Source organism: Acidovorax sp. SUPP3434 (genome assembly GCF_030159015.1).
GTDB lineage: Bacteria > Pseudomonadota > Gammaproteobacteria > Burkholderiales > Burkholderiaceae_C > Paracidovorax.
On record NZ_BQXL01000002.1, the window covers coordinates 114,330 to 342,845 of the forward strand.

A 228,516-nucleotide genomic window follows, 5' to 3' on the forward strand; every position below is an offset into this window, starting at 1 on the left:
GTACTCCGGCTTCCAGCGGCCGGGCTCGGCGCCGATCTGCGAGCGCAGCACGAGCAGGCTGCGGTAGTTGTATTCGAGGCGGATGAAGCACAGCACGATGAGCACCAGGCCCACGGCCAGCAGGCCCCACATGGGTCCCGTCACCCGTGGCAGCTTGCGCCCACCGGCCGGCAACTGCGCCTCGGGCGCCAGGGCCTGCAGGCCGAAGAACACCGCCATGCCCACGAGGGCGATGGCGAACACCGGCCAACTGGCCTGGTAGACCTCGCGCCAGTTGGCGTTGAACTGCAGGCGCAGCCCCTTCCAGCGCGTGTTGGCGAGGCGAAAGCGCATGGCGCTGCCCCAGATCAGCGGGGCGAGGAGGGCGCCGCCGATCAGGAACAGGCCCACGGTGGCGTCCTGCCCCGTGCGCACGGCGATCTGGTAGGCGACGGTGAGGCCCAGCAGCACGACGAATCCGAAGACCATGCGGCGCTGCTGCGCGGTGAATTCGAGGGGGCTGCCGGCCACCAGGGTGTGGCCGTAGAAGTACTGCGCGGTGCGCCGGCGGGCCCAGGGCGTGTACAGGCCGAGCGTGAGGATGCCCAGCAGCACGTTCACGATCCACACCCGGAAGTATTCGCCGCCGCTGCCGGTGAAGACCAAGGCATGCGGTTCGATGCCGTGCGATGTGAAGGTGGAAGACACCCTGTCTGCGGGTGGTGGGGTCATGTCCATGGGCTGCTCTCCTCGGTGCCGCGGAGTGTAGCGCAGCCCCTGGGGCATCGGTGGCCTGTCCATCGGCCTGTAGCGCAATACCAACTTGCGGTGGCAGCTACTGATTTTGTAGCGTTTGCGGTGGTGCTGCGCGCGGCGGGGCGCCCACCGGCATCAGAACTTTTCCCACGGCTGCAGGTAGCGCCACTGGCCCTCGGGCACCTTGGCCAGCGGCACGCGGCCGAGGCGGATGCGCTTGATGGCCACGACCGACAGGCCCACGGCTTCGCACATGGCCGGGATCTGCCCGGGGCGGATGCCCTTGAGCGCAAAGCGCAGGCGCGTCTCGTTCTGCCAGCTCACCTTGATGGGCGGCAGCGGGCGGCCGTTGAAGCTCAGGCCGTGGCAGAGCTTTTTCAGGCCGCTGTCGGACAGCGTGCCCTGCACCTCGACGATGCATTCCTGCTCCAGCGATTCGATGTCTTCGGCCAGCTTGCGGGCGATGCGCGCATCCTGCGTGTAGACGACCAGGCCGCTCGCGGGCGTGGGCAGCGGGGTGAAGCATTCGAGCGCCCGGAAGTGCCGCTGCAGCACCCGCGTGCCGCTGGCGTCGTCGGCCGCATGCGAGGCCGCGCCGAGCAGGGTGAGCGCCGAGGGCTCGCCCTGGCTGCGGCTGCCGTGGCTTCCATGGCGGCCTGGGCCTGCCGGCGCCGCGCCGACCGGGCCCTGCGGTGTGCCCGGGCTGCCCAGTCCCGCTTCGTAGCCCACGGGCTTGTGCAGCAGCAGGGTCACCGGGGTCAGCTCCATCAGGTTGGCGTCCTGGTCCATGGCCACCGCCTGGTGCGGCGAGACGCGGGCGCCGGGCGCCTCGACCACGCGGCCGTCCACGCGGACCCAGCCGCCCTCGATGTATTGCTCGGCCGTGCTGCGCGAGCAGCCCAGTTGTTCGGCCACGCGCTTGGCGAGGCGGATGTGTTCGCGGGTGGGATCAGACATGGCCGGGCTCCAGGGAAAGGTTCAGTGCGCGGATGCGCTCGACATGGGCCAGCAGCGAGCGCCGGGCCACCGGCCACATGCGCTCGGGCACATCGCAGTAGGCGTGGCGCACCCAGTCGTCCGGGCTGCCATCGGGAAAGGCCCGCATCGCGGCCAGCACCTTGGCCTCGCGCGCCAGGCGGTGGGCCTTGAGGCCGGCGATGGCGCCGCGCGCATCGCCCAGCACGTAGCCGTGCGCGGGCAGGATGAACTGCACGCCGTGCCGCTCGCACACCGCATCGAGCCGGTCGAGCGAGTCGAGGTAGTCGGCCATGTTGCCGTCCGGCGGGTCCACCACCGTGGTGCTGCCGTTCAGGATGTGGTCGCCGCTGAAAAGCAGGCCGTCTTCGACCAGCAGCAGGCACAGGTGGTTGGCCGCGTGGCCGGGGGTGTGCACCACCTCCAGCGTGTGCGTGACTTCGCCCTCGGGCGACGGGCCGGCCAGCACGAGCCGCTCGCCCTGCGCCAGTGCGCGCTCGGGCACGAAGTGGCTGGCCGCGCGCGCGGTGGGCGCCGACGGCAGGCCCAGGATGGGCGGCGCCGCGCGGCCATGGGCGGCCACCCGGGCCTGCAGCGGCAGCGCGCCGGGGGAATGGTCGGGGTGCGAATGCGTGCACACGATCATGCGGATGTCGCCGCCGGCCGCGCGCCACAGGCGCTCCAGGTGCTCGGCATCCTGCGGGCCGGGGTCGATGGCGATGAACCCCGTGGCCGGGTCGCCCACCAGGTAGCTGTTGGTGCCGGGACCGGTCATCACGCCGGGGTTGGGCGCGGTCAGGCGCTGCACGTTACGCAGCAGCGGCACCGGGCGGTCGCTCTGCCAGTCGAGCGGGTGCACGATCTGGCCGTCGGGGCACACCAGCGCCAGTTCGCCGAAGGGCGGCTCGTGCTCCATGTGGCGCGATTCCCGGCCCGCCAGCAGCCCGGCGCGCGGGCAACTGGTCCACAGCGGCGCCTCGTGCGCCACGGCGGCCAGCACGGCGTCCACGCCGTCGAACCGCGCCAGCCGCTCCAGCGTGCGGATGGTGGGGTAGATCATGAAGAAGCGCCCTGCGGCATGGCGCTCCAGCGCGTCGGCCGGGCGCACCCACACAGGCTCGAACTGCTCGGCCTCGTCGGCCACGGGTTCCTGGCCCTCGGGCATGCGCGCCACGAGAAAGGGCACGTCGAAGCGGCGCGGAAGGTCGCGGTCGGCCGTCCAGTGGGCGAGCAGGAACACGGCATCGGCCGCCAGCCGCAGCCCGCGCGCCTGGCACTGCGCCACGAACGGCGCGTGCCGGTCGAGCGCGGCGATGTCAGCGGCACCGGCGAAGCGGCCATCGGCACGGCGCGCCAGCAGCACGCCCAGTTCCTCGAAGCTCTCGCGGATGGCGGCGATGGCCTGGGTCACGCGCAGGTCGTTCTGCGTGGCGCGCCGGTCCGCGGCAGCGTGCGAGGCGGGCGCGGCGTCCAGCGCGTCGATGCCGCCGCCCGGGAACACATAGGCGTCGGGCGCGAAGCTGGCGTTCGGCGAGCGGCGCGTCATCAGCACTTCGAGCCCGGTGCCGCCGCCGGCTGCCGGCGCGTCGCGCAGCAGCAGCACGGTGGCCGCGGCGCGCGTGGCCACCGGTTCGCGGTGGGGATGGAGTTGTTGGGAGGTGCGGGGCATCGGGCGATTATCGGCAGTGGGCGCCGGGGCGCCGCCCGCCCGCGCCCCGTTGGTAAGCAAGGCAGTTGGTTGCTATAAAAATAATAGCATTATGCCCTAGAAAATCATGCGCTGGAGGCCGATTTTGCTTCGACCTGCCGGTGGCCGGCCGCGGCCTTGTATTCCTGCACCCAGCGCGCCAGCACGGCCGGGTCCATCACGTCCTCGATGCGCGCGAAGCCCTCGGGGGCGCGTTCTTCCACCATGTCGAGGATTGCGTCCAGGCCCTCCTGCCGGTTCAGGGCCACGATGTGGGCGGTGGCGGGACGGCGGGCGGCCTCGTAGTGTTCCAGCGCGGCGACGGGTTCGGGCTGCGCGTGCAGCGCATCGGCCAGCGCGCGGGCGTCCAGGATGGCTTGCGTGGCGCCGTTGGAGCCGATGGGGTACATGGGGTGCGCGGCATCGCCCAGCAAGGTGACGCGGCCGTGGCGCCAGCGGGGCAGGGGGTCGCGGTCCACCATGGGCCACTCCAGGATCTGCGTGGCCGCACGGATCACGCCGGGCACGTCCAGCCAGTCGAAGCGCCACGCGCCGAAGGTGGGCAGCAGGTCGTCCACCGCGCCGGGCCGGCTCCAGTCGGCGCGGTCGGGCGCCCGGAGCCCGCCGCCGAAGCCGTCCTCGCGCAGGCGGCGGTCGGCCACCCAGTTGATGAGCTGCGTGCCGTCCGCCGCGGGCGGTGCGATCGGGTAGACCACGAACTTCGCCCGGCGGTGGCCGGCCTGCACCATGGTGCGCCCGTCCAGGAAAGGCCGCGCGACCGTGGTGCCGCGCCACATCATCATGCCGTTCCAGCAGGGCGCGCCTTCATCGGGATAAAACTGGCGCCGCAGCGCCGAATGGATGCCGTCCGCGCCGACCAGCAGGTCGCAGGGCAGCGCCTCGGTGCGGCCATCGGCATGGGCGATGTGGGCGGTGGCGCCGGCGTCGTCCTGCGTGCTGCCGGTGACGCGGGCGCCGCTGCGCATCGCCGCCGCGCCGAGGCGCCGCGCCGCCTCGTCCCACAGGAACATCTGCAGCTGCCCGCGGTGCACGCTCAGCTGCGGATGGCTGTAGCCCGCGGCCACGCCGCGCCGGTCTTCGTAGATCGGCTGGCCGTGGCGGTTGGCGAAGACCAGCGCCGCGGTCTCCACCCCCATCGTGCGCAGCGCGGGCAGCAGCCCCAGGCCATCGAGCACCGCCACGGCGTGCGGCAGCAGGTTGATGCCGACGCCGAGCGGCTTCAGGTGCGCGGAGGCCTCGCACACGGTGATGCGGTGGCCTTGCGCCGCCAGGGCCAGCGCGGCCGTGAGGCCGCCGATGCCGCCGCCGGCGACGACGATGTGAAGCGGTGCAGAGGGCATGGTGTGTCTCCGGGTTGTCCTGCTTGACGCCGTGCGATGGCGCCGCCTATTGTTGCGCCATGCAACAAAAATCGGCACGCGCGAAAACCCTGCCCTCCCATGCGCCGGCCAAGCCTGCGGCGCCGGCGCGCCCCCCGGATGCGCCCGAGGGCGAGCTGCGCCCCCTGCCGGGCCTGGACTACGGCGTGCTCGACCAGCTCATGGGCTATGCGCTGCGGCGCGCGCAGAACGCGCTGTACCTGCACTTTCAGCGGGCCGTCGCCGCGCAGGCCGACGTGAGCCCGCAGCGCTTCGCCGCGCTCGTGCTGGTGGCGGGCAACCCGGGCCTGCGCCAGGGCGTGCTGGCCGATGCGATGGGGCTGCACCGCAGCGGCGGCATGCGCCTGGTGGACTGGCTGCACGCCCAGGGCTGGGTGCGGCGCGCTCCCGATCCGCTGGATGGCCGCGGCTGGACCCTGCATCCCACGCCCGCGGGCCGTGCCGCGCTGCAGCGGCTGAGCGAGGCGGTGCTGGCGCACGATGCGGCGCTGGTGCAGGCCGTGGGCGAGGGCGGCGGGCAACTGCATCCGCTGCTGGAGCGCTTGGCAACGGCGGCGGCAGCGGCGTCGTCCGCGCCCCTCCCTTGATCCCCGCCCCCCTGATGGCCCCGTGGTTCCGGCCGGCACGGTCGTCTGGCATGCTTTCCGGCCTTGCCCCAACAGAACCTGCACAAGGAGACAACGCATGACGAAGATGAACCGACGCCAGGCCGGCCTGGCGCTGGCAGGGCTGGCCGCCGCTGGCCTTGGAGCGCCCGCACGGGCGCAACAGGGCGTGCCCCGCATCCTGGTGGGGTTTCCCGCCGGGGGATCGATCGACGTGGTGGCCCGCCGCCTGGCCGAGCAGTGGCGTGGCCGCACCGGCACCACCACGGTGGTCGAGCAGAAGGTGGGCGCGGGCGGGCGCATTGCCCTGGCCACGCTCAAGGACGCGCCGCCCGATGGGCTCACCCTGGTGCTCAGCCCCTCGTCCATGCTGACCATCTACCCGCACGTGTACAAGCGCCTGCAGTACCGGCCGGCCACGGACTTCATCGCCGTGACGCCGGTAGCCCTGTCCACCTGCGGCTTCATGGTCGGGCCGAAGGTGCCCGAGTCGGTCAAGACCCTGCGCCAGTTCGCCGACTGGACGAAGGCGCGGACCGAGCCCGAGGGCTACGCCTCGCCCGCGGCCGGCGCCATGCCGCACTTTCTGGGCAACCAGTTCGCCCGCGCGGCCGGCATCCAGCTCACACACGTGCCCTACCGCGGCGCAGCCCCGGGCCTGCAGGACCTGATGGGCGGGCAGGTCGCCTCCGGCTGCTTCAGCGTGGGCGACTGCCTGCCGCACCTGCCCACCGGCCGGGTGCGCGTGCTGGGCGTGACCGACACGCGGCGCTCGCGCTTCCTGCCCGATGTCGCCACGTTCGAGGAGCAAGGCTTTGCCGGCATCCACGGCGTGGAAAGCTACGGGCTGTACCTGCCCGCCAAGACGCCCGCCGCGCAGGTCGACCGGCTGCTGGCGCTGGCGCAGCAGGCGATCCGCGATCCGGCCGTGGTGGAGTCGCTGGCCAAGCTGGGCTTCGAGCCCGTCAGCAGCACCCCCGAAGAGTTCGCGCGGCAACTGGCGCAGGAGCGCGAGCGCTGGGCACCCGTGGTGGCGGCGTCGGGCTTTTCCTCCGAGGAATAGCCGCCGCGCACGGGGCGGGCCGGGTCAGTCCCAGGCCGGTGCCAGGCCTTGCGGATCGACCAGCCGGCCGCCGCGCTCCAGCGCGGCGATGCGCTGCATCTGCCCGTCCGTCAGGCGCAGCTGCGGTGCTTTCAGATTGCTTTGCAGGTGGGCATGCTGCGTGGACGAGGGAATCACCGCATGGCCCCGTTGCATGGCCCAGGCCAGGGCCACCTGCGCCGGCGTGGCCGCCAGCTCCGCGGCGATGGCCTGGATCACCGGGTCCTGCAGCACCTGGCCGTAGGCCAGCGTCATGTACGACGTGGTGTGGATGCCCTGGCTGCGCGCGAAGTCCACCACCGCACGGTTCTGCAGGTAGGGGTGCAGCTCGATCTGGTGCGTGGCGATGCGGTCCGCGCCCACGGTGGCGATGGCTTCGCGCAGCAGGGCGGTGTTGAAGTTCGATACGCCGAAGGCCCGCGTCAGTCCCTGCGCTTGGGCGTCGGCCAGTGCGCCCAGCGACTCTCCCACCGGCACCGCGCCGCCGGGCGACGGCCAGTGGATCAGCGCGAGGTCCACCCGGTCGGTGCGCAGTTTGGCGAGGCTTTCCTGCAGGCTGGGAACGAGCCGGTCGGCCGCAAGGTGCTCGGTCCAGACCTTGGTGGTGATGAACAGTTCGTCGCGCGGCACGCCGCTCTCGGCGATGGCCTGGCCGACCTCGGCCTCGGCCTCGTTGCCGTAGATCTGCGCGGTGTCGATGTGGCGGTAGCCCAGCGCCAGCGCGGTTTTCACCGAGTCGATGACGACCTGGTCCTTCAGGCGGAAGGTGCCCAGGCCGAAGGCGGGCACGGTGGGGGAGGCAACGGGTGTGGTCATGAAAATCTCCGGTGGCAATGAAGGGGTGAACGGAAAAAGGTTGGCCATGGAAAGCGGCCGGATCAATGGGCCGCGGCAGCCGGGCTGCCCGTGCGCACCGCGAAGCCGCTGCGGCGGTCCAGTACTCCGCTGTAGTGCGTGAGGGCCAGCGACACCAGCACCACCAGGGCGCCGATCCACGGCGTGTGCATGAGGCCCAGGTGCGTCACGATCAGGCCACCGGCCCAGGCCGCGCCGGCGATGCCCAGGTTGAACGCGGCGATGTTGAGGCCCGAGGCCACGTCCACCGCCTGCGGCGTGAAGCGCTCGGCCTGCTGCACCACATACACCTGCAGCCCCGGCACGTTGCCGAACGCCACCGCGCCCCACAGCAGCACGGTGCCCAGCGCCAGCCAGGGGTGGGGCGCCGTGAACTGCAGCAGCAGCAACACGGCGGCCAGCAGCGCGAACACGATGCGCAGCGCGGCAATCGGCCCCTTGCGGTCGGCCAGTCGGCCGCCCCAGAGGTTGCCTGCAGCCACCGACACGCCATAGACCAGCATCACCCAGCCCACCGCCCCGGCGCTGAACCCCGACACCTCGGTGAGGATCGGCGCGAGGAACGTGAACGGAATGAACGAGCCGCCGTAGCCGATGGCCGTCTTGGCATACACCAGCAGCAGCCGCGGCTCGGCCAGCACGCGCGCCTGCTGCGCCAGAGAGGCGGGCGGGGTGTGGGCGATGTCGCGCGGCACGAACAGCGCGCTGCCGATGAAGGCCACCACGCCTAGCGCCGACACGGCCAGGAAGGTCTCGCGCCAGCCGAAGTGCTGGCCGATGAACGTGCCCAGCGGCACGCCGGTCACCAGCGCCACCGTGAGGCCCGTGAACATCACCGCGATGGCGCTCGCGGCTTTCTCGCGCGGTACGAGGCCCGTGGCGATGGTGGAACCGATCGAGAAGAACACCCCGTGCGCCAGTCCGGTGAGAATGCGCGCCGCCACCAGCGGGCCATAGCCTGGCGCCTGCCACGCCAGCAGGTTGCCGGCCGTGAACAAGGCCATCAGCGACAGCAGCAGCGCCTTGCGCGGCACCTTGCCGGTGAGGGCGGTGAGCACCGGTGCGCCGACGGCCACGCCCAGCGCGTACAGGCTCACCAGCAGGCCGGCCGAGGGCAGGCCGATGGAAAGATCCGCCGCCACGGTGGGCAGCAGGCCGACGATCACGAACTCGGTCGTGCCGATGGCGAAAGCGCTGAGCGTCAGCGCGAACAAGGCAATGGGCATGGAAGCACTCCTGAAGATGCGCCGAGTCTGCGGGTTTATCCTTTGCAGAAAAACCCGGTTTCGCTCCATAGATAATTGCCCTGGAATCAACAATGAAAGGGCTGGACCGCGCACCATGAAGACCACGCTCGAAGAACTCCAGGCCTTTGCCGCCGTGGTGAACGGCGGCTCCATCACGGCCGCCGCCGAGCACCTGGGCCAGACCGTCTCCGGCATCAGCCGGGCGCTGGCGCGGCTGGAGAAGAAGCTCGAGACCACCCTGCTGCGCCGCACCACGCGCCGCATCGAACTCACCGAAGAGGGCCAGGCCTTCCTGGCCCGCACCCGCGCCATCCTCGCCGCCCTGGACGATGCCGAGGAGCACATGGCCGCGCGCCGGCTCCAGCCCGCCGGCCGCCTGCGCGTGAACGCCGCCACGCCGTTCATGCTGCACGCCGTCGTTCCGCTGGTGCCCGAGTTCCGCCGCGCCTACCCGCAGATCACGTTGGAGCTGGACACTGACGAGCTGAACATCGACCTGCTGGCGCGCCGCACCGACGTGGCGATCCGCATCGGCCCGCTGCGCGACTCCACACTGCACGCCCGGCCGCTGGCCACGAGCCGCATCCGGGTGCTGGCGAGTCCGGCCTATCTGGCCGAACACGGCCGGCCCAGGACCGCGGCGGCCCTCGGCCGCCACACGCTGCTGGGTTTTTCACAGGTCGAGTCGCTCAACCGCTGGCCGCTGCGCGGCGCGCATGGCGACGAATGGCCCATCACGCCGGCGATCACCGCCTCCAGCGGCGAAACGCTGCGCCAGCTGGCATTGCGGGGTGCGGGCATCGTGTGCCTGTCCGACTTCATGACCGCCGCCGACCGCGAGCGGGGCGATCTGGTGCAGATCCTGGCGAAGGACACGGCCGACGTGCGCCAGCCGATCAGCGCGGTGTACTACCGCAACACGCAGCTGGCCGCGCGCATCGCGTGCTTTCTGGATTTTCTGCAGGAGCGGCTGAAGGCGTTCTGAGGGCGATGCCGGGCGATTCAGGCGCGCGCGGTGGTCGTGGCGGCCCAGGCGGGCTTGCCGGCATTTCCGAGCCGGCCCGTCCGGTTGAAGCCCCTCAGCCCAGCGTCTCCAGGAACGTCTTGCGCCACCAGTGGATGTCGTGCTCCCGGATGCGCTCCATCAACGCCTGGTGGCGCCGCTGGCGTTCCTTGAGCGGCATCTGCAGCGCGGTCTGGATGGTGTCGGCCATGCCCTGCGTGTCGTAGGGGTTGACCAGCAGCGCTTCCTTCATCTGCTCGGCCGCGCCGGCGAAGCGCGACAGCACCAGCACGCCAGGGTCGTCCGGGTCCTGGGCGGCGATGTATTCCTTGGCGACGAGGTTCATGCCGTCGCGCAGCGGCGTCACCAGGCCCACGGCGGCGGCGCGGCACAGGCCCGGCACGCGCTTGCGGGCCACGGTGCGGTGGATGTAGCGCAGCGGCATCCAGTCGAGTTCGCCGTAGTCGCCGTTGATGGCGCCGCACAGGCCTTCCAGCTCCTGGCGCAGGTCGGCATAGGCGTCCACGCTGTCGCGGGTGGGCGAGGCGATCATCACCAGCGTGGCGCTGTGGTGGTTCTCGGGGTAGCGCGCCAGCAGCTCGCGGAAGGCGCGCACGCGCTGCGGGATGCCCTTGGAATAGTCCAGCCGGTCGATGCCCAGCAGCAGGCGCCGGCGCGAATACTCGTCGCGCATGGCGGTGAAGGTCTGCACGGCCTCGGGCGCGGCGGCCAGGCGGGTGAATTCGTCCACGTCGATGCCGATGGGGAAGGCCCCCACCTGCACCGTGGCGCCGAAGGCGCGCAGGTGCTGCGGGCCCACGGTTTCCGCATTGGCCTCGTTGCTCAGGTAGCGCGTGAAGTGCGACACGTCGGCCTCGCTCTGCAGGCCCACGAGGTCGTAGGCGAACAGGGAGCGCATGAGCCATTCATGCTGCGGGATGGCGGCCATGATGAGCGGCGGCGGCACCGGGATGTGCAGGAAGAACCCGATGCGCTGGCGGCAGCCCAGCGCCCGCAGCTCGGCGGCGAGCGGGATCAGGTGGTAGTCGTGCACCCAGATGGTGTCGTCTTCCTTGAGCAGCGGCAGCAGCTTGCGGGCGAACATCTGGTTCACGCGGCGGTAGCCGGCGATGTAGCTGGCGTTGAAATCCGCCAGGTCCAGCCGGTAATGGAACACGGGCCACAGCACGCTGTTGCTGTAGCCGCTGTAGTAGCTGTCGTGGTCTTCCTGGCACAGGTCCACGGTGGCCAGGGTGACGGTGCCCGCCTGGCGCGTCTGCAGCTTGCCTTCGCCGGGCAGGCCGTCTTCGGAGATATTGCCGCTCCAGCCGAACCACAGGCCTCCGGTGCGGCTCAGCGTCTCGCCCAGCGCGACCGCCAGGCCTCCGGCGGCGGGCTTGCGGGGATCGGCGATGCGGTTGGAGATGACGACGAGGCGGCTCATGGGAAATTTCCTTGCGGTGCGAACGGGCAGTCGGGGTGGGCGTAGCGGATGCGGCGCCTTTCAGATCACGCTGTCCCAGGGGTCGGACAGCCGGACGGCGGCATTGATGATGCCGACCATGGAATAGGTCTGCGGGAAGTTGCCCCACATCTCCCCGGTCTGCGCGTGCGTGTCCTCGGACAGCAGTCCGAGCGCGTTGCGCGTGGCCAGCAGGGCCTCGAAGATCTCGCGCGCCTGCGCCTTTCGGCCGATGCGGGCCAGCGCGTCGATGCGCCAGAACGCGCAGATGTTGAAGGCAGTGTCGGGCTTGCCGAAGTCGTCGGCGGCCTCATAGCGGCGCATGTAGGGGCCGTCGCAGAGCGACGCCTCCATGGCGTCCACCGTCGAGACGAAGCGCGGGTCCATCGGGTCGATCAGGCCCACCTCGGCCATCAGCAGCACGCTGGCGTCCAGTTCGTTGCCGCCGAAGCTCTCTGCAAAGGCCTGGCGCTCCTCGCTCCAGGACTTTTCCAGGATCTCGTCGCGCATCGACCGGGCGTGCGCACTCCAGTAGTCGGCGCGTTCCGGCAACTGCAGCGAGTGGGCGATCTTGGCCAGGCGGTCACAGGCGGCCCAGCTCATCAGCGCCGATGAGGTGTGGACGCGGGCGCGGGTGCGCAGCTCCCACATGCCGGCGTCGGGCTGGCCGTACACGCGCACGGCCAGCTCGCCGATCTGCTCCATGCGCGAGAACTCGGTCGCGCCCGCCGGGTGCAGCAGCCGCTGGTCGTGGAAGGCTTGGGCCGCGCCCAGGATGATGTTGCCGTACACGTCGTGCTGGAAATGCTCGGCCGCCTGGTTGCCCACCCGCACCGGGCCCATGCCCCGGTAGCCTGCCAGGTGCGGCACGAAGGCCTCGGGCAGGTCGTGCTCCAGGCCGATGCCGTACAGCGGCTGGATGTGGCCGTCGCTGGCCTCGGCCACCACGTTGCTGAGCCAGCGCAGGTAGTCCTCCATCGTCGCCGTCTCGGACAGGCTGTTGAGCGCCCGCACGACGAAGAACGCATCGCGCAGCCAGCAGTAGCGGTAGTCCCAGTTGCGGCCGCTGTCCGCGGATTCGGGAATGCTCGTGGTCATGGCCGCCACGATGGCGCCGGTGTCCTCGAACAGCGACAGCTTGAGCGTGATGGCCGCGCGGATCACCGCGTCCTGCCATTCGAGCGGCACGGCCAGGCGCTGCGTCCAATGGCGCCAGTACCACACGGTTTCCTGCTCGTAGTGGCGCGCCGTGTCGGCGATGCCGGTGGGCAGCGATTCGTCGGCACCCAGAAGGAAGTTGTGCTCGCGCGCCATCACGAAGGGCTGGCCCGACAGCACGTGGGAGATGGGGACGTCGGTGTTCAGCCGCAACGTCAGCTCCTCGCCCACGTAGCGGATGTGGTTGCTGCCCTGCGTGATCTCGGGCGCGTCCTTGCCCCAGCCGTAGCGCACGTCCACCGTCACGCGGATGCGCGGTGCGCCCTCCAGCCGCCGCACGCGGCGCACCAGCATCATGGGCCGGAAGTAGCGCGAGCGGGCGTAGAAGCGCGGGGCGAAATCCGTGATCTCGATGCTGTTGCCCGAACGGTCGGTGAGCTGCGTGCGCAGCATCGCGGTATTGGGCTCGTACCACTGCTCGGTGGTGGCGAGGTCTTCGATTTCGATGGCGAAGCGGCTGCCTTCGTCGCCCGGCTGCAGCAGGGCGTTGAACACCGGGTCGCCGTCGAAGCGGGGCAGGCAGCACCACACGATGTGCGCCTGGGCATCCACCAGTGCGCTGATGGCGCAGTTGCCGATCAGACCCAGGGCGAGCGAGGGCTCGGCGGGCGGGCCGAAATGGGAACCGGTCTTCATGCGGCGGGCCTTTCCGGCGCCGCCATCTGGTAGAGCCATTCGCGCAGGACGGTGGTGTCGTCGCAGCGCACCGTCGCCTGCGTCTCGCCCGTGCCCACCTTGATGCCGATGCCGCCCAGCGCCTGGGTGGCGACAAAGCCGTTCTCGTCCGTCACGTCGTCGCCCGCGAACACGGGGATGCGGCCCTGGAAGGGCGGGTGCTGCATGAAGTCGGTGATCGCCCGTCCCTTGCTGGGGCCCGAGGGCTTGATCTCCAGCACGCACTTGCCCTGCATCAGTTCGAGCCCGGGCGCGTGCTTGAGCGCATGCTCCAGCGTCGATCGGCACAGCGCTTCGAGTTCCTGCGCCTGGCGGTAGTGCAGCGCGACGCCGGCGCTCTTGCGTTCCAGGACCAGGGCGGGATAGCGGTCGCGCAGTGCCTCGATGGTGCGGATGACCGCCGTCAAATCCATGGCCGGCACGGCACCCACGAGCCCGCTGTTCAGGCGGTACTGGGCGCCATGCTCGCAAGCCAGCGGCAGTTGAAGGGGGGACAGAAATCGGTCGATGTCGGCTTGCGTGCGGCCCGTTGCGATGGCCAGGGCACCGCCCAGCCGTTCGTGCAACGCCTGCAGCGCCGGCACGATGCCCGGGGGCACCTGCACCGCATCGGGGTGGGACGCAATATCGGCGAGTGTGCCGTCAAAATCGAGGAAAAGTGCGTATCTCGCAGTCAGTAGCGGTAGATTTTGCATTGCCAGCCACCTTACCAGAAGCCTTCGCGCGGGCTGTAGGCGCCGAGGCAGGACGGCTGTAGGCGGGTTGAAAACGCCCGCCGCAGCGCCCATGTGCGATGGGCCTGCCCCGGTGCCACGTGCCTGCCTGGGCCACCACCCTTCCTCATTGCGGCCTTCCATGAACGACACCTCGCACCTGCACATCGTCTGCCCCCATTGCCACACCACCAATCGCGTGCGGGCAGACCAACTGGCGAGCGCGCCCGACTGCGGGCAGTGCCATCAGCCGCTCTTCACCGGCGCCCCTCTGGCGCTGGATGCCGATGGTTTCGAGCGCCACGTGCAGCGCAGCCACATTCCGGTGCTGGTGGATTTCTGGGCGCCCTGGTGCGGCCCCTGCCGTGCGATGGCCCCGGCGTTCGCGCAGGCCGCGCGCGAGCTGGAGCCGCAGGTGCGCCTGGCCAAGCTGGACACCGAGGCCCACCCGACGCTGGCGACGCGCCATCAGATCCGCAGCATCCCGACGATGATCCTGTTCCAGAACGGCCGCGAGTCCGCCCGCATTTCCGGCGCGCTGGGCGCGGCGGACATCGTGCGCTGGGTGCGCACCGCAACCCGCTGACTGTTCAGCGGGCGATCGCTTTCAACGGTCCGCTTGCGGGCGCCCCGGGGCAGAGGAAGGGCATCCGCCCTGTGCGGCCAGCCAGTCGGCCACCGCGCTCACCCGCGCCTTGCGGATCCATTCGCCCACCTGCGGGCCCGCGGCGCCGGCCGCTGCGGCGCGGGCGGCGATCTCCGCCGTCACGACCGACTGCGCTGCCGACAGGGCGGCCGCCAGCCGGGGGCGCTGGGGGTAGGGCGTCTCTTCGAAGCCGAGCCGGCCCCGCGCGTCGCATTCGCAGGCCAGCAGCACCTCGGCAAAGCGCGCCGGCTTGCGCAGGGCGTCGCAGCGCTCCAGGAGCCGCACCAGGGCGGCGGCGTTGAGGTCCGCGCTGCGGTGGATGTGGCCGTGCTCGCGCGCCACCACGTCGGCGGTTTCGCGGCAGTCCACCGGCACGCGCAGGCGCTCGCACACGTCGCGCAGCAGTTCGGCACTGCGGGTTTCGTGGCCGATGTGGCGCGGCAGCACGTCGGCGGCGGTGGTGCCCTTGCCCAGGTCGTGCACCAGGCAGGCAAAGCGCACGGCCAGGGGCGCCTGCAGCCGCGCGGCCATGTCCAGCACCATCATCACGTGCACGCCGGTATCGACCTCGGGGTGGTATTCCGCGCGCTGGGGCACGCCCCACAGGCGGTCGAGCTCCGGCAGCAGCACGGCCAGCGCACCGCAGGCGCGCAGCACCTCGAACATGCGCGAGGGCGCGGGCTCCATCAGGCCGCGGGCCAGTTCCTGCCAGACGCGCTCGGCCACCAGGTGGTCCACCTCGCCGGCCTCGACCATCTCCCGCATGAGCGCCAGGGTCTCGGGGGCCACGGTGAAGTCGGTGAAGCGCGCGGCGAAGCGGGCCACGCGCAGGATGCGCACGGGGTCTTCGCGGAAGGCGTCGGTCACGTGGCGCAGCACGCGCGCCTGCAGGTCGCGCACGCCGCCGTAGGGGTCGCACAGGCCGTGCGTTGCCGAGGGGTCGGAGGCGGAGGCACCGGCCGCATCGGCCGGCTGCGCGATGGCGTTGATCGTGAGGTCGCGGCGCGAGAGGTCTTCCTCCAGCGTGACCTCGGGCGAGGCCTGCACCGCAAAGCCGCGGTAGCCGCGCCCGCTCTTGCGCTCGGTGCGCGCCAGGGCGTATTCCTCGTGCGTCTGGGGATGCAGGAACACCGGGAAGTCGCGCCCCACGGGCAGGTAGCCCTGCCCCGCCATTTCGTCGGGCGTGGCGCCGACGACGACCCAGTCCCTGTCGTTGACCGGGCGGCCCAGCAGCCTGTCGCGCACCGCACCGCCCACCATGTAGATTTGCATGGGCGGCAGTGTACGGCGCGGCGTTGCGGGCCCGGTAGGCATCTCCCCAGCGGCCAGACCGATCGGCTCAAGGCCAAACCGGTGCCATGCCGGCGGATTTCATGCCTGGTTTGCTATTAAAAATATAGCAAAAGACAGTTGGCAGTGGCTGGCGCCCCGTGGGCTGCGGGGCGTCGCCGCCCTCGCGCCGCTCAGCGCTTGTCGGCCGTCAGCCGCGCGAGCGCGCCGCGGATCACCTCGATGCGCTGGGCCTCGTAGGAATGGCTGTAGCGCAGGGTCTTGATGCCGTGCGGTCCCGAGATGGCGCGCGCCTCGAAATCGCCCTGCAGCCGGTCGAGGCAGGCCAGCAGTTCGGGGTGGTGGCGTGCGGCCACGGCCCGGTCGAACGAGAGGCTGCCGTCTGCCCTCGGACCGAAATCGCTGTCCGGCAGGGTGCCATGGCCCGGCGTGAACGGAGGGGGCGGAATGGCGAACCGCGTGGGCGGGCGGCCGGGCCGGTCCACCCCCATCAGGGACGGATCGGGCGGGGTGCTGAAGTAGGTGGAACGCATGGAACTCTGGTCCTGGAGTGGCTGCGTTCACAGCGTGCCGCCGCTCCCGCCACGCCCCTGCCGCAGGCCGGAAGCGATGTTCCATTTTGCGAAGCGCCCCCTCGCGGGCGCTTCGCCGATCAGCGCGCCGTGCGGCCGAGCCGGTAGGGCTCTTCGAAGTCGAGAAAGTCCGCTTCGGCCTCGGCCCCGCGCACCCAGTCCTGCACGCCGGGCAGCGCCAGCACGCGCTCCACATAGCCCGCGATGTGCGCGGGCAGCGGCAGGGCGTAGGTGGTCAGGCGCGAACACACGGGGGCGAAGAAGGCATCGGCGATGGTGAACCCGCCGAACAGCAGCGGGCCGCCGTGCGCCTGCAGCAGCGCCGTCCACGTTTCGATCAGCCGCGCCACGTCGGCGCGCACGGCGGGGCGGTCGCGCCACAGCAGGGCCCCGGTGTCGGGCAGGCGGGCCTCGATGTTCATGGGGCAGGCGCCGCGCAGCGCGGAGAAGCCGCTGTGCATCTCGGCGCAGACGCTGCGGGCCCGTGCGCGGGCCGCCGGGTCGGCAGGCCACAGCGCTTTGTCCGGGTGCTTTTCCGCCACGTATTCGGCGATGGCGAGGGTGTCCCAGACGGCCAGGTCGCCGTCGACCAGCACGGGCACCTTGCCGGTGGGGGTGACCGCCTGGATCTTCTGCTTGAACTGCGAGCCTTCGTCGAAGCTGTCGAAACGCAGCGGCACTTCCTCGAACGCGATGCCGGCCTGGCGCAGCAGCACCCAGGGGCGCATGGACCAGGAGGAGTAGTTCTTGTTGCCGATGTAGAGCTGGAACATGGGATTCACCTCGGAAAACGGGAGGTGCATCCTACGACGCCGTCGAGCAGCCTTTCGATGCCTTTTCGCCCGGCGACTGATGCGCGCCGCGCATCAGCGGTGCCTGGCGGCCCTGGCCGGTCAGATCGGCCAGACCACGCCGTTGTCGTTCAGGATGGCATTCAGCGGCAGGTCGTGGGCCTCGGGCTCGAAGTCGTCGATGTAGCCGTGCGTGAAGCCCAGGCCCACCGTGGTGGGCACCGGCTGCAGCGTGGCCAGCGTGCGGTCGTAGAACCCGCCGCCGTAGCCCAGCCGGTAGCCGCCGGGGCCGTAGCCCACGCAGGGCACGAACAGCAGGGAGGGCACGATCACCTCGGTGTCCTTGGGCTTGGGGATGCCGTAGGCGTCCTCCTCCATCGGGCAGCCGGGGTACCAGGCATGGAAGGTGAGGGTCTTGTGCACCTTGTCGACCACCGGCAGCCCGATGCGGCGCCGCTGGGGCTCGTCGAGCAGTTCGCCGTCTTCCTTCCATCGGTGCAGCGCCGGGAGCGGGTCGAACTCGCCCTTGATGGGCCAGTAGGCCCCGATGACGGTGTCGGGCCGGTCCACCAGCCAGATTCGCATGACGCGCTGAAGCAGGTCCGCCCGCTGTAGGCGGTCGGGGAGGTTCAGGCGTTCTTCTACCAGTGCGCGGCGCAGGGCTGCTTTGTCCATCACATAATTCCCCCAATGCAATTGCTCAAGATTCTGACACCGCTCGTCGCGGGCGCCTTGCTCGCCGGTGGCGCGACCCTTGCGGTCGCGCAAAACCGGGGTGACGATACCCTGCTCGAGATGCAGCAGGCCTTCCGCAAGGGCGACCGGCAACGGCTCACCCAGCTGCTGCCGAGTGCCCGTGGCCACGTGCTCGAGCCCTGGGCCGCCTACTGGGAGCTGCGGGCCCGCCTCGGAGAGGCCCTGCCGCAGGAGGTGGGCGCCTTCCTGCAGCGCTACGCCGGCACCTACCAGGAAGACCGCCTGCGCAACGACTGGCTGCTGCTGGTGGGCCAGCGCCGCGACTGGGTGCAGTTTTCCGAGCTGCACCCGCAGTTCCGCATGGGAGACGACCGCGAGGTGCGCTGCTACGCGCTGCTGATCGAGCAGATCAAGGGCACCGCGCCGGCCGGCGCCATCGACGAGGTGCTGCGCAACTGGTACGGCCAGCGCGAGGCCGACGACGGCTGCACGCACGCGGTGGCCGAGTTCTATGCCGACAAGAAGGTCACGGCCATGGACATCTGGCGCAAGGCGCGCCTGTCGGCCGAGGCCAACCGCGCCCGCGCCACGCGCAACGCGGTCGAGATCGTGGCGCCCGAGGCGCTGCCGCAGCTGCGCGAGGTGTTCGATTCGCCCGTGAAGTTCCTGGCCAGCCGCGCCACGGCCGCCGGGCGCGTGCGCCAGGAACTGGTCGTGCTCGGGCTCATCAAGATGGCCATGGCCGACCCCGGCGCCGCGGCGCGGTTGCTGGATGCCAAGTGGGGCGTGCAGCTGTCGTCCGAGGAGCGCAACTGGGTCTGGGGCGTGATCGGCAAGCAGACGGCGATCGCGCTGTCGCCGGACGCCATGGGCTACTTCGGCAACGTGTCCAAGGACGCCGACCTCTCCGACGACACCCTGGGCTGGAAGGTGCGCGCCGCCCTGCGGGCCGGCCAGTGGAAGCAGGTGGCGCGCGCCATCGACGCCATGTCGCCCACCGCCCGCCAGGACAGCACGTGGACCTATTGGCGTGCCCGCGCCTGGCTGTCCAACCGCCCGGGCGACGAAGACAAGGCCCGCGCCCGCGAGCTGCTCGAACGCATCGCGGGCACCAACGGCTTCTATGAAATGCTGGCCCTGGAAGAGCTGGGACAGCGCGTGGTGCTGCCGGCCGCGCCCCTGCCGCCGACGCCCGAGGAAAAGGCCGCCGTGCGCGCCAACCCGTCGCTCAACCGCGGGCTGTACGCCATCTTGCTGGGGCTTCGCGGCGAAGGCGTGCGCGAGTGGAACTACGCCACCAACCTGCACAGCCCGGGCGGCATGGCCGACCGCGAGCTGCTGGCCGCCGCCGAGTTCGCCTGCCAGCGTGAGGTGTGGGACCGCTGCATCAACACCAGCGAGCGCACCAAGGCGGCGTTCGACGCGTCGCAGCGCTTTCCCATGCCGTTTCGCAGCACGGTGGTGGCGCGGTCGCAGGCCATCGGGCTCGACCCGGCCTACGTGTATGGGCTCATCCGCCAGGAAAGCCGCTTCGTCATGGACGCGCGCTCGGGCGTGGGGGCTTCCGGCCTCATGCAGGTGATGCCGGCCACGGCCCGCTGGACGGCCCGCAAGATCGGCATGGCGAATTTCACGCCCGACCAGATCAACGACCGCGAGACCAACATCACCATCGGCACCGCCTACCTCAAGCTGGCGCTGGACGATTTCGACGGCTCCATGCCGCTGGCCGCGGCCGCGTACAACGCGGGCCCGGGCCGGCCCCGCAACTGGCGCAACGGCCCGCTGCTGGAGGCCGCCATCTGGGCCGAAAACGTGCCGTTCACCGAAACGCGCGATTACGTGAAGAAGGTGCTGGCCAACACGACGATCTATGCGGCCATCCTGAGCGGCCAACCGCAATCGCTCAAGGGCCGGCTGGGCAGCATCGGGCCGCGTGACGCCGCCATACCGGAGCCGAACAAAGATCTGCCTTGATGTTTCTGGAGCGATGCCGGTGCTGAGGGGCGTGGGCATCGCGGTTTCACCGAGCCGCGGAGGGCGGCAGTTTTCTGGGTCATAAAAACATGTTGAAGAAGAACTTCAGGGCCGCTGCGGTCCTTGCGATCGTCGCCTGTGCATTCAGCACCGCCGCTTCGGCACAGACGGTCTACAAATGGGTGGATGCCCAGGGCCGCACGCAATACGGCCAGCAGCCGCCCGACCTTTCGACCGCCGAGCAGCCCCAGTTGCACAACACGGTGCCGTTCAACAGCGGCGGTGGCGCCAGTTCGGGCACTGCACCGCGCAGGCTCCCCCGGGACGTTCAGGAGCAGGTGAACGGCGTGGCCAAAGGCCTGACCCAGACGCAGCCGGGCACGGTACCGCTGGACTGCGGCAAGGCCGTGAACAACGCGCGGGGAGGGCTGGACACCATGCTGGAAACCGGCGAGAAGAACGCACGCGACGGCTACATGTCGCGCGACCAGTACGAGTCCACGGCCAGCAAGATCCGCAGCACGCGCAGCAACATCACCATGGGCGACTGCCAGTCGGCCACGGGCATCAAGCGTGATTTTTACCAGTGCATCACCAATGACCGCAACCACGTGATGGGCTGCGCGCAATCGCACCGCTTCTGACCCCCATCGCTTGTGCCAGCGCCAGCGCCGGGTGCGCAGGCCCTACGGAACGTCGTTGCCCGTCGGCGGGGGCTTGCGCCCGGTGACCATCGCCCGGACCAGGTTCTCGCGGTGCTTCCAGCTCGTGAACAGCACCCCGCCGATGTGCAAGGCCACCAGCCCCAGCAGGGTCCAGCCCAGCGCCTCGTGCAACTGGGCGAGCCAGCCGTAGCCCCAGAAAAGGTCGGTGGTGTAGAGCCAGCCGGTGAACCCCAGCAGCCCGATGCAGCCCAGCAGGGCCACCACCATCCAGCCGCCCAGCGGGTTGTGGCCCAGGTACCGCCGCGCATGGCCCGCGCCCACGGCCCGTGCATAGGCCCATGTCGTGGCCGGCCCGCGCACGAACTGCGCGAAGCGCGCGTGGTGCCGGCCCGCGAAGCCCCAGGCCACGCGTGCGCAGGCGATGGTCAGGGCGGCGTAGCCCAGGTTCTCGTGCAGGGGCCCCAGCCGGTGGCGGGTGATCCAGGCCGCGGCGACCGAGGCCACCAGCGACCAGTGCAGGAGCCGCACCGCCGCGTCCCACACGGGAACGGGCGGGTGGGGCGGGTTACTTTTCTTCAACGCGTTCCAGCGTCTTGGGGTCGAAGAACGCTTCCACGCGCTTGCCCTGCGGGTCCTTGCCGTACACCTCGTAGCAGGTGGGGGTCTTTTCCATGCGGCGCACGGTCCAGCCTTCCTTGACCAGCTTTTCCTGCAGCTCGGTGTGGGGGCGCCATTCCGAAGCGGGATGGGCGGGGCACTGCACGTCGCCGTGCGCCCAGGCGCCGCTGGCGGCCACGGTCAGGGCCAGGGCGATGGCGGCACGGCGAAAGGGGGTGGAATTCATGGGGGGCTCCTGCAAAGAAAGGGAATGGGAGGACGGAACGGTTTCGGACAGCGCAGCGTGTCAGGCCTGCGCCCAGCGGCGCAGGAGATTGTGGTACACGCCCGTGAGCTGCAGCAGCCGCGGGTCGGCGGCGTCCAGCGAGGGGGTCAGGCGCTGGATGGTCTGGTCCAGATCGAAGAGCAGCGTGCGGTCGCCCTCGTCCTGCACCAGGCTTTCGACCCAGAAGAACGAGGCGATGCGCGCGCCGCGCGTGACCGGCGTCACGCGGTGCAGGCTGCTGGAAGGGTAGAGCACCAGGTCGCCGGCTTCGAGCTTGACGCTCTGCACGCCGAACGGGCCTTCGATCTCCAGCTCCCCGCCGTCGTATTCGTGCGGATCGGCGAGGAACAGCGTGGCCGACACGTCGGTGCGCATCGACTGCTGCGTGCCGGGCCACTGCATGATGGCGCTGTCCACGTGCGCGCCATAGGTGCCGCCGTCGGCATAGCGGTTGAACTTCGGCGGGTGGATCCTGCGCGGCAGGGCGGCCGCGATGAAGGTGGGGTGGCGGCCCAGCACCCGCAGCAGGTGCTGGCCCAGTTCCACCGCTACCTCGCTGGCGTCGTCGAGCTGTTCGTTGCGCTTGACCGACCGCGCCAGCGTGCCCGCGGTGGCGCTGCCGCTGCGCCAGTCGGCGCCATCCAGGCGCTGGCGGAAGTGGCGGATTTCGTCCGGGTCCAGAACGTGTTCGAGGGTGATCAGCATGGCATTTCTTCGGACAGGGAGGGAAAGGCCGGCGGCTGGGCCACGAGCGCGCCCGGGCCGATGTCGGCCAGCGTGGCGCAGCCGGCCAGCGCCATGCAGGCCTGCAGTTCTTCGATCAGCAGGCGCAGCAGGTGAGCCACGCCCAGCGCGCCGGCCACCGCCAGCGCATAGACCTGCAGCCGGCCGATCAGCACGGCATCGGCGCCGAGCGCCAGCGCCTTGAACACGTCGGTGCCGCTCCGGATGCCGCCATCGAACAGCACGGGCCAGCCGGGGCCCACCGCTGCTCGCACGGCGGGCAGCATCTGCAGGCTGGCGGGGGCGCCGTCCAGCCCGCGCCCACCGTGGTTGGAGACGACGATGCCCGCCACGCCCCGGGCCTGCAAGGCGGTGGCGTCTTCGGGGTGCAGCACGCCCTTGACCCAGACGGGCAGGTGCGTCTGCGCCATCAGCCAGTCCAGGTCGGCCCAGGTGGGCGCGAAGTGCATGGCATGGAAGACCCGGCCCTGGCCCGGCTGCGGGGCGGGCGGCTCCACCGGCGCCTGGCCGCGCAGGTTCTCGGCCACGCAGGTCGGCGGCATGCGAAAGCCCGCCGCCAGTGCCTGGCGGCCGGCGGTCTGCAGGGCCGCGTCCAGCGTGACGACGATCGCGCGGTAGCCGGCCGCTTCGGCGCGGCGAACCAGCTGCAGCGTGTCCTCCCGCCGTGGCTGGAAGTACAGCTGGAACCAGCGCGCCGGGCCGCTGGCCTGCGCGATCGATTCGAGCGTGCGGGACGACAGGGTGCTGGCGACCAGGCAGGTGCCGGTGGCCTCGGCCGCGCGCGCGGTGGCGATCTCGCCGTGCGGGTGCGCCAGGGCCTGGAACGCCACCGGCGCCAGGGCCAGCGGGTGCTCCCAGGCCTCGCCGCCCACCACCGCCCGCACATGGCCGTGGCGCACGTCGCGCAGCAGCCGGGGCAGCACGGCCCAGCCGTCGAAGGCGCGCCGGTTGGCCTGCGCCGACACGCCCAGGCCGCTGCCGCCCGCCACGTAGGCATGGTGCGCGGCATCCATGTGCTTGGGCGCGAGCAGGGCGTAGTCGAGCGCGCCGTGCACGCCGGGCGGAATGCGGTCCGGCGGCGGAGGCGGTGCGGTGGAGGAAAGGGCTGGGGTCATCGTTGAAAGCGGCAATGCCGGGCAGAGCCCGGCATTGGATCAGACCCGGGGCGCCGTTGCCAGCGCGCCGATCAGAACTCGTAGTCGAGCGTGACGCGCACCGCACGCCCGTCGCCCTTGTACAGGAACGAGCCCGAGCGGTACACCGCCGTGTAGTAGTCCTTGTCGCCGGCGTTGAGCACATTGATGCGGATGTCGGCGTGCTTGTTCAGGCGGTACGAGGCGAACAGGTCGTACACGGTGAACGAGGGCACGGGCTGCGCGCAGGTGCCGTTGGTGTAGCTCGCGCCGGTGTCGGGCTGGCCGCCGCAGCGGTCGCTTTCGTGCCGTGCCGTGGCGCCCACGGACAGCGCGGGGGTCAGCTGGTACTTGCCTTGCACCGAGAACGAGCGGTCGGCAAAATTCGACAGCGGCAGGCCCACGTTGGCCGCCGTGGCCGACTTGAGCACCTTGGACTTCATGAACGCCACGCCGGCCTGCACCGTGAACTGGGAGGTCACGTTGCCCACCAGGCCGAATTCGACGCCGCGCACGCGGTTCTTGCCGGTGTTGAAGGTGCCCAGCGAGTCGTAGTTGGCGCCCTCCATCACGTCGGACTTGGTGGTCTGGAACGCCGCGGCCGTGAACAGCAGCTTGTTGTCCAGCAGGTTCCACTTGGTGCCGATTTCCAGATTGCGCGAGGTCTCGGGCTTGGCGCCGGCGGCGCTGCCGTTGTAGACCACCAGGCCGCCGTAGCCGCTGCTGGTGCCGGTGTCGGATTCGCCGCCGTTGATGTCCTGGGCTGAGCCGTAGCTAGCGTACACGATGCCCATGGGGTTGATCTTGTACGACACGCCCAGGTGGCCGTTGAGCAGGGTGTCGGTGTAGCTGTAGTTGCCCGTCTGCGCGGCCGTGGTGGCGTTGCGCGTGACGAGGCTGAAGTCGGTGTAGTCGGCGCGCACGCCGCCGAACACCGTCCATTGGTCGGTCAGGTCCACCGTGTCCATGGCGCTGAGCGCGAAGCTCTTGACCTGCCAGTCGTTGGCCCAGGGCGTCTGGGCGATCTGCCGGCCCATGATGGAGTTCAGGCCCGGCGTGACGGCGCCCGAGGGGCCCGAGAGGCAATAGGCCGTGTTGGCGCCCGTGCCCGCCTGCGTGCGGCAGTTGAATGCGCCGGTGTTGGTGACGGCGTAGTTGCCGCGCGTCACCTGGTGGTCCGTGTATTCGAGGCCGAAAATGAGTTCGTTCTTCTTGCCGGCGATCTCGGTGTCCCAGCGCAGGTTGGTCTGGTGCGCGAAGTACTTCACTTCCTGCCAGCCGTTGTGCGTGCTCAGCGAGGCGCTGGTGAACGGCGTGCCGTTGCTGTAGCGCGTGCCGCCCGAGGCGCCGGTGACCACGTAGCCGTTGTCGGACGTGCCATAGCGCGTCAGGCTGGTGAGGGTCTTGTCGGGCGCGATGCGCCACTTGACGCGCGCCGTCAGGGCGTCCACGTCGGAGTTCAGGAAGTCCTGGCTCTGCGCGTACACGGGCACGCCGGTGGCGGGCACGCGGTTGGGCACCGTGCCGAGCAGGTAGCTGCCCAGGTCGGGGTACTTGTCCCTGGCGCGCAGGCCGTAGTAATCCAGCGTGACCGACAGGTTGGCATTGGCTTCCCACAGGCCCGACAGCGCCAGGCCCTCGCGGCGGCGCTTGGACGGGTCGCGGTCCGGCACGCCTTCGGTGCTGTACAGCGCGTTGGCGCGCAGCGCGAACTGGTCCGAGAAGCCCTTGTTGGCATCCAGCGTGGCGCGGCGGTAGCCGTCGCTGCCCGCGCCCACGGAGACGCGCGAGAAGTCGTAGTCCAGCGTGGCCTGCTTGGTGATGGCGTTGATCGCGCCACCGGCCGAGCCGCGGCCGGCAAAGGTCGAGTTCGGGCCCTTGGTGATTTCGAGCTGCTCGATGGCGAAGCTCTCGCGCGTCGTCATGCCGGGGTCGCGCAGGCCGTCCACGAACACGTCGCTGCGGGCTTCCTGGCCGCGGATGATGTAGCGGTCGCCGAAGGCGTTGCCGTTCTCGCCCGTGCCCAGGGTGATGCCGGGCTGAGCCGCGAGGATCTGCTTGAGGTCGGTGAAGCCGGAGTCGTCGATCGCGGCCTTGGTCACCACCGAGATGGTCTGGGGCGTTTCCGCCAGGGGCCGCGTGTGGCGCACGTCGGCCGAGGTCTTGGCCTTGTAGGGCGCGCCCACTTCGGCGTTGGGGTTGGGATCGATGGCCTGGTCCTGCACCGTCACGGTCGGCAGGACGGTGGCGTCCTGCGGCGGTGCGGTCTGGGCCATGGCGGCCCAGGGCAGCAGCACGGCGGTGGAGAGGCTGGCGGCAACGCCCTCGGCCAGACGGAGGCTGCGGGGCTTCTTGACGGGGTTGGAGTGTTTCATTTTGTTGTCAGAACCAAAAACAGCCGCGATTATTGATACGAATCACTCTCGTTAAGGTGTTGTCTGACAGGGGCGCGGCGTGGAATCTGACAATTTGTAAGATTTCCGCCACAAATTGCGCACGGGAGGTGCGCCGGGCGAGAGGTGGGAGGTAAAAGCGGCCCCGGCACGGGCGTGCCGCGCCAGCGAGGCCGGGGGCCGCGCCCTCTGCCCTACTGGTTGTGGATCTGCGTGCCCTGGAGGGCGGCCGCGCCCGAGCGCACGAGGTCCTGCACAGTGCCCTCCAGCCAAGCCTGCAGCGGCTGGTCGGCGAAGTAGCGCGCGTGCAGCAGCGCGAAGTACGGCGTCGCGGCGGCCCAGGCCCAGAGCCGCTGCGCCTCGGCCTGCTGCCACTCCAGCAGCTTGTACTTGACGAGCACCTTGGCGGCGTAGCGCGCGTGCTTTTCGGGTGCCTGCACGAAGCCGTCCAGCCGCCGCCGGGCGGTGTCCAGCGCCGGGGCAAGGCCGGTGAAGACGCGGCCGTGCCCGGGCACGAGGGTGCGCGGCGCCAGCGACTCGATCAGGTCGAGCGTGGCCGCCACGTCGGCGAAGGCGCTGTCGCCCTCCAGTTCGGGAAAGACCACGCCGAAGCCGTTCTCCCACAGCGCGTCGGCCGAGATCAGCACGGCGTCGACCGGCTCGAACAGCACGATCGAATGCGGGTCGTGCCCGGGGGCCGCATGCACCTGCCAGGCCCGGTCGCCGAGCATCACTTCAGTGCCCGGCTGCAGCACGCCGTCCATGCGAAACGGTGGGCAGTCCTGGCCCGTGGGCGTGTAGCTCAGGGCGTTGGCGTCCCACTGGCGCACATGGGCCGCCTGGCCCGGGGGGATGAAGGTGCCGAGGGCGGGCCAGGCCGCCTGCAGCGCGGCGTTGCCGCCGCAGTGGTCGCTGTGCAGGTGGGTGTTGAGCACACGGTCCAGCGCGCGGCCCTGCAGTGCGCCCTGCAGCAGCGCGACGGTCTGCGCGGCATGGGTGCAGTAGCCGGTGTCCACCACTGCCGTGTGCCCGGCGCCGATGAACACGATGTTGTTGGCTGACAGCCAGCCGCGCTCCAGCACGGTCATGCCGGGGGGCAGGGGCGCGGGGCCGGAGGGCGTCGAAAGGGGGGGCATGGCGGTGGCTTTCATGGCGCGCCGCCCCGGGCCGTCTAGAACGTCACGCCGGCGATGAGTATGACATTCGCATAGGGCGTGCATTCGCCGGTGCGCACCATCACCCGCGCCTGCTGGCACAGCCGTTTGAATTCCTCATGCGGCACGGTCTCGGGCGCCACGGGCAGCAGGCACCAGTCCGGCAACTGGCCTTCGGCGCGTTCGACGGCTTCGGTGGCGACGATGGCGCGTTCCACCTGCAGTTCGGAGAGGACGGCGCACAGCACCTCGTCCACGGCGGGGATGCCGGCCGTGACGGCCAGGTCGATGCGGCGTGGCCCGGGGGGAATGGGCAGGCCCGCGTCCCCGATGACCAGCATGTCGCCGTGGCCCATGCAGGCGATGGCATGCGAGAGTTCGGCGTGCAGCAAAGCGCGGCGTTTCATAGCAATCTCCAGTCGGGTGGGCGGGGGCTGGCGGCGACGGCGTCGCGCGTGGGGATGGAGGGCTGGGCGCCGGGCCGAGTCACGCACAGCGCCGCGGCACGGATGCCGCCCTGCACGGCGGGGTCGAGCGCCTCGCCCCGTCCGAGCGCGACGGCGAGCGCCCCCAGGAAGGTGTCTCCGGCGGCGGTGGTGTCCACGGCCTTCACGGCCATGCCGGGGTGGTGGCGGCAGCCATAGGCATCGGCCGCCACGGCGCCGGCGGCGCCGAGCGTGACCACGACGCGTGCCGGGCCGCGCGCGCGCAGCCGCCGGGCGGCGTGCGCCGCCTCGTCTGGGGTCTGGACAGCACCACCCACCAGGGCGGCGGCCTCGACCTCGTTCACGACCAGCGTGTCCACCAGCGGCCACAGCGCATCGGGCAGGGGCTGCATGGGCGAGGGGTTCAGCACCACGCGGCAACTGGCGGCGTGCGCCTGGGCGGCCGCGGCCAGCACCTGGGGCAGCGGCACTTCGAACTGGGCGACCAGGCAGGCTGCTCCCTGCACCGCGGGTGCCAGGGTGGCGGGGTCCAGCACGAACTGCAGGTTGGCCCCAGCGGCCACGACGATGCGGTTTTGCGCCGCGTCGTCCACCACGATGGCGGCCAGACCGGTCGGGGCGCTGTCGTCGGTCTGCACACCCGAGTGGTCGATGCCGTCGGCGTCAAGCGCTGCCCGCAGCGCCTGGCCGTTGCCGTCGGCGCCCACGCGCCCGAACAGGTGCACGTCCGCGCCCAGGCGGGCGCACGCCACGGCCTGGTTGCCGCCCTTGCCGCCGGGAATGTGGTTCAGCGAGTGCGCCATGACGGTTTCGCCGGCGCCGGGCGCCTGGGGCACGCGCAGCACCAGGTCCATGTTGAGGCTGCCGACGACGGCAATGCGGGGGCGGGAGGGAGAGGCGGCGTTCATGCGCGGGAAAGAAGGGACAAAAAAGGGAAAGGAGCCCGGCAGGGTCAGGAAAAAAGGTACCGGGCCGTGGAAGCCCGCACGCGCAGTTCGGGTTGCAGCAGCATCTGGCGCGGCTCCTGCCGCTTGCCGTCGATGCGTTCGAGCAGCATGTCCACCGCCAGCGTGCCGATGCGCAGCTTGGGCTGGGCGACGGTGGTGAGCGGTGGGCTGGTGAAGGCGGCCAGTTCGATGTCGTCGAAGCCGACGACCGACAGGGCATCGGGAATGCGCAGCTGCCGCTCGTTCGCGGCGCACAGCGCGCCCATGGCCATGAGGTCGTTGCACACGAAGACGGCGCTTGGTGCGGAAGGAGCACGGAACAGCGCCTGCATCGCCTCGTAGCCGCCCTGGCTGGTGAAGTTGCCGTGCGACAGCATGCCCTCGGAGGACGCGCCGGCCTCGGCCAGCGCCTCGCGCCAGCCCGCGATGCGCTGCTCGCTGGGCGCCAGCCCCTGCGGCCCGCCGATGCAGGCGATGCGGCGGTGCCCCAGGTCCAGCAGGTGGCGGGTGGCCAGGCGCCCGCCCTGGGCATGCGCGGTTTCCACCAGGTCGCAGGGCGGTTGGGGCACCTCGATCTCGCGGTCCACGAGCACGGTGGGGATCGACAGGTTTTCCAGCTGCCGCGCCAGCGTGGCGTCGTGCCCGGTCGAGACCACGATCAGCCCGTCGATGCGCCGCTCGGCCAGCACCTGCAGGTAGGAGGCCTGGCGCTGCGCTTCGTCGTTGGTGTTGCACAGGATGAGGTTGTAGCCCGCGCCGAAGCAGCGGTCCTCCACGCTGTGCACCACCTCGGCGAAGTACGGGTTGGAACTGTTGGGGATCAGCATGCCCAGGGTGCGCGTGTGGTTGCGCTTGAGGCTGCGCGCGATGGCGCTGGGCACGTAGCCCAGCTCGCGGATCGCGGCCTCCACGCGCGCGCGGCCCTCGGCGCTCACGTGGCGTGTGCCGTTGACCACGTGCGACACGGTGGTCACCGACACTTCGGCACGGCGGGCGACGTCCTTGATGGTGGCCATGGGGTCAGGGGTGCAGGTGCGGGACGGCCGGGGGCTTAAACGGCTGCCCGGCGCTGGCGCACGGTATCGACGATCACGGCGGCCACGATCACGCAGCCGGTGATGATGCGCTTGCTCGGCTCGCTCGCGCCGATCTGCGCCAGGCCCGCCTCCAGCACCGCGATGATGAGCACGCCGAACGCGGTGGTGATGACCGAGCCGCGCCCGCCCATCAGGCTGGTGCCGCCGATCACCACGGCGGCGATCACCTGCAGCTCCATGCCGGTGCCGGCATTGGGGTCGGCCGCTTCCAGGCGCGCGGACTGCATCAGCCCCGCCAGCCCGGCCAGCAGGCCGGTGAGCGCGAACACCGCGATGCGGATGGGGCGCGGGTCCACGCCGGCCAGGCGCATGGCCTCTTCGTTGGTGCCGATGCCCACCAGGCACCGGCCGAACACCGTGCGCGACAGCACCAGCTGCGCCACCACCACCAGCACGAGGGCCAGCACGAACGCGACCGAGACGCCGCCCGCCACGGGCGCCGACAGCCACGAGATCGCGTCGCCCACGTATTGCGTGCGCGAATCGGTCACCACGTAGGCGCCGCCGCGCACCGCCTCCAGCATGCCCAGCGAGACGATGAACGAGGGCAGGCGCCAGGCCACCGACACCGCACCGGTCACCGTGCCGCAGATCAGGCCGGTGGCCAGCGCCAGCGCGGCCGCGGCCGGCACGCTCCATTTCCATTGCAGGATGGCGGCGGCCGACGTGGCCGCCGACAGCGCCATCACCGAGCCCACCGACAGGTCGATGCCCGCGATGATGAGCACGAACGTCATGCCCACGGCCATCACGGCCAGCGCCGGGATCTCATTGGCGATGGTGACGAAGGTCTCGCGGCTCCAAAAGTACTCGGACATCCACGAAAACAGCACGACCATGCCGACCAGCACGGCCGCCAGCCCCAGGAAGGTGCCCAGTTGCGTGCGCCAGACGGAGGCGGATGTGGCGGCGGAAGAAGAAGGGGCGGCGGCCTGGGGCGCCGGTGCGGGGGTGTTCATGCGGAAAGGGGTTTTTGGGCGGCCGTGCGGCCACCGGGTTCGGAAAAAGCGGCCGCGAGCAGGGACTGTTCGGTCCACTGACCGCGTTCGAACACGGCCACCAGGCGCCCGGCGCTCATCACGCCGATGCGGTCGGCCATGGCCATCAGTTCGCGCAGGTCGGACGACACCATGCACAGCGCGCGCCCGGCGTCCGCCATGCGGTCGAGTTCGGCATACAGGTCGGCGCGCGCGCCCACGTCCACGCCGCGCGTGGGCTCGTCCAGCAGCAGCACGCGGCCGTCGCGGTGCAGCCAGCGGGCGAACACCACCTTCTGCTGGTTGCCCCCCGACAGCTGGCCCACGGGCTGCTCGGGCCCGCGGCAACGCACGCCCAGCGTGCGGATGAAGCCCTGCACCACGCTGCTTTCGTGCGCCCGGCGCAGCCAGCCCAGGCGCGAGACGGCCGACAGGTCGGAGAGCGTGGCGTTCACGCGGATCGGCTGCGTGAGCAGCAGGCCCTGCGACTTGCGGTCCTCCGCCACCAGCCCGATGCCCGCCGCGATGGCCTGCATCGGCGAGGCGAAGCCGCGCGGAATGCGGCGTTCGCGCGGCTCGTGGGAATCGTTTGCTATTGAATTTGTAGCGATATGCCCTAGTACCGATTGTGCTGGAGGCCGATTTGGATCATGTCCTTCGGACAGCACCACCGTGCCCCGGTCCGCCCGGTCGGCGCCGAACAGCAGGCGCAGCAGTTCGGTGCGGCCCGAGCCCACCAGGCCGGCGATGCCGAAGACCTCGCCCGCGCGCAGCTCCAGGTTCACGTCCTGCACCGCCGTGCCCCGGCCCAGGCCCTCGGTGCGCAGCACCACCGGGCCGGCCTGGCGGCGTGGGCGGTGTTCCAGGTCGCTCACCGCGCGGCCCACCATGCGCTGCACCAGATCGGCCTCGCTCAGTCCGGCCATGGGGCGGGCATCCACCAGCGCGCCGTCGCGCAGCACGGCCACGCGGTCGGCGATGCGGCGCAGTTCCTCCAGCCGGTGCGACACGTAGACGATCGCCACCCCGCGCGCCGTGAGCCGCGCGATCTGCTCGAACAGGTAATTGGTCTCCCGCGGCGTGAGCATGGCGGTGGGCTCGTCCAGCACCAGCACGCGCGTGTCGTCGTGCAGGTTGCGGGCGATCTCCACCATCTGCTGCTGTCCCAGCCCCAGGCGCGCGACCGGCGTGGCCGGGTCGATGTCGGTCAGGCCGATCTTGGCCAGTTGCGTGCGGGCGGCCGCATGCAGCGCGCCGCGGCGCAGCCAGCCCGCACGGTGCGGCAGGCGGCCCATCAGCAGGTTCTCGGCCACGGTGAGCGTGGGAATCAGGCCCAGCTCCTGCATGACCATGCGCACGCCCTGGCCCTCGGCGTCGCGGCGCGAGGCGGGCGCATAGGGGTGGCCCGCGAGCCGCATGCTGCCGCGCGAGGCCGGCTCCAGCCCGCACAGGATCTTGGACAGCGTGCTCTTGCCCGCGCCGTTCTCCCCGGTGAGGGCCAGCACCTCGCCTGCATGCAGCGACAGCGTTACCGTGTGGAGCACCGTGGTGGCGTTGTAGTCCTTGCCCACGCCGATCATCTCCAGCAGGGGGGCGGACGCGGGCGCGGCGGCGGGCGGCAAAGGGGGCACGGGGTCGGTCCTCAGGTCAAAGGCGGCAGGCGAGGGGGTCGGCAGGCGCTGCGGGCGCGCTTACTTGCTGTCCTTGGTGACCAGCACCACCTCGGTCTTGACCTCGGCCGGCAGCTGGGCCTGCGGCGTCTTGGCGGCCAGGGCCTTCTGCACCAGCTCGATGCCGAACACGGCCTGCTTGGCGGCGTACTGGTCGGCCGTGGCGAGCACGCGGCCATCGGCCAGCATGGGCTTGATCGCGTTGATGTTGTCGTAGCCCACCACCTGCACCTTGCCGGCCTTGCCGGCGGCCTTCACCGCGGCCACCGCGCCCAGCGCCATGCTGTCGTTGCCGGCCAGCAACGCCACCAGGTCGGGGTGCTCGCGCAGCATGCCGGCGGCGACCGTGTTGCCCTTCTCGATCTCCCATTGGCCGGACTGCACGCCCACCACCTTGATATTGGCGGCCTTCATCGCATCCTGGAAGCCCAGCGTGCGCTGCTGCGCGTTGAACGTGGTCGACACGCCTTCGATGATGCCGACCTTGTCGCCCGCCTTGATCGATTTGGCCAGGTAGTCGCCCACCAGCTTGGCGCCCGCACGGTTGTCGGGGCCGACGAAGGGCACGGTCAGGTTCTTTTCCTTGAGTGCGTCGGTGTCCAGGCGGTTGTCGATGTTCACCACCAGGATGCCCTTGTCCACCGCGGCCTTGACGGCCGGCACCAGCGCCTTGGAATCGGCCGGTGCCAGCACGATGGCGTTGACCTTCTGCGCCACGGCCTGCTCGATCATCTTGATCTGCGCGGCGGTGTCCGTCTCGTTCTTGATGCCGTTGGCCACCAGCGTGTATTCGCTGGCATGCGCCTTCTGGTGCGCCTTGGCGCCGTCTTCCATGGTGCGGAAGAACTCGTTGGCCAGCGATTTCATCACCAGCGCGATCTTGGGCTTGTCCTGCGCGAACGCGGGCGAGGCCAGCAGGCCCCCCAGCACGGCGAGGGCGGCGGCGGTTTGAACGGAGCGGCGGGTGAAGGGCATGGTGTCTCCTGGAAAAGGCGTTGTCGGGATACGGAATGCGCCGGTTGCGGACCCGATGGGGCTGTCGAAAGAGCCCTGATCGCCATCCGGAAAAACCGCCGCGGACCGCCATGGTAGCGAAAGCAAACGTTTGCGCAAACGTTTGCGCGTGGGGATTATCCCTGAGCCCAGAGGTGATGGCGCTTGGGACGGGAGTCTGGCGGGCGGCCGCGGCCGGAAAAGAAACGGGGTGCGCGCACAGGGGCGCGGGCCGGCTGACGGAGGGCGAACGGGTGTTTGCCGGCCTGGGGGAAACGGCGGCGAGACCCCGGCGGGCTGACATCAGCGGATGCAGCTGTTACTTCCGCGTGCCACCCCGGCCGGGCGGCGCGTCATCCGCCGCGGGCTGCCACGGCCCGCGTGCGCCGGCCGGACTCAGTCAGCTGCGCAGCTCCCGGCGCAAGATCTTGCCCACGTTCGTCTTGGGCAGCGCATCGCGGAACTCGATGTGCCGGGGCCGCTTGTAGCCGGTGAGGTGCTCGTGGCAGTAGCGCTCCACGTCTTCCTCCGACAGCGCCGGGTCGCTTTTCACCACGAACACCTTGATGGCCTCGCCCTGTTTCTCGTCCGGCACGCCGATGGCCGCGCATTCCAGCACGCCGGGGCACATCGAGATCACCTGCTCCAGCTCGTTGGGGAACACGTTGAAGCCGCTCACCAGGATCATGTCCTTCTTGCGGTCGATGATGCGGGTGTATCCAGCCTCGTCCATGATGCCGACGTCGCCCGTGCGCATGAATCCGTCCGCCGTGAAGGCCTTGGCGTTCTCCTCGGGCTGCTGGTAGTAGCCGGTCATCACGTTGGGGCCGCGGATGCAGATCTCACCGGACTGGCCGATGGGCAGGCTTTCGCCGGCATCGTCCTTGATGGCGATGTCGATGCCCGGCAGAGGCAGGCCGATGGTGCCGGTGAACTGCGTGTTGTTCACCGGGTTGTTGGTGCCGATGGCGCAGGTCTCGCTCATGCCCCAGCCCTCGATCATGGTGCTGCCCGTCACCTTCTGCCACTGGCGCGCCGTGCCCTCCGACGCGGCCATGCCGCCGGCCTGCGACACGCACAGGTGCGAAAAATCGAGTGCGGCGAACTGCGGGTTGTGCAGCAGCGCGTTGAACAGCGTGTTGACCGCCGGCAGCATGTGAAAGGGCCGCTTCTTCAGCACCGCGACGAATTTGGGGATGTCGCGCGGGTTGGGGATCAGCGTGAGGTGGGAGCCCTGGCGGATCGCCAGCAGGCACAGCGTGAGCGCGAAGATGTGGTACAGCGGCAGCGCCGCGATGCTGTTGGCATGGCGCACGTCTCCCACCTTGGACAGTGCGGGCGTGAACCACGCCTCGGCCTGCAGCGTGGCGGCCACGATGTTGCGGTGCGTGAGCACCGCGCCCTTCGACAGCCCCGTGGTGCCCCCGGTGTACTGCAGGAAGGCGGTGGAATCCAGCGTGGCGTGGCTGGGCGCCAGCGTGCGCCGCTCGCCCAGGGCCAACGCCTTGTTGAACGGCACCACCTGGCGGCCGTTGGTGAGCGGAATCTCGTAGGCCGGCACCATCTTGGCCAGGTGGCGCACGGCGAACGTGATCCAGCGCCCGAAGGCCGCGCCCAGCAGGTCGCCCATGCTGGCAACGCACACGTGCCGCACGGCGGTGCGGTCGATCACCTCGGCCAGGGTGTGGGCGAAGTTCTCCAGGATCACGATGGCGGTGGCTCCGGAATCCTTGAGCTGGTGCTCCAGCTCGCGCGCGGTGTACAGCGGGTTCACGTTCACGCAGGTGTAGCCGGCGCGCAGCACGCCCGCCATGGTCACGCCGAACTGCGGCACGTTGGGCAGCATGATGGCCACGCGCGCCCCGGGCTCCAGTCCCTGGCCCTGCAGCCAGGCGCCGAGCTGGGCCGACAGGCGGTCGAGTTCGCCGTAGGTCATCCACCGGTCCATGCAGACCGAAAAGGGGCGGTCGGCATGCTTGCGGAACGACTCCTCGAACAGGTGCGGCAGCGAGCGGTACTGCTCGGGCTCCACGTTGTGCGGCACCCCCGGAGGGTAGTTTTTCAGCCAGATCCGTTCCATGCGGTCGTCCCTTTCGTGCGCGGGTGGAGGTGGGCACGATTGTGGAAGCGGCTCGCGCCCTGTCCAGGGGGCTTGTCCTAGGCCCGTCCCGCAAGTGACATGATGCGGACTCGTTTTTTTTCAGGAGCGCCGGTCTTGACCAATGCACGATGGCAACGCGGAATGGTGGTGTGCAACCTGCTGCTGGCCGTCGGCTGGCTGGTGTGGCAATGGCCCGCCTCGCCCCTGCGGGCGGTGGCGGGCCTGGCCGCGGTGATGCTGCTGCTGCGGCTGTTCATGGGGCTGCAGTTCGTGTGCATGGTCCGCGTGAACCGGCAGGCCAGCCGGGCCGACGGGGTGCCGGTGCCGTCGCTGGCGCAGGTGGTGCGCGCCTGGTCGGCCGAAGCGCGCTGGGCCAGCGTGGTGTTCGGATGGTGGCAGCCGTTTCGCTCCACCGCCGTGCCCGACTGGCTGCCGCCCCCCGTCATCGGCGGCCCGCCGCCCGCGCGCGGCGTGGTGCTGGTGCACGGCTTCATCTGCAACCGCGGGTTCTGGACGCCCTGGATGAAGGTGCTGCGCATCCGCGGCCACCCGTTCGTGGCGGTGACGATGGAGCCCGCGTTCGGTGCCATCGACGACTATGTGGACACGCTGGACGAGGCCGTGCGCCGGGTCACCGCCGCCACGGGCCGCCCGCCGGTCGTGGTGGGCCACAGCATGGGCGGTCTGGCCGTGCGGGCGTGGCTGCGGGCGCGGCAGGCCGATGCGCGCGTGCACCGCGTGATCACGCTGGGCTCGCCCCACCAGGGCGCGTGGGCGGCGCGGTTCAGCCGGTCTGCCAACGGCCGGCAGATGGTGCCCGGGGGCGAATGGCTGCGGCGGCTGGCGCAGGACGAGCCGCCCGGGCGCGCTGCGCTGTTCACCTGCTTTTATTCCAACTGCGACAACGCGGTGTACCCGGCCGCCACGGCCGCCCTGGACGGCGCGGACAACCGCCTTCGCGAGGGCCTGGCGCACGTGCAGATGGCATTCCATCCGCCGGTGGTGCGGGAGTGCCTGGACCTCATCGCGGCGCCGTAGGCCGCAGGGCATTGCCGCCTGCTTCTACGCCTACGCCGCGGCCGCCGCGGAGCGCCGCGCGTTGAAGTCGTCCGATCCCACGCCCATGTCCTTGCCGTACTGCGGCGACACATAGGCCACATTGACGCCGGCCAGCAGCCGCTTGAGCTGCTTCACGGCGGCCACGTTGCCGCTGCTGAAATCGTCCGGCAGCGTGAGCCGGTCCTGGTAGGCCAGCTGGAAGGCCCGCTTGTCGTCCGCCGAGCCGTTTTGCGCGGCCTTGAATGCCAGGGCGATTTCCCGCAGGCCCGCATCGGCGGATTCGGGCGTGCCGAAGCCCGCGCGCAGCGCCGCCCGGCCTTCTTCGGTGGAGATGGCCATCACATGGACCGGCACCGGTTTGGCCGCTGGCGCCGGCGCGGCGGGGACCGGGTGCAGCGCTGGCTTCGCGGCAGGGTGTTTTTGCGGGCGGGGTTTGAGGTGCGCCTTGGGCGGCGGAGGCGGGGGCGGCGGCGGAGCCGCGGCGGCCTCGGCTTCGGCCTTGGCGGTGGTTTCGGCCACGGCGGCCGTCTCGGCAGCGGCAGCCGCGTCCGCCGGTGTTTCGGCCGGCGGCTCTGCGGGCGGCATGGTTTGCGGGGCGAACCGTCCCAGGGTGTGGTTCAGGAACTTCTGCAGCGACTGGCCGGTGGTCAGCAGCGACTGTCCGATGTCGGCCAGTTCTTCGCGGATCTCCTGCGACAGCCGCGTCTTGTTCTCCACCATGTGCTGGAGCGCGCCGGACAGCGCGTGCAAGGCCGGTGCGGCCTGGGTGGCCAGGCGCTGCACCCGGGCCAGCACCTGCTGGGCCTGGGCGGCGGTCGTGATCTGCACGGTGTTGGCGCTCTCCAGGCCGATGGCCACGGCGGCGTGGGCCACGGACTGGAAGGCCGCCGACGCCGCCTGCAGCTTGGCCGGCAGCACCGAATACCGCGTTTCCATGGGCGTCTGGGCGGAGGCCGCGCCGCTACCGCTGCTCTGGAAGGACGGTCTTTGGGGCAGCACCGAAGGGCGGGGCCCCTGCGGGCGAGGGCTGGCGCCCTGCAGGATGGAGGGGCGCACCTGCGGCAGCACCGACACCCGCGGGGGCCGCTGCGCTGCGGCCTCCGGCCGGGCGGGGTCCTGCTGCGCTGGGGCCGGGGGAAGGACCGAGCTGCCGAACGCCCCTTGCGGCGCGGGCGCATAGGGCGACTGGAACGTGTTCATCGCCGAGTGCGACTGGTACGCCTGGGGCGGCAGAAAGCTCTGGCGCAGCGGCGACTGGTATTGGGGCGGCAGCTTCGAATGGCGCTGGTAGGTCTCGGGCGGCTCGGTGCCGGGCCGCTGGGGCGACTGGAACTGCGGCGGCAGCAGCGAATGCCGCACTACATGCAGGGGTGCACGCGGCGGCATCGGGGCCGAGGACAGGCGCCGGGCCAGCTCGGGCAGCGTTGGTTCGGCGGAGGGCGGTTGGCGCCTGCGCCGGACGGGCGCGACGGGCGTCATCAGCCCCGGCGAGGGATCGACGACGATGCCCGGTGCGGGACGCAGCGGTGACGAAATGCCAGAAATGCGCGACATGGATGGATTCCTCGGGGAATCCGCCGCCAATGTGCCTCGCGCTGGGCGCCAGTTGGACCTTGCGGCGGATGACGGAGTCGATCATCCGCAGCCGCACGGGGCCGCCCCGCCCCCGGCGCGAAGCCATGCCGCCGCGTGCGAAGAAGCGGCGGCCGGCCGGGTGCGCGCCGTCAGGCCGGCACGGCCTCGCGCTCGTCGGCCGCGAACTCGGGCTGGCCTTTGAGGCGCTCGTAGATCGGGGCGAAGTCGGCCGCGGTCATGTCGAACAGCTGCTGGAAGCTGTCGATGATGAAGTAGGTCTGCTGGTAGGTGTCGATCTTGTAGCGCGTGCGCATGGTGCGCTCCAGCTGCAGGGGAATGCGCTGCGGCTCGGGGCTGCGCACCGAATGGGCCAGTTCGCCCGAAGAGCTCAGGATGCCGGCGCCATAGGCCCGCAGGCCGTCGTCCTGGCGGATCAGGCCGAACTCGATCGTGTACCAGTACAGGCGCGACAGCAGTTCGCAGGCGCCCAGGCCGTGGGCCTTGAGCCCGCCCTGGCCGTAGCGCTGCACGTAGTCGGCGAAGACCGGGTTGAACAGCAGCGGCACGTGGCCGAACAGGTCATGGAAGATGTCGGGCTCGACGATGTAGTCGAACTCCTGCGGCGTGCGGATCCAGTCGGTCACCGGGAACTTGCGGTTGGCCAGCAGCGTGAAGAACGGCACCTCGGGGATCAGCCCCGGCACGCCCACCAGTTCCCAGCGCGTGGCCTGGTACAGGCGCTCGTTCACTTCCTCGAAGCGCGGAATGCGGTCGCGTGCGCCGAGCGAGGGCAGGGCCTCGATGAACGCATCGCTCGCCAGGCCCGGCAGCAGGGCCGACTGGCGCTCGTACAGGCGCCGGTAGGTGTCGTGGTCGGCCGCGGTGTAGGCCTCGTAGTCCTGCGCGCAGGTGTAGTCGGCGTTGGCGCGGGCGTAGTCGCCGCGGGGTGGGCGATCAGATTGTCCGTAGACGACGGGGGGCTGTCCCATGCTTGGCTCCTTGGGTTTTGGTATCCATGCCGCAGCCCTGGGCGTCCTGCCCCCGGCCGCGGCTAATCCATCTTGATCTTTGCGGCCTTGATCAGAAAACCGTACTTGCTGTGCTCCGAGCGCACGAACTGGCCGAAGCTCTCCAGCGTCAGGTCCTCGGGGTCGAGGCCCATCTTCTTGAAGCGTTCCGTGCTGGCCGGCGACTTCATGCCCGCGCTGAAGGCCATGGCGTAGCGGCGGGCATCGGCATCGGGCAGCGCGATCGGGGCGAACAGCCCGAACCACGTCACCACGTTGAAGCCCTGCACCTCGTCGTTGATGCTGCGCACGTCGGGCAGGTCGTCGTCCCGGCCCAGCGAAGTCACGCCCAGCGCCTTCAGCTTGCCCGCCTTGATGAGCGGCAGCGACGAAGCCAGGTTGTCGAACACCAGGCTCACTTCCTGGGCCTGCAGTGCCTTGAGCGCCGGGGACGAACCCTGGAACGGCACGTGCGCCATGCGCGTGTTGGTCAGCGACTTGAACATCTCGGCCGCGATGTGGCCGATGCTGCCGTTGCCGCCCGAGCCGTACTTGAGCTGGTCCGGGTGCTTCTTGAGGTACTGCACCAGTTCGGTCGTGCTGCCGATGTTCAGGCTCTTGGCCTGCTCGGCGCTCATCACCAGCACGTTGGGCGTGCGCGCGACGAGGGCGATCGGCTTGAAGTCCTTGATCGGGTCGTACGGAAAGTTCTTGTACAGCCAGGGGTTCACCGCATGCGTGGCCACCGCGCCCATCACCAGCAGGTTGCCGCCGGCCGGGGCTTTCGCCACCAGATCGGCACCGACGTTGCCGCCCGCGCCGGGCTTGTTCTCCACCGCCACGTTGCCCAGCGCCGCCTTGGCGCCTTCGGCAACGATGTGGGCCGAGGCATCGACCGGCCCGCCCGCAGGGTAGGGCACGATGATCTTCAGCGGCGCGGAAGGGGTCTGCGCGTGCGCGGCAAGTCCTGCCATGCACAGCAATGCACCCCCCAGATAGGCACTGGCGTTCAATAACTTCACGGTATCTCCTCCGGGTCTAAGACGTGCCGCAGTATAGAGATGCGTTGCCGTGAAGCTGCATTCGGTTACAGGCGCTGTCTCAGTCGGACTTCAGCACGCCCCGACGCATCTGGTCGAGCTCGATGCTCTCGAAAAGCGCCTTGAAATTGCCGTTGCCGAAGCCGTCGTCGCCCTTGCGCTGGATGAACTCGAAGAAGATCGGCCCGAGCTGGTTCTCGCTGAAGATCTGCAGCAGCAGAGCGTCCTTCTTGCCGTCCACGAGGATCTTGCGTCGGTGCAGTTCGGCCAGCGGCTCGCCGTGGCCGGGAATGCGCTTGTCCACCAGTTCGTAGTAGGTGTCGATGGTGTCCAGCAGGCGCACGCCGGCGCCGCGCAGCGCGTCCACCGTGGTGTACAGGTCGTCCGAGCCCATGGCGATGTGCTGGATGCCCTCGCCGTTGTACATGTCCAGGTATTCCTGGATCTGGCCGGCCTTTTCCTTGCCCTCTTCGTTGATCGGGATGCGGATCTTGCCGCAGGGGCTGGTCATGGCCTTGCTCTTGACGCCGGTGACCTGGCCTTCGATGTCGAAGTACTTGATCTCGCGGAAGCCGAACAGGCGCTCGTAGAACCCGGCCCATTCGTTCATGCGGCCCCGGTGCACGTTGTGCGTCAGGTGGTCGATGTAGGTCAGGCCATGGCCGTGGGGGTTGAGCGCCTCTTCGGCCGACACGCCGGGCAGCGGCTCGAAGTCCACGTCGAAGAAGCCGATGTTGCCGATGTCGCCGGGCTGCGCGCCGCCCTTGCCGCGCCAGCGGTCCACCAGATAGATCAGGCTGTCGCCGATGCCCTTGATGGCGGGAATGTTCAGCTCGCCCGGGCCGGCGGTGCCGGCATAGCCCCAGGCGCCCAGCCCCAGGGCGCGCTCGTAGGCGGCCTTGGCATCGTGCACGCGGAAGGCGATCGCACAGACGCTGGGGCCGTGCATGCGCGCAAAGCGCTGCGCGAAGCTGTCGGGCTCGGCATTGATGATGAAGTTGATCTCGCCCTGGCGGTACAGGGTCACGTTCTTGTGGCGGTGCCGCGCCACGGGCTTGAAGCCCATGCCTTCGAACACCTTGCCCATGGCCTGCGGATCGGGTGCGGCGTATTCGATGAATTCGAAACCGTCGGTGCCCATGGGGTTCTCCCAGGCGGCGGTCTGTTGCGTGGCTTGCTCGGGCAAGGCTGCGTTCATTGGCGTCTCCGTTCGTGGATGGATGTCTGCCATCCACTTTAGGCCGTAGAGACTCAGCATTCGGGCGAAATCGTGCCCCCGGCGAGCCCGTTTTGCAGGAAACCTGCATGAATGGCGGCAATGCCGCAGCCGAAGGTTGCCCGCGGTCAGCGGGCCTGCGTGGGAAGCGCCCGCAGCGCCATGGCGCCCTCCAGGCGGAGTTGCTCCTGCGGCGTGAACAGCTCCGACCGCAGTTGCGCCAGCCGGGCCGAAGAAGACCCCGAGCCCATCGCTGCCTGGTACTGGTCGAGCCGGCCCTGCCATTGCCGGTCCTGCGTGTCCATCTGGGCCAGCCGCTGCGCGGCTTCGGCGCCGTATTGCGCGCTGCGCGCGCTGAAGCGGGCCGTGGCGTCCATGCCCTGGGCGTCGAAGTCCGCGGTCTGCCGGGCCAGGCCCACGTGCGCCACCGCTTCGCTGCGCTGCGCCCGCAACGCGGGGGCGAGGGCGCTTTCGGCCTGCTGCAGGGCTGCGCTTTTCTGCTCGGCCGTGAGCGACGGGTCGCGCTCGATCTCCAGCCGGGACAGCAGGTATTCGTCCATCTGCGCATCCGCGGCGAACAGGGCCTGGTACTCGTCCGGTTCGAAGGCGGCCATGCGCACCTTCTGGCGTGCGGCCAGGGCTTGGCGCAGGGCCTGGGGATCGCGCAGATCGGCGGGCGCCTGCAGCCGCCCCAGCGCCACGCGGTAGTCCACGTAGCGGTGGGCCAGCGCCAATGCGCGGGTGGCGACCTGCGGCGGGAAGAACTGGCCGATCAGGCCCTCCAGCCGGGCCTTGAGAAGGCCGGGCTCCGGCGCTTCGCCCGCCGCGTGCAGCAGGGCTTCCAGCGTGTCGCGCAGGCCGGGGCCCAGCAGCGGGTCGTCACTGGCGGCGGCCACGGGCGGTGCGGGCGCGTCCCACACCGCCGGCGTGGCCGGGCCGCGGGCGCGGGTGCCCGCAGCCATGGCCGAGGCGGTCTCGGCGCCCGGTGTGCGGGGCGCCTGCTGCGCCGGGCCGCCCGCGGTCCACCAGATCAGGGCGGCGGCCGCAGCGATGCCGCACGCCGCCAGTGCCGCACCGGGGATGCGCGTCACTGGCCGGTGCGTCATGGTTCGGCTTGTCACAGGCCCGCTTTCTTGAGGCGGTTGGCCTGGTCCAGGTACAGCGTGACCGGGTCCACCGACAGCCAGTCCCGCAGGCCGAGCAGTTGGTTGATCTCGTCCAGATGGTTCTGGCGGTAGTCGCCCAGGTGTTTGCCCAGGCGCGCCGAGCAGGCCGACACCAGGCCGTCGTTGGCCTCGTTGAACACCAGCCCGGTCGTGGCGAGCAGGGCGTCGCTGGCATCGAGCACGTTGGTGACCGTGCGCACGCCGGTCCACGAGTAGTAGCGCACGCCGTTGACCAGGTCGGCCCCGTCGCCGCAGCCGCTGGTGGGCACGCCCGCGCCGAAGCGCTGGTTGAAGCGCGCCGAACCCTCGGTGGTGAGCGAATCCAGCGCCGCGGTCGGCATCTGCGGCAGGCCGCTGCCCCCCGAGGAAAGGTTGATGAGCGCCACCAGCGCCGAAGCCGCCTGGCTGGCCACCGCCTCGCTCACGCTGCCCTTGGGCGCGACCCCGCGCACCACGTCCGCCACGCGCGAGCCGCGGTTGACGCCGCCCACGGAGGTGACCGACGCCACCCACTGCGGCGCCACCCCTGCGACGTACCGCGCCGTCGGGCCGCCATGCGAATGGCCGATCAGATGGACCTTCTCGGCACCCGTGAGCGCCCGGATGTTCTTCACCTGGGCCAGCAACTGCTCGCCCCGCACCTCGGTGCTGTTGGCCGCCGATACCTGCGCCACGAACACGCGGGCGCCATCGCGCTGCAGCGCCTGCGGAATTCGGTAGAAGTAATCCACGCCCAGCGCGGAATCGAATCCGAACAGGCCGTGCACCAAAACGATGGGGTAGCGGGTCTGCGCGTAGCCGGACTGGGCGCTGGCGCCCTGCAAGCCCTGCAATGCGAACGCGGCCAGGACGAAAGCGAAACCGCGCAGCAGGCGGCTGAATGCAACGAACATGGTTTGTCTCCGGTGGTGGTGTGAAAACACTCTCTCTTATAAAAAAGAACGACCGTTCTTTTTTGGAGATTTTGCGACGATGCGCCGTCTTCCACATCGGGACATACGTGCATTCGGCGGCCGTGGAATCCACCTTCGCAGCCGTGCCCGAGATCCGTAGAATCCTGCGCCATGACCGCTGACCACGCACTCGACAAGCTTGACCGCGCCATCTTGCGCTGTTTACAGGTAAACGGACGCGAGACCTACGACGAAATCGGGGAGCGGGTGGGGCTGTCGCCCAGCGCCGTGCTGCGTCGCGCCAAGCGCCTGGAGGAAAGTGGCGTGATCGACCGCTACGTGGCGCTGGTCCGGCCCGAGTCGGTGGGCCTGGGCCTCACGGCCTACCTGAACGTGCGCCTCGAAAAGCACACCGAGAGCCACAAGCGCAACCCCATGGACCTGTTTCGCGCCAGCGTGCAGACCTGGCCCGAGGTGGTGGAGTGCGCCGCGCTCACGGGCGAGATGGACTACCTGCTGCGCGTCGTGGTGGCCGACATGGCGCACTACAGCCGCTTCATCATGGACACGCTGCTCAAGCACCCCAGCGTGCAGGATTGCAAGACGAGCTTCGTGCTGGACCGCGTGAAGGCCACCACCGCCGTGCCGGTGTAGCGCGCAGGCGCTCATGAATCCATAGCTGCCCAGGCCCTCGGGCCCATCGGTGGCGTCGTTTCGAGGCGGAGGCCTTCGCCCGCCGCGCCGCAGTGCAACAAAAAGTTTGGTCAGATATAAGGGAAAACCCTAAAATCTCGCCATCATGATCCCCACCCAAGACTGGCTTCGCGCGTCCCCCGATGCAGGCGGCACTGTGCTGCGCAGCGAAGCGCCCCGTCCGCCGCACCGGCGGGGCAGCTCGCCGGTCATGGTGCCGATCCGCTCGCTCGGCCCCGGGCACCGCGAGCGCATCGCCGCCCACCTGCTGCGGCTGGAGCCTTCGGACCGCTACCTGCGCTTCGGTTACGCCGCCAGCGACGAACAGGTGCAGCGCTATGTGGATCAGCTGGATTTCGTGCGCGACGAGATCTTCGGCATCTACAACCGGCGGCTGGAACTCATCGCCGTCGCCCACCTCGCCTACGCCGATGCGCCGGAGCACCAAAGCTGCGCCGAGTTCGGCGTGTCCGTGCTGGGCCAGGCGCGGGGGCGCGGCTTCGGCGCCCGGCTGTTCGATCGCGCCGTGATGCACGCGCGCAACCAGGGCGTGAGCATGGTGTTCATCCATGCCCTGAGCGAGAACACCGCCATGCTGAAAATCGCGCGCAATGCCGGCGCCACCGTGCGCCGCGACGGCTCGGAGTCCAAGGCCTACCTGCAGCTGCCGCGCGCCGGCCTGGACACCCGCATGGCGCAGATGGTGGTGCACCAGTTCGCCGAGATGGATTACCGCTTCAAGAAGCAGGCCCGCCAGTTCTGGCGGCTCCTGGCCGGGCTGCAGGAAGTGCGGCGCGGCGTGCGCGACGGGCGCCACCAGTCGGCCGAATGACGTTAACGGGCGCCCGGCAGGGCCGCCAGCGCGATGCTTCCGCTATCCTTGGGGCCTGATCAACCACCGCACGTCCTGCATTCCAAGACCGTGTCCGACCCCCATTCCGCGCGCCCGTCCGAACGAGAGGACAAGCGCACGTTCCTGCAGCGGCTCGTCGAGTTCATCCACCCCGGCCCGGATTCGACCGACGAGCTGATCGCCACCCTGGCGGAAGCCGAAGACAACCAGATCATCAACGCCGATGCCCGCGTGATGCTCGAGCGCGTGCTGCGCATGGCCGAGATGCGGGCCAGCGACGTGATGGTGGCTGCCCCGCGCATGGACCTGATCGACATCGAGGCACCGTTCGATGCCCTGCTGCACCAGGTGATCGACACCGCGCACTCGCGGTTTCCCGTCTATCAGGGCGAGCGCGAGAACATCATCGGCATCCTGATGGCCAAGGACCTGCTCAAGCTGCAGCGCGCGCCGGAGCTGAACATCCGCGCGCTGTTGCGCCCCGCCGCCTTCGTGCCGGAGAGCAAGGGCCTGAACGATCTGCTGCGCGAGTTCCGCGTGAACCGCATCCACATGGCGGTGGTGATCGACGAGTTCGGCCGCGTGGCTGGATTGGTCACCATCGAGGACGTGCTGGAGCAGATCGTGGGCGAGATCGAGGACGAGTTCGACATCCCCGAGGACGAGGGCGACATCTTCGGGCTGGCCGACCGCACCTACCGCGTGAGCGGCGACACCCCGGTCGAACGGGTGGCCGAGGCGTTCGGCGCAGTGCTCGCGGGCTCCGACCGGACCGAGCCCTTCGACACCATCGGCGGCCTGATCGCGCACGAGATGGGCCGTGCCCCCAAGCGCGGCGAGACGCTCGACCTGGGCGGCCTGCGGTTCGTCGTGCTGCACACCAAGGGCGGCGCGGTGCGCTGGTTCAAGGTGTCGCCGGTTCCCGCCGAAGACGACCGGGCTGCGCACTGATGGGCGCCGCTGGCGCGCGCCGCGGCCCGCTCGGGCCGGTGGCGCTGGCAGGGGGGCTCGCGCTGCTGGCGGGCCTGGCGCAGGCCGCCTCGATCGCCTGGCCCTTCGGCGGCGAGCCGGTGTGGTGGCTGCAACTCCTGTCCCTGGGCGGCTTCGCGCGGCTGCTGCTGGCCAGCCGCAGCGCGCGGCAGGCCGCGGTGCTGGGGTGGCTCTTTGCCACCGCCTGGCTGACGGGCACCTTCTGGTGGCTCTTCATTTCCATGCACACCTACGGCGGGCTGGCCGCGCCGCTGGCCGCGCTCGCGGTGGTGGGGCTGGCGGCGTTTCTGGGCAGCTACTACGCGGTGGCTGCGGGGTGTTTCAAGGCCCTGGGGCAATCAAATCGCTGGCATGCTGCTATTTTTTTCGGAGCGTTCTGGCTGCTGGCCGAGTTGGCGCGCGGCCAGTGGTGGACGGGCTTTCCATGGGGCGCCGGTGGCTACGCACACATCGAAGGCCCGCTGGCCGTGCTGGCGCGGTCGGTCGGGGTGTACGGCATCGGCTGCATCGCGGCCGTGCTGGCCATGCTCGTGGCCCAGGGGCGGCGCAGCGACCTGCGCAGCCTGAAGGCATGGGCCCTGGTGGGGCTGGCCGTGCTGGCCTGGGCCGGGCTGGCGGTGCAGCGCCACTGCGCCGTCGAGCTGTGCCACACGCCGATGCAGCGCCCCGCGCCGCTGTCGCTGGCCCTGCTGCAGGGCAACATTCCCCAGGACGAGAAATTCCAGGCCGGCAGCGGCGTGCCGACCGCCCTGCGCTGGTATGCCGAGCAGCTGCGCAGCGCCCAGGCCGCGCTGGTGGTGGCGCCCGAGACGGCCATCCCGCTGCTGCCGCAGCAACTGGTGCCGGGCTACCTGGATTCGGTCACTGCGCGCTACACCCAGCCCCCCGCGGCGGGGCAGGGCGCCGGCCGGCAGGCGGCGCTGCTGGGCATTCCGCTGGGCGACATGGCGCTGGGCTACACCAACTCGGTGATGGGCTTCGCGCCCGGCCAGGCCGCGCCGTACCAGTACGACAAGCACCACCTCGTGCCCTTCGGCGAATTCATTCCTCCGTTCTTCCGGTGGTTCACCGAGATGATGAACATCCCGCTGGGCGACTTCAACCGGGGTGCCGTGGGGCAGGCGCCGTTCCTCTGGGCGGGCGAGCGCATCGCGCCCAACATCTGCTATGAGGATCTGTTCGGCGAAGAACTGGGCGCGCGCTTCACCGACCCCGCCCAGGCGCCGACGATCTTCGTGAACCTGAGCAACATCGGCTGGTTCGGCGATTCGGTGGCCATCGACCAGCATCTGGCCATCAGCCGCATGCGCGCGCTGGAGTTCGAGCGCCCCATGGTGCGGGCCACCAACACCGGGGCCACCGCCATCATCGACCACCGGGGCGTGGTCACGCAGCGCCTGCCGTCGCACGTGCGCGGTGTGCTGACCGGCGAGGTGCAGGGGCGCAGCGGGGCGGTCACGCCCTACGCGTATTGGGTCTCGCGCTGGGGCCTGTGGCCGCTGTGGGCGCTGGGCGCGCTGGTGGCAGGCCTGGCCTGGATGCGCCGGCGCCGCGCCCGCAGGGCCGCCACCGCCTGAAACCCCGGCGCGCCTGGCGCCGACCGAAGGGCCGGCTCAGAGCGCGGCCGCTTCGGAAGGCGCGCGCGCCATCGTCTGCATGAGCACGTCCGACAGCAGGGCCAGCATGCGGGCGGCATGGCGGTCCGGCGGGCGGTTGGCGGCGTGGTAGGCATGCAGCGCCATGGGCGGCAGGTCGCGCAGCGGCACCGCGGTGATGGCGGCCGGGTCGAGGTTGCGCGCGGTCAGGAAATCGACCACCGTCCACCCCATGCCGCGCTTGACCAGCGCCAGGGCCAGCTGCGAGGTCTGCATCTGGATGCCCAGCTCGGTGTGCACGCCCAGGCTCTGTGCCAGTTCGGCCATGGGTTGGCGCATGGGCTCGTCGCCCAGCAACTGGATCATGGGCGTGTTGGCCAGGAAGGTGATCGGGTCGGATCGGTTCAGCCGCACCGCGCGCAGCCAGATGTCCCGCGCCACGGCGATGAACAGCGGCCCACTCACCAGGATGCTGCTCTCCAGCTGCGGGTGCGGGTGGTCGTAGAAGCCCAGCGCGAAATCCACCGAGCGGGTGAGCAGCGCCTGCGCCATCTGGTCCTGGTGCAGGGTGCGCACTTCCACGCGCACCCGGGGCGATTGCTGGGCATGGCACTCCAGCACCGCGGGCAGGAATTCATGCGTGACGGACGGAATCGCCGCCAGCCGCACCAGGCCGCCCTCGGGCTGGCGCAGGTTGTGCGCGGTGCGGCGCAGTGCGTCGAGCTGGCTGTGGATCTGGCTGGAGGCGGTGAACAGCGCCTGCGCCTCCGGCGTGGGCAGCAGGGCCCCGCGGGCCCGGCTGAACAGCGCGTAGCCCAGTTGCAGTTCCGCGTGCGCGATGGTCTTGCTCACCGCCGACGGCGTGATGTTGATCAGCCGGGCAGCCGCGCTCATGTTGCCGGTTTGCATGACGGCCTGGAAGACTTCGAGTTGGCGGAGATTCATCGCAGGGGAGGGAAAACGAGAATATGACCGGAAGTCACACCCGGCCGGCGATTATTCCCCACAGCCCGCCATGCGGCTTCCTACCATACGGCACCCGCGGAAATGCCGCGGGCACAAAAAGTGTCATTCATTACGGAGACTCACATGCTTTCCCCTCTGAAACTGAAGCGCCTGCTGGCCGGCGCCGCCTTCGCAGCCTGGGCCGTCGTGGCCGCGGCGCAGCCCGCCGCCAAGCCCAATGTCGTGGTCCTGGCCACGGGCGGCACCATCGCCGGCGCGGGCGCCTCGGCGACCAACAGCGCTTCCTACGCCGCGGCCAAGGTGCCGGTGGACAAGCTCATCGCGGGCCTGCCCGAGCTGGCGAACGTGGCCAACGTCAAGGGTGAGCAGGTCTTCCAGATCGCCTCGGAGAGCTTCACCAATGAGCAGTTGCTCAAGCTGGGCAAGCGCGTGTCGGCCCTGGCCAAGCAGGCCGACGTGGACGGCATCGTCATCACCCACGGCACCGACACGCTGGAGGAAACCGCGTACTTCCTGAACCTGGTGGTGCGCACCGACAAGCCCATCGTGGTCGTGGGCTCCATGCGCCCCGGCACCTCCCTGTCGGCCGACGGCGCGCTGAACCTGCTGAGCGCCGTCTCGGTGGCGGCCAGCAAGGATTCCTCGGGCAAGGGCGTCCTCGTGACCATGAGCGACGAGATCCAGAGCGGCCGCGACGTGGTCAAGGGCGTCAACATCAAGACGCAGGCGTTCCGCAGCCAGTGGGGCCCGCTGGGCATGGTGGTGGAGGGCAACAACTACTGGTTCCGCGCGCCGGTCAAGCGCCACACCGCGCAATCGGAGTTCAACATCGACGAGATCGAGACGCTCGCCCCCGTGGAGATCGTCTACGGCTACGGCAACGTGCCGCGCTCCACGGTGGACGCCGTGGGCCGCTCGGGCGTCAAGGCGCTGATCCATGCCGGCACCGGCAACGGCTCGGTGGCCGACCGGGTGGTGCCTGCACTGCAGGAACTGCGCGGCCAGGGCGTGCAGATCATCCGTTCCTCGCGCATCGCCGACGGCTTCGTGCTGCGCAACGCCGAGCAGCCCGACGACAAGTACGACTGGGTGGTCGCCCACGACCTGAACCCCCAGAAGGCCCGCATCCTGGCCGCCGTGGCGCTGACCAAGCCCCAGACCAGCAAGGACCTGCAGCGCATCTTCTGGCAGTACTGATCGGGGCCCGATCCGCGCGGCCGCACGCCCGTGCGGCCTGCGCTGACGCGGTCCGGCGCGGCCCGCTTTCATGAAATTAGGGAATCACCCTTGGCCCTGTGTCACAGTCGGCCCTCCGTGTGCCTTGATAATGGATGCCCCGCCACCGAAAAGACCTCGGTGGCGCGCAATCAAAATCCGGCGGGCGCACCGCCGATCTGGAGCACGACTGACAATGGCTGATTCCTTTTCCTATGAACAACTGATCGCCTCCGGCGAGGGCAAGCTGTTCACCCCTGACAGCGGACGACTGCCGCTGCCGCCCATGCTGATGTTTGACCGCATCACGCACATCGACAGCGATGGTGGGGCGCATGGGCTGGGGAAAATCCGGGCCGAACTCGATGTGCGCCCCGACCTCTGGTTTTTCGACTGCCACTTCCAGGGCGATCCGGTCATGCCGGGCTGCCTGGGGCTGGATGCCATGTGGCAGCTCATCGGTTTCTACCTCACCTGGCTGCAGCTGCCAGGCCGGGGCCGCGCCCTGGGCGCGGGCGAAGTCAAGTTCACCGGCGAAGTCGGCCCGAACGTGAAGCTCGTCACCTACGAAATCGACATCAAGCGCGTGATCAAGCGCAAGCTGGTCATGGCCATCGGCGATGCCCGCCTGCTGGCCGACGGCCAGGAGATCTACGTGGCCAACGACCTGCGCGTGGGCCTTTTCAAGCGTGAAGACGGGAAGGACGGAGCACCCGCAGCGGGAGCCACGGCATGACCATGAAGAAGCGCGTCGTCATCACGGGTGCGGGCATCGTCTCGTGCATCGGCAACGACCAGCAGGCAGTGACCACGTCGCTGCGCGAAGGCAAATCCGGCATCCGCGCCATGCCCGAGTTCGCCGAACTCGGCCTGCGCAGCCAGGTGGCGGGCGCGCCGCAGATCGATCTGGACGCGCTCATCGACCGCAAGCAGCGCCGCTTCATGGGCGATGCCGCGGCGTACGCCTACCTGTCGCTGAAGGACGCCATCGCCCAGTCCGGCCTGTCGCCCGCCCAGGTGTCCCACCCTCGCACCGGCCTCATCATGGGATCAGGTGGCGGCTCGCCGGCCAACCAGATCGAGGCGGCGGACACGCTGCGCTCCAAGGGCATCCGCCGCGTGGGGCCCTACCAGGTCACGCGCTGCATGGGCTCCACCGTGTCGGCCAACCTGTCCACGGCGTTCGCCATCAAGGGCATCAATTTCTCGATCACATCGGCCTGCAGCACCTCCGCGCACTGCGTGGGCATGGCGGCGCAGCAGATCGCCTTCGGCCTGCAGGACGTGATGTTCGCGGGCGGCGGCGAAGAGCTCTCCTGGGGCCTGGCCACGCTGTTCGACGGCATGGGCGCCATGTCGGCCAAATTCAACGCCACGCCCGAGACGGCCTCGCGTCCCTACGACGTGGACCGCGACGGCTTCGTGATCGCCGGCGGCGGCGGTGCGCTGGTGCTGGAGAGCCTGGAGCACGCCCAGGCCCGCGGCGCCACCATCCTGGCCGAGATCGTCGGCTTCGGCCTGTCGTCGGACGGCGAAGACATGGTCGCGCCCTCGGGCGACGGCGCCATCGCCTGCATGCGCCAGGCCATCGCCGAAGCGGGCGGCGGCACGATCGACTACGTGAACACGCACGGCACGTCCACCCCCGTGGGCGACCTGCCCGAACTGCGCGCGCTGCGCGAGGTGTTCGGCGACGCGGTGCCCCCGTTCTCCTCCACCAAGTCGCTCACCGGCCACTCGCAGGGCGCGACGGGCGTGCAGGAGGCGATCTACTGCCTGTACATGCTGCAGGGCGGCTTCATCGCCGGCTCGGCCCACATCGAAAACCTGGACCCGGCCGCCGAGGGCATGCCCATCGTGCGCACCTCGCGCGATGCATCGCTGACGACCGTGCTGTCCAACAGCTTCGGCTTCGGCGGCACCAACGCCAGCCTGGTGCTGCGCCGCTGGCAAGATTGAGTGGACGCCCGCGGTGCATCCGCGGTGCATTGCTATAAAAATAATAGCTGCCAGCGCTTGGTAAGTAAGCGGTGGCGGCTATTTTTGCATGCGGGCGTGGCGGCCCCGTGCCGGGCGTGGCCGATGCGCCGGGCGCGCCTCGTAAAATCGACCGCTTTGCGCGCGCCTGCGTGCAAACCCTCTCTACCAACCGCATGGCCCCGCCATGCCAGACACACGCATGTTGACCTTCCAGCAAATCATCCTGAAGCTGCAGTCGTACTGGGCCGAACAGGGCTGCGCGCTGCTGCAGCCCTACGACATGGAAGTGGGCGCCGGCACCTCGCACACCGCCACCTTCCTGCGCGCGCTGGGCCCCGAGCCCTGGAAGGCCGCCTACGTGCAGCCCAGCCGCCGCCCCAAGGACGGCCGCTACGGCGAGAACCCCAACCGCCTGCAGCACTACTACCAGTTCCAGGTCGTGCTCAAGCCCGCGCCGGCCAACATCCTGGAGCTGTACCTGGGGTCGCTGGAGGCCCTGGGCTTCGATCTCAAGAAGAACGACATCCGCTTCGTCGAGGACGACTGGGAGAACCCCACGCTCGGCGCCTGGGGCCTGGGGTGGGAGGTGTGGCTGAACGGCATGGAGGTGACGCAGTTCACCTACTTCCAGCAGGTCGGCGGCATCGACTGCAAGCCCGCCACGGGCGAGATCACCTACGGCCTGGAGCGCCTGGCCATGTACCTGCAGGGCGTGGACAACGTCTACAACCTGACGTGGACCGATGGCCTCTCCTATGGCGACGTGTACAAGCAGAACGAGGTGGAACAGTCCACCTACAACTTCGAGCACGCCGACGCCGACTTCCTGTTCACCGCGTTCAGCGCGCACGAAAGCCAAGCCCAGTACCTGATGGAGCAGCAGCTCGCCCTGCCGGCCTACGAGCAGGTGCTGAAAGCCGCGCACAGCTTCAACCTGCTGGATGCGCGCGGCGCCATCAGCGTGACCGAGCGCGCGGCCTACATCGGCCGCATCCGCAACCTGGCCCGCGCCGTGGCCAAGAGCTACCTCGACAGCCGTGCACGGCTGGGCTTTCCGATGGCGCCCCAGGAATGGGCCGCCGAGGTGCTGGCCGACCTGGCCCGTGCCGAACAGCAGCAGCAACAGCAGAAGAAGGCGGCCTGAGGCACGCACGCGCATCAGGAAGGAACACAGACCACCATGACCCATCCGAATCTTCTCGTTGAACTGTTCGTCGAAGAACTGCCCCCGAAGGCCCTGCAGAAGCTGGGCGACGCCTTTGCCGGCGTGCTGTTCGAGCAGCTGCAGGCCCAGGGGCTGGCCGCGCCGGGCTCGCGGTTGACGGCTTTCGCTTCACCGCGCCGCCTGGCCGCGCACATCACCGAAGTGGCGCCCCAGGCCGCCGACAAGGCCGTCTCGCAAAAGCTCATGCCCGTCGCCGTGGGGCTGGATGCCGCCGGCAACGCCACGCCCGCGCTGCTCAAGAAGCTGGCCGCGCTGGGCGCCGACGCCTCGGCCGTGGCCGCGCTGCGCCGCGTGCAGGACGGCAAGGCCGAAGTGCTGTTCCATGACAGCACCGTGCGCGGCGCCACGCTGTCCGAGGGCCTGCAGAAGGCCCTGCAGGAATCCATCGCCAAGCTGCCCATCCCGAAGGTGATGCGCTACCAGCTCGCCTCCGGCTGCGAGCAGCCCGGCTGGACCAGCGTGAGCTTCGTGCGGCCCGCGCACGGCCTGGTGGCCCTGCATGGCACCGAGGTGCTGCTGTCGGTGAAGGCACTGGGCCTGACCGCCGGCAACACCACGCACGGCCACCGCTTCGAGGCGGCCGTGGACCCGGTCGTCGTCACCAGTGCCGACAGCTACGCCCAGCAACTGGCCGAGCAGGGCGCCGTGATCGCCAGCTTCGCCGAGCGCCGCGCCGAGATCGTGCGCCAGTTGCAGGCCGCCGCCGCGCGCGTGGGCGGCGGCGTGCGCCCCATCGAGGACGACGCCCTGCTGGATGAAGTGACGGCGCTGGTCGAGCGCCCCAACGTGCTCATCTGCGAGTTCGAGAAGGAGTTTCTCGATGTGCCGCAGGAGTGCCTGATCCTCACGATGAAGGCCAACCAGAAGTACTTCCCGCTGCTGCAGGCCGATGGCCGGCTGTCGCACCAATTCCTGGTGGTGAGCAACATCACGCCCGCCGATGCGAGCGCGGTGGTGCAGGGCAACGAGCGCGTGGTGCGCCCGCGCCTGGCCGACGCCAAGTTCTTCTTCGACCAGGACCGCAAGAAGACGCTGCTGTCGCGCGTGGAGAGCCTCTCCAAGGTGGTCTATCACAACAAGCTGGGCACGCAGGGCGAGCGGGTGGAGCGCGTTAGGACAATAGCCAAGGCGATCGCCGAGCAGCTGTTCGCCGGCATCGGCACGCACCACGCGGACCTGGATTCGGCCGAGGGCGAAATCGCGCGCGACTACCTGCTGTCGTGCGTGGACACCGCCGCGCGGCTGTCCAAGGCCGATCTGGTGACCGACATGGTGGGCGAATTCCCCGAGCTGCAGGGCATCATGGGCGGCTACTACGCCGCCAACGACGGCCTGGCGCACGAGGTGGCCCACGCCATCGAAGACCACTACAAGCCGCGCTTCGCGGGCGACGAGCTGCCGCGCGAGAACGTGGGCGTCATCGTGGCCATGGCCGACAAGCTGGAAACGCTGGTCGGCATGTTCGGCATCGGCAACCTGCCCACGGGCGACCGCGACCCCTTCGCGCTGCGCCGCCACGCGCAGGGCGTGATCCGCATGCTGGTCGAGAAAAAGCTACCACTAGATTTAGCAACTCTTTTGCAGATGGCTTTTGATGCTTTCCTTGCAGCCGAAGGTGAAGCCAGAACAGGGCTTTTGGCGCAGGCTCGCGACGCTGCGTTACCAGGGCGTCAGCTGCAGGAGGGGAAAACCTTTGTCGGCGGTGCAGCGCGCATTCGCATCGAATTGCTCCCTGATACTGCGGAGCGGCTGACTGAATTCTTCTACGACCGCCTCGCCGGCAGCCTGCGCGAGCAGGGCTACAGCGCGCAGGAAGTCGATGCCGTCATCGCCCTGCGCCCGCAGCGCCTGTCGCTGGTGCAAAAGCAGCTCGCCGCCGTGCGCGCGTTTGCCGAACTGCCCGAAAGCCCGGCCCTGGCCGCGGCCAACAAGCGCGTGGGCAACATCCTCAAGAAGGCCGAGGTGGCCGGGCCCGTGGACCCGCACGTCAACCCCGACCTGCTGCAGGAAGAGGCGGAAAAGAACCTCTACGCCGCGCTGCAGCGCTTCGTGCCCGAGGCCGATGCGCAGTTCGACGCGGGCGACTACACCGCCAGCCTGCAGACGCTGGCCGTGCTGCGCGCGCCGGTGGATGCGTTCTTCGACGACGTGATGGTCAACGCCGAGCAACTGGACCTGCGCCTGAACCGCCAGGGCCTGCTCAAGCGCCTGCACGTGGCCATGAACCGCGTGGCCGACCTGTCCCGGCTGGCGGCCTGAGGCAGGGTGCCGCGCTGGTGGTAGGCTGGCGCAGTCTTTCACCAGGCGCTCCCACACCATGAAAATCGCCATCCTCGACCGCGACGGCACGCTCAACCCCTCGGGCGAGAGCTTCATCGCTTCGCCCGACGAGTGGACCCCGCTGCCCGGGGCGCTGGAGGCCGTGGCGCGGCTCAACCATGCCGGCTGGCATGTCGTCGTCGCCACCAACCAGCCCGGGCTGGGGCGCGGGCTGTTCGACGTGATGGCGCTCAACGCCATCCACGCCAAGCTGCACCGCAAGCTCGCAGCGGTGGGTGGGCGCATCGACGCCGTGTTCTATTGCCCGCATGCACCCGACGACCTGTGCGCCTGCCGCAAGCCGGCGCCGGGCCTGATGGAGCAGATCCGCGACCGCTACGGCGTGGAGGGCGACGAGGTGCTGGTGGCCGGTAGCTGCGTGGAGCACCTGCGGGCCGGCGCGGCCATCGGCGCGCGCCTGCATCGGGTCGGTGCGTCCCAGGCCGCCGAAGCGCCCCTGGTCGCCTCGGGCGATGCCCTGCTGACCAGCCCTTGGCCCGAAGGCACGCAGTTCCATGCCAGCCTGGCCGACTTTGCCGACCACGTGGCCGCGCAATCCGCCGTAGCGGCGCCGGGCCTGAACATCGCCGTCTGACGTGCTATTAATTTAATAGCTACAACGGCATATATTCCTAGGGCATGAGCCTGAAAACACCCATTTTTTCCTGATTGCCATGGCCCTGATCCGTTCCATCGTCCACCTGCTCTGGATGGGCATCACCGTGGTGCCTTACACGTTGCTCATCCTGCTGGTGCGGCTGTTCGGCGCCAGCAGCCGCACGCGCTACCGCATCGCGCGGGCGTGGCTCAAGCTCAGCACCGATGCGGCGCGCGTCATCATGGGCATCCGCACGCGCATCACGGGCATGGAGCACCTGCCCACCGACCCCACGCAGGGCGTGGTGCTGCTGGTCAAGCACCAGTCCACCTACGAGACCTTCCTGATGCCGGCGATCATGCCGCGTCCCCTGGCCTACGTATTCAAGAAGGAGTTGCTGTACGTGCCGTTCTTCGGCTGGTCGATCGGCAGCCTGGACATGATCCACATCGACCGCGGCCAGCGCGCCCGGGCCTTCGTGAAGGTGTTGCAGCAGGGCCGCGCGCTGCTGGCCAAGGGCACCTGGGTCATCATGTTCCCCGAGGGCACGCGCGTGGAGCGCGGGCGCAAGGGCCAGTACAAGAGCGGCGGCACGCGGCTGGCCATCGAGGCGGGCGTGCCCGTGGTGCCGATCGCCGTCACGTCGGCCAAGGTGTGGCCGCGCAAGGCCGTCATCAAGCGGCCGGGCACGGTGGACGTGTCCATCGGCCGCCCCATCCCGACCGAAGGCCGCAAGCCCGACGAACTGATGCGCGAGGTCGAGGCCTGGATCGAATCCGAAATGCAGCGCCTCGACCCCGAGGCCTACGCGCCGGGACGGTGATGCAGCGGCTGGTGCAGCTGGCGCTCGACCTATTCGGTGGCACGCCGCCGGCCGCGCCGCAGCCGCCTGCGCCCCGCCACGATGGTTTGCCGCAAAAACCCCCGATTGCCGGCGATTCAATTGCCTTTGATGCTATCAATAAAGTAGCAAACGACGCAAAGAAGCCGCAGCAGGGGAAGTCGGCGGCGCCCTTGTCATCGCCCGCGCCGGATGCTCCTGCCATTCCCCCGCGCACGCCCGCGATCTTGCGCCACCCGCGCGCCAGCCGCGAGGTGCTGCTGGGCGACACCGTGGTGGCCTATGCGCTGCAGCGCGCGCGGCGGCGCACCATCGGTTTCACGGTGGGCGCGGACGGCCTGTCGGTGCGCGCGCCCGGCTGGGTGTCGCTCGCCGCCGTGGACGCGGCGCTGCAGGAAAAGTCCGCCTGGATCCTGCGCAAGCTGGGCGAGGCGCAGGACCGCCAGCAGCGCGTGGATGGCGCCCGCATCGCCTGGGGCGACGGCGCCGTGCTGCCCTACCTGGGCGAGCCGCTCACCATCGTGCTGGACCCCGCGCACCGCTTTCGCGGGCCTGGCGGCGCGCTGGTCGAGGGCCCTGGGGGCCAGCGCCAGTTGCACATCGGCCTGCCACACGCCGCCGCGCCCGCGCAGGTGCGCGATGCGGTGCAGGCCTGGCTCATGCGCGATGCACGCCAACGCTTCACCGCGCGGCTGGACCACTTCGCGCCGCTGCTGGGCGTGCGCTGGACCAGCCTGCGCCTGTCCAGTGCGCAGACGCGCTGGGGCAGCGCGCGCAGCGACGGCTCCATCCGCCTGAACTGGCGGCTGCTGCACTACCGGCCGGCGGTCATCGACTACGTGGTGGCCCACGAGTTGTCGCACCTGCGCGTGATGGACCACAGCCCGCGTTTCTGGGACACCGTGCGCAGCGTGGTGCCCGACTATGCCGACCTGCGCGGGCGGCTGCGCGACGAACCCGCGCCGCCCTGGGAATGAGGCGCGGCCAAGTCCCTGACGCCAGTGCATGAACCCCGGTGCGGGCCTGCGTGGGTGCTGACAGAATGTGCCGCATGACCTCCAACGATCCCTCTTTTCCATCCCCTTCTTCCCTCCCGGACCGGCCACAGGCGGCCGAAGGCTATGCCGGGGACGTGTCGCCCGAGCTGGCATGGCAGTGGGTGCAGTCGGGCCGTGCGGTGCTGGTGGACGTGCGCACGGACGCCGAACGCGACTGGGTCGGCTTCGTGCCCGGGGCCGTGGCCGTGCCGTGGAAGCACTGGCCGGGCATGGTGGCCAACGCCCAGTTCGATGCCGCCATCCAGTCGGCGGTGCCGCCGGACGGCCTCGCCGTTCTGCTGTGCCGCAGCGGGGTGCGCTCGGTGGCGGCGGCCCGCCGTGCCACGGAACTGGGGCTCACCGCATACAACATCCTCGAAGGCTTCGAGGGCGATGCCGACGAGAACGCGCACCGCAACCGCAAGGGTGGCTGGCGCTTTCGCGGCCTGCCGTGGCGCCAGGGCTGAGCCCATGAAAAACGGGCCCGCGAGGGCCCGTCCGGAAGGGCGCGCCGCGGCACGGCGCGCCGGTGTGCGGCATCAGAGCGCGGGGATGCGCAGCTTCTGGCCGGGATAGATCTTGTCGGGGTGCGTCAGCATGGGCTGGTTGGCCTCGAAGATCTTGGGGTACTTGTTGGCGTCGCCGTAGAACTTCTTGGCGATGGCCGATAGGGTGTCGCCGCGCACCACGTCGTGGTATTGCGCTTCGGGCTCGGGGTTCGTGACGGACATCTGGTTGTCCACGCTGGTCACGCTGGCCACGTTGCCGCAGCACAGGGTGACCTTTTCCTTGGCGGCCTGCGTGGGCGCTTCACCCTTCACGGTGACCTTGCCCTCGGGGCCTGCGAAGGCCACCTGGACGTTGGTCGCGCCGAGGTTCTGCGAGGCGATGTAGGTCTCGATGGCCTTGCCCGCCTTGGCGTTCAGTTCGTCCTGTGTCGGGGCTGCCGCCGTTGCGGCCTGGGCTTCCTTGCCGCCGAACAGTTTTTCGCCGGCTTCCTTGATGAAGCTGAAAAGTCCCATGTGCTGGCTCCTTGATGGTCTGTGGATCGGACCGGCCACTGTAGCGCCCTGCCATGGGCGTTCCGTGTCGGACAGCCGCCCGAAGGCCACGGGGTGCGCGGGTGTCGCGCACGGGTGGAGACGGTTGGTAAAACTCGTGATAATCCCGCATGACTTTTCTGGCCATCGACGTCGGCAACACCCGCCTCAAGTGGGCGATGTACGACGCTCCCCAGCCGGGCGCCGCGGTGCTCGCCCACGGCGCTGAATTCCTGGACAACATCGAACGGCTGGCGGAAAGCTCGTGGGCCGGGTTGCCGGTGCCCGAGCACATGCTGGGCTGCGTGGTGGCGGGCGACGCCGTGCGCCGCCGCGTGATGGAGCAGATGGAGCTGTGGGACGTGCTGCCGCAATGGGTGGTGTCGTCCGCGCAGGAGGCCGGCCTGGTCAACGGCTACGACCATCCCACGCGCCTGGGCTCGGACCGCTGGGTGGCCATGATCGGCGCGCGCCATCGCCTGCTGGCGCAGGGCCCGGCGCGCCCGCTCATCGTGGTGATGGTGGGCACCGCCGTGACGGTCGAGGCGATCGACGCCCAGGGCCGGTTCCTGGGCGGGCTGATCCTGCCCGGCCACGGGATCATGCTGCGGGCGCTCGAATCCGGCACGGCGGGCCTGCACGTGCCCACGGGCGAGGTGAGCCTGTTTCCCACCAACACGAGCGATGCCCTCACGAGCGGCGGCACCTATGCCATCGCCGGTGCGGTGGAGCGCATGGTGCAGCACGTCACGCAGCACTGCGGCGAGGCGCCGGCCTGCATGATGACCGGCGGCGCGGGCTGGAAGATGGCGCCGAGCATGACCCGGCCGTTCGACCTGGTCGAGAACCTGATCTTCGACGGCCTGCTGGCCATCGCCGCGCAGCGCTTCGCAAAGACCACCGCGGAGCGGGACGAGGGCCGGGACCGCCGCTGAAAGGCGGGGCTATCCTTCGGCCAGCTCGGTCTGGGCCAGCTCCACGCCCAGCCGCTCCAGCGCGTCGGCGGGCTGGGTGGTGGCGACTTCCTCGTACAGGCGCGTGGCGTCGCCCATGCGCTGGTCGCCTTCCAGGATGAGCAGCGCGTTGGCGTATTCGATCTTGCCGATCACCGAGTCCGGGTTGATGGCGAAGGCCTCTTCGAAAAGCCGCAGGCTGCTGGCCTTGCGGGCGCCGTAGGTCATGCTGCCCACCATCTCGCCGACCTTGTCGATGATCTCGGCATGGAACACGGCCAGCGCCAGCCGCGCATCGGCATGGATGGGCGACAGCACGATGGCCTGCTCCAGCGTCTTGCGCACGCGGCTGCCCAGGCCCTGCGCCATGGCCTTGGCCACGCTGATCCCCTGGCTGTAGCGGCCGATGGCGTAGGCATGCCAGAACCAGGCGCTGGGGTTGGTGGGTTCCGCCCGCATCTGCTCGCTGGCCCGCTCGGCGGCCTCGGTCAGCAGCGCCAGGCGCCGGTCCTCGTGCGGCTCCAGGTAGTTCGCATAGACGATGGTGGCCTTGTTGGCCACGGTGATGCCGGCACCGCCGGCCGCCAGCCCGGCGCGGGCGGCCTCCTCGAAGGCGCCGCGGTGAAAGAGCACCCAGGCGTCGAGCACGGCGGCGTCGTCGGGACAGGGCTCGGCATCGCCCGCATGCAGGCGCTTCCATTGGCTGCGCACCGAAGCGGCGGTGAAGGGGTAGGCGTCGGAGTACGGGAAGGGCGTCCAGGGCTTCACGGTGCGTCTCCTCGGGGTGGGGTTGAGTCGGTCAGGCGGCCAGGGCCTGGGTGCTGTAGGCGCCGCTCAGCGCCTGCAGGTGCTCGCGCTGGCTGTCTTCCAGGTAGGGCATGAGCAGGTCCAGCACATGGTGCGCGCCGCGCAGCAGGGCGCTCTGCGCGCTCTCGGGCTCCAGGGCGTGCCGCGGATCGCTCACGTATTCGAAGCTGAGCCAGTAGGTCAGCACCACCACCATGCTGGTGGCCATGGAGCCGGCATCGCGGGTGCCCAGGCGCAACGCGCCCGTGCGCTCCATGCCGCCCAGCAGCGTGCGCAGTGCCTGGGTCTTGCGCCCGAGCAGGGTCTGGAAGTGGGTCTCCAGGCGGCGGTTGCGGGACAGCAGGTCGTTCAGGTCGCGGTACAGGAAGCGGTACTGCCAGATCAGTTCGAACAGCGTGTGCAGGAAGAACCAGGCGTCTTCCACGTCGCGCACGCTGTCGGCCGCATCCAGCAGCTCGTTCAGGGCCGCCTCGTAGCGCGAGAACAGCACGTTGACCAGCTCGTCCTTGGCCGGGTAGTGGTAGTAGAGATTGCCCGGGCTGATGCCCAGCTCGGCGGAGATCGCGGTCGTCGACACGTTGGGTTCGCCAAAGCGGTTGAACAGCTCCAGCGTGGATTCCAGAATGCGCTCGGCAGTGCGGCGCGGCGCTTTTTTCACCATATCGGCGGCCTCCCGGTGCGTGGGTGGTTGTCTCTTTCACCCACTCTAACCGAGGTGGTCTGCCCGCACGGTGTTGCAGTGCATCATGCAAGGAATAGGCAATCCTTTGGAATGCCCGCTCCTTGCGGGGCGGCCGCCCCGCCCGGGGTCTCAGTCGGCTGGCGGTTTGGGGGCCCGGGGGCGGGCCGCGGCGGCTGTCTTGCGGGCGGCCGTGGCGCGGCCGGTGGGCGGCTTGGCGGCGCCGCGCTTGGCGGCGGGGCGGGGGGCGGCCTGTGCCTGGGTGGCGGCCTCCAGTGCCCGGGTGAGCGCATCGATGCGCTCGTGCAGGGCCTGCACATCGCGCGCGGTGGGCACGCCCAGCCGGGCGAGCGCCTTGGCCACGCGGTCTTCGAAGATGGTTTCCAGCTTGTCCCACTGGCCCGCCGCGCGCGTGCCGAACTCGCTGGCCGCGCTGGTCATGCGTTCGGCCGCTTCGGACAGGCGCTCCTGGGCGGTGGACTGGCCCTTGCGCTGCATGGCCGCGCCTTCCTTGACCAGCGCCTCGAACACCTTGCTGCCTTCCTGCTGCGCCTTGGCGAACGCGCCCAGGCCCGCCTGCCAGATCTGCTGCGCGGAGTCGCGCGCCTTGCTGCCGTAGAACGGGCTACTGCCGGCCGGGTCGGCGTCGTCCGGTGCGTCGGGGTTTTTGGTGGATCGGGGCATGGATGGCTTTCCTTGGGGCAAGTGGTGCAACGGCGCCGCGCGGACCGGGTGGTTTGCGGCGGCATCGGCTCGAGACTTTACGTGCGCTGCGCGCGCCGTGGGTAGTGTGCGCCCCCTAAGCGGCGCGGCGGGCCCGCTGCGGCTCGTCACAGGGCCCCGGCACGCGATGGGATAATCCGCCGCTTTGACACAGCGGCGCCTTCGCGCGACCCCCCTCCCATGATTCTTGTCACCGGCGGCGCAGGCTTCATCGGCGCCAACTTCGTTCTGGACTGGCTGGCTTCGGGCGATGAGCCCGTGGTCAACCTGGACAAGCTCACCTACGCAGGCAACCTGCAGAACCTGGCGAGCGCGCAGGGCGATCCCCGGCATGTCTTCGTGCAAGGCGACATCGGCGACACGGCCCTGCTGGCCAGGCTGCTGGCCGAGCACAAGCCCCGCGCCATCGTCAACTTCGCCGCCGAGTCGCATGTGGACCGCTCCATCCACGGGCCGGAGGACTTCATCCAGACCAACGTGGTCGGCACCTTCCGCCTGCTGGAGGCCGCGCGGCACCACTGGCTGGCGTTGCCGGAGGGCGAGAAGGCCGCGTTCCGCTTCCTGCACGTCTCCACCGACGAGGTGTACGGCACGCTGTCGGCCAGCGATCCGGCCTTCGCCGAAACGGATGCCTACGAGCCCAACAGCCCGTATTCGGCCAGCAAGGCCGCCAGCGACCACCTGGTGCGCGCCTGGCACCACACCTACGGCCTGCCGGTGATCACCACCAACTGCAGCAACAACTACGGGCCGTACCACTTTCCGGAAAAGCTCATTCCGCTGATGATCGTGAACGCCCTCTCGGGCAAGCCGCTGCCGGTGTACGGCGACGGCATGCAGATCCGCGACTGGCTCTACGTCAAGGACCACTGCAGCGCCATCCGCCGCGTGCTGCAGGGCGGTGCACTGGGCGAAACCTACAACGTGGGCGGCTGGAACGAAAAGCCCAACATCGAGATCGTGCGCACGGTGTGCGCCCTGCTCGACGAACTGCGCCCGCGCGCCGACGGCCAGAGCTATGCCGCGCAGATCCACTACGTGCAGGACCGCCCGGGCCACGACCGGCGCTATGCCATCGACGCCCGCAAGATCGAGCGCGAACTGGGCTGGAAGCCCGCCGAAACCTTCGAAACGGGCATCCGCAAGACGGTGCAGTGGTACCTCGAAAACCCCGAGTGGGTGGCGGCGGTGACCAGCGGCGCCTACCGCGAATGGGTGCAGACGCAGTACCAGGCCGTGCCCGGCGCAGCCGCTGCGGCACCGGACGCCGTGGTGGCCCGCGCATGAACATCCTGCTTTTCGGCAAGGGCGGCCAGGTCGGCTGGGAGCTGCAGCGCAGCCTGTCGGTGCTGGGCACCGTGACGGCGCTGGACCACGACAGCACCGACCATTGCGGCAACTTTGCGGATCCCGCCGGCATCGTGGACACCGTGCGCGCGCTGCGCCCGGACGTCATCGTGAATGCGGCCGCCCACACGGCCGTGGACAAGGCCGAGAGCGAGCCGGAGTTCGCACGCACGCTCAACGCCACCACGCCGGGCGTCCTCGCCGACGAGGCCGCGCGCAGCGGGGCCTGGCTGGTGCACTACAGCACCGACTATGTCTTCGACGGCAGCGGCGAGCGCCCCTGGGTGGAGACCGACACGCCGGCGCCGCTGTCCGTCTATGGCCGCACCAAGCTCGAGGGCGAGCGGCTCATCCAGCAGAGCGGGGCCCGCCACCTCATCCTGCGCACCAGCTGGGTCTACGCCGCCCGCGGCGGCAACTTCGCCAAGACCATGCTGCGCCTGGCCCAGGAGCGCGAGCGCCTGACGGTCATCGACGACCAGTGGGGCGCCCCCACCGGCGCCGACCTGATCGCCGACGTCACGGCGCATGCCCTGCGCCACCTGGAGCGGCGCCCCGAGGACGCCGGGCTCTACCACTTGGTGGCCGGGGGCGAGACCAACTGGCATGCCTATGCAAAATACGTCCTGGCGCAATCGGTACTAGGGGGTGGTGCTATAAAAATAGTAGCTAACGACGTGGCGGCCGTGCCGACGAGCGCGTTTCCCACGCCGGCCGTGCGCCCGCACAATTCGCGGCTCGACACCCGCCGGCTGCAATCCACCTTCGGCCTCGTTCTGCCGCATTGGCAGGCGGGCGTCTCGCGCATGCTGGCCGAAATCCTTTAGCACCCAGGGTAGAGAGAGCACCACATGACCGCACGCAAGGGCATCATCCTCGCCGGAGGTTCGGGCACCCGCCTGCACCCGGCCACGCTCGCCATCAGCAAGCAATTGCTGCCGGTGTACGACAAACCCATGATCTATTACCCGCTCAGCACGCTGATGCTGGCGGGCATCCGGGAGATCCTGGTCATCAGCACGCCGCAGGACACCCCGCGCTTCGAGCAGTTGCTCGGCGACGGCAGCCAGTGGGGCATTCAATTGCGCTACGCCGTGCAGCCCAGCCCCGATGGGCTGGCCCAGGCGTTTCTCATCGGCGAGGAATTCCTGGCGGGCAGCCCGAGCGCCCTGGTGCTGGGCGACAACATCTTCCACGGGCACGATTTCGAGGACCTGCTGCGCAGCGCGCTGCAGCGCGAGGAGGGGGCCAGCGTCTTCGCCTACCACGTGCAGGACCCCGAGCGCTACGGCGTGGCCGAGTTCGATGCCCGCGGCAAGGTGCTGTCCATCGAGGAAAAGCCCAAAGCCCCGAAGTCCAGCTATGCCGTGACGGGGCTGTACTTCTACGACGCGCAGGTGGTGGAACTGGCCAAGCGGCTGAAGCCGTCCGCCCGGGGCGAACTCGAAATCACCGACCTGAACCGCCTCTACCTGGATCAGGACGCGCTGCACGTCGAGATCATGGGCCGGGGCTATGCCTGGCTCGACACCGGCACGCATGAAAGCCTGCTGGAAGCCGGGCAGTTCATCGCGACGCTGGAGCACCGGCAGGGCCTGAAGATCGCCTGCCCCGAGGAAATCGCCTGGCGCAACGGTTTCATCGACGATGCCCAGCTGGCTCGGCTGGCGCAGCCCCTGGCCAAGAACGGCTACGGCCAGTACCTGCAGCGGCTGCTGCGGGAGCCGCGCGAGTAACGCGACGGTGGCAACGGGACTGGCGCTGCTGCGCCAGGCTGTGGTTGTCCGCGGCGTCCATCCCTTCTGCCGGTTTTCTTCTTCATTTCGTTGTTGGCAACTCCTCCATGAACGTCATTCCCACCCGCCTGCCCGATGTCGTCGTTATCGAACCCAAGGTGTTCGGCGATGCCCGCGGCTTCTTCTTCGAGAGCTTCAACCAGCGCGCCTTCGACGAGGCCACCGGCACGCGCCATGCGTTCGTGCAGGACAACCACAGCCGCAGCGCCCGCGGCGTGCTGCGGGGCCTGCATTACCAGCTGCGCCAGCCCCAGGGCAAGCTCGTGCGCGTGGTGCGCGGCACGGTGTTCGACGTGGCGGTGGACCTGCGCAAGAGTTCGCCCACGTTCGGCCAATGGACGGGCGAGGAGCTGAGCGAGGAAAACCAGCGCCAGATGTGGGTGCCGCCCGGCTTCGGCCATGGCTTCGTGGTGCTCAGCGAGAGCGCGGATTTCCTCTACAAGACCACCGACTACTACGCCCCCGAGCATGAGCGCTGCATTGCCTGGAACGATCCCGCCCTGGCGATCGACTGGCGCTTCGACGGAGAGCCCAGCCTGTCCGCCAAGGACATGAAGGGCCTGCCGCTCCACCAGGCCGAGGTGTTTGACTGACTGACGCCTGCGGCGGGCTGTGCAGGGCAGGGCCCGGTCCGCAGCGGCTCACGGGCCCTTGGGCGCCAGCGTCTGCTGCGTGGCCCGGTACAGGTGGTCGGAGCCGAACTTCGGGTTGTCCGGATCGAACGAGAACATGTTGTGCCCCCGGGGCACTAGCGCGCCATGCCAGCGCGGCTCGGCGAAGAACGAGAGAAAGTCCGCCCCCCGCTCTGCATGGGCATCGAACACGCGCTGCAGGGCGGCCGCGTCCATCGTCTTCAAGGGATGGAACTCGGTGATGCCGTAGCGGGTGTGGCCGCTGCGGCCCAGCCAGTCGAAGTAGGAATGCCCGTAGGTCGGCTCGCCGTACAGGCTCACGCCCAGCCGGATGGAGCCCAGCGGCCGCAGCGATGCCTGGATCGCGAACTTGTTCTCGTCCCAGCCCGGGTTCGTGAACGGCACGATCTGGTGGGTGTAGCGGGGCACGTCCGCCAGGCACGAGCGTGCCACCTCGCCATCGAAATACCGCAGATAGTCGACCACCTGCTTCGCGCGAAAGGCATGCCACAGCGGCACGAGCGGGTTGTAGTAGTACGAGGACGCGTCCCGCGGCGTGTCGATGTGCGCCTGCACGCCGGGCCCGGCAGGCATGCTGGCCGGCAGCGCTGCCTGGGGCTGCGGCTGCGGCGTGCTCTGTTGCCGGTCCATGATGGCCACGTCGCGGCGGCCCAGGTGGGTGAGGGCGCCCGGCCGTGTTTCCAGGAAGATGTCCAGCCGGTGCACCCCGGCCGGCAGGCGCCGGAAATCCAGGTCCATGCGCCAGCCGGTGTTGGCATCGCCGAACTCCGGCTTGGCCGCCAGCACGTCCTGCCGTCCGAGCCGCACGGCGGTCTTGCCGGCCAGGCGGCCGTTGCGGTAGATGTGGATCCAGGCGGGGTGTTCCGGGGGGGCGCCTTCCACATGCGCCCAGCCCGAGATGGGCAGGCTGCCCTGCGCGAACGCATCGATGTGCTCGGTGTAGCGACGCAGCGGCTCGGTGCGGATATCGCGGGACGGGGGCTCCACCTCGGAGAACGCGGCGTAGTCGCCGCCCACGGCGCGGTTGAGCGCCTCGATGGAGCCGAACTCGGCCTGCAGGTGGCGGCGGAAGCCTTCGACCGAGGCCGCGCTGTAGTCGGTCACCCGGTAGTCGCCATCGAAGCCCATGCCCGCCTGGAAATTGGGAAACAGGTGGTGCAGTTCCCCCAGCAGCGTGATGCCACGGATCTTGGCGCGGTCCTGCGCCGGCAGCCGGCAGGCCGCGTCCAGCACGGCCTGCATGGCCTGGGCGCGCCGCTGCGTCAGGGTGTTGCGGGTGGTGGCGAACGTCCAGTTGAAGACCTTGGAGTCGTAATAGTCGTCGGTGCCCAACGCGCCATCCCGGGTGTGGCCCATGTTGGCGGGGTCGGCGGCCAGCGCGGCCTCGATCGGGGCCTCTGCCGAGAAATGCGTGGAAAACAGGTAGAGGATCGCCGGCCGGGGCGTGTCGCGCAGCGTGCGCACCAGGCGCCCCACTTTCTCGTCGTCGATGCGCCAGTCCCCGTCCGCCGTCTGTTGGAAAAGACGCAGTAGCGGCACGGGCAGGGTGTAGCCCAGGGTTTCGCGGGGCGATGGCGGCTCCGTGGGCTGAAGCGTTTTCAGTGTGGATTCGATGAGCGCGGCGGCCGAGCCCTGCGGGCCCTGGCAGCGCTCGGCCAAGTCCTGCATCGCGGCCGGCAGGGTTTCGGGCGAGAGCACGCAGGGCTCGATGACACTGACCATCGGGGCCAGCAGCAGGCGATCCGCACGGGCCGGGTGCGCAGGCGCATGCTCCTGGAGCAGCGCCAGGCCGCCCGCGCCGGCCAGAAGAACACCCAGGGCCGCGAGGGCCATGGAAACGTGCAGGGCAGTCCGTCGGGGAGGGTTTTGCATGGGAGGGGCGGGCAGTCGCATCAATGGATCGGGGAGAGGTCCGCGACTTTAAGCGAAGGCCCGGCTGGCCCGCGGGGTGCGGCAGGGCCACGGTTTTTTGGCGGCGCCCTCAGGGATGGGCCGCCGGGCCGTCGCGGCTACACTTGGGCCCCATTGCGCGCGCCCGAGGGCGCGCAACGCCGCTTGCGGCGCCATCCCACACCTCCATGACGACGAATACCCTTCCCGACCGCATCGAACCGCTGGCAGACGCGACGCCCGCGCCGCGTCCTCCGCTGGGAGAGCTGCTTGTCCAGTCGGGCAAGCTGAGCGCCCGCGACCTGGAGCGAGCCCTCTCCGCGCAGCAGGAAATGGGTGGGCTGCTGGGCCGCGTGCTGGTGCGGCTGGGGCTGGTGTCCGAGCTGGACGTGATCCAGTCGCTGTCGCGCCAGCTGGGGATATCCATTGTTCCGGCCGGCGAGTTTCCCGAACTCATGCCCGAGGTCGAAGGGCTGCTGCCGGAATTCCTGCACGCCAACAGCGTGTATCCGCTGCAGGTCAGCGAAGGCCGCATGCACGTGGCGATGGCCGTTCCGCAGGATGCGTTCGTCGTCAAGGCGCTGCACCTGGCCACGGGCCATGTGATCGTTCCGCACCTGGCGCTGGACAGCGACATCGAGAAAGCCCTGTCCGAGCCCGTGGTGGAGCAGGGGCCCGAAGACGACGAGGCCGACGACGGCTTCGGCGATGGCTCCGATGGCGGCGACTTCGTCGAGCATCTGAAGGACCTGGCCAGCGAGGCGCCGGTCATCCGCCTGGTGAACGCCATCATCGGCCGCGTGATCGATCTGCGCGCCTCGGACATCCACCTGGAGCCGTTCGACGACGGCCTGCACGTGCGCTACCGGGTGGACGGCGTGATCCATGCGGGCGAACTGGTGCCGCCGCGCCTGAGCGCCGCCGTGAACTCGCGGGTCAAGCTGCTGGCCCACCTGGACATCGCGGAGCGCCGCCTGCCGCAGGACGGCCGCATCAAGACGCGCGTCAAGGGCCGCGAGCTCGATCTGCGGGTGTCCACCGTGCCCACCGTGCACGGCGAAAGCGTGGTGATGCGGGTGCTGGACCGGGCGAGCGTGCGCCTGCAGTTGGAAACCATGGGTTTCGAAAAGGACACGCTGGAGCGGTTCAACAGCCTGCTCGCACGGCCCCACGGCATCTTGCTGGTCACCGGCCCGACGGGTTCGGGCAAGACGACCACGCTGTATGCGGCCTTGTCGAAGATCGATGCGGGGGCCAACAAGATCATCACGGTGGAGGACCCGGTCGAGTATCAGCTGGAAGGCATCAACCAGATCCAGGTGCATCCGCAGATCAACCTGACCTTCGCCAACGCGCTGCGCTCCATCCTGCGCCAGGACCCCGACATCATCATGATCGGCGAAATGCGCGACGGCGAGACCGCCCAGATCGCCGTGCAATCGGCGCTCACGGGGCACTTGGTGCTCTCCACCCTGCACACGAACACGGCGGCCGGCGCCGTGATCCGGATGAAGGACATGGGCGTGGAGGGCTACCTGATCACCTCCGCCGTCAACGGCGTGCTGGCCCAGCGCCTGGTGCGCACGCTGTGCGGCCAGTGCAAGGAGCCTTTCGAGCCGGGCGAGGACGTGCGCCAGAGCACCGGGCTGGCGCGCTTCAGCGGCGTCGGCCAGGCCATCTACCGGGCCGTGGGGTGCGAGCACTGCCGAGGCTCCGGTTACCGGGGCCGGACCGGCATCCATGAACTGTTCGTGCTGGACGAGCCCATGCGCCGCGCCATCATCGAAGGCCGCGATGCCAACGCGCTCAATGCGCTGGCGGCGCAGGGCGGCATGCTCAACCTGTACGAGGACGGGCTGCGCAAGGTGGCCGCCGGCATGACCACGCTCGACGAACTCGCCCGCGTGACGCAGGACCAAGCCGATGCCTGATTACGTCTGGCGGGCGGCCGCCGCCTCGGGCAAGGTGGCCGAGGGCCGGCTCACGGCCATCAACGAAGCCCAGGCGCTCAAGCAGCTGAGGGCGCAGGGCCTCACGCCATTGACCATCAGCGACTCGATCGGTGCGTCCGCTGGCGCGGGCGCCAGCAGTGCCATGGGCACCGCCTCCGCCAACGAGGCCATCGGGGCCGCCGCCGTGCCCAAGGGGCGCAGCGGCAAGGGTCCGGTCAAGGCGGCCGATGTGCTCGCGCTCACGTCCGAGCTGTCCATCATGCTGCGGGCCGGGCTGGCCCTGGACAACGCGTTGCGCGTGCTCATCGACATGAGCTACAAGCCCAGCATGGCCGAGCTGCTGCAAGGCATTCTGGATGCGGTCAAGGGCGGCACGCCGCTCAGCCGCGCCTTGTCGCAGCACCGCGAGCTGTTCGGCGATTTCTACATCAACATGATCCGCTCGGGCGAGGCCAGCGGCCAGATGTCGTCGGTGCTGGAGCGGCTCGTGGAGCACATGGAACGGCAGCGCGCACTGCGCGACAGCGTCATCTCCGCCACCATCTACCCCGCGATCCTTTTGGGCGTGGCCGTGCTGTCGCTCATCGCCATGCTGGGTTTCGTCGTGCCGCAGTTCGAAAAGCTGTTCACCGACATGGGCGATGCGCTCCCGATGCCGACCCAGATCGTCATGGCGCTGGGCCACGCCTTCACGCGCTACGGCCTGTTCATCGGCATCGTGGCGCTGGGCTTGGGCCTGATGGTGCGCCGCTGGGCGGCATCTCCCGCAGGGCGGCAGTGGTGGCAGGCGCGTCTGTTGAAGCTGCCGCTCATGGGCCGCCTGGCGCTGAAATACCAGCTCACGCTGTTCTCGCGCTCCCTGGGCACCCTGCTCGGCAATGGCGTGCCCATGCTGACGGCCCTGCACATCGCGACCGAAACCGTCAGCAACACGGTCTTGCAGCAGGCCCTGTCCCGTGTCGCGCCCATCGTGAAAGAAGGGGGCAAAGTGGTCCAGGCCGTTTCCGCGACAGGCATCTTCGAACCGTTGGCGATCAACCTGATCCGGGTGGGCGAGGAAACCGGCCGCATCGGTCAGATGATGCTCGAGCTGTCCAATATATTGAACCGGGAAGTCGAAACCGGTATCAAACGCCTTCTCACGCTGGTGGAGCCGGTGCTCATTCTGGTGCTGGGTATTTTGATTGCCGCCATCATTGTTTCCATCCTTCTCGGGATCCTGTCCATCAATGACCTCGCCGTATAATTTTTGTTTGTCCAAGGAGTCCTCTTCCATGGCGCATTCCCGTGCTGGCCGCTCCTGTGGCACCCCTATGCAACGCAAATCCGCCCGCGGCTTCACCCTCATCGAACTGCTGGTCGTTCTGGCCATCCTGACGCTGCTGGCAGGCCTCGTCGGCCCCCGTGTGCTGAATCAACTGGGTGGCGCCAAGGCCAAGACGGCCGGCGTGCAGATCGCCGACCTGGACAAATCGCTGGAGTTGTTCAAGCTCGATGTGGGCCGCTACCCTTCGACCGAAGAAGGCCTGGAGGCGCTGGTGAAGCGCCCCGGCTCCGTGAACGGCTGGACAGGCCCTTACCTCAAGGGCGGCGTGCCTTCGGACCCTTGGGGCCATCCGTACCGCTATGCCAACCCGGGCCCGAACGGCGGCATCGAGATCCTGTCGCTCGGCTCCGACGGCGCCCCTGGCGGTGAGGGCGAAGCGGCCGACATCCGCAACACGCCCTGATCGCCTGCATTCCCGGGCTTTCTGCCATGCGGCGCGAGCGCGGCTTTACGCTGGTCGAGTTGCTGGTCGTGTTCGCGATCCTGGCGCTCGTGATCGGCCTCGCACCGCTGGCCTTCGATCGGCTGCGAGACTCGGCGCAGTACCGTGACACGGTCCGCACGATGATCAGCCAGATGCGTGCCGCCCGTGTCACCGCCATGGCGGAAGGGCGGGAGGTCCGCTTCTCTGTGGACTTGAAAAACCGCATGTATGGCAACGACTCCGCCTTGAAGCCGTTGCCGCAGCCGTTGCAGTTGCGTGCCATCGTGGCCGGTACCGAATTGAATGCGCAGAGCCAGGCGGCCATCCGCTTCCTGCCGGGTGGCGGCGCCACGGGCGGCAGCATCGAAATCCTGAGGGCGCCCGGCATCGGCACTCGGTTGAGGGTGGACTGGCTGTCGGGGCGCGTGACGCAAGAGGCCCTCACCCGATGATGCGGGGCCTGCATCGCCGACAGCGGGGCTTGACCTTGCTGGAGTTGCTGGTGGCCTTCGCCATCATGGCGTTGTCGCTCGGCATGCTTTACCGCGCGATGGGCAGCAGCGCGCGCAGCGTTGCGGACGTGGATCGGTATCAACGCGCAGTGGTGCTGGCCGAGTCGCTGCTTGCCCTGCGCGACGCCATACCCGAACAGGGCTTGAACCAGTCGGGGGAGTCCGCCGGCTACCAGTGGCGCATCACCACTGCGCCCTATGCGACGGAGTTCAAAGGACCGACCATTCCGCCTTTGCACGAGTTGAACATCGTCATCTCCTGGTCGGACGGTGTGCGCCTGCGCAACTTCGAATTGAGTACCTTGCGGCCACAGCGCAAGCCGCCCGAGCCGGGGCGTGGATGATGAAGCGGTTGCCCGAAGGCTCGAAGGCGCCGCGCCAGCACGGCGTCACCTTGGTGGAGCTGTTGGTGGTCATCACCTTGCTGTCGCTCGTGATGCTGGCCCTGGGGTCCGCATTGCGTACCACGGCACAAACGGAAGAGAGGGTGGATCGCCGGATGCTGCGGACCGATGAACTGCGGGTGGCCAACGGGTTTCTGCGCTCGGTGCTGGGCCGGGTGTCTCTGCAAAAGCGGGCGGCGGTTGTCTCCATCGACGAGAGCCCGTACTTTTTCATCGGGCTGCCCGAAGAGATGGCTTGGGTGGGGGTGATGCCAGCCCGTTACGGTGTGGGTGGGCGCTACCATTTTCGATTGGGCGTGCTGGACCAGGCATCGGGGCCTGCTTTGGTATTGCGGTACTTGCCTTGGATCGATGGAGGTGTGGCGCCGGATTGGAGCCAGTCCGCCAGCTACGTGCTGGTGGATGGGGTGACCGGCTTTTCACTTCGGTACGAAGACGCCAATGAAGAGCCTCCTGTCTGGGGTGCTCCCTGGAAGGCGGTTGATCGGCTGCCTCAACGGGTTTCGATCGCGATCCGGACCTCCGCAGGCGTTTGGCCGGACATCGTCATTCCAATGCGCGTTCTGCCATCCAGCGATCCGGCCAGCGACGGAGCCACTTTTGGCGGGAGCCGCTCGTGAATCAGTGCAAGCCAGGTAAGCACCGTAACAAGAAACAGCGCGGCATGGCGCTGTTGGCCGTGCTCTGGATGGTCGCGGCCCTCACCATCATCGTGTCTGGCCTGACACGGTCCATCCGGGAAGAGGCGCGCGTCATGTCCTTGTCGCGCCAGAACGTCCAGGCCCAAGCGCTGGGCGATGCGGCGATTCAACTGGCATTGCAGGCGCTGGTGGCCAGCAACACCCCCCTGGCCCGCACCCGGCAGGCACAGATCGACTATCGTGGGGTCACGATGCAGGTCCAGGCCATGCCTTTGAACGGCTTGATCGACATCAATAGTGCGCCTGTTGCCTTGCTGGCGAAGCTCTTTTCCGTTGCGGGCGAAATGCCGGCAGAGGCGGCCCAGGGGCTCGCGCAAGCCACGGTGGAAATGCGTGAGCGGCGTGATCCACGTGGTGCGCCGCAGCGTTTCGAATCGGAAGAAGACCTGCTCAAGGTGCCCGGGGTGGACTACACCCTCTATGCTAGACTTTCGCCGCTCATCACTGCAGATCTTCGAGGGCGAGGCTTGGTCAATCCGATGGCTGCGCCCATGGAAGTGCTGACGGTCCTTGCCGGAGGAAACGCTGCTGTCGCCATGCGCATCGTAGCGGACCGGGATGCCGGGGCTGAAGGCATCGACACCACGGCCCTGGAGGCCGCATTTTTAGATAACTCGACGGTTCGGCGGCTGCGAATCCAGGCAAGGGTTCCCATGCCGGACGGTGTTTGGTTGCGCGTATCGCGCAGCATCGATTTCAACGCACGTGCGAAGGGCGGTTTGCCGTGGCAGACCTTCCGTGCCAGTTCAGGCGTTGAGCCCGTGATACGTAAAAACTCCTGAGCCACCCATGCCTTCCATTTCCTCCGATGCCCGTTTCCTGGGAATCGACTTGCACGCGCTCTGGCGTGATGTCCGCAGTCCCTGGCAGGGCATGCATGCGTGGCCGCTGTTCTCCTGGCTGACGCCGTCCGCGCCGGTCGTGCTGCTTCACCCTGAGGATGGTCTCTCTTTCTGGCTGGGGGACGAAAGGCAGTCCAAGGTGGCGGGCCCGGTCAAGGCCAGCTTCACCGCCGTTGAGCTGCCTGAAGAATTCGTGCTTCGCAGGACGCTGACCTTGCCGCCCATGGCTGAATCGGACATCGCCAAGGCCGCTGCCCTGGAAGTGCGTGCCATCAGCCCCTTTCCCGAGGCGGATCTGGTGTGGGGCCATCGCTTGGTCGAAGGCACTGCCGGCAGTTCCCGAATCGAGCTGGCCTTGGCGTCTCGCAGGCAGGTCGCCCAATACCTCGCCTCTCAGGCCGCTCGCCTTGGCGGCGTGTCAAACCCGGAAGTCTGGGTGCGCAGCAATCAACACCGCCCCATCGTGCTTGGTGGCTATGGTGAAGGCTTGCGACATGCGCATGCACTGAGATGGAGGCGAGCGGGCTATGGGCTCTTGCTCTCGATGGCCGTACTGGCCATGGTCATTGCGGTGACTCCTACGCTCCAACTGCGCGAGCGCGCGATCGAGGCGGCGCAGAGGTACCAGGATGCGGCCAAGCGCACGGCCCCGGTCGTCGCCAAGCGGGATGCACTCATGCAATCGGCAGAAAAGCTCGGGATGCTGTCGGAAGTGCTTGCCACGCGCATTGAGCCTTTGCGTGTGCTGGACAAGCTGACCCAGCTGCTGCCGGACGATACCTATCTGCAGAGTTTTCGCATGCAGGGCGCCAAAGTGACCATCGTGGGAATGACCGGAAATGCGGCCGCCCTGATGCAGGTGCTGGGCAATGAGCCGGGGTTGCGAGAGGTCCGTGCCCCATCTGCTGCCACCCGGATGGGAAATTCCCCCAAGGAAACGTTTGCCATTGAATTCACGCTGGATCCTCAGTTTTTCGGGGTGGTGGGAAGTGCGGCCGCAGGCAAGGCCGCAGTGGCCTCCGCCGGAGCCGTGACGCCGGTCCTCGCCCCGGGGGGCGCTGCCAGCGCTGCTGCCTCAGGCGCCAGCGTGGCCGGAGCGCCTGCCGCACCAGTTTCGTTGCCCGCCAATTCATCCCCCAGCGCAGTCGCACCGCCCCCGGCCAGTGCCTCTCCATCGGCCGGTGGAGCTGCCTTTGGCGGATCGGTCGCCACATTCGGCGGCCGTACCACCACTGCGCCGGCAGTGCCCGCTTCTTCGCCTGCGAACCGTACCAAGCCATGAAACGCATTTCATCCCGTGAGGGGCTGATCCTCGTCTGTACTCTGGCTCTGGCGATCCTCCCCCTGGTCATGTTGGGCTGGTACATCGCTGAAAAGCACCAAGGTGCCGAGTCTCAACTGGCGCAAATGGAGCCGCGCTATGCGCGGCTTCTGGGGTTGGAGTCGCAGCGGACGGATATTGAGGCTGTGCTTGCGCAGGCCAATGCAGCAAGAACGCAGTACATCTATCCGGCCTCCCAGGATGCCAACCAGACTGGCAATGCGGCCCAGCAGCGGATCCGGGATATCTTCAGCGCGGCGGGCTTGCAGGTGATCAGCAGCCAGGTGCTGCCGGCCAAGGACGAGAAGGGCTTTGATCGCATTCCCCTGACGGTGCGGACCGAGGGCGAAATGCTGGCCCTGCAAAGTGCACTGGCCGTTCTGACCAGTCAAATGCCCATCATCGTCATCAATGATCTGGACATTCAGCTGCAGGGCGGCTATGCCAACTCGGATCCCAAGGTCGCCCCGCGTCTGTCGGCGCAGTTCGGCCTCAGCGTCTTGCGGGAGCGCACATGAAGCGGTATGCCTTGCATCTGCTGCTGCTGGCCAATGCAGCGTTGCTGATTCTTCTGGCATGGATGTGGGTTCCACCGGATGGAAGCGTTCGCAATGTGCATTGGCAAGAACCAACGCCACACCGCACGGATTTCGCTGCCATGCTCCCTGCGTTGCCAGGGGTGACCAACGCAGACACCGGGCAGTTCATTGCGATGCTGGACCGCCCATTGTTTGCTTTCACGCGCAGGCCCCCTCCACCGCCTCCGCCGCCCAAGGCCGCCGAGGAAGTGCAGGTCGACAACCTTAGCACCGCTCGCCTGTCAGGCGTCTTTGCCGGCGATGGCGCGGGAGGCATCATCATCGAAGTGGCCGGCAAGCACCGCCGTGCCCGCCTGAATGACAACATCGAAGGGTGGACGCTCCAGTCCATCAACGGTCGCAATGTCACCTTCATCAAGGGCGACCAAAGCCGTGTCCTGCAGCTGCCTCGTGCGGCCGTTACTTCGTATACCGGCATGGCTCCGGCAGCACAGGTCAGCGCTCCCACATCGATCGGACGAGGGGCGGTGCAACCTCCAGCCCGGTCCGCCCCCCCTCGCGCAACATTTGGCGGCCGTTCTTAAAGAACGTGCTTCCAATCTGTTCGTTTCTCCCCGTTTCCAGGCAAGCAGTCATGACCCCTTACCGACACGCACTCACCGCTATTGCGCTGGCCACTTGTCAGTTGGCCATAGCCCAGTCGCAGCAGTCCGCCCCCGCAACCGGTAGCAGCAATCTCGTCACGGAGTCGAGCGGCGCAGTGATGCCGAGCTCCGCGTCTGATTCGTCCGCCAATGCAGCTTCGACGAAGAAGGCGGACAAGCCTTCGGTAGAGGGCGAGCTTCCTGTCGCGGAGCCGCGGTTCATCATCGGAAACGACCGTGTGATCGCCCCGGCCAAGCCGGTCGCTGCCGTACAAGGCGCTCCGTTGTCCTTCAATTTCGAAGAGGCGCCGGTGGCAGAGGTTGTGCGTACCATCTTGGGAGATATCCTCAAGACGGACTACGTACTTCACCCGCCGTTGAGCGGAACGGTGACGCTGGCGACACGCACGCCCATTGCGCCGGATCAAGCCGTTTTCCTGCTGGAGAGTTCCTTGCAGGCCAACGGACTCGCCATGTTGCGCGATGCGCGCGGCACCTATCACGTCGGGCGGCCTGATGCATTGCGCAGCATTGGCGGGTCTGTTCGCCAGGTAGGCAACGGTCCACTGCCCCCGGGCTCGGGGGCCATCATCGTGCCGCTGCAATACATCGGTGCGAGCGAAATGGCATCCATCCTTCGGCCGATGATGCCCCCCGATGCCGTCGTGCGGGTAGACAACGTGCGCAATCTGCTGATTCTGAGTGGCACACGCACCCAGGCCGAGGGATGGCTCGATCTGGTGAACACCTTTGACATCGATCTGCTCAAAGGTATGTCGGTTGGGGTGTTCCCATTGAAGCATGCGTCGATCAAGGAAGTGGAAACCGCGCTGCGTCTGGTCAGTGGCGGCGGTGCCGCAGCGGCTTCCCCGAACGTCGGAGGAGCCGTTGCGGCAGGCACGCCGGGCGCGGCGCAGGCGAATGCGGCCAGTGCGGCACAGGCCATGCTGGGGGAAGGCAATCCGCTTTTCGGCGCTCTGCGCATCATGCCCATCGAGCGGCTCAACAGCATCTTGGTGGTGACACCACGCGCTTCCTATCTGGAAGAAGCCCGCCGCTGGATCGAAAAGTTGGACCAGCCCAGCGACAACGGGTCTGAGCCGCAGCTCTTCATCTACCAGGTGCAGAACGTCAATGCCAAGCATCTTGCGAGCGTGCTCAGCGGGATTTTCGGGGGGCAGACCGGTGGATCGAACGTGGCCAACAGCGGGGTGGCACCCGGGTTTGGAAGCGCGACGGGGAACTCCTTCGGCCAGGCGCAAAGCGGATTCGGCGGCGTTGGCAGCACTTTCAGCAGCAGCGGGTCCAGTTACATGGGCGGCAGCGGCGTCCGCTCTTCGGGCCTGACGGGCAGTGCCTTCTCCAGTGGTTCCGGAACCGGGGCTTTCGGCAGCCGCAACACCAACGCACAAGGTGCGCAGCAGCAGGGCACCTTGAGTGCCAACCTGGGCAGCGTCCGGGTGATGGCCGATGAACTGAACAATTCAGTGCTCATCTGGGGCACTCGCGCAGAGTATTCAAGGATCGAAGCGGCGCTGAAGAGGCTGGACCTTCCCCCCACGCAGGTGCTGATCGAGGCCAGCATCATTGAAGTGACCTTGAACGATGATCTCCAGTACGGTTTGCAATGGGCGTTCAACAACAGTCGGAATGGGTACACCGGGCAGGGGCTGATCAGCGGGCGAAACCCGACGACCGTCAACCGGGACACCTTGTTGGGAGGCGCATCTCAAGGCTTTTCCTATGTGCTCAGCAGTTCGACGGGCGTGCAGGTGGTACTCAATGCCCTGGCTGACAAATCCCTCCTGAAGGTCATCTCCAGCCCTTCCCTCATGGTGCTTGACAATCACACCGCGTCCATCAACGTGGGCAACCAGGAGCCGGTCAGCACGACGACGGTGAGCTTTGTGGACAATGCCAACGCGTCCACCAGTTCTGTTCAATATAAGGATACGGGCGTGAACCTTGTCGTCACGCCCTCCGTCAACGCTGGCAACATCGTGAACATGCAGGTGGACCAGACGGTGACTGACCTGGGTGCCGTCAGGAGCAACGCCAACAATCAGCCTGCGTTTTTGCAGCGTCAGATCAGCAGCAAGGTGGCTGTCCGGTCGGGCGAGACCATCGTGCTGGGTGGTTTGATCAAGGACAACAGTACAGTCGGCAAGGCAGGCGTGCCGCTGCTGCAAGATATTCCGGTGCTTGGAAACCTGTTCGGCACCAACAGCAACACCAGCAATCGAACGGAGCTGCTCGTTGTTCTGACTCCGCGCGTCGTTCGCACAGACATCGACATCCGTGAAGTGAGCGAAGACTTGCGGGATCGCATGAAGGGCCTGAGAGTCATTGAACTCAAGGAGCAGGGCAGCCGGACTCCTTTGAAGGCACCGCAAGCGCCGGTGCAACCAGTCCAGCCCAATTGAGTCGAAGAGCGTCGTCCAACCAGATCGTCAACAGGAGATCAGCACCACCATGGTTCAAAACACCACTTTCCGTCGCCGGATGGGTTCCATTTTCTTCGCTGCAGGCGTGATCGCACTCTCAGGATGCGCAGCCTTCAAGCCTGCTACCCCGGAACAGATCGTCGAGCAACGTGCGACCGACTATTGGAAAGCGAGAGTGGCAGGCCAGTATGACAAGGCCTACGCCTTGTCGACGCCTTCCTACCGAAAGGCCAAGACGGCCGAGCAGTTCAAGATGCAGTTTGGCGCAGGCGTCGCCGTGAAAAGCGTGGAAGTCACCAAAGTCACCTGCGACAGCGAAAAATGCACGACCCAAGTGAAATTGGGCGTTCAGCCAGGAATGGCCGGTGCCAAACTTGGTACCATCGACAGCTACCTGAACGAGACATGGCTGCTTGAAGATGGTCAGTGGTGGCACTACCAGGATCTTTGAGGGGCATTTGCCAAGCTGTTTGCAAGCAGTTTGCGAAGCAAGATTCACCTAACCGCAGACGGTGTTGCATTTCCTCAACAACAGGTTTTGTTACAGCGGTTCCGTTGTACAACACGTCAGAGCGCTGTGCTACCATCCCTTAGCGTAATCAATCGTGGTAGTTGCGCTTACCAACTTTTTAACTGGAGTTCTTGATATGAGAAAAAATGTTCTGGCCCTGAGCATTGCTGCCATGATTGGTGGCCTGGGCTTTGCTGGCGCCGCATCTGCTGATGTGGTGACCGGTGTAGCTCCTCTGAAGCCAACGACCGCTACGACGATGTCGTTCGCGGAAGGCGGCGTGGGTCATGCACTGCTGATTCCTTACTTCAACGCGCAAAACGGCAACATGACCGTGATGCACGTTGTGAACACCGACACCTCCAACGGCAAGGCTGTGAAGGTTCGTTTCCGCGGCGCCCTGAACTCCGACGACATTCTTGACTTCCAAGTCTTCATGTCGCCTGGTGACGTGTGGACCGCTGCCGTGACGGCTGGCGCTGACGGCGTGGCACAAATCGTGACCGCTGACGGCACCTGCACGCTGCCTACGCTGGCCAAGGGTGTGAATCAGCGTTTCGTGACCGATCGTCTGAACCCCGGCATCGCCGACGCAGACAAGGCCAACAACACGCGTGAAGGCTACGTTGAAATTTTCAACATGGCTGACATTCCTCAGCTGCTGGCAGGCACCACCACGGCCAACCCACTGTACACGGCTATCAAGCACGTGAACGGCGTTGCACCTTGCACCCCTGCTGCTCTGAACGCTACGCTGCAAAACTTCACGACGCCTGCCGCCGTGGCTGCAGCTGGTTTCGACACGCCTTCCACCGGCCTGCTGGGTGACTGGTACATCATCAACGTCGCTCAAACGACGACGTTCTCGGGTGGTGCTACGGCAATCCGCGCTGAAAACAACGGCGCGCAAGCCATCGCCAACTTCGTGCACTTCCCACAATCGGCAAGCGCTGCACCTTCGCCTGACCTGTACACGGCCGACCCGCTGTTCCGTACCGTGAACGTGTTCACGACCGGCACGACGGCTCCTACGACCGTGCCTGCAATCGCAGCTGCGAACTATGACCTGCCCGACATGTCTACGCCTTACGTGACGGCTGCTACGGCTACCTCGGCTCCTCTGACGCAAGCTCGCCTGCTGACGAACGCCCTGGCCGTGACGTCGATCGCCAACCAGTACGCTAACGACACGAGCATCTCCGCCAAGACGGACTGGGTGTTCTCGATGCCTACCCGTCGTTACAACGTGGCGTCCAACTACGCTGCTGCGCAAACCGGTGGCAACGCTGCTCAAGTTCGTTACTTCTCCGACCTGATCGCCACCGGCAACGGTGTTGCTGACGAGCGTTTCAACCCAGCCAACACGTCGCTGGCTACCACGGGCGGCGCTATCTGCGTGAGCTCGACGGGCCAAGCGTTCTTCGACCGCGAAGAAACGACGACGACGACCGGCGCAGTGTTCTCGCCTGGTTCCATCACGCAGACCCGTTTCTGCGGCGAAACCAGCGTGCTGAGCTTCCTGGACACCGGCACCTCCGTGCTGGGTGGCTCGGTTGCTCGTCAAACGCTGTCGACGGGTTCGTTCACCAACGGCTGGAGCCGCGTGGATGTGCCTAACGTGGTGGCTGGCCAATCCCTGGGTCTGCCAATCCTGGGCGCTTCGTTCATCAAGCTGTCGAACCCCAGCGCTGCGGCTGGCACGTCCGGTACCTACGGTATCACGTGGCCCCACCGCTTCACGTTCCCTACGGTTACTCCGTAATTCGTGCGGCACTTTTCACAGTAATGTGAACCAAAAAAGGCGGGGGCAACCCCGCCTTTTTTTTTAATGCTTTTTTGATGGAGTGTTGGATTTGCACATGATTCGCTCAACCTATCGCCTGCTCGCTATGGCGGCAATTTCTGCAACTGCCTTTTCGGTCCATGCACAGTCCCCTGTACTGATCCAAGGCCCCAAGGTTGCCATCGATGCCCAGGATGTCCAGGCCGACTCCTTGCGCATGCCGGCCGAGATGCGGGCGACGGTGATGTCCCGCCCTCAGACCGTGACGCAAATCGCGTCCAATCTCTATGCGCGCAGGGTCATGGCGCTGCGTGCGGAAACCGCCGGCGTCGAGAAGGATCCTGAAGTGGCCGCAGCGCTGAAGATTGCGCGCGACAAGGTGCTGTCAGACGCCTACATCGCAAAAATCGACAAGGAAAGCACACCCACGGACGCGGCGGTCGAAGGGTTTGCGCGAGACATCTACAAGGCCAAACCAGAGCGTTTCAAGGCCGGCGAGCAAGTCCACGTGAAGCACATTCTCATTGCGGGCTCCGACGCCGCATCACGCCTGCAGATCGAGAAGATCCAGCAAGAGTTGAAGGCTGGCGCCGACTTCGACAAGTTGGCCAAGGAGCGTTCTGCGGACAAAGGCTCTGCAGAAAAAGGTGGTGACCTGGGATCCTTCGAGCGGGGCCGCATGGTGGCCGATTTCGACGAAGCCGCCTTCGCGTTGACCAAGCCTGGCCAACTGAGCGACATCGTTGAGACCCAGTTCGGCTTCCACATCATCAAGCTGGAAGACCGCACCCCATCGCGCACCCGTCCATTCAGCGAAGTGCGTGATGAACTGATGAACGAGGTCCGCAACAACGTTCGCCAGGAAGCGCGCGTGGCCGAGGCCCAGAAGATGCAGCAAGAGGCCAAGATCGATGCCGCTGCGATCGCATCCTTCTCCCAGGGTTATGCAGCGCAGGTTCCGCCCACTAAGATCGCTCCCTGAGTTCTCCGTCTGAGCGGAGGTGAAGCAAGTGCCCTCCAAAGCACTTGCTTCTTTATTTCTGGCGGACCTGACTGCCAATCTGAACAAGCTGAATGCAAACCTTATGGAATGAATGGCGCGCGATCTGGAGTGCGCGCTCTCTGGTGTGGGTTCTGGTGCAACGAGAAGTGGCTGCAAGGCATGCGGGCACCGCCGTGGGCGTGCTGTGGCCCTACCTGCAACCTCTGCTGACGGTCGCCGCCTACTATCTCGTTTTCGACGTGGTGTTTTCCATGCGGCTCGGGGACGGAGCACCGACGCACGCCGTGGGCACGTTCCTGGTCGTGGGTGCGCTGCCCTGGATGGCTTTCTGCGATGCGGTGTCGCGGGGCATGAACAGCCTCATCGAGGCGGGTAGCATGCTGCAGAAAAACCCGCTTCCCCCGGTGCTCTTCACGACCCGTTCGGTGCTGGCGAGCGCGGTGATTTTCGGGCCGCTTCTGTGTTTCGTGGCGCTGGTGTACACGCCGCTGCACGGGTTCCGCCCTGCCATGCTGGCCATGGTGCCTCTCATGGCCCTGCAACTGGTCCTTTGCGTGCTGCTGGGTTACCTGTTGGCCATCCTGGCGGCGGCGCTGAGAGACACCGTTCAGATCGTCGGCTTCCTGCTGTCCGTGGGAATCTACCTCACGCCCATTCTTTTCCCCTTGACGATGTTCCCGGCCAACTGGCGCTGGGTCCTTTGGCTCAATCCCATGACGGCCCTGGTGATCGGCTACCAGCAAGTGCTGTTGCAGGGCAATTGGCCGCCGATGGGTGTCTGGGTGGCGGGCGTGGTCTGGCTCGTCGTCCTGGCGCTGGCTTTGAACACGTTGGTCAAACGCAGCCGTGATCAGTTGGTGGACTGGCTATGACGATGATTGAACGCACCTCCGAGACCGTTCTGAAAGTGCAGGACGTGGGCAAGGAGTACAAGCTCTACGCCTCTCCCCGCCAGCGGCTCAAGTCCTTGATCACCGGGCGATCGGCGCACCGCAGCCATTGGGCCCTGAAAGGCGTGTCCTTCGAACTGCAGCGCGGCCAGTGCATCGGCGTCATCGGCGACAACGGGGCGGGCAAGAGCTCGCTGCTCAAGCTGCTGGCCGGCACGCTGCAGCCCTCCACGGGCTCGATCGAGCGGGTGGGCCGGGTCACTGCCATTCTGGAGTTGGGCGCGGGTTTCCACCCCGACTTCAGCGGCCGCGACAACTTGTACTTCGGCGGCAGCCTGATCGGCATTGACCGCGAAGAGATGGAGCGGCTGGAGCCGGAGATCGTCGAATTCTGCGAATTGGGCGAGGCGCTGGACCGGCCGGTCAAGACCTACTCTTCGGGCATGTCGGTCCGGCTGGCCTTCGCGCTGGTGACCGCGGTGCAGCCCGACGTGCTGATCATCGACGAAGCCCTGGCGGTGGGCGATCAGCATTTCCAGAAGAAATGCGTGGACCGCATCATGGCGTTCCGCAATGCCGGCTGCACGATCCTGTTCTGCTCGCACAGCCCGTACCACATCCGCCATCTGTGCGATCTGGCGCTTTGGCTGGACGGGGGGCGCGTCAAGCAGTTCGGCCTGACGGAGCCCGTGCTGGGCGCCTATGACGTGCACTCCCGCCTGCGCAATGCAGAAAGCCAGCACCACGCGGCGGCGGGGCAGGAGGGCGCCAGCGATGCGCCCGCGCCCGACAACGGCGCTCCGCTGGACGACGGCGAAGCCGCCTCCAAGGTTTCGGGCGCCGAGGCGGCTTCCGCCGCCGGCCGCCGGCAACGCAATGGCAATGCCCCGGCCCGCGACGATGGCTCCGCCCGCATTCTGTCGGTGGAAATCCAGAACCTGGGCGAACCGCAGGACGGCGGCTACGGCCGGCTGTCCGGCAAAGACCTGATCGCCCACATCACCGTGCGCGGCCGGGGGGGCGAGCGGCCCAATGTCGGCTTCATGATCGAGCAGTCCAAAGGGGTCGGCATCACGTCGCTGGCCACCCACGAAGAGGGCGCGGCGCCCGTGTCGCTGGGCGATGGCCTGTGGCGCTCGGTGCTGATGTTTCCCAGCCTGCCGCTGCACAGCGGGGACTACGTGATCAGTGCGTTCCTCTTCGACGAGAGCGGCCTGGTGGTGTACGACGAGTGGTTCCAGTTCCTGAACTTCAACTGGGTAGCTCCAACCCTCATGCCAGGGCTGGTGAAATTGCCGCACCACTGGGGGTGAGCATGCCGGCCGGCCCACTGCAGGGCGCTTGCGTTCTGCCGCCGTGGACGGCCGGGATCTCCCTCCAATGAGATGCTATATTTTTGATAGCTTAATGCCCTAGTAGAATATGCGCCGGAGCCATTTTTTGCCAATGACGGTTTTCCGCCTTTCGGCAGGATCTTCCCCCGTCCCTTGACCCCATGAACGATCTGACCGCCCCTCCTCAAAAGGCCTCCGACTGGCTGGCCCTCGGAATCCAGCACCTCGAACGCGACGAGCGCGTCCTGGCCGCAGAGGCCTTGCGCCATGCCTTGCAGGACCGCGAAACGCGCCTCACCGCCCACCAGCTCATCGAGCAGCACACGTTGCCGGGCGCCTTCTCCCAGATGATGGGGCTGAACTGCGAGATCGCGCGCGCCGACGACATCTTTCGCTTTTTCGAGGGCCACCCCTCCAGTACCAACCCTCTGCGCGACTATCTCGCGGATGGCTGGCGCACGCTGTCCGAGCTGATGACGCTGCTGGAGACCGTGGACCGGCCTTTGCTCAAGACCCCGCGTTTCATGGAGTTCGCGAGCGGGCACGGCCGCTTCACGCGGCATCTGGTGAAGGCGCTGGGTGCGGACCGGGTGACGGTGTCCGACGTCGTGCCGGACGCCATGGCGTTCGCGCAGCGCACTTTCGGCGTGCGGAGCGTGCTGTCTTCCACGGTGCCGGAGAGCCTGGTGTGGGATCAGCAGTACGACGTGGTGTTCGTGCTGTCGCTGTTCAGCCACCTGCCGCGCAGCACCTGGGCCCGCTGGCTGCAGTGCCTGTACGACGGCGTGGCACCTGGAGGGGTTCTGGTGTTCTCCACGCATGGTTTGAAAGCGGCGGCGCACGACAGCGTTGCGCTGGACGATGACGGCTTCTTCTTCGCTCCGTCCAGCGAATCCCAGGCCATCGATGTGCAGGAATACGGCACCGCGTTCACGTCCGAGGACTTCGTCCTCGCGCGCATCGCGGAGACGGTGGGCGCGGACAAGCTCGTTCACCGCTCGCTGGTGCATTTCTGGAACCACCAGGATGCCTATGTGCTCGCCAAGCCCTGAGCGCAGGGTGTGGTGGGCCTGACTGACCCCCTTCCTGGCTCCGAGCCCTTTGACTGATTGAAATCCTGCGACAGGCGTTTTCCTCCATGACCACTCTGTTCGATCGCATCCAGCAACGATTTTGGGGACCGCCCCAGTGGGATGCCGAGCGCATTTCCGACGAGTGGTTCCGGGCGCACTTCCACTATGCGGCCGATGTGGTCCAGCACTGGCTGGGTTCGGCGCTGGATGTGAAGACGGCGCGGCTCCTCAACTTCGGTTGTGGCGACGGCATCACGGACCTGGCCCTGGTCCTGCGCCACGGGGCGACGTCGATCCATGGCATCGATATCCGGCAGGAGTACGCCAAGCTGCCGCGCATCGCGAAGGAGCAACTGGGCCTTCGCCGCGTGCCGAAGGCCCTGAGCTTCGAGACCATCGCACCCGCCACCCCACTGGCGGGACGGCGGCCGGTGGACGGGATTTTCAGCTGGTCCACGTTCGAGCATGTGAGCCAGGACCAGCTCGAACCCATCGCCCGCGACCTGTACGCGGCGCTCAATCCCGGGGGCGTATTCTTCCTGCAGATCGAGCCGCTGTATTTTTCTCCCTTCGGCTCGCACCTGCGGCGCTATGACGAGGTGCCCTGGCACCACCTGCTGGTGAGCGATGACGAGCTGTGGGCCATCATCCAGGCGCACGAAGGGCCGATCGATGGCGCCGAGCGCGATTTCGGCTTCGACGACTTCGGTGTTGAGGGGTACAAGAAGTTCGTCTTCAACGAGTACAAGGCATTGAACCGGCTGACGGCGGACGAGCTGGTGGCCCTGATGACCCGGGTGGGCTTTCGGGTCATTCGCCAGGAGCGGCGCAGTGTGCAGATGGACATTCCAGCGGCCCTGCACGGCCAATACCCGGACGAACTGCTGCTCAACAACGAGATCTTTCTGCTGCTGGGCAAATAGGGCCCGGATCGCCCATCGCCGCCATCTTTCGCACGAGGGCGCCGATAGGTCTTCCAAAAACAAAAAAGGGCTGCCGGAGAGGGCAGCCCTTTTCGTTCCGGCGCTGCGCGGCGCGGAGCCGGTTCAGGCTTGCAGCCAGTTCTTGACCCGGCGTTGCCACTGCGCCGGGATGCGCCGTGCAACGCCGCGCAGCACCGGCAGCGAGCGCAGATAGACCACCGCCGACAGCATGCCCGACTTGGCAGCGGCGCTGGGCGTGGCCTGGGGCAGGTAGGGCTGCAGGTCGGCCAGGGTCATGGGGGGCAGGGCGTTGGCGGGCGCGATGTCTGCCAGGTAATCGGTTGCATAGCGGAACGGCGCAGAGGATTCGTGCGGCACGGGTGCTTGCGGCTGCGCCTCGGCCAGGGCCGGGGCCTCGCCCTGGGCGAAGTGCCGGTCGCGGACCTCGGTGAACCAGGCCAGCCATTGGGCGGGCGTGGCATCCCAGGGGTGCACCCAGCTCCAGGGCCGGCCCGCCAGCCGCTCGGCGAAGGCGCCGATGTCGGGCACCACCACCGGCAGGCCGGCCAGCAGCGCGGCGCTCAGGGTGTAGCTGTAGGTCTCGGGCCATTGGGCGGGGAACCAGACCAGGTCCGGCTCCAGCCATTGCAGCAGGCCGGGCAGGTCCTTTTCTTCGTACTCGCCGTGTATGGTCAGGCGGGCGCGGGGCTGCGTCTGAAGGTGGCGGTAGCCGTAGCCGATCAGGTGGAAATCCACGAGGGCGTTGCGGCGGGCCGCCTCGGCGGCCACGGCTTCCAGCACGTCCGCGCCCTTGATGGCGCTCAGGGCGCCGATCACCACCACCCGCAGCCGTTGGCCAGGCTGCAGCGTGCGCGGCGCGGGCAGCGGCAGCGCCGCGCTGTCGGGCAGATCGGTGTGCGGCACGGCGTACACGTGCGCCGCCGGCGCGAAGCCGGCAATGCGCCGCGCCGTGTCGTGGCTGGGCGCCAGCACCCGGCGTGCGCCGGTGAGCAGGCGTGCATTCGCGCCGCGCCATTCGGCGACGGTGCCGCCCAGGGGGGAATGCATCTCCGGCGTGCAGCACTTGCATTGCCCGGGACCGATCTCGCCGGCGTACCGGTTGGTCGTGTCGGTCATCGAGATGTGCGTGCAGTAGCTGTAGTAGTCGTGCGCGGTGAAGTCGTAGGGCACATCCAGCAGGTGCGGGATGTTGCGCACTTCCTGGCCGTGGCCCAGCAGGTGGTGGAAGTGCACCTGCCGCACGCCCAGCTGCCGCAGCACCCCGAGCAGGTCGTCGTACTGGTCGTTCAGGCGGAAGGTGAGCTCGAAGCCCTCATCCTGCCCCGCCATGCGCAGCCGCACGCTGTGCCCGGGGGCGGGCGTGAGTGTCAGGAAGGTGGCCTGGTCCGCCAGGTGCACGGCCAGTTCGCGGACGTGCCGGACCGTGCCGCCGGCCCGGTCGTGCAGCACGGCGAGCACGGCCGGCACACCGGCCTCGGCGATGCGGGCCACGTCGAGCGCCAGCCGGTAGGGCTGCGCCGGATCGGCCTGCACGAACGCGTGCACGTCACGCTCGTAGCGGGGGTGCAGGCGGCGCAGGGTTTCCATGGCGGCCAGCTCGCGCGGGCTCTTGCTGTCGCCGAAGCTGACCCCGCCGGTGTGCAGCACGAAGGTGTCCAGCAGGTGCAGGTTGCGCCAGCCGGCCGCGTGCGCGCGCTGGCAGAAGTCGTTCTCTTCGCCGTAGCCCTTGCCGAAATGCTCGGTATCGAACAGGCCGAGCTGCACCAGGCAATCGCGCCGGATGTACATGCAAAAGCCGACGCCCGTGGGCACGTCCACGACCGCGCCCGGGTGGGTCCTGGCGCACAGCGCGTCCAGGCGGGCCGTGTCGTAGCCGGGCGGCAGGTCGTTGTCCTTGCAAAAGCGCGGGTAGCTGCAGATGGTGGCGTTGTTGGAGAACGGGGTGACCGAGGCCACCTTGGCATCGCCGTAGGCGGCGTTGCGGATGCGGTCGAGCCAGTCGTTGGCGACTTCCGTGTCGCTGTTGAGCAGCAGCACATCGTTGCTGCCGCTCAGGGCCATGCCGCGATTGACGGTGCCGACGAAGCCGAGGTTTTCCTCGTTTTCCAGCAGCACGATGCGCTCGTCCTGCGTGGCCCGCTGGCGCAGCCAGGCCGTGACTTCGGGCTCGGGGCTGGCGTCGTTGATGACGATGAGGCGGTAGGGCGTAGCGCACGGGCTGGCCAGCACGGAATCGACGCACATCTGCGTGTCGGCCAGGCCCCGGTAGACGGGCACGATCACATCCACGGGGTGCTGCGGCGGCGTGACCTGCACGGGCCCCTGCGCCGCCGCTGCGGCGGCATGCTTGGGCGCACGGCCCAGAAGGCGGTCCACGCGCATCTTGGTGTGGACGAGGGGGCGGGTCGCGCGGAACACGGTGGAGTTTTCGATCGTTTTCAAGTGGTGGGCGAGGGCGCCGTAGTCGTGTTGCAGGCGGCCCAGTTCATGCTGCAGTCGGGTGGCGTTGCGCTGGAACTGGGCGGACTCCTGCTGCAGGTCGGCCCGCTGGCGCAGCAGCGTCTGGGTGCTGCTCTTGAGCGTGGCGTTGTGCTCCAGCAAGGCCTGGTTGGTGTACTCCAGGGTGCGCTTGTCGCCCTCGAGCACTTCCTTTTGCTCGCCCAAAGTGCGCTTTTCCAGCTCGAGCGCCTCGCGGGTCTCCCGAAGCAGTCGATCAGCCTCGCGCTGTGCCTGCGCCTGGGCCAGGGCTGCTGCCGTCTTCAGGTCGGAAATCTGTTCCTGCAGCGGGAAGATGGCACTCGAAAGGGCCAGGTAGTCGGCGGACATGGGCCACCCCAGGTCGATGTCCAGCACGGCCCCGCCGCCGGCGTGGCCGGTCAGGACGTCCCGGGGGATCGGCAACTCCATCCAGGGGTCGTCCCCGGTGAGCAGCAGCAGGGTGGCGGGGGAGGCGGCCGGCATGGGCTGCTCCCACACGATCTGGCGGTGGGGCGAGCGCGCCAGCAGCGAGCGCGATGCGGTGTCGGCCTGCCACGTCCACACCGCGTCGCCCTGGGCATTGCGCAGAGCGATGCCATGCAGGTGCATGAAGCCGGGGCGGTCCGCCGGGTCGAGCCTCAGGTTCGTGAGGGGCGTGGGCGTATCGGGCAGGGTGAAACGCACCGTCTGGCGTTCGCGGCCGATGATGCCGGTGGCGGTCAGCTTGCGGTCTTCGGCGTATTCGCCGTTCTGGCCCAGGTAGAGCTGCGCCGTGAACAGGGCGTGGGCTTCCTGCGGGTCCGGCGTGCCGCTCTGGTCCTCGGCGATGGCCTGGGCGGCAGGCTGCGCCACGGCGATGAACTGGTAGGCCATGGCATCGGGTGCTCCGAGCAGATGGCGCGAGACGGCCGGTGGCAGCAGGTCGAAGGCGGCCTTGAACTCCGATTCGGGCACTTCGCGGCGCACGGTGTCGATCTGGTCGACGGCCCAGCGCTGCTCGCCCAGGAACCGCCCCAATGATCGCCGGGTGAAGAAGCGAAGGTGGGTGCGGTCCAGCAGGCCTTCCTCGCGGTAGCGGAATTCACCTTGCAGCAATTCGGCCACCAGGCCGCAGTAGCCGGCGTTGGGCACCGAAATCAGCAATTGACCACCGGTTGCCAGCAGTTCGCGGCATTGCGCCAAGATGCCCTCCGGGCGGCGCAGGTGTTCGAGCACGTCGGCACACACGATGTAGTCGTAGCGCTGGCCGGTAAAAAGGGTAACCAGATCGCACGTTTCCAGATCGGACACTTCCACGCGCCGGTAGTGGGGGCGGGCGTGTTCGGCCTCGGCTTCGCTGAGCGTCACGCCATCGCTGGTGCAGCCCCGGGTCTCTGCCAGATATTGCCCGAGTGCGCCGCTGCCGCAGCCCAGGTCGAGCACCGTGGATCCCTCGCGGACAAGGCTCGCCAGCACGGAAAGGGAGGTGCGTTCGTCTTGCTTGATGGTACGCAGATAGACGTGCAAATCCTCGATTGTTTGGGTCATCCCCGGATTATGACGGGCGCATGGCAGCGGCCCGCCTGGCAGGACGGTGTGCGAGGCAGACGACAATAGCGTGTTCATGATGTCATCTCTCAATGCGGAACGGGGCCTGGTGGTCTCGCTGATCAGCCACGGCCACGGGCCCTGGGTGCAGGTTTTGCTGCAGGATCTGGCGCGCCTGTGCGGGGCCAGCGTCTCGCGCGTGGTGCTCACGCTCAACCTGCCCGAGGCCGAGCCGCAGGCCCCCGCCGGAGACTGGCCCTTCGTGCTGGAGATTCGCCGCAATGCGTCGCCCCTGGGCTTCGGCGCCAACCACAACCGCGCATTGCGCGGGGCGGCCGAACCGATGGTCTGCGTGCTGAACCCCGACGTCAGCCTGCTCGGCGCGAACCCGTTTCCCACGCTGTGCGAGGCCGCCCTGCCGGCGGACGTGGGCTGCGCCTACCCGGAGCAGGTGGACGGCCGCGGCCAGTTGCAGGATTCCGAGCGCGAGCTGCCGTCGCCCGCCGCGCTGTGGCGCCGCCGCGTGCTCGGGCAACGGGAGCACCGGGTGGACTGGGTGAACGCGGCGTTCCTGGTGATGCGGCGGGCGGTGTGGGACGCGCTGGAGGGATTCGATGAAGGGTATTTCATGTATTGCGAGGATGTGGATTTGAGCTTGCGCATGCGGCTGAGGGGCCTGCGGCTGCACAAGGGCGCGGCCCGCGTGGGCCATGTCGGGCAGCGCGACAGCCAGCGCCGCATGGCCTACCTCGCCTGGCACGTGCGCAGCCTGTGGCGGCTGTGGCGCTCGCCGGTGTATCGGCAGGCACGATCTTTGTTACCGGAGGGCCCCCGCGGCCCGCATACCATCGGCGCTCCATGATCTGGTTGTCTCTGGTTGCGTTTCTGGTTTCCACGCTGGTGGCTGCGGGCATCGTCCGATGGGGGCGCGACCACGCGTCCGTGTATGGCGACACCATGCCGCAGCGGTTCCACCTGGGGGATATTCCCCGGCTGGGCGGGGCGGCGCTGCTGGCCGGCATGGTCTGCAGCTGGATGCTGGGGGTGGTTCAGACGTCGTGGATGGGCGATCCGGGCTCGCTGCGGCTCGGCGCCTGGGTGGTCTGGTGGATCGTGGCGCTCCTGCCGTCGGCGGTGGGTGGCATCGTGGAAGACCTGACGCAGCGCCTGACCGTGCGCTACCGCCTGCTGCTCACGGCGCTGTCGGGCGGGCTGGCGCTGATGGTGCTGCAACTGAACGTGCAGCGCATGGGCCTGCCCTGGCTGGACGGCTTCCTGGCCCAGACGCCCTGGCTGGGCATGGTGATCGTGGTGCTGGCGGTGGCCGGCCTGCCGCACGCCTTCAACATCATCGACGGCTACAACGGCTTGGCGGGCATGGTGGCGTTCATCGTCTGCCTGGCGCTGGCGCACGTCAGCCTGCAGGTGGGGGACCGGTCGCTCGCGACGCTGTTCGTGTGCACGGCGGCGGCCACGGCCGGGTTCCTGGTGTGGAACTACCCGCGCGGCATGATCTTCGCCGGCGATGGCGGCTCCTACATCTGGGGCGTGGTGATCGCGCTGGGCAGCATCTCGCTCGTGCAGCGCAACCAGGACGTGTCGCCCTGGTTCCCGATGCTGTTGCTGATCTACCCGGTCTGGGAAACCGTCTTCTCCATCTATCGCAAGCTGGTGCGCGGGGTCTCGCCGGGCGTGGCGGACGCGCTGCACTTCCATCAGCTCATCTATCGGCGCATCGTGCGCGGGGTGTTCCATGACGACGAGTCCCGCCGGGTGCTCATGCGCAACAACCGCACCTCGCCCTACCTGTGGGGTTTTACCCTGCTGACGGTGGTGCCCGCTGTGCTGTTCTGGAGCAACACGGTCGTGCTGGCGATCTTCTGCGCCTTGTTCATGATCGCCTATGTCTCCGCCTACCTGGCCATCGTGCGCTTCAAGGTGCCCAGCTGGCTGCGGCATTGAAGACCGCCCACGGGCCGATGCTGAATGGCATCGCCCGGTGCCGTCCGGGCCCGTTCCTGCGCCCGTCCCGCCCCAGCGCCGTCCGGGGGCCGGGGCAAGGCACAATGCGCATCTCCATCGCTTAACCGCTCCTTCAGCCGCGAGCTCTTCATGACGACCGACCTTCTTTCGATTGCTCCGCGCGACAAGGCCGAAATCCTGGCCCAGGCGCTGCCCTACATCCGCAAGTTCCATGGCAAGACCATGGTCATCAAATATGGCGGCAACGCCATGACCGACCCGGCGCTGCAGGCCGACTTCGCCGAGGACGTGGTGCTGCTCAAGCTGGTGGGCATGAACCCGGTGGTGGTGCACGGCGGCGGCCCGCAGATCGAGACCGCGCTCAACCGCCTGGGCAAGAAGGGCCAGTTCATCCAGGGCATGCGGGTGACCGACGCCGAAACCATGGAAGTCGTGGAGTGGGTGCTGGCGGGCGAAGTCCAGCAGGACATCGTGGGCCTGATCAACCAGGCGGGCGGCAAGGCCGTGGGCCTCACCGGGCGCGACGGCGGCATGATCCGCGCCCAGAAGCTCAAGATGGTGGACAGCAAGGACCCGAGCATCGAGCACGACATCGGCCAGGTGGGCGACATCGTCTCCATCGACCCGAGCGTGGTCAAGGCGCTGCAGGACGATGCGTTCATCCCCGTCATCAGCCCCATCGGCTTCGGCGAGAACAACGAGAGCTACAACATCAACGCCGACGTCGTGGCCAGCAAGCTCGCAACCGTGCTGCAGGCCGAAAAGCTCGTGCTCCTCACCAACATCCCGGGCGTGCTGAACAAGGCGGGCGAACTGCTCACCGACCTCACCGCCCGCGAGATCGACACGCTGTTCGCCGATGGCACCATCTCCGGCGGCATGTTGCCCAAGATCGCCGGCGCCCTCGATGCCGCCAAGGCCGGGGTGAACGCGGTGCACATCATCGACGGCCGCGTGCCGCACGCCATGCTGCTGGAAATCCTGACCGAGCAGGCCTACGGCACCATGATCCGCAGCCACTGAGATGCCCGCCTGCGCCTCGCCCGCCGTGCAGCGCGCCGCCCCCGGCGGGGCCGCGCCGGTCCGTTCCTGAGCGGGTGACAGGGCGATGCGCCTGCTGCTGGTCGAGGACGACGTCATGCTGGCCAGCGGCATCAAGCTGGGCCTGACCGACGCGGGCTATGCGGTGGACTGGGTGGGCAGCGGCGAGCGGGCCGAAGAGGTGCTGCGCACCGAATCGTTCGACGCCGCGATCATCGACATCGGCCTGCCGGGCATGGACGGGCTGGAACTCACCCGCTGCCTGCGCCGCCCCGAGATGGCCCATCCGGCCATGCCGGTGCTCATCCTCACGGCGCGCGACGCCCTGCACGACCGCGTGCAGGGGCTCGACCTGGGCGCTGACGACTACATGGTCAAGCCCTACGAGCTGCCCGAGCTGCTGGCGCGGCTGCGCGCCCTGCTGCGGCGCTCTCAGGCCGCGACCACGGCCATCCTGAGCTTCGGGCCGCTGGAGCTGGACACCGCCGGCCGCACCGTGAGCATCCGCACCGCCAGCGATCCCCATGCGCGCCAGCCCATCGAGCTGGGCCCGCGCGAGTGGACGGTGCTGGAATACCTGCTGATCCACGCGCCCAAGCCGGCCAGCAAGGAAAAGCTGCTGCAGGCCCTGACCGGCTGGGACAAGGAAATCACGCCCAATGCGGTGGAGGTGTACGTGTCCCGCCTGCGCAGCAAGCTGGAGCCCAATGGCGTGGCGCTGCGCTCCATCCGGGGCTTCGGCTACCGGCTGGAGCTGCAGCCCCCGCGCGGCTGAGCGCGCCCCGCCGTCTCCGCGCCCGCCCACCCCTGCACCCGCACACCCCGGCCGCCGCCATGACCTCCGCGCTGCGCATCCGGCTGCTGCTGCTGCTGATCCTGCCGCTGTGCGCCCTGGCGCTGGCGGGCGCGTGGCTCGACTACCGCTCGGCGGACGAGGCCGCCAGCCGGCACGACCAGCGCCTGCTGCGGCTGCTGCCGGCGCTGGCCGACTCGGTGGTGGCCCCGCCCGTGAGCGACGGCGGCCCGCCGCTGCTGCTGCTCGCGCCCCCGGTGGAGGAGTTCCTGCGCCAGAACAGCGGCTTTTCCGGCTACAGCGTGCAGGACCTGTCCGGCCGCGTGCTGCTGGGCGAGGACTGGGTGCAGAGCGCCGTGCCGGCCACGCACGACCCCGAGTTCCACAGCGTCGAGTACGACAGCGTCACCTACCGCGTGGCCGTCCAGCGCAGCCGCACGGGGGCGGGCGAGCTGGTGGTGGCGCTGGCCGACGGCTCCGATCCGCGCCAGCAGTGGGGCAAGCAGATGCTGCTGCGCGTGCTGCTGCCCAACCTGGTGCTGGTGGCGGCCGCGGCGCTGGCGATCCACTGGGCCGTGCGCCGCGCGTTCAAGCCGCTGGTGGACTTGGCCGAGGCCGTCGCCCGGCGCTCGCCCCGGGACTTGAACCCCATCGACGAAGCGGCGTCGCCCGTGGAGGTGCGGCCCCTGGTGTACTCGCTGAACCGGCTGTTCGCCCTGGTGAACGAGCAGGCCGAGGGGCAGCGGCGCTTCGTGGCCGATGCCGCGCACCAGCTGCGCACGCCGCTGGCCAGCCTGCAGGCACAGGTGGAAGCCTGGGCGCTGTCCGCGCAGGCGGGCAGTGGCCGGGAGGGGCATGGATCAAAACAGGCTCCAGCGCAAATGGTACTAGGGCATGGTGCTATATATTTAGGAGCGGATCAGATCGAGAAGCTGCGGCAGGCCACCCGCCGCACCTCCAAGCTGGCGCACCAGTTGCTGGCCCTGTCGCGCGCGGATGCCCGCAGCCTGGACGCGCAGGCCATGCAGAGCGTGGATCTGAAGGACTTGTGTGAAAGCCTGCTGGAGGCGTTCCTCGACGCGGCCACCGCCAAGGGGCTGGACCTGGGGCTGGAGGTCGCGCCGGCCCGCGCCGTGGGCCACGGCTGGCTGCTTCGCGAGCTGCTCACCAACCTGGTGGACAACGCCATCAAATACACGCCGGCCGGTGGCGCCGTGACCATCCGCTGCGGCGGCGCTGCCAACGGCGGCGCGTTCCTGCAGGTCGAGGACGACGGACCGGGCATTCCCGAGGCGGAGCAGGCGAGGGTGCTGCAGCGCTTTTACCGGGTGCCGGGGGCCGCGGGGGAGGGCACCGGACTGGGTCTGGCCATTGCCGACGAAATCGCGCGCGTGCACGGCGCGGCGCTGGGCCTGGGGCGCGGGCCGGCCGGCCGGGGGCTGGTGGTGACGGTGTTTTTCGCGCCGGCGCGCAAGGTTCGCTAGCCGCCTGTGCCGCTGATGGTTCCGCCGCCCTGGCGGCGCAGCGTGGCGCTGGAAAGGCGGGGCCGTCTGCACCGAAGTCCGGCGGGACCGTGTGCGAGAATCAATTGCATACATCTGTTGCCCATGTCCGAACTCCAGTCCCTGCCTGAACCTGTCGCCACCGGGGCGCAAGACGTCCCTGCGGCCCGCAAACGTCCCAAGCCGGGGGAGCGGCGGGTGCAGATCCTGCAGGCGCTGGCCGGCATGCTGGAGCAACCCGGCTCGGAACGCATCACCACCGCCGCGCTGGCGGCGCGCCTTTCGGTCAGTGAGGCAGCGCTCTACCGGCACTTCGCCAGCAAGGCGCAGATGTTCGAGGGCCTGATCGATTTCATCGAGCAATCGGTCCTCACGCTGGTGAACCAGATCATGGAGCGCGGTGCGCAGTCCGACACCTCGGGCACGCAGCAGGCCGCGCGCATCGTCGCCATGGTGCTGCAGTTCGGCGAGCGAAATCCGGGCATGGTGCGCGTGATGGTGGGCGATGCCCTGGTGCTGGAGAACGAGCGCCTGCAGCAGCGCATGAACCAGTTCTTCGACAAGATCGAATCGAGCCTGCGGCAGTGCCTGCGCCCCGCCGCGCAGGCCGCCGGGGCCGATGCGCCCACGGTCGAGGCCCAGGTGCGCGCCGCGGCGCTGTGCGATCTGGTGCGGGGGCGGCTGCAGCGGCATGCGCGCTCGGGCTTTCGGCGCGCGCCCAGCGAGCACCTCGAGGCCACGCTCGCGCTGCTGCTCTGACCCGCTGTCCCTGACCGGCTGCAGATCCTGCTGCCTGGGTGATGCCAGGCATTCCAGACGTTCTACTTCCCCGAAGCGCGCCAGACCGGCCGGGCTGGCGGTGCCGCTTGGTGCAGTCGCACTGCGTTGCTTCGTCCCACCGTTCCAGCGTTGGGCGTGCGGCTAGGGGTTTTCCCGGTGCAGAGCCCCTCATCGCCCCGCGGGATGGGCAGGCCCGGCGTTTTCATGCAAAATAGCACGATCGTTCGTTTTATTTTTTCCATGCCGGTCACCCCCCTCCCATCCCGCTCCGTTCGCTCCGCCAGCACCCGCGAAGGCCGCGCCTTGCAAAAGGGGCAGCAGACCAAGGCGGCGATCGTCGAGGCCGCGCTGGGCCTGGCCACGCACATCGGGCTGGAAGGCCTGTCGATCGGGGCGCTGGCGGACGTGACGGGCATGAGCAAGTCCGGCGTGTTCGCCCATTTTGGTTCGCGCGAGGAGCTGCAGATCTCCGTCATCCGCGAATACCACGCGCGCTTCGAGCAGGAAGTGTTCTACCCGGCCGTGTCCGCCCCACGGGGCCTGCCGCGCTTGCGGGCCCTGTTCGGCAACTGGATGAAGCGCACCTCCATCGAAATCGATTCGGGCTGCATCTACATCAGCGGTGCCGTGGAGTTCGACGACCGCACCGGCCCCGTGCGCGATGCGCTGGCCAGTTCGGTGCTGACCTGGCTGGCCGCCATGAAGCGCGCCATCGACCAGTGCAAGGAGCAGGGCGAACTGCGCGGCGACGTGAATGCCGAGCAGATGCTGTTCGAGATCCACGGCCTCATCCTGGCGCTGCACTACGAGGCGCGCTTCCTGCAGACACCCGGCTCCATCGACCGGGCCAATGCCGGCTTCGACAGCATCCTCACCCGCTATGGCGCACCGCCGCCCGCGCAGGATTGACCGACCCGTTTTGCTTTTCTCTCTCCCTCTTTCCTTTTCATTTCCCACCCTTTCCATCCAAGGAGCCCCCCATGCCGACCTACACGCCGCCCCTTCGCGACATGCAATTCGTACTGCACGAGGTGTTCAAGGCGACCGAAGAACTGAAGGCCCTGCCCAAGCATGCCGACGTGGACGTGGACACCATCAACGCCGTGCTGGAAGAGGCGGGCAAGTTCGCCACGGGCGTGGCGTTCCCTCTCAACATCAGCGGGGACGAGGAAGGCTGCACGCTCGACAAGGCGACGCACGAGGTGACCACGCCCAAGGGTTTCAAGCAGGCCTACGCTCAGTACGTGGAAGGCGGCTGGGCGGCCCTGAGCTGCGAGACCGAATACGGCGGCCAGGGCCTGCCGTTCGTGCTGAACCAGTGCCTTTATGAAATGCTCAACAGCGCCAACCAGGCCTGGACGATGTACCCCGGCCTGTCGCACGGCGCCTACGAGGCGCTGCATGCGCACGGCACGCCCGAGCAAAAGAAGCTCTACCTGCCCAAGCTGACCAGCGGCGAATGGACCGGCACCATGTGCCTGACCGAGCCCCATTGCGGTACCGACCTCGGGCTGCTGCGCACCAAGGCCGAGCCCGTGGCGGGCGCGCCCGAGGGCACCTACAAGATCACCGGCAACAAGATCTTCATCAGCGCGGGCGAGCACGACTTCACCGAGAACATCGTTCACCTGGTGCTGGCCCGCCTGCCCGATGCGCCCAAGGGCAGCAAGGGCATCAGCCTGTTCATCGTGCCCAAGTACCACGTGAACGCCGACGGCTCGCTGGGCGAGCGCAACCCGATCTTCTGCGCCGGGCTGGAGCACAAGATGGGCATCCACGGCAACGCCACGGCGCAGATCGCCATCGACGGCGCCATCGGCACGCTGGTGGGCCAGCCGCACAAGGGCCTGCAGGCCATGTTCGTGATGATGAATGCCGCGCGCCTGGGCGTGGGCAACCAGTCGCTGGGCCTGACCGAAGTGGCGTTCCAGAACGCGCTGGCCTACGCCAAGGACCGCACGCAGATGCGCAGCCTTTCGGGCACGAAAGCCAAGGACAAGGATGCCGACCCGATCATCGTGCACCCCGACGTGCGCAAGATGCTGCTGACCGCCAAGGCCTACGCCGAAGGCGCCCGCGCGCTGCAGATCTACTGCACGCTGCTGCTCGACAAATCGCACAGCCATCCCGACGAAAAGGTGCGCCAAGAGGCGGACGAACTGGTGGCGCTGCTCACGCCCATCGTCAAGGCCTTCATCACCGACAACGGGCACATCGCCACCAACGCCTGCATGCAGGTCTTCGGCGGCCACGGCTTCATCAAGGAATGGGGCATGGAGCAGTTCGTGCGCGACAACCGCATCAACATGATCTATGAAGGCACCAACACCATCCAGTCGCTGGACCTGCTGGGCCGCAAGGTGCTGGGCAACAACGGCGCCACGCTCAAGAAGTTCGGCAAGCTGGTGGGCCAGCTGGTGCAGGAAGAGGGCGTGAACGAGAAGATGGCCGAGTTCATCAACCCCATCGCCTACCTGGGCGAGCAGATGACCAAGTTCACCACCGAGATCGGCTTCAAGGGCTTCCAGAACCCCGACGAAGTGGGCGCTGCCGCCGTGGACTACCTGCGCGTGGCCGGCCACCTGGTGTTCGGCTATCTCTTCGCCCGCATGGCCCAGGTGGCGCTGCGCGAGATCGCCAACGGCAACACCGACCCGTTCTATGTCGCCAAGCTACAGACGGCGCGTTTTTACTTCGCCAAGCTGTTCCCCGAAACGGCCACGCTGATGCGCACTGCGCGTGCCGGCGCCAAGCCGCTGATGGACACCGACGCCGCGCTGGCCTGAGCGCACCGGCCGCCCCCTTCCCCGCCTTTTTTTGCACTGGAGCCGTTATGAATAAAGCGCTAGCAGCGATGTTGTGTGTGGCCATGGCCGCCCCCGCGTGGGCCCAGATGTCGCCCGTGGGCGGGTGGCGCAGCATCGACGACAAGACGGGCGAGGCCAAGGCCGAGATCCGCATCGCCGAAACGGGCGGCGCTCTCACCGGGCGCATCGAGAAGTCGCTGAAGAAGGACACGCCCGCCGATGCGGTCTGCGTCGAATGCCAGGACGACCGTAAGGGCCAGCCCATCGCCGGCCTGGAGATCATCCGGGGCGGCAAGAAGGCCGAAGGCAAGGACGTGTGGGAGGGCGGCAAGATCCTCGACCCCGAAAACGGCAAGGAATATCGCGCCAGCTTCACGCCCATCGACGGCGGCGCCAAGCTGGAGGTGCGCGGCTACCTCGGCCCGTTCTGGCGCACGCAGGTCTGGCAGCGCATGCAGTAACCCATTCCAAAGAAACCAACCATGTCCCGATTCCAAGTGAAGAAAGTCGCCGTGCTCGGCGCGGGCGTGATGGGTGCGCAGATCGCCGCCCACCTCGCCAACGTGAAAGTGCCGGTCGTCCTGTTCGACCTGCCCGCCAAGGAAGGCCCGAAGAACGGCATCGTCAACAAGGCCATCGAGGGGCTCAAGAAGCTCAAGCCCGCACCGCTGGGCGTGGCGGAAGACGCCGCGCTGATCGGCCAGGCCAACTATGAAGAGCACCTGGAGCAGCTGCGCGGGTGCGATCTCATCATCGAGGCGATTGCCGAGCGCATGGACTGGAAGCTCGATCTCTACAAGAAGATCGCGCCCTTCGTCGCACCCGGCGCCATCGTGGCTTCGAACACCTCCGGCCTGTCGATCACGCGCCTGAGCGAGGCGCTGCCCGACGCCATCAAGCCGCGCTTTTGCGGCATCCACTTCTTCAACCCGCCGCGCTACATGACGCTGGTGGAACTGATCGACACGCCGACGACCCGGCCCGAGGTGCTCGACCAGCTCGAAGCCTTCGTGACCAGCGGCCTCGGCAAGGGCGTGGTGCGCGCGCACGACACGCCCAACTTCATCGCCAACCGCGTCGGCATCGCCGGCATGCTGGCGACGATGAAGGAAGTGGAGAACTTCGGCCTGACCTACGACGTGGTGGACGATCTCACGGGCAAGAAGCTGGGCCGCGCCAGCAGCGGCACCTTCCGCACCGCCGACGTGGTGGGCCTGGACACCATGGCGCACGTCATCAAGACGCTCCAGGACAACCTGACCGAAGAGAGCGATCCGTTCTACGGCAGCTTCGGCACGCCCGAGGTGCTGAACAAACTCATCGAGATGAAGAACCTGGGCCAGAAGGCCAAGGCGGGCTTCTACAAGAAGGTGGGCCGCGACATCCTGCGCTTCGACCTGGAAAGCGGCGAGTACGTGCCCGGTGGCCAGAAGGCCGACGAGGTGTATGCCCGCATGCTGAAGAAGCCCGCCGGCGAGCGCCTGAAGCTGCTGCGCCATGCCGAGGGCGCGCAGGGCCGGTTCCTCTGGGCCATCCTGCGCAACAGCTTCCATTACGCTGCCGTGCACCTGGGCACCATCGCCGACAACGCGCGCGACGTGGACCAGGCCATGCGATGGGGCTTCGGCATGAAGCAGGGCCCCTTCGAGCTGTGGCAGGAAGCCGGCTGGCTGGAGGTGGCGAAGATGATCCAGGAGGACATCGACGCCGGCAAGGCGCTCAGCAAGGCGCCGCTGCCCGACTGGGTGTTCAAGGGCCCGGTGGCCGAGGCCGGCGGCGTGCACACGGCCGAAGGATCGTGGAGCGCTTCGCGCGCCAAGTTCGTGCCGCGCCGCCAGCTGCCCGTGTACGAGCGCCAGCACTTCCCCGAGAAGCTGCTGGGCGAGGCGCTGCCCGACTGGCGCACGGCCGGCACCACGGTGTCCGAGTCCGATGCGCTGCGCACCTGGACGCTGGACAAGGATGGAGGCCCCTCCGGTAGCCGGATCCTGATCGCCAGCATCCAGAGCAAGATGCATGCGATCAGCCCCGACGTGATGGAGGGCCTCGTCGAAGCCATCGACACCGCCGAGCGCGAATACGACGGCCTGGTGATCTGGTCCGGCGACGCGCCGTTCAGCGTGGGTGCCGATCTGGCCGCCACCATGCCGGCCTTCGTCGTGGCCGGCATCTCGGCCATCGAAAGTGTCGAGCAGGAACTGCAGAACCTCATGCTGCGCCTGCGCTACGCCCAGGTGCCGGTGGTGTCCGCCATCCACGGCATGGCACTGGGTGGCGGCTGCGAGCTGGCCGTGTATTCGGCCCGCCGCGTGGCGCACATGGAAAGCTACATCGGCCTCGTCGAAGTGGGCGTGGGCCTGGTGCCGGGCGCCGGCGGTCTGACCTACATCGCGCGCCGTGCGGCCGAGAACGCCGCCGCCTCCACGGGCAAGGACATCCTGCCCTTCCTGACCGAAGGCTTCACCGCCGCGGCCATGGCCAAGGTGGGCACCAGCGCGCTGGAATCGAAGAAGCTCGGCTACCTGCTGGACAGCGACATCGTCGTGCCGCACAAGGACGAGGTGCTGTTCGTCGCCCTGAACGAAGCCAAGGCGATGGCGGCCAGCGGCTGGCGCGCACCGAACAAGCGCCTGTTCCCCGTGGCCGGTCGCAGCGGCATCGCCACCATCCGCGGCTCGCTGGTGAACATGCGCGACGGCGGCTTCATCAGCGACCACGACCAGCACATCGCCACCCTGATCGCCGAGATCGTGTGCGGCGGCGACGTGGACGCAGGCACGCTGGTGAGCGAGGAATACCTGATGGCGCTGGAGCGCAAGGCCTTCTGCGCGCTCATCCAGCACCCCAAGACGCAGGAGCGCATCCTGGGCATGCTGAACACCGGCAAGCCCCTGCGCAACTGATGTGCCATCGGACGACCGCATGACGACCTCCACCGGCGCATTCCCGCCCAACCGCATGCAGCTCCAGCTGGAACAGGTGGACGAGTTCCCGAAGTTCCTGCGCCCCTGGGTGCGCAACCTGGTGCTGCGCCGCGCCGTGCCGTTCACCCGCACGGCGCGCGTGGAGTTCATCGAGATGTCGCCGAACCGCGTGGAAGTGCGCCTGCCCAACGAGCACCGCGTGCGCAATCACGTCGGCAGCATCCACGCCTCGGCCATGAACCTGCTGGCCGAGACGGCCACGGGCATGGCGATGGGCCTGAACGTGCGCGACGACTGCCTGCCGCTGGCCAAGGACTTGAAGATGGCCTTTCGCAAGCGCGCCACGGGCGCCTTGCGCGCGGTGGCGGTGCTGACCGACGCGCAGCGCCAGGCCATGCAGGACAGCGACAAGGGCGAGATGCAGGTGCAGGTCACCGTGACGGACGAGGCTGGCATCGAGCCGGTGGAATGCGAATTCACGTGGGCCTGGATTCCGTCCAGCCGCCCCGCCAAGTAACTGACTGACTGATTGACTGACCGATCGATTGATCGATTGAAGGAGCCTTCTCCATGGCAAAACAAATGCAGGACGCCTACATCGTCGCCGCCACGCGCACGCCCATTGGCAAGTCGCACCGCGGCTTTTTCCGCAACACCCGCCCCGACGATCTGCTGGCGACCACCCTCAAGGCGGCCCTGGCCCAGGTGCCCGGGCTGGACCCGGCCTCCATCGAAGACATCATCTGCGGCTGCGCGATTCCGGAAGGCGCCCAGGGGCTGAACGTGGCGCGCATCGGCGCGGTGCTGGCGGGGCTGCCCACCAGCGTGGGCGGCATCACCGTGAACCGCTTCTGCGCCTCGGGCCTGTCGGCCGTGCAGATGGCGGCCGACCGCATCCGCGTGGGCGAGGCCGACGTGATGATCGCCGCTGGCGTGGAAAGCATGAGCATGGTGCCCATGATGGGCAATACGCCCTCGCTGTCGCCCAGCATCTTCGCCAAGGACGGCGACGTGGGCATCGCCTATGGCATGGGCCTCACGGCCGAGAAGGTGGCGCAGCAGTGGAAGGTGTCGCGCGAGGACCAGGACGCCTTCGCGCTGCAGTCGCACCAGAAGGCGCTGGCCGCGCAGCAGGCCGGCGAGTTCACCGACGAGATCACGCCCATCGAGGTGACCGACCGCACGGCGGACCTGGAGACGGGCGAGAGCATCGCCAAGACCCGCACCGTGGCGCTGGACGAAGGCGCACGGCCCGACACCAGCCTGGAAGGCCTCGCCAAGCTCAAGACGGTGTTCGCCGCGCGGGGCTCCGTCACCGCCGGCAACAGCTCGCAGACCAGCGACGGCGCGGGCGCGCTGATCCTGGCGAGCGAGGCAGCCGTGAAGCGTTTCGGCCTCACGCCGTTGGCCCGCTTCGTGAGCTTCGCCAGCAAGGGCGTGCCGCCCAGCATCATGGGCATCGGCCCCATCGAGGCCATTCCGGCCGCGCTGCGCTATGCGGGCCTCAAGCATGAAGACATCGACTGGTTCGAGCTGAACGAAGCCTTCGCCGCGCAGTCGCTGGCGGTCGTGCGCCAATTGGGCCTGGACCCTTCCAAGGTCAATCCCATGGGCGGCGCCATCGCCCTGGGCCACCCGCTGGGCGCCACGGGCGCCATCCGCGCCGCCACGGTGGTGCATGCGCTGCACCGCAAGAACCTCAAGTACGGCATGGTGACCATGTGCGTGGGCATGGGGCAGGGCGCTGCGGGCATCTTCGAGCGCGTCTGAGGTCGGGGGCGCATTGCGCGCCCCGGCATTCCGGGGTTCAGGCAGTCGCCGGCACGACGGGACGGAGAAAGCAATCACGGCACACTCGCACACCATGACTCTCGATCTCCATCCCCTGGACGACGCGCTGGCCCTGGAGCCGGCCGGTGCCCACCGGTACACCGGCCGGACCACGCCCGCGTACTGGAACATGGTCGGCCCTTTCGGCGGCGCGACGGCCGCGGTGCTGCTGCAGGCCGTGCTGCAGCACCCCGACCGCCTGGGGGAGCCGCTGTCGCTCACCGTCAATTACGCCGGCGCGGTGTCGCAGGGCCCCTTCACGGTGCAGGCCATGCCGGTGCGCACCAACCGGTCCACGCAGCACTGGACGCTGTCCATCGTGCAGCCCGGCGCCGACGGCGAATGGGTCACCACCACCACGGGCACCGCCGTGACCGCCGCCCGCCGCGAAACCTGGAGCCTGGCCGACACCCCCATGCCGACAGCGCCCGGCCCCGACACCCTGGAGCCGCTGGCCAAAGGGCTGGGCGTGGCCTGGCTCGACCGCTACGAACTGCGGCCGGTGGCGGGGGCCTTGCCGCAGCGCTGGGACGGCAGCGGCGACAGCAGCCTCTCGCAGCTGTGGATGCGCGATGCGCCGGCCCGCCCGCTCGACTTCTGCGCGCTGGCGGCACTGGCCGATGTGTTCTTTCCGCGGGTCTGGCTGCGCCGTGCGCACCGGGTGCCGGCAGGCACGGTGTCCCTCACGGTGTATTTCCACGCGGGCCGGGAGCAACTGGCGGCCACGGGCACCGGATTCTTGCTGGGCCAGGCGCGTGCGCAAGAATTCCGCAATGGCTTTTTCGATCAGACGGCCCAGTTGTGGAACGATGCCGGCACCATGCTGGCCAGCAGCCACCAGATCGTTTATTACAAGGAATGAGGCGCCCCCGGCGTCCCGTTCGCTTTCCCCGCCCACGACCTTCCATGGCAGGAGCTTTCCCATGACCGATACCCCGACCCAGGACATCCTCGTTCACACCGAATCCGGCGTGGCCACCATCACCTTCAACCGCGTGGAGAAAAAGAACTCCATCACCACCGCGATGTACGCCGCGCTGGCGGATGCGCTGGAGTCCGCCGCGGCCGACAGCGCGGTGCGCGTGGTCGTGCTGCAGGGCGATGTGGCCATCTTCAGCGCCGGCAACGACATCGGCGACTTCCTGAACAAGCCACCATCCACGCAGGACTCGCCGGTGTTCCGTTTCCTGCGCGGCATCGCCACGTTCCCGAAGCCGGTGGTGGCCGCAGTCTGCGGCCCGGCCGTGGGCATCGGCACCACCATGCTCTTTCACTGCGACCTGGTCTACGCGGGCGACAACGCCGCGTTCTCCATGCCCTTCGTCAACCTGGGGCTGTGCCCTGAGGCCGCGTCCAGCCTGCTCGTGCCGCAGATGATGGGCTACCACCGTGCCGCCGAGGCGCTGCTGCTGGGCGAGCCCTTCCTGGCCGAGGCGGCGCTGGAGGTGGGACTGGTCAACCGCGTGGTGCCGCCCACCGAGTGCAACATGGTGGCCCAGACCCAGGCGCGCAAGCTGGCCGCCAAGCCGCTTTCCGCGCTCATCGAGACCAAGCGGCTCATGAAGCAGGGCCAGACGGCTGCGGTGCTGGAGCGCATGGCGCAGGAGGGTGCGAGCTTCGGTCGCATGCTGCAGGAGCCCGCGGCGCGGGAGGCGTTCAGCGCCTTCGTCGAGAAACGCCGGCCGGATTTCAGCGCGGTGTGACAGCATCTGGGGGGCGGCCTGGCGTTTTGCCTGGGAACTGGGCATAACGATAGATGCCGGCGGCATGAATCTGGCAGTACATTCCTGCTCATCCATAAACCCCCTGCCGGACCGTGCCATGACTGCTGTCAAACCACCTTCGCCATTCGCTGCTCCCCGCGCGCCGTCGCGCCGCGCCTTTGTGCAATGGGGCGCATCGCTTGCCAGCGGCGCCCTGGGGTCGTCGGCCCTGGCGCAGGGGGCGGTCGCTCCGGCACCCGTGCCGCTGGAAGGCGGCATCCTCAAGGTGGTGGTGCCGTATGCGGCCGGCGGCGCATCCGATCGGGCCGCGCGCCTGCTGGCCGATGCCCTCGGTCCCCGGCTGGCGGTGCCGGTGGTGGTGGAAAACCGCGTGGGCGCGGGGGGGCGGCTGGCCGTCCAGCAGTTGCACCGCGACAGTTCCGGCCAGAACCAGGTCGTGCTGGCCAACCCGGCCACCATGCTGGTGGCGCCCCTGGTCTTCAAGGACAACGGCTACGACCCCGACAAGGACTATGTGGCCTTGTCCCAGATCACGAGCTATCAGTTCGGCCTGGCCGTGTCCACGGCCGTGCCGGTCAAGGAATTCGCCCACCTGCACGCCTGGATGCTGGCCAATCAGGACAAGGTGGCCGCCGGCGTGCCGGCCACCGGCAGCCTGCCGCATTTCTTTGCCCTGATGCTGGCCGAGAAGCTCTCCCTGCAACTGCCCGTCGTCGGATATCGGGGGTCCGCGCCGCTGCTCAACGATCTGATGGGCGGTCACGTGCCCATCGCCGTGGACACGCTGGATGCGCTGGAGCCGCTGCACAAGGCCGGCAAGCTGCGCATTCTGGCGGTGTCGGGCGAACAACGGTCGCCCACGCTGCCGACGGTGCCCACTTTCAAGGAGGCGGGGCTGGGCCTGTCCGCCCTCGGCTGGAACGTGCTCTACGCGCCTGCGTGGCTGCCGCCCGCCCGGGCCCGGCGCATTGCCGACACGGTGACCCAGGTCATGGCGGACCCGGCCCTGCAGGCCCGCTTCGTGGCGGCCGACATGGTGCCTGTGGTCAGCTCGCGCGACCAGACCGCCAAAATGCTGACGGCCTACAAGGCGCAATGGGCGCCGGTGGTCCGCCATTCGGGCTTTCAGCCCTGAACCCTTGCCCCTTCCTCGATGACTCCACCCCCTGATTCCGCCCAGCCCTCTCCGTTCGAGGCCGAGTTCATCGATGGTTTGAAGGACATCTTCGAGCAGCGCATCGTCTTCAACCAGCTGCTCGGTCTCAAGGTCACGCATCTGGGGGCCAAGCATGTCGAGGCGCGCATCGAGATGAAGCCTGAGCTGGTGGGGCACTACGCCTACAACCGCGTGCACGGCGGTGTCATCAGCGCGGGGCTGGATGCCATGGGGGGGCTCGCCGTGATGGCGGCCATCGGTGCCCGCCACATGGACGAGCCGCCTGCGCAGCGCCTGCACCGCTTCGGCAAGCTGGGCACCATCGACCTGCGCATCGACTATCTGCGGCCAGGCATCGGGAGCCACTTCACCCTGCGGGCCGAAGTGCTGCGCCTGGGCTCGCGCGTGGCCAGCACGCGCATGGAGTTTTTCGGCCCGGACGGCACGCTCATGTCGGCGGGCGCTGCGGCCTACATCGTTTCGTAGCCGGAGCCTACGCGCGATCGCGGTGATGTATGTCGCTGCAAAGCATGCAAGTGCATGCAACGATCGAATGGTTTAGTTACCGTTCTTGCGTAACGCGGGGAGTTTTCGCGGAACGTCGCTTCTAGCATGGCTCTTTTTCAAGGAGATCTGATGGCCGTGCAAAACCCCTTCTTCGGCAAGCGTGAACCCGACGCATTCCAGCCTCGCCAACCTTCTTCCGTCCTCGGCGGTGCGACCACCGTGGTGCCCGGTGGCAACAGTGCCACGACCACCACCCCTTCTTCCGCCAAGCCCGTGTCCACGGGCACGGCGCCCGGCAGTGCCGTTTCCGACGGCGTGGGCAGCAAGCTGACGGTGGGCCCGAACATCAAGCTCAAGGGGGTGGAGATCACCGATTGCGACACGCTCGTGGTCGAAGGCACGGTGGAGGCCACGATGGACTCCCGCGTGATCCACATCGCCGAGCAGGGCGCCTTCCGCGGCTCGGCCGAGATCGACATCGCCGAGATCCACGGCGAGTTCGACGGCACGCTCACCGTGCGCGAAAAGCTCGTGATCTACAGCACCGGCAAGGTGACCGGCAAGATCCGCTACGGCAAGGTGGTGATCGAAGAGGGCGGCCAGTTGGCCGGCGAAATCTTTGCCGGCACGTCGGGCCCCGCTCCCCGAGCCAATGCGGTGAGCAACAACAACAACACCACCAACGCGCGCAACGAAGCGCCTGCACTCGCCGCGGCCTGAGCCTCGGCGGGCATTGCGATCAATCCCGGCGTGCGCCGAGGGCGCGCTTCACCGACCTGCCACGTACGGCCCGTGGCAGGCCAGGCGTTTCGCGCCGGGGTTTTACTCCACGTTCTCAGCCTGCCGCGCCACCCTCGGGCGCTGCGGTGGCCGGCAGCGGACGGGGCCTGCCTGCGGCATCGATGGCCACATAGGTCAGCCGTGCTTCCGTGACCTTCACATACCGGCCCTGCGCTGAAAAGCGCTCTGCATACACCTCGACCTCCACCGTGACCGAGGTGCGTCCAGTGCGCGTGACCGCCGAGAAGAACGAAAGAATGTCCCCCACGCGAACGGGCTGCTTGAATACGAATTCGTTCACCGCCACGGTGGCCATGCGGCCCTGCACATAGCGCGCCGGCAGCACCGATCCCGCCAGGTCCACCTGGGCCATGACCCAGCCGCCGAAGATGTCGCCGTTGGCGTTGCAGTCGGCCGGCATCGGAATCACCTTGAGCACCAGCTCCTTGTCGGTGGGCAATTCGGTCAACGCAGCGCTGGGAAGAGCGGTCATGGGCACAATCTCGGTAAAAACAACAACCGGAATTGTCCTTCATGCGCCCCCACGGCGAATCCCCACCCCCTCTCGTCGCGCGCCCCGGCGCCGGCTCCCGCACCGACTGGGCCACGCTCGGCCGGCTCGTTCCCTATCTCTGGCAATACAAATGGCGGGTGATCGCGGCGCTGGTCTTCGTCGTGGGGGCCAAGGTGGCCAACGTCGGAGTGCCGCTGCTGCTCAAGCAATTGATCGATGCCATGTCGATCGCTCCGGGCGACCCCGCCGCCGTGGTGGTCGTGCCCATCGCCCTGTTGCTGGCCTATGGCGGGTTGCGCCTTTCCACCTCCATCCTGACCGAACTGCGGGAACTGGTCTTCGCCAAGGCCACGCAGGGCGCGGCCCGCAGCATCGCGCTGCAGACGTTCGAGCACCTGCATGCCTTGAGCCTGCGCTTTCACCTGGAGCGGCAGACGGGCGGCATGACGCGCGACATCGAACGCGGCGTGCGCGGCATCGAATCACTGATCTCGTTCACGCTGTTCAACATCGGCGCCACCCTGATCGAGGTGTTCCTTGTGCTCACCGTGCTGGCCGTCAAGTTCGACGCGTGGTTCGCCTGGATCACGCTGGGCGCCCTGGGCCTGTACATCGCGTTCACTGTGCTGCTGACCGAGTGGCGCACGAAGTTCCGCCGGCAGGCCAACGAGTTCGACTCGGCCGCGCACGCCAAGGCGGTAGACTCGCTGCTGAACTACGAGACCGTCAAGTACTTCAACAACGAGGCGTTCGAAGCCCAGCGCTACGACGAAAGCCTGCAGCGGCTGCGCCATGCGCGGCTCAAGAGCCAGACCTCGCTGTCGCTGCTGAACACCGGGCAGCAGCTCATCATCGCCACCGGCCTGGTGGCCATGCTGTGGCGCGCCGCGCAAGGCGTGGCCGATGGCCGCATGACGCTGGGCGATCTGGTCATGGTGAACGCCTTCATGATCCAGCTCTACATTCCGCTCAACTTTTTGGGCGTGATCTACCGCGAGATCAAGCAGAGCCTGACCGACCTCGACAAGATGTTCACACTGATGGACAAGGAGCGCGAGGTGGCCGATGCGCCCGGCGCCCAGCCGCTGGTCCACCTGGAGCACCCGGCCGTGCGCTTTGAAGACGTGCACTTCGCCTACGAAAGCCGTGCGGGCAGCGCGCGGCCCATCCTGCACGGCATCAGCTTCGAGATTCCCGCCGGCAAGACGGTGGCGGTGGTGGGGCCTTCTGGATCGGGCAAGTCCACGCTGGCGCGCCTGCTCTTTCGCTTCTACGACATCCAGTCGGGCCGCATCACGGTGGCCGGGCAGGACATCCGGGCCGTGACGCAGGACAGCCTGCGGCGCGCCATCGGCATCGTGCCGCAGGACACCGTGCTGTTCAACGACACCATCGCCTACAACATCGCCTACGGCCACCCGGGCGCGGGCCATGATGCTGTGGAAGCCGCCGCCCAGGCCGCGCGCATCCATGGCTTCATCGCCGCCACGCCGCTGGGTTACGCCACGCAGGTGGGCGAGCGCGGCCTCAAGCTCTCCGGCGGCGAGAAGCAGCGGGTGGCGATCGCCCGCACGCTGCTGAAGAACCCGCCGATCCTGATCTTCGACGAGGCCACGTCCGCGCTCGATTCAGCCAATGAGCGGGCCATCCAGACCGAGCTGAAAAGCGCGGCGCGCAACAAGACGGCCCTGGTGATCGCGCACCGCCTCTCCACGGTGGTGGATGCGCACGAGATCCTGGTGATGGAAGCAGGCCGCATCATCGAGCGCGGCACCCATGCCGCGCTCTTGGAGCAGGGCGGCCGCTACGCCAGCATGTGGGCGCTGCAGCAAAGCGGAGAGGCCGGCTGACGGGCCGCCGCAGCGCGCTTTGGTGCGTGGGCGCCGGCGCGCAGGCCGGCCCGTCAGGGCTTGCGCGCTGCGATCGCCTTCTCGGCCTGGTCCACCAGGTCCGCGCCGATCTGGCCCTTCCACTTGTCGAACACCGGGCGCGTGGCCTTGGCGAAGGCGGTGCGCTCGGCGGGGCTGAGCTGGGTCACCGTCACCCCGTGGCTGGCGATTTCCTTGAGCAGGGGCTTGTCGGCTTCGACCATGCCTTTGCGCGCGATGGCGATCTGTTCCTTGCCGGCGTCGATGGCGGCCTGCTTGACGATTTCGCGGTCGGCGGGCGTCCAGGAATTCCAGATGTCCTTGTTGACCACGAAGATCAGCGGGTCGTTCATGTAGCCCCACAGGGTCATGTATTTCTGTGCCACGGTGTAGAGCTTGGCGGCCATGTAGACCGACACCGGGTTCTCCTGCCCATCCACGGCGCTGCTGGCCATGGCGGGCTGGGCGTCGGCCCAGCTCATCTGGGTGGGATTGGCGCCCAGTGCAGAGAAGGTGTCCAGGAACAGCGGCGAGCCGACCACGCGGATCTTCAGGCCCTTGAGGTCTTCGGGGCTCTTGATGGGGCGCTTGGAGTTGGAGATTTCGCGGTAGCCGTTCTCGCCCCAGGCCAATGGCACCACGCCGGCCTTGTCCAGCGTCTGGAAGATGCTCTTGCCCACTTCGCCTTGCGTCACCGCATCCACGGCGGCGTAGTCCGGAAACAGGAAGGGCAGCGAGAACAGGTTGAGCGGCTTGACCTGGGGCGACCAGTTGATGGTGGAGCCCACGGCCATGTCGATCACGCCCTGGCGCAGCGCGCTGAACTCGCGCGTCTGGTCGCCCTGGATCAGCGAAACGCCGGGGTAGAGCTTGATGTTGATGCGGCCCTGCGTGCGTTCGCGGACCTTGTTGGCCCACAGTTCGCCGCCCTTGCCCCAGGGGAAGGCGGTGCCCAGCACCAGCGACATGCGGTATTCGCTCTTGTAGTTTTGCGCCAGGGCCGGCGTGGCGAAGGCCAGTGCGGCGGCGGCAGCGACGGCGCTGGTGAGGAAGGTGCGCAGTTTCATGGGTTCAGTCTCCTGGTTCTCGGTGAAAAGGGGGCGGTGGGGTCGATGGGGTCAGTAGCCCAGGCGGGCGGGCAGCCACAGCGCCAGCTGCGGGAAGGCGATGACCAGCACCATGACGACGAACATCGCCAGCAGCATCGGCCCCACCCAGCGCACGGTGGACTCCATGCGCACGCCGGCGATGCGGCACGACACCATGAGGTTCACGGCCAGCGGCGGCGTGAACTGGCCCAGGGCGACCTTGAGCGTGAGGATGACGCCGAACCACACCGGGTCCCACTGGTAGTGCTGCATGATGGGCAGCAGCAGCGGCACGAAGATCAGGAAGATCGAGATGCCGTCGAGGAACATGCCCACCGTGATGAGCAGCAGGATCAGCAGCGCCATCACGCCGTATTCGCCCAGGCCCGAGTTCACGATGGCCTTGGCCACCGGATCGATCACGCCCAGCGTGGACAGCGAGAACGCGAAGATGCCGGCCAGCGACACCACCAGCAGGATCACGGCCGAGAGTTCGCCCGCCTCGCGCAGGATGGGGAACAGGTCGCGCACCTTGATCGTTCGGTGAATGCACATGCCCACGAACAGGCCGTAGAACACCGCCACCACGGCCGCCTCGGTGGGGGTGAACCAGCCCGCCCGCATGCCGCCCAGGATCAGGACCGGCGCGGCCAGGCCCCAGGAGGCCTCGCGCAGGCTGCGCCAGAACGGCGGGCGCGGCATGGAGGATTCGAGCGCGCCCATCTTGTGCCGGCGGGCCAGCCACACCGCTGGCACGATCAGCGCGATGCCGGCGAGCACGCCGGGAATCATGCCGGCCGCGAACAGCGCGGGCACCGAGGCGCCCGGCACCAGCACCGAATAGATGATGAACGCGACGGAAGGCGGGATCAGGATGTCGGTGGCCGCCGCGGCGCCCACCACGCTGGCGGAGAACGAGCCCGGATAGCCCGCCCGCGACATGGCCGCGATCATCACGCCGCCCACCGCGGCCGCATTGGCCGGCCCCGAGCCGGAGATGCCGCCCAGGAACATCGCCACGGCGATGGCCACCAGGGGCAGCATGCCCGGGCCGCGGCCCAGGATGGCCACCGCGAAGTTCACGAGCCGAAGCGCCACGCCGGAGCGGTCGAAGATCGAGCCCACGAGCACGAACATGGGAATGGCCAGCAGCGGGTACTTGCCCAGGCCGGCATAGAAGTTCTGAGGCACGGCCAGCAGGCCGAACCATTGGCTGTCGGCATTGGCCAGGGCAATGGCCGCCACCCCCGCCAGCCCCAGCGCGGCGCCGATGGGCACGCCCACGAACATCATGGCGAGGAACGCCACGAACAGCAGGGTCGCGATCATGCGGAAGTGTCCTGCCGGCCCGCCGAGGAGGCCCTGCGGCCCCGGCGGATGAACAGCCCCACCGCCCGCCAGGTGATCAGTGCGGACAGCAGCGGCAGCCACACCGAATACCACCACTGCGGCACGCCGATGCCGGGGGAGGTCTCGCCGAAGCGGTAGTCGTCCCACACCACCCGCACGCTCAGCACGGCGATCACGCCGAACAGCAGTGCCACCATCAGCGCACCGAAGCGCGCCAGCGCGTGCCGGCGTGCCGCCGAGCCGCCCTCGGCGAACCATTCGATGCGGATGTGCTGGTCGCGCGCGACCGCGGCGGAGCCCGCCACCAGCGCCAGGACGATCATGAGGAAGACCGAGATCTCCTCCGTCCAGGCGAAGGAGGAGTTGGTGAAGTAGCGCACCAGCACATTGGCGAAGGTGATGAGGGCCAGCGCCGCCATCACGATGACGGTGAGCCAGTCTTCGATGCGCAGGGAGCGGGGAGCGTCGTCGGGCGGTGCGGCAGGCCGTGCCGCGTCGTGGGACACGGGCCCGGACGGGGGAAGTGAGGACATGGGAGGCAGAGGGTCGAGAGAACGGACAGCGTGGCGATGCGGGTCACTCTGCCCGCCGGCCTTGTGCGCCAGGGGCCCGGACGGGGCGGCGCTCGGAGCGCCGAAGCCATTTTGCAAGCAAACGTGGCAGGGTCCGGTGCAGGGTTTCCCCAAGGGGCCTTGCGGCGCAGGCACGCGCGGCCCCCGATAATGCGCGCCATGGAAACCAAGTGGCTCGAGGATTTCGTCAGCCTCGCGGAAACGCGCAGCTTCAGCCGTTCAGCGCAATTGCGCCACGTGACCCAGCCGGCGTTCTCGCGCCGCATCCAGGCGCTGGAGGCCTGGGCCGGCACCGATCTGGTGGACCGCAGCTCCTACCCGACCCGGCTCACGCCCGCGGGCAAGACGCTCTACGAGGAAGCGCTGGAGATGCTGCAGGCCATGCAGAACACCCGCGCCATGCTGCGGGCCCACACCAGCGCCGGCAAGGACATGATCGAGTTCGCGGTGCCGCACACGCTCGCCTTCACGTTCTTTCCCGCCTGGCTGTCGAGCCTGCGCGAGCGTTTCGGGCCGGTCAAGAGCCGCCTCATCGCGCTCAACGTGCACGATGCCGTGCTGCGCCTGGTGGAGGGGGGGTGCGACCTGCTGATCGCCTACCACCATCCCTCGCAGCCCTTCCAGCTCGACGCCGACCGCTACGAAATGGTGACCCTGGGCCAGGAAATCCTCTCGCCCTATTCGCGCGCCAATGCCGACGGCCAGCCGCTGTTCAGCCTGCCGGGCCGCGCGGGCGAGCCGCTGCCCTACCTGGGGTATGCACCCGGGGCCTATCTGGGCCGCGTGACGGACTTGATCCTCAAGCAGTCGGGCACGGCCATCCACCTGGACCGCGTCTATGAAACCGACATGGCCGAGGGACTGAAGGCGATGGCGGTCGAGGGGCACGGGGTGGCCTTCCTGCCCCACAGCGCGGTCAAGAAGGAACTGCGCTCGCGCCGCCTGGTCAGCGCGGCGCCCCCGGGCGTGGAGGACCTGCAGATGGCGATGGAAGTGCGGGCCTACCGCGAAAAGCCATCCGGCAAGGAGCCCTCCAAGGGCATCGCGCAGTCGCTGTGGACCTACCTGCAGGCCCACAGTACGGACAAGCCCCTTTGACCGCAGGGTCAGGTTATGTGTCAAATGCATATTCCACCGTGCATTTGGCATTGGAAAGACCGTGTGACGGGACGTACATTCCGTCCCGGCGTCCGGAGCGAAGTGCACAAGCCTTCGCCCAACAGAGAGGCCCGGCCTGGCACGGTGTTTGCTCAGGTTAGAACTTACGAACTTTGAGACAAGCCATGAAAACATTCCATTGGAAGGCCGTATGGGGCGTTGCCGCCTTGTGCTGGGGCATGGCTGTCTCCGCGCAGGGGGTACTGGAGCGGGTCACCGCCGGCGGCAAGCTGGTGCTGGCCTACCGGGAATCCTCGGTGCCCTTCTCCTATGTGGACGCCGGCAAGCCCGTGGGCTATGCGGTGGAGCTGTGCCAGCGGATCGCCGAGGTCGTTCGCAAGAAGACCGGCCGCAAGGACATGGACGTGGAATTCGTGCCGGTCACCTCGGCCAACCGCATGGAGACCATCGAGAAAGGCCGCGCCGACATGGAGTGCGGCTCCACCACCAACAATGCCGAACGCCGCCAGGTCGTGGCGTTCACCGTGCCCCACTTCATCACCGGCGCCCGCCTGCTGGTGCCGGCCCAGAGCAACGTGGACCGCATCGAAGACCTCAGCGGCAAGAAGCTCGTGTCCACCAAGGGCACCACGCCCTTGAAGGCGGCCCAGCAGATCAACCGCGAGCGGCTCCTGCAGATCAACATCGTCGAAGCCCCGGACCATGCCCGGGCCGTCGAGATGGTGGAAAAGGGCGAGGCCGATGCCTTCGCAATGGACGACGTGCTGCTCTACGGCCTGGCGTCCAACCGCCCCAATCCGGCCGCCTTGAAGGTGGTCGGCAAGTTCATCACCACCGAGCCGCTGGCCATCATGCTGCCCAAGAACGACCCCGCGTTCAAGAAACTGGTGGACGACGAGATGCGCCGGCTGATCACCAGCCGCGAGATCTATCCCATCTACGACAAGTGGTTCGCCCAGCCCATCCCCCCGTCCAACCGCGCGCTCAATCTTCCGGTGAGCTATCTCTTGCGGGATTTCTGGCGCTATCCCACCGATCAGGTTCCGTTTTGAGCGCCGTTTTTTAGCTGCGCTGACCCGATGTTCCGGGTATTCGGCATGGTGGCGAATTCCACTCCGTGCCACTATCTAGAATGATTGTTTCCGTTGTATCCGTAAGTTCTAAGGAGATCCTGATGAAGAAGCATTTGCTGGCAGTCGCCATCACCGCCCTGGCCGCAGGGAGCGCATTCGCGCAAGCCAACGACACGCTGGCCAAGATCAAGGCCTCCGGCACGATCACCGAAGGTGTGCGCGAATCCTCCGGCCTGTCGTACACCCTGGGTGACGGCAAGTACACGGGCTTCCACTACGACGTGTGCGCCAAGGTGATCGCCGACGTTCAAAAGCAGCTCGGCCTGGCCAAGCTGGACGTCAAGTACCAGCCCGTCACGTCGCAAAACCGCATCCCCCTGGTGCAAAACGGCACCGTGGACATCGAGTGCGGCTCCACCACCAACAACGCGGCCCGCCAGAAGGACGTCGCCTTCGCGGTCACGACCTATGTCGAGGAAGTGCGCATCGCCGTCAAGGCCGATTCGGGCATCACCGGCATCAAGGACCTGAACGGCAAGAACATCGCCACCACCACGGGCACCACCTCGGTGCAGACGCTGCGCAAGAACAAGCGCGCCGAAGGCCTGACGTTCAAGGAAGTTTTCGGCAAGGACCATTCCGACAGCTTCCTGCTGCTGGAGTCCGGCCGCGCCGACGCCTTCATCATGGACGGCTCGATCCTGGCTTCCAACATCGCCAAGTCCAAGAGCCCCAACGATTTCAAGATCGTCGGCGAAGTGCTGAGCGTGGAACCCATCGCGATCATGATCCGCAAGGACGACCCCGCCTTCAAGAAGGCCGTGGACGACAGCATCAAGGCGCAGATCAAGTCCGGCGACATGGCCAAGCTGTACGACAAGTGGTTCCTGCAGCCCGTGCCCCCGAACAACGTGAAGATCGGCCTGCCAGCGAGCGAAGCGACGAAGGCGGCCTGGGCGAACCCCAACGACAAGCCCATGGAAGAGTACGCCACCAAGGACTGAGCGCCCGGCGCTCGCATGCGGCAAACGCCCACCTGACGGTGGGCGTTTGTTTGTTTCCCCGGCAGGGATGCCCGGGATGGGGCGCCAAGTTTGAAGACAACGAGATTTGAGAAGGATTTCCCATGGGATCAAATTGGGATTGGCAAGTCTTCCTGCAGGACCCAGGGGGTGAATACCCGACCTACCTCCAGTGGATGCTCTCTGCCTGGGGCTGGACGGTGTCGGTGGCCCTGCTGGCCCTGGTCATCGCGCTGGTGATGGGATCGATCGTCGGGACACTGCGCACGCTGCCCGACAACAAGGTGCTGGTCGGCTTCGGCAATGCCTGGGTCGAGCTGTTCCGCAACATTCCGCTGCTGGTGCAGATTTTTCTGTGGTACCACGTGCTGCCGGCGATCTTCCCGGTGCTCAAGGGCGTCTCGGGCTTCATCCTCGTGGTGCTGGCGCTGGGCTTCTTCACCTCGGCGCGGATCGCCGAGCAGGTGAGGGCGGGCATCCAGGCCCTGCCGCGCGGCCAGCGCTACGCGGGCATGGCCATGGGCTTCACCACCGTGCAGTACTACCGCTACGTGCTGCTGCCGATGGCGTTTCGCATCATCATTCCGCCGCTCACGAGCGAGACGATGAACATCTTCAAGAACTCGTCCGTGGCCTTCGCCGTGTCGGTGGCCGAACTGACGATGTTCGCGATGCAGGCGCAGGAAGAGACCTCGCGCGGCATCGAAATCTACCTGGCCGTGACGGGCCTGTACGTGATCTCGGCCTTCGCCATCAACCGCATCATGGCCTTCATCGAAAAGCGCACGCGCGTTCCCGGCCTGATCGTGTCCGGCGGCACGGGGGGAGGCCACTGACATGATGAATCTCGACCTTTCCTTCTACAGCTGGGACATCATCAGCAAGTTCGTCGTCAAGGGCTTTTACTTCAGCATCATGCTGACGCTGATCGCCACAGTCGGCGGCATTCTGCTGGGCACCGTGCTGGCGCTGATGCGCCTGTCGGGCAAGAAATGGCTGGACGCGCCGGCCACGTTCTACGTCAACGGCATGCGCAGCATCCCGCTGGTGATGGTGATCCTGTGGTTCTTCCTGCTGGTGCCGGCCTCGTTCTACGCGGCCCTGCCCGGCGGAATCGGCACGAGCTACCGCTCGGAGCTGTCGGCCATCATCACCTTCATCGCCTTCGAGGCCGCGTACTTCAGCGAGATCATGCGGGCCGGCATCCAGTCGATCTCCCGCGGACAGGTGTTCGCGGGCCAGGCGCTCGGGATGACCTACGGCCAGAACATGAAGCTCGTGATCCTGCCGCAGGCGTTCCGCAACATGCTGCCCGTGCTGCTCACGCAGACCATCATCCTGTTCCAGGACACTTCGCTGGTCTACGCCATCGGCGCCTACGACATGCTCAAGGGCTTCGAGACGGCGGGCAAGAACTATGGGCGGCCAATCGAGGCCTACCTGCTGGCAGCCGTCGTGTACTTCGCGATGTGCTTCGCACTGTCCTGGGTCGTCAAGCGCCTGCACCGGAAAATCGCCATCATCCGCTGAGCGGAAAGAGTGAGGAAATAGCAATGATTGAAATGAAGAATGTCTCGAAGTGGTACGGCAGCTTCCAGGTGCTGACCGACTGCTCCACTTCCATCCAGAAGGGCGAAGTCGTGGTGGTGTGCGGCCCTTCGGGCTCCGGCAAGTCCACGCTGATCAAGACCATCAACGCGCTGGAGCCCTTCCAGAAGGGCGAGATCTTCGTGGACGGCATCGCCGTGCACGACCCCAAGACCAACCTGCCCAAGCTGCGCAGCCGCGTGGGCATGGTGTTCCAGCACTTCGAACTGTTCCCCCACCTGTCGGTGACCGAGAACCTGACGATCGCGCAGGTCAAGGTGCTGGGCCGCGGCGCGGACGAGGCCAAGAAGCGTGGCCTCAAGATGCTGGACCGGGTGGGCCTGTCGGCGCACAAGGACAAGTTCCCGGGCCAGCTGTCGGGCGGCCAGCAGCAGCGCGTGGCGATCGCCCGTGCGCTGTCCATGGACCCCATCGTGATGCTGTTCGACGAACCCACGTCCGCCCTCGACCCCGAAATGGTGGGCGAAGTGCTGGATGTGATGGTGGGCCTGGCCAATGAAGGCATGACCATGATGTGCGTGACCCACGAAATGGGCTTCGCGCGCAAGGTCAGCAACCGCGTGATCTTCATGGACGTGGGCGGAAAGATCCTGGAGGACTGCTCCAAGGACGATTTCTTCAACAACCCGGATGCCCGCCAGCCGCGCACCAAGGACTTCCTCAACAAGATCCTGCAGCACTGATCCGCTGCGAGCCCCCGAGCCCCTGCGCCCCTGTCGGCAGCAGCAGGGCACCAACGAGAAGCGCCCCCCGGGGCGCTTTTTTCATGGGCATCCAGGCAGGGACGGCGGGGCGGCGCAACAATGGGGCGCCCTGGCGGATGGGGCGTGGTTCGCGACCGTCCGCTTCCCTTTTCCCCGGCGTGCCCGTTGCCCGCCTTTCCTGGATTCCCACGGCCCATGCCACTGCCCGATGACGTTCAGTCCGACGATGCAGCCGCTGGCGGCGCGCGTGCAGGCGCTGGTGCGGGTCGGGGGTTGGATGCCGGTGCGGGAGCGCATGGCCCGGATTGGCAGGTCGTGCACCTGCATCCCTCGGCCCCGCCGCAGCCGGCGCAAGGCGCGCCGTGCAACGGCTGCGGCCTGTGTTGCCTGGCCGAGCCCTGCCCGCTGGGCATGCTGGTGTCGCGCCGCCGGCATGGCCCGTGCGCGGCGCTGCGCTGGCGCGAAGAAGGTGCTGGGGGCGATGCCGCACCGGGCCGCTATGTCTGCGGCATGGTCGCGGACCCCGGCGAGGTCATGGGCTGGCGCAGTGCCTGGGCCGTGCGGCTGATGCGCGCGCTGGCCAGGCGCTGGATCGCGGCCGGCATCGGCTGCGATGCGCCGCCGCTGAGGGTGCCTGAGGGGGCGGTCCATCCCCAAAATGATCCGGGCAGTTTGCTATAAAAATAATAGCGATATGCCCTAGTATCGATTGTGCTGGAGGCCTTTTTGTCTCAAAGCCTCGTCAGGTGCGCGGCAGGGCGTAGGCGATCAGCCAGTCCCCCGTGCGCGTGCCGAGCGAGCCGTGCCCACCCGCCGCCACCACGATGTACTGCCGGCCATCGGCCCCGGTATAGGTCATCGGGGTGGCCTGGCCGCCTGCGGGCAGGCGGCTCTTCCACAGCTCGTTGCCGTTGGAGACGTCGTAGGCCCGCACGTAGTAGTCGAGCGTACCGGACAGGAAGGCCACGCCGCCGGCCGTGGTCACCGGGCCGCCCAGGTTGGGCACGCCCATCTTGAACGGCACGGGCACGGGGGCCAGGTCGCGCACGGTGCCGTTCTTGTGCTTCCAGATGATCTTGCCGGTGGTCAGGTCCGCACCGGCCACGTAGCCCCAGGGCGGCGCTTGGCAGGGAATGCCCAGCACCGAGACGAAGGGCTTCAGGCGCACGGCGAACGGCGCGCCCACGTTCTCGTTCAGCGCGGGCAGCATGCCGTGCGGTGGCGCGCCGCCGGGCTGGACCAGCAAGGTGGTGTCGTCGGTGCGCGGGATCAGCTGCGAGGTGAAGGCCAGGTAGGTGGGCGTGGTGAAGGCCATCTCGCGCTGCGGGTCCACGGCCACGCCGCCCCAGTTGAACACGCCGAAGTTGCCGGGATAGACCAGGGTGCCGCGGGTGGAGGGCGGGGTGAAGCGGCCTTCGAAGCGCAGCTTCTCGAACGCGATGCGGCACATGAGCTGGTCGAAGAGGGTCACGCCCCACATGTCCGCGCCGGTGAGCGGTGCGGGGTCGAACGACAGGGCCGATTTGGGCTGCGTGGGCGCGGTGCGGTCGCCCTCGGCGGCGCCCTGGGGGGCGGGCACCTCGGTCACCGGCAGGATGGGGGTGCCGGTGCGACGGTCGAGCACGAAGACCTCGCCCTGCTTGGTGGGCTGCACCAGCGCGGGCACGCGCTCGCCCTTGACGGTCAGGTCCACCAGGCTGGGCTGCGCGGGCACGTCGTAGTCCCACAGGTCGTGGTGCACGGTCTGGAAGTGCCAGCGCACGCGGCCGGTGGCCAGTTCGAGCGCCACGACGGAGGACGAATAGCGCTCCACCTCGGGGCTGCGGCGGCCGCCCCACTGGTCGGGCGGCTGGTTGCCCATGGGCACATAGACCAGGCCCAGGGTTTCATCCACGCTGGAGATCGACCAGCTGTTGGGCGAATTGGCGGTGTAGGTCTCGCCGGGGCCGATGGGCGCGGTGGCCTCGGGCTTGGCCGAATCCCAGTTCCACACCAGCGCGCCGGTGTGCACGTCGTACGCGCGGATCACGCCGGACTGCTCCTTGGTGGAGGCGTTGTCCAGCACGGTGCCGCCAATGATGACGAGATCGCGCGTGACCACGGCGGGCGAGGTGGAGTAGTAGGCGCCGGGGCGGCGGTTGGGCATGCCGGTCCACAGGTCGATCTGCCCGGTGCCGTTGCCGAAGTCGGTGCACAGGCCGCCGGTGCGCGGGTCCAGCGCGAGCAGCCGGCCATCGGCCGTGGGCATGAACAAACGCCCTTCGCACGACGCCGTGGGCAGGGCGGGCGCCGAGGCCGGCACGGGTGTGGCCGGCTTGGCTGCGGGTGGGGAGGAGGGCGCTGGCGCGGCCGTCGGAACGGCCGCGGCGCCAGCGGTGGCCGGCTCGGGCGGCTGGTACGACAGGCCGCGGCAGGTCAGGTGCTGCAATGCCAGTTCGCCTTTGCCCTGCACCTGGGTGTCGTAGCGCCAGACCTGCGCGCCGGTGGTCGCGTCGAGCGCGATGACCGACTGGTGCGGGGTGCACAGGTACAGGCGGTTGCCGACCTTCAGCGGCGTGACCTCGAAGGTCGTCTCCTGCGGATCGCCGGGCTCGCCGCGCACGTCGCCGGTGCGGTACTGCCAGGCGACCTCCAGGCCGCGCACGTTGTCGGGGGTGATCTGGCCCAGCGGGGAGTAGCGCTGGCCCTCGCCGGTACGGCCGTAGGCATGCCATTCGCCGGGCGGGATGGCGCCGTTGTCACCAGGGCTGCCAGCCGCGGCGGGCACCGCCGTGGTGGGGGTGGGGGCGGCATGCGCGGCGAAGGCGCCGGGCACGTCGTGCCCGTCATGGAACCACGAGGCCACGGCCACGGCCAGAAAGGCCGCCAGCGTCACGCCCAGCGCGCGGCGCGGGCCGCGCTGCGACGGCGAGACCAGGCCGCGGGACACCCAGGGCGTGAGCAGCAGCACCCCCAGCACGAAGAACACGTCGCCCCGTGCAGCAAGCGGCCACCAGTCCAGCCCGGCCTCCCACAGCGACCACAGCAGCGTCACCAGCACCAGCCCGGCATAGACCCACAGGGCGGCGGGGTTGCGCTGGGCCAGCATCCAGCCGGCGAGCAGGGTGGCCAGGCCCGCGGGCAGGTAATACCACGAGCCGCCGAGGGCGATGAGCCAGACCCCCCCGATGCCGACGGCCAGGCCGATCACGACGAGAAGCACCCCCAGGAAAACAGGCGCGTGGCGTTGGTTGGGCATGACCATTCCTCTTGAATAGGCAGTTCCCGGGCATGGCCTGCGGGCCGGATGTGCGGGGGGGGGGCTGGAAAGCGGCACGCTGGAAGTCGCGTGCGCCGGGGGTGACGTTAAGCGGGCACTCCGCGCCGCCGTGTCGGTTCCGCCCGTCGGCCCCTGTAGGACGAACGCACCGGTCCTTTCGACACCGTGGCTCTGCGGTCCGTGCATGACGCGTGGGCGACAGGGCCTCAGGGTTTCCGGCCTGCAGGGACGGGGCTGCCCTGCGCTGCAATGGGGGTTGCTTACCTTGCGAGAACCGACCGACCATGCAGCGCCGCCATCTCATGCAGCTCGGGGCCGCGGCCCTGGCCGCCCCCGCCCTCACCGCCCGGGCCCAATCCTTTCCTGCCCGGCCCATCAAGCTGGTGATCGCCTTCCCAGCCGGCGGGCCCACCGACATCACCATGCGCGTGCTGGCCGACAGCGCCGGCAAGGCGCTGGGCCAGCCGGTCATCGTGGACAACAAGCCCGGCGCCGGCGGCACGCTGCCCGCGCAGCTGCTTCAGTCCTCGGCGGCCGACGGCTACACCGTGGCGCAGATCCCGCTGGGCGTGTTCCGCATGCCCTACACCACCAAGATCAACTGGGACCCGGTCAAGGACATCACCTATGTGCTGAACGTCACGGGCTACGCCTTCGGCGTGGTGGTGCCGGCCGATTCGCCGTTCAAGACCTGGGCGGACTTCGTGGCCTATGCCAAGGCCAACCCCGGCAAGCTCAGCTACGGCTCCACCGGCACGCTGACCAGCCCGCACCTCACCATGGAGCTGGCGGCGCAGCAGCTGGGCCTGCAACTGCTGCACGTGCCGTACAAGGGCAGCGCCGACCTGATGCAGTCCATCCTGGGTGGGCAGATCATGGCCGCGGCCGACTCCACCGGCTTCGCACCGCAGGTCGAGGCGGGCAAGCTGCGCGTGCTGAACACCTGGGGCGCCGAGCGCCTGGCGAAATTCCCCGATGCGCCCACGCTCAAGGAGCTGGGCATCGACGTGGTGCAGAACTCGCCCTTCGGCATCGGCGCACCCAAGGGCACGCCGCCGGACGTGGTCAAGCGCCTGCACGATGCGTTCAAGCAGGCGATGGACCAGGAGTCCTACCGCACCGCGCTGGCGCGCTACGACATGGTGCCGATCTACATGGACAGCGCGCGCTACCGCCAGTTCGCGCAGGACACCTTCACGCGCGAGAAGGCGCTGGTGGAAAAGCTGGGCCTGGGCAAGCCGCTGTAATCCCCCGCACACCGGGGCAGGGCACCGCTTGCGATGGGTCGATTTGCTATGAAAATAATAGCTACGAAGGCAATATTTTCTAAGGCATGCGGCCCATTTCACCCAAAATGGCCTGCGCGACCTCGGCGAAGCCCGCCCCGCGCTCGCCCCGGGTGACATAGCGCGGCCGGTGGCGCAGCTGCGGCACGAAGCGCGCCACGTTCGCCACGCCCACGCTGTGGGCGAAGCGCTCGAACATCAGCTGGTCGTTGGTGGAGTCGCCCACGTACACCCAGCGGTCGATCTCGGCGTCCAGGTCGCGGCCCAGGCGCTCGCGCACGATCCAGCGGGCCCCCTCCAGCTTGTTGTGCGCGCCGAACCAGCCGTTGATGTGGATGCTGCTCACCGTGGCATGCATGCCCGCCGCGTGCAGGCGATCCACCACCTGGTCGATGGCGGCCTGCGGCAGGTGCACGAACTCGCTGTGGTCGATGGCGATGTCGCACTCGCGCCCGGCGGAATCGGTGGCGCGGCGCGCACCCGGCACCTCGCGCTCGATCTGCGCCAGCACGGCCTGCATCCGCGCATGGTTGGCCGCCCGCGTCGGTGCATCCTGTTGATACCATTTCGATAGCACGATGCCGGCGTCTTCATTGCGCCCAAGCGCGTTCTGGCTCCGGTCCGCCACCAGCGCCACCGCGCCGTTCTCCGCCACGATGGCGTCCACCGGCCACGCGGCCGCGAAGGGCTCGCTCCAGCCCACGGGGCGGCCGGTGATCGGGATCACGTGCAGGCCCGCCGCTTTCAGGTCCGCGATGGCGGCCAGCGCATCGGCGGTGATGGCACCGTCGGTGGTGAGGGTGTCGTCGATGTCGGTGAACACCCCGGCGAGCGTGGCCGGCGGCTGCCACGCGGCCAGGGGCTGCAAGGTGGCGCGGAGGGGGGAGGGCGAAGGCATGGCGGTGGCAGGGGAAGGCGGGGCCGGAAAGTGGGATGGCGTGATCGGGGCCTGGGCCGCGCGGGGGGGGCGTCCCAGCCCTCAGCGCTTGGCGAACTCGATGATGGCCCGGTAGAAGCGGTCGGAGCCGTCCTTGGGATTGTCCGGTCCCAGCTCCATGCGGTTCACGCCGTTTTCTGCGCTGCCCTTGAACCGGTTCGGAATCACGGAAAAGTAGTACGGGCTGATGAAGCGCGCGCCGCCGGTGTAGTGCGACTGCATGGCCGCCACGTGGGCACCGTCGCGCTTCCACTGCTGCGGATTGAATTCCGGCACGCCGTAGTCGGCGATCTTGCGTTCGGCCAGGAAGCCCCGCACCCAGTCGCTGTCGGTGGCGCCGCCATACAGGTTGATGCCGTGTTTCCAGGGTAGCGAGCCGTGCAGGGTCTGGTCCGCCGCGAAGAGCTGCGGGTTCCAGGAGGAGTTCACGGTAGGCACGATCTGGTGGGAGTACAGCTTGTCCGCCGGCAACCCCTCGCTCGAGGCGATGCGGTGGAATTCGCCCAGCAGCCGCGCCACCTGCTGCTCGCGGTAACGGTTCCAGTCCCGTGCCAGCGGATTGAACAGCACGCCCTGCTGCGGCTTGGGCAGGTCGAGCCACGAGCGCACGCCGGGCAACTCGCTCGCCGCCTTCATGCCGAAGACCTCCGGCGGGCGGCGGGTGGGCGGCGCCACGCGGCGGTCGCGCGGCATCACCGTGAATTCGGTCTGCGCCACCTCGAAGCGCGCCCCGCCCACGCGCGCCACGATCTGCGCCATGTGCTTGCCGGGGCGCAGGGCGCTGAAGTCCACGTCGGTGCGAAAGCCCACGTTCGGCGTGGTGACCTCGTCCAGCGCGCGGTACACGTCCAGCCGGTTGTAGCCGCGGCCCACCGGGCCGATGTAGCGCGCATCCAGGTACAGGTCGAGGCCGGTCACGCGGCCTGCGGGGTCCCACAGCCAGCCGGAGAGCGGCAGGGTGCCGTCGGCGAAGGCGTCGTAGTGCTCGCCCAGGCTGCTGGCCGGCTCGCGGCTCACGTCGTGCGACGGGGCGGGAACGGTGTTGAACGCGGCGTAGGCCGTCCCGGCCTGCCGGTTGAGCGCCGCGATGCTGCCGTACTGCCTGGCCAGGTAGGCCTGGAAGCCCGCCACCGAGGCCGGGCTGTAGTCGGTGGTGCGGATGTTCTGGTATTCGCCCATGCCGTGTTCGAAATCGGGGAACAGGTGGTGCAGTTCGCCCGCGAGCGTGATGGCGACGATGCGCTGCTGCTGGTCCGCAGGCAGCGCCTTGATGCGCCGGGCCACGTAGCGCAGGGCCTCGTAGCGGTAGCGGTTGACCGGAATGCTGGCGTCCGTCTCCAGCGTGTAGGGCGCGATGCGGTAGCCGAAGTAGCCCAGCTCCAGCGGCTTGCCTCCGGGCAGTTGCATGAGGTTGCGCGGGTCTTTCTCCAGCGCGTCGGTCAGGGGGCCGGCGGAGTCGAAGTGGTCCCCGGCCAGGTAGAGCACGACGGGGCGCTTCACATCGGCCACGAGCTGCAGGAATTCATCGACCCGCGCCGTGTCGATCTCCCAGCCCGTGGCGGTCCTGCGGTACAGCGCCAGCAGCTGGAGCGTGGACGTGAAGCCGATCTGCACCTGCCCCCGTGGGCCGCCGGGCTCCAGCGTGTCGAGCAGGCGGTTGATCGCCGCCGCACCCGTGCGCTTGCGCGCGCGGCACAGATCGATGGCGGCTTCGTAGGTCTTGACCCGCGGGTCGTTGGCGGCCTCGTCGCACACCATCGTGCCGACGATGGTCGGTGCGACGATGAACGGCGCGCGCGCCGGGCGGGGGGCCGTGTCCGCGTGCGCAGCGGCTCCCAGCAGGGACAGTGCCGCCGCCAGAATCCGGTGAGCGTTGAAAAAGCGCATGGCAGAGTGTCCGTCAAGGAAAAGAACTGCAAGGCCATGTCCGGCCGTGCAGAAGGGCCCCGGTGGGGGCTGGGAAAAAGCGGCGCCTCAGGGCGGGCTGAGCGCCTTTTCCCGGTAGAAACGTCCCTCGCTGGCCTCGTACAGGCCCAGCTCGCCGAACTGCATGCGCGTGCCCGGCTTGCAGTGGAACTCCATCGTCAGGCGCCCCGGCGGGCCGGGCATCACCAGCGGCATCGTGCCCCAGGTGATGTCCTGCCCGGCCTTCAGGCCGTCCAGTCGCACGAGGCTGGCGCGCGCGGCACCATCGGGCCGGGTGTAGCCCACCCACAGGCGCTGGCACTGGCCTTCCAGGCGCTCCAGCGGCAGCCGCAGGATCGAGATGCCATCCATCTTGAAGGCCTTCGCGCGCCACTCGACCAGGGCTTTCCCGGACGCCATGGGCACCTCGGCCGCGAACGGGTCGCCCTCCCATCCCTGGGTCTGGACCGTGGCGGGGTCGGCCATCTGCAGCAGCACGGGGTGCCCGAGGCCCAGGTCGGGCATGAGCGGCGCGCTGGCGCGCAGGTGGTAGTAGCCCAGCCCGATGCCTGCCACGATGGTGGACAGGGCGGCGCCCATCGCGGCGACCCGGCGTGGCTGGCGCCAGAGGAACGCCATGCCCTGTGCGGCCAGCAGCACGAACAGGATGTCCAGCGCACTGATGCTGTAGCGCGGGTTGTACAGCACCGGCACGTGCACCGCGCACTGGTAGGCGGCGGCGCCGGTGACCATCCACACCATCAGGTGCCGGCGACCGCCCCATGCGCCCAGGCACGCCAGGATCACCAGCACCACGCGCCAGGAGCGGTCGTTCATGACGTAGCGCTCCAGGTGCGCGCGGCTGAAGAACAGCACGGCACCGAGCTTTTGCACGTACATCTGCGCCAGCACCGGGAAGGGCGTTTCGCGCAGCATGGTCTTGGCCACGGCCATCAGGCGGCGGTCGCCCTCGATCGACAGGTGCCCCAGGCCATCCGTCACCTTCCCCTCGTCGTGGACCAGGCCGAAGTACGGCGGCTCGTAACCGGACAGCACGGGGTTGCTGCCGAAGTACAACGCCGCGCCCGTGCCCGTGGCGACAATGGGCCGGCCGAATTCCTCGTTCTGCCGCGCCATGTACGCGCCCACCAGCACCAGGGCGATCAGGTGCACCGCCGCGATGCGCGCGGCCGCCCCGCGCTGCGCGCCCTGCAGCTTGCGCGATGCGGCGAAGAACGCCACCCCGGCGAACGGCAGCCAGTACATGTAGGTTCCGCGGGTCAGGGTGGCCGCGGCGAGGGCCAGGCCCGCCAGGACCATGGCGCCGATCCGCCAGCGCGCGGCGCGCGGACCGGCCGCGGTGTCCACCGCACAGGTCGTGGCCCAGAGCCACACGGCAACCAGGAACACGAAGGGCGCTTCGCCCATGAGGACCGCCCCGGCCTCCACCAGCATGTGGGGCAGCACGAACAGCCAGGCCGCCGCGGCGGCGGCCACGCGGCCGCCGATCCTGCGTGCGGCATCGAACGTGAGCACCAGCGCCACGAGGGAGATCGTGAGATTCGCGGCCTTGACGGTCACCGGGTCCGCCCCCGAAAGCGCCATGTAGACGACCGCGCCGGGCGCCACCTTGAGCATCTGCGGGTCGCTGAACAGCTGCGCCGCATCCTCCAGCAACTGGCGCGCCAGCGGCAGGTAGGTGTGCAGCGAGTCGAACGGGATTTCCACCCGCGTGAGCACTTCCACCGTGCGCGCCGCGTAGAAGATGAGGGGCACCACCAGCCCCCACAGCATCCAGTGCAGGGTGGCGCGTTCGGAAGGTGCGAGAGAGTGGCTGGCGTGGGGAGCGGCGTGGCCCTGGCGGGCGGTCATGGAGCGGCCTCCCCGGCCGGATCGGCGGCGGCATCGAGGTCATCCGGATGCAGGTAGGTGCTCAGCGGCTCGGTGGGCACGCTGCCCACGTCGTAGTGCAGGAACGCCACCAGGAACTGGATGCCGATCAGCACCGGCAGCGCCGCCAGCATCACGGTGCCGCTCGTGGCCGGGTGGGTGCCGTAGGCGCTGTTGATCCAGTGCAGCGCCCCGAAAAGGCCCCCCGCCAGCAGCAGGAACATGCCGAAGAGGCTGTAGATGGAGCCCACGTTGAAGTCGCGCACCAGGTAGCTGTACACGTAGCGCCGGGCCAGGCGCGAGGCGTGCTTTTTCAGGAATTCGGGCAGGACCTTGCCGATCTTGAGGTTCGATTCCTCGTCCGCGTACACGGCGTCCATGGGCACGTCGCGCACCACCGCCCGCAGCGTGTTCAGGCGGAACAGCATGTCGGTCTCGAAGAAATAGCGGCGCTCCAGCTTGTCCAGCGGCAGCTCGCGCAGCACGCTGGTGTGGATGGCGGTGTAGCCGTTCGTGGGGTCCATGATGGACCAGTAGCCGCAGCTGAGCTTGGTCATGAACGACAGCACGGCGTTGCCGAACAGCCGCATCCCGGGCATGCCGCGCACCGATTCGGGCCGAAAGAAGCGGTTGCCCTTGGTGTAGTCGGCCCGGCCGTCCTGGATGGGGCGCACGAACAGCGGCAGCAGGCGGGGGTTCATCTGGCCGTCGCCGTCGATCTTGACCACGATGTCGATGCCGTCCGCGACGGCCTGGCGGTAGGCCGTGACCACGGCCCCGCCCACGCCCTGGTTCTCGGGGTTGAACAGCACCTGCACGCGCGGGTCGGTGCAGTGCTGCTGGACGAAGGCGCCGCTGCCGTCGGGGCAGGCATCGTCCACCGCGTAGATGCGGGACACGCTGGCCGGAATGGTGCGGATCACCTCCAGCACGTGCTGGGTGACCTTGTAGCAGGGGATGGCGACGGCGACGCGCATGGGGTGCGCCGTCATGCCGAAGCCCTCCCCGCCACGGCGATGCCCGCCAGGATCAGAGCGCCCCCGATGAAGGTCTGCAGATGCAGCGGCTCATCAAGGAACAGCCACCCCAGCGCCGGCACGATCAGGAAGGCCAGGCCCATGAACGGATAGGCCAGGTGCAGCGGCGCGCTGCGCAGCACCCAGATCCACAGCAGCGTGGTCACGCCGTAGAGCGCCAGGGCCACGATGAGCCAGCCATTGAAGATCCAGTCGGTCAGCACCGGCTGGGCGGGCAGCATCATGGCCGCCTTCTTGAACAGCAGTTGCCCGAGCGAGATGCCGAGCACGCACAACAGGGTCAGGGACGTGAGTAAAAGGGACATGGTGAGAAGGCAGGGGGCGTGTCATGCCGACACGGGGCGGGCCGGGGTGGGGCGGCGCAAGGCGAAAGCGGGAAGCAGGGCCAGGGGCAGGGTGAAGAACGGCAGGAGATAGCGGTACTCCCCCGCGGTGGACAGCAGGAAGATGGCCGCCAGCTGCACGGCCATGGGAAACGCCACGATCAGCAGGGGCAGGTCGCGCCGGGCGATGCCGCGGCACAGGGCCCAAGCCAGCAAAATCATGCCCAGCCAGGGAGTCCACAGCAGCCATCGCCCTGCATGGCTGGCCTGTTGCAGGGCAATGAAGCGGCGCTCCACGCCCCGCAGGTCGAACTGTCGAAAGACCGACGCCGCCTGCGTGCGGGGCAGCACGTAGGTGGCGTAGGTCACGGAGGGGAAGCCGCCCTGCGCGAGCGCGGCGGCCAGGAAGACGTTGACCCGGCTGGCGATGAAGTCGGGCAGGTTCTGCCAGAGGTTGTAGGTGAAGAATTCGCGCACCAGGGCCTTCTGGTCGGGCTTTGGCAGGCCTTGCACCTGCGGGCCCTCGGGGTGGAAGACGAGCATGTCCCAGTACGCCGGGTCGGCATAGGCCTGCAGTTGCGGCAGGGGGCGGTAGCGGCCAAGCAGTTCGGTCGTCGCGGGCGACACCTTGGGCCGGTCCAGCACCCAGGGGTCGTTCATGTGGGGGTACTGGTCCCACAGGCGGTTCATGGCCCGTGGCCTGAGAAAGTTCACGGTCTCGAAGACCACCATGGGGTAGACGGCTTCCTGCGTTCTGGAGGGGTGCAGCTGTTGGCCCGCGAACATCGCCGCGCACACGGCGCCGATGAGGGCGGCCAGCTTCCAGCGGCTGCGGCCATCGAGGAGCAGCAGCACGGCAATGGCCGGCAGCAGAAAGACGATGCCGTTCGGCCGGGCGAACGCCGCGAAGGGCAGCGCCAGGGCCACCATGGCCAGCGAGGCCGCGCCCATGGTGCGCTGGCGGGCCGCCAGCCACAGCTCGAACAGCAGGCCGCAGGACGCCACGGCGAAGATGCCGTCCGGGTACAGCGTGCCCATGAAGTAGACCATGTGCGGCGCCAGGCACACCAGCACCAGCACCACCGCGAAGCTCTTTCTCAGGCCCTGCCGCCAATACCACGACAGCACGCGGGCGAAGATCAGCGCGCACAGGCACAGCAGCACCGCCACGGGCACCTCCACCCGCCGCGTGCCTTCGTAGAACAGGCGCACGAAGTAGTACCAGAAGACGGTCTTGCCGGAGCGGAAGTCGCCTCCGCGCTCCACCTCCAGCAGGATGGCGACCGAGTCTTCGCCCAGGATGCCAGGCCAGAAGGCCAGCAGCCAGGTGCCGTACAGCGCCACCAGGGCGCTCCAGATCACCACGAAGGGGGCGGCTGCCCGCCAGCCATCCCGCGGTTCACGGACCGCGCGGGCCAGGAGAGGGGATGGCAGCGTGGCTCCCACGGTCGGGCGATGGTCTGCGCTCAACCGGCGGCCTGCAGCGCCAGGCCGGCGTGCTCGCGCAACGGGTGGAAATGGATCTTGGGGAACCGCTCCTGGGCCAGGCGCACGTCGTAGGGCGAGGTGCACAGGTAGGCCAGCGTGTCCGCCGCGTCGTGCGCGAGCCGCAGCGGGTAGGCGTCGGTGAACGCACGCAGGTCGGCCGGGCTGTCGGCGGTGATCCAGCGGGCGCCGGTGTACTGGCAGCCCTCCAGCCGCACGTCGGCGTCGTATTCGGTCTTGAGCCGGTGCTGCACCACTTCGAACTGCAGTTGCCCCACCGCGCCGAGCAGCATGGCACCGCCGGCGTCGGGCTTGAAGACCTGGATCGCGCCTTCTTCGCCGAGCTGGGCCAGGCCCTGCTGCAGCTGCTTGGTGCGCAGGGGGTTCTTCAGGATGACCGTCATGAACAGTTCGGGCGCGAAGAACGGCAGGCCGGTGAACTGCAGGCTGGCGCCGTCGGTGATGGTGTCGCCCAACTGCACGCCGCCATGGGTGGTGAAGCCGATGATGTCGCCCGCATAAGCCTCTTCCACCGCCTCGCGGCGCTGCGACATGAAGGTCACCACGCTGGTGGGGCGCAGTTCCTTGGCGGTGCGCTGCACCTTGAGCTTCATGCCCGGCGTGTACCGGCCCGAGGCCACGCGCACGAAGGCGATGCGGTCGCGGTGGTTGGCGTCCATGTTGGCCTGCACCTTGAACACCACGCCCGAGAAATTCGGGTCTTCGGGCTGCACGGTTTTCTCGACCGGCTGCTTGTTCACCTGCAGGCTGCTCAGGCGGGGACGCGGCGAGGGGGCCAGGTCCACCAGCGCATCCAGCACTTCCATGACCCCGAAGTTGTTCACGCCGGAGCCGAAGAACACCGGCGTCTGCTTGCCGGCGAGGAAGGCCTCGTGGTCCCAGGTGGGCGAGGCGCCCACGGCGAGTTCCATGCTCTCGATGGCAGCGTCGAATTCGCTGCCGAAGCGCGCACGCAGGTTGGCGGCGTCCGACAGGGGAATCGTCTCGAAGTCCTGCGGGCGGCGCTCGCTGCCCGACTCGAACACCGTCATGGCCTGCGTGCGCAGGTTGATGATGCCGCCGAAACCCTTGCCCTGGCCCACCGGCCAGGTCATGGGCACGCAGGGCATTCCCAGCTCGCGTTCGACCTCGTCCAGGATGTCCAGCGGCTCGCGCACTTCGCGGTCCATCTTGTTCACGAAGGTGATGATGGGCGTGTCGCGCTGGCGGCAGACCTCGATCAGGCGGCGCGTCTGCGCCTCCACGCCGTTGGCCGCGTCGATCACCATCAGGGCCGAATCGACGGCGGTGAGCACGCGGTAGGTGTCTTCCGAGAAGTCCTTGTGGCCCGGCGTGTCCAGCAGGTTCACCACGTGTTCGCGGTAGGCCATCTGCATGACCGAGCTGGCCACCGAGATGCCGCGCTGCTTTTCGATCTCCATCCAGTCGCTGGTGGCGTGGCGGCTGGCCTTGCGGCCCTTGACGGCGCCGGCGATCTGGATGGCGCCCGAGAACAGCAGCAGCTTTTCCGTGAGCGTGGTCTTGCCCGCGTCCGGGTGGGAAATGATGGCGAAGGTGCGGCGGCGCCGTGTTTCGGAGACGTAGGACACTGTGTTTTTTGGTGAGGGCGCGGCGCAGGCGGGTGGGCCGAAGTACGGGCGCCAGGGCCGGCGCGCTGGCGTGCCGCCGCGGAGGGCGCCCGCGGAAAAGTGGCCGTATTCTAATGGCGGCCCCCATGCCGGACCCCGGTGGGACCGCACCGGCCCGGCCCCGTGGCCGCAGCCCGGGCCACTCGCAAGGGTCAGGGGGCCGCTTGGGGCGCCACGGGCGCCCGCTGGAACCACCGCTTGAACCGCAGCGCCGGCGATTCCACCAGGTGCCAGGAGGCATAGCCCGCCACGGCGGCCAGTGCCACCGACAGCATCAGGCTCGGAATGAACGCCAGGTCGGGCCAGAGCGCATACACCGACTGCTGCACCGGACAGCCGTACAGATAGATACCGTACGACGGGTCCCCGCCGCGCTGCAGGAAGGCCAGCGCGGGCACGTTCAGCGAGCCGATGTGGATCAGCAGCGGCGGCAGCAGGAGCAGGCCCGCGGTGTGCTCCATCTGGAATCCGAAGAACAGCACGGCGGCCACCGGCGCCAGCATGAGCAGCATCCGGCCGGAGCGGGCATGGAACGCATCGCGGAAGACAGCGATGAGCGCGCCATACGTGAAATAGGCGGGGTATTCGAACCAGTGCTGCATCTCGCCGCCCAGGTCGGCATTGCGGGCGGTGAGAAAGAACGCGATGTAGGCCACAGCGGCGAGGCCGGCGAGCCAGCGGTGCCGGAACACGCCCAGCAACCCCGCACCTGCCAGCACCAGGTAGCACAGGCTTTCTATCGGGATGGTCCACAAGGGCCCGTTCATCAGGTGCTTGATGGGGTTGTTTTCGAACACGCCCGGCAGGTAGGGGTAGTCCCTGATCAGCAGCAGGTTGCGAAAGTAACCCAGCGTATCGGGGTGGGCCAGAAAGTCCGCGGCCGGCATCGAGTTGAAGAAGATCCCGAACAGAAAGACGTTGGTGAGCACGGCGAACAGCACCCCGGGCCAGATGCGCAGGAACCGCTTGGACAGGAACGCCAGCGCCTTGGGTTGGCGCAGCCAGCTCAGGGTGACGAGGTAGCCGCTGATCGTGAAGAACGTCATCACCGCCACGCCACCCACCATGTTGGAATGCAGCCAGGTGGGCGACGCGGTGTGCGTGATGTGGAAGTGGTGGCTGAAGATCACCGCGCTCGCCGCGCAGATGCGCATCAGGTCGAACAGGTTGCCCCGGTGCTGTGTGGACATTGTCTCTGGGTTCTTCTGGCCATTTGCGGGCGTATCGCTGGTTGTCTTGTTGTCATGGGCGGCACCTCGAATCCATGCCGGTCTCGGTTCTGCAGCGTGCCACGGTCGGCGCGCTGGCATGGCGCGAAGCGCGATGTCCTTATAATCGCCGCTTTCCGAGGAGCGTTGCAGCGTCTTTACCCCCGGTGCCCGGTGTGTGGCAGGGACGCGAGGCTCGGATCATCATTTTGCAACGACGCTCGCCCACGCTTCTTGTGCGGTGAGTGAGCCATTCCCCTCCGATGCGTGGTTTTTACCTTCTTTACCGGAGAAAACCATGAGCGCAGTTCTCAAGCCCCAGGCCGACCAGGCCATCGCCGACCTTTCCCTTGCCGCCTGGGGCCGCAAGGAAATCCGCATCGCCGAGACGGAAATGCCCGGCCTGATGGCCATCCGCGACGAGTTCGCCGCCAGCCAGCCGCTCCGGGGCGCGCGCATCACCGGTTCGCTGCACATGACGATCCAGACCGCCGTGCTGATCGAAACGTTGAAGGCCCTGGGCGCCGACGTGCGCTGGGCGTCGTGCAACATCTTCTCCACGCAGGACCATGCCGCTGCCGCCATCGCGGCCACGGGCACGCCGGTCTTCGCCATCAAGGGCGAGTCGCTGGAAGACTACTGGGACTACACCCACCGCATCTTCGACTTTGCGCCTAAGGGCAGTGCGGGCGAAGGCCCCAACATGATCCTGGACGATGGCGGCGATGCCACGCTGCTGATGCACCTGGGCCAGCGCGCCGAGAAGGATGCCTCCCTGGTCGCCGGCAACGGTGCCAGCGAGGAAGAGCGCATCCTGTTCGCCGCCATCCGCAAGAAACTGTCGGAAGACGCGACCTGGTACACCCGCAAGTCGGCCGAGATCATCGGCGTGACGGAAGAAACCACCACCGGCGTGCACCGCCTGAACGAGATGTCCGCCAAAGGCACGCTGCTGTTCCGCGCGATCAACGTGAACGACTCGGTCACCAAGTCCAAGTTCGACAACCTGTACGGCTGCCGCGAATCGCTGGTGGACGGCATCAAGCGCGCCACCGATGTCATGATCGCCGGCAAGGTCGCCGTGGTGGCCGGCTACGGCGACGTGGGCAAGGGCTCCGCCCAGGCACTGCGCGCGCTGTCGGCCCAGGTGTGGGTCACCGAGATCGACCCCATCAACGCCCTGCAGGCCGCCATGGAAGGCTACCGCGTGGTGACGATGGACTACGCCGCCGACAAGGCCGACATCTTCGTGACGACGACCGGCAACAAGGACATCATCACCCACGACACCATGGTGAAGATGAAGGACCAGGCCATCGTCTGCAACATCGGCCACTTCGACAACGAGATCGACGTCGCGTCGATCGAGAAGTACGAATGGGAAGAGATCAAGCCCCAGGTGGACCACATCACCTTCCCGGACGGCAAGAAGATCATCCTGCTGGCCAAGGGCCGTCTGGTGAACCTGGGCTGCGGCACGGGCCACCCGAGCTTCGTGATGTCGTCGTCGTTCGCCAACCAGACCATCGCGCAGATCGAGCTCTTCACCAAGCCCGATGCCTACGAGGCCGGCAAGGTCTACGTGCTGCCCAAGCTGCTGGATGAGAAGGTCGCGCGCCTGCACCTGAAGAAGGTCGGCGCCATGCTGACCGAACTGACGGACTCGCAGGCCGCCTACATCGGCGTGAGCAAGAGCGGCCCCTACAAGCCCGACACCTACCGTTACTGATCGGGCGGGGCTTCGCCGCCCCGGGGCGGCGGCCGGCGACTCCGGCCGGTTCGCCCTGTCTTGCTATAAAAATAATAGCTTCTAGCGCTAGATGAATATGCGCTGGAGGCCTTTTTGACTCTGAAAAGGACGGGCGCATGCGCGCAGACGTGTATCTGGTGGACAAGGGCCACGCCGCGACCCGGTCGCAGGCGCAGCGCCTGATCGCGGCCGGCGTGCAATGGCGGCTGGCACCCAGCCTGCCCTGGCACAAGGTGGCCAAGAACGGTGACGAGATTCCGGACATCGCCGAAGTGCAACTGCTCGACCAGTCCGAGGCGCGCTACCTCTCGCGCGGCGGCCTCAAGCTGGAAGGCGCGCTCGTGTCCGCGGGCCTGGACGTGGCGGGCTGGCGCTGCCTGGACGTGGGCCAGAGTACCGGGGGCTTCACCGACTGCCTGCTGCAGCGCGGCGCGGCCCAGGTGATCGGTGTGGACGTGGGCCACAGCCAACTGCACGACCGCCTGCGCCAGGATCCGCGCGTGGTGGCCGTGGAAGGCGTCAACGCCCGGTCCCTGACGGCCGCATCGCTGCAAGACGCCTGCGAGGACGCCCTGTCCGAGCAGGTCGAGCAAGACGCCGACGACAACGAGACCCAGCCCGAAGCGCCCTACAGCTGGATGCGCAACGGTGGCCTGATCGACGACGAATATGACGACAGCGACGACGCCAAGGAACACGACGTCGAAGCCTTCAAGGCCGAGCGGTCGGCCCGGGCGCGGGCCCGCGCGGAGGGCGCCCTGCCCACCGTGCGCCGGCGCCGGGCGGGGCTGGAACAGGTGGACATCACCCCGGTGTTCGACCTGGTGACGGGCGATGTGTCGTTCATCTCGCTCACGCTCATCCTGCCGGCGGTGGCGCCGCTGCTCAAGGCCGGCGGCGACCTGCTCATGCTGGTCAAGCCGCAGTTCGAACTGCAGCCCGGCCAGGTGGGCAAGGGCGGCATCGTGCGCGATGTGGCGCTCTACGCCGTGGTCGAGCAGCGCATCCGCGACTGCTGCGCGGAACTGGGCCTGACCGTGACCGCCTGGATGGACAGTTCCATCGATGGCGGCGACGGCAACCGTGAATTCTTCGTCCATGCAAGGAGGGCGGCATGAGTGCCTCCAATCCACCCTTACCCGTCAGTTTCGAATTTTTCCCCCCCAAGACGCCCGAAGGGGCCGAAAAGCTGCGTGCCGTGCGGCAGGCGCTGTATGCCCGGCGGCCCGAGTTCTGTTCCGTCACCTACGGTGCGGGCGGCTCGACGCAGGAGGGCACCTTCACCACCGTGCGCGAGATTCTGGCGGAGGGCGTGAGCGCGGCCTCGCACTTCTCGTGCATCGGCGCCACGCGCGAGACGGTGCGCAGCCAACTGGCCACGCTCAAGGCCATGGGCGTGAAGCGCCTGGTGGCCCTGCGAGGCGACCTGCCGAGTGGCTACGGCGCGGGCGGCGAGTTCCACTACGCCAGCGATCTGGTGGCCTTCATCCGCGCGGAGACGGGCGACGACTTCCACGTGGAAGTGGCTGCCTACCCGGAAGTGCACCCCCAGGCCCGTTCGCCCGAAGCCGATCTGCAGGCCTTCGCGCTCAAGGTGCGAGCCGGCGCGCACTCGGCCATCACGCAGTACTTCTTCAATGCCGACGCCTACTTCCGCTTCGTGGACGACACGCGGCGGCTGGGGCTGGATGTGCCTGTGGTGCCGGGCATCATGCCCATCCTGGGCTCCACGCAGCTCATGCGTTTCTCCGACGCCTGCGGCGCCGAAATCCCACGGTGGATCCGCATGCGGCTGCAGGGTTTTGGCGACGACACGGCCAGCATCAAGGCCTTCGGCCTGGACGTGGTCACCGGCTTGTGCGAGCAACTGCGCGACCGTGGCGTGCCGGGCCTGCACTTCTACACGATGAACCAGAGCGCCACCACGCTGGAGATCTGCCGCCGGCTGGGTCTCTAGACGCCGGCGATCACTCCGGTAATATCGCCCCTTCGTTTTTCGTGCCCATCCATGACGTCCGCCTTCGCTCCCCTGTTGGTCGCCACCCTGTGCTGCGTGGCTTCTGCCCCGTCGTGGGCCCAGACGCGGTACGTCTGCCGGGATGCCGCGGGCAACAGCTTCACGATGTCGCGCCCCTGTCCTTCGGGCACGACGACGTCGGTGGCGGCCGCAGGGCCTGTCGCACCGCCTCCGGCGTGGCGCTATGAGCCTCCCGTGCGTTCCGTGCCTGAAGGGCCGGCTTACCAGCGCTACATGAGCGCCCGTTGCCGCTCCCTGAGCGACACGCTGCGCGGAGGCTCCTCCGGCATCCAGCCCGACGCCTATGCCGGCATGCGCCGGGAGTACCAGCGCGATTGCCGCGACGAGGAATCTGACGCTTCCTCCCGCTATTACAGGGAGCAGAGCGAGGCGCGCAAGCAGCGGCAGGAGCAGGAGCAACAACTGCGCGTGGCGGCCCAGACCTCCCGCGAAGAGGCCACGCGCCACGCCGAGCAATGCCGGGAGTCGCGCCGCATCCTCACCGCCAAGCGGGCCCGCACGGACCTGACCGAAGGCGAAAGAAAGGACCTGAAGCGTTTTGAAGACGCCTACGAAACGCGCTGCCAGCGCTGAACTGCCCCACCGCCTCGGTGCGCTGTTGTCGGGCGCGCTGCTGTCGTGCGCCCTGGTGGCCTGCGCGGTCAAGGCGCCCGCGCCCGGCGACGACACCGTCGCGGCGCCGCAAAAGCCATTGGTTCCCCTGCCTGCGCCAGCCCAGCCGCCCCGCGCCGCGGCCCCTGTGAAGCCCCCGCCGGCCATGGCGGGCGATGCGCCCTCCAACCCGCCGGACGCGGACGCCTCCTCCGAGAGCGATACCGCCGATGCGTTCGTGCAGGAAGGCTTGGCCTCCTGGTACGGGGCGCGTTTCCACCGCCGCCGCACCGCCAGCGGAGAGCGCTTCGACATGAACGAATTCACCGCCGCCCACCGCACCTTGCCCTTCGGCACGCGCGTGTGCGTGCGCAGCCTGGTGACCGGCCGCGCCGTGCAGGTGCGCATCAACGACCGCGGGCCCCACTCGCCCGGCCGCATCATCGACGTGAGCCGCGCCGCCGCCGGGGCGCTGGGGTTGCTGGGGCTGGGCACCAAGCCGGTCGTGGTGTCGCAGGCGCCGGAGGATGCCGCGGCGCAGTGCCCCGATGCCTCGGCTTCCGGCCTGTCGCAGGCCGGCCCGTTGCCAGCCGCTGGCGAATAGGCGGGCGGACTCAGCCGCCCGACTCGAGCGTGTGCGAGGCGTGGTGGTCCTGCGCCAGCAGTTCGGCCATCTGCGGCAGTGCGGGCTTGAGCGCCGCTTTCAGCGTGAACGGCGGATTGATCAGGAACATGCCGCTGGCCGGCAGCCCCGGGCGGCGGGCCTGTCCGTCTGCGGCCCCCGTCACCTTGCTCGATTTCACGGTGAGCGTGGCATGCAGCCACGACTTGCCGGCCTTGGTGGCCAGCGTCTTGAGCCGCCGTGGCAGGTCATGGGCTTCGGGCCGGGGAATGATCGGGTACCAGACGGCATAGGTGCCCGTTGCAAAGCGCTTGAGCGAGTCTGCGGCCATGTCCAGGACGCGCCCGTAGTCGCTCTTGATTTCATAGCTGGGGTCGCACAGCACAAGCGCGCGGCGGGCCGGTGGGGGCAGGAATTTCTTGATGCCTTCGAAGCCGTCTTCATGCAGCACCGCCACCTGGCGGCCGGCCTCCAGCTGGGCCACATTGCCGGCCAGCGCGCGCAGGTCGGTCGGGTGCAGTTCGAACACCTTGAGCTTGTCGCGGTCGCGCAACAGGCGCTGCGTGATGAAGGGCGAGCCGGGATAGACCCGCGTCACGTTGCCTTGGTTGAAGGCGCCGACCATGTCGACGTAGGCCTGCAGCGCGGGCGCCAGGGGCTCTTTGAGCACAGTGGGCGGCACCAGGCGCAGGATGCCGTCCCCCGCCTCTCCGCTCGTGGCGGCATAGTCGCCGTCCAGCCGGAACAGGCCGGCGCCGGCATGGGTGTCCAGCACGGTGAGCGCTGCGTCTTTCTGCGTAAGGTGTTGCAAAGTGGCAATCAGCACCGTGTGCTTGAGCACATCGGCGTGGTTGCCCGCATGGAAGGCGTGGCGGTAACTGAACATGATGGGCCAATGGTAACCACGCACCGCCCGGTTGCCGCGTGATCGTGCCCGTCGTCGGGGCGCAGTGGGGGCCGGGGCGCTGCCGGTGCGACGGCTTGGGGGTCGTCGCCGGGCGCCTTGTTGCCGCCAGGGGGCGGGCTTGCTGCATGATGGCGGCTTCGGCCAATGTGTTGCAATCCATCCACTTGTCCGTTGCCGGGTGCGCCGTTGCTGGTGCACCATTGCCGCCCGAAAGCCCAGCCGTCACCATGTCCGCCATCACCAGCACCGAACCCCCGACCGACGTCCACCACGTCGACGCCCTGCCGGCCGGGACGCGCCTGGGGGAGTTCGAGGTGCTTTCGCTGCTGGGGGTGGGCGGGTTCGGCATGGTCTACAAGGCGTTTGACCATTCGCTCCTGCGCTTCGTGGCCATCAAGGAATACATGCCTTCGGCGCTGGCGGCGCGGGCGCAGGGGCAGTCGCTGTGGGTGCGGTCTTCCACCCAGGAGCAATCCTTCCAGGCGGGGCTGGCCTCGTTCGTGAGCGAGGCCAGGCTGCTTGCCCAGTTCGACCATCCCTCGCTGGTCAAGGTCTTCCGCTTCTGGGAAGCCAATCACACCGCCTACATGGTCATGCCGCTCTACACGGGCATGACGCTCAAGCAGGCCCGCGCGCACATGCGCACGCCGCCGCCCGAGGCTTGGCTGCGCAAGATGCTGTGGTCGGTGCTGAGCGCGCTGCGCGTGCTGCACGACGGCCAGACGCTGCACCGCGACATTTCGCCCGACAACATCTTCCTGCAGGACAGCGGCCCTCCCGTGCTGCTGGACCTGGGGGCTGCACGCCATGCGATCAGCGACCACGGGCACCAGCACACGGCGGTCCTGAAGGTCAATTACGCGCCCATCGAGCAGTACAACGACGGCGAGAGCGATCTACGCCAGGGTCCGTGGAGTGATCTCTACGCCCTCGGCGCCGTGGTGCATGGCAGCCTGTGCAACGACACGCCGCTGCCGGCCACGCTGCGGTCGATCCGCGACCGAATGGTGCCGTTCTCACGGGTGGCCAAGACCGTGCGGCGCCAGTTCGGCGTCGAATATTCCCCGCCCTTCGTGGCCGCGATTTCACAGGCATTGGCCCTGCGGCCGGACGAGCGCCCCCAGAGCATCGACGAATTCCTGCGCACCATGGACATGGTCGCTCCGCCGGAGGGCATCGATCAATTCGATTTCCGCGCCGAACTGGGCGATATCTGGGTGGAGCCGGCCGACCGGCATGGCACGGGCGTGGCGGTGCCCATGATCGACATCACCTCGGTCCCTTTGCCGGCGGTGGGCGCAACCTTGCCTGCGCCTCTGGCCGCTGCGGTGGAGGCGCCGACGGTGGACACGGGTGCGCAATTGCACGTCGATCGGCAGGAGGCGGGCGACACCGTGGTGTCCGATGGGCATGACACGGTTTTCATGGATGGAGGACAAGAGGTGGCAGATACCGTGACAGGTGGCGAAACGGTTTTCGAGGAGCGCCGTCCTCAGCATCCGGAAAGGCTGGGGCGTCCGAAGACCCGCCGCAGCCAGGCTGCGGGCGAGGAATCGCCGGCATCGGGCGCCGCTGGCGTGCGCCGCCGTCCCTTGCTTTGGGCGGGCGCCGGCGTGGTGGCCGTGGCTGTGATCGCTGCCGGACTGTGGTGGAACGCCTCGCGCGACACGCGCCATCCCACCAAGTACACCCCGGAAGACCAGATCATCACGGAACTGGCCGAGCCGCCAGCGCCGGTGGCCTCTGCGCCTGCCGAAGTAATCCCCGTGGTCGATGAAGCGGCCGCCTTACCGGCGCTGCCAGCCGCATCCGCTGCATCGGTGGCCGTAGCGCCTGCATTCGTCGTTGCATCGGCACCACGGCCCAAACCCGCGCCCCGCAAGGTGGTCGAGCCCACGCCTGCGGTCGTGGCCGCGGAAGCGCTTGCATCGCCCGAACCTGCACCGGCTCCGGCGGCCACGCCCAAGCCGGCGGCCGCACGCGTGGCGGGGCCGGACGAAGCGTGCGCCAACGCCGGATTCATCGCCCGACCGATGTGCATCCACCAGCAATGCCAGAACGCGGCGGTGGCCAACCACCCGCTGTGCGTCGAGAACCGCCGCCGGCTGGAAGCCGAAGAACGCCGCCGCACGATGCTGTCCCAATAGCCCTGCCTTGGCATTTTCCCGCCGCTTCGTATAATGGCGGGCTTCGCAGCGCTTTTTTGGTCCCGCGGCGGAGCATTTACACCACCTAAGAGGCTTCCTTCAGAGATGCACCGACCGTGGAAAAGGACCGACAAACCCCCCGTTCTTTGAAAAGAGAAACTCATGTCTACTTTCAGCGCAAAGCCCGCTGAGGTCGTGCACGAGTGGTTTGTGATTGACGCGACCGACAAGGTCCTCGGACGAGTAGCCAGCGAAGTTGCTCTCCGTTTGCGCGGCAAACACAAGGCCATTTACACGCCTCACGTCGATACCGGTGACTTCATCGTCATCATCAACGCCGCTCAGCTCAAGGTCACCGGCACCAAGTCCCTGGACAAGGTGTACTACCGGCATTCGGGCTATCCCGGCGGTATCACGGCCACGAACTTCCGCGACATGCAAGCCAAGCACCCCGGCCGCGCGCTGGAAAAGGCTGTCAAAGGCATGCTGCCCAAGGGTCCCCTGGGCTACGCGATGATCAAGAAACTCAAGGTGTATGGCGGTGCTGAGCATCCCCACACCGCCCAGCAGCCCAAGGCGCTGGAAATCTAAGGAGCCTTGAGATGATTGGTGAATGGAACAATGGCACCGGCCGTCGCAAGTCCAGCGTCGCCCGCGTGTTTCTCAAGAAGGGTTCCGGCAAGATCACTGTGAATGGCAAAGACATTCAGCAGTATTTCGGCCGCGAAACCTCGATCATGATCGCCAAGCAGCCGCTCGCGCTGACCAACCATGTCGAAACCTTCGACATCCAGGTCAACGTGCACGGCGGCGGTGAATCCGGCCAAGCCGGTGCCACCCGCCACGGCATCACCCGCGCCCTGATCGACTACGACGCAACGCTGAAGCCCGCACTGAGCCAAGCCGGCTTCGTGACCCGCGATGCACGTGAAGTCGAACGTAAGAAGGTCGGTCTGCGTTCTGCACGCCGCGCCAAGCAGTTCTCCAAGCGTTAAGCTTCGCCACTGCAAAAGACTGCCATGCCGTGCTGCGCCTTTACAAAGGCTGCGAGAGGGGCATGTCAGTCGGCCGAAGGCACTCTCGGGTGCTTTCCGGCTTCAAAAAACCGCCTGTCCGGCGGTTTTTTCATTTCTGCTCCTCCATTTGTTGGATAGGGAAACATGCGACTCAAGCTGCTACGGCGCCGTTTGACCATCAGTGCCCCGCGGGTGTCGGTCCGCAGCGCGATGCCATGGCCTGTTCGCTGGGTGCTGCTGGCCATTTTCTTCGGCCTGTGCGCCGCGCTGGCGCTCTGGGCCTTCGAGTTCGGCAAGAGCATCGCAGGCCTGGACTCCCGCTCCCGGGCCGAACTGGTGCGGTTGCGCGAAGAGGTAGCCCAGTTACGCGAGGAGCAGCGCTTGCAAAAGGACACGTCGAGCTCTACCGGCACGCTGCTGACCGCAGAGCGCACCACGATGGATCGCCTGATGGCCCAGATGCGCCAGCTGGAGGCGGACAACCGCGCCCTCCGGGACGATCTGGGCTTTTTCGAAAAACTCATTCCTGCAGGCAAGACCGAGGGCGTCAGCATCCGTGGACTGCAGGCCGACGTAATCGGCGGCAATCAGTTGCGCTGGCAGGTGCTGGTGATCCAGCCGGTGCGCAATGCGCCGGAGTTCCGTGGGCGGCTGGAGTTGCTGCTGGCAGGCACGCGCGATGGACGCCCCTGGACACAGGCGATGCCTGCGGATGGGCAGCCCCTTCAGTTCCAGCAGTACCGCCGGGTGGAAGGGTTGTGGCCGTTGCCCGGCAATGCCGTGGTAAAAACCGTGACCGCGCGGGTCTTGGAGGGCAGTGCGGTGCGTGCCACCCAGACCCTGAGCATCGAAGAATAGCGGCGGTGGCGGCGTCGGCAATGGGCCATTCCCTCCCGCGCCAACCGAATGGAGTGTTCCATGTTCTCTCGCAAGAAGCAGCCCCCGATCAAGAGCCTGATTGCCCATGGCACCCGCATCAACGGCGAAGTGCGGTTTTCCGAGGGCCTGCGGATCGATGGCGAGGTGGCAGGGGACGTGCGGGCCAGCGACGAGCAGCCCAGCATTCTGGTGATATCGGAGTCCGCCCGGGTCGAAGGCGCTGTGCACGCGGCCCACGTGATCGTCAACGGCACGGTGCTCGGACCGGTGCATGCCGCAGAACTGCTGGAGCTGCAGCCCAAGGCCCGAATCACCGGCAACGTGCACTACAAATCGCTTGAAATGCACCAAGGTGCCACGATATCGGGACAGATGAGTCCATCGACCGTGCTGGTCGAGGAAAAACCCACACTGAAGTTGGCGTCAAACGCCAGCTGACCCACATTCGAGGGGCATTGCAGTACCATCGACGGCAAACCCTCCCGAAGGAGCACTCCATGAGCGCCGTAGCCGAAAACATCCAGACCGAAATGCCCGCCCCGATCCTGTTCACCGACAGCGCGGCGGCCAAGGTGGCTGACCTGATTGCCGAAGAAGGCAACCCCGACCTGAAATTGCGTGTGTTCGTCCAGGGCGGCGGATGCTCGGGCTTCCAGTACGGCTTCACGTTCGATGAAATCACGAACGAAGACGACACCACCATGACCAAGAACGGCGTCTCGCTGCTCATCGATGCCATGAGCTACCAGTACCTGGTCGGTGCCGAAATCGACTACAAGGAAGACCTGCAGGGCGCCCAGTTCGTCATCAAGAACCCGAACGCGACCACCACTTGTGGCTGCGGATCGAGTTTCTCCGCCTGATGGCGCGATTTTTCGCCTGACTCAAAAGCCGCCTCCGGGCGGCTTTTTGCTGGGCATGTGCGGCGGAACACCTTACCGCCGTTGATCGGAACGGCATGCAACAAGAGCGCTCCCTTCAAATCCTGCTGTGGCTGGTGGCCGTCGGGTTCTTCATGCAGACGCTGGACGCCACCATCGTCAACACGGCCCTGCCCACCATGGCGCACAGCCTGGGGGAAAGTCCGCTGCGCATGCAATCGGTCGTGGTGGCGTATTCGCTGTCCATGGCGTTGCTGATCCCGGCATCGGGCTGGGTGGCCGACCGCTTCGGCGCACGGCGGGTGTATCTGAGCGCCATCGTGCTGTTCGTCGTGGGATCGGTGCTTTGCGCCGTGTCCAGCCAGTTGGACCAACTGGTGGCGGCGCGGGTGGTGCAGGGCCTGGGCGGAGCGCTGTTGCTGCCGGTGGGGCGGCTGGTGGTGCTGCGCACCTTTCCGCGTGAGAAGTTTCTGCAGGCCATGAGCTTCGTGGCGATCCCGGGCCTCATCGGGCCGCTGATCGGCCCCACGCTGGGTGGCTGGCTGGTGGAGGTGGCATCGTGGCACTGGATCTTCCTGATCAACGTGCCGGTCGGTCTGATCGGGTGCCTGGCGACGCTGCGGTACATGCCGGCCGTGCCGGGCGCCCCGGTGGCCCGCTTCGACCTGGCGGGCTATCTCATGCTGGCCTTCGGCATGGCGGCGCTGTCTCTGGCGCTCGATGGACTGTCGAGCCTGGGGCTGCGGCAGGCGAGTGTGCTCGTGCTGCTAATTTTCGGGCTGGCGAGCCTGGTGGCGTACTGGCTGCATGCGGCACGCAAGCCGAACCCGCTGTTCTCGCCCCGGCTGTTCTCGGTGGCCACGCTGCGCATCGGGCTGCTGGGCAACCTGTTTTCGCGCCTGGGCAGCTCGTGCATGCCCTTCCTCATCCCCCTGATGCTGCAGGTGACGATGGGCTACACCCCCCTGCATGCCGGACTGATGATGCTGCCGGTCGCATTGGCCGGCATGTCGATGAAGCGTTTCACGACGCCATTGATCACGCGGTTCGGCTATCGCCGCGTGCTGGTGGGCAACACGTTGATGGTGGGGATCACGATGGCGAGTTTTGCCCTCTCGACCCCCTCGCAGCCGCTGTGGTGGCACATCGTGCAACTGGCGATCTTCGGCGCGGTGAATTCGCTGCAGTTCACGGCGATGAACACGGTCACGCTCAAGGACTTGAACCAGGGCATGGCCAGCAGCGGCAACAGCCTGCTGTCGATGGTGCAGATGGTGGCCATGGGCATGGGGGTGGCCGCCGCGGGCGGGGTGCTCTCGGCATTCACAGGCCACTTCGGGAGCGGAGGCGCGCAGCAGACGCTGTGGGCCTTCCAGGGCACGTTCGCCTGCATGGGGCTGGTGACCATCGCCTCGGCAGGCATCTTCTGGCAGTTGTCTCCACGCGATTCCGAAAGCGGCGCGGCTGCGGACGATGTGCCCGACTTGCCGGAGCACGTCTGAGCCATCAGGCGGGGTAGATCGCGCCCAGGATGCGCGGCCCCGCCGCGCCGGTGACGCTGGGCAGATTGCCGCTGCGCCGCTCCACGGCTCGGTGGGCCAGCCAAGCGAAGGCGGCGGCTTCCACTTGCAGGGCCGGCATGCCGTGCTCGTCGGAAGCCGATACGGCGACTCTGGGCAGAAGTGCCTGCAATCGGCGCATGAGGTGGCCGTTGAGGGCGCCACCGCCGCACACGATCAACGGGCTGTCGCCGCCGCCGAAACGGCGCACGCCATCGGCGCAGACGCTGGCCGTGAATTCGGTCAGCGTGGCCTGGACATCGGCCGGGGCGGCCGATGCGAACGCCGGCAGGTGCCCTTCCAGCCAGGTGGGGTTGAAAAGGTCACGCCCTGTGCTTTTGGGCGGTGGGTGCGACAGATACGGCTCGGACCGTAGCGCGCCGAGCAGCGCGGGCAGGACCTGCCCGCTGGCGGCCCAGGCACCGTCGCGGTCGAACGGTTGGCCCGTGTGCTGCTGGCACCAGTGGTCCATCAGTGCGTTGCCGGGCCCGCAATCGAATCCCAGCACCGCACCCTGCGCACCCAGCACGCTGAGGTTGGAGATGCCACCGATGTTCAGTACGCAGACGGTCCGGCCGGACTGGCCGAACACCCCCTGGTGAAACGCCGGTACCAGCGGTGCACCCTGGCCGCCCGCCGCCACGTCGCGGCTGCGGAAGTCGGCCACCACGTCGATGCCCGTCGATTCGGCCAGCAAGGCCGCGTTGCCCAGTTGCAGCGTGTATCCGGTGCCGTCAAAAGTCTGGGGGCGATGGCGCACCGTCTGCCCGTGGGCGCCGATGGCGCGAACGGCGGAGGGTGACAGGCCGGCCTGGCTCAAAAGCGTGTGCACCACGCCGGCATAGGCGCGCGCCAATGCGTTTCCGGCCAGCGCGGCGCGGTGCAGTTCGTCGGCACCGGGTGTGTTGAGTGCAAGCAGCTCTGCTCTTAAATCAGGAGCAAAGGGTGCGCATGCATATTGCGCGACCTTGCATTTTTGTTCGGAGAAATTTGCCAGCACCCCGTCGACTCCGTCGAGCGAGGTGCCCGACATGAGACCGATGTACAGCGCTGGCATGGGGCCGGAACGCGCAGCGCGTTTACTGGGCGCTGGCTTGCTGCACCTGGGCGGCGGCCGACAACTGGATGCGCATGTTCGATGCCAGGCGGTTGAAGGCGGCGCGCGAGGCGCTGGACACCGGCGTGGCGGCTTCGCTTTGCTGCGCGATCACCATGGGGTCCTGGTGCTGGCCGTCCACGCGGAACTCGAAGTGCAGGTGGGGGCCGGTGGCCCAGCCCGTCGCGCCGACGGCGCCGATGGTCTGTCCCTGCTCCACGCTCTGGCCCTTGCGCACGTCGATGCGGCTCAGGTGGGCATACACGGTGACATGCTGGTTGCGGTGCTTGACGTAGATGACGTTGCCATAGCCGTTCTGCACCCCGGCGAAATCGACCGTGCCGTCGCCCACGGTGCGCACGGCCGTGCCGGTGGGCGCTGCGAAGTCGGTGCCCAGGTGGGCGCGCCACTTCTGCAGGATGGGATGAAAGCGCATCTTGAAGCCGCTCGAGATGCGCGAGAACTCCACCGGCGAGGTGAGGTAGGCGCGGCGCATGCTCTCGCCGTCCAGCGTGTAGTACGCGCCCTTGGCGGCGGGCGTGTCCTGGAACCAGACGGCGTCGTGCGTCTTGCCGTTGTTGTGGAATTCCGCGCTCAGCACGCGGCCGCTGCGCAGCGGCTCGCCATCGGCTTCGAGCGTTTCGTAGACCACCGAGAACCGGTCGTCCTTGCGCAGGGCGCGGTGGAAATCGATGTTGCTGGCGAACACCTCGGCGATCTGTGTCGCCACGGCATCGGGAATGTTGGAAGCGTCGGTCGCGGCGAACAGCGAGCTGCGGATGATGCCGCCAGCCAGCCGCGTGCCCACGGTGAGCGGCGCCGTCTCGACGCGCGAGGTGAATTCGTTGCCCTTGCGTTGCACGACCAGCCGGCGGAAATTGCCGCTGTCGTCCTGGACCCAGCGCGCCGTGAGGCTGATGAGGCGGTGGTCATCCGTGGTTTCTGCCGATACGGACCGGCCCGAGCGGCCCAGCAGGGTCTGGCGCACCTGGCCGTCGCTGCGCAGGAAGGCCGCGGCCGCGGGGTCCGCCACACCCAGGCGCTGCAGGATGGCTTCGGCGGTGTCGCTGCTGCGGGTCTGGTCAGAGCGGTAGAGGGAATAGTTCGGAATGTCCACCAGCGCTGGCAGGGACTGGTCGCTGGCCAGCGAATCCACCGCGTATTCGACCGTGCTGCGGGGCAGGTCGGCGGGGTCCGGCGCGAAGGAGGCGACGGCGAAAGCGCCGCCGCCGCCCGTCAGCAACAGCGTTGCGATGGCGGCGGTGATGCGCTTGGGATGGGTCTGGGCGATGCGCGATAGCCGGTCCAGCAGTGCGAGGCTGGCGGATGTCAAGCCATTGTTCAAAGTGTCTTACCCCAGGGTGAGGTGCGTTCGGGCCGGGTGGGGGCGGAACGCACGAGCTTAGGTCAGGCTGCAGCCATTCGGTGCAAGGGTCCGAACCGGCAGGACCACTAGAATCCGCCACTGCAAATGTGGGCCGGAGTATAACGACGAGCGCCCCGGAAACCCCCAAAAAAACCCTTATGAATCAATCTGCTGTTACAACATTCCCAATCACCGATGGTGTAGGACGGGCGCTTGAGGTATCGCTCCGGGGCGCTGACGAATTGCTGCCCCGCGACGAATGGACGAAGAAGCTGGCACGCTCCGAGGCGACCGGCGTGCCGCTGCGCATCAAATTGGGGCTGGACCCGACGGCGCCGGACATCCACATCGGCCACACCGTGGTGCTCAACAAGATGCGCCAGTTGCAGGACCTGGGGCACCAGGTGATCTTCCTGATCGGCGACTTCACCAGCCTGATCGGCGACCCCTCCGGCCGCAACAGCACCCGGCCGCCCCTCACCCCCGAGCAGATCAAGGCCAATGCCGAGACCTACTACCGCCAGGCCAGCATGGTGCTGGACCCGGCCAAAACGGAGATCCGCTACAACAGCGAATGGAGCGAGCCGCTGGGCGCGACCGGCATGATCCAGCTCGCCGCCAAGTACACGGTTGCACGCATGATGGAGCGCGACGATTTCCACAAGCGCTTTTCGACCGGGCAGTCGATCAGCGTGCACGAATTCCTCTACCCGCTCATGCAGGGCTACGACTCGGTGGCGTTGAAGAGCGACCTGGAACTGGGTGGCACCGACCAGAAGTTCAACCTGCTCATGGGTCGCCATCTCCAGCAGGAGTACGGCCAGGAGCCGCAGTGCGTGCTCACCATGCCGCTGCTGGTTGGTCTGGATGGCGTCGACAAGATGTCGAAATCCAAGAACAACTACATCGGCATTGCGGAAGACGCCAACACCATGTTCGCCAAGGTGCTGTCCATCTCCGACACGCTGATGTGGGACTGGTACACGCTGCTGTCGTTCAAGTCCCTCGCCGAGATCGCCGCGCTCAAGGCCGAGGTGGAGGCGGGCCGCAACCCCAAGGACGCCAAGGTGATGCTCGCCAAGGAGATCACCGCGCGCTTTCACAGCGCGGCGGCCGCCGATGCGGCCGAGGTGGACTTCATCAACCGCAGCAAGGGCGGGGTGCCCGACGAGATTCCCGAGGTGGCCCTGGCCGGGGCGCCGCTGGGCATCGGCGCGGTGCTGCGCCAGGCCAATCTGGCGCCTTCCGGCAGCGAGGCCAGCCGCCTGATCGATGGCGGTGGTGTGCGTGTGGACGGTGGTGTCGTCAGCGACAAGGGGCTCAAGCTGGAAGCGGGCACTTACGTGCTCCAGGTGGGCAAGCGCAAGTTCGCGCGGGTCACGCTCAGCGCCTGAACGCGCCGGATCGCGGCATGCGCCGCACGCGCGTCAATCCAGGTTGTCGCTCAGGTCGGGGTCGGGCACGTCGCCGATGGCCTCGCGCGTGGCCTGTGCCTGCAGGGTGAGCCAGGCGCAGAACGCCCGGATTTCCGGCCGCTGCCCGCTGCGCGGCCCCACCAGCAGCCAGTACGCCAGAGGCGAATCGAGCCGGTAGCCCGGCAGCACTTCCACCAGATCGCCCGACGCCAGCGCGTCGGCGATGAGCGGCATGCGTGCCAGGGCCAGGCCCTGGCCGGTGAGCGTGGCCTGCACGATCTGATGGGCGTAGTTGAAGTACAGCCAGCGCTTGGGCTGCAGCTTTTCCTGCCCGTTGAGCTCGAACCAGCGGCGCCAGGTGAGCCATTCGAGGTGCATGGTGCGGTGCGCATCGCCCGCTTCGATGAGCGTGAAGCGCGCCACGTCTGCGGGCCCGCGGATGGGCGGATTGCTCTTGATGAGCCAGGGGCTCGCCACCACGGCCAGCTGCTCACCGAACAGGCGCTGCGAGCCGCTCATGTTGGCGCTGGGCAGGCTGTAGCGCAGGGCCAGGTCCACGTCGGCGGTTTCCAGGTCCACGGCCACGTCGCTCGCGTCGATACGGATGTCGATGTCGGGGTTTTCGCGTTGGAACTCCTCCATGCGCGGGATGAGCCACATCGAGGCGAAGCTGGCCCAGGTGGTGATCGCCACGCTCTTGCGGCCCGCGGTCTGCCGCACCAGCCGCACGCAGGCATCCAGGCGCTCGAGGGCAGGGGCGACGGCCCGCTGCAGCTGCGCGCCGGCGCTGGTCAGCTCCACCGCCCGGGTGTGGCGCAAAAACAGCGGCACGCCCACTTCTTCTTCCAGCGCCTGGATCTGGCGGCTGACCGCCGACTGGGTGAGCGACAGCTCTTCCGCGGCCGCCCGGAAGTTCAGATGGCGGGCCACTGCGAGAAAGGCGCGCCAGTGGCCGACCGCCACTGGCCGGGTACGCAAGTGGGTGATGGGGGCAGGCAGATTCATGGCTGGGATTGATGAGGCTGGGGAATCAAATTATCTCCGGCTTTTCATTGGACCGGATGGGGGTGATGGGCCGAATATCCAGTCCTGTCAACACCAAGATCCATGCAAGGAGCGCTCCATGTCAAACCCTTCCGTTCTGGAATCGCAACAATCCCGGGTGGGCGCTGCGTCGGCCCGGACCATGGCAGGCTGCTGGATTTTGCCCCCGCGCCGCGCCTTGGGTTTGTACCCCACCCAGCGGGCGCGGCTGCGCATCGAGCGCGGCGGCGTCTGGCTCACGGTGGCGGGCCGCAAGGGCGCGTTGTCCAGCGACTGTTTCCTGGGCGAAGGCGATGAGCAGGTGCTCGAGCCCGGGGTCCATGCCGTCATCGAGCCGTGGCAGGGCGGTCGGGCTGCGCTTTCGGGTGGCGCGCTGGCCGAAGGCGTGCAATTTCGCTGGGATCCGGTCGCCCTGCCAGCGCCCGCAGTGCACTCCGAGGCCTGGTCGCGGGGCGTCGTGGCGCCTTGGGCGGACTTGGTGGGGGCTTTGCGCGGGGCGGCGTGGGCTGGGGCCCGGCTGGTGAAAGGGCTGCTGCAGTGGGCGGGAGCAGGCCGTTGGGCGCCGACGACTGCACCTCGGACCTGCATTGATGCGCAATGCGAATAGATCAGAGAGGTCTTTTGCATTGATGTGGTTTCGGTATGAATCGCCTGGGGCGTTTTCATTGGACGATGCCACATTGCCAGACGCATGATAGGCAAATTGCTAGGGTTTTCCAGGAGAAAGAAATGACCGCTTCAAATGTTCTGAATTTTCAACAATCCGCTGTCTTGCCTCGCGGAGAGGCGAAAGACATTTGCATGCTGGCCACCGGCAATGCCCACAGCCTGCGCCCCCGTGTGCCGATGGCCCTGCGCGTGATGTCGGGCCATGCCTGGGTCACGCTGGACGACGGCCCGAACGGTGAGCGCGATGTGGCGGCCGGCGACGTGTTCCTCAACGCCGGCCAGACCCTGTGGGTGGCGGCCGGCCAGCATGCCGTCATCGAGCCCCTGGGCCGCGATGCCGTGCAGTACCGCTTCAGCGCTTCGGCGGTGGTGCGCCATGCGGACAGTGCCTTGAAGGTTCGCTCCACGCAAGGCGAGGCCTGCTGCGCTTGAAGTCCGTCTCGCTGCCGTTCCTCCAGGGAATCGCAGCGAGGCCGCAGGAAACTGACGCGGTGGCGCTGAAGGCGGGCCGGAAGCTGTCAAAGCTCCCGGCCCGTTTGACATTTCAGAGCCGGTCGGCAGGCTGATGAAATCCCTCCCGGCGGGGGAGAAAGTCAATCGGCGCTGGCGCGTCGGCGCAAGGCCTGTGGCGTGCCGTGCACAGTGTCAAAAGACATAGGGAGGAGTACCCTGGTGTGCCTAGAATCGCCGCCCACCAGTTCTCACCGATTCGCCTTTATGAGCGTGGACTTTGCTTCTGAATCCCTGGCGCACGCCATTCCGCGCCATTGCGATGCCTGCCGGTTGCGCAACACCCCTTCCGCTTTCACTCCCGTCTCGCCGCAGGAGTTGCAGTTCATCGACCAGTTCCGCTGCGGCACCGCCACCGTGGCGGCCGGGGGCACGCTGATCCGTGAGCACCAGCCCAACGGCAAGCTCTACACGCTCTACACCGGTTGGGCGTTTCGCTACAAGACGCTGTCGGATGGGCGGCGCCAGATCCTCAACTTCCTGTTGCCGGGCGACTTGGTGGGGCTGCAGCAGGAATTCGGCGACACCGCGATGCACGGTGTGGAGGCCGTCACCCCTTGCGCGCTCTGCGTGTTCCCGGCCGACGGGCTGTGGTCGCTGTTTCGCGACCATGGCCGGCTGGGCTACGACGTGACCTGGCTCGCGGCGCGCGGCGAAGGCATGGTGGACGACAACCTGCTCACCACCGGCCGGCGCAATGCCACCGAGCGCGTGGCCATGCTGCTCATGCACCTGTACCGCCGGCTCGACCGCCTGGGGCTGTCCGAGAACGGCACCGTCGAATTCCCCATCACCCAGCAGCACATCGCCGACTCGCTCGGGCTGTCGCTCGTGCACACCAACAAGACGCTGCGGCGCCTGGCGCAACTGGGTCTGCACGAGATCGCCGATGGGCGGCTGCGCATCATCAATCCACGCGCGCTGGCCCGCATCGCCGAGTATTACGACACCATCCCCCGGCCGGTACCCCTGCTCTAGGCTTTGGGTGAAATCGGCCTCAAGTGTAATAAGTACTAGGGCATGTTGCTATTAATTTTGTAGCAATCTTAAAACCCCTGGCGGACGCGGCAGGGCGCCGATAATCGGCGGATTCCCCTGGGACGCCGGTCGCCGTGCCGCGCGGCCGCAACCGAACGGACCCTTTCATGACAGCACTGGACATCATCATCATGGCGGCGGGCAAAGGCACGCGCATGAAAAGCCGCACCCCCAAGGTCCTGCAGCGCCTGGCGGGGCGCCCGCTGCTGCGCCACGTGCTGGACCAGGCGGCCAGCCTGCAGGCGCGGCGCGTGGTGGTGATCACCGGCCACGGGGCGGAGCAGGTGGAGGCCGCCGTCGCTGGCGGTTCGGGGGACCATTCCGGCGCCGGTTTCGAATTGAAGTTCGCCCGCCAGGAGCCGCAGCTCGGCACCGGCCATGCCGTGCAGCAGGCGATGCCCGAGCTGGCGGGCGACGGCACCGTGGTCGTGCTGTCGGGCGACGTGCCCCTGACCCAGGCCGCCACCTTGCACGCGCTGGTGGCGGCCTCGGCGCAGGAGCGGCTCGCGCTGCTGACCGTGACGCTGCCCGACCCGACCGGTTACGGCCGCATCGTGCGCGATGCCGCCGGTGCGGTGCAGGGCATCGTGGAGCACAAGGACGCGAGCGAGGCCCAGCGCGCCATCACCGAGGTGTACAGCGGCATCATGGCCGTGCCGGCGCAGCGGCTGGCCGGCTGGCTCGCCCGGCTGCGCAACGACAACGCCCAGGGCGAGTACTACCTGACCGACATCGTCGCGATGGCCGTGGCCGACGGGGTGCCCGTGGTGGCCCACCGCATCACCGACGCATTGCAGGTGGCGGGCGTGAACAGCCCGCTGCAACTGGCCGAGCTGGAGCGCGCGCACCAGGCCCGCCAGGCCGCGGCGCTTATGGAGCAGGGCGTGCGCCTGGCAGACCCGGCGCGCTTCGATCTGCGCGACGATGCCCGCATCGGGGTCCGGGGCCGGCTGGTCTGCGGGCAGGACGTGGAGATCGACGTGAACTGCATCTTCACCGGCCACGTGGAGCTGGGCGAGGGCGTGCAGATCGGTGCGCACTGCTGCATCGCCAACGCCACCATCGCGGCGGGCGCGGTGATCCACCCCTACACCCACATCGACGGCGAGAAAGCCGGCGTGCAGGTTGGCCCGGGCGCCCTCATCGGGCCTTTCGCCCGACTGCGCCCGGGTGCCCAACTGGGCCGCGAGGTGCACATCGGCAACTTCGTCGAAGTGAAGAACTCCACGCTGGCCGATGGCGCCAAGGCCAACCACCTGGCCTATCTGGGCGATGCCACGGTGGGCGAGCGCGTGAACTACGGCGCGGGCAGCATCACGGCCAATTACGACGGGGCCAACAAGTTCCGCACCGTCATCGAGGCCGACGTGCACATCGGCAGCAACAGCGTGTTGGTGGCGCCCGTCACCATCGGCGCTGGCGGCACGGTCGGCGGCGGCTCCACCATCACGAAAGACGCCCCACCGGGCGCGCTGAGCGTGGCGCGCGGCCGGCAGGTGATCATCGAGAACTGGAAGCGCCCCGCCAAGGTGCCCAAGGCCTGAGCCATGGATGGCCCCCGCAGCGATCTGCCGGATGCAGTGGGCCGCGTGCAGGCCGATGAGGTGGTGCGCCTGCGGGCGGAACTGGACGCGGCGCGGCAGGAGCAGGAGGCGTTCCTGCGGGCCGTGTCGCACGACCTGCGCGCGCCCGTGCGCCACATCCTCGCCTACGGCCGGCTGTTGCGGGAGACGGTTGCAGAGAGCAATGCCGATCCCGAGGCGATGCAGTTTCTGGACACCATCGCGCAGGCAGGCCAGCAGCTCGGCGGCATGATCGACGGGCTGATCCAGCTGGGGCGCATCGGCTCAGCCCCTGCTACGCCGGCCCCGGTCGCGCTGGGCCCGGTGCTGCAGAGCGCGGTGGCTGCGGCGCGGACTGCTGCCGCGGTAGCACCGTCACCCAAAAGCGGGGCAGCGAAAGCGCCTGCGTCTTCCGAAGAGGGCTCGGCCGGCGCCTGGATCGACGCCGTGCAATGGGATCTGCCCGCGGCCGAGGCCTGCCCCGTGCTGTGGGCGGACGCGGGCTGGCTGCAGGAGGTGCTGGTGGCATTGCTGGACAACGCCCTCAAGTTCTCGCGCGGTGCCCAGCCGCCACGCATCGCCGTGCAGGTGCGGCCGGCACCCGGCGAACGGGTGGACATCACGGTGCAGGACAACGGCGCCGGCTTTCCTGCCGCGCAGGCGGGGCAGCTGTTCCAGGTGTTCCAGCGGCTGCATCCGGCCAGCCAGTTCGAAGGCCTGGGCCTGGGGCTCGCGCGGTGCCGGCGCCTGGTGGCGCGCATGGGCGGCACCATCGGCATCAGTGCGGCGCCCCACCAGGGCTGCACGGTGTGCCTGCAATTGCCGGCCGCGGGGGCACCGGGGCCGGACGCCGCTGCCGGCTGACCGCGGCGATGGCCGCCGCGCCAGTCGGGCGGCTCATGGGGTGCGGGGAGCCAGGGTCTCCGGACGCACGCACGGCAGCTTCGGCTCGAACTTGCTGCGCTTGAGGCTGAAGAAGGCCTTCACGTTGCGCACGTTGCCGTCGCTGGAAAACAGGCGCTGGGCCAGGGTCAGATAGCCCGGGATGTCCTGCGCGTAGATCACCAGGATGAAATCCGGCCCCGGCGAGACGCGGTAGCACTGCTGCACCGCGGTTTCCGGCTGCATGCGCTGCTCGAAGGCTGCCAGGCGTTCGGTGTCCTGCCGGTCCAGCGTCACTTCCACGATCGCGGTGATGCCGTGGCCCAGGTGCCGCGCCAGGGCATCGGGCTGCACCAGGGCCACCTCCCGCTCGATCAGGCCCGCCTCGCGCAGGCGCTTGACCCGGCGAAGGCAGGTGGGAGGCGACACGCGAACCGCTGCGGCCAGGTCCTGGTTGCTGGTCGTGGCATCGTCTTGCAGGGCACTCAGCAGTTGAAGGTCGGTGTCGTCGAGAAATAATGGTTCCATGGGGCTAATTTTATGGAATTAAATTTCAATAAGTGTTTTATGAGAAATTTAATTCCAAAGATTGTTTGAATAATTTGTACATATTTCTTGACGCCCTGCCTACCATCGCCCATCCACATTCCTTTCAGGAGATCGTCCATGTGCGGCATCGTCGGCGCGGTATCCACGCGCAACATCGTTCCCATCCTCGTGCAGGGCCTGCAGCGCCTGGAGTACCGAGGCTATGACTCCTGCGGCGTGGCCATTCACGATGCCAGCCTGGGCGCCTCCCGCACGGGCGGCCTGCGCCGCGCCCGAAGCACGGCCCGCGTGGCCGAGTTGCTGGAGCAGGTGAACGCCGAGCAGGTCGAGGGGGCCACCGGCATCGCCCACACCCGCTGGGCCACGCACGGTGCCCCGGCGGTGCACAACGCCCATCCGCACTTCAGCCACGGCACGGGCACGGGCGATCCCACGGCGGATGAGCCGCTGCGCCTGGGCCGCGTGGCGCTGGTGCACAACGGCATCATCGAAAACCACGAAGAGCTGCGCGCCGCCCTGCAGGCACGTGGCTACACCTTCACCAGCCAGACGGACACCGAAGTGATCGCCCACCTGGTGGACAGCCACTACAGCGGCGACCTGTTCCAGGCCGTTCAGGCCGCCGTCACCCAGTTGCATGGCGCCTATGCCATCGCCGTCATCCACAAGGACGAACCCCACCGCGTGGTGGGTGCACGCGCTGGCTCGCCGCTCATCCTGGGCGTGGGGGAGGGCGAGCATTTCCTGGCCAGCGATGCCATGGCGCTCGCCGGCGTGACCGACCAGATCGTGTACCTGGAAGAGGGCGATCTGGTGGACCTGCAACTGGGCCGCTACTGGATCGTGGGCAAGGGCGGACAGCCGCTGGAGGCCCATCGGCGCCCGGTGCGCACCGTGCAGGCGCACAGTGGCGCCGCCGAGCTGGGCCCATACCGCCACTACATGCAAAAGGAGATCTTCGAGCAGCCCCGCGCCATTGCCGACACGCTGGAGGGCGTGCGCGGCATCGTGCCCGAGCTGTTCGACGGTGCGCCCGGCCCGGACGGCGAGCCCGGCGCCGCCGCCTGGCGCGTGTTCAAGGAGATCGACTCCGTGCTCATCCTGGCCTGCGGCACCAGCTACTACAGCGGCTGCGCGGCCAAATACTGGCTGGAGTCCATCGCCGGCATTCCCACCCAGGTGGAGGTGGCCAGCGAGTACCGCTATCGCACCAGCGTGCCGAACCCGCGCGCGCTGGTCGTCACCATCAGCCAGTCGGGCGAAACGGCCGACACGCTGGCTGCGCTGCGCCACGCGCAAAGCCTGGGCATGCTGCACACGCTCACCATCTGCAACGTGTCCACCAGCGCCATGGTGCGCGAATGCAAGCTGGCCTACATCACGCGTGCCGGCGTCGAGATCGGCGTGGCCTCGACCAAGGCCTTCACGACGCAGCTGGCGGGGCTGTTCCTGCTCACCCTCGCCATCGCGCAGTCGCGCGGCCGCCTGACCGACGACCAGGAGGCCGAGCACCTGAAAGCCATGCGCCACCTGCCCGTCGCGCTGCAGGCCGTGCTGGCGCTGGAGCCGCAGATCATCAGCTGGGCCGAGGACTTCGCGCGCATGGAAAACGCGCTCTTCCTGGGCCGCGGGCTGCACTACCCCATCGCGCTCGAAGGCGCCTTGAAGCTCAAGGAAATCAGCTACATCCATGCCGAGGCCTACCCGGCAGGGGAGCTCAAGCACGGACCCCTGGCCCTGGTGACCAGCGCCATGCCGATCGTGACCGTCGCCCCCAACGACGCGCTGCTGGAAAAGCTCAAGAGCAACATGCAGGAAGTGCGCGCGCGCGGCGGCGTGCTGTATGTGCTGGCCGATGGCGACACACGGATCGAAAGCGGCGAAGGCCTGCATGTGATCCGCATGCCCGAGCATTACGGCCCGCTGTCGCCGCTGCTGCACGTGGTGCCGCTGCAATTGCTGGCGTACCACACGGCTTGTGCCAGGGGGACGGACGTGGACAAGCCCCGCAATCTGGCCAAGAGCGTGACGGTGGAGTGAGTGCCTGTGGTGGCTCCCGCACTGCTGCGCGACAGTTGCACGCTCGGGCGCGAATCGCCTGCTTTTACAAATCAAGTAACGACCATCTCTGGCTAACGCACTCCACCATGGCCAAGGCCTAAGGTGGGGGCTCAGTTGCAGGTGCGGCTTTTGCCAGAAGAAATTCAATGCAGGTTCGCACGGCCCTCGTCTGGTGGCGGTTGGGTAGATACAGCAGGTACATGTGGGTGCCGAAGATGCTCAGGCGGTACTCGTCCAGCGTGGTCAGCACCTCACCGCTTTCCAGCTTGTCCTGCACCACGTAGTCCGGCACCAGGCCCACCCCCAGGCCGGCCAGGATGCCCTGGCGCAGGAAGGGGAAGTGCTCGGAGATCAGCGTGGGCTCCAGCATCACCTCATGCCGTTCGCTGCCCTGGTAGGCCGCCAAGCGCAGTTGCCGCCCGGTCACGCCGGCGGTGATCACGGGACTGGTGCGCAGGGCGTGCAGGGTGCGCGGCAGCCCGTGGCGATGCGCGTAGTCGAGAGAGGCGCAGGCCAGGTAGCGCACGGTGCCCAGGCTGCGAGCCACCAGTGACAGCGGCGGCTCCTGCACCACGCGGATGGCGATATCGACTTCGTCGCGCAGATTGTCGGCGCGGTTCTCGAACAGCACGTCCAGCACGATGCCCGGGTAAGTGCGCTTGAACTCGATCAGCCAGTCGCTCACCACGATCTGTCCATAGCCGCTGGGCACGCTGATGCCCACGCGGCCCTGCAAGCCCTGGCCCAGGGTGGTGATGGCTTCGCGCGCGGCCAGCATCTCGTTGTGGATGGTGCGTCCGTGCTGGTACAGGCGCAGGCCGATCTCCGTGGGCTCCACGCGGCGCGTGGTGCGCTGCACCAGCTGCACGCCCACGTCCTTCTCCAGCTTGGCGAGGTGGTAGCTCACGTTGGCGCGGGTCATCTTCAGCTTGCGAGCGGCCTGGCTCAGGTTACCGCTGTCGATGATCTCCACCAGCAGGGTCAGCGATTGGGAATCCATGTCTCAACAGTCATTGGTTTAAATCATTTGACAGTCTGTCAATGATTCATGGGATTGTTAGAAACCATTGTCGCCGTAAGAATGGATGCTGGACGTTCCAGATCCACAACAAAGGAGACAAACGCATGACCCGTGAGGCAGCGGCTTCCGTCGTTCAAACCCGTCAGCAAGGCGATGTGCTGGTGGTCGGCATCCACAATCCGCCCGTCAACGCCTTGGGCGCTGCCGTACGCCAGGGCCTGTTGGCTGCGGTGGCGCAGGCCGAAGCCAGCGCAGCGGTGAAGGCCGTGCTGATCGTGGGCGAGGGCAAGGCGTTCATCGCCGGTGCCGATATCCGTGAATTCGGCCAGCCTGCCGTGCCGCCGTCGCTGCCCGAAGTCTGTGCGCGGATCGAGGCGTGCACCAAGCCGGTCATTGCTGCCATCCATGGTGCTGCGCTGGGGGGCGGACTGGAGGTGGCGCTGGCGGCCCATTACCGCCTGGGCTTGCACAACGCTGCCGGTGGTGCGCAATTGGGCCTGCCCGAAGTGAACCTGGGCCTGCTGCCAGGCGCTGGAGGCACACAGCGTGCGCCGCGCCTGATGGGCGCCAAGGCCGCAGCCGAACTGATGCTGAGCGGCAAGCCCATGTCGGCACGGGCGGCGCTGGCCGCAGGCCTGTTGGACCAGTGCGTGGAGGGCTCCGACGCCACGGCCGCAGGCCTGGCCTTTGCCAACGCCTTGCTGGCGCAGAACGCTCCGGTGCGCCGCACGCGCGACCTGCCCATTCCCGACGCGGCTGCGGCGCTGGCCGACCTGGACGCGTTGGCAGTCGACACAGCCAAAAAGAGCCGAGGCTTGTTTTCACCTTTGAAGATCGTCGAATGCGTGCGCGCCGCAGTCGAGTTGGCGTTCGACGAGGGGCTGGCCAAGGAGCGCGCGCTGTTCGTGGAGTGCCTGAACAGCCCACAGCGCGCTGGCCTCATTCATGCGTTTTTTGCCGAGCGCGAGACTGCCAAGATCCCCGAGGCCCGGGCCGCAGCGCCGCGCACTGTCGATCGGATCGCCGTCATCGGGGGCGGCACCATGGGCGCGGGCATTGCGGTGTCTGCACTCGATGCCGGATTCTCGGTGGTGATGTTGGAGCGTGATGCCGAGGCCATTGCGCGCGGCCAGGCCAATGTGGAAAAAGTCTACGACGGCCTGATTGCCAAGGGTCGAATGAGCGAGGAGGACAAGGCCGCCATCCTGGCACGCTACGTGCCGACCACCCGCTATGAAGACATCCAGGCGGTGGACCTGGTGATCGAGGCCGTGTTCGAGGACATCGAGGTCAAGAAGGCCGTGTTCAAAGAGCTGGACCGCGTTTGCAAGCCCGGTGCGGTGCTGGCCACCAATACCTCGTACCTCGACATCGATGCCATTGCGGCGGCCACCTCGCGCCCGCAGGACGTGATCGGTCTGCACTTCTTCAGCCCGGCCAACATCATGAAGCTGCTGGAAATCGTGGTGCCGGCCCGAGTCGCCCCGGACGTGGTGACGACGGCCTTCGAACTGGCCAAGCGCATGAAGAAGACGCCGGTGCGCGCCGGCGTGTGCGACGGCTTCATCGGCAACCGCATCCTGGCCGTGTACAAGCAGGCCGCCGACTTCCTGATGGAAGACGGCGCTTCGCCCTATGAGATCGACGCCGCGTTGCGCGGCTTCGGCTACCCCATGGGCCCTTTCCAGGTGACCGACCTGGCGGGCGGCGACATTGGCTGGGCGACGCGCAAGCGCCGTGCCGCCACGCGCGACCCGAAGACCCGCTATGTGGAGATCGCCGACCGCATCTGCGAGCGCGGCTGGTTCGGCCAGAAGACGGGCCGGGGCTTTTATGTGTACCCGCAGGGCGCCCGCGCGGGCCAGCCCGACCCCGAGGTGCTGGCCATCGTCGATGCCGAGCGCGCCAGGAAAGGCATCACGCCGCGCAGCTTCACCTCGGAAGAGATCGTTCGCCGCTACATGGCCGCGATGGTCAACGAAGGCGCCAAGGTCGTAGACGAGGGCATCGCCCTGCGCCCGTTGGATGTGGACGTGACCTTCCTGTCGGGCTACGGTTTCCCGCGTTTTCGCGGTGGACCGATGAAGTACGCCGACATGGTGGGGTTGGACGCCATCCTGGCCGACATCCGCGAGTTCGCAAAAGAGGACCCGCTGTTCTGGCAGCCTGCGCCGTTGCTGGAAAGGCTGGTGGCCGAAGGCCGGAACTTCGACAGCCTGAACCAAGCTGCGGCAAAGGCCTGAGACGGGCGCTGTCGGTCGAATCAAAACAGAGAGCGTTTGCTGTTGAACTGTCGGCAGATTCAGATGCTTTTGGCGCTGAATCGTCCGTGGCGCCAGCGCAAGCCGCTACTGAAAATGCAGTGAACCACCCACCGAGACAAGAGAAAAACATGCGCGAAGCCGTCATCGTTTCCACCGCCCGCACGCCCCTGGCCAAGTCCCACCGCGGCGAGTTCAACGCCACCCCTGCGCCCCAGTTGGCGGCGTATTCGGTCAAGGCCGCCGTGGAGCGCGCGGGTATCGACCCGGGAATGATCGAGGATCTCATTCTGGGTTGCGGCAATCCCGAGGGCATGCAGGGCAAGAATCTGGGCCGCCAAACGGTGTTGCGGGCCGATCTGCCGCTGTCCATCGCTGGCACCACGGTCACGCGTTTCTGCGCTTCGGGTCTGCAGGCGCTGTCCATCGCTGCCGGCCGTATCGTGGCCGAAGGCGTGGATGCCATGATCGCTGGCGGGGTGGAAAGCATCTCGGGCGCGCGCGCCCTGGGCACTCCGGCCGACCTGGACCCCTGGCTGGTGGAGCGCAAGCCCGAGCTGTTCATGGCCATGATCGACACGGCCGACGTGGTGGCTCAGCGCTATGGCATCACGCGCGAGGACCAGGACGCCTTCTCGCTGCAGAGCCAGCAACGCACCGCCGCCGCGCAAGACAAGGGCGTGTTCGCCGAGGAAATCATTGCTTGCGCTGCACGCATGGCCGAGAAGAACAAAGACTCCGGGGAGGTCACCTACCGCGACGTGATCGCTACCCGGGACAACTGCAACCGCCCCGGCACCACGCTGGAGGGGCTGGCCAAACTTGAACCTGTCAGAGGCGAGGGCCACTTCGTGACAGCCGGCAATGCCTCGCAGCTGTCCGATGGATCCAGTGCCTGCGTGCTGATGGAAGCCAAGCAGGCCGAACGCCTGGGCCTGCAGCCCCTGGGCGCCTTTCGAGGTATGGCCGTGGCGGGCTGCGAACCGGACGAGATGGGCATCGGCCCGGTGTTCGCAGTGCCGAAGCTCCTGAAGCGCCATGGGCTCACGGTGGATGACATCGGGCTGTGGGAGCTGAACGAAGCCTTCGCCTCGCAGGCCCTGTACTGCCAGCGGCAACTGGGCATTCCCATGGAACGCCTGAACGTCAACGGGGGAGCCATCTCCATCGGCCATCCTTTCGGCATGACGGGCGCGCGCCTGGCTGGCCACATCCTGCTCGAAGGCCGGCGCCGCAAGGCGAAGTACGGCGTGGTGACCATGTGCATCGCTGGCGGCATGGGAGCGGCCGGCCTGTTCGAGATGTATTGATGCCCTGAATCGCTGTGCGCCGTCTCCCCGGCAGGGGCGAAAGGCGCTTGGTTCCAGGGACGACTGAGGAAATAGCAAATGGATCTCCAATTCACACCGCAGGAAGAAGCCTTCCGCACCGAAGTGCAGGCCTTCCTAAAGGCCGAGCTGCCGGTGCGCATCGCTGGCAAGGTCAAGGCCGGACAGCGACTGACCAAGGCCGACCAAGAGGAGTGGCACGCCATCCTGAACGCGCGCGGCTGGCTGGCCAACCACTGGCCCCAGGAGCACGGCGGCCCGGGCTGGAGCGCGGTCGAGAAGTTCATTTTCGATACCGAATGCGCGCTGGCCGGTGGCCCGCGCATCGTGCCGTTCGGCGTGAGCATGCTGGGCCCGGTGCTCATCAAGTACGGCAATGAAGCGCAGAAGCGTTACTGGCTGCCGCGCATCCTGAGCGGCGCCGACTGGTGGTGCCAGGGCTATTCCGAGCCCGGCGCGGGCTCGGACCTGGCCTCGGTCAAGACCATGGCGGTGCGGCAGGGCGACCATTACGTCGTCAACGGCCAGAAGACATGGACCACCCAGGGCCAGCACGCCAACATGATCTTCTGCCTGGTGCGCACCCAACGCGAAGCCAAGGCCCAAGCCGGCATCAGTTTCCTGCTGGTGGACATGAACAGTCCCGGCGTGGAGTTGCGCCCCATCCGCACGCTGGACGGCGATCACGAGGTCAACGAAGTCTTCTTCACTGACGTGAAGGTGCCGGTGGACCACTTGGTGGGCGAGGAGAACAAGGGCTGGACCTATGCCAAGTACCTGTTGACCTATGAGCGCACGGGCATCGCTGGCGTGGGCTTTTGCATCTCGGCCCTGGCCAAGCTCAAGATCATCGCTGCCAAGGTGCAAAAGAACGGCAGGCCCATCGACCAGGACCCGCTGTTCGCCGCGCGCATGGCCCGCGTCGAGATCGACCTGGAGAACATGAAGACCACCAACCTGCGTGTGATTGCCGCCGTGGCCGGCGGCGGGGTGCCGGGCGCGGAAAGCTCCATGCTCAAGATCCGCGGCACCGAGATCCGCCAGGAGATCCTCTCGCTGATCCGCCGCGCCATGGGCCCTTATGCCGCCCCTTTCATCGAGGAAGCGCAGTACGAGGGCTACACGCAAGCGCCGGTGGGCCCGCAGGAGGCTGCAACGGCCGCCGCCAACTACTTCAACTACCGCAAGCTGTCGATCTTCGGCGGCTCCAATGAAATCCAGAAGAACATCATCTCCAAGATGATTCTCGGCCTGTAGCCATGCAAGACCCCTTGAGTCGTTTGGCGCCTGCCCCTTGCGAGGAGACGGCCTGCGCGGTGGCTGCTTTCTGGCCCCATGGATTGAGAAAGAGTTTCCTATGAACTTCGTACACACCGAAGACCGCCGCATGCTGGCGGACAGCCTGAACCGCTTCATCGCCGCGCAGTACGGCATGGAGCGCCGCAACCAGTTCGCCTATGGCGACGAGGGCCACAGCCCCGCCCTGTATGCCCAGTTCGCAGAGCTGGGCGCCATCGGCGCTTTGTTCCCCGAAGCCGCAGGAGGCTTTGGCGGCGGAGGTTTCGACATCAGTGTGGTGTTCGAAGCCCTGGGCGGGGGCTTGGTGGCTGAGCCACTGCTGGGGGCCCTGGTCGTGGGCCAGGCGCTGATCGCGGCGGGCACCGAGGCGCAGAAAGCCAGGGTGCAAGACATTGCCGCCGGTGGTGTGGTCGCTGCCTTGGCCCACGACGAACCCGGCAGCCACTACGAGCTTTCCAATGTCTCGGCGACAGCTACCAAGACCGCCCAGGGCTGGGTGCTGAACGGTGCCAAGTCGGTGGTGGCATTTGGTGGAAAGGCCGATCTGCTGCTGGTTTCCACGCGCACGGCGGGCCGCCCGTTCGACCCCGCCGGCATCAGCCTGTTCCTGGTGGACGGCAGCGCGGTCGGCATTGCCAAGCGCAGCTACAGCCGTATCGACGGCGGCCGTGCAGCTGAACTGACGTTCACCGATGTGCAGCTTGGTTCCGAAGCGCTAGTGGGCCAGGAAGGGGAGGGCTACGCGCTGCTAGAGCTCGTGCAGGGCTATGCGCTGCTGGCACTGGCGGCCGAAGCCCTGGGTGCCATGGATGTGGCCAAGCAGAGCACTCTGGAGTACCTGCAGACGCGCAAGCAGTTCGGCGTGGCCATCGGCACCTTCCAGGCCCTGCAGCACCGCATGGCTGACCTGTTGCTGGAGGTGGAGCAGATGCGTTCGGCCGTCATCAACGCGGCCGACGCCATCGACAACGCGCGGGGCGGGGCGCGCGAACGCGCTTTGTCGGCTGCCAAGTACACCGCAGGCTATGTGGGCGCGCTGGTCGCGGAGGAAAGCATCCAGCTGCACGGCGGTATCGGCATGACCTGGGAGTTGCCCCTGTCGCACTACGCCAAGCGCCTGGTGCTGATCGACCATCAGTTCGGCGACGAAGACCACCACCTGGCCCGGTTCATCGCTCTGGGCGCGGCATCCGCTGATTCCCCGAAAGGACGGCCATGACAGAGACCACCCCGCCTTTGCTGCAGCGGCGCGATGGCGCCGTGCTGGTGCTGAGCAACAACAACACGGCTGCGCGCAATGCGCTGTCCCCCGCGTTCTACGCCGCACTGACACAGGCCTTGGTCGAGGCGCAGGCCGATCCTTCGGTGGGCGCTGTCGTGCTGACCGGAGAGGGCGGCCATTTCTGCGCGGGGGGCGACCTGAGGCAGTTGGCCAAACGGCATGAGTTGAGCGTCGAACAGCGACGCGAGAGGCTCGAAGGCCTGCACGACCTCATCCGCGCCGTGCGCGACTGCGAGAAGACCGTGATCGCTGCAGTGGAGGGCGCCGCCGCGGGTGCTGGCCTGTCCTTGGCCCTGGCGTGCGACATGCTGGTGGCGGCGCGCGATGCCGTGTTCTCCGTGGCCTATGTGAAGGTCGGCCTCACTCCCGACGGCGGTGCGACGGCGTTCCTGGCCGAGTTCGTTTCACGCCAGGTGCTGACCGAGTTGTGCCTGACGGGCGAGCGTCTGTCGGGCGAACGCCTGCATGCCCTGGGTGCCGTCAACCGCTTGGCCGAACCGGGCGAGGCTCTGGCGGGTGCTGTGGCACTGGCCGCCAGCGTGGCGGACGGTCCGCACCGGGCGATGGCACGCATCAAGGCCTTGTGCCGTACTGCGCCCCATGCGTCGCTGGAGGAGCAGCTGGAAAGTGAAGCCCGCTTCATGGTGATGTCGCAAGCGACCGAAGAGTCGCGCGAGGGCATCGGTGCGTTCCTGGAAAAGCGCACGCCGGACTTCGCACCGCTGCGCGGTGCGGACTGACGCACGCATGCCCACTACGACCAACACAGGAGACAACACCATGACCGCCCCAGACCCGTCGCAGGACATCGATTTTCCGCTGGAAGGCGTGCGCGTGCTCGATCTTTCGCGCGTGTTCGCCGGGCCGCTGTGCGGCCAGGTGCTGGCCGATTTCGGCGCCGAGGTCATCAAGGTCGAGCACCCGGGCCGCGGCGATGACACGCGCGACTGGGGCTTGCGCATCGGCAAGACCGAGACCACTTACTACAACAGCATGAACCGCAACAAGCGGTCCATTACGCTGGATCTGCAAAGCCCCGAGGGCCTGCAGATCATCCGTGACCTGCTGCCGCAGTTCGACGTCGTCATCCACAATTTCAAAACCGGTGGGGCCGAGAAGCTGGGCCTGGGCTACGAGCAGTTGAAGGCGCTGCGGCCCGGCCTGATCTATTGCGCGGTGGCTGGCTACGACAGCAGCGGCCCGGAGGCCAAACGCCCTGGCTACGACCTGGTGATCCAGGGCGAGGCGGGCCTGATGGCGCTCAACGGCGAGGCCACGCAGCCACCGCTGAAATTCGGCGTGGCTGTGGTGGACCTGATGACCGGCATGTACGCTGCGCAGGCGGTGCTGGCGGCGCTGTTTCGCCGGGAGCGCACTGGGCACGGCCGGCTCATCGAAATGGCTTTGTACGACTGCGGGATCATGGTCACAGGCTACTACGGCCTCGACGCCATGCAGCTGGGCCGAGATCCGGAGCGCTACGGCAATGCGCACCCGTCCATCGTTCCCTACGGCATGTACGACGCGGCCGATGGTCCGTTGATCATCGCCGTAGGCAACAACGCGCAGTTCGACAAGTTCTGCCGCCAGGTCATCGAGCGGCCCGACATCGTGGAAGACCCGCGCTTTTCCACCAACGTGAACCGGGCCAGGAACCGCGTGGAACTGGGTCCCTTGCTGAAGGCACTGATCCATGCCTTCCCGCGCGATCTGCTGCTGGAGCGCCTCACGGCCGCCGGTATTCCCTGCGGCCGTGTGGCGGGGCTGCATGAGGCGCTGACCAGCGAAAGAACGCGCCGCAGCGGCCTGCTGCGCGACATGCCGCACCCCGTGGTCGGAACCACGCCCGTCTTTGCACCTCCCTACCGCATGGACGGCCAGCGCCTGCCCATTCGCAGCGCGCCGCCCACGCTGGGCGAGGGCACACGCGAGGTGCTGCACCGCCTGCTCTCGATGAGCGACGCCGAACTGCAGCAACTGCAGCAGCGCGGCGTGCTGACCCTGCCGGACGATTCGCCACCGGCCTGAAGGCCGTCCATTTCACCGCTCGGTCCCTTGCGAAAACACCGCATCAGACGGTGCATTGGGCCGTTTTCATCCCTTGACGACGATCGCACTGATCCAGGAGACAACGCTATGGGAATCCAATACAACCGCCGCAACCTGCTGCAGGGGCTGGCCGCGCTGGGGGGCTCCAGCCTGCTCGGCCAGGCTGCAGCGCAAACCGCCAAAGCAGCCTGGCCGACCAAGCCCATCCGGCTGATCGTGCCGTTCAACGCCGGGGGGGCGACGGACATCATCGCCCGCACGGTGGGCGAAGCGCTGGCAAAACGCGTGGGCCAGCCCGTGGTAGTGGACAACCGGGGTGGTGCCGCCGGCATCCTGGGTACCGACGCAGTCGCCAAGGCCGCACCGGACGGGCACACCCTGCTGGTATCGCTCAGCACATCGATGCTGATCAACCAGTTTCTGTACACCAAGCTGCCCTACGACCCGCAGAAGGACATCACGCCCATCACCCAGATCGCGGCAGCGCCCGTCACGCTGGTGGTGCACCCGTCGGTGCCCGCGAGCAATATGAAAGAGTTGCTGGCCTACGTGAAGGCCCACAAGGGCAAGCTCTCGTACGGTTCCTGGGGCGTGGGTTCCTACGCGCACCTGGCTGGGGCCTATATGAGCAAGACGATGGACGCCGATATGACCCACGTGGCTTACAAGGGCGAGGCGCCCATGATTCAGGAGCTGATCGGCGGCCAGCTGCAGCTGTGCTTCTCCAGTGCGCTGAACACCAAGCCCTTCATTGATGCGGGCCGCCTGAAGGCCATCGGCGTGACGGGCAAGCAGCGCATGGACATTCTGCCCATGCTGCCCTCCATCTACGAGCAGGGGGTGTCGGACGATGCGTATGCCATCTTCGGCTGGGTGGCTATGGGTGCCCCTGCCGGACTGCCCAAAGAGATCGTGGACCAGCTCTACGGCCATCTGCGCGAGATCGCCAAGGACCCGAAGGTGCTGGAGCGAACCGTGGGGGCCGGCTTCATGCCCCTGATGAACAGCCCGGAGGCCTTTCGCGAGAACTACCAGCGCGACATGCCTGTCTGGAAGGCTTTGGTCGATGAAGCTGGCGCCAAGCTCGACTGAAACCTGGCGGCCGCGGCTCAGCAACGAGTCAGTGGCTGCCCCTGCAATGACTGACCGATGGATTGACGGGAAACACCATGCCTATGCCTCACAAAACGTTCTTTGCTTGCACGCGCCGGAACACCCTTCTGGCGCTGGCCGCCGCCCCCTGGCTTTTCGGGAGCGCCAGCGCGCAGCAAGCGGCGGCCGTCTGGCCCACCAAGATGATCAAGCTGGTGGTGCCTTTTCCGGCAGGGGGGCCCACGGACACGGCTTCGCGCATCGTCGGGCAGAAGCTGGCCGACCGGTTGAAGCAGTCCGTGGTGGTGGACAACCGTCCGGGTGCCTCGGGCTCCATCGCCGCTTCCCAGGTGGCCAAGGCCGACCCGGATGGCTACACCTTCATGATGCTGGCCACTCCGACCTTGCTGGCCCCGCATCTCTACAAGAAGCTGAGTTACGACACGGTGAAGGATTTCACCCCCGTCGCCACGGTCTATGACCTGCCCATCGTGGTGGTGGTCAACCCGGCGCAGTTGCCGGACGTGACCGACCTGCGCACGCTCATCGCCCACGCCAAGGCGCAGAAGACGCCGCTCAACTACACCAGTTCCGGGACCGGCAGCTTTGGCCACCTCAGCATGGAGTTGCTCAAGCAGATGGGCCATTTCGACATGCAGCATGTGCCCTACAAGGGCGGCGTTCCTGCCATCACCGACACCATCGGCGGCCAGGTGCCCATCATGTATGCCGACCTGGTCGCTGCACTTCCGCATATCCAGGCCGGCAAGCTGCGGGCCATCGCCGTGGGCTCGCCCCAGCGGGTAAGCATGCTGCCGGATGTGGCAACCATCGCCGAGCAAGGCTTCAAGGGTTACGACGCCGTGTCCTGGGGCGGACTGCTGGCACCACCCGGTACGCCGAAACTGGTGGTGGACCGAGTGGCGAACGAGGTCAAGCAGATCCTGGCCGAAAAGGAGACGCAGGAGAAGCTGCTGCACGCCGGCGCCATCGCGCATTTCGAAGACCCCGCGCAAATGGGCAAGCATGTTCAGCAAGACTATGCCAAATGGGGCCAGCTGATCCGAGACAAGGGCATTGCCTCGGAGTGACCCCCGTTCAGTAATCCATCGGCCGCTTCATGCGTGAAGCCCATGCCCGTCTGCGAGCGCCTGGCTGGGCCGGCCTGCCGAGCGCTTCATCAACCCATCCTTTGCACAGGAAAGAACACTGCCATGAAAATTCTGGTTCCCGTCAAGCGCGTGGTGGACTACAACGTGAAGGTCCGAGTGAAGTCGGACAACACGGGTGTGGACATCGCGAACGTGAAGATGAGCATGAACCCCTTTGACGAGATCGCCGTCGAGGAGGCCGTGCGCCTGAAGGAAAAGGGCGTGGTGACCGAAGTCATCGCCGTCTCCTGCGGCGTCGCGCAGTGCCAGGAAACGCTGCGCACCGCGATGGCCATCGGTGCCGACCGTGCCATCCTGGTGGAGACCACCGAAGAACTGCAGCCCCTGGCCGTGGCCAAGATCCTGAAGGCGCTGGTGGACAAGGAGCAGCCCCAGCTCATCATCCTGGGCAAGCAGGCCATCGACGACGATGCCAACCAGACCGGGCAGATGCTCGCCGCGCTCGCCGACCTGCCGCAGGCCACCTTCGCCTCCAAGGTGGAAGTGAGCGGCGACAAGGTCAACGTCACGCGCGAAGTCGATGGCGGGCTGGAGACCATCTCCCTCACGCTGCCGGCCGTGGTCACCACCGACCTGCGCCTGAACGAGCCGCGCTACGTCACCTTGCCCAACATCATGAAGGCCAAGAAAAAGCAGCTCGATACCGTCAAGCCCGAAGACCTGGGCGTCGATGTCAAGCCACGTCTGAAGACCCTGAAGGTCTCCGAACCGCCGAAGCGCGGCGCCGGCATCAAGGTGCCCGACGTGGCCGCCCTGGTGGACAAGCTCAAGAACGAAGCAAAGGTGATCTGAACATGACAGCCCTCGTAATTGCCGAACACGACAACGCCAGCATCAAGCCCTCCACCCTGAACACCGTGACGGCCGCCGTGGCCTGCGGTGGCGACGTGCACGTGCTGGTGGCGGGCAACGGCGCCGATGCCGCCGCCCAGGCCGCCGCGCAGATCGCCGGCGTCAGCAAGGTCATCCTGGCCGATGGCGCGAGCCTCAAGGACGGCCTGGCCGAGAACGTCGCCGCCCAGGTGCTCGCCATCGCCGCCAACTACAGCCACATCCTGTTCCCCGCCACCGCGGGCGGCAAGAACGTGGCCCCCCGCGTGGCCGCCAAGCTCGATGTCGCGCAGATCTCGGACATCACCAAGGTCGACAGCCCCGACACCTTCGAGCGCCCCATCTACGCCGGCAACGCCATCGCCACCGTGCAAAGCAGCGATGCGACCAAGGTCATCACCGTGCGCACCACCGGCTTCGATGCCGCAGCCGCCACGGGTGGCTCCGCCGCTGTCGAGAAGGCTGACGCCGCCGCCGATTCCGGCAAGAGCAGCTTCGTGGGCCGCGAAGTGACCAAGAGCGACCGCCCCGAGCTCACCGCCGCCAAGATCATCGTTTCGGGTGGGCGGGCGCTGGGCAGCAGCGAGAAGTTCAACGAAGTGATGACGCCCCTGGCGGACAAGCTGGGTGCGGCGATCGGCGCGAGCCGCGCGGCGGTGGATGCGGGCTACGCGCCCAACGACCTGCAGGTGGGGCAGACGGGCAAGATCGTGGCGCCGCAGCTGTACATCGCGGCGGGCATCTCGGGCGCGATCCAGCATCTGGCGGGCATGAAGGACTCCAAGGTGATCGTGGCGATCAACAAGGACCCGGAGGCGCCGATCTTCAGCGTGGCCGACTACGGCCTGGAGGCCGACCTGTTCACGGCCGTGCCGGAACTGGTGGACCGGCTCTGATCCATGGACCAGAGCCACACGCCATGCCCGTGTGCCGGTCATTTCCCCTGATTCCTGGAGATAGGAGACACACATGCACACATTCCTTCGCCGCCGCCAACTGTTGCTCGCCGCCACGGCGGGTTTCGCCGGAGCGGCTGTCAGCGCGCCGGCCTTGGCCAGCGTCCCCTGGCCGAGCAAGCCGATCCGGATCGTGGTTCCTTACACTGCGGGCGGTTTCACCGACCAGATGGCGCGCTTGCTGCAGGTGGGCTTGCAACAGCGCTTGGGCCAGCCGGTGATCGTGGACAACAAGCCGGGCGCCAACAGCATCATCGGCGTGGACGCCGTGGCCAAGGCCGCGCCGGACGGCTACACCTTTGGCGTGTTCATCGCCGCCTATGCCGCCAACACCACGCTGTATCCCAAGCTGCCGTATGACCCGAAGAAGGATTTGGTGGGCGTGTCGCTGATGGGGGTGTCGCCCCTGGTGGTCGCCGTAGCGATGAATGCGCCCTTCAAGACGACGGCCGAACTGGTGGCCTATGCGCGCTCCAACCCAGGCAAGCTGAGCTTCGCGTCGTCTGGCAACGGATCTGCCGCCCACCTCACCTCCGAGCTGATGCGCCTGATCACCAAGACCGAGATGGTGCACATCCCGTACAAAGGTGCTTCACCCGCGCTGGCAGACCTTATGGGTGGGCAGGTACCGCTGTTCCTGGATCCACCGCCCAACCTGATCCAGCCAGCCAAGGCCGGAAAGATTCGACTCATCGGGGTGGCCAGCGAAAAGCGCCTTCCTGCCTTGCCCGATGTCCCGACCTTTGCCGAGCAGGGCTACCCTGGCCTGGTGGGCAGTACCTGGGCCGCGATGCTCGCGCCTTCCGGCGTGCCCCGCGAAATCGTGCAGCGCATGTCCGAAGAAGTGGCGCGCATCATCCGCAGCCCCGAAGTGACGCAGCGGCTGGAGCAGACCATGGGGACGTTCGCTGAAGGCTCCACCCCCCAGGAATGCGATGCCTTCATCGCGTCGGAAACGGTCAAATGGGCCAAAGTGATTCAGGAGGCGCGGGTCACGCTGGATTGACGCGGGGGCGAGGGCGGGGTTTCCACCCCGTCGGCGCAGGCGGCACCTGCCGCCGCTCCTCATGAAACTTCGCACCCCCTTGATCAGCCACTGGACCTGTGCCATGGCCGGGTGAGCAAATGAAGAATGATCTGCTCCAGCAAACGCATGGGCGCCAAAGTACGAGAGTGGAAGGTGATCCTTGGTACCAGTTACTCGGCTTTCGCACCGGACACCCGCACCTGCTCGGCAGCCAATGGCATCTGCTGCTGCACGAAGCTCCAGAATTCATCGACGCCCATTGGCTTGACGGGCAGCGAACCCTGGTCCAGGAACTGCTTTTGCACCTCGGGATTGCGCAGGGCGGTAGCGAGCGCAGCATTGAGTTTGTCCAACGCTGCACGCGGTGTACCTGCCGGCGCGACCAGTCCGTACCAGGAGTCGGTATGGAAACCCTTCACCCCGGATTCCTCGAACGTCGGTACGTCGGGTAGCGCTGGCAGGCGCTGTCGAGCGGCCACCGCGAGCGGGCGCAGCTTGCCTGAGCGGATGAATGACATTGCGCCCGTCGTCAAAACGAAATCCACGCGGCCAGCCATCAGGTCGGTCATCGCCGGGGCCGTTCCCTTGTAAGGGATGTGGGTCACGTCGGCGCCAGTGATCTTCTTGAAGTTGGCGCCAGCCAGATGCTGACTGGACCCGACGCCGCCTGATCCGTAATTGAGCTTGCCTGGTCGGGCTTGAGCGGCCTTGAGCAAGTCCGCAACCGAGAGAAACGGCGAATCGGTCGGTACCAGCAGCACGCTGGGAGATGTCGTAATCATGCCGATGGGTGAGAAGTCTTTCATCGGGTCATGGTTGAGCTTTGGGTACAGCGCAGAATTCAGACCGTGCGATGCCACCGTCGCCAGCATGATGGTGCTGCCATCCGGCTTCGCGCGTGCAGTCGCATCGCTGCCGATGTTGCCCCCAGCGCCCCCCTTGTTGTCGATGACGATGGATTGGCCCAGTGCCTCGGACATGCGGACGGCCGTGAGCCGTGCCACGTTGTCGGAGGGGCCTCCGGCAGGCCAGCCCACGATCATGGTGATGGGGCCGACTGGTAGAGCGCCCTGGGCCATGGCGTGGATGTGAGGTAGCAGCACAACAGCCAAGGCAAGTGTGGAGAAGAAGGTACGGCGATTCAGTATGTTCATGGTGTGCGTTCATCGAGGAGCCTGCAGGCCAGCGGGGAACCTATTGAGTGGCGAGGTCTTCAAGGGTGTTCCGGAACGGAAGGAGCGGCGCGTGTGCCTCGGCAGGCATACTGGCCGCGCTTCACGGTCTGTCCTGCCAGGGCATTTCTGCCCAGAGTTTGCGGAAGTTGGCTTCAGTGGCTTCGAGTTCGGCCGCATAAGCCGCTGGCGCCAGGTATCGCAAAGGTGCGTACATGGCTTCGGCCTGCTGCTTGAACGCAGGGTCCGCGGCGATGGTGGCAATCGCATCGACCAGTTTCTTGCGGATCGCCTCCGATAAGCCCTTGGGAGCCGCCAGGCCACGCAGCGAGGCCAACTCAATGGCAATGCCTTGCTCTTTGAAGGTCGGCACTTGTGGCGCCAGGGATGAACGCTCAGCTGACATTTGACCCAGCAGTCGGATCGGGGTGCCACCCTTCTGATATGCCAGTACCTCCCCGACGTTGATGGCGCCAATCACAATCTGCTGGCCCGTGGCCGCGGCACGCACCTCGCCAGCGCCTTTGTAAGGCACATGCATGAGCTTGGTTCCCGTAGCGCGTTCGAACAGCAGCATCGCCAGGTGGTCATCCGATCCAGTGCCTGTCGTGCCAACGGTCACGGCGCCAGGGTGCGCCTTGGAATAGGCCGCCAGGCCCGCCAGCGTGGTGATGTTGTTTGTGTTGTGTATGGCGAAGCCGCCCGGGTCGTCCACCAGATTGCCGAGCAGGTCGTACTGGCTCCAGTGGAAGCTGCTCTTGCGTTCAATCGGGATGGTCAACACGTTGGGCGTGTTGATAAAGCCGATGGTGTAGCCATCAGGCTTCGCGCGTGCCAGCTCACCGAAGCCGATGCCACCTCCTGCGCCAGGACGGTTGAGCACCACGACACTGCCTTCGAGTTGCTTTTCCAGGTGCCGTGCCAGCAGCCGGGCGACAAGGTCGGTACCTCCACCAGGACCGTAGGCCACAATCAGCTCGATGGGTTTGGACGGGTACGGCGCGGCGGGCTGCGCTGCTGAGGGCAGCGCAAATGCAGTCGCTGCCAGGCCGGCGCACAGCGTGCGACGGGTCCATTGTTTGTTCATGCTTGTCTCCGTGATGTTTGCCCGTTTCGGGCTTATGGAAATCAGTGGCCGAGCGCGGCGGCAATGCGCTCCCTGGCCCGTGGCCAGACGTCAGGGTTGACCAGTCGCTCAGGTCGCTCGCCATCCGAGAGCAACTGCAAGATCTGTGTGGCGGCCAGCGTGGCGTTGTTGCGCCGGGCTTCATGTGTGACACCGGCCGTGTGGAACGTGGCCACGACATTCGGGAGGCGCAACAGGGCATGGTTGGCGGGTGGAGGCTCCTGGTCCCAAACATCGAGACCTGCACCCGCGAGATGGCCGTTGGCGATTGCGGCATGCAGGGCGTTCTCATCGTGAATGCCGCCGCGTGCGGTGCTGACGAAGATGCTGCCCGGCTTCATCGCTGCGAATGCGGCTGCGTTCATCAGCCCGAGGGTGCTGGCATTGCGCGGGCAGTGCAGCGAGACAATGTCGGAACGACGCAGCAATTCATCCAGTGGCACGGATTGCGCACCTCGTGCACTCAGCTCGGCGTCGTCCAGGGCGGGATCAACGCCCAGCACTTGCATGCCGAAGGCCCGACCCAGCGCTGCGGTGCGTCGGCCGGTTTCGCCGACACCCACAATGCCCAGTGTGCGTCCGCGCAGTTCGTGGCCCATCAGGTCTTCGCGACTGAAGCTGCGTTGGTCCGAGCGCAGCAACGCATCCGATTCCGGAATGCGGCGCAGCACCGCCAGCATCAGGCCGAGTGCCAATTCGGCCACCGAATCGGCGTTGCCGCCGGCCTGGTTCATGACCACCACGCCAGCGCGCGTACACGCTTCGATGTCGATGGTGTCGCAGCCTGAACCACTCGACGAAACCGCCAGCAGCCTGGGGCAGCGTGCCAGCAACTCAGCGCTGACGAACCAGCGTCGCGGCAACTCATCCTTGGCCGCAGTAATCTGCAGCACTTGCGCTTGGGCCAGCGCCTCCCATGCTGCACTGTCAGCGCCTTCCCGTGCGCAGGTCTGCAATGTCACGCCAGGGGCTGCGGAGATGATGCGATTGAAGGCCGGGTCCAGCCAATAGTCGAAGCGGACGACCTGGCTCACAGAACCCCCTTCTCGCGCAGCGTGCGTTCAACCCAGCTCCGGTCGGCGCGGCCTTCAGCGATGGCCTGCAGCGCATCGGCTTCGATGCGTTCAATGGCTTCAACACGTGCCGCAATGTCTTCGGCCTCTTCGGGCGGCACCGCCAGCAGGCCATCGCCATCGCCAACCACAATGTCCCCGGGATGCACCACCATCCCGTCAATGGTGACTGGCACATGCAACTCGCCTGGACCATCCTTGTATGGGCCACGGTGTGCAACGCCGCGTGCATACACCGCCAGACTATGTTGACCGATGGTGTCGCTGTCACGAATCAGCCCGTCGATGACGATGCCTGCCGCGCCGCGCGCGATCAGCAGCGCGAGCATGATTTCGCCAATGATGGCGTTCGGACCCACTCCGCCGGCATCCACCACGATGACGTCACCCGGTGCGCAGGTGTCGATGGCGTGGTGCACCATGAGGTTGTCACCAGGCCTGGTGCGCACCGTCAGCGCACGGCCTGCGAGTCCACCCTCGCGTTTGTGGAACGGTTTCAGCGACGAGGTTCCGGTGGTGCGGCTCATGGCGTCGCTGATGTTGGCGACCTGAAATCCACGGTACCGCGCCAAGAGTGCGTCACTCACGACGGTCGAGGGGCGCGCATGGATGTGGAAGCCCTGGATTTTGCTCATGGTTGGTTAGAAGTGATGGGGAAATAGTCGGTCGGACTGGCAACTGGACGGATGCAGCGGGATGTGATGTCGGCAATGCGCGTGAGCCCCAGCATGGCCATATCGCGAGAAATTTCTTCGTGCAGCAGGGCGATGGCATGGGCCACGCCGCCTTGTCCTGCGACCGAGGCGGCATAGTTGAAGGGCCGGCCCACGAATACGCAGCGCGCCCCGAGGGCCAGCGCTTTGACGACGTCGGTACCGCGGCGAACGCCGCTGTCGAGCATCACCGGCATTTCGGGAACGGCGCGTGCGATGGCGGGCAACACGCGCAGCGGTGCCACCGCACCGTCGAGCTGACGCCCTCCATGGTTGGAGACGATGATTCCGTCGACGCCATGGTCGCGTGCATGCACAGCGTCCTCTGGCGTCAGGATGCCCTTGACCACGAGTTGATTCGGCCAGCGCTTGCGTATAGCTGCCAGATGCGGCCAAGCCAGGTGAGCGCGGTCTGAGAAATCGCGCAGCACATCGGAAGAAAGGATGGGTGCGCCACGCATGGCGTAGTTGTTCTCGAAGTGGGGCATGCCATGCAGCAGCAGCGTCTTCAGAAACGTACCCAGCAACCAGCGCGGATGGCTCAGGCCTTGCCAAGCCAGCGAAAGGCTGGGCTTGAGCGGCGTTGAAAAGCCTGCACGCACATTGTTCTCCCGGTTCGCTGCGACGGGTGTGTCCACCGTGACCACCAGGGTCTGTACGCCTGCGCCTTGCACGCGATCGAGCAGGCCATGTATTTGCGCAAGCTCGCCTGGCAGGTAGGCCTGGAACCAGGTTTGCGGAGCGACCGCCATCACCTCTTCGAGCCGAATCAACGAAGAGCCGCTCATGATGGCTGGCACATTGGCTTGCTGTGCTGCCTGGGCCAGCACGACATCGCCACGGTAGGCCGAGAGCGCGGAAATACCCATAGGTGCGAGTCCCACCGGCGTGGCGTAGCGGCGGCCGAAGAGTTCGAATCCGAGGTCGCGTTGCGCGACGCCGACCAGCATGCGTGGTCGGAAGGCCAAATCACTGAAGGCCCGGCGGTTCTCCGCCAGCGACTGGTTGTCCTCTACGGCGCCGCTGATGTAGGCATAGATAGGCCGAGGCAGGTGGCGGCGGGCCAACTTCTCGAAGTCGTCCAGGGACAGCACCTGTCGGCAGGCTTTGGGTATGCGTGGGGGAGACGAAGGCATGGCGCAACAATGGTGCGCCGGTTGATATTGAAAGAAAAGAGAAAAAATTCGAACTTTTGATTTCGCTTTTCGTAAACTCAATTCATGACTCTCAAGCAACTCGAGGCCTTCTACTGGGCCGCCACTTGTCTCAATTTCACGGTCGCGGCTGAACGGGTGCACCTGTCCATCTCTTCCCTGTCCAAGCGCATTGCTGAATTGGAGGTCTCGCTGGGGACCCTGCTGTTCGACCGGAGCGGGCGGTCAGCCGAGTTGACGCCCCATGGCGAACTGCTGTTGCCGCGTGTTCGTGCGTTGCTGCACGACGCGGCCCAGTTGCAGCAGGCCATCGGTCAAAGTACTGGGTTGCAAGGGCGTTGCCGGATTGGCTTCGGCGAACTAAGTGGACTGACCTGGCTGCCGAAGCTGGTGCAGAAGGTGGCCGAACTGCATCCTGCGCTGCAGTTGGAGCCGCATACCGACATTGGCCAAGTGCTGGAGCAGCGCATCGTGGATGGCGAACTCGACTGCGTGGTGATCGCAGGCCCCTCATCGCGCAGTACCTTGGCTTTCGAACGCGTAGCGCAGGTGCGATTCGTCTGGGCTGCAAGCGAGGCATTTCTCGTGAAAGCCGGTACCGACTTGCCGCAGCGGCTGGTACGCGAGCAGATGCTGATTGCCCTGCCTGAGGGCTCAGGTGCTACCCGCATTCTGGATGAATGGCTGAGCGGCCAATCGATGAGCGTCGAGCGGCAGCTCAGCTGCAACAGTTGGGGTGCGGTGGTGGGAATGGTGGCCGAAGGCCTGGGCTTCACGTACATGCCCCACGGGTGGGCCGAAGCGCTGCAAGCTCGCGGGATGCTGAGGATTCTGTCTGCAGGCAATGCGTTGACACCCCTGACCTATACCGTGCAGTGGCGGCGCGACGATGTGAGGCCGCTCATCACCGAAATGCGAAAAATCATCAAAAGCGTCATCGACTTTTCCGCCCCCCGCTGCTTGTGCTGAAAAGTGCAGAGTGATCCATCGTGATCTCGGATACGCAGGCGCAGCGCGCTTTTGATTCCGAACAGTGCTCGTCGACACTTCGATGCCAGATCCCAATCGCAGCAACATCACCCGAAACGGTCAGCGATGCTGGTTCGGAGAATTGCGTTGTCGTCGGCACGATGTGTGCCGGCACACCTTTCGCTGCAAGTGCGGGAGCTGTGACGGGCTTGCTTCAGGGCGCCGGCGCAGGCAGCGCCTGTCGCCGCTCCTCACAAAATCCCCGTCCCTCCTCTACCAGCCACTCCCGGACCTGCTCCATGGCCGGGCTGGGATGCGCGGTGGTCACAAACGAGTAAGACGCGCGCGACAGCACGCTGCGCTGGAGAACCGGCACCAAACGCCCTGCCTTGATGTCCTGCAATACCAGTGCGGCCCGGCCCATGGCGATGCCCTGGCCGGCCAGGGCGGCGCCCTGAGCCAGTTGCGACAGGTTGAATTGCTGGCCGCCCGCCCACGGCGGGGGCGTGGCGCCCACTTGGGTAAACCAGTGCTGCCATTCCTCGTACGTGTCGGCGCCATCCCATGCGCTGCCGTCGTGCAAAAGCCAGTCACGCTGCAGGTCCTGGGGGGATGTGATGGGCAGATGCCGCGCCAAAAATTCGGGGCTCGCCACGGGCAGGAGCCACTCATCAAGAAACACCGTTGCGTTCAGATCACGGTAGCCGCCCAAATCGAAACGCACTGCGGCCTCGATACCGTCCCGCACCATGCGGGTGCGGTCCAGCCTGTGGAACTCGCCAAACACCCGCAGGCCCATGCTCGGATACTGGTGGAAAAATTCGCCCAGCCGGGGCGTGAGCCAGCTCATGGCGAACGACGGTGAGCAACTGAGGGTGGCGGTAGCGGTCTCCTGCGGCCGGCGCATCTGCGCCAGGGTGTTTTCGATCGCGGTGAAGCTCTCGCGCAGTACCACAGCCAGCCACTGGCCCTCGGGCGTGGGCACCAGCGCGCGCGGTGTGCGAAGGAACAGCGGACGGTGCAACCAATCTTCGAGGTGCTTGACCTGCTGGCTGACGGCGCCTTGGGTGATGCAAAGTTCGGCAGCGGCCTTGGTGAAGCTTCCATGGCGGGCGGCTGCATCAAAACAGCGCAGCCAGGCGAGCAAGGAGGCGGAGAGGTGGATGTCCATTACTTTGGCTAATGCGTTCGCCACTATAAATGCGTTGTGACAACGGGGTGACGGGCGAAGAATGCGTTGCAGGGGCCCCTTTGGAAAGAGGCCCGAAGACCGCGTCCCATTGCTGCCAAAACCCGATATGTCCCATTCAATCGACCATTACCCGCAGGCTGGATTTGCCGCCTTGGCAGTCCGCCTCCGGCAGGCCCAACCGTGCCTGTGGATCAATCCTGAGCGCTTGGCACATCCACCGGCCATGTTGGAGGCACTGGGGCGCAGCATTAGTCTGGATGATACGAAAGCCGCTGCCGCTCGCCTGAAACGTTTCGAGGCATTGCTGGCACAGGTGTTTACGGAATTGGCAGACGCGGAGGGCGTCGTGGAGTCGCCCCTGCTGCCGGCTGCCGCGTTGAAGCCTGTGCTTGGCCTGCCGCCAGGGCAGGGCAACCTGTTCATTAAGGCCGATCACCGCCTGCCTGTGGCGGGCTCCATCAAGGCGCGGGGCGGGATGCATGAGGTGCTGGAGTTCGCCGAACAGCTGGCGCTGAAGCATGGGTTGGTGTCGCAGGGCAGTGACGAACATGCCTACCTTGCGTTGGCCGGCACTGCGGCACGCGAAGTGCTGGGACGCTACCAAGTGGCAGTGGGATCTACCGGCAATCTGGGGTTGAGCATCGGCGTGGTGGCCTCGGCTCTGGGATTCAAGGCGGCGGTACACATGTCGGCCGACGCCAAGGAATGGAAAAAGGAGCGTCTGCGCCAGCGTGGCGTGCTGGTGGTGGAGCATGCGGGCGACTATGAGCGCGCAGTGGCCGCCGGTCGCTCCCAGGCCGGAGCAGATCCCACGTGCCACTTCGTGGATGACGAGCAGTCGTTCTCGCTGTTGCTGGGGTACAGCACCGGGGCCTTGCATCTGCAAAAGCAGTTGGCAGAGCAGGGCATCGTGGTTGATGCCGGTCACCCCCTCATCGTTTACCTGCCTTGCGGGGTGGGCGGAGCACCTGCGGGCATCACCTTTGGCCTGCGGCAGTTGCTGGGACCCCATGTGCATTGCTTCTTCGCGGAGCCGGTTCAGTCGCCATGTTTCCTGGTGCAGATGCTGGATGGGCAAGCCGGCTTGGCAAGCGGTTCAGCGCACCCTTCGGTATATGACTGGGGCCTGACCAACCAGACGGAGGCCGATGGGCTGGCCGTGCCGCGCGCTTCGTTGCTGGCGGCTGAATTGATGGCGCCGCTGCTGTCCGGGGTGTTCACGGTGGCGGACGACACCTTGTTCGCCCATTTGGTGCAGGTGCTGGATGCGCTGGGCGAGCGCATCGAGCCCTCGGCCGCGGCAGGCTTCAGCGGCCCCGGCATGCTGACCGGCACCGACCCGGGGCAGGCTTGGCTGCGCAGCACCGGCGTGGGCGAAGTGCTGCCCCAGGCCACCCACCTCGTGTGGACCACTGGTGGGCTCTTGGTGCCCGATGCGCAGTACCAGGGCTTCGTGGAGCGCGGGCGGGCTTTGCTTGCCGCGCGTGACTGACGCGGGGTGCGGCTGCGGCCTTTCTCGGCGTCTCTTTTTTTTCTATACCTTTGTTTGACCCTTGGAGCGAATGTCATGAACCGCAAGAAGCTGCTTTTGTCCGCTGTGATCTGTGCCCTGGGCGTGGCTTCGTGGGCCCGTGCCATGGCACAGGAGGCGCCATTCCCTACCAAGCCCATCACGCTGGTGATTCCGTTTCCGCCCGGCGGCGCCACCGACGTGCTGGGCCGGCTGATTGGCAAGAAGATGGGCGATCTGCTCGGGCAAAGCGTGGTCATCGACAACCGCGCCGGGGCGGGCACCACCATTGGGGCTGCTTATGCGGCCAAGGCAACGCCCGACGGCTACACGTTGCTCATGAGTTCAGGCACGACCTTTACCGTGAACCCTGCGGTGCGCCCCAAGCTGCCCTACGACCCGGTCAAGAGCTTCGAGCCCATCGGCATTGCCGGGCGCACCAGTCTGATCCTCTTGGCCAACAAGGACGTGCCGGCGGCTGACGTGAAGCAGTTCGTGGCTTTGGTGAAGGCCGCACCCGACAAATATTCCTATGGTTCCTTTGGCGCGGGCACCACGTCGCAGTTTGCAGGCGAGATGTTCTTTCACGCTGCGGGTTTGAAGATCCAGCACGTGCCCTACAAGGGCAGTGCGCCAGCCATGACGGACCTGATGGGTGGGCAGATTCCGTTCACGGTAGACACCGTTTCGGCGGCGCTGCCGCAGCTCAAGGACGGCAAGATCAAGGCCATTGCCGTCACGGCGGGCAAGCGTTCGGCCCTGCTGCCCAAGGTCCCCACGCTGGTGGAAAGCGGATACCCCGGCCTGGAGATGGACACCTGGCTGGCCATGGTGGCGCCGCGCGGGCTGCCGCCCGCCGTCAAGTCGCGGCTGGAGTTGACCCTGGCCCAGGTGGTGTCGGACCCGGAAACCCGCGACAAGATGATCGCCGTGGGATTCGAACCTGCCTATGCTTCGTCCAAAACGGTGGCCGAGTTGATCGACAGGGAACTGCCCCTGATGCGCGCCATTGCCCAGCGAGCAGGCATCACGGCCGATTGAGAGCCACTCCGCGCTGTACTCCCCCGTGCCATCGGGTAGGACGGTGCCAGCGCGGCAGAAAGACTTTGCGCTGCGGCCACTGCTTTGGACTGCCGCAGGTTCGGAGGCTGACGGTGTTTTGCAGACATCATGGATAACGAATGGACACGCACTGCCAAATCGACAAGGAGACGAATACCCCATGACCGCCCCCAGCACGCTGGTCGAGTTGACCGCCAACGAACTGCGTCACCGCATCGGCAGCCGAGAGGTATCGCCGGTGGAACTGCTGGACGCCTGCATCGAACGCATCGAGGCGTTGAACCCGTCTGTCAACGCCATCACGGCCACCTGCTACGACCGCGCCCGCGCTGAGGCCAGGGTGGCCGAGGAGGCCGTGCTGCGCGGCGAGCCGTTAGGCCTGCTGCATGGCCTGCCGCTGGGCGTAAAGGATCTGGAAGCCACAGCTGGGCTACTGACCACCTATGGCTCGGAAATCTACCGCGACCACATTCCTGTGCAAGACAACGTGCTGGTGGCGCGCCTGCGAGCCGCAGGCGCCATCGTGGCGGGTAAAACCAACATTCCCGAAATGGGTGCCGGCGCCAACTCGCGCAACACCGTGTGGGGGGCCACGGGCAACCCGTTCAATCCTGCGCTGAATGCCGGGGGCTCATCGGGCGGCTCGGCTGCGGCGCTTGCCTGCGACATGCTGCCCGTGTGCACAGGCTCGGACACGGGCGGTTCGCTGCGCATTCCCGCCTCCATCTGCGGCGTGGTGGGTTTTCGGCCGTCACCCGGCGTGGTGCCGAGTTCACGCAAGCTGCTGGGCTGGACGCCTATCTCCGTTGTGGGCCCAATGGGCCGCACGGTGGAAGAAGCTTGCCTGCAACTGGCCGCGACGGCGGGCATGTCGGCCGGCGATCCGCTGAGCTACCCGCTGGACCCCACGAGCTTTCAGTTCCCCGAAACGGTGGACCTGGGCCGCCTGCGCGTGGCGATCACGGAGGACTTTGGTGCCTGCGCGGTGGACAACGGCATCCGCGCCGTGTTTCGCACCAAGGTGCAAGCCATGAAGCACCTGTTCGGCACCTGCGACGCGATCGACATGGACCTGGGCGACGTGCACCGCTGTTTCGACGTACTGCGCGCCGAGGCCTTCGTGGCCGGCATGCGCGAAGCCTACCAGCGCGACCCGAACAGCCTGGGGCCCAACACCCGTGCCAACTACGAAATGGGTGCCGCCATGACGCTGCTGGACAGCGCCTGGGCACAGGCCGAGCAAACGCGCATTCTGGCGCGGTTTCAGGCGCTGTTCGAGCAGTACGACGTGATCCTGTCCCCTACCACGCCCGTGTCTCCCTTCGCATGGAAGCAGCTGTTTGCCAGCCACATCAACGGCGAGCCGCAGGCCAATTACTACCGCTGGCTGGCACTGACCTATGTGACCACGCTCACCACACACCCCTCGCTGAGCCTGCCGTGCGGGCTGGACGACGTGGGCATGCCCTTCGGCCTGCAGATCGTGGGGCGCTTTCGGGCAGACCGCCACACGCTGGGCGTGGGCCATGCGATGGAGCAGGCCTTCAAGGGCATCGCCGGGCTTCACCGCCCAAGGCCGGACCTGGCCAAGTTGGTGGCAACCCGTGTGGAGCCCGCACTGACCTCGATCGTGACCGGCGCACCCGATCCGCGCGATGTCCGCAGCCTGCCGCGCGATGACCGAGCGGCCTCGGCGGCGAAGGTATCTGCGGTGTGATGGGGGAGCGTGAGATCATGCAATCAGTGGACTACATCATCATCGGCGCAGGCATTGCAGGTGCCTCGCTGGCCTGGCAATTGGTCAATCGGGAGGGCGAGAACGAACGCCCCGACGTGCTGCTGCTGGAGCGTGAATCGCAGCCCGGTTATCACACCACAGGACGTTCCGCGGCGCTTTACATGGCCACTTACGGAACCCCCAATATCCAGGCGCTCACACGAGCAAGCCGCGCTTTCTATGACGCGCCGCCGCCCGAGTTCGGAGCGGACCCCATCCTCTCGCCCCGTGGCGTGGTCTATGTGGCGGGGCCTGACCAACTGGACCTGCTGCAGCAGACTTATGACGAAGCCCGGGCCGCATCGCCCAATGTGGAATGGATGGAAAAGGCAGCACTGCTGGCCCAACTGCCATGCCTGAGGCCCGATGCAGTGGCTGCAGGCATGCGCGAGCCCGACGCAGCCGACATCGACGTGCATGCGCTTCACCAGGGCTATCTGCGTGGGCTGCGGCAGCGTGGTGGTCAGGTGCTGACCCATGCCGAGGTAACGGCTCTGCAGCGCCAGGGCGGCGTTTGGCAGGTCACACTGGCAGATGGCCGGCAGCTGCAGGCCGAAACCATCGTCAACGCGGCGGGCGCCTGGGCCGATGTGGTGGCATGCCTCGCCGGCGTGCCGCCCATCGGATTGGAGCCGCGCAGGCGCACCGCCTTCACCTTCGCCGTGCCCGAGGGCCTGGATGCCACGCACTGGCCGGCCGTGGTGGGCATCGACGAAAGTTTTTACTTCAAGCCCGACGCAGGCCAGTTGCTGGGTTCCCCTGCCAATGCCGACCCCACCCATCCGCACGACGTGGTGCCCGAAGAGCTGGATGTGGCCACCGGCATCTATCACATCGAGGAAATGACGACTTTCCAGATCCGCCGCCCATCCCATATCTGGGCGGGGCTGCGCTCATTTGTGCCGGATGGCGACATGGTCATCGGGTGGGACAACCATGTTCCGGGCTTTTTCTGGCTGGCAGGGCAGGGCGGGTATGGCATTCAGAGCGCTGCTGGCGCGTCGCTGCTTGCTCGGCAATTGCTGCGCGGCGAGCCACTGCCTGAGGAATTGGTGCGTGAGGGTTTGGTGGTGGAAGGGCTATCGCCTGCCCGGCTGTCCGCACGGCAAAGCATTCCGGGCCAGGTGACATAGCCCTTTCCTGGCCGCGAAGTCAAAAACCATTCCCCGATCACCGATGGGTGCCTGCATCGCGGCCATGGGAAATCCATGGCGGCCACGGCGATCGTGACCTTGGGCCTGAGAGGTCAGGTCATTTTGTACAGCTGATGGGACTCGGCCAAATTCTCGAGCTGTGCACCGAACTGCTCCGCATGGCTCCAAAAGCGCCGGTCCAGGCCATCGAGCACCTGGTTCGCAATTTCATATTCAGGGTGGTCTTCCGATGCCGTGCGCATGAGGTCGAAGCGCGCCACGCGGTTGGCGGGTACTGGTGCGTCACCGAATACCGCAGCCTTTGCCTGCAATAGAAGGTCCAGGGTCACGGTATCCCCGATCTCCTGGAGCGCATCGACGGTTTCGCGGTAGTGGTTACCGCTGGAGTTGGAGAAGAACTGATCGAAGCCTCCGTTGTGGACCTCGCCAGAAAGGACACTGAGCAAGTAATAAAGCTGGTCGCCATGCGAGAGCGATTCAAAGCCCTCGCCCTTGTACACCCGGTCGACGAGGGCAATCCAATACAGGCGTTCCCGGGATTCTCGATCGGCACGCTCGGCCTCGCGGCGCTGCCGATGTTCCTCGCGACGCTCTTCAATGGAGCGGGTATTGCCTCGCACACAAGGTATGCACAGGCCATCGTTGCTTGCTGCCGTATCGGGGTGAATGGAGTCGCCGCATCTGGTGCATGGAAGACGTTGCAAGGGTTGATTCCTGTCTGTGGATCAAGTCGACTGTGCCGTCCGCTTCGATCAAAAATTCGCGTGTGCGCCTGACGTGGATGACTTTGCCTCGCCGTCCGTCCTTCATGCAAGCGCTGAAACAATTTGCTGCAGTACCACCAAGGGCTGAGGGTGCGCCAGACCAGCATGGGCGTACAAGCTGATCTCGAAGCTCAGAAACCCCCCATAGGTTGGGGTGCCCGTATGGGCTCTCCAGGCTTCGAACGCGCCGATGATGCTCTGCACCGTGCTGGTCGCATTGAATTCAGAGAGTGGGAGGAACATCACCGGAGTCAGGGTTTCAATGGCCGGCGTGGAGCTTGCGACACGGTAGCCATAGGTGGTGCGGACCATGATCTCGCGACCCGTTTCATCGCTGTCGAACAACGCGTTGAACAGTGACGTCAGTGGGTTGGTGGCCACGTCGTTGGTCCAGATGCCGATGGGTAGAGGGGTATCGATGCGGATGAGTGGGATCAGCGGTTCTGAAAACCCCCTCTGCGGGGTTCGGTAGACAAAGGCCGGGCAGGTCAGGGCGCCGTCGGTGCCCAGCAATTGCGCATTGCGTATGACGGCCAAGGTCGCGTTGGCCCGTTGATAGCGAGCCACGTGCAGACCGGAAAGCGTCCATTGGCACGACACAGGGGTAAAAGCCGGCACATTGGGCACGCCTTCACCCGCAGGAAAGCTGTAGTCACGACTCTGGCCCACCGGCGCTACTCCGATGAGCGGGACGTTCACGCCGTCTGCGCAGAGGATGGTGATCTCGGGCCATGCTGCGGGTCCATCGGCTTGCAGTCGCTGCAACGTCAGTTTGCAGTAGGCCGGTGGACTGGTCCCGTCGCCAGCGGCTGTGGTGGCGTGCAGCGTTGCCAGGTATTGATAGCGTTCATGCGGCACACTCGCATCGGTCGAGCCTGGCATGGCGACGCCATGCGCGGCACTTTCGGCGCTGCCGGAAAGGTGTGGCGCCCGATGTCCGTCCATGCGCTGCGTGGCAGGGGGCGAGTCCTGCGAATCATGGCTGGGCCACCAATCCGACCAGAGTGCGCCCACACGTTCGGCCAGGTCGGCGTAGGTATGGAGTGCTGTCACGAGCACCGGGTCCTTCGGCGAAACGCTGGGCGCTTGCAGTTGCCCAAGGATGGCCCAAAGGGGTTCCTGCACGGCCTTGTACTGCGCCAGGGCCTGGAACAGCGTGTTGTCACCCCGGGTCCCGAGGTCGGTGGCAACGGGCGGCTGACCGTTGAATTCAATCTCGATGAGGGCTTGGTCCTGTGCTGCGTTGTCATGGGCATGGATGAACACATAAGACCAGTGCAGAGCCTCTGCCAGCGTGGCTGGGTCGGTCGGCCCTTCGGCCTGATGCGAGACCACGAGCGGCGGGTTGGGGCAGGCGCGCAGCGGCACCGGTACGACCGTCGTGCCCAGCGGCGCGCTGAAGGCCGCGGGTGGGGACCGTTCGAAGTCGCGCAAGAAGCTCAGTCGCTTTGGCGTGCCACTGTCGTTGTCCGAAAGCTCGCCGGCGACCTCCATGTCATGGATGGCATAGTCTGGTTGCAGTGCCACCGCTCGGTGGAAGGCGGGCTGGTCAACATCCAGCGGGAAGGAGACAGTGCCTTTGCGGGTGTTGGCCAGGGCGGTCGCGGCATTTCCCAACTGGCAGATTTTCCACGCGCCTGGATCGTCGGAGACGGAGTCGTGTGCGCCTGCAGCCTGTGGATTGCCCACGTGCCCAGTCCCCCAGAGCCGTGCCATGGACGCGGTGGCTGGGGATGTCACAGCGGCATTGAACTGCAGGATGGCAGCGGTGTCGTAGCCACTCAGCAACTGGTCCTGCAGGCGCTGTTGCAGTGCTTCGCGAGCCGCTTGCCATGCCTCCGAATCGAGGGCACCAATGCTTGTCTCCTGGATCACCAGGACGGGGGAAAGCCCGTTTGCCACGGCGCGGGCCAGAACCTTCTTGGCGGTCATCAGCCGAGCGAGCGCTTCGGGCGCCACTTGTGCAGCGGGCACGGCATAGCGGTCAGTGCAAAGCTGGTCCAATCCCGCCAACCAGATGCGCGCCCATGCCTCCAGGTCAATGCCCTGGTAATCGTTGACAGTGGAGGCACCCCAGCCGCCGGTGGTCTCGTCAATGGATCGGATCTCGACACCAGTCGCGTGCTCCAACGTGTTTGACAGAGGGCGCAGCGCGAAGCTCAGAGGCTGGAGCCCTTCGACGCCAGGCACGCTGGCCTGTGGCGACACCTTTACTTCAGCGATGCCGCCAGGGTCGACGAAAGAGACACCCCATACATCGGCGGGGGTAGTGCCATGCTCCGTGGCCAGCTTCAGGCCGATCACAGTGCTCTCGATGGCAACAGCCAACTGATCCAGCGCGACAGCGTTGCTTTCTTGGCCATCGCCAATGCCGTTGCCCACCGCCACCACCACGCTGCTGTCCTGCACTGCCGCGCCGGGCGCTTCTGTGGTGCCACGCAACGCCGGTAGTACTTGGTCAGCGTCGCGCTTCAGCGTGACCCAGGTACGCAAAGGAAAAATCGCTGCCGGCAATTGCCAGCCGCCAGTGCCGAAGGCAGCGTTCAGTACCGTATCGACCGGCGGCAGAAGCAATTGCGCGCCGGCTGCCAGAAAAGCGGTGCTCTGATTCGCGCGGACCAAGTCCTCGATGGTGATGTCGATCCCGGCCAATGCGAAGCGGCGGATGATGGCATGGATGCTGTCGCCTTGCGCGGTCTCAATGGTGGGCCCATCGGCGACTTGCGATGGTTTGAGCACGAGGCCTGGCACGATCAGCTTCGGCGTGGCCGCATTGGCGCTGAGCAGTGCTGTCGCAGTCAGGCCATAAGCGGTATCCAGATCCTTTGGCGTGGTAGCGCTTGCCAGAAAAGCGGGTGGACAAAGTAGCAGCGCGCCAGCGGCCAATGCTTCGGGGTCGGTGGCGATGGCCGTGGCAAATTCGTCCAGGGTGACGGCTGGGTTGGCGCGCGCGATCAGCGTATCGAAGCTGTCGCCGGCCTGGGTGGTCAGTGGTTGGCCTGCGACGGTGATGACCTGGCCCGGCGCCAGCGTGGCGGGCATGGAACGATTGGTTTCGCACAATGCCTGTTCGTCTGTTTGCTCTTTGGCGGGCGCGGCGTAGGACACAAACAGCGCAGCAATGGTGGACAGTGTTTGACCAGCGCGAACGCGGTAGGGAATGCGCAGCGAAAGGGATATGCCAGGCCATGCCGCCAAGCCGGGCACGGGCAAGTCGCGCACCGCCAGTCCCGCGTTGTGGCGCAGCAGATCGCCCGGTCCGATGGCATGGGCGTGGGCCAAGGCGCCGAGCGGCTCTGCATCCAGGCCTGTGGTCAGCGTGGTTTTGAGCAAAAGCGCCGAACCTGCAGGGAGCAGATCGACCGTACTGACATTGAGTCTGGCCAGCGCACCCATGGCAATGCCGGTGGGGTTGTCCGCCAGCGTCCAGCCGGCTCCGATCAGCCTGCGGTCCACTGCCAGCGTGATATTGGGGCGGAACATGCCTGGTTTGTCTGCGTTGGCCAGGGCGACCATGGCCGCTTCAATCCGTACACCTTTGTCCGAAAAGAGGTGCGCGATGTCGTTCAGGCAGGCTTCGGCGCCTGGATCGCCTTCGGCCGGAACTTGCACCGCCATGCCTTCGGCTTCGAAGACAAAACCCGGCGCCAGCAGAGCGGGGCGGGTGCAGTTGGCCGCCACCAGGCTGGCCGGAGTCAGGTGCAGCGTGGCGGCGAGTGCCGACAGCGGCAGGCCGCCGGTGGGTTGTGTCCGGTCGGTGGTCGGAATCGCCAACTCGATGCCGGGGTTCAGCGGCAATGAGATGTTGTTCGGGTCGGTCAGCACGGCAGCAGGGTCCAGGTCCTCGGCCACCAGCGCTGCCACGGTGCCACCGGCCACGAAAGCGGCATAGCTGGGCATCCACAGGCCCTCGGGTGGTAGGTGCACCAGGGTGCCAATCGTGCGGTCTCGAGCGGCCAAGCCCATCGCCTGCCAATCCACACCGTAATGCGCAGAGACATTGGCCAGCGTGGCTGCTGCGACGGGGTCGGCCATGGCCACGCCCAGCGTTGCAGCCGCTTGGCTGAATGCGTGGCACGCTGCGGCATGGGCACGCAGCGGCGGGATTTCCACCGGCATTTGGATCGGCGTGCCGCCAGCCGGCTGGTTCAGCGAGGTGGCGAGGGACAGTTGCATGTCCGGCTGTACCAACTGCCACATGATGGTTTCGAAGCGGGTCGCGACTTCGCTGGCCGTGGCTGCCGCCGCATCACCCGCCGCTGTGGGTGCGGGCAGCAGGCCTTTGGGATGCATGGCGATGTTCACCGCCAATGTGGCGCCCGTGGTCTCTGGACTGGCAGGCAAAAAACGCCAGGCCATGGTGGTGCCTGGCCAGGATGGGATGCCCAGCACGGCATCTCTGTAGCCGACCGGCGTGTTGTCGGTGTCGGCCTTTGCATCGCTCGATGGGGCGCTGGCTTGAGAGGGAGGGGTGGGAGAGTTCACTGCGGCGCTCATGGTCGCGCGTCCCCTGGCGCTGTCAGGCTGGCCGAGACGGCCGGTGCAACTGCCTCGGGCGCAGCGCTGTTGCGGAATATATCTTGAAGCTCCGCACCGCTGCTGGCCATGGGTGGCGCATGGGACGCGGCACCAAGATGCCTGCCCGGCCAACCTTCAGCAAGCCCCTGTCACCAAGCCGTCTCTTGACCCTGCAGCGCACGCCGGGCCATCAGGAAGGTGGCTGCATTCCAGCTCTGCCCGGCCATACCGAGCGGCGCCAGCGTGCGGCCGTGGAACCACTCGGTGAAGCGCCAATTGTCGAGTTCGTTCGTGCGCGCCAGCTTGACCAGTTCGGCCCAGCCTTCTGCTTGCAGGCCCACCTTCGTCAATGCCATGACCCAGAATGCACCGACAAAGGGCCAGATACCTCCGTTGTGGTATTGGTGCGCAAGGTTCTGTCGATGCCGTCCCATGTAGGCTCGCCAGAGATCGTGCTGTTCCGACAGGGGATGCAGCACCACCCGCACCGGATAAGGATCGCTGGCCCGCGCGGCCCCGATCGCGTTCGTGATGCTGTGCGACATGGCCTCGTCGGCCAGGCCGCATTGGATGGCCAGCAAATTGCCGAACACATCGCCCTCGTCCCCCACGACCGCCAGATTCACGAAGCTCAGATAGAGCCCACGATCCCGACGGCCACGGCGCGCGTAGTGCTGGAGCAGGCGGGCGCGGTGGTACTGGTGAAGATCGCGCTGGAACGGATTGAAGAGATGGTTGAAATGGTGCTGCGTCTCGTCCGCATGGCACAGCGCGAAACGGCGCTTGACGTCGAACCACAGTGCATTGGTATAGAGCACATATCCCGAGCGCGGCATGATGTCCGCCCAGTCGCTTGCCTCGTTCTGCTGCAACAGTCGAAAGTGCTGGTGCTCTTGCGCCAGCAGCCATCCGAGCGCGCGGTCGACTTCGCTGGCCCAGTGGTCGGTCCCCACCTCGCCGTGCCGTCGCACGTGGTCCACCGCGATCAACCACCACAACGTGGCGTCGATGCAGCCCAGGTACCAAAAGTCCGCATCATGGCCTTCCGGGTCCACATACTTTGGGATCTGCCCGTTGGGAGCCTGCTTCGCCGCCAGCGCATCCAGGCTGGCCACCGCGCCTTGTTCGAGGGCCGGCACCCCGCTGCCGCACATGGCCATCACGCAAATGGCCGCATCCCGCCCGAAGATGCGCGTGTAGCGTCGCGCCTCCGCAGCTGCGGTGCGGCTTGCCGCCAAAATGCCATGCTGGGTGAGATTGCTCTCCAGCAGCGTCAGCGCAGCTTCCGAGCAGGTGTCAATCAAGGCGAGCGAGGACGTATCAAGGGTATGGTCGGACATGGGCAGTTCAGATGCCAAAGTGAACGATGCGTGGATTTTGCCGATCGTGGCGAGCGCTGACCATTTCTCCTTTTGTGCAGCACCTCGCTGGCAAATCAACGGTAACGACAACCCATCCTATGCCAAACCAATCGAAGCGGGCGAATAACCACGATGGATTCGTTCTTGTGCGCGGCGCACGGGAGCACAACCTGAAGAATGTGGATGTCGAGATTCCCCGCAATGCCATCGTGGTGTTCACGGGCGTCTCGGGCTCCGGTAAGTCTTCGCTGGCTTTCGGCACCATCTATGCGGAGGCGCAGCGCCGGTATTTTGAGTCGGTGGCGCCCTATGCGCGTCGTTTGATCGATCAGGTGGGCGTGCCTCAGGTCGATGCCATCGAGGGTTTGCCGCCCGCTGTGGCCCTGCAGCAGCAACGGGGCACGCCCACCGCACGATCATCCGTGGGCAGCGTGACCACTATTTCCAGCCTGGTGCGCATGCTGTACTCCCGCGCTGGAACTTACCCACTCCGGCAGCCCATGCTGTACGCGGAAGACTTTTCGCCCAACACCCCACAGGGCGCTTGTCCGCACTGCCACGGCTTGGGCCGCATCTACGAGGTGACCGAGGCCTCGATGGTGCCCGACGATTCACTCACCCTGCGCGAGCGGGCTGTGGCGGCTTGGCCCAGCGCCTGGCAAGGGCAGAACCTGCGCGATATCCTGACCACGCTGGGGCACGACATTGATGTGCCTTGGCGAGATCTGCCGCGCAAGACGCGAGACTGGATTCTCTTCACCGACGAGCAGCCGACAGTCCCTGTGTACGCAGGCTTCACGATGGAAGAGGTACGCCGGGCGCGACGCGCCAAGCAGCAGCCTAGCTACATGGGCACCTTCACCGGCGCTCGCCGCTACGTGATGCAGACTTTCGCCACCAGCCAGAGCGCCATGATGAAGCGCAAGGTGGCCCAGTTCATGGTGGGCACGCCCTGTCCCGTGTGCCATGGAAAACGTCTCAAGCCGGAGGCCTTGTCCGTCACTTTTTGCGGGCTGGACATCGGCGACCTCACGCACCTGTCCCTGTCCGCATTGGCCGATGTACTTGGCCCGGTGGCCGAGGGTGTGCCATTCATTGGGCCCTCGAAAACTGCGGGCGCCAGTTTGTCGAAAGCGGCTCGCATGCGTGCGGCCGCAACGCGCGAAGCGGCAGGAGCGTCGGGCCACGCGGGCGCGCCCGACATCCGCCGTACGCCCAACCTGTCGGCGGAAAAGCAATTGGCCGCTCAGCGCATTGCGCAGGAGCTACTGGGCCGTGTTCGGGCGTTGACGGACCTCGGACTGGGCTATCTGTCGCTCGACCGCGCCACCCCCACCCTGTCGCCTGGCGAGTTGCAGCGGTTGCGCTTGGCGACCCAGCTCGCATCGCAACTCTTCGGGGTCGTTTACGTGCTGGACGAGCCTTCTGCCGGCCTGCATCCCGCCGACAGCGAATCGTTGCTCACGGCGCTGGAGCGTCTGAAAGCCGCCGGCAACTCCATCTTCGTGGTGGAACACGACATCGCCACCATGCGCCGTGCCGACTGGCTGGTGGATGTGGGGCCGGACGCCGGAGAACAGGGAGGCCAGGTGCTCTACAGTGGCCCGCCGCAAGGATTGGCCGGCGTGCTGCAATCCCAGACACGCCGGTATCTGTTCGCAGACGTTGCACGTGATCGCCGCGTCCAGCGAACACCGCAAGCCTGGCTGACATTGGAGGGTGTGCATCGCCACAATTTGCGTGGGGTGGATGCGGCTTTCCCCATCGGCTGCCTGACTGCCGTAACCGGTGTTTCAGGGTCAGGCAAGTCGAGTCTGGTCAGCCAAGCGCTCCTGGAACTGGTCAGCGCCCATCTGGGGCAGCCCATGCCGGCGCCCGAGGGCGGTGGCATGCCGGAGGGGCCGCCCGATACGGCTGCCGGCGATGATGATCCGGGTGCTACTCTTGAGCTGAGTGGGGCCATTCCCACCGTGGGCCGACTGGGTGGTGCAACCGATCAGGTGCGCAGGCTGGTGCGGGTGGATCAGAAACCCATTGGACGTACACCCCGCTCCAATTTGGCCACTTACACGGGCCTTTTCGATGCCGTGCGAAAGTTGTTTGCGGCCACACCTGCTGCACTAAAGAAACGGTACGACGCAGGTCGTTTTTCGTTCAATGTTGCGAAAGGGCGGTGTCCCACCTGCGAGGGCGAAGGCTTCGTCAGCGTGGAGTTGCTCTTTCTGCCCAGTGTCTATGCGCCTTGCCCCACTTGTCACGGAACACGCTATAACCCCCAGACATTGGCCATTACCTGGAACGGACTGTCGATTGCAGACGTGCTGGCACTTACCGTGGACGCAGCATGCGAAACCTTCGTGGACGAACCTAGTGTGTTCCGGTCTTTGCAAGTCCTGCGCGACATCGGTCTCGGCTACCTGCGCCTTGGCCAGCCCGCCACGGAACTGTCGGGTGGCGAAGCACAACGCATCAAGCTCGCCACCGAATTGCAGCGCACGCAACGCGGGCACACGCTGTATGTGCTGGACGAGCCGACCACCGGTTTGCATCCGGCCGATGTGGACCGCCTGCTGTCCCAGTTGGATGTTCTCGTGCAGTCAGGCAACACGGTGGTAGTGGTTGAGCACGACATGCATTTCGTCGCCTCCAGCGATTGGGTGATCGACATCGGTCCGGGGGCAGGGGCCCAGGGCGGGCGCATCGTGGCGAGCGGGACTCCGGCGGAGGTGGCACGCTGCGCAGAGTCTCGCACCGCCGCCTATCTGAAAGCGGTGTTGGGAGCGATCACAACTGAAGCCTAAGCCCAGCAGGAACCCATGGAGCTACGGCAGAATGGACCGCCCTGCTTAACCGCGTGATGGGGTGTTTGTGCTACCTGTCGTCTTGCGAGACTGGTATTTTTTCCAGAGATAGCCAGCGACAGCCATGAGAATCATTTTTCGCATCTGAAGACTCCGTTTGATGAAGTCCAGAGCTTCCTTGGGTTGTCAGTCGCGCCTTGTAGGAAGTCCGGGCGAGGCCATGTCGTCTTCTGCGGAATGCCCTGATCCTTGTCCGAAGGGGTGACAGAGGGGTTGGGCTTGCCGAGCCCATTCGCGGCAGCAGAGTGAGCGCGCTGGCTGGGGGCTTCCCATCAACGCTGCTGCGCTGAATCCAGCAGCCAGCTCCTAAAGGTCTGCAGGGTCGGTGATTGCACCGACTCTTCCGGATAAACCAGATAGTAGCCCTTGGGGCTGCGCCATGTGCGCGAAGACAGGCGCACAAGCCGCGTGGCCTGCACCATGTCGTCGGCCATGTAGTCCGGCAGCAAGACCACGCCCAGGCCCGCCACAGCGGCATTCAGTGCCATGGACATGATCTCAAAGCGGGGGCCGGCGCGGCCGGGGTCAGCGTCGATTTGCTCTGCCAGAAACCACTGCTCCCACGCATCCGGCAGTGTGTGGTGATGCAGCAGCCCCGAACCGGGCGTTGCTGCCCCGATCTGCGCGCCGTGGCGCGCCACCCAGGCGGGGGCGGCATAGGGTGCGAGGTCCAGTGCCGCCACGAAGTCGCAGCACAGGCCGGCGCGCTGGCCATCGCCGAATTCCAGGGAAGCATCGATGGTGCCAGTCTTGAAGTCGGTGGGGCCCACGCGTGTGCTCAAGCTCAGCGCAATTTCTCCATGCGCCCGGGTGAATGCAGGCAGACGGGGGATGAGCCAATACGCACCGATCGAAGCGCCCACCGACAAAGCCAACCCGCCGCCGCGCCCTTTGAACGCCATCACATTGACCGTCGCCCGCTCCAGGCGCTGAAGCAATGGCGCGATCTCCTCGAGGTAGTAGCGTCCGGCATCGGTGGTGATCAGCGATTCGCGCCGCCGAACGAACAGACGCACGTCAAGCCGTGATTCCAAGGCCTGTATCTGCCGGCTCACCGCGCCCTGGGTGAGGTGCAATTCCTGGGCTGCGGCAGTGAACGAGCCGAGGCGCGCGCTGGCCTCCAGGCATAGCAGGGACATGGTGGATGGAGCACGGTACATGAAGGGAAACCATGAGCAATGCACATGCCGGCAGCAAGATGCACCGGGAAGGGGTCAAAGATCACCGCAATAGTGCATGAGAAAAAGACATGGTATCCCCAGCAAACATGGTTTGTGCCAAGCCAGATCGATTTCTAGCATTCATGCGGTTGAATCCAACGAACTGAAGGAATGCACCGATGAACGCTCCGCTCCGCCCCGCATCCCTGTCGCGCCGCCGCTGGCTGCAGACGGTCTCTCTCACCCCCTCCGTCGCACTGTTGCCGGATTCGACCCGGGCGGCGCCAGGGTATCCCGATCATCCCATTCGCCTGGTCGTGCCATCGGCCGCAGGCGGTTCTCCGGATGCCGTCTGCCGCATCCTGACGAACGAGTTGCCCAAAGCACTGGGCCAGCCCTTCGTGGTGGACAACAAGCCCGGTGCCAGCGGCAACATCGGCATGGCCGACGTGTTTCGTGCCCCTGCAGACGGCTATACGCTGGGCTATGCCAACGTGGGCACCCTGGCCATCAACAAGGCCCTGTATTCCAAGCTTCCTTACGACCCTGACGCTCTGGTTTCCATCGGTTTGATCGGCTTCGTGCAGAACGCGCTGGTGGTGCGCAAAGACCTGCCCGTGCAGAGCGTGAAGGACCTCATCGCGCTTGCGCGCGCCAAGCCCGGGGAGTTGACGGTGGCTTCGGGCGACAGCGGTACCACGGGGCACCTGAGCGGCGAGTTGTTCAAGGCATCGACCCAGGTGTCGATGACGCACATCCCCTACAAGGGCAGCCCGCAGGCCATCACTGACCTGATGGGCGGCGTGGTGGACCTGATGTTCGACAACCTCAGCTCCATTCTTCCGCACATCCAGTCGGGCCGGGTGCGCGTGCTGGCCGTGACAGGCGCCGCGCGCAGTCCGCAACTGCCGCAGTTGCCCACCGTGGCAGAGGCCGGCGTGCAGGGTTACGAGACCGTAGGCTGGGGTGGCATCGTCGCCCCGCCTGGCACGCCCAGCGCGATTGCCGCCCAGCTCAACAAGGCCCTCAATGACGCTCTTCGCCTGCCCCCCGTGCAAGAGAAATACGCGGCCCTCGGCTTCGAACTGACGCCTGGTCCTCCAGAGCGCCTGATCGAGCGGGCGCGAAAGGAATCACCAATGTGGGCAGACGTCGTCAAGCGCTCTGGTGCCCAGGTGGGGTGAGGCAGGCCATGTTGGATCTCCTCATTTTCGGAGGCACCGTCGTGGACGGCAGCGGAGCGGCTCGTCGGCAGGCCGACGTCGGCATTGCAGGCGGGCGCATTCTCGCCGTGGGCGACCTCTCAGCGCAGCCTGCCCGCCAACGCCACGACGCTGTCGGGCGCATCGTGTGCCCAGGCTTCATCGACGTCCATACCCATGATGATCGGTTGTTGCTCACATCACCGGCCGGTCCCCATCCCAAGCTCACGCAAGGCGTGACCACAGTGGTCACCGGAAATTGCGGGATCAGCCTGGCGCCGCTTCTGAGCAATGAGACACCGCCAGCACCACTGGACCTGCTTGGCGCGGACGACTGGCGGTATGACCGGTTCGGTGACTACCTCGATGCACTGGAGGCCGCGGGGCCGGCGCTGAACGCGGCATGCCTGGTGGGGCACTCCACTTTGCGGGTGCGCCACGTGCCGGACCTGCGCCGACCGGCCACCGCGCCCGAAGCTGAGCGCATGGCCAGGGATCTGGCTGACGCATTGGATTCGGGCGCTTTCGGCCTGTCCACCGGGCTCTACTACCCTCCCGCCCGGGCCGCCACGGCAGAAGAGGTGATTGCGGTGGGCGCCCCGCTTTCGGCGGCGCAGGGCCTGATCACGATGCATATTCGCGACGAGGCCGATGCCATTGATGATGCATTGCGCGAAGCCTTGCACATTGGCCAGGCGCTGGGGGTGAGCACTGTGCTGTCGCATCACAAGTTGATTGGCCAACGCAACCATGGGCGCTCGGTGAACACCTTGGCCATGGTGGACACTGCCGCGCTGTCGCAGCCCGTTTGCATGGACTGCTATCCCTACAACGCTTCGTCCACCATGCTGCTGGCCAGCCGCGTCGGGCAGTCCCGAGAGGTCTTGGTGACTTGGTCTGTTGGCGACCCATCGGCGGCTGGGAAATCGCTGTTTGCACTGGCGCGTGAACGGGGCTGTTCTCCCGAATCCTTGGTGGAGCCTTTGTCTCCCGCCGGCGCGGTGTACTTTGCCATGCATGAAGACGATGTGCGCCGCATCCTCGGACACCCTTTGACGATGGTCGGCTCGGACGGACTGGCCCACGATGCGGTGCCGCATCCTCGTCTGTGGGGAACATTCCCCCGGGTTCTGGGGCATTACGCGCGCGACCAGCGCCTGTTCTCCCTCGAAACGGCGGTGCACAAGATGACCGGGTTGAGCGCGCGCCGCTTCGGGCTGCGCGACCGGGGGTTGGTCGCCCAGGACCATGCGGCGGACATCGTGGTGTTCGATGAGACGTGCATCGCGGACCGTGCCACGTTCGAACAGCCCACCGCTCCCAGCGCAGGCATCGATGCAGTGTTCATCAATGGCCAATTGGCATGTGCACATGGCCATACCGTCAATGCGCATGCCGGTCAGGTGTTGCGGCGACAGCGCTCGTTCTGATTCCCGACGCTAGGAGGTCACGCTTTGGCGGGCATGCCAGACGCATCTGGGCGATCTGTCGGCCGAAGCCGAGATGGCGAGGCGACGTTGCCTCATTGTTGGCCGAAGTGCTTTTGTCGATCTGGCTGGGCAAGTTTCCTATTTCTATCAAAGTGCCAAGAGGTGAATAAATCAGCTTCTTCAGTAATTTACTTCTGTTGAGGGATTATGAAAAGTTTTCCTCTAGTTGTTGATAAAAAAGTCTTTGTAGGTATGTAAATCAAGGATCTCAAATATTTATCGATACTGCATGTAAAAAATACTTTGGGTTTTGAAGCATTGATTGCGCGCAGAAGGGAATCTGCCTACTTCTTGGGAGCGCTGATGGACTATGTTCAGGTTCGGGGTGACCAAACGAATGGTGATTGCTCATCATCTTTTTCTATTGGTAATTATTTTTTGTGGAATTGCTGCTGAGTGTTTTATTCATTGTTTGAATAATAAGGGTAAACCCTTGTATTGCGAGAGCGCTTCCCTAATAGACTTTTTGAAAATAAATGTGTCGGCTCAGAATAAACAGCCGTAATGGTTAGGGAAGAGAGGGATTCATGTCATTGAATCAATGGGGAGGGCGCACGCCGCGCACGGGTGTGATTTGGAAGGCGTGTCATTGCATGCGCCTCCAAGTTGCTGAGGGGCTCGGCCTGCGCCTGCGGGCGTGTGCCGAAGCAAGCGACGCCGAGCACCAAAGGGTATTCCCACCAGCGGGCCCGGGCAGGGCTTGTCCTTGTACCGCCTACCAGCGCCTCCATGCGCGCAAACGCTTTCGTTACTTCGGTGCATTTGCTGCGCGGATGCCTTCTGCGCCACGCCTCTGCAATGCGCCACTGCTCCGTCATGCGGCAGGGCACAGGCCGGATGGCCTGGGCATTCATCCGGTTTCAGAAGCAACGGTGAAGATCTTTCTCCCCGTGATCTCTACCGTCGACTGAGTGCGCAGGCGCGGCCTCCAAGGCCGTGCGATGCCTGCACTTCCATACCCTGCCATTCCTGGCCGGGCAGATCTGTCCCAGGCTCGTCCGAGCCTGCCAGTACCGATTTCAAGAGCGACATACGTCCGTGCCCGTACAGGTGCGGATGTTGAATTTCGTCCATACGACAGGGAGAATTGCATGAGCACGGTCGATCAATCCGGTGGTTCCATCCAACTCATGGCAGGCCAGATGGCCATGTGGCTGGGGGCTCAGTTCGCTTCGGCAGACACCAACTTCAACTTGGCCGAGGCCATCGACATCGAGGGAGACATCGATCCCGCACTGTTCGCCGAGGCTGTGCGCCGAGTCACCCACGAAGCCGAGGCCACGCGGCTCCACTTCGTCGATGCGGGGCAAGGCCCGAGGCAGGTGCTTGCACCGACCTTCACTGGGGACCTTCCTTTCCTCGATTTCAGTGGCGAGGCCGACCCGATGGCTGCGGCGCAGGCTTGGATGCAGGCCGATTTCAGCCATCGGGCGGAACTGGCATCAGGGCAGCTTTGGCTCTGCGCGCTCATCCGGCTCGCACCAGGAAAGCATGTTTGCTATCAGCGCAGCCACCATATCTTGCTGGATGGTTTCGGTGGTGGCCTGGTGGCACGGCGCATTGCGGATCTCTATACGGCGCTGGCGCAGGGGAGCGTCGTTCCTGAAGCTTCGCGACTTGCGCCGATGGCACAGTTGGCCGAAGAGGAGCGCGCCTACCGTGAATCCGGTCGGTTTCCGAGAGACCGCCAATACTGGATGGAGCGCTTTGCTGACGTGCCGGAACCTTTGACCCTGGCGTCGCGCCAGTCGGTGAACATCGGCGGCCTCCTGCGCCAGACCGTGCACCTGCCGGCTGCCAGCGTTCAAGCGCTGCAGGCCATCGGTCAGGCCTGGGGAAGCACGCTGCCTCAGATCCTGATCGCCACGACAGCCGCTTACCTCTACCGCGCGACGGGGGTGGAAGACATGGTGATCGGCATCCCGGTCACTGCGCGGCACAACGAGCGCATGCGGCGGGTGCCTGCCATGGTGGCGAATGCATTGCCACTGCGCCTGTCGATGCGCCCTGACCTGCAATTCCATGAACTCGTTCGCGAAGTGGGGCGGCAGATGCGCCAGATCCTGCGACACCAGTGCTACCGGTACGAGACCCTGCGCGGTGATTTGAATCTTCTGCTGAATCATCGACAACTCTTCACGACAGTCGTCAATGTGGAGCCTTTCGACTACGACTTCCGTTTTGCGGGGCACGCGGCCAAACCACGCAATCTTTCCAATGGAACGGCAGAGGATCTGGGTATCTTTCTTTACGAGCGCGGCAACGGCCAAGATCTGCAGATCGATTTCGATGCGAATCCCGCGCTGTACACCGCACAGACGTTGGCCGAGCACCAGCGGCGGCTGCTGACGCTCATGGCGGCAGTGATCGAGCGGCCGGATCAGGCCATCGGCTGCATCGAACTGCTGGGCGTCCAGGAGCGCCAACAGGTGCTGGTGGGCTGGAACGATACCGAGCACGCGGTGCCCGACACTCACCTTTCCACCTGCATCGAAGCCGGCTTGCTGGCCGATCCCCAAGCCATTGCCTTGCGGTTCGAGGACCAGGCGCTGAGCCGTGGTGAACTGGACCAAAGGGCGAATCGGCTGGCGCACCTGCTGCGTGCGCGTGGTGCGGGGCCGGAGCGCGTTGTGGCGATCGCCGTGCCGCGGTCGCTGGATCTCATGGTCGCTTTGCTGGCCATTCTGAAAACCGGGGCGGCCTACTTGCCGGTCGATCCGGATTTTCCAGCAGATCGCATTGCCTACATGCTCGGCGATGCCCGGCCGGTATGCCTAGTCACTACGCAGGCGCTGGCGCAGACATTGCCCGCGCCGGTGTCGTTCGTGCTGCTCGACGGCCCGGAAACCATCGACGAACTGGGCAGCCATCCCGAGACCCGTCCCGAGCCGCTGAGAACGCTCGATACCGCGCAGCCGGCCTATGTAATCTACACGTCTGGATCGACCGGAAATCCGAAAGGGGTCGCCGTCTCGCACCGCGCCATCGTCAACCGGCTCCGGTGGATGCAGGACCAGTATGGCCTGCAAGCCGATGACCGCGTGTTGCAGAAGACCCCCTCCAGCTTCGATGTTTCGGTGTGGGAATTCTTCTGGCCCCTGATCGACGGCGCCACGCTGGTGCTTGCCAAGCCGGGTGGGCATAAGGATGCAGCGTACTTGGCCGAGCTCATCGTTCGCGAAGGCATCACCACCTTGCATTTCGTGCCCTCGATGCTGGAGGTCTTCCTGCTGGATCCGGCCGCCTCCGCCTGTTCCAGCCTTCGGCGAGTGATTTGCAGCGGCGAGGCGCTGTCGTCTGCGCTGGCGCGCAAATTTCACCAGCAGTTGGGGTGCGAACTGCACAACTTGTACGGCCCTACGGAGGCGGCTGTCGATGTGACCGCATGGGCCTGCCCAAGCACGCCGCTAGTGCTAGTGGAGCCGGGGGCGGAGGGCGTGCCCATTGGCCGCCCCATCTGGAACACGCAAATGGTGGTGCTGGACAGTGGCCTGCAGCCCGTGCCCGTGGGGATGACGGGCGAGTTGTACATCGCGGGAACGGGCCTGGCGCGAGGCTACCTGGGTCGCCCGGTGCTGAGCGCAGAGCGCTTCGTGGCCAATCCTCATGGCGGGCTGGGCAGCCGCATGTACCGCACGGGCGATCTGGCGCGCTGGCGCGCTGACGGCAGCCTGGACTTCCTGGGCCGAGCCGACCATCAGGTGAAGATCCGCGGCCTGCGCATCGAACCGGGAGAGATCGAGTCGGCATTGCTGCAGCACCCTTTGGTCGCGCAGGCGACGGTGATTGCCCGTGAGGATGTGGCAGGCGAAAAGCGCCTGGTGGCCTATGTGGTGTCCGCCGGTGAAGGCGAGCTTGCCCCCGGTGAGCTGCGCAGCCATCTGGCGCTGTCTCTGCCTGAGTACATGGTGCCTTCGGCCTTCGTTCAACTGGCGGCCTTGCCGCTCGGTCCGAGTGGCAAGCTCGACCGAAAGGCTCTGCCTGCACCCGAAGTGCAGAGCGCCGTTGCCTATGCGGCACCGCGCACACCAACGGAAAAGGCACTTGCGGACCTGTGGGCCGAGACACTGCATTTGCCCCGTGTCGGCATTCACGACAACTTCTTCGAGTTGGGCGGGCATTCTCTGATGATCGTGCAGTTGATCTCGATGATCCGGCAGCAGTTCATGATCGATCTTCCCCTGGACACCCTGTTCCAGGTCTCCACCATTGCGGGGCTGGCGGAGCGGCTGGACCAGGAGGCGGTAGCGCGGCCGCGCCTGGCACCGATGCCCCGCCCGGAGCGGATTCCGCTGTCGTCCGCACAACGTCGCTTATGGCTCATGAACCAGCTGGACGGCGCCAATCCGGCCTACAACATGCCCCTGGCGTTGCGCCTGTCCGGCCTGCTCGATCGCGTGGCGCTGCACGTCGCCCTGGGTGATCTGGTGCAGCGCCATGAGAGTTTGCGCACGATCTACCCGCATGAGGCGGGACTGCCATACCAGCAGATCCTCGATGGTGCCGAAGCCCACCCACCCGTGATCGAGGCGGAGGCCTGCGAAGACGATTTGACTGCGCAGTTGCACGCGGCGGCCTGCCACGCCTTCGACCTGTGCCATTCGATGCCTTTGCGGGTCTCGCTGTTCCGGCTGGCCGAGGACGAGCATGTGCTGTTGCTGCTCACCCACCACATCGCAGGCGATGGTGCTTCGCTGCTGCCATTGGCGCGGGACCTGAGCGTGGCCTACGCCGCGCGTTGCAGCGGCCAGACTCCGGATTGGGAGCCGCTGCCGCTCCAGTACGCCGACTATGCGCTGTGGCAGCAGGCAATGCTGGGCAGCGAAGACGATCCCGACAGCCTGGCCGGCTGGCAGCGCGGGTTCTGGCATGACGCGTTGCGCGACCTGCCTGAGCAAATGGCATTGCCTGTGGACCGTCCGCGCCCCCTGGTGCCCAGCCACCGTGGCGACGTGGTCCCACTGCACATACCGGCTGCGGTCCATGAACGCATGCTGCAGTTGGCCCGAGATGGGCAAGCCAGCCTATTCATGGTGCTGCAGGCTGCCCTGGCCGGGTTGCTGAGCCGCCTGGGGGCGGGCGACGACATCGTGATCGGCAGCCCGGTCGCGGGGCGCAGCGATCATGCCCTCGATGGGCTGATCGGCTGTTTCGTGAACACGCTCGTTTTGCGTACCGATATGTCGGGCCAGCCCGGGTTTCGCGAACTGATTGCGCGTGTGCGCGCCACCAATCTGGCGGCCTACGCGAACCAGGATTTTCCTTACGACCGCCTGGTGGAACTGCTGCGGCCGGGGCGCTCGCGGTCCAATCTGCCGCTGTTTCAGGTCATGCTGGGATTTCAGAACAGTAGCCGGCTGTCATTCAGCCTTCCGGGGCTGTCGATCACGCCGCAGCCTGTGGCCGTCGACACCGCCAAATTCGACCTGTCTTTCATCCTGACGGAGCAACGCCGTCACGATGGCCTTCCGGGCGGGATCTCCGGCGGCATTCAATACAGCACCGATCTGTTCGACAGGACCACGGTGGAGTCTCTGGCGGCCCGGCTGGCGCACTGGCTGGAACAGGCGTGCGACACACCGGACGAGGCGCTGGGCCGCATCGACATCCTGCATCCCGAGGAGCGCCGCCGCTTGCTGCGGGAGTGGAGCGGCTCCGAACGACCTTTGGCCACCAAGACTATTGCCTCCATGGTGGAGGGCCACGTCAGCCGGCGTCCGCACGCACCTGCGGTGGTTCTGGATGACACCACGGTCAGCTATGGCGAGCTCGACACACGGGCCAACCGCCTGGCCCACCTGCTGCAGGCACGGGGCGTGGCTGCGGGGGCCATCGTCGCGACGGTGCTGCCGCGCTCGCTCGATCTGGTCGTGGCGCACCTGGCCATCGTCAAGGCTGGGGCGGCTTACCTGCCCCTCGATCCGAACCATCTGGCAGGACGCAGTGCGTTGGTCTTCCAAGAGGCCGCTCCCACCGCCGTCCTTACGCACGAAGCGCTGCTGCCGAGGCTGAGCGAGGTGGCCCATTGCATGGCGCTTGACAGCGACCTGACGGTTGCGGCCCTGGCGATCCAGTCGGACAGCCGTCCAGGCGGTTCGGGCGGAGCGCGACACCAGGATGGCCCCCACGCACAGGAGGCGGCATACCTCATCTACACGTCGGGCTCCACCGGGACACCGAAGGGCGTCGTGGTGCCGCATGCAGGCCTTCACAGCCTGGCCGCTTCCATGGCGGAGCGGATGGAGATCGGCCCGGATTCCCGCGTGCTGCAGTTTTCCTCCAGTGGTTTCGATGCTTCGGTGATGGACCTGCTGATGGCCTTTCACGTCGGTGCGGCGCTGGTGGTGCCCGGGCCTGCGCCATGGCTGGGGCAGGATCTGGCGCAGGGGTTGGTTCGCCAATCGATCAGCCATGCCCTGATTCCACCTGCCGCGCTGGCCTCGGTGCCGTCCGGCGAATTCCCAGCGCTTCGAACGCTGGTGGTCGGCGGCGATGTGTGTCCTCCCGCGCTCGCCGCGCAGTGGTCGCCAGGTCGCCGCATGATCAATGCCTACGGCCCGACGGAGATCACGATCTGCGCGAGCCTGAGCGAGCCCATGCAGGCCGGGACCGTGCCATCGATCGGACAACCGATCTGCAATACGCACATGTATGTGCTGGACGGAAACCTCCAGCCGGTGCCCGCGGGCGTGGCCGGCGAGTTGTACGTCGCAGGTGCTGGCCTGGCACGGGGCTACCTGGGGCGCCCGGCGCTGAGCGCTGAGCGCTTCGTGGCCAATCCGCATGGCGGGCCGGGCAGCCGCATGTACCGCACGGGTGATCTGGCGCGCTGGCGTGCCGATGGCAGCCTGGACTTCCTGGGCCGTGCCGACCAGCAGGTGAAGATCCGCGGCCTGCGCATCGAGCCGGGAGAGATCGAGTCGGCATTGCTGAAGCACCCTCTGGTGGCGCGAGCAGCCGTGATTGCCCGCGAAGACGTGGAAGGCGAAAAGCGCTTGGTGGCCTATGTGGTGGCCGCTGGTGAGGGCGAGCTTGCCCCCGGCGACCTGCGCAGCCATCTGGCGCTGTCGCTGCCCGAGTACATGGTGCCTTCGGTTTTCGTTCAACTGGCGGTATTGCCGCTCAACTCGAGTGGCAAGCTCGACCGGAAGGCACTGCCCGTGCCTCAGGCGCCAGGCGACCAGCCCTACGCCGCGCCACGCACCGACACGGAATCGCTTTGGCCGCGCTGTGGGCTGAGATCCTGCATTTGCCGCGGGTGGGTATTCATGACAACTTCTTCGAAATCGGTGGTCATTCGCTGATGGCGATCCAACTGGGTATGCGGATCCGGGACCAGATCCACCCTGATTTCCCGCATGCCGAGGTTTACAACCGCCCGTCGATCGCGCAATTGGCCCAATGGATCGACCAGGCCGGCGATGACGGCGCAGCCCTGGATCTGGCGCGCGAGATCCATTTGCCGGAGCACATCCAGGGCCAGGCCGCCGCACCCAGCCTGGTGCCGGCGCGCGTTTTTCTCACCGGGGCCAGCGGATTCGTTGGAAGCCATCTGCTGGCTGCGCTGTTGCGTGACACCTCGGCTTGCGTGGTCTGCCATGTCCGGGCTGCCGACGAGGCGCAGGGGCGGCAGCGCTTGCAGCGCACCATGGCCGAGCGGCAACTGGGCGCCCTCTGGGACGATGCGCGAATCCAGGTGGTCACCGGCGATCTGGGTGCACCGCGGCTGGGGTTGGATGACGCCGCCGTGCAACAGGTCCGCGATGGCTGCGACGCCATTTACCACTGTGCCGCGCAAGTGGACTTTCTGCATCCGTATGCCAGCCTGAAGGGCCCCAATGTGGACAGCGTGGTCACGTTGCTCGAATGGACTTCGGAAGGGCGGCCCAAGACCCTGCATTACGTCTCGACGCTGGCCGTGATTGGCCAGAACGAAGACGGTGGCACGGTCACGGAGCGTTCGGCGCTGCCTTCCTGGAACGGCCTGGTGGACGGCTACAGCCAGAGCAAGTGGGTCGCCGACGCATTGGCCCGGGAAGCGCAGGCGCGGGGAATGCCGGTGGCCATCTACCGGCTCGGTGCCGTGACCGGTGACCACGATCACGCGATTTGCAATGCCGCTGACCTGATCTGGCGGGTGGCACACCTGTATGCGGACCTGCAGTCCATCCCCGACATGGACTTGCCTCTGAACATGACCCCGGTGGACGATGTGGCGCGGGCCATCCTGGGTCTGGCTGCCCGGGCATCTTCCTGGGGGCAGGTGTATCACCTGATGAGTCCGGCGCCGCTGCGGGTGCGGGACATTCCTCCGGTGTTCGAGCGTCTCGGCCTGCACCTGGAACCGTTGGCGCTGGAGTCCTGGCTGCGGCGTGCCCATGTGCGGCTGGCAGAGGGCCAGGACCGCGATTTGGCTGCCGTGCTGGCGATCCTGGACCGCTACGACGCATCGGCCACGCCACCGAAGGTGTGCGGCGCGGCGACGCACGCGCAGCTCGAATCCATCGGCGCGGCGATCCGGCCGGTGAGTCGCGATCTGCTGCACCGCTATTTCGTCGATCTGGGTATCGACGCCAAGGCACACCGTGCCCTGGAAACCAGCATTTCATGAACGAAGGAGGAAACCATGGCACGTTATCTCATTGCAGCGACCGCCTTGCCGGGACATGTGTTGCCCATGCTGGCCATCGCCCAGCATCTGGTGCGCCAGGGACACGAGGTGCAGGTGCACACTGCCGGCCACTTCAGGGAACAGGCCTTGGCCACTGGCGCGTCCTTTACCGCATTCGATCCGTCGATTGATTTCGAGCACCAGGAGCTGGACCGGCGGTTTCCGCAACGTCTGCAACAGCCCTCCGCCCATGCGCAACTGTGCTTTGGACTGAAGCACTTCTTCGCCGACGCGATGGCACCCCAGTTGGCGGGGTTGCGGCGCATCCTGGCGCATTTCGATGCCGATGCCATTTTGGTGGACACGATGTTTTGCGGCACGTTTCCGCTGCTGCTGGGACCGAGGGAGGAGCGGCCCGCCATCGTTGCCATCGGCATTTCGGCGCTGGCGTTGTCCAGCCAGGACACTGCCTTTTTTGGCACGGCGCTACCGCCTTCGTCCACGGCCGAAGGTCGCATTCGCAACCAAGCCATGAACCGCAATCTTCAGCAGGCCATGTTCGGCGACGTGCAACGCCATTTCAATGGCGAACTGGCACGCTTGGGGGCGCAGGCACTGCCTCGCTTTTTCATCGATGCGATGGTGACGCTGCCGGATCTGTACCTCCAACTGACGTCGGCATCTTTCGAGTATCCGCGCAGCGACCTGCCTGGCTCCGTCCGGTTCGTGGGGCCACTGCTGGCACCGTCACGTGCCGACTTCAACCCACCCGACTGGTGGCCAGAACTGGATGACGGCCGGTCCGTCGTGTTGGTCACGCAGGGCACGCTGGCCAATCAGAACCCTGCGCAGTTGATCGGGCCCACCGTGCAGGCGCTGGCCAGGTTCGATGACATCCAGGTGATTGCCACCACGGGCGGACCGGTGCCCCCGGGCCTCAGCGCAGCGATGCTTCCCGCCAACGCCCGTGTGGTGCCATTTCTGCCCTATGACCGTCTGTTGCCCAAGGTGCATGCCATGGTCACCAATGGTGGATATGGATCGGTCAACCACGCGCTCAGCCTGGGCGTGCCGCTGGCCGTGGCGGGCGCGACCGAAGAGAAGCCGGAAATTGCCGCGCGCGTCGCCTGGTCAGGCGCCGGCATCAACCTGGCCACCGGGCAGCCCAGCGCGCGACAGATCGGCGATGCAGTGCGCAAGCTGCTGGACAACCCTTCCTACCGGCAGCGCGCCCGAGCGCTGCGACTGGATTTCGCGCGCCACCACGCGCTGACCGAGATCGCATCGGCCCTGGCGGCACTGCGTGAAACATCCTCCGCCATCGCGGAATTTGCATGACCTTCAAGGAGATCTGACATGAGCAACCCATTCGACGACGAAAACGGCCACTTTCTGGTGCTGACCAATCCTGAAGGCCAACACTCGCTATGGCCCGCGTTTCTCGATGTGCCCGCTGGCTGGGAGGTGGCCTTGCCTGCTTCCGAAAGAACCGCTTGCCGTGCGTACATCGAGGCCCACTGGATGGATATGCGGCCCCGTTCACTGGTTGCCGCCATGGGCGGCTGACCGCCAGTGAAGGGTGGATCGTCCCCTCGGCGTCAGGCGCATGCCGGCACGCCGCAGTACGGTCTGTACGGGGATTCAACGAATTTTTTCTGCAAGCTTTGAAACGGCCCATGTAACGGGCTGCCCACCCGTCGCATGGTGCGTGGCCTGCGCAGCCAGGTATGCGTGTACATCGAAGAGTTCGGTGCCCTCCCAGCGCTGCTCTGCATGCATCGCCACGCTGCCTGCTTGAGCACGCTCTGCCACATCAGGGCATAACTGGCCCAACACCCGCGGGAATGCTCGGCAGTATCCCTTGGCGACGCCAGCGAGTTCAGCCAACTGCCGATACCCGATGCGCTTTCCAGCCGGTATGCGTCGCACGATGTGGGCGATGCGGTCCTTCCAATCGTTGCTCATGGGGGGAATCGGTGCAGGTCCCTGGCAGATCGCATCGCCTACCCGCAGCACGCCGCCTTGCAACACCCGCGCCAGCGCGCCGCGGCGGCCCTTCAAAGCCTTGACGACGCCTGGCTTGCGCTGCTCCAGGCGGGCGCAGGGCTCGCACTGAAAGGTGATCCACAGCACCACTTCCGGGCCGATCTTCAACAGGGAGCCGGAGGGAAGGCCTGCCGTAGGCCAATCGATGAGCAGGTTTTCGCGCAGTGTGAGCGATGGCATTTGGAGATCGCGATACACATCGGTCCCAGCCAGCAGGACTTGGCGTGGCGAAAGCCGTTGGGCATGCCGGTCGCCAAGCAATCCCTGATCGGCCATGGCAGTGGCTTCAGGGACGGACTGGGGTTCCAAAGCGGCTGGACTGTGCAGACACAGTCTTTGCAGGGTGCCCACGGCCCGCCAGGGCAGGAGTGGGGGAAGCAGCACGGGGAGAGCACCCTTGGGATCAGGGACTGGCATCTGGGGCGAATGGCAATGGGGTGGAGCGATGTTCAGGGAGGTTTTCCCGGAGCTTGGCAGAAATTTCACGCCGGGGTGGATGCAGGCGCAATTCCTACAACCTGGCTGCAGCCCGCCCAGCAAACTGGCCCGCCAACCCGGCCGTGAAAGAAGCGCCATGCACTCCAGCCCACCCCCGTTAGAAGCTCGTACAGAGAGCCCCGGCGACGGCCTCGCCTCTGTCCATTCCGTGCGTCTGTGCGTGAACGGGCAAGACCATGAAGTCGAAATTCCCAGTTGGGTCATGCTGTTGGACCTGCTGCGCGAGCGGTTGGGACTCATGGGAACCAAGAAAGGCTGCGACCACGGCCAGTGCGGCGCCTGTACCGTGCTGGCCGATGGGCAGCGCATCAACGCTTGCCTCACGCTCGCGGTCATGCAGGAGGGGGCCGACATCACCACGGTGGAGGGCCTGCCCGCACTGGCCGGAGAGGGCCGTGCGAGTGCCGGGCTGCATCCTTTGCAGCAGGCTTTCATCGACCATGACGCATTCCAGTGCGGCTATTGCACGCCAGGGCAGCTGTGCTCCGCCGTGGGTCTGATGAACGAAGGCGGTGCGAAGACGGCTGACGATGTCCGCGAACGCATGAGCGGTAACCTCTGCCGTTGCGGTGCCTATCCGCAGATCGTGCAGGCGGTCGCTCAGGTGGCTGGCATTCGGGTCGATGCCATGCGTTTGTCGTCGCCTGCCCCCTTCACAGTGCAAGAGAGCCAGGCATGAGGGCATTCGTGTACGAAGCCGTCGCCACTGCCGACGCTGCGCTGGCGGCGATGCCCGGCCAAGCGCCCGACATTGGCGAGACCGCACCGCAGGCCAAGTTTCTTGCGGGGGGAACCAACCTGATCGACCTGATGAAGGAAGACGTCATGCGCCCACGGCGGCTGATCGATGTCAGCCGCCTGCCGCTGGCCGCCATCGAGGCCCGGCCCGAGGGCGGCTTGCGCCTCGGAGCCATGGCACGGAATGCTGCCACCGCGCGCCATCCCCTGGTGCGGGAGCGCTATCCCTTGCTGTCGGCTGCCATCCTGGCGGGCGCATCGCCGCAGATTCGCAACGTGGCGACCAATGGGGGCAATCTGTTGCAGCGCACACGGTGCCACTACTTCTACGACACAGGAACTCCCTGCAACAAGCGTGAACCGGGCACAGGTTGTCCCGCGCGGGCAGGGCTGGCCCGGCAACTGGCCATCCTCGGGACCAGCGACCATTGCGTGGCCACGCATCCGTCGGACATGTGCGTGGCGCTTGCCGCGCTCGATGCGGTGGTACATGTGCAATCGCCGAGCGGGCAGCGGACCATCGCGTTCGCCGATTTCCATCGTTTGCCAGGCAACGCGCCGCAGCGCGACAACACGCTGGCAGGCGATGAACTCATCGTGCACATCGAGTTGCCGGCCAACGGGCTGCAGCGGCACAGCACCTATCTGAAGCTGCGTGACAGGGCCTCCTATGCCTTCGCCCTGGTGTCGGTGGCTGCGGCGTTCGAGTTGGACGCTTCCGGGCTGATGCGAAACGCCCGCATTGCGTTGGGTGGCGTGGCCCACAAGCCCTGGCGCGACGCCGAGGCAGAACAGCTTCTGGAGGGACAGCGTCCGGAAGCCGCGGCTTTCCACGCGGCTGCGCATTTGCTTCTGCGAGACGCCCGTGGCCATGGTGCCCCGGGTGGACCCGGCGACAACCGTTTCAAGATCGTTCTGGCCCGGCGTGCCATCGTGCGTGCGCTCGAGATGGCGCGCGATGGCGAATTGACCAACACCGGAGAGCTGGGTACCGAACCTGTGCAGGAATTTCAGCCATGAGCACCCACGATGATTTCCGGACAGACACCGGCGCCGGGAAGGCCCTCTCCCAGCAGCCGATGGCGGAGCCCGGCACCGGGCTGGTGAAGACGGGCGCGCCCGTCTCCCGCATCGATGGCCGCCTCAAGGTCATGGGCCAGGCGCGCTACGCAGCGGAGCATGCCAGCGATGACCTGGTGTATGGAGTGGTCGTCAACAGCACCGTGGCAAAAGGGCGGATCCTGAATCTGCGGACAGACCGAGCGCTTGCAGTGCAGGGCGTGCTCGATGTCATCACACACACGAACCGCCCCGCGGTTCGGTCGCTCGATCTTTTCTACAAGGACATGACCGCCCCTGGGGGCTCGCCGTTCAAGCCGCTGCACGACGCGCGCATCCACTACAGCGGCCAGCCGGTCGCGCTGGTGGTAGCCACGTCCTTCGAGGCGGCGCGCTGTGCGGCCGCCTTGGTAGAACTGGACTACGAGGTCGAAAAACACGAGACCCACCTGCTGCACAACTTGCGCCGCGCGCGGGAGCCGAGCAGGCTCAAGGCGGGCTATTCACCGCCACCCAAACCCCGGGGTGACGCACCGCGAGCGTTCGGCGCGGCGCCTGTCAAGATCGACGCCCAGTACTACAGCGGGGTGGAGCACCACAATCCCATGGAGATGCATGCCTCCACCGTATTGCGCGGTGCCGATGGCCATCTCACCATCTACGACAAGACCCAGAGCCCGCAGAACAGCCGATGGGTGGTGTCGCGCGTGTTCGGTCTTTCACAGGAAGAGGTGACCGTTCGCAACCCCTTCGTTGGCGGTGCATTCGGGTCGGGCCTGCGGCCACAGTACCAGCTCATCCTGGCAGTGATGGCCGCATTGCACCTGCAGCGTTCGGTGCGGGTGGTGCTCACGCGGCAGCAGATGTTCACGTTCGGGCACCGGCCCGAGACATGGCAGCGCGTCAGGCTCGCCGCTGATCGCGACGGTACCCTCAAGGCCGTCATGCACGAGGCAGTGGCCGAGACCTCGCGCCTGGAAGACTATGTGGAAGTGGTGGTGAACTGGTCCGGTCAGCTATACCAGTGCGACAACGTCAGCCTCGGGTACCGACTGGTGCCGCTCGACCAGTACAGCCCCTTGGACATGCGCGCACCGGGGGCGGCCCATGGCGTCCACGCACTGGAAGTGGCCATGGACGAATTGGCCTATCAGCTGCGCATGGATCCGCTGATCTTGCGGCTCAAGAACTATGCGGAGCGCGATGCCTCGAAGGGTTTGCCTTTCTCTACCAAGGAGCTGCATGCGTGCTACCAGCAAGGTGCGGAGCGGTTCGGTTGGGCGCAGCGCCCCCTGGAGCCGCGTTCCATGCAGCAGGGGCGAGAGCTGATTGGTTGGGGCATGGCCACAGGTACCTGGGATGCCATGCAGATGTTCGCGCGTGTCCGCGCGGTGATGCATGCGGATGGTCGGTTGGTCGTGAGCAGTGCGGCCTCCGACATCGGTACCGGCACGTACACGGTCATGGCCATGATCGCCGCCGAAGCGATGGGCCTGCCACTGGAACAGGTGACCTTCGCCCTGGGCGACTCCAACCTGCCGTTGGCCCCTGTGGAAGGCGGCTCGTCGCATGTAGCGACGGTCGGTGCCGCGGTGGAGGGCGCATGCGAGAAGTTGCAGCGGTTGCTCTGGGCGCTGGCAAGGCGCAGCCGAAGCATGGGCTTCGGCAAGGTGCTGCTCAAGGAGGTGGAATTCAAGGCGGGTCGCATGCGTCGCCGGGACGCCCCGCCGCAGGACCTGGGCGTCGCATTCGCCGACATCCTGGCGTCGCAAGGGCGCTCGATGATCGAGGTGCGTCACCTCATGCTTCCGAACCTGCTCCGGCAAAAGAAGTTCGTGAGGGCCACGCATTCCGCCGTGTTCTGCGAGGTGCGGGTAGACGAGACCCTGGGGACGGTTCGTGTCACGCGGGTGGTCAGTGCCATCGCCGCAGGGCGCATTCTGAATGCCAAAACGGCCCACAGCCAGATCACCGGAGGCGTGGTCTGGGGCATCAGCCAGGCATTGCATGAAGAGACGCAGACCGACCATGCACTGGGCCGGTTCATGAATCACAACTATGCGGAATACCACGTTGCCACCAACGCCGACATTCCGCCGATCGATGTGATTTTTGTGCAGGAGGATGACCGCATCGTCAGCCGCCTGGGCGCCAAAGGGGTGGGCGAGATCGGCATCGTGGGTGTGGCGGCGGCCGTGTGCAATGCCATCTTCCATGCCACTGGCCGGCGCGTGCGCTCCACCCCCATGACGCCTGACAAGGTGATGATCCCGGCACCACCCGCCGTGCCGTCTTCCACGGAGCACGCTTTGTCCCTGTAGGCGGCCAGGGCTGCTGCTGCGCGCGACCGGATCGTGGCGGGCCGTCAGTCCGGGTTCATGGGCGCGGATGCAATGCTGCATCCTTTTCGTGGCGGGCGGCCAGCAGCGCTTTCAAGCGCTCCAGCAGCCGGCCCATGTCCACCGGCTTGGAAAAATGGTCGTCGAAACCCGCCTCCAGCGCGAGCAGCCGGTCGGCATCGCTTCCATAGCCTGTCAATGCAGTCAAAGGAAGGTGCCGGGTATCTGGCTGCGAGCGGACGCGGCGCGCCAGTTCGTACCCGCTGATCTCGGGCAGACCGATGTCGAAGATAGCCGCGTCGAACCGTGCTTTGGCCAGTTGGGTCAGACCCTCGGCGGCACTGTAGGTCGCCTGTACCCGATGGCCTTCCATTCGCATCCATTCCGCCAGCAGGTCGGCGGCATCGTTGTTGTCATCGACCAAAAGCAATCGCAGTGCGGGCAACGCCTCCGATCCCGCATCTCCTTGCGGGTCATCGGTGGCTTGTCGTTGGCCGAGCAAGGGCAAGCGCAGCGTGAAAGTGCTTCCTCTGCCCGGTCCGTCGCTGTGCGCCTCGATGGTGCCGGAGTGCAGGCCCGTCAAGCTGCGGGCGATGGCCAGTCCCAGGCCGAGCCCTCCGGACGCGCGCTCCAAGGCTTGCTCGCCCTGCACGAACCGCTCGAATACGTGGTGGAGCAAGTGGGCAGGAATGCCCACGCCCTCATCGCTGACGCGGAGCACGGCCCAGCCCGTCTCGCTGGCGAGTTCGATTCGGATGGGCGTTTCCGGCGGGCTGAATTTCGCGGCGTTGTTGAGCAGATTGCAGACGATCTGAACGAGCCGGAGCAATTCGCCCTGCACGAGGACAGGCCCGTTCGGCAGGGTCAGCTGGGGCATGGAGCTGCGTGCCTGCAAGGCGGGCATCGTCAGCTCCAGCGCACGCTCCACCACCTCTTGAAGATCCACCGGTTCCAGCGCCAGGGTGATCTTTCCCGACACGATTCTCGAGATGTCGAGCAGATCGTCCACCAGGCGCGACAGGTGCTTGACTTGGCGGCCGATGATTTTGCGTTCCCGGGAAAACGCCGTGGGATCCCGGCGGGCGATCAACTGAAGGGCCAGCACGATGGGCGCCAGAGGGTTGCGGAGTTCATGGCCCAGCATGGCCAGGAATTCATCTTTCGCGCGGTTGGCCGATTCGGCTTCGCGCTGCGCCTTTCGCGCCTCCGACAAGAGCAGTGCATTGTCCAGCGCCAAGGCTGCGCGTTGCGCCAGCTCGCCGATCAGTGCGCTGTCTTCCGCTCCAAAGATGCGGCTAGGGCCGGCCTGCAGCACCGCCATGGTGCCGATCGTGCGCCCACGCGCAATGAGCGGCACGACACAGGCCGCGACGGCTTCGAATTCCGGCACAAGCGCTGAAATGTCTTTGCTGCGGCCGTCGTCTTCGCCGGTCTGGCCGGATGGATGCAGGCTGGGCTTGCCGGTCTTCAGGGCGGTGATCAGCACTTGCGGTGTTTCCGCGGAATGGGCCGGCATGCTGTCTTGTTCGGCAAGCCTGCCGCTGTGCTCCGACCATTTGGAATGGCTCAGCCTTGGCAGCAAGGCCCCTTGCTCATCCAGCAGATCGATCCGGCAGGCATCGCCGATGGCGGGCACCACCAGGCGGGCAATCGCGTCGAGCGTGTCCGACTCCTCCAGTGATCCGGAAAGCACGGCACTGGCATTGACCAGCAACCCCAGCCGCTGTTCGGCCGCCTGGGCCGCGGACCGTGCATGGCTTTCGAGCTGCAGCAACTCCTCCCGCTCTGCCTCGCTGCCGGCGCGTTGCACGGCGGCCGATTCGAGCGCCCGGGCCACGGCGTCGATTTCCATGATGCGCGACATGCCGGATGGCCGCAATTCGCCCCGGCCCAGGGCATCGGCGTCGTCTCGCAGGCTGCGCATGGGCATCGTGATGGACTTCGACATCCACCAGGCACCCGTGCCCCCGAGAACCAGCGATGCCAGAAGACCCAGCACGTAGGCCCCGGCGGTGCGCCACCAGGAGCTTTCTGCCTTCGACAGCGATGTGCCCAGGACGAGCGTCCAGCCCCCTTCGTCGAGCCGCGCGAGCACGGTCTTCGCAAGCACGCCATCGACATTGGTACTGGTGCCCAGGAGTTCTTGCTTGTCGTGGCCCAGTGCCTGGAAAAAGGGCTTGAGCGATTCACTGGGGCCGGAGCCCCGCCATTTTTCGTCGTCCACCGTGCGGGCGATGCGAGCCAGATTGGCATCGAAGACGGACACGTACCAACCTTCGGGAACGCGTTGTGCACGCAGCACGGCGGCAATGGCCTCCGGTCGAATGATGGCTGTCAGCACATATTTCACCACCCCGTCCCGTACCACCGGAACGCGGACCGGAAAGGCCAGATTGCCCCCGGCACCACGCGCCATGGACCCGGCGACGGGCCGTCGGGTCTGGACTGTTGCGTCAAAGCTGGATCGCTCCACCACATTCGCGCTGGTGGGGCGGTCGGTCTCGGTGGAGAACACCACCCGCCCTGAAGGGTCCGCCAGCAGCAAGCCCCGCCACTCCGGATGGGAGGCACGCACCGCCCGGCTGAGTGCAAGGGCCTGGGCTTTGCCCTCGCCATCCGCCGTGCCCAGCGGATCGGCCAGGGCCAGCGTTTGCAAGGCGGACATCGTCAGTCGCAACTCTCCCTCCACTGCCGTGGCCAGCGCGCGTGCGACACCGAGGCTCGAAGCCTCGTTTTGCGCACGCTGGCTTTCGAAAAGGGCGGACAGAGAGATGCCGCACACGACCGCCAGCGGCAGGATCGCCGCCGCAGCCACCAGCAGCAGTTGGGTTTTCAAGGGAACGGTGCGCACGGGTTTCGGAAGGCGTTGTGTCCACTGAGACGGGCGGGCGTGGCGCAATGGGCAGGCGGAGGCATGACCGTTTTGCAGCGTGGCCTGGGCGAAGGGCAGGCGTGAAAGGCGACAGCATGTTATCTCCGCCCGGGCAGATTCCTTCCCTCCTATCTTCCGCAAATTTCCCGGCCCCCTGGCCTCCGACCGGCGATTTGTTGCAAAATGTTCGATTGATCCGCTTGACGGAATGCAGGAGGGGAGAAATGGCAAGAAGACGTCAAAAACAAAGTGCCGCAGACGATTTCATGGATTGGGTGGCACGGCTTCCATGGTGGGTCGGGCTTGGCCTGGCGGCCATGATTTATTGGGCGCTGCACACGGTGGCATCCCAGCCCATGCCGGCGATGAGAACGTCGCACGAGGTGGGGCAGGTGGTCACCGGTGCGCTCTGGCGCAGTCTGGCTTATGCCGGGCAATTCGTGCTGCCGCTTCTGTGCCTGATGGGGGCCGTGCTTTCCGCCCTGAGGCGTCGGGAGCGGCGCCATCTGCTGGACGACTGCGGGACCGCCAGCTCCAGCGCACAGGCCTTGCAAGGAATGTCCTGGCAGGCTTTCGAAAAGCTCGTGGGCGAGGGATTCCGGCGGCGCGGCTATGCAGTGCAGGAGCGGGCGCAAGAGGGCGCGGATGGTGGGGTGGATCTGGTTCTCACCAAAGCGGGGGAAATGTCCCTCGTCCAGTGCAAGCATTGGAAAGCCTTCCAGGTCGGCGTCCCGGTGGTCCGCGAGTTGTATGGCGTGATGGCCGCGCACGGGGCGTCCGCCGGCTTCGTGGTGACGTCCGGGCGCTTCACACAAGACGCCACGGCGTTCGCCAGCGGGCGAAATATCCGCCTGATCGATGGCGCCGCACTGCTGCAACTCATTCGCGAAACCACTGCGGATCGCAGCCCGCTCCCGCAAACCGCGTCCAAGGTGTCGGTCCCTTCCTCATCGCAGGAGACCCCGGCAGTGCGGTCCGAAGTGTCCTGTCCTCAATGCGGCAGCCGGATGGTGCGGCGCACCGCCAAGCGGGGCGTGCTGGCCGGTCAATCGTTCTGGGGATGCTCTGACTACCCCTCCTGCCGGGAAACGCGCAACGGCTGAAGGGGCTTTGCACGGTGCGCAGAACTGGCAGGGTTTGGACGCCCAGCGACGGCGTAAGCGGCAGGCCCCGTTCAGCCAACCCACTCCGGTCTGTGGGCCCGGCTCAAGACAGCGGTTTGGCCCGGGTGCCCCGGGGAACAAACCGCCGCACGAAGCCCGGCTGAAAACAGCGTTGGGTCCCGTCGGCAAAATCCACCGTGACGGAAATTGCGTCGATGGCCGCCACGGTACCCTGGCCATACCGTTTGACGCGAACGGTTGCCCCCAGTTCGAGCGCCTGGGCATCACGACGGGCTTGCGCTGCCGACGCGATGGCCGGCTCTCCCATTTCGCCCAGGTCGGTCGCCCCCAGGTTCCGCACCGTGTCGGCAGCCCGCTCGGCCAAAGCCTGTTGGGCCAGCTGGGCCATGCGAATGCAGTTGTCGCAGTTACCGCAACGCTGCGGTTCGTCCGATGGGTCGAAATACTCGAGCAGCACCTGCCAACGGCAGCGACCCGTCTGCGCATAGAACACCATGCGCTCCAGCGCCTGCTGGTCTTGCTCCCGCTTGTCGGCATAGGCCTGCAGGAGCGCTCGCACCGACGCGGGCTCCAGTTCCGTCTTGCGCAGGGAGAGTGCGCCGCTGCGCGCTTTCGAGACAATCTTGTGCCGCTGCAGCAGGCCCAGTCCCACCTGCAGCTTGCTGCGAGGCCGGTCCAGGCGGGCCTGCAGGCTGTCGAGCGTCCAGACGCCCGGGTCTTGCGGCGCGGGATCGCGCAATGCCTGGTAGAGCGCGTCGATGTCGTCCGCGCTCGGGTAGCGGCCTGCCAGAAAGAATTGCTGCACTGCTTTGTCCTTGCGGAGAAACAGCAGCGTGCAATCTGCTGGATCGCCATCGCGTCCCGCACGCCCTGATTCCTGGTAGTACGCATCGAGGCCGCCCGGCATCTGGTAGTGCACGACAAAGCGGACATCCTGCTTGTCGATGCCCAGTCCGAACGCATTGGTGGCGACCATCACGCGGACCTCTCCCCGCATGAACGCATCCTGGGCTTCACTGCGCTCCGCGGCTGGCATGCGCCCGTGGTAGAGGCCCGCCGCGACATCCGCAGCGCGCAGCGCCGCATGAACCTCCTGCGCCGCTTTCACCGTGGCGGCATAGACCAGCCCGGAACCCTCGGCCGCTTTCACGATGTCGATGAGGCGCGCCCGCTTGTCCGCTTCGTTGGCCAGCGCTTCGGCGCGGTAGCGGAGGTTCGGCCGGTAAGTCCCCGTGTCGACGACGCCCGCGGCAGGAATGCCCAGTTGCTTGCGAATGTCCGCCGCCACCGGCCCGGCCGCTGTAGCGGTCAGCGCCAGCACGGTCGGGCGGCCCAGCCGTGCCACCGCGCCGGCGATTTCGAGAAAGGCCGGCCGAAAGTCATGGCCCCATTGGGAGATGCAGTGGGCTTCGTCCACCGCGAGCAGGCCGATCGGGCCGCTGGAGGCGACCAAGGCCAGAAATTCTGCGTCGGCGAGCCGCTCCGGGGTGGTCAGCACGATGCGTGCGCTGCCATCGGCAATGGCCTGCTCTGCCTCTCGCGTTTCCTGCGGTGTGAGCCCGCTGTGCAGTTGCACGGCAGAAACACCCCGCTCGCGCAGCGAGTCGCATTGGTCCCGCATGAGCGCGATGAGCGGTGACACCACCACCGTCCTGCCTTCAATCATCAGGGCAGGCAATTGGTAGCAAAGCGACTTGCCCGCCCCGGTCGGCATCACCGCCAACGTGTTTTCGGACTGCAGCACGCGGTCGATCACCTCGCGCTGGCCCGCCCGCAGCTCGCGCAAACCGAACGTCTTTTTCAGCACCGACTGGATGCGTGCCGCTGACGGCTTGCGAGGTGCTCTCGGCTGGCGGGCACGTTTGGGGGAGGCGGGTATGGGTTGGGGCGGGATGACGAGCATAGGCTGCCATGCTGGCGGGGGCCGCATCTCCCCCACGTCAGACGTTGCTCACGCCGGATGTCATCCGCTGTCTCTGCCCCCGCGATGTGTCAGAAACGTGCCTGCACGCCCAGCGTCACCGCGCGCGCCGTGCCCGGTGCAACCCAGAGGCGGCTGTACGAACTGGTGTAGTACGTGGTGTCGAAAACATTGTCCACGTCCAGGGTCAGCCGCACGGCCGGGGTGATGCGCCAGTACGCAACCAGCTTGGCTGTGCGGTAGCTGGGCAGATCGAAGGCCGCCGATCCCGCATTGGCCTCGGCCTGGGTGCGGGCCTGGCCCAGGCGGCGGCCGACGTGCGTGACGCCGCCACCGATGCCATAGCGTTGCCCATTGTCGAAGGCGTTCTCGTACACCGCCAGCACGCTGCCATTGACCTTGGGCACGTTGAGCAGCCGGCCCCCGACCTCCAGGGTGTTGTCCCGGGTGATTTCCACGTCGTTCAGAACCAGGCTGGCATTGACCCGCCAGCGGGCCGTCACCTGGCCTGCGAAATCCAGCTCCAGGCCCCGGCTGCGCACCTCGCCAGCGGCCACGGAATAGCTCGAATTGAGCGGGTCGGAGGTCAGTACATTGCGTTTGCGGATGTCGAACAGGGCGGCCGTGGCACCCATGCGCTGGTCGGCACTCTCCCACTTTGCGCCGACTTCCAGGGAACGCCCGGTTTCCGGATCGAAAGGCTGCGAAGCACTGTCGGACCCCACGTTCGGGCGGAACGAACGCCCCGCGTTCGCATACACCGTCCATTGCGAGGACGGCAGCCAGCTCAGGCCGACGCGCGGCGAGGTGGATGACGGCTCCTGGCGGACCGTGGTGCCATTGCGCCGGTTTTCCAGCGACTGCCGGTACTGGTCCACGCGCACCCCGCCCACCAGGCGCCACGTCGGCGACAGCTTGATGGCATCCTGAAAATAAAGCGCGGTGTTGCGCTGGCGCTCCAGGGTGTCGGTGTTGGGCAATGGCGTGGGCTGGGACTGTCCGTAGACAGGGGCCTGGATGTCGATCGCATAGGGGGAGGTCGCCGTGGGGTTGGCGCGCAGCATCAGCGTGTCCAGATGGAACTTGAAGCTCTCCACGCCGAACAGCAGTTCGTGTTCCATGCCGCCGGCCTTGACGTTGCCCTGCAGTTCGGCCTGCAATGCGATGTCGTCCGAGGTGAAGTCCCGAAAGCGGCGCTGGCGGGTCAGCAGGCCATTGGACTGCAGTGCGCTGGCTTCGGTGGAGAAGCCCTGGATGGAGGTCTCGCGGTACGACAAGCCCACGCGGCTGCGCCATTGCGGGCTCCATTCGTGCGACAGGATGAACTGATGGGTCTGGTTCTCCACCGTCACATCGCCATCACCCGGCTCGCCCAGGAATCGGCTGCTCGGGATGGTGCCCAACCGATTGCCCACGGCCACGACGCCCCGGTCCAAAGGCGTGGCATGGCGCAGAAACTCCCCGGCGTATTCCAGCGACGTGTCGCGGCCCAGCTTCCAGGTGAATGCCGGGGCGACCACACGCCGTTCGGAACTCACATGGTCGCGGAAGCTGTCGCGGTCCTCCGCTGCCACGTTGAGGCGATAGGCGAAGTTCTCGCCGATGGGGCCGGTGCTGTCGAATGCGCCCCGCTTGAGGCCCTGGCTGCCCACGGAGCCCTCGACGGCGTTGGCTGCCTTCCACAAGGGCCGCTTGCTGACGATGTTCAGGGTGCCGCCGGGCTCGCTGCTGCCATAGAGCGCTGCAGCGGGGCCTTTGAGAAATTCGATGCGCTCCACGCCGGCCAGATCGCGCGGCGCGTTGAAGCCCCGGTTGGAGGAAAAACCGTTCATCAGCGTGGCCATGCCGGTGTTTTCATTGCCAGGCAGGCCGCGGATGGCCACGTTGTCCCACAGCCCGCCGAAATTGTTCTGGCGGGACACACCGCCCACATAGTCGAGCACATCATCGAGCCGCGTGGCGCCCAGGTCGTCGATGGCCTGGCGGGTGACGACCCGCACCGATTGCGGCAGCTCCCGCAGCGGCAGGTCGGTCTTGGCACCCGCGGCTTCTTCGGCATGGTAGGCCCCGGACTCGGTGCGTCCGACGATCTCGACGGTGGACAGTTGGGGCGCATTGTCGGCGGTCTGCGCCATGGCAGAGCCGCACGACAGGGCCGCCATGGCGAGCGTGAGTGGAAAGGGGGCGCGAGCGCCCCGGCAGGAAATGAGGAACATGGACGTACTGAAGAAAAATCGCCGGCCGCGATTCAGGGCGGCCGGATGGCATGCACGGACCCGCCCGCGGCGGCAGCGCCGCCACGGCGAGAGAGAAAAGACCCAGCTGGGATGCGACCGCCTTGCGGGGCGGCATGCATCAGGCGATGGGAAGAGGGGGATCGCGCGATGCAAAAGGCCAGCGGCCAGGTGCCGGCACGAAGGCAAATGCCGCTGTGGGCTGCGGGCAGTTGGGACCGGCGCCTGCCTGCGGCACCGGCAATCCGATGCCACCGGGCAGGGCGGCGGGCTGCGCGAATGCCATGCACCCGGCGCAGGGGCCGTGCTCCAACGCGTGCGCCGGCTTCGCCGGCTGCGGCGCGTCGTCTTGCACCACGCTGACGGCCTCCGGGCCTGTGCCGATGGCGACCCGCAGGTGCTCCGCCTCGTGCAAGGGCAGCCCGATGCACGTGTGCAGGAACACGGCAAGCAGGAGCAGGCGAAGGAGGGCGCGGCGATGGTTCATGGCAAGGGCGCCGAATCATAGCGGCGTCTCTGCCGCTTTCCCGCCGGGGTAAAAAGGTGTCAGGCGCTTTCGGTCGCCACCACCACCTGGTTGCGCCCTTGCTGCTTGGCCTGGTACAGAGCCTGATCGGCACGCTGGACGATGTCGGTTTCGCTGGTGTCCTTCAGGCTGCAAAAGCTCATGCCCAGGCTCACGGTCAGCTGGCCGACGGCCGGAAAATGGCTCTGGCTCACCGCGACGCGGATCTTTTCGGCCACCACGCGGCCCTCTTGCCGGTCCTGCGGCTCCGGCAGCAGCACCACGAATTCCTCGCCGCCGTAGCGCGCCACGAAATCGGTGATTCGCACGCTGCCGGAGATCACCTGGGCCAGTTGCTGGAGCACCGCGTCGCCGGCCTGGTGGCCGTGGTGGTCGTTGACATGCTTGAAATGGTCGGCGTCGATGACGAGCAGCGCGAAGGTCCGGCCCGTGCGCTGAAAGAGCTGCACGTACTCGCGCAGCTTTTCGTCGAACCTGCGGCGGTTGTAGAGGCCGGTGAGGGCATCGTGAATCGCCAGGTTCTCCAGTTCCTGGTTGGCCCGGTGCAGCGCCTGCGTGCGCTCCGCCACCTGGGCTTCCAGGGAGGTGTTCAGCTGGGACAGCTCGCGCTCCCGTTCGAGCAGGGAGGCCGTCATCGACTGGAAGGAGTGGTTGAGCTGCGTGATCTCCGACGCGTGTTCGTCGCCCGGATACACCGGCGTTCCAGCGCGGTTTTCGATCATGCGGGCGGCGCGGGCCAACTGCTCGATGGGTCGGCTGATGCGCGCTGCCAGCCGGTAGGCCACCAAGGCGCAGGCCAGGGCCGTGAGCAGGCCGAGCAGAATCAGTTGCTGGCGCAGCGCCTTCACCGGAGCCAGTGCCTTGTCCAGCGGCTGGCGCAGCACGATGCGCCAGCCCAGATCGGTGTGCGCCACGGTCGGTATCTCCACCATGCTGGTGAGGTACTCCGCGCCATCGCTCCATTGCAGGCGCTCAGACTGTGCCTGCGGCGAGGCGCCGGCAGGAAGATTCAGCAGTCCGGCATGCTGGAACGGGTAAAGAATGTGCCCGGCCTTGTCCGCGATCAGCACCTCTGCGCCGTGCTGACCGACCCGGTTCACCACGATGGACTCCACCGTCTCGGTCACCCAGGACCAGTGGGCATGGGCTCCCAGCACCCCCCGCAACTGGCCCTGTTCGTCCAGGATGGGGGCTGCGAAGTCGATGAAGCGCAGCGGCTGGTCCGGGTTGCGGTTGGGCAGCTGCTTGGCCAGCAGCACGGCCTCGTGCACGTCGCCCACGAACAGTCCGGAACGGGCGGACTGGAACCACGGCCGGTGCTCGACCTGGGCTCCGACCAGCACGCCATCGGTGGCTTGCGTGACCCGTCCGCTCGCGTCGGTGACGCCGATCCAGGCGTATTCGTTGTGGGTGGTCTTGCGCAGATCCAGCGCCTGCCGCATTTCCTGGGCGGAAAGGTCGCCGCGGGTGAAGAGTGCCAACTGGCGCAGGAGGTCGATCTCCTGGGCCCGCTCGCGCAGGTTCGTCGCCAGCAGGTCGGCGGCCGACCGGGCACTGGTGTGCAGCAGTTCGCCGCCGAACCGGGCCAGTTCCCCCGTGGCGATGTGGCCCACGTAAACCCCCACGCCCAGCAGGCTGGCGAGCGACAGCCCGCCGAACAGCAGGGTCAGCTGTCCTCTGAAGCTCTGGCGTGAGCCGTTGGCCTTGTCGGTGGTTTTCATACGCCTGGCGATTTTCTCCGGATCAGGATCGGCTCTCTACAATGCCGGCCCTTTGGTCCTGGAAACCCCGCCCATGCATATCGTCGTCAACGAAGAACTCAAGGCCTACATCGACCCCCTGAGCCCCGAAGAGCACGCGGCCCTGGAGCGCAGCCTGCTGGCGGAAGGGTGCCGCGATGCGCTGGTGCTGTGGGGCGAGGTGCTGGTCGATGGCCATAACCGGTACGGTATCTGCCAAAAGCATGGGTTGCCGTTCCAGACGGTTCAAAATCAAAATTTCCGCTCCATGGAAGACGTGCACCTGTGGATGATCGACCAGCACCTGGGCCGGCGTAGCGTATCGGACTTCCAGCGCGGTGTGCTGGCCCTGCGCAAGCGGGAGATTCTGGCCGATCGCAACGTGCGCGCCGCCAATGGCGAAGCCCTTACGGGGGCGACCCCCGGCGAACCAGGGGATGGCGTGGGCACCGCCGATGCCGCCCCGCCGGGCCCGGTCGCAGCCGATGCCCCGGCGCAGGCACCATCGCCAGAGCCCCAGCCGCTGTCCAGCCGGGAGGCCATCGCCAAGGCCGCAAGGCTGAGCAGCAGCCAAGTGGTGATGATCGAAAAAATACGCAAGCAGGCCGCGCCCGAGGTGGTGGCCGCGGTCAAGGCGGGCGCCCTCTCGCTCAACGCAGCGGCGGCCGTGGCCACGTTGCCGCAGGACGAACAGCGTGCGGCGGCCATGGCGGGAGGCGACGAACTCAAGCAGGCGGCCAAGCGGGTGCGCGAAGCCAAGCGCAAGCCGCGGGACGAAGCCGACGCCCCATCGCCCGATACGCTGCAGTCGCTGCGTGACCGTGTGGCCGAACTCACGGCCGAGAACGAGGAACTGCGCCGCCAGTTGTCGGCCTGGCAGGCGCAGCCAGGCACCTAGGGACAGGGCGCAAGGGCATTTGCGCCGCCGCGCCCCATCTTTTTCGCAGGTATCCGCACCTTGTGTGCGGGTGTTACCGCCATGCCATTGGGCTCTATGATTTGGGCCCACTCCGATCCGCGCCATGACATCCAACGCCCCCTCCTTCCAGATTCAGCGAGGCATGCCCATCCGCCTGCTTGCCGGCTTCCTGCTGGCGGCCCTCGCCACAGCCGTCATCGCATTGTTCACGTATCAGTCTCAACAAGAGCGCGCGGACGCGGTGGCACGCATCAACGCAGCGGTCGAATCGCTTTCGCAGATGCAAACGGTGTTGTCCGTCACCAAAGATGCGGAAACAGGGCAGCGGGGGTACCTGCTGACGGGAGAAACGCGTTACCTGCAGCCCTATTCGGCCGCCCAGGCGATCCTCAAGCCCGAAATGAGCAAGCTGCGTTCGTTGGTGCAGGGCACTCCAGACCAATTGCAGAGGTTCGATCACCTGCAGGCGCTGGTGGTGCAGAAGATGGCGGAACTCGATGAAACGGTGAATCTGCGCCGCTCGGGCAATGCCGAAAGCGCGATTGAAATCGTTCGCACGGACCGTGGGCGCGCCACGATGGATGCCATTCGCAACATCGTGCGCGATATGGCGGACGCCGAGCGCCAGGAACTGGACAGCCGGCGTGGCGAATGGGAGAGGGTCGCCAGCTTTGGGGCGTACTTCACATGGACGAGTTCCCTCGTGTTGCTGATGCTGATCCTGGCATCTGCGGCGTTGGTGAGCGCGGACCAGCGCGTGAAGGTGCGCGAGGACTGGATCAAGAGCGGATTGGTGGGCCTGGGCAACCGATTGCAGGGCGATCATCGCTTGAGCGATCTGGGGCCGATCGTGATGGACTATCTGGCCGACTGGCTGGGCGCGCGGGTGGGCGCGGCTTACGTGGCGGAGGGCGGTGGCGTGTTCCAGCGCTTTGGCAGCTATGCGCTCGCTGATCCGCAAGTGGGCGCTCGGGTGTTGAGCGGCCAAGGCCTGCTGGGGCAGGCGGCCGATTCCCGCCAGCTGATGCATGTGACGGACGTGCCGACGAACTACCTGCCGATCTCCTCGGGGGTGGGGCACGCCACGCCGGCCGAGATCGTGCTGGTGCCGGCCGTGCACAACGGCGTCGTGCATGCGGTGATCGAGTTCGGGTTCTTCCGCACGCTGCGCGATGCCGATCTGCAGTTGCTCACCCGCGCGTCGGAATTGCTCGCCACCTCCATCCGCTCGGCCATCGACCGGACCCGGCTCGAAGCCCTGCTGGAAGAAACGCAGCGCCAGGCCGAGGAACTGCAGGCCCAGCAGGAAGAGCTGCGCGTGAGCAACGAAGAGCTCGAGCAGCAAAGCCGGGTGCTGCAGGAGTCCCAGGCCCAGATGGAAGCGCAGCAGACCGAACTGGAGCAGAGCAATGCCCAGCTGGAAGAGCAGACGCAGCAGCTGGAGTACCAGAAGCAGCAGTTGCTGCGCGCGCAGGATGCCCTGTCGCAAAAGGCCAATGACCTGGAACAGGCCAGCCAGTACAAGAGCGAGTTCCTGGCCAACATGAGCCATGAGCTGCGCACCCCGCTGAACTCCAGCCTCATCCTGGCCAAGCTGCTCGCCGACAACAAGTCCGGCAACCTGACGGGCGAGCAGGTCAAATATGCCCAGACCATCCATGGTGCGGGCAACGACCTGCTGTCCCTCATCAACGACATCCTCGACCTGTCCAAGATCGAAGCGGGGCAGGCCACCATCTCCATCGAGCCGATGGATGTGGCCCGCGCGGTGAACGCGTTGGTGGACCCGTTGCGGCCCATCGCGCACGACAAGGGCCTGGCCCTGCACTGCACGGTGGAGCCGGGCGCCCCGGCTGCGTTGCAGACCGACGTGCAGCGCTTCGGCCAGGTGCTGAAGAACCTGCTGTCCAACGCCCTGAAGTTCACTGAACAGGGCGAGGTTTCGCTGCGTGTCTTCGGCAACGCCGACGGCACGGTGTCGTTCGCAGTCGGCGACACAGGCATCGGCATTCCCGAGCACCAGCAGGAACTGATCTTCGAGGCGTTCCGGCAGGCCGATGGCAGCACCCACCGCCGGTACGGCGGGACGGGCCTGGGACTGTCGATTTCCCGGGATCTGGCGCAATTGCTCGGCGGCAGCATCACCGTGCGAAGCACGCCGGGGCAAGGCAGCATCTTCACGCTGGTGCTGCCCCTGGTGGCACCCCTGAATGCCCCGCAGGACGCGGCGCGGCCCACCGCGCAGGCCTCGCCGGCCCCCGCGGCTCCGGCGCCCGCCGGCCGCCCTGCCGGCCTGTCCACGCCGCCGGCAGACGGTGCGCCGGCCGTGCCGCCATCCGCCGGCGCGGTGCGGCGCCCGGCGAATGCCGTGGCGGACGACCGGGACCAGTTGGCGCCCGGCCGCCGCACCATCCTGGTGGTCGAGGACGACGTGCGTTTCGCACGCATCCTGCTGGACCTGTCGCGGGAGATGGGCTTTCAGTCCGTGATCACGCACACTGGTGGCGAAGGCCTGGCCGCGGCCCTCGAATACATGCCCAGCGCGGTCGTGCTGGACATGAACCTGCCGGACATTTCCGGCCTGGCGGTGCTCGACCAGCTCAAGCGCAACCCGTTGACGCGGCACATTCCGGTGCATGTCGTCTCCGTGGCCGACTACGCCCAGGAGGCCATGGGCCGGGGGGCCATCGGCTATGCGCTCAAGCCCGTCAAGCGCGATGAACTCGTGCAGGCGCTGCAGCGCATGGAAGCCAAGTTCACCCAGGCCATGCGCCGCGTGCTGGTGGTGGAGGACGACGAGCGACAGCGCGAGAGCATGCACCACCTGCTGGCCAATGGCGATGTCGAGATCGTCGGTGCCGAGACGGCGCAGCGCGCGCTCGAACTGCTGCGCACCAGCACGTTCGACTGCATGGTGATGGACCTGAACCTGCCCGACCTGAGCGGCTACGAGCTGCTGGAGAAGATGGCCGGCCAGGAAGAGGTGGCGTTCCCGCCCGTCATCGTCTACACCGGCCGCTCGCTGTCGCGCGACGAAGAGCAGCGGCTGCGGCGCTACTCCAAGTCCATCATCATCAAGGACGCCCGCTCGCCCGAGCGGCTGCTGGACGAAGTCACGCTGTTCCTGCACCAGGTGGAGTCCAAGCTGCCCGCGGACCGCCAGCAGATGCTGCAGATGGCCCGGGACCGCGAGTCCACCTTCGAGGGGCGCAACATCCTGGTGGTCGAAGACGACGTGCGCAATATCTTCGCGCTGTCCAGCGTGCTCGAACCCACCGGTGCCAAGGTGCAGATCGCGCGCAACGGCCGCGAGGCACTGGAGGCCCTGCAGCGTGCGCAGGCAGGCG

Annotated in this window: 191 protein-coding genes and 1 riboswitch (2 of these 192 running past the window's edge); of the genes, 117 read left to right on the plus strand and 74 right to left on the minus strand. The window is 67.1% G+C overall.

Features of this window, described 5'->3' with window-relative positions; translation table 11 throughout:
- The 4 genes from AVKW3434_RS04375 to AVKW3434_RS04390 all read right to left on the minus strand — a co-directional run.
- Window positions 1-711 carry the 5' portion of a YjgN family protein gene (locus AVKW3434_RS04375; RefSeq protein ID WP_502869035.1) on the minus strand. Its footprint begins 522 nt before the window's first position, so 711 of the gene's 1,233 nt are visible here — the first part of the coding sequence; it begins with the start codon at window positions 709-711; its stop codon lies off the left edge, out of view.
- Window positions 712-870: 159 nt separating this feature from the next.
- Window positions 871-1,692 carry an RNA pseudouridine synthase gene (locus AVKW3434_RS04380; protein ID WP_284404790.1) on the minus strand — a complete coding sequence of 274 codons (822 nt, stop codon included), beginning with the start codon at window positions 1,690-1,692 and terminating at the stop codon, window positions 871-873.
- Window positions 1,685-3,379 carry an MBL fold metallo-hydrolase gene (locus AVKW3434_RS04385; RefSeq protein WP_284404792.1) on the minus strand — a complete coding sequence of 565 codons (1,695 nt, stop codon included), beginning with the start codon at window positions 3,377-3,379 and terminating at the stop codon, window positions 1,685-1,687. Before AVKW3434_RS04385 ends, AVKW3434_RS04380 begins: the two co-directional genes overlap by 8 nt.
- A 104-nt stretch (window positions 3,380-3,483) precedes the next feature.
- On the minus strand, window positions 3,484-4,758 hold the full coding sequence (locus AVKW3434_RS04390) for a flavin-dependent oxidoreductase (RefSeq protein ID WP_284404794.1): 1,275 nt from the start codon (window positions 4,756-4,758) through the stop codon (window positions 3,484-3,486).
- A 59-nt stretch (window positions 4,759-4,817) separates the two neighbouring features.
- On the opposite strand from AVKW3434_RS04390, the gene AVKW3434_RS04395 reads away from it, so the two are divergent.
- On the plus strand, window positions 4,818-5,384 hold the full coding sequence (locus AVKW3434_RS04395; RefSeq protein WP_284404796.1) for a MarR family winged helix-turn-helix transcriptional regulator: 567 nt from the start codon (window positions 4,818-4,820) through the stop codon (window positions 5,382-5,384).
- Between the two features lie 97 nt (window positions 5,385-5,481).
- Window positions 5,482-6,465: a Bug family tripartite tricarboxylate transporter substrate binding protein gene (locus tag AVKW3434_RS04400; protein ID WP_284404798.1), complete on the plus strand. Its 984-nt coding sequence runs from the start codon at window positions 5,482-5,484 to the stop codon at window positions 6,463-6,465.
- A 24-nt stretch (window positions 6,466-6,489) separates the two neighbouring features.
- Here the strand turns inward: AVKW3434_RS04400 and dkgB are convergent, their stop codons facing one another.
- On the minus strand, window positions 6,490-7,320 hold the full coding sequence (gene dkgB, locus AVKW3434_RS04405) for a 2,5-didehydrogluconate reductase DkgB (protein WP_284404800.1): 831 nt from the start codon (window positions 7,318-7,320) through the stop codon (window positions 6,490-6,492).
- Between the two features lie 62 nt (window positions 7,321-7,382).
- Window positions 7,383-8,585, minus strand: a complete 1,203-nt coding sequence (locus AVKW3434_RS04410) for an MFS transporter (RefSeq protein WP_284404802.1) — start codon at window positions 8,583-8,585, stop codon at window positions 7,383-7,385.
- Between the two features lie 115 nt (window positions 8,586-8,700).
- On the opposite strand from AVKW3434_RS04410, the gene AVKW3434_RS04415 reads away from it, so the two are divergent.
- Window positions 8,701-9,591: a LysR substrate-binding domain-containing protein gene (locus AVKW3434_RS04415; RefSeq protein ID WP_284404805.1), complete on the plus strand. Its 891-nt coding sequence runs from the start codon at window positions 8,701-8,703 to the stop codon at window positions 9,589-9,591.
- A 94-nt stretch (window positions 9,592-9,685) separates the two neighbouring features.
- On the opposite strand, the gene otsA is transcribed toward AVKW3434_RS04415, so the two are convergent.
- From otsA to otsB, 3 genes are read right to left on the minus strand one after another with little or no spacing between them, the layout of a single operon-like run.
- Complete coding sequence (gene otsA, locus AVKW3434_RS04420; RefSeq protein ID WP_272565231.1) at window positions 9,686-11,053, minus strand: alpha,alpha-trehalose-phosphate synthase (UDP-forming); 1,368 nt, start codon at window positions 11,051-11,053, stop codon at window positions 9,686-9,688.
- Window positions 11,054-11,113: 60 nt separating this feature from the next.
- Window positions 11,114-12,925: a glycoside hydrolase family 15 protein gene (locus AVKW3434_RS04425; protein WP_284404807.1), complete on the minus strand. Its 1,812-nt coding sequence runs from the start codon at window positions 12,923-12,925 to the stop codon at window positions 11,114-11,116.
- Complete coding sequence (gene otsB / locus AVKW3434_RS04430; RefSeq protein WP_284397952.1) at window positions 12,922-13,659, minus strand: trehalose-phosphatase; 738 nt, start codon at window positions 13,657-13,659, stop codon at window positions 12,922-12,924. Before otsB ends, AVKW3434_RS04425 begins: the two co-directional genes overlap by 4 nt.
- A gap of 160 nt (window positions 13,660-13,819) precedes the next feature.
- On the opposite strand from otsB, the gene trxC reads away from it, so the two are divergent.
- Window positions 13,820-14,263: a thioredoxin TrxC gene (gene trxC, locus AVKW3434_RS04435; protein WP_284404809.1), complete on the plus strand. Its 444-nt coding sequence runs from the start codon at window positions 13,820-13,822 to the stop codon at window positions 14,261-14,263.
- A 21-nt stretch (window positions 14,264-14,284) separates the two neighbouring features.
- Here trxC and AVKW3434_RS04440 read toward each other — a convergent pair whose 3' ends face one another.
- The 4 genes from AVKW3434_RS04440 to AVKW3434_RS04455 form a co-directional block, all read right to left on the minus strand.
- A complete protein-coding gene (locus AVKW3434_RS04440) occupies window positions 14,285-15,595 on the minus strand; it encodes a multifunctional CCA addition/repair protein (protein WP_284404811.1) in 1,311 nt (436 codons plus the stop codon).
- Between the two features lie 191 nt (window positions 15,596-15,786).
- The gene (locus AVKW3434_RS04445) at window positions 15,787-16,146 is read right to left on the minus strand and encodes a hypothetical protein (RefSeq protein ID WP_284397961.1); all 360 of its coding nucleotides are present in this window, start codon (window positions 16,144-16,146) and stop codon (window positions 15,787-15,789) included.
- Window positions 16,147-16,265: 119 nt separating this feature from the next.
- The gene (locus AVKW3434_RS04450; protein ID WP_284404813.1) at window positions 16,266-16,958 is read right to left on the minus strand and encodes a glutathione S-transferase family protein; all 693 of its coding nucleotides are present in this window, start codon (window positions 16,956-16,958) and stop codon (window positions 16,266-16,268) included.
- 120 nt (window positions 16,959-17,078) lie between these two features.
- Entirely contained in the window at window positions 17,079-17,651 is a 573-nt protein-coding gene (locus tag AVKW3434_RS04455) for a 5-formyltetrahydrofolate cyclo-ligase (RefSeq protein ID WP_272565224.1), read from the minus strand.
- Between the two features lie 15 nt (window positions 17,652-17,666).
- On the opposite strand from AVKW3434_RS04455, the gene AVKW3434_RS04460 reads away from it, so the two are divergent.
- The gene (locus AVKW3434_RS04460; protein ID WP_284404814.1) at window positions 17,667-19,649 is read left to right on the plus strand and encodes a lytic transglycosylase domain-containing protein; all 1,983 of its coding nucleotides are present in this window, start codon (window positions 17,667-17,669) and stop codon (window positions 19,647-19,649) included.
- An 89-nt stretch (window positions 19,650-19,738) separates the two neighbouring features.
- Window positions 19,739-20,293, plus strand: coding sequence for a DUF4124 domain-containing protein (locus tag AVKW3434_RS04465; RefSeq protein ID WP_284404816.1), 555 nt, complete (start codon window positions 19,739-19,741; stop codon window positions 20,291-20,293).
- A gap of 42 nt (window positions 20,294-20,335) precedes the next feature.
- Here the strand turns inward: AVKW3434_RS04465 and AVKW3434_RS04470 are convergent, their stop codons facing one another.
- From AVKW3434_RS04470 to AVKW3434_RS04530, 13 genes are all read right to left on the minus strand, one after another.
- A complete protein-coding gene (locus AVKW3434_RS04470) occupies window positions 20,336-20,893 on the minus strand; it encodes a cytochrome b/b6 domain-containing protein (RefSeq protein WP_284404818.1) in 558 nt (185 codons plus the stop codon).
- Complete coding sequence (locus tag AVKW3434_RS04475) at window positions 20,880-21,158, minus strand: PepSY domain-containing protein (RefSeq protein WP_284404820.1); 279 nt, start codon at window positions 21,156-21,158, stop codon at window positions 20,880-20,882. Before AVKW3434_RS04475 ends, AVKW3434_RS04470 begins: the two co-directional genes overlap by 14 nt.
- A gap of 60 nt (window positions 21,159-21,218) precedes the next feature.
- Entirely contained in the window at window positions 21,219-21,902 is a 684-nt protein-coding gene (locus tag AVKW3434_RS04480) for a Fe2+-dependent dioxygenase (protein ID WP_284404821.1), read from the minus strand.
- Complete coding sequence (locus AVKW3434_RS04485; RefSeq protein WP_284404823.1) at window positions 21,896-23,056, minus strand: alpha-hydroxy acid oxidase; 1,161 nt, start codon at window positions 23,054-23,056, stop codon at window positions 21,896-21,898. The genes AVKW3434_RS04480 and AVKW3434_RS04485 overlap by 7 nt, the downstream gene beginning before the upstream one ends.
- A gap of 71 nt (window positions 23,057-23,127) precedes the next feature.
- Window positions 23,128-25,449, minus strand: coding sequence for a TonB-dependent receptor (locus AVKW3434_RS04490; protein ID WP_284404825.1), 2,322 nt, complete (start codon window positions 25,447-25,449; stop codon window positions 23,128-23,130).
- Window positions 25,450-25,661: 212 nt separating this feature from the next.
- Entirely contained in the window at window positions 25,662-26,603 is a 942-nt protein-coding gene (locus AVKW3434_RS04495) for an MBL fold metallo-hydrolase (RefSeq protein WP_284404827.1), read from the minus strand.
- Window positions 26,604-26,638: 35 nt separating this feature from the next.
- Window positions 26,639-27,028: a D-ribose pyranase gene (rbsD, locus tag AVKW3434_RS04500; RefSeq protein WP_284404829.1), complete on the minus strand. Its 390-nt coding sequence runs from the start codon at window positions 27,026-27,028 to the stop codon at window positions 26,639-26,641.
- Window positions 27,025-27,975, minus strand: coding sequence for a ribokinase (gene rbsK / locus AVKW3434_RS04505; RefSeq protein ID WP_284404831.1), 951 nt, complete (start codon window positions 27,973-27,975; stop codon window positions 27,025-27,027). Before rbsK ends, rbsD begins: the two co-directional genes overlap by 4 nt.
- A 44-nt stretch (window positions 27,976-28,019) precedes the next feature.
- A complete protein-coding gene (locus tag AVKW3434_RS04510; RefSeq protein ID WP_284404833.1) occupies window positions 28,020-29,030 on the minus strand; it encodes a LacI family DNA-binding transcriptional regulator in 1,011 nt (336 codons plus the stop codon).
- Window positions 29,031-29,065: 35 nt separating this feature from the next.
- Window positions 29,066-30,070 (minus strand): ABC transporter permease, encoded by a 1,005-nt coding sequence (locus AVKW3434_RS04515; protein ID WP_272565210.1) that lies wholly within the window; start codon window positions 30,068-30,070, stop codon window positions 29,066-29,068.
- The gene (locus tag AVKW3434_RS04520) at window positions 30,067-31,668 is read right to left on the minus strand and encodes a sugar ABC transporter ATP-binding protein (protein WP_284405192.1); all 1,602 of its coding nucleotides are present in this window, start codon (window positions 31,666-31,668) and stop codon (window positions 30,067-30,069) included. Before AVKW3434_RS04520 ends, AVKW3434_RS04515 begins: the two co-directional genes overlap by 4 nt.
- A gap of 111 nt (window positions 31,669-31,779) precedes the next feature.
- Window positions 31,780-32,733 (minus strand): sugar ABC transporter substrate-binding protein, encoded by a 954-nt coding sequence (locus AVKW3434_RS04525; RefSeq protein WP_284398004.1) that lies wholly within the window; start codon window positions 32,731-32,733, stop codon window positions 31,780-31,782.
- A 418-nt stretch (window positions 32,734-33,151) separates the two neighbouring features.
- The gene (locus tag AVKW3434_RS04530; protein ID WP_284404837.1) at window positions 33,152-34,831 is read right to left on the minus strand and encodes an AMP-binding protein; all 1,680 of its coding nucleotides are present in this window, start codon (window positions 34,829-34,831) and stop codon (window positions 33,152-33,154) included.
- Window positions 34,832-34,966: 135 nt separating this feature from the next.
- Here AVKW3434_RS04530 and AVKW3434_RS04535 point away from each other — a divergent pair, with 135 nt between their 5' ends.
- The gene (locus tag AVKW3434_RS04535) at window positions 34,967-35,890 is read left to right on the plus strand and encodes an esterase/lipase family protein (protein WP_284404839.1); all 924 of its coding nucleotides are present in this window, start codon (window positions 34,967-34,969) and stop codon (window positions 35,888-35,890) included.
- Window positions 35,891-35,920: 30 nt separating this feature from the next.
- Here AVKW3434_RS04535 and AVKW3434_RS04540 read toward each other — a convergent pair whose 3' ends face one another.
- The 6 genes from AVKW3434_RS04540 to AVKW3434_RS04565 all read right to left on the minus strand — a co-directional run bounded on the left by AVKW3434_RS04540 (window position 35,921) and on the right by AVKW3434_RS04565 (window position 42,808).
- Window positions 35,921-37,465, minus strand: coding sequence for a hypothetical protein (locus tag AVKW3434_RS04540; RefSeq protein ID WP_284404840.1), 1,545 nt, complete (start codon window positions 37,463-37,465; stop codon window positions 35,921-35,923).
- 170 nt (window positions 37,466-37,635) lie between these two features.
- Window positions 37,636-38,475, minus strand: coding sequence for a phenylalanine 4-monooxygenase (phhA, locus tag AVKW3434_RS04545; protein ID WP_284398014.1), 840 nt, complete (start codon window positions 38,473-38,475; stop codon window positions 37,636-37,638).
- A 62-nt stretch (window positions 38,476-38,537) separates the two neighbouring features.
- Window positions 38,538-39,467 (minus strand): Bug family tripartite tricarboxylate transporter substrate binding protein, encoded by a 930-nt coding sequence (locus AVKW3434_RS04550; protein ID WP_284405193.1) that lies wholly within the window; start codon window positions 39,465-39,467, stop codon window positions 38,538-38,540.
- A 127-nt stretch (window positions 39,468-39,594) separates the two neighbouring features.
- Window positions 39,595-40,731 (minus strand): 4-hydroxyphenylpyruvate dioxygenase, encoded by a 1,137-nt coding sequence (gene hppD / locus AVKW3434_RS04555; protein WP_284404844.1) that lies wholly within the window; start codon window positions 40,729-40,731, stop codon window positions 39,595-39,597.
- A 146-nt stretch (window positions 40,732-40,877) separates the two neighbouring features.
- Window positions 40,878-41,855, minus strand: coding sequence for a lipase secretion chaperone (locus tag AVKW3434_RS04560; RefSeq protein ID WP_284404846.1), 978 nt, complete (start codon window positions 41,853-41,855; stop codon window positions 40,878-40,880).
- A gap of 11 nt (window positions 41,856-41,866) precedes the next feature.
- On the minus strand, window positions 41,867-42,808 hold the full coding sequence (locus AVKW3434_RS04565; RefSeq protein WP_272565202.1) for a lipase family alpha/beta hydrolase: 942 nt from the start codon (window positions 42,806-42,808) through the stop codon (window positions 41,867-41,869).
- Window positions 42,809-42,979: 171 nt separating this feature from the next.
- On the opposite strand from AVKW3434_RS04565, the gene AVKW3434_RS04570 reads away from it, so the two are divergent.
- The 4 genes from AVKW3434_RS04570 to lnt all read left to right on the plus strand — a co-directional run bounded on the left by AVKW3434_RS04570 (window position 42,980) and on the right by lnt (window position 46,921).
- Complete coding sequence (locus AVKW3434_RS04570) at window positions 42,980-43,462, plus strand: Lrp/AsnC family transcriptional regulator (protein WP_284404848.1); 483 nt, start codon at window positions 42,980-42,982, stop codon at window positions 43,460-43,462.
- 145 nt (window positions 43,463-43,607) lie between these two features.
- Window positions 43,608-44,333, plus strand: a complete 726-nt coding sequence (locus AVKW3434_RS04575) for a GNAT family N-acetyltransferase (RefSeq protein ID WP_284404850.1) — start codon at window positions 43,608-43,610, stop codon at window positions 44,331-44,333.
- Between the two features lie 90 nt (window positions 44,334-44,423).
- A complete protein-coding gene (locus AVKW3434_RS04580; RefSeq protein ID WP_272565200.1) occupies window positions 44,424-45,305 on the plus strand; it encodes a CorC family transporter in 882 nt (293 codons plus the stop codon).
- Window positions 45,305-46,921, plus strand: coding sequence for an apolipoprotein N-acyltransferase (gene lnt / locus AVKW3434_RS04585; RefSeq protein ID WP_284404852.1), 1,617 nt, complete (start codon window positions 45,305-45,307; stop codon window positions 46,919-46,921). Before AVKW3434_RS04580 ends, lnt begins: the two co-directional genes overlap by 1 nt.
- Before the next feature lie 36 nt (window positions 46,922-46,957).
- Here lnt and AVKW3434_RS04590 read toward each other — a convergent pair whose 3' ends face one another.
- Window positions 46,958-47,884 (minus strand): LysR family transcriptional regulator, encoded by a 927-nt coding sequence (locus AVKW3434_RS04590; RefSeq protein WP_284404854.1) that lies wholly within the window; start codon window positions 47,882-47,884, stop codon window positions 46,958-46,960.
- Between the two features lie 144 nt (window positions 47,885-48,028).
- Here AVKW3434_RS04590 and AVKW3434_RS04595 point away from each other — a divergent pair, with 144 nt between their 5' ends.
- From AVKW3434_RS04595 to AVKW3434_RS04635, 9 genes are all read left to right on the plus strand, one after another.
- Window positions 48,029-49,102, plus strand: a complete 1,074-nt coding sequence (locus AVKW3434_RS04595) for an asparaginase (protein ID WP_272565197.1) — start codon at window positions 48,029-48,031, stop codon at window positions 49,100-49,102.
- A gap of 214 nt (window positions 49,103-49,316) precedes the next feature.
- Window positions 49,317-49,856 carry a 3-hydroxyacyl-[acyl-carrier-protein] dehydratase FabA gene (gene fabA, locus AVKW3434_RS04600; protein ID WP_272565196.1) on the plus strand — a complete coding sequence of 180 codons (540 nt, stop codon included), beginning with the start codon at window positions 49,317-49,319 and terminating at the stop codon, window positions 49,854-49,856.
- On the plus strand, window positions 49,853-51,079 hold the full coding sequence (gene fabB / locus AVKW3434_RS04605) for a beta-ketoacyl-ACP synthase I (RefSeq protein ID WP_284404857.1): 1,227 nt from the start codon (window positions 49,853-49,855) through the stop codon (window positions 51,077-51,079). Before fabA ends, fabB begins: the two co-directional genes overlap by 4 nt.
- 220 nt (window positions 51,080-51,299) lie before the next feature.
- Window positions 51,300-52,244, plus strand: a complete 945-nt coding sequence (gene glyQ / locus AVKW3434_RS04610; RefSeq protein ID WP_284405194.1) for a glycine--tRNA ligase subunit alpha — start codon at window positions 51,300-51,302, stop codon at window positions 52,242-52,244.
- A gap of 36 nt (window positions 52,245-52,280) precedes the next feature.
- Complete coding sequence (glyS, locus tag AVKW3434_RS04615; RefSeq protein WP_284404859.1) at window positions 52,281-54,584, plus strand: glycine--tRNA ligase subunit beta; 2,304 nt, start codon at window positions 52,281-52,283, stop codon at window positions 54,582-54,584.
- Between the two features lie 58 nt (window positions 54,585-54,642).
- Complete coding sequence (locus AVKW3434_RS04620; protein ID WP_284404861.1) at window positions 54,643-55,239, plus strand: D-glycero-alpha-D-manno-heptose-1,7-bisphosphate 7-phosphatase; 597 nt, start codon at window positions 54,643-54,645, stop codon at window positions 55,237-55,239.
- A gap of 79 nt (window positions 55,240-55,318) precedes the next feature.
- Entirely contained in the window at window positions 55,319-56,065 is a 747-nt protein-coding gene (locus AVKW3434_RS04625; RefSeq protein ID WP_284404863.1) for a lysophospholipid acyltransferase family protein, read from the plus strand.
- Entirely contained in the window at window positions 56,065-57,060 is a 996-nt protein-coding gene (locus tag AVKW3434_RS04630; protein ID WP_284404866.1) for a M48 family metallopeptidase, read from the plus strand. Before AVKW3434_RS04625 ends, AVKW3434_RS04630 begins: the two co-directional genes overlap by 1 nt.
- 74 nt (window positions 57,061-57,134) lie before the next feature.
- The gene (locus AVKW3434_RS04635) at window positions 57,135-57,587 is read left to right on the plus strand and encodes a rhodanese-like domain-containing protein (RefSeq protein WP_284404868.1); all 453 of its coding nucleotides are present in this window, start codon (window positions 57,135-57,137) and stop codon (window positions 57,585-57,587) included.
- A 72-nt stretch (window positions 57,588-57,659) separates the two neighbouring features.
- Here AVKW3434_RS04635 and lysM read toward each other — a convergent pair whose 3' ends face one another.
- Window positions 57,660-58,142 carry a peptidoglycan-binding protein LysM gene (gene lysM / locus AVKW3434_RS04640; RefSeq protein WP_284404870.1) on the minus strand — a complete coding sequence of 161 codons (483 nt, stop codon included), beginning with the start codon at window positions 58,140-58,142 and terminating at the stop codon, window positions 57,660-57,662.
- A gap of 149 nt (window positions 58,143-58,291) precedes the next feature.
- Here lysM and AVKW3434_RS04645 point away from each other — a divergent pair, with 149 nt between their 5' ends.
- Window positions 58,292-59,095, plus strand: a complete 804-nt coding sequence (locus AVKW3434_RS04645; RefSeq protein ID WP_284404872.1) for a type III pantothenate kinase — start codon at window positions 58,292-58,294, stop codon at window positions 59,093-59,095.
- A gap of 9 nt (window positions 59,096-59,104) precedes the next feature.
- Here AVKW3434_RS04645 and AVKW3434_RS04650 read toward each other — a convergent pair whose 3' ends face one another.
- The 3 genes from AVKW3434_RS04650 to AVKW3434_RS04660 form a co-directional block, all read right to left on the minus strand.
- On the minus strand, window positions 59,105-59,881 hold the full coding sequence (locus AVKW3434_RS04650) for a tetratricopeptide repeat protein (RefSeq protein ID WP_272565187.1): 777 nt from the start codon (window positions 59,879-59,881) through the stop codon (window positions 59,105-59,107).
- 31 nt (window positions 59,882-59,912) lie between these two features.
- On the minus strand, window positions 59,913-60,581 hold the full coding sequence (locus tag AVKW3434_RS04655) for a TetR/AcrR family transcriptional regulator (RefSeq protein WP_272565186.1): 669 nt from the start codon (window positions 60,579-60,581) through the stop codon (window positions 59,913-59,915).
- 150 nt (window positions 60,582-60,731) lie between these two features.
- Complete coding sequence (locus tag AVKW3434_RS04660; RefSeq protein WP_284404874.1) at window positions 60,732-61,283, minus strand: phasin family protein; 552 nt, start codon at window positions 61,281-61,283, stop codon at window positions 60,732-60,734.
- A 219-nt stretch (window positions 61,284-61,502) separates the two neighbouring features.
- Between AVKW3434_RS04660 and rfbB the strand changes: the two genes are divergently transcribed.
- The 4 genes from rfbB (at window position 61,503) to rfbC (ending at window position 65,058) form a co-directional block, all read left to right on the plus strand.
- A complete protein-coding gene (gene rfbB, locus AVKW3434_RS04665; protein ID WP_284404876.1) occupies window positions 61,503-62,609 on the plus strand; it encodes a dTDP-glucose 4,6-dehydratase in 1,107 nt (368 codons plus the stop codon).
- Entirely contained in the window at window positions 62,606-63,496 is an 891-nt protein-coding gene (rfbD, locus tag AVKW3434_RS04670) for a dTDP-4-dehydrorhamnose reductase (RefSeq protein ID WP_284404886.1), read from the plus strand. Before rfbB ends, rfbD begins: the two co-directional genes overlap by 4 nt.
- 24 nt (window positions 63,497-63,520) lie before the next feature.
- On the plus strand, window positions 63,521-64,405 hold the full coding sequence (gene rfbA / locus AVKW3434_RS04675; protein WP_284404888.1) for a glucose-1-phosphate thymidylyltransferase RfbA: 885 nt from the start codon (window positions 63,521-63,523) through the stop codon (window positions 64,403-64,405).
- Between the two features lie 107 nt (window positions 64,406-64,512).
- Window positions 64,513-65,058: a dTDP-4-dehydrorhamnose 3,5-epimerase gene (rfbC, locus tag AVKW3434_RS04680; protein WP_284404890.1), complete on the plus strand. Its 546-nt coding sequence runs from the start codon at window positions 64,513-64,515 to the stop codon at window positions 65,056-65,058.
- Between the two features lie 48 nt (window positions 65,059-65,106).
- On the opposite strand, the gene AVKW3434_RS04685 is transcribed toward rfbC, so the two are convergent.
- Window positions 65,107-66,990, minus strand: a complete 1,884-nt coding sequence (locus AVKW3434_RS04685) for a hypothetical protein (protein WP_284404892.1) — start codon at window positions 66,988-66,990, stop codon at window positions 65,107-65,109.
- 206 nt (window positions 66,991-67,196) lie between these two features.
- On the opposite strand from AVKW3434_RS04685, the gene AVKW3434_RS04690 reads away from it, so the two are divergent.
- The 18 genes from AVKW3434_RS04690 to AVKW3434_RS04775 all read left to right on the plus strand — a co-directional run bounded on the left by AVKW3434_RS04690 (window position 67,197) and on the right by AVKW3434_RS04775 (window position 85,635).
- Window positions 67,197-68,939 carry a GspE/PulE family protein gene (locus tag AVKW3434_RS04690; RefSeq protein WP_284404894.1) on the plus strand — a complete coding sequence of 581 codons (1,743 nt, stop codon included), beginning with the start codon at window positions 67,197-67,199 and terminating at the stop codon, window positions 68,937-68,939.
- Window positions 68,932-70,206 (plus strand): type II secretion system F family protein, encoded by a 1,275-nt coding sequence (locus AVKW3434_RS04695; protein WP_284404896.1) that lies wholly within the window; start codon window positions 68,932-68,934, stop codon window positions 70,204-70,206. Before AVKW3434_RS04690 ends, AVKW3434_RS04695 begins: the two co-directional genes overlap by 8 nt.
- Window positions 70,207-70,234: 28 nt before the next feature.
- Window positions 70,235-70,690, plus strand: coding sequence for a type II secretion system major pseudopilin GspG (gene gspG / locus AVKW3434_RS04700; RefSeq protein ID WP_092745333.1), 456 nt, complete (start codon window positions 70,235-70,237; stop codon window positions 70,688-70,690).
- Between the two features lie 26 nt (window positions 70,691-70,716).
- Window positions 70,717-71,163 (plus strand): GspH/FimT family pseudopilin, encoded by a 447-nt coding sequence (locus tag AVKW3434_RS04705; protein WP_284404900.1) that lies wholly within the window; start codon window positions 70,717-70,719, stop codon window positions 71,161-71,163.
- Window positions 71,163-71,567, plus strand: a complete 405-nt coding sequence (locus AVKW3434_RS04710; protein ID WP_284398397.1) for a PulJ/GspJ family protein — start codon at window positions 71,163-71,165, stop codon at window positions 71,565-71,567. The genes AVKW3434_RS04705 and AVKW3434_RS04710 overlap by 1 nt, the downstream gene beginning before the upstream one ends.
- The gene (locus tag AVKW3434_RS04715) at window positions 71,567-72,247 is read left to right on the plus strand and encodes a prepilin-type N-terminal cleavage/methylation domain-containing protein (RefSeq protein ID WP_284404902.1); all 681 of its coding nucleotides are present in this window, start codon (window positions 71,567-71,569) and stop codon (window positions 72,245-72,247) included. The genes AVKW3434_RS04710 and AVKW3434_RS04715 overlap by 1 nt, the downstream gene beginning before the upstream one ends.
- Window positions 72,244-73,110: a type II secretion system minor pseudopilin gene (locus AVKW3434_RS04720; RefSeq protein ID WP_284404904.1), complete on the plus strand. Its 867-nt coding sequence runs from the start codon at window positions 72,244-72,246 to the stop codon at window positions 73,108-73,110. Before AVKW3434_RS04715 ends, AVKW3434_RS04720 begins: the two co-directional genes overlap by 4 nt.
- A 7-nt stretch (window positions 73,111-73,117) precedes the next feature.
- Window positions 73,118-74,452: a PilN domain-containing protein gene (locus tag AVKW3434_RS04725; RefSeq protein WP_284404907.1), complete on the plus strand. Its 1,335-nt coding sequence runs from the start codon at window positions 73,118-73,120 to the stop codon at window positions 74,450-74,452.
- Entirely contained in the window at window positions 74,449-75,009 is a 561-nt protein-coding gene (gene gspM, locus AVKW3434_RS04730) for a type II secretion system protein GspM (protein WP_284404909.1), read from the plus strand. The genes AVKW3434_RS04725 and gspM overlap by 4 nt, the downstream gene beginning before the upstream one ends.
- Window positions 75,006-75,614 (plus strand): hypothetical protein, encoded by a 609-nt coding sequence (locus tag AVKW3434_RS04735; RefSeq protein WP_284404912.1) that lies wholly within the window; start codon window positions 75,006-75,008, stop codon window positions 75,612-75,614. The genes gspM and AVKW3434_RS04735 overlap by 4 nt, the downstream gene beginning before the upstream one ends.
- Window positions 75,615-75,664: 50 nt before the next feature.
- A complete protein-coding gene (gene gspD, locus AVKW3434_RS04740) occupies window positions 75,665-78,097 on the plus strand; it encodes a type II secretion system secretin GspD (protein ID WP_284404914.1) in 2,433 nt (810 codons plus the stop codon).
- A 49-nt stretch (window positions 78,098-78,146) separates the two neighbouring features.
- Window positions 78,147-78,569: a hypothetical protein gene (locus AVKW3434_RS04745; RefSeq protein ID WP_284404916.1), complete on the plus strand. Its 423-nt coding sequence runs from the start codon at window positions 78,147-78,149 to the stop codon at window positions 78,567-78,569.
- A gap of 196 nt (window positions 78,570-78,765) precedes the next feature.
- On the plus strand, window positions 78,766-80,391 hold the full coding sequence (locus AVKW3434_RS04750; protein WP_284404918.1) for a cell surface protein: 1,626 nt from the start codon (window positions 78,766-78,768) through the stop codon (window positions 80,389-80,391).
- A 97-nt stretch (window positions 80,392-80,488) separates the two neighbouring features.
- A complete protein-coding gene (locus AVKW3434_RS04755; RefSeq protein WP_284404920.1) occupies window positions 80,489-81,394 on the plus strand; it encodes a peptidylprolyl isomerase in 906 nt (301 codons plus the stop codon).
- Between the two features lie 92 nt (window positions 81,395-81,486).
- The gene (locus AVKW3434_RS04760) at window positions 81,487-82,287 is read left to right on the plus strand and encodes an ABC transporter permease (protein ID WP_284404922.1); all 801 of its coding nucleotides are present in this window, start codon (window positions 81,487-81,489) and stop codon (window positions 82,285-82,287) included.
- A complete protein-coding gene (locus tag AVKW3434_RS04765; protein ID WP_284404924.1) occupies window positions 82,284-83,618 on the plus strand; it encodes an ABC transporter ATP-binding protein in 1,335 nt (444 codons plus the stop codon). The genes AVKW3434_RS04760 and AVKW3434_RS04765 overlap by 4 nt, the downstream gene beginning before the upstream one ends.
- Before the next feature lie 182 nt (window positions 83,619-83,800).
- Window positions 83,801-84,691, plus strand: a complete 891-nt coding sequence (locus AVKW3434_RS04770; RefSeq protein WP_284404926.1) for a class I SAM-dependent methyltransferase — start codon at window positions 83,801-83,803, stop codon at window positions 84,689-84,691.
- A gap of 86 nt (window positions 84,692-84,777) precedes the next feature.
- Entirely contained in the window at window positions 84,778-85,635 is an 858-nt protein-coding gene (locus AVKW3434_RS04775) for a methyltransferase domain-containing protein (protein WP_284404928.1), read from the plus strand.
- A gap of 123 nt (window positions 85,636-85,758) precedes the next feature.
- Here AVKW3434_RS04775 and AVKW3434_RS04780 read toward each other — a convergent pair whose 3' ends face one another.
- Window positions 85,759-89,661 (minus strand): methyltransferase domain-containing protein, encoded by a 3,903-nt coding sequence (locus AVKW3434_RS04780; RefSeq protein WP_284404930.1) that lies wholly within the window; start codon window positions 89,659-89,661, stop codon window positions 85,759-85,761.
- Between the two features lie 76 nt (window positions 89,662-89,737).
- On the opposite strand from AVKW3434_RS04780, the gene AVKW3434_RS04785 reads away from it, so the two are divergent.
- From AVKW3434_RS04785 to AVKW3434_RS04865, 17 genes are all read left to right on the plus strand, one after another.
- Entirely contained in the window at window positions 89,738-90,523 is a 786-nt protein-coding gene (locus AVKW3434_RS04785) for a glycosyltransferase family protein (RefSeq protein WP_284404932.1), read from the plus strand.
- Window positions 90,520-91,623 (plus strand): glycosyltransferase family 4 protein, encoded by a 1,104-nt coding sequence (locus AVKW3434_RS04790; RefSeq protein ID WP_284404934.1) that lies wholly within the window; start codon window positions 90,520-90,522, stop codon window positions 91,621-91,623. The genes AVKW3434_RS04785 and AVKW3434_RS04790 overlap by 4 nt, the downstream gene beginning before the upstream one ends.
- Before the next feature lie 150 nt (window positions 91,624-91,773).
- Window positions 91,774-92,667, plus strand: a complete 894-nt coding sequence (gene argB / locus AVKW3434_RS04795) for an acetylglutamate kinase (protein ID WP_284404937.1) — start codon at window positions 91,774-91,776, stop codon at window positions 92,665-92,667.
- Window positions 92,668-92,752: 85 nt separating this feature from the next.
- The gene (locus tag AVKW3434_RS04800; protein ID WP_272565155.1) at window positions 92,753-93,460 is read left to right on the plus strand and encodes a response regulator transcription factor; all 708 of its coding nucleotides are present in this window, start codon (window positions 92,753-92,755) and stop codon (window positions 93,458-93,460) included.
- Between the two features lie 59 nt (window positions 93,461-93,519).
- Complete coding sequence (locus tag AVKW3434_RS04805; RefSeq protein WP_284404939.1) at window positions 93,520-94,962, plus strand: ATP-binding protein; 1,443 nt, start codon at window positions 93,520-93,522, stop codon at window positions 94,960-94,962.
- 123 nt (window positions 94,963-95,085) lie between these two features.
- Complete coding sequence (gene slmA / locus AVKW3434_RS04810) at window positions 95,086-95,739, plus strand: nucleoid occlusion factor SlmA (RefSeq protein WP_284404941.1); 654 nt, start codon at window positions 95,086-95,088, stop codon at window positions 95,737-95,739.
- Window positions 95,740-96,000: 261 nt separating this feature from the next.
- Entirely contained in the window at window positions 96,001-96,669 is a 669-nt protein-coding gene (locus AVKW3434_RS04815) for a TetR/AcrR family transcriptional regulator (RefSeq protein ID WP_272569803.1), read from the plus strand.
- Between the two features lie 71 nt (window positions 96,670-96,740).
- Window positions 96,741-98,546, plus strand: a complete 1,806-nt coding sequence (locus AVKW3434_RS04820; protein ID WP_272565152.1) for an acyl-CoA dehydrogenase C-terminal domain-containing protein — start codon at window positions 96,741-96,743, stop codon at window positions 98,544-98,546.
- 47 nt (window positions 98,547-98,593) lie between these two features.
- Window positions 98,594-99,028: a DUF2147 domain-containing protein gene (locus tag AVKW3434_RS04825; protein ID WP_284404944.1), complete on the plus strand. Its 435-nt coding sequence runs from the start codon at window positions 98,594-98,596 to the stop codon at window positions 99,026-99,028.
- A gap of 21 nt (window positions 99,029-99,049) precedes the next feature.
- Entirely contained in the window at window positions 99,050-101,470 is a 2,421-nt protein-coding gene (locus AVKW3434_RS04830; RefSeq protein WP_284404946.1) for a 3-hydroxyacyl-CoA dehydrogenase/enoyl-CoA hydratase family protein, read from the plus strand.
- A 19-nt stretch (window positions 101,471-101,489) separates the two neighbouring features.
- On the plus strand, window positions 101,490-102,008 hold the full coding sequence (locus tag AVKW3434_RS04835) for a DUF4442 domain-containing protein (RefSeq protein ID WP_272565149.1): 519 nt from the start codon (window positions 101,490-101,492) through the stop codon (window positions 102,006-102,008).
- A 53-nt stretch (window positions 102,009-102,061) separates the two neighbouring features.
- Window positions 102,062-103,261 carry an acetyl-CoA C-acyltransferase gene (locus tag AVKW3434_RS04840; protein ID WP_284404948.1) on the plus strand — a complete coding sequence of 400 codons (1,200 nt, stop codon included), beginning with the start codon at window positions 102,062-102,064 and terminating at the stop codon, window positions 103,259-103,261.
- Between the two features lie 94 nt (window positions 103,262-103,355).
- Window positions 103,356-104,183: an acyl-CoA thioesterase gene (locus tag AVKW3434_RS04845; RefSeq protein ID WP_284404950.1), complete on the plus strand. Its 828-nt coding sequence runs from the start codon at window positions 103,356-103,358 to the stop codon at window positions 104,181-104,183.
- 61 nt (window positions 104,184-104,244) lie between these two features.
- Window positions 104,245-105,024 (plus strand): enoyl-CoA hydratase, encoded by a 780-nt coding sequence (locus AVKW3434_RS04850; RefSeq protein ID WP_272565146.1) that lies wholly within the window; start codon window positions 104,245-104,247, stop codon window positions 105,022-105,024.
- A 118-nt stretch (window positions 105,025-105,142) separates the two neighbouring features.
- Window positions 105,143-106,180 carry a tripartite tricarboxylate transporter substrate-binding protein gene (locus AVKW3434_RS04855; RefSeq protein WP_284404952.1) on the plus strand — a complete coding sequence of 346 codons (1,038 nt, stop codon included), beginning with the start codon at window positions 105,143-105,145 and terminating at the stop codon, window positions 106,178-106,180.
- Window positions 106,181-106,198: 18 nt separating this feature from the next.
- On the plus strand, window positions 106,199-106,687 hold the full coding sequence (locus AVKW3434_RS04860; protein ID WP_284404954.1) for a thioesterase family protein: 489 nt from the start codon (window positions 106,199-106,201) through the stop codon (window positions 106,685-106,687).
- Window positions 106,688-106,837: 150 nt separating this feature from the next.
- Window positions 106,838-107,428, plus strand: coding sequence for a bactofilin family protein (locus AVKW3434_RS04865; RefSeq protein WP_284404956.1), 591 nt, complete (start codon window positions 106,838-106,840; stop codon window positions 107,426-107,428).
- 115 nt (window positions 107,429-107,543) lie between these two features.
- Here the strand turns inward: AVKW3434_RS04865 and AVKW3434_RS04870 are convergent, their stop codons facing one another.
- Complete coding sequence (locus AVKW3434_RS04870) at window positions 107,544-107,981, minus strand: acyl-CoA thioesterase (protein ID WP_284404957.1); 438 nt, start codon at window positions 107,979-107,981, stop codon at window positions 107,544-107,546.
- Between the two features lie 41 nt (window positions 107,982-108,022).
- Here AVKW3434_RS04870 and AVKW3434_RS04875 point away from each other — a divergent pair, with 41 nt between their 5' ends.
- The gene (locus AVKW3434_RS04875) at window positions 108,023-109,852 is read left to right on the plus strand and encodes an ABCB family ABC transporter ATP-binding protein/permease (RefSeq protein ID WP_284404958.1); all 1,830 of its coding nucleotides are present in this window, start codon (window positions 108,023-108,025) and stop codon (window positions 109,850-109,852) included.
- Window positions 109,853-109,905: 53 nt separating this feature from the next.
- On the opposite strand, the gene AVKW3434_RS04880 is transcribed toward AVKW3434_RS04875, so the two are convergent.
- Genes AVKW3434_RS04880 through AVKW3434_RS04890 form a run of 3 tightly spaced genes read right to left on the minus strand, consistent with a single transcriptional unit; the run spans window position 109,906 to window position 112,841 of the window.
- Window positions 109,906-110,937 carry a DctP family TRAP transporter solute-binding subunit gene (locus AVKW3434_RS04880; RefSeq protein WP_284404959.1) on the minus strand — a complete coding sequence of 344 codons (1,032 nt, stop codon included), beginning with the start codon at window positions 110,935-110,937 and terminating at the stop codon, window positions 109,906-109,908.
- A 51-nt stretch (window positions 110,938-110,988) separates the two neighbouring features.
- The gene (locus AVKW3434_RS04885) at window positions 110,989-112,287 is read right to left on the minus strand and encodes a TRAP transporter large permease (RefSeq protein ID WP_284404960.1); all 1,299 of its coding nucleotides are present in this window, start codon (window positions 112,285-112,287) and stop codon (window positions 110,989-110,991) included.
- The gene (locus AVKW3434_RS04890; protein ID WP_284404961.1) at window positions 112,284-112,841 is read right to left on the minus strand and encodes a TRAP transporter small permease; all 558 of its coding nucleotides are present in this window, start codon (window positions 112,839-112,841) and stop codon (window positions 112,284-112,286) included. Before AVKW3434_RS04890 ends, AVKW3434_RS04885 begins: the two co-directional genes overlap by 4 nt.
- 198 nt (window positions 112,842-113,039) lie before the next feature.
- Here AVKW3434_RS04890 and AVKW3434_RS04895 point away from each other — a divergent pair, with 198 nt between their 5' ends.
- The 7 genes from AVKW3434_RS04895 to AVKW3434_RS04925 all read left to right on the plus strand — a co-directional run bounded on the left by AVKW3434_RS04895 (window position 113,040) and on the right by AVKW3434_RS04925 (window position 119,087).
- Entirely contained in the window at window positions 113,040-113,978 is a 939-nt protein-coding gene (locus AVKW3434_RS04895; RefSeq protein WP_272565137.1) for a LysR substrate-binding domain-containing protein, read from the plus strand.
- 185 nt (window positions 113,979-114,163) lie between these two features.
- Window positions 114,164-115,051: an amino acid ABC transporter substrate-binding protein gene (locus AVKW3434_RS04900; RefSeq protein ID WP_272565136.1), complete on the plus strand. Its 888-nt coding sequence runs from the start codon at window positions 114,164-114,166 to the stop codon at window positions 115,049-115,051.
- A gap of 122 nt (window positions 115,052-115,173) precedes the next feature.
- Entirely contained in the window at window positions 115,174-116,076 is a 903-nt protein-coding gene (locus tag AVKW3434_RS04905) for an amino acid ABC transporter substrate-binding protein (RefSeq protein WP_272565135.1), read from the plus strand.
- A 122-nt stretch (window positions 116,077-116,198) separates the two neighbouring features.
- Window positions 116,199-116,930: an amino acid ABC transporter permease gene (locus tag AVKW3434_RS04910; protein ID WP_272565134.1), complete on the plus strand. Its 732-nt coding sequence runs from the start codon at window positions 116,199-116,201 to the stop codon at window positions 116,928-116,930.
- A gap of 1 nt (window position 116,931) precedes the next feature.
- Window positions 116,932-117,624 (plus strand): amino acid ABC transporter permease, encoded by a 693-nt coding sequence (locus AVKW3434_RS04915; RefSeq protein ID WP_272565133.1) that lies wholly within the window; start codon window positions 116,932-116,934, stop codon window positions 117,622-117,624.
- Between the two features lie 23 nt (window positions 117,625-117,647).
- On the plus strand, window positions 117,648-118,385 hold the full coding sequence (locus tag AVKW3434_RS04920; RefSeq protein ID WP_092745297.1) for an amino acid ABC transporter ATP-binding protein: 738 nt from the start codon (window positions 117,648-117,650) through the stop codon (window positions 118,383-118,385).
- A gap of 294 nt (window positions 118,386-118,679) precedes the next feature.
- On the plus strand, window positions 118,680-119,087 hold the full coding sequence (locus tag AVKW3434_RS04925; RefSeq protein ID WP_284405195.1) for a hypothetical protein: 408 nt from the start codon (window positions 118,680-118,682) through the stop codon (window positions 119,085-119,087).
- Between the two features lie 61 nt (window positions 119,088-119,148).
- Here the strand turns inward: AVKW3434_RS04925 and AVKW3434_RS04930 are convergent, their stop codons facing one another.
- Entirely contained in the window at window positions 119,149-121,644 is a 2,496-nt protein-coding gene (locus AVKW3434_RS04930; RefSeq protein ID WP_284404962.1) for a glucose/quinate/shikimate family membrane-bound PQQ-dependent dehydrogenase, read from the minus strand.
- Window positions 121,645-121,949: 305 nt separating this feature from the next.
- Here AVKW3434_RS04930 and AVKW3434_RS04935 point away from each other — a divergent pair, with 305 nt between their 5' ends.
- On the plus strand, window positions 121,950-122,912 hold the full coding sequence (locus AVKW3434_RS04935; RefSeq protein ID WP_284404963.1) for a tripartite tricarboxylate transporter substrate binding protein: 963 nt from the start codon (window positions 121,950-121,952) through the stop codon (window positions 122,910-122,912).
- Between the two features lie 79 nt (window positions 122,913-122,991).
- On the opposite strand, the gene AVKW3434_RS04940 is transcribed toward AVKW3434_RS04935, so the two are convergent.
- From AVKW3434_RS04940 to AVKW3434_RS04975, 8 genes are all read right to left on the minus strand, one after another.
- Window positions 122,992-123,849, minus strand: coding sequence for an HAD-IIB family hydrolase (locus AVKW3434_RS04940; protein ID WP_284404964.1), 858 nt, complete (start codon window positions 123,847-123,849; stop codon window positions 122,992-122,994).
- An 81-nt stretch (window positions 123,850-123,930) separates the two neighbouring features.
- Entirely contained in the window at window positions 123,931-125,775 is a 1,845-nt protein-coding gene (locus tag AVKW3434_RS04945; RefSeq protein WP_284404965.1) for a hypothetical protein, read from the minus strand.
- A gap of 87 nt (window positions 125,776-125,862) precedes the next feature.
- Window positions 125,863-127,665, minus strand: a complete 1,803-nt coding sequence (locus AVKW3434_RS04950) for a hypothetical protein (RefSeq protein WP_284404966.1) — start codon at window positions 127,663-127,665, stop codon at window positions 125,863-125,865.
- Window positions 127,662-128,660: a glycosyltransferase family 2 protein gene (locus tag AVKW3434_RS04955; RefSeq protein WP_284405196.1), complete on the minus strand. Its 999-nt coding sequence runs from the start codon at window positions 128,658-128,660 to the stop codon at window positions 127,662-127,664. The genes AVKW3434_RS04950 and AVKW3434_RS04955 overlap by 4 nt, the downstream gene beginning before the upstream one ends.
- 11 nt (window positions 128,661-128,671) lie before the next feature.
- Entirely contained in the window at window positions 128,672-129,025 is a 354-nt protein-coding gene (locus tag AVKW3434_RS04960; protein WP_272565124.1) for a DMT family transporter, read from the minus strand.
- A 21-nt stretch (window positions 129,026-129,046) separates the two neighbouring features.
- Window positions 129,047-130,489, minus strand: coding sequence for a hypothetical protein (locus tag AVKW3434_RS04965; RefSeq protein WP_284404967.1), 1,443 nt, complete (start codon window positions 130,487-130,489; stop codon window positions 129,047-129,049).
- A 20-nt stretch (window positions 130,490-130,509) separates the two neighbouring features.
- Window positions 130,510-132,138, minus strand: coding sequence for a peptide chain release factor 3 (locus tag AVKW3434_RS04970; RefSeq protein ID WP_284404968.1), 1,629 nt, complete (start codon window positions 132,136-132,138; stop codon window positions 130,510-130,512).
- Between the two features lie 191 nt (window positions 132,139-132,329).
- Window positions 132,330-133,367 carry an acyltransferase family protein gene (locus tag AVKW3434_RS04975; RefSeq protein WP_284404969.1) on the minus strand — a complete coding sequence of 346 codons (1,038 nt, stop codon included), beginning with the start codon at window positions 133,365-133,367 and terminating at the stop codon, window positions 132,330-132,332.
- A 151-nt stretch (window positions 133,368-133,518) separates the two neighbouring features.
- Window positions 133,519-133,615: riboswitch (S-adenosyl-L-homocysteine riboswitch) on the plus strand.
- A 68-nt stretch (window positions 133,616-133,683) separates the two neighbouring features.
- Between AVKW3434_RS04975 and ahcY the strand changes: the two genes are divergently transcribed.
- The 5 genes from ahcY to AVKW3434_RS05000 all read left to right on the plus strand — a co-directional run bounded on the left by ahcY (window position 133,684) and on the right by AVKW3434_RS05000 (window position 138,368).
- Window positions 133,684-135,114 (plus strand): adenosylhomocysteinase, encoded by a 1,431-nt coding sequence (gene ahcY, locus AVKW3434_RS04980; RefSeq protein ID WP_284404970.1) that lies wholly within the window; start codon window positions 133,684-133,686, stop codon window positions 135,112-135,114.
- Window positions 135,115-135,251: 137 nt separating this feature from the next.
- The gene (locus tag AVKW3434_RS04985; protein ID WP_284404971.1) at window positions 135,252-136,253 is read left to right on the plus strand and encodes a TlyA family RNA methyltransferase; all 1,002 of its coding nucleotides are present in this window, start codon (window positions 135,252-135,254) and stop codon (window positions 136,251-136,253) included.
- Complete coding sequence (metF, locus tag AVKW3434_RS04990; RefSeq protein ID WP_272565118.1) at window positions 136,250-137,092, plus strand: methylenetetrahydrofolate reductase [NAD(P)H]; 843 nt, start codon at window positions 136,250-136,252, stop codon at window positions 137,090-137,092. Before AVKW3434_RS04985 ends, metF begins: the two co-directional genes overlap by 4 nt.
- Before the next feature lie 51 nt (window positions 137,093-137,143).
- Window positions 137,144-137,746, plus strand: a complete 603-nt coding sequence (locus tag AVKW3434_RS04995) for a hypothetical protein (RefSeq protein WP_284404972.1) — start codon at window positions 137,144-137,146, stop codon at window positions 137,744-137,746.
- The gene (locus tag AVKW3434_RS05000; protein ID WP_284404973.1) at window positions 137,712-138,368 is read left to right on the plus strand and encodes a septal ring lytic transglycosylase RlpA family protein; all 657 of its coding nucleotides are present in this window, start codon (window positions 137,712-137,714) and stop codon (window positions 138,366-138,368) included. Before AVKW3434_RS04995 ends, AVKW3434_RS05000 begins: the two co-directional genes overlap by 35 nt.
- 10 nt (window positions 138,369-138,378) lie before the next feature.
- Here AVKW3434_RS05000 and AVKW3434_RS05005 read toward each other — a convergent pair whose 3' ends face one another.
- Window positions 138,379-139,272 carry a 23S rRNA (adenine(2030)-N(6))-methyltransferase RlmJ gene (locus tag AVKW3434_RS05005; RefSeq protein WP_284398247.1) on the minus strand — a complete coding sequence of 298 codons (894 nt, stop codon included), beginning with the start codon at window positions 139,270-139,272 and terminating at the stop codon, window positions 138,379-138,381.
- A gap of 248 nt (window positions 139,273-139,520) precedes the next feature.
- Between AVKW3434_RS05005 and AVKW3434_RS05010 the strand changes: the two genes are divergently transcribed.
- The 7 genes from AVKW3434_RS05010 (at window position 139,521) to mdtD (ending at window position 145,718) form a co-directional block, all read left to right on the plus strand.
- On the plus strand, window positions 139,521-141,440 hold the full coding sequence (locus AVKW3434_RS05010) for a serine/threonine protein kinase (protein ID WP_284404974.1): 1,920 nt from the start codon (window positions 139,521-139,523) through the stop codon (window positions 141,438-141,440).
- 162 nt (window positions 141,441-141,602) lie between these two features.
- Window positions 141,603-142,031 carry a 50S ribosomal protein L13 gene (gene rplM, locus AVKW3434_RS05015; protein ID WP_092745280.1) on the plus strand — a complete coding sequence of 143 codons (429 nt, stop codon included), beginning with the start codon at window positions 141,603-141,605 and terminating at the stop codon, window positions 142,029-142,031.
- Between the two features lie 11 nt (window positions 142,032-142,042).
- On the plus strand, window positions 142,043-142,435 hold the full coding sequence (rpsI, locus tag AVKW3434_RS05020; protein ID WP_092745279.1) for a 30S ribosomal protein S9: 393 nt from the start codon (window positions 142,043-142,045) through the stop codon (window positions 142,433-142,435).
- A 165-nt stretch (window positions 142,436-142,600) separates the two neighbouring features.
- Window positions 142,601-143,314: a DUF6776 family protein gene (locus AVKW3434_RS05025; RefSeq protein ID WP_284404975.1), complete on the plus strand. Its 714-nt coding sequence runs from the start codon at window positions 142,601-142,603 to the stop codon at window positions 143,312-143,314.
- A gap of 60 nt (window positions 143,315-143,374) precedes the next feature.
- The gene (locus tag AVKW3434_RS05030) at window positions 143,375-143,773 is read left to right on the plus strand and encodes a bactofilin family protein (RefSeq protein WP_272565112.1); all 399 of its coding nucleotides are present in this window, start codon (window positions 143,375-143,377) and stop codon (window positions 143,771-143,773) included.
- A gap of 59 nt (window positions 143,774-143,832) precedes the next feature.
- The gene (gene erpA / locus AVKW3434_RS05035; protein ID WP_008907234.1) at window positions 143,833-144,198 is read left to right on the plus strand and encodes an iron-sulfur cluster insertion protein ErpA; all 366 of its coding nucleotides are present in this window, start codon (window positions 143,833-143,835) and stop codon (window positions 144,196-144,198) included.
- A 95-nt stretch (window positions 144,199-144,293) separates the two neighbouring features.
- Window positions 144,294-145,718, plus strand: coding sequence for a multidrug transporter subunit MdtD (gene mdtD / locus AVKW3434_RS05040; RefSeq protein WP_284404976.1), 1,425 nt, complete (start codon window positions 144,294-144,296; stop codon window positions 145,716-145,718).
- A 4-nt stretch (window positions 145,719-145,722) separates the two neighbouring features.
- On the opposite strand, the gene AVKW3434_RS05045 is transcribed toward mdtD, so the two are convergent.
- Together AVKW3434_RS05045 and AVKW3434_RS05050 are read right to left on the minus strand one after the other, a co-directional pair.
- Window positions 145,723-146,832: an anhydro-N-acetylmuramic acid kinase gene (locus AVKW3434_RS05045; RefSeq protein ID WP_284404977.1), complete on the minus strand. Its 1,110-nt coding sequence runs from the start codon at window positions 146,830-146,832 to the stop codon at window positions 145,723-145,725.
- Window positions 146,833-146,854: 22 nt separating this feature from the next.
- Window positions 146,855-148,216, minus strand: a complete 1,362-nt coding sequence (locus AVKW3434_RS05050; protein ID WP_284404978.1) for a M23 family metallopeptidase — start codon at window positions 148,214-148,216, stop codon at window positions 146,855-146,857.
- Between the two features lie 179 nt (window positions 148,217-148,395).
- On the opposite strand from AVKW3434_RS05050, the gene tyrS reads away from it, so the two are divergent.
- Entirely contained in the window at window positions 148,396-149,631 is a 1,236-nt protein-coding gene (gene tyrS / locus AVKW3434_RS05055) for a tyrosine--tRNA ligase (protein ID WP_284404979.1), read from the plus strand.
- A 33-nt stretch (window positions 149,632-149,664) separates the two neighbouring features.
- Here tyrS and AVKW3434_RS05060 read toward each other — a convergent pair whose 3' ends face one another.
- Complete coding sequence (locus AVKW3434_RS05060) at window positions 149,665-150,657, minus strand: LysR substrate-binding domain-containing protein (RefSeq protein ID WP_284398338.1); 993 nt, start codon at window positions 150,655-150,657, stop codon at window positions 149,665-149,667.
- Between the two features lie 118 nt (window positions 150,658-150,775).
- Here AVKW3434_RS05060 and AVKW3434_RS05065 point away from each other — a divergent pair, with 118 nt between their 5' ends.
- From AVKW3434_RS05065 to AVKW3434_RS05085, 5 genes are all read left to right on the plus strand, one after another.
- Window positions 150,776-151,303: a DUF2917 domain-containing protein gene (locus AVKW3434_RS05065; RefSeq protein ID WP_284404980.1), complete on the plus strand. Its 528-nt coding sequence runs from the start codon at window positions 150,776-150,778 to the stop codon at window positions 151,301-151,303.
- 194 nt (window positions 151,304-151,497) lie between these two features.
- Complete coding sequence (locus AVKW3434_RS05070) at window positions 151,498-151,797, plus strand: DUF2917 domain-containing protein (RefSeq protein WP_272565105.1); 300 nt, start codon at window positions 151,498-151,500, stop codon at window positions 151,795-151,797.
- 285 nt (window positions 151,798-152,082) lie between these two features.
- Window positions 152,083-152,853, plus strand: a complete 771-nt coding sequence (locus tag AVKW3434_RS05075) for a Crp/Fnr family transcriptional regulator (protein WP_284404981.1) — start codon at window positions 152,083-152,085, stop codon at window positions 152,851-152,853.
- A gap of 167 nt (window positions 152,854-153,020) precedes the next feature.
- The gene (glmU, locus tag AVKW3434_RS05080; RefSeq protein WP_284404982.1) at window positions 153,021-154,457 is read left to right on the plus strand and encodes a bifunctional UDP-N-acetylglucosamine diphosphorylase/glucosamine-1-phosphate N-acetyltransferase GlmU; all 1,437 of its coding nucleotides are present in this window, start codon (window positions 153,021-153,023) and stop codon (window positions 154,455-154,457) included.
- 3 nt (window positions 154,458-154,460) lie between these two features.
- Window positions 154,461-155,339, plus strand: a complete 879-nt coding sequence (locus AVKW3434_RS05085; protein ID WP_284404983.1) for a sensor histidine kinase — start codon at window positions 154,461-154,463, stop codon at window positions 155,337-155,339.
- Between the two features lie 33 nt (window positions 155,340-155,372).
- Here AVKW3434_RS05085 and AVKW3434_RS05090 read toward each other — a convergent pair whose 3' ends face one another.
- Window positions 155,373-155,885 carry an Lrp/AsnC family transcriptional regulator gene (locus AVKW3434_RS05090; RefSeq protein WP_284398353.1) on the minus strand — a complete coding sequence of 171 codons (513 nt, stop codon included), beginning with the start codon at window positions 155,883-155,885 and terminating at the stop codon, window positions 155,373-155,375.
- Between the two features lie 138 nt (window positions 155,886-156,023).
- On the opposite strand from AVKW3434_RS05090, the gene glmS reads away from it, so the two are divergent.
- Entirely contained in the window at window positions 156,024-157,946 is a 1,923-nt protein-coding gene (gene glmS, locus AVKW3434_RS05095) for a glutamine--fructose-6-phosphate transaminase (isomerizing) (protein WP_284404984.1), read from the plus strand.
- Window positions 157,947-158,064: 118 nt separating this feature from the next.
- Here the strand turns inward: glmS and AVKW3434_RS05100 are convergent, their stop codons facing one another.
- The gene (locus AVKW3434_RS05100) at window positions 158,065-158,967 is read right to left on the minus strand and encodes a LysR family transcriptional regulator (protein WP_284404985.1); all 903 of its coding nucleotides are present in this window, start codon (window positions 158,965-158,967) and stop codon (window positions 158,065-158,067) included.
- 125 nt (window positions 158,968-159,092) lie between these two features.
- Between AVKW3434_RS05100 and AVKW3434_RS05105 the strand changes: the two genes are divergently transcribed.
- From AVKW3434_RS05105 to AVKW3434_RS05155, 11 genes are all read left to right on the plus strand, one after another.
- Window positions 159,093-161,231 (plus strand): 3-hydroxyacyl-CoA dehydrogenase NAD-binding domain-containing protein, encoded by a 2,139-nt coding sequence (locus AVKW3434_RS05105; RefSeq protein ID WP_284404986.1) that lies wholly within the window; start codon window positions 159,093-159,095, stop codon window positions 161,229-161,231.
- A gap of 149 nt (window positions 161,232-161,380) precedes the next feature.
- Window positions 161,381-162,559, plus strand: coding sequence for an acetyl-CoA C-acyltransferase (locus AVKW3434_RS05110; RefSeq protein ID WP_284404987.1), 1,179 nt, complete (start codon window positions 161,381-161,383; stop codon window positions 162,557-162,559).
- Between the two features lie 78 nt (window positions 162,560-162,637).
- On the plus strand, window positions 162,638-163,834 hold the full coding sequence (locus AVKW3434_RS05115; protein WP_284404988.1) for an acyl-CoA dehydrogenase family protein: 1,197 nt from the start codon (window positions 162,638-162,640) through the stop codon (window positions 163,832-163,834).
- Window positions 163,835-163,934: 100 nt separating this feature from the next.
- On the plus strand, window positions 163,935-165,095 hold the full coding sequence (locus AVKW3434_RS05120; RefSeq protein ID WP_284404989.1) for an acyl-CoA dehydrogenase family protein: 1,161 nt from the start codon (window positions 163,935-163,937) through the stop codon (window positions 165,093-165,095).
- Window positions 165,092-165,898: an oxepin-CoA hydrolase, alternative type gene (locus tag AVKW3434_RS05125; protein ID WP_284404990.1), complete on the plus strand. Its 807-nt coding sequence runs from the start codon at window positions 165,092-165,094 to the stop codon at window positions 165,896-165,898. The genes AVKW3434_RS05120 and AVKW3434_RS05125 overlap by 4 nt, the downstream gene beginning before the upstream one ends.
- A 40-nt stretch (window positions 165,899-165,938) precedes the next feature.
- Entirely contained in the window at window positions 165,939-167,186 is a 1,248-nt protein-coding gene (locus AVKW3434_RS05130; RefSeq protein ID WP_284404991.1) for a CaiB/BaiF CoA transferase family protein, read from the plus strand.
- A 108-nt stretch (window positions 167,187-167,294) separates the two neighbouring features.
- Complete coding sequence (locus tag AVKW3434_RS05135) at window positions 167,295-168,299, plus strand: Bug family tripartite tricarboxylate transporter substrate binding protein (RefSeq protein ID WP_284404992.1); 1,005 nt, start codon at window positions 167,295-167,297, stop codon at window positions 168,297-168,299.
- 77 nt (window positions 168,300-168,376) lie between these two features.
- Entirely contained in the window at window positions 168,377-169,390 is a 1,014-nt protein-coding gene (locus AVKW3434_RS05140; protein WP_284404993.1) for a tripartite tricarboxylate transporter substrate binding protein, read from the plus strand.
- A 123-nt stretch (window positions 169,391-169,513) separates the two neighbouring features.
- Entirely contained in the window at window positions 169,514-170,263 is a 750-nt protein-coding gene (locus AVKW3434_RS05145; protein ID WP_284404994.1) for an electron transfer flavoprotein subunit beta/FixA family protein, read from the plus strand.
- Between the two features lie 2 nt (window positions 170,264-170,265).
- Complete coding sequence (locus tag AVKW3434_RS05150; RefSeq protein WP_284404995.1) at window positions 170,266-171,198, plus strand: electron transfer flavoprotein subunit alpha/FixB family protein; 933 nt, start codon at window positions 170,266-170,268, stop codon at window positions 171,196-171,198.
- A 73-nt stretch (window positions 171,199-171,271) separates the two neighbouring features.
- On the plus strand, window positions 171,272-172,264 hold the full coding sequence (locus tag AVKW3434_RS05155) for a tripartite tricarboxylate transporter substrate binding protein (protein WP_284404996.1): 993 nt from the start codon (window positions 171,272-171,274) through the stop codon (window positions 172,262-172,264).
- Window positions 172,265-172,455: 191 nt separating this feature from the next.
- Here the strand turns inward: AVKW3434_RS05155 and AVKW3434_RS05160 are convergent, their stop codons facing one another.
- The 5 genes from AVKW3434_RS05160 to AVKW3434_RS05180 all read right to left on the minus strand — a co-directional run bounded on the left by AVKW3434_RS05160 (window position 172,456) and on the right by AVKW3434_RS05180 (window position 177,505).
- The gene (locus tag AVKW3434_RS05160; RefSeq protein WP_284402977.1) at window positions 172,456-173,439 is read right to left on the minus strand and encodes a Bug family tripartite tricarboxylate transporter substrate binding protein; all 984 of its coding nucleotides are present in this window, start codon (window positions 173,437-173,439) and stop codon (window positions 172,456-172,458) included.
- Window positions 173,440-173,560: 121 nt separating this feature from the next.
- Complete coding sequence (locus tag AVKW3434_RS05165; RefSeq protein ID WP_284404997.1) at window positions 173,561-174,544, minus strand: Bug family tripartite tricarboxylate transporter substrate binding protein; 984 nt, start codon at window positions 174,542-174,544, stop codon at window positions 173,561-173,563.
- 41 nt (window positions 174,545-174,585) lie between these two features.
- Window positions 174,586-175,617: a hydroxyacid dehydrogenase gene (locus AVKW3434_RS05170; RefSeq protein ID WP_284402979.1), complete on the minus strand. Its 1,032-nt coding sequence runs from the start codon at window positions 175,615-175,617 to the stop codon at window positions 174,586-174,588.
- A complete protein-coding gene (locus AVKW3434_RS05175; protein ID WP_284404998.1) occupies window positions 175,614-176,291 on the minus strand; it encodes an RraA family protein in 678 nt (225 codons plus the stop codon). The genes AVKW3434_RS05170 and AVKW3434_RS05175 overlap by 4 nt, the downstream gene beginning before the upstream one ends.
- Window positions 176,288-177,505: an alpha-hydroxy acid oxidase gene (locus tag AVKW3434_RS05180; protein WP_284404999.1), complete on the minus strand. Its 1,218-nt coding sequence runs from the start codon at window positions 177,503-177,505 to the stop codon at window positions 176,288-176,290. Before AVKW3434_RS05180 ends, AVKW3434_RS05175 begins: the two co-directional genes overlap by 4 nt.
- A gap of 84 nt (window positions 177,506-177,589) precedes the next feature.
- Here AVKW3434_RS05180 and AVKW3434_RS05185 point away from each other — a divergent pair, with 84 nt between their 5' ends.
- Complete coding sequence (locus AVKW3434_RS05185) at window positions 177,590-178,492, plus strand: LysR family transcriptional regulator (protein ID WP_284405000.1); 903 nt, start codon at window positions 177,590-177,592, stop codon at window positions 178,490-178,492.
- 214 nt (window positions 178,493-178,706) lie between these two features.
- Here AVKW3434_RS05185 and AVKW3434_RS05190 read toward each other — a convergent pair whose 3' ends face one another.
- Window positions 178,707-179,663, minus strand: a complete 957-nt coding sequence (locus AVKW3434_RS05190) for a LysR substrate-binding domain-containing protein (protein ID WP_284405001.1) — start codon at window positions 179,661-179,663, stop codon at window positions 178,707-178,709.
- Between the two features lie 127 nt (window positions 179,664-179,790).
- On the opposite strand from AVKW3434_RS05190, the gene dsdA reads away from it, so the two are divergent.
- The 4 genes from dsdA (at window position 179,791) to AVKW3434_RS05210 (ending at window position 185,166) form a co-directional block, all read left to right on the plus strand.
- A complete protein-coding gene (gene dsdA / locus AVKW3434_RS05195) occupies window positions 179,791-181,176 on the plus strand; it encodes a D-serine ammonia-lyase (protein ID WP_284405197.1) in 1,386 nt (461 codons plus the stop codon).
- 75 nt (window positions 181,177-181,251) lie between these two features.
- Window positions 181,252-182,235, plus strand: coding sequence for a Bug family tripartite tricarboxylate transporter substrate binding protein (locus tag AVKW3434_RS05200; RefSeq protein ID WP_284405002.1), 984 nt, complete (start codon window positions 181,252-181,254; stop codon window positions 182,233-182,235).
- Window positions 182,236-182,416: 181 nt separating this feature from the next.
- Window positions 182,417-183,973: an amidase gene (locus AVKW3434_RS05205; RefSeq protein WP_284405003.1), complete on the plus strand. Its 1,557-nt coding sequence runs from the start codon at window positions 182,417-182,419 to the stop codon at window positions 183,971-183,973.
- Between the two features lie 17 nt (window positions 183,974-183,990).
- Window positions 183,991-185,166, plus strand: coding sequence for an NAD(P)/FAD-dependent oxidoreductase (locus tag AVKW3434_RS05210; protein ID WP_284405004.1), 1,176 nt, complete (start codon window positions 183,991-183,993; stop codon window positions 185,164-185,166).
- 113 nt (window positions 185,167-185,279) lie between these two features.
- Here AVKW3434_RS05210 and AVKW3434_RS05215 read toward each other — a convergent pair whose 3' ends face one another.
- From AVKW3434_RS05215 to AVKW3434_RS05225, 3 genes are all read right to left on the minus strand, one after another.
- The gene (locus tag AVKW3434_RS05215; RefSeq protein ID WP_284405005.1) at window positions 185,280-185,891 is read right to left on the minus strand and encodes a DMP19 family protein; all 612 of its coding nucleotides are present in this window, start codon (window positions 185,889-185,891) and stop codon (window positions 185,280-185,282) included.
- 102 nt (window positions 185,892-185,993) lie between these two features.
- Entirely contained in the window at window positions 185,994-190,448 is a 4,455-nt protein-coding gene (locus AVKW3434_RS05220) for a LysM peptidoglycan-binding domain-containing protein (RefSeq protein ID WP_284405006.1), read from the minus strand.
- A 170-nt stretch (window positions 190,449-190,618) separates the two neighbouring features.
- Window positions 190,619-191,809: an amylo-alpha-1,6-glucosidase gene (locus AVKW3434_RS05225; protein WP_284402989.1), complete on the minus strand. Its 1,191-nt coding sequence runs from the start codon at window positions 191,807-191,809 to the stop codon at window positions 190,619-190,621.
- Window positions 191,810-191,928: 119 nt separating this feature from the next.
- On the opposite strand from AVKW3434_RS05225, the gene AVKW3434_RS05230 reads away from it, so the two are divergent.
- On the plus strand, window positions 191,929-194,631 hold the full coding sequence (locus tag AVKW3434_RS05230; RefSeq protein WP_284405007.1) for an excinuclease ABC subunit UvrA: 2,703 nt from the start codon (window positions 191,929-191,931) through the stop codon (window positions 194,629-194,631).
- Window positions 194,632-194,963: 332 nt separating this feature from the next.
- On the opposite strand, the gene AVKW3434_RS05235 is transcribed toward AVKW3434_RS05230, so the two are convergent.
- Window positions 194,964-195,851: a LysR substrate-binding domain-containing protein gene (locus AVKW3434_RS05235; protein ID WP_284405008.1), complete on the minus strand. Its 888-nt coding sequence runs from the start codon at window positions 195,849-195,851 to the stop codon at window positions 194,964-194,966.
- 179 nt (window positions 195,852-196,030) lie between these two features.
- Here AVKW3434_RS05235 and AVKW3434_RS05240 point away from each other — a divergent pair, with 179 nt between their 5' ends.
- From AVKW3434_RS05240 to AVKW3434_RS05265, 6 genes are all read left to right on the plus strand, one after another.
- Window positions 196,031-197,035 carry a Bug family tripartite tricarboxylate transporter substrate binding protein gene (locus AVKW3434_RS05240; RefSeq protein ID WP_284405009.1) on the plus strand — a complete coding sequence of 335 codons (1,005 nt, stop codon included), beginning with the start codon at window positions 196,031-196,033 and terminating at the stop codon, window positions 197,033-197,035.
- 8 nt (window positions 197,036-197,043) lie between these two features.
- Window positions 197,044-198,483 (plus strand): N-acyl-D-amino-acid deacylase family protein, encoded by a 1,440-nt coding sequence (locus AVKW3434_RS05245; protein WP_284405010.1) that lies wholly within the window; start codon window positions 197,044-197,046, stop codon window positions 198,481-198,483.
- Between the two features lie 1,151 nt (window positions 198,484-199,634).
- Complete coding sequence (locus tag AVKW3434_RS05250) at window positions 199,635-205,847, plus strand: non-ribosomal peptide synthetase (RefSeq protein WP_284405011.1); 6,213 nt, start codon at window positions 199,635-199,637, stop codon at window positions 205,845-205,847.
- Window positions 205,763-207,154 (plus strand): SDR family oxidoreductase, encoded by a 1,392-nt coding sequence (locus tag AVKW3434_RS05255; RefSeq protein WP_284405012.1) that lies wholly within the window; start codon window positions 205,763-205,765, stop codon window positions 207,152-207,154. Before AVKW3434_RS05250 ends, AVKW3434_RS05255 begins: the two co-directional genes overlap by 85 nt.
- 15 nt (window positions 207,155-207,169) lie before the next feature.
- Complete coding sequence (locus AVKW3434_RS05260; RefSeq protein WP_284405013.1) at window positions 207,170-208,492, plus strand: glycosyltransferase; 1,323 nt, start codon at window positions 207,170-207,172, stop codon at window positions 208,490-208,492.
- A gap of 18 nt (window positions 208,493-208,510) precedes the next feature.
- The gene (locus tag AVKW3434_RS05265) at window positions 208,511-208,720 is read left to right on the plus strand and encodes an MbtH family protein (RefSeq protein WP_284396325.1); all 210 of its coding nucleotides are present in this window, start codon (window positions 208,511-208,513) and stop codon (window positions 208,718-208,720) included.
- Window positions 208,721-208,795: 75 nt separating this feature from the next.
- Here AVKW3434_RS05265 and AVKW3434_RS05270 read toward each other — a convergent pair whose 3' ends face one another.
- Window positions 208,796-209,476, minus strand: a complete 681-nt coding sequence (locus AVKW3434_RS05270; protein WP_284405014.1) for an MOSC domain-containing protein — start codon at window positions 209,474-209,476, stop codon at window positions 208,796-208,798.
- A 298-nt stretch (window positions 209,477-209,774) separates the two neighbouring features.
- On the opposite strand from AVKW3434_RS05270, the gene AVKW3434_RS05275 reads away from it, so the two are divergent.
- From AVKW3434_RS05275 to AVKW3434_RS05285, 3 genes are read left to right on the plus strand one after another with little or no spacing between them, the layout of a single operon-like run.
- A complete protein-coding gene (locus AVKW3434_RS05275) occupies window positions 209,775-210,377 on the plus strand; it encodes a (2Fe-2S)-binding protein (RefSeq protein ID WP_284405015.1) in 603 nt (200 codons plus the stop codon).
- Window positions 210,374-211,456: an FAD binding domain-containing protein gene (locus tag AVKW3434_RS05280; RefSeq protein ID WP_502869032.1), complete on the plus strand. Its 1,083-nt coding sequence runs from the start codon at window positions 210,374-210,376 to the stop codon at window positions 211,454-211,456. The genes AVKW3434_RS05275 and AVKW3434_RS05280 overlap by 4 nt, the downstream gene beginning before the upstream one ends.
- Window positions 211,453-213,816: a xanthine dehydrogenase family protein molybdopterin-binding subunit gene (locus AVKW3434_RS05285; protein WP_284405016.1), complete on the plus strand. Its 2,364-nt coding sequence runs from the start codon at window positions 211,453-211,455 to the stop codon at window positions 213,814-213,816. Before AVKW3434_RS05280 ends, AVKW3434_RS05285 begins: the two co-directional genes overlap by 4 nt.
- A gap of 55 nt (window positions 213,817-213,871) precedes the next feature.
- Here AVKW3434_RS05285 and AVKW3434_RS05290 read toward each other — a convergent pair whose 3' ends face one another.
- Entirely contained in the window at window positions 213,872-216,670 is a 2,799-nt protein-coding gene (locus tag AVKW3434_RS05290) for a hybrid sensor histidine kinase/response regulator (RefSeq protein WP_284405017.1), read from the minus strand.
- Between the two features lie 260 nt (window positions 216,671-216,930).
- Here AVKW3434_RS05290 and AVKW3434_RS05295 point away from each other — a divergent pair, with 260 nt between their 5' ends.
- Window positions 216,931-217,809, plus strand: a complete 879-nt coding sequence (locus tag AVKW3434_RS05295; protein WP_284405018.1) for a restriction endonuclease — start codon at window positions 216,931-216,933, stop codon at window positions 217,807-217,809.
- 103 nt (window positions 217,810-217,912) lie between these two features.
- On the opposite strand, the gene AVKW3434_RS05300 is transcribed toward AVKW3434_RS05295, so the two are convergent.
- From AVKW3434_RS05300 to AVKW3434_RS05315, 4 genes are all read right to left on the minus strand, one after another.
- On the minus strand, window positions 217,913-219,733 hold the full coding sequence (locus tag AVKW3434_RS05300; protein ID WP_284405019.1) for a RecQ family ATP-dependent DNA helicase: 1,821 nt from the start codon (window positions 219,731-219,733) through the stop codon (window positions 217,913-217,915).
- 89 nt (window positions 219,734-219,822) lie between these two features.
- Window positions 219,823-221,967, minus strand: a complete 2,145-nt coding sequence (locus tag AVKW3434_RS05305; RefSeq protein ID WP_284405020.1) for a TonB-dependent siderophore receptor — start codon at window positions 221,965-221,967, stop codon at window positions 219,823-219,825.
- 139 nt (window positions 221,968-222,106) lie between these two features.
- Complete coding sequence (locus tag AVKW3434_RS05310) at window positions 222,107-222,472, minus strand: hypothetical protein (RefSeq protein WP_272567394.1); 366 nt, start codon at window positions 222,470-222,472, stop codon at window positions 222,107-222,109.
- Window positions 222,473-222,531: 59 nt separating this feature from the next.
- Window positions 222,532-224,232: a sensor domain-containing diguanylate cyclase gene (locus AVKW3434_RS05315; RefSeq protein ID WP_284405021.1), complete on the minus strand. Its 1,701-nt coding sequence runs from the start codon at window positions 224,230-224,232 to the stop codon at window positions 222,532-222,534.
- A 73-nt stretch (window positions 224,233-224,305) separates the two neighbouring features.
- On the opposite strand from AVKW3434_RS05315, the gene AVKW3434_RS05320 reads away from it, so the two are divergent.
- Together AVKW3434_RS05320 and AVKW3434_RS05325 are read left to right on the plus strand one after the other, a co-directional pair.
- The gene (locus tag AVKW3434_RS05320; protein WP_284405022.1) at window positions 224,306-225,148 is read left to right on the plus strand and encodes a plasmid replication/partition related protein; all 843 of its coding nucleotides are present in this window, start codon (window positions 224,306-224,308) and stop codon (window positions 225,146-225,148) included.
- Window positions 225,149-225,272: 124 nt separating this feature from the next.
- Window positions 225,273-228,516, plus strand: the 5' portion of a protein-coding gene (locus AVKW3434_RS05325; RefSeq protein ID WP_284405023.1) for a response regulator. It continues 242 nt past the right edge of the window; the window shows 3,244 of its 3,486 coding nt (coding positions 1-3,244); it begins with the start codon at window positions 225,273-225,275; the stop codon falls past the right edge of the window.

Excerpts from the sequence above, each read along its gene's own strand:
- AVKW3434_RS04955 (WP_284405196.1), bottom strand. The coding sequence starts at position 128,660 with ATGCGCGTCGCCGTCGCCATCCCCTGCTACAAGGTCACCCAGCACGTG.
- AVKW3434_RS04710 (WP_284398397.1), top strand. The coding sequence starts at position 71,163 with ATGCGGGGCCTGCATCGCCGACAGCGGGGCTTGACCTTGCTGGAGTTG.
- rfbD (WP_284404886.1), top strand. The coding sequence starts at position 62,606 with ATGAACATCCTGCTTTTCGGCAAGGGCGGCCAGGTCGGCTGGGAGCTG.
- AVKW3434_RS04635 (WP_284404868.1), top strand. The coding sequence starts at position 57,135 with ATGACCTCCAACGATCCCTCTTTTCCATCCCCTTCTTCCCTCCCGGAC.
- AVKW3434_RS04445 (WP_284397961.1), bottom strand. The coding sequence starts at position 16,146 with ATGCGTTCCACCTACTTCAGCACCCCGCCCGATCCGTCCCTGATGGGG.
- tyrS (WP_284404979.1), top strand. The coding sequence starts at position 148,396 with ATGAATCAATCTGCTGTTACAACATTCCCAATCACCGATGGTGTAGGA.
- AVKW3434_RS04400 (WP_284404798.1), top strand. The coding sequence starts at position 5,482 with ATGACGAAGATGAACCGACGCCAGGCCGGCCTGGCGCTGGCAGGGCTG.
- AVKW3434_RS04425 (WP_284404807.1), bottom strand. The coding sequence starts at position 12,925 with ATGAAGACCGGTTCCCATTTCGGCCCGCCCGCCGAGCCCTCGCTCGCC.
- AVKW3434_RS04840 (WP_284404948.1), top strand. The coding sequence starts at position 102,062 with ATGGCAAAACAAATGCAGGACGCCTACATCGTCGCCGCCACGCGCACG.
- AVKW3434_RS04515 (WP_272565210.1), bottom strand. The coding sequence starts at position 30,070 with ATGAACACCCCCGCACCGGCGCCCCAGGCCGCCGCCCCTTCTTCTTCC.
- AVKW3434_RS04890 (WP_284404961.1), bottom strand. The coding sequence starts at position 112,841 with ATGTCCTCACTTCCCCCGTCCGGGCCCGTGTCCCACGACGCGGCACGG.
- AVKW3434_RS04575 (WP_284404850.1), top strand. The coding sequence starts at position 43,608 with ATGATCCCCACCCAAGACTGGCTTCGCGCGTCCCCCGATGCAGGCGGC.
- rfbB (WP_284404876.1), top strand. The coding sequence starts at position 61,503 with ATGATTCTTGTCACCGGCGGCGCAGGCTTCATCGGCGCCAACTTCGTT.
- AVKW3434_RS04450 (WP_284404813.1), bottom strand. The coding sequence starts at position 16,958 with ATGTTCCAGCTCTACATCGGCAACAAGAACTACTCCTCCTGGTCCATG.
- AVKW3434_RS05300 (WP_284405019.1), bottom strand. The coding sequence starts at position 219,733 with ATGCTCGTCATCCCGCCCCAACCCATACCCGCCTCCCCCAAACGTGCC.
- AVKW3434_RS04975 (WP_284404969.1), bottom strand. The coding sequence starts at position 133,367 with ATGTCCACACAGCACCGGGGCAACCTGTTCGACCTGATGCGCATCTGC.
- AVKW3434_RS04390 (WP_284404794.1), bottom strand. The coding sequence starts at position 4,758 with ATGCCCTCTGCACCGCTTCACATCGTCGTCGCCGGCGGCGGCATCGGC.
- AVKW3434_RS05285 (WP_284405016.1), top strand. The coding sequence starts at position 211,453 with ATGAGCACCCACGATGATTTCCGGACAGACACCGGCGCCGGGAAGGCC.
- AVKW3434_RS04550 (WP_284405193.1), bottom strand. The coding sequence starts at position 39,467 with ATGGCAGGACTTGCCGCGCACGCGCAGACCCCTTCCGCGCCGCTGAAG.
- glmU (WP_284404982.1), top strand. The coding sequence starts at position 153,021 with ATGACAGCACTGGACATCATCATCATGGCGGCGGGCAAAGGCACGCGC.
- AVKW3434_RS04655 (WP_272565186.1), bottom strand. The coding sequence starts at position 60,581 with ATGGTGAAAAAAGCGCCGCGCCGCACTGCCGAGCGCATTCTGGAATCC.
- AVKW3434_RS04895 (WP_272565137.1), top strand. The coding sequence starts at position 113,040 with ATGGAAACCAAGTGGCTCGAGGATTTCGTCAGCCTCGCGGAAACGCGC.
- AVKW3434_RS04870 (WP_284404957.1), bottom strand. The coding sequence starts at position 107,981 with ATGACCGCTCTTCCCAGCGCTGCGTTGACCGAATTGCCCACCGACAAG.
- AVKW3434_RS04520 (WP_284405192.1), bottom strand. The coding sequence starts at position 31,668 with ATGATCGGCGTGGGCAAGGACTACAACGCCACCACGGTGCTCCACACG.
- AVKW3434_RS04905 (WP_272565135.1), top strand. The coding sequence starts at position 115,174 with ATGAAGAAGCATTTGCTGGCAGTCGCCATCACCGCCCTGGCCGCAGGG.
- AVKW3434_RS04495 (WP_284404827.1), bottom strand. The coding sequence starts at position 26,603 with ATGCCCCCCCTTTCGACGCCCTCCGGCCCCGCGCCCCTGCCCCCCGGC.
- AVKW3434_RS04960 (WP_272565124.1), bottom strand. The coding sequence starts at position 129,025 with ATGTCCCTTTTACTCACGTCCCTGACCCTGTTGTGCGTGCTCGGCATC.
- AVKW3434_RS05225 (WP_284402989.1), bottom strand. The coding sequence starts at position 191,809 with ATGTCCGACCATACCCTTGATACGTCCTCGCTCGCCTTGATTGACACC.
- AVKW3434_RS05275 (WP_284405015.1), top strand. The coding sequence starts at position 209,775 with ATGCACTCCAGCCCACCCCCGTTAGAAGCTCGTACAGAGAGCCCCGGC.
- AVKW3434_RS05005 (WP_284398247.1), bottom strand. The coding sequence starts at position 139,272 with ATGTTCAGTTACCGCCACGCCTTCCATGCGGGCAACCACGCCGATGTG.
- AVKW3434_RS05270 (WP_284405014.1), bottom strand. The coding sequence starts at position 209,476 with ATGGCCGATCAGGGATTGCTTGGCGACCGGCATGCCCAACGGCTTTCG.
- AVKW3434_RS04485 (WP_284404823.1), bottom strand. The coding sequence starts at position 23,056 with ATGACCCCAGCCCTTTCCTCCACCGCACCGCCTCCGCCGCCGGACCGC.
- AVKW3434_RS04735 (WP_284404912.1), top strand. The coding sequence starts at position 75,006 with ATGAAGCGGTATGCCTTGCATCTGCTGCTGCTGGCCAATGCAGCGTTG.
- AVKW3434_RS04565 (WP_272565202.1), bottom strand. The coding sequence starts at position 42,808 with ATGTTCGTTGCATTCAGCCGCCTGCTGCGCGGTTTCGCTTTCGTCCTG.
- AVKW3434_RS04465 (WP_284404816.1), top strand. The coding sequence starts at position 19,739 with ATGTTGAAGAAGAACTTCAGGGCCGCTGCGGTCCTTGCGATCGTCGCC.
- AVKW3434_RS05260 (WP_284405013.1), top strand. The coding sequence starts at position 207,170 with ATGGCACGTTATCTCATTGCAGCGACCGCCTTGCCGGGACATGTGTTG.
- gspM (WP_284404909.1), top strand. The coding sequence starts at position 74,449 with ATGAAACGCATTTCATCCCGTGAGGGGCTGATCCTCGTCTGTACTCTG.
- AVKW3434_RS05280 (WP_502869032.1), top strand. The coding sequence starts at position 210,374 with ATGAGGGCATTCGTGTACGAAGCCGTCGCCACTGCCGACGCTGCGCTG.
- AVKW3434_RS05185 (WP_284405000.1), top strand. The coding sequence starts at position 177,590 with ATGACTCTCAAGCAACTCGAGGCCTTCTACTGGGCCGCCACTTGTCTC.
- AVKW3434_RS04880 (WP_284404959.1), bottom strand. The coding sequence starts at position 110,937 with ATGAAACTGCGCACCTTCCTCACCAGCGCCGTCGCTGCCGCCGCCGCA.
- AVKW3434_RS05120 (WP_284404989.1), top strand. The coding sequence starts at position 163,935 with ATGAACTTCGTACACACCGAAGACCGCCGCATGCTGGCGGACAGCCTG.
- AVKW3434_RS04875 (WP_284404958.1), top strand. The coding sequence starts at position 108,023 with ATGCGCCCCCACGGCGAATCCCCACCCCCTCTCGTCGCGCGCCCCGGC.
- AVKW3434_RS04525 (WP_284398004.1), bottom strand. The coding sequence starts at position 32,733 with ATGCCCTTCACCCGCCGCTCCGTTCAAACCGCCGCCGCCCTCGCCGTG.
- AVKW3434_RS04835 (WP_272565149.1), top strand. The coding sequence starts at position 101,490 with ATGACGACCTCCACCGGCGCATTCCCGCCCAACCGCATGCAGCTCCAG.
- AVKW3434_RS04645 (WP_284404872.1), top strand. The coding sequence starts at position 58,292 with ATGACTTTTCTGGCCATCGACGTCGGCAACACCCGCCTCAAGTGGGCG.
- AVKW3434_RS04765 (WP_284404924.1), top strand. The coding sequence starts at position 82,284 with ATGACGATGATTGAACGCACCTCCGAGACCGTTCTGAAAGTGCAGGAC.
- AVKW3434_RS05085 (WP_284404983.1), top strand. The coding sequence starts at position 154,461 with ATGGATGGCCCCCGCAGCGATCTGCCGGATGCAGTGGGCCGCGTGCAG.
- AVKW3434_RS04530 (WP_284404837.1), bottom strand. The coding sequence starts at position 34,831 with ATGGAACGGATCTGGCTGAAAAACTACCCTCCGGGGGTGCCGCACAAC.
- rpsI (WP_092745279.1), top strand. The coding sequence starts at position 142,043 with ATGATTGGTGAATGGAACAATGGCACCGGCCGTCGCAAGTCCAGCGTC.
- AVKW3434_RS05150 (WP_284404995.1), top strand. The coding sequence starts at position 170,266 with ATGACAGCCCTCGTAATTGCCGAACACGACAACGCCAGCATCAAGCCC.
- AVKW3434_RS05230 (WP_284405007.1), top strand. The coding sequence starts at position 191,929 with ATGCCAAACCAATCGAAGCGGGCGAATAACCACGATGGATTCGTTCTT.
- AVKW3434_RS05220 (WP_284405006.1), bottom strand. The coding sequence starts at position 190,448 with ATGAGCGCCGCAGTGAACTCTCCCACCCCTCCCTCTCAAGCCAGCGCC.
- dkgB (WP_284404800.1), bottom strand. The coding sequence starts at position 7,320 with ATGACCACACCCGTTGCCTCCCCCACCGTGCCCGCCTTCGGCCTGGGC.
- erpA (WP_008907234.1), top strand. The coding sequence starts at position 143,833 with ATGAGCGCCGTAGCCGAAAACATCCAGACCGAAATGCCCGCCCCGATC.
- AVKW3434_RS05180 (WP_284404999.1), bottom strand. The coding sequence starts at position 177,505 with ATGCCTTCGTCTCCCCCACGCATACCCAAAGCCTGCCGACAGGTGCTG.
- AVKW3434_RS04475 (WP_284404820.1), bottom strand. The coding sequence starts at position 21,158 with ATGAATTCCACCCCCTTTCGCCGTGCCGCCATCGCCCTGGCCCTGACC.
- AVKW3434_RS05240 (WP_284405009.1), top strand. The coding sequence starts at position 196,031 with ATGAACGCTCCGCTCCGCCCCGCATCCCTGTCGCGCCGCCGCTGGCTG.
- AVKW3434_RS04415 (WP_284404805.1), top strand. The coding sequence starts at position 8,701 with ATGAAGACCACGCTCGAAGAACTCCAGGCCTTTGCCGCCGTGGTGAAC.
- AVKW3434_RS05320 (WP_284405022.1), top strand. The coding sequence starts at position 224,306 with ATGCATATCGTCGTCAACGAAGAACTCAAGGCCTACATCGACCCCCTG.
- AVKW3434_RS05030 (WP_272565112.1), top strand. The coding sequence starts at position 143,375 with ATGTTCTCTCGCAAGAAGCAGCCCCCGATCAAGAGCCTGATTGCCCAT.
- AVKW3434_RS04770 (WP_284404926.1), top strand. The coding sequence starts at position 83,801 with ATGAACGATCTGACCGCCCCTCCTCAAAAGGCCTCCGACTGGCTGGCC.
- AVKW3434_RS04995 (WP_284404972.1), top strand. The coding sequence starts at position 137,144 with ATGACGTCCGCCTTCGCTCCCCTGTTGGTCGCCACCCTGTGCTGCGTG.
- AVKW3434_RS05010 (WP_284404974.1), top strand. The coding sequence starts at position 139,521 with ATGTCCGCCATCACCAGCACCGAACCCCCGACCGACGTCCACCACGTC.
- glyQ (WP_284405194.1), top strand. The coding sequence starts at position 51,300 with ATGTTGACCTTCCAGCAAATCATCCTGAAGCTGCAGTCGTACTGGGCC.
- AVKW3434_RS05245 (WP_284405010.1), top strand. The coding sequence starts at position 197,044 with ATGTTGGATCTCCTCATTTTCGGAGGCACCGTCGTGGACGGCAGCGGA.
- AVKW3434_RS04595 (WP_272565197.1), top strand. The coding sequence starts at position 48,029 with ATGCTTTCCCCTCTGAAACTGAAGCGCCTGCTGGCCGGCGCCGCCTTC.
- AVKW3434_RS04900 (WP_272565136.1), top strand. The coding sequence starts at position 114,164 with ATGAAAACATTCCATTGGAAGGCCGTATGGGGCGTTGCCGCCTTGTGC.
- hppD (WP_284404844.1), bottom strand. The coding sequence starts at position 40,731 with ATGAACGCAGCCTTGCCCGAGCAAGCCACGCAACAGACCGCCGCCTGG.
- lysM (WP_284404870.1), bottom strand. The coding sequence starts at position 58,142 with ATGGGACTTTTCAGCTTCATCAAGGAAGCCGGCGAAAAACTGTTCGGC.
- AVKW3434_RS04855 (WP_284404952.1), top strand. The coding sequence starts at position 105,143 with ATGACTGCTGTCAAACCACCTTCGCCATTCGCTGCTCCCCGCGCGCCG.
- AVKW3434_RS04750 (WP_284404918.1), top strand. The coding sequence starts at position 78,766 with ATGAGAAAAAATGTTCTGGCCCTGAGCATTGCTGCCATGATTGGTGGC.
- AVKW3434_RS04660 (WP_284404874.1), bottom strand. The coding sequence starts at position 61,283 with ATGCCCCGATCCACCAAAAACCCCGACGCACCGGACGACGCCGACCCG.
- AVKW3434_RS05140 (WP_284404993.1), top strand. The coding sequence starts at position 168,377 with ATGCCTATGCCTCACAAAACGTTCTTTGCTTGCACGCGCCGGAACACC.
- AVKW3434_RS04395 (WP_284404796.1), top strand. The coding sequence starts at position 4,818 with ATGCAACAAAAATCGGCACGCGCGAAAACCCTGCCCTCCCATGCGCCG.
- argB (WP_284404937.1), top strand. The coding sequence starts at position 91,774 with ATGACGACCGACCTTCTTTCGATTGCTCCGCGCGACAAGGCCGAAATC.
- AVKW3434_RS04805 (WP_284404939.1), top strand. The coding sequence starts at position 93,520 with ATGACCTCCGCGCTGCGCATCCGGCTGCTGCTGCTGCTGATCCTGCCG.
- AVKW3434_RS04755 (WP_284404920.1), top strand. The coding sequence starts at position 80,489 with ATGATTCGCTCAACCTATCGCCTGCTCGCTATGGCGGCAATTTCTGCA.
- AVKW3434_RS05125 (WP_284404990.1), top strand. The coding sequence starts at position 165,092 with ATGACAGAGACCACCCCGCCTTTGCTGCAGCGGCGCGATGGCGCCGTG.
- AVKW3434_RS04845 (WP_284404950.1), top strand. The coding sequence starts at position 103,356 with ATGACTCTCGATCTCCATCCCCTGGACGACGCGCTGGCCCTGGAGCCG.
- AVKW3434_RS04685 (WP_284404892.1), bottom strand. The coding sequence starts at position 66,990 with ATGCAAAACCCTCCCCGACGGACTGCCCTGCACGTTTCCATGGCCCTC.
- AVKW3434_RS05175 (WP_284404998.1), bottom strand. The coding sequence starts at position 176,291 with ATGAGCAAAATCCAGGGCTTCCACATCCATGCGCGCCCCTCGACCGTC.
- trxC (WP_284404809.1), top strand. The coding sequence starts at position 13,820 with ATGAACGACACCTCGCACCTGCACATCGTCTGCCCCCATTGCCACACC.
- AVKW3434_RS05130 (WP_284404991.1), top strand. The coding sequence starts at position 165,939 with ATGACCGCCCCAGACCCGTCGCAGGACATCGATTTTCCGCTGGAAGGC.
- AVKW3434_RS04590 (WP_284404854.1), bottom strand. The coding sequence starts at position 47,884 with ATGAATCTCCGCCAACTCGAAGTCTTCCAGGCCGTCATGCAAACCGGC.
- rfbC (WP_284404890.1), top strand. The coding sequence starts at position 64,513 with ATGAACGTCATTCCCACCCGCCTGCCCGATGTCGTCGTTATCGAACCC.
- rbsD (WP_284404829.1), bottom strand. The coding sequence starts at position 27,028 with ATGAAACGCCGCGCTTTGCTGCACGCCGAACTCTCGCATGCCATCGCC.
- AVKW3434_RS04865 (WP_284404956.1), top strand. The coding sequence starts at position 106,838 with ATGGCCGTGCAAAACCCCTTCTTCGGCAAGCGTGAACCCGACGCATTC.
- AVKW3434_RS05210 (WP_284405004.1), top strand. The coding sequence starts at position 183,991 with ATGCAATCAGTGGACTACATCATCATCGGCGCAGGCATTGCAGGTGCC.
- AVKW3434_RS04775 (WP_284404928.1), top strand. The coding sequence starts at position 84,778 with ATGACCACTCTGTTCGATCGCATCCAGCAACGATTTTGGGGACCGCCC.
- AVKW3434_RS05145 (WP_284404994.1), top strand. The coding sequence starts at position 169,514 with ATGAAAATTCTGGTTCCCGTCAAGCGCGTGGTGGACTACAACGTGAAG.
- mdtD (WP_284404976.1), top strand. The coding sequence starts at position 144,294 with ATGCAACAAGAGCGCTCCCTTCAAATCCTGCTGTGGCTGGTGGCCGTC.
- AVKW3434_RS04630 (WP_284404866.1), top strand. The coding sequence starts at position 56,065 with ATGCAGCGGCTGGTGCAGCTGGCGCTCGACCTATTCGGTGGCACGCCG.
- AVKW3434_RS04560 (WP_284404846.1), bottom strand. The coding sequence starts at position 41,855 with ATGACGCACCGGCCAGTGACGCGCATCCCCGGTGCGGCACTGGCGGCG.
- fabB (WP_284404857.1), top strand. The coding sequence starts at position 49,853 with ATGACCATGAAGAAGCGCGTCGTCATCACGGGTGCGGGCATCGTCTCG.
- AVKW3434_RS04380 (WP_284404790.1), bottom strand. The coding sequence starts at position 1,692 with ATGTCTGATCCCACCCGCGAACACATCCGCCTCGCCAAGCGCGTGGCC.
- AVKW3434_RS05160 (WP_284402977.1), bottom strand. The coding sequence starts at position 173,439 with ATGAACATACTGAATCGCCGTACCTTCTTCTCCACACTTGCCTTGGCT.
- AVKW3434_RS05310 (WP_272567394.1), bottom strand. The coding sequence starts at position 222,472 with ATGAACCATCGCCGCGCCCTCCTTCGCCTGCTCCTGCTTGCCGTGTTC.
- AVKW3434_RS05100 (WP_284404985.1), bottom strand. The coding sequence starts at position 158,967 with ATGGATTCCCAATCGCTGACCCTGCTGGTGGAGATCATCGACAGCGGT.
- rfbA (WP_284404888.1), top strand. The coding sequence starts at position 63,521 with ATGACCGCACGCAAGGGCATCATCCTCGCCGGAGGTTCGGGCACCCGC.
- AVKW3434_RS05060 (WP_284398338.1), bottom strand. The coding sequence starts at position 150,657 with ATGAATCTGCCTGCCCCCATCACCCACTTGCGTACCCGGCCAGTGGCG.
- AVKW3434_RS04780 (WP_284404930.1), bottom strand. The coding sequence starts at position 89,661 with ATGACCCAAACAATCGAGGATTTGCACGTCTATCTGCGTACCATCAAG.
- AVKW3434_RS04440 (WP_284404811.1), bottom strand. The coding sequence starts at position 15,595 with ATGCAAATCTACATGGTGGGCGGTGCGGTGCGCGACAGGCTGCTGGGC.
- AVKW3434_RS05070 (WP_272565105.1), top strand. The coding sequence starts at position 151,498 with ATGCTGGCCACCGGCAATGCCCACAGCCTGCGCCCCCGTGTGCCGATG.
- AVKW3434_RS04705 (WP_284404900.1), top strand. The coding sequence starts at position 70,717 with ATGCGGCGCGAGCGCGGCTTTACGCTGGTCGAGTTGCTGGTCGTGTTC.
- AVKW3434_RS04800 (WP_272565155.1), top strand. The coding sequence starts at position 92,753 with ATGCGCCTGCTGCTGGTCGAGGACGACGTCATGCTGGCCAGCGGCATC.
- AVKW3434_RS04945 (WP_284404965.1), bottom strand. The coding sequence starts at position 125,775 with ATGCGCTTTTTCAACGCTCACCGGATTCTGGCGGCGGCACTGTCCCTG.
- AVKW3434_RS05105 (WP_284404986.1), top strand. The coding sequence starts at position 159,093 with ATGACCCGTGAGGCAGCGGCTTCCGTCGTTCAAACCCGTCAGCAAGGC.
- AVKW3434_RS04940 (WP_284404964.1), bottom strand. The coding sequence starts at position 123,849 with ATGCCTTCGCCCTCCCCCCTCCGCGCCACCTTGCAGCCCCTGGCCGCG.
- AVKW3434_RS05115 (WP_284404988.1), top strand. The coding sequence starts at position 162,638 with ATGGATCTCCAATTCACACCGCAGGAAGAAGCCTTCCGCACCGAAGTG.
- AVKW3434_RS04715 (WP_284404902.1), top strand. The coding sequence starts at position 71,567 with ATGAAGCGGTTGCCCGAAGGCTCGAAGGCGCCGCGCCAGCACGGCGTC.
- fabA (WP_272565196.1), top strand. The coding sequence starts at position 49,317 with ATGGCTGATTCCTTTTCCTATGAACAACTGATCGCCTCCGGCGAGGGC.
- AVKW3434_RS04510 (WP_284404833.1), bottom strand. The coding sequence starts at position 29,030 with ATGGCCACCATCAAGGACGTCGCCCGCCGTGCCGAAGTGTCGGTGACC.
- AVKW3434_RS04690 (WP_284404894.1), top strand. The coding sequence starts at position 67,197 with ATGACGACGAATACCCTTCCCGACCGCATCGAACCGCTGGCAGACGCG.
- AVKW3434_RS04850 (WP_272565146.1), top strand. The coding sequence starts at position 104,245 with ATGACCGATACCCCGACCCAGGACATCCTCGTTCACACCGAATCCGGC.
- AVKW3434_RS05305 (WP_284405020.1), bottom strand. The coding sequence starts at position 221,967 with ATGTTCCTCATTTCCTGCCGGGGCGCTCGCGCCCCCTTTCCACTCACG.
- AVKW3434_RS04385 (WP_284404792.1), bottom strand. The coding sequence starts at position 3,379 with ATGCCCCGCACCTCCCAACAACTCCATCCCCACCGCGAACCGGTGGCC.
- ahcY (WP_284404970.1), top strand. The coding sequence starts at position 133,684 with ATGAGCGCAGTTCTCAAGCCCCAGGCCGACCAGGCCATCGCCGACCTT.
- AVKW3434_RS04570 (WP_284404848.1), top strand. The coding sequence starts at position 42,980 with ATGACCGCTGACCACGCACTCGACAAGCTTGACCGCGCCATCTTGCGC.
- rplM (WP_092745280.1), top strand. The coding sequence starts at position 141,603 with ATGTCTACTTTCAGCGCAAAGCCCGCTGAGGTCGTGCACGAGTGGTTT.
- AVKW3434_RS05155 (WP_284404996.1), top strand. The coding sequence starts at position 171,272 with ATGCACACATTCCTTCGCCGCCGCCAACTGTTGCTCGCCGCCACGGCG.
- AVKW3434_RS04455 (WP_272565224.1), bottom strand. The coding sequence starts at position 17,651 with ATGGACAAAGCAGCCCTGCGCCGCGCACTGGTAGAAGAACGCCTGAAC.
- AVKW3434_RS04825 (WP_284404944.1), top strand. The coding sequence starts at position 98,594 with ATGAATAAAGCGCTAGCAGCGATGTTGTGTGTGGCCATGGCCGCCCCC.
- AVKW3434_RS04745 (WP_284404916.1), top strand. The coding sequence starts at position 78,147 with ATGGTTCAAAACACCACTTTCCGTCGCCGGATGGGTTCCATTTTCTTC.
- AVKW3434_RS05065 (WP_284404980.1), top strand. The coding sequence starts at position 150,776 with ATGTCAAACCCTTCCGTTCTGGAATCGCAACAATCCCGGGTGGGCGCT.
- AVKW3434_RS04625 (WP_284404863.1), top strand. The coding sequence starts at position 55,319 with ATGGCCCTGATCCGTTCCATCGTCCACCTGCTCTGGATGGGCATCACC.
- gspG (WP_092745333.1), top strand. The coding sequence starts at position 70,235 with ATGGCGCATTCCCGTGCTGGCCGCTCCTGTGGCACCCCTATGCAACGC.
- AVKW3434_RS05045 (WP_284404977.1), bottom strand. The coding sequence starts at position 146,832 with ATGCCAGCGCTGTACATCGGTCTCATGTCGGGCACCTCGCTCGACGGA.
- otsB (WP_284397952.1), bottom strand. The coding sequence starts at position 13,659 with ATGCAAAATCTACCGCTACTGACTGCGAGATACGCACTTTTCCTCGAT.
- lnt (WP_284404852.1), top strand. The coding sequence starts at position 45,305 with ATGGGCGCCGCTGGCGCGCGCCGCGGCCCGCTCGGGCCGGTGGCGCTG.
- AVKW3434_RS04490 (WP_284404825.1), bottom strand. The coding sequence starts at position 25,449 with ATGAAACACTCCAACCCCGTCAAGAAGCCCCGCAGCCTCCGTCTGGCC.
- AVKW3434_RS04920 (WP_092745297.1), top strand. The coding sequence starts at position 117,648 with ATGATTGAAATGAAGAATGTCTCGAAGTGGTACGGCAGCTTCCAGGTG.
- AVKW3434_RS05090 (WP_284398353.1), bottom strand. The coding sequence starts at position 155,885 with ATGGAACCATTATTTCTCGACGACACCGACCTTCAACTGCTGAGTGCC.
- AVKW3434_RS04480 (WP_284404821.1), bottom strand. The coding sequence starts at position 21,902 with ATGCTGATCACCCTCGAACACGTTCTGGACCCGGACGAAATCCGCCAC.
- gspD (WP_284404914.1), top strand. The coding sequence starts at position 75,665 with ATGACCCCTTACCGACACGCACTCACCGCTATTGCGCTGGCCACTTGT.
- AVKW3434_RS05235 (WP_284405008.1), bottom strand. The coding sequence starts at position 195,851 with ATGTACCGTGCTCCATCCACCATGTCCCTGCTATGCCTGGAGGCCAGC.
- AVKW3434_RS05265 (WP_284396325.1), top strand. The coding sequence starts at position 208,511 with ATGAGCAACCCATTCGACGACGAAAACGGCCACTTTCTGGTGCTGACC.
- phhA (WP_284398014.1), bottom strand. The coding sequence starts at position 38,475 with ATGGGACAGCCCCCCGTCGTCTACGGACAATCTGATCGCCCACCCCGC.
- AVKW3434_RS05200 (WP_284405002.1), top strand. The coding sequence starts at position 181,252 with ATGAACCGCAAGAAGCTGCTTTTGTCCGCTGTGATCTGTGCCCTGGGC.
- AVKW3434_RS05075 (WP_284404981.1), top strand. The coding sequence starts at position 152,083 with ATGAGCGTGGACTTTGCTTCTGAATCCCTGGCGCACGCCATTCCGCGC.
- otsA (WP_272565231.1), bottom strand. The coding sequence starts at position 11,053 with ATGAGCCGCCTCGTCGTCATCTCCAACCGCATCGCCGATCCCCGCAAG.
- metF (WP_272565118.1), top strand. The coding sequence starts at position 136,250 with ATGAGTGCCTCCAATCCACCCTTACCCGTCAGTTTCGAATTTTTCCCC.
- AVKW3434_RS04935 (WP_284404963.1), top strand. The coding sequence starts at position 121,950 with ATGCAGCGCCGCCATCTCATGCAGCTCGGGGCCGCGGCCCTGGCCGCC.
- AVKW3434_RS05315 (WP_284405021.1), bottom strand. The coding sequence starts at position 224,232 with ATGAAAACCACCGACAAGGCCAACGGCTCACGCCAGAGCTTCAGAGGA.
- rbsK (WP_284404831.1), bottom strand. The coding sequence starts at position 27,975 with ATGAACGCCGCCTCTCCCTCCCGCCCCCGCATTGCCGTCGTCGGCAGC.
- AVKW3434_RS04460 (WP_284404814.1), top strand. The coding sequence starts at position 17,667 with ATGCAATTGCTCAAGATTCTGACACCGCTCGTCGCGGGCGCCTTGCTC.
- AVKW3434_RS04860 (WP_284404954.1), top strand. The coding sequence starts at position 106,199 with ATGACTCCACCCCCTGATTCCGCCCAGCCCTCTCCGTTCGAGGCCGAG.
- AVKW3434_RS04725 (WP_284404907.1), top strand. The coding sequence starts at position 73,118 with ATGCCTTCCATTTCCTCCGATGCCCGTTTCCTGGGAATCGACTTGCAC.
- AVKW3434_RS05190 (WP_284405001.1), bottom strand. The coding sequence starts at position 179,663 with ATGGACATCCACCTCTCCGCCTCCTTGCTCGCCTGGCTGCGCTGTTTT.
- dsdA (WP_284405197.1), top strand. The coding sequence starts at position 179,791 with ATGTCCCATTCAATCGACCATTACCCGCAGGCTGGATTTGCCGCCTTG.
- AVKW3434_RS05165 (WP_284404997.1), bottom strand. The coding sequence starts at position 174,544 with ATGAACAAACAATGGACCCGTCGCACGCTGTGCGCCGGCCTGGCAGCG.
- AVKW3434_RS04930 (WP_284404962.1), bottom strand. The coding sequence starts at position 121,644 with ATGCCCAACCAACGCCACGCGCCTGTTTTCCTGGGGGTGCTTCTCGTC.
- AVKW3434_RS04910 (WP_272565134.1), top strand. The coding sequence starts at position 116,199 with ATGGGATCAAATTGGGATTGGCAAGTCTTCCTGCAGGACCCAGGGGGT.
- glyS (WP_284404859.1), top strand. The coding sequence starts at position 52,281 with ATGACCCATCCGAATCTTCTCGTTGAACTGTTCGTCGAAGAACTGCCC.
- AVKW3434_RS04885 (WP_284404960.1), bottom strand. The coding sequence starts at position 112,287 with ATGATCGCGACCCTGCTGTTCGTGGCGTTCCTCGCCATGATGTTCGTG.
- AVKW3434_RS04830 (WP_284404946.1), top strand. The coding sequence starts at position 99,050 with ATGTCCCGATTCCAAGTGAAGAAAGTCGCCGTGCTCGGCGCGGGCGTG.
- AVKW3434_RS05110 (WP_284404987.1), top strand. The coding sequence starts at position 161,381 with ATGCGCGAAGCCGTCATCGTTTCCACCGCCCGCACGCCCCTGGCCAAG.
- AVKW3434_RS04820 (WP_272565152.1), top strand. The coding sequence starts at position 96,741 with ATGCCGACCTACACGCCGCCCCTTCGCGACATGCAATTCGTACTGCAC.
- AVKW3434_RS04620 (WP_284404861.1), top strand. The coding sequence starts at position 54,643 with ATGAAAATCGCCATCCTCGACCGCGACGGCACGCTCAACCCCTCGGGC.
- AVKW3434_RS04915 (WP_272565133.1), top strand. The coding sequence starts at position 116,932 with ATGATGAATCTCGACCTTTCCTTCTACAGCTGGGACATCATCAGCAAG.
- slmA (WP_284404941.1), top strand. The coding sequence starts at position 95,086 with ATGTCCGAACTCCAGTCCCTGCCTGAACCTGTCGCCACCGGGGCGCAA.
- AVKW3434_RS04815 (WP_272569803.1), top strand. The coding sequence starts at position 96,001 with ATGCCGGTCACCCCCCTCCCATCCCGCTCCGTTCGCTCCGCCAGCACC.
- glmS (WP_284404984.1), top strand. The coding sequence starts at position 156,024 with ATGTGCGGCATCGTCGGCGCGGTATCCACGCGCAACATCGTTCCCATC.
- AVKW3434_RS04785 (WP_284404932.1), top strand. The coding sequence starts at position 89,738 with ATGATGTCATCTCTCAATGCGGAACGGGGCCTGGTGGTCTCGCTGATC.
- AVKW3434_RS04950 (WP_284404966.1), bottom strand. The coding sequence starts at position 127,665 with ATGACCGCCCGCCAGGGCCACGCCGCTCCCCACGCCAGCCACTCTCTC.
- AVKW3434_RS04410 (WP_284404802.1), bottom strand. The coding sequence starts at position 8,585 with ATGCCCATTGCCTTGTTCGCGCTGACGCTCAGCGCTTTCGCCATCGGC.
- AVKW3434_RS04985 (WP_284404971.1), top strand. The coding sequence starts at position 135,252 with ATGCGCGCAGACGTGTATCTGGTGGACAAGGGCCACGCCGCGACCCGG.
- AVKW3434_RS04695 (WP_284404896.1), top strand. The coding sequence starts at position 68,932 with ATGCCTGATTACGTCTGGCGGGCGGCCGCCGCCTCGGGCAAGGTGGCC.
- AVKW3434_RS04540 (WP_284404840.1), bottom strand. The coding sequence starts at position 37,465 with ATGTCGCGCATTTCTGGCATTTCGTCACCGCTGCGTCCCGCACCGGGC.
- AVKW3434_RS05205 (WP_284405003.1), top strand. The coding sequence starts at position 182,417 with ATGACCGCCCCCAGCACGCTGGTCGAGTTGACCGCCAACGAACTGCGT.
- AVKW3434_RS05250 (WP_284405011.1), top strand. The coding sequence starts at position 199,635 with ATGAGCACGGTCGATCAATCCGGTGGTTCCATCCAACTCATGGCAGGC.
- AVKW3434_RS05135 (WP_284404992.1), top strand. The coding sequence starts at position 167,295 with ATGGGAATCCAATACAACCGCCGCAACCTGCTGCAGGGGCTGGCCGCG.
- AVKW3434_RS04760 (WP_284404922.1), top strand. The coding sequence starts at position 81,487 with ATGCAAACCTTATGGAATGAATGGCGCGCGATCTGGAGTGCGCGCTCT.
- AVKW3434_RS05295 (WP_284405018.1), top strand. The coding sequence starts at position 216,931 with ATGGCAAGAAGACGTCAAAAACAAAGTGCCGCAGACGATTTCATGGAT.
- AVKW3434_RS05025 (WP_284404975.1), top strand. The coding sequence starts at position 142,601 with ATGCGACTCAAGCTGCTACGGCGCCGTTTGACCATCAGTGCCCCGCGG.
- AVKW3434_RS04790 (WP_284404934.1), top strand. The coding sequence starts at position 90,520 with ATGATCTGGTTGTCTCTGGTTGCGTTTCTGGTTTCCACGCTGGTGGCT.